204 protein-coding genes, 1 other RNA gene and 2 pseudogenes are annotated in these 207,514 nt (G+C 67.2%); 128 read left to right on the plus strand and 79 right to left on the minus strand.

The genetic code is table 11. The features are described 5' to 3' along the window. From AC30PD_RS14430 to AC30PD_RS14450, 5 genes are all read left to right on the plus strand, one after another. A partial coding sequence (locus AC30PD_RS14430) for an enoyl-CoA hydratase/isomerase family protein (RefSeq protein WP_489536349.1) occupies positions 1–857 on the plus strand: 857 nt, incomplete at its 5' end. A gap of 14 nt (positions 858–871) precedes the next feature. Further along, positions 872–2,068, plus strand: coding sequence for an acetyl-CoA C-acyltransferase (locus AC30PD_RS14435; RefSeq protein WP_489536350.1), 1,197 nt, complete (start codon positions 872–874; stop codon positions 2,066–2,068). Beyond that, positions 2,061–2,630: a DUF1569 domain-containing protein gene (locus AC30PD_RS14440; RefSeq protein WP_489536351.1), complete on the plus strand. Its 570-nt coding sequence runs from the start codon at positions 2,061–2,063 to the stop codon at positions 2,628–2,630. Before AC30PD_RS14435 ends, AC30PD_RS14440 begins: the two co-directional genes overlap by 8 nt. A 35-nt stretch (positions 2,631–2,665) precedes the next feature. Beyond that, positions 2,666–3,427 (plus strand): enoyl-CoA hydratase, encoded by a 762-nt coding sequence (locus AC30PD_RS14445; protein WP_489536352.1) that lies wholly within the window; start codon positions 2,666–2,668, stop codon positions 3,425–3,427. 162 nt (positions 3,428–3,589) lie between these two features. Beyond that, complete coding sequence (locus AC30PD_RS14450; protein ID WP_489536353.1) at positions 3,590–4,369, plus strand: SGNH/GDSL hydrolase family protein; 780 nt, start codon at positions 3,590–3,592, stop codon at positions 4,367–4,369. A gap of 11 nt (positions 4,370–4,380) precedes the next feature. On the opposite strand, the gene AC30PD_RS14455 is transcribed toward AC30PD_RS14450, so the two are convergent. Next, positions 4,381–4,734: an acyl-CoA thioesterase gene (locus AC30PD_RS14455; protein WP_489536540.1), complete on the minus strand. Its 354-nt coding sequence runs from the start codon at positions 4,732–4,734 to the stop codon at positions 4,381–4,383. Positions 4,735–4,863: 129 nt separating this feature from the next. On the opposite strand from AC30PD_RS14455, the gene AC30PD_RS14460 reads away from it, so the two are divergent. The 8 genes from AC30PD_RS14460 to AC30PD_RS14495 all read left to right on the plus strand — a co-directional run bounded on the left by AC30PD_RS14460 (position 4,864) and on the right by AC30PD_RS14495 (position 13,076). After that, positions 4,864–6,699: an ABCB family ABC transporter ATP-binding protein/permease gene (locus AC30PD_RS14460; RefSeq protein ID WP_489536354.1), complete on the plus strand. Its 1,836-nt coding sequence runs from the start codon at positions 4,864–4,866 to the stop codon at positions 6,697–6,699. Positions 6,700–6,828: 129 nt separating this feature from the next. Then, positions 6,829–7,308 (plus strand): hypothetical protein, encoded by a 480-nt coding sequence (locus AC30PD_RS14465; RefSeq protein ID WP_489536355.1) that lies wholly within the window; start codon positions 6,829–6,831, stop codon positions 7,306–7,308. A gap of 32 nt (positions 7,309–7,340) precedes the next feature. Then, positions 7,341–8,258, plus strand: a complete 918-nt coding sequence (locus tag AC30PD_RS14470) for a LysR substrate-binding domain-containing protein (protein WP_489536356.1) — start codon at positions 7,341–7,343, stop codon at positions 8,256–8,258. Positions 8,259–8,396: 138 nt separating this feature from the next. Next, positions 8,397–9,809, plus strand: coding sequence for an aspartate ammonia-lyase (locus AC30PD_RS14475; protein ID WP_489536357.1), 1,413 nt, complete (start codon positions 8,397–8,399; stop codon positions 9,807–9,809). A gap of 135 nt (positions 9,810–9,944) precedes the next feature. Next, positions 9,945–10,847, plus strand: a complete 903-nt coding sequence (locus AC30PD_RS14480) for a transporter substrate-binding domain-containing protein (protein WP_489536541.1) — start codon at positions 9,945–9,947, stop codon at positions 10,845–10,847. A gap of 100 nt (positions 10,848–10,947) precedes the next feature. Then, positions 10,948–11,658, plus strand: coding sequence for an amino acid ABC transporter permease (locus AC30PD_RS14485; RefSeq protein WP_489536358.1), 711 nt, complete (start codon positions 10,948–10,950; stop codon positions 11,656–11,658). Then, positions 11,655–12,326, plus strand: a complete 672-nt coding sequence (locus AC30PD_RS14490) for an amino acid ABC transporter permease (protein WP_489536359.1) — start codon at positions 11,655–11,657, stop codon at positions 12,324–12,326. The genes AC30PD_RS14485 and AC30PD_RS14490 overlap by 4 nt, the downstream gene beginning before the upstream one ends. Positions 12,327–12,341: 15 nt before the next feature. Next, entirely contained in the window at positions 12,342–13,076 is a 735-nt protein-coding gene (locus AC30PD_RS14495) for an amino acid ABC transporter ATP-binding protein (protein WP_489536360.1), read from the plus strand. Between the two features lie 31 nt (positions 13,077–13,107). Here AC30PD_RS14495 and AC30PD_RS14500 read toward each other — a convergent pair whose 3' ends face one another. Further along, on the minus strand, positions 13,108–13,833 hold the full coding sequence (locus AC30PD_RS14500) for a TonB family protein (RefSeq protein WP_489536361.1): 726 nt from the start codon (positions 13,831–13,833) through the stop codon (positions 13,108–13,110). Between the two features lie 192 nt (positions 13,834–14,025). Between AC30PD_RS14500 and pyrC the strand changes: the two genes are divergently transcribed. Genes pyrC through AC30PD_RS14515 form a run of 3 tightly spaced genes read left to right on the plus strand, consistent with a single transcriptional unit; the run spans position 14,026 to position 16,594 of the window. After that, a complete protein-coding gene (gene pyrC, locus AC30PD_RS14505; protein WP_489536362.1) occupies positions 14,026–15,078 on the plus strand; it encodes a dihydroorotase in 1,053 nt (350 codons plus the stop codon). Then, a complete protein-coding gene (locus AC30PD_RS14510; RefSeq protein ID WP_489536363.1) occupies positions 15,075–15,842 on the plus strand; it encodes an NYN domain-containing protein in 768 nt (255 codons plus the stop codon). The genes pyrC and AC30PD_RS14510 overlap by 4 nt, the downstream gene beginning before the upstream one ends. Then, positions 15,839–16,594: a DUF3025 domain-containing protein gene (locus AC30PD_RS14515; RefSeq protein ID WP_489536364.1), complete on the plus strand. Its 756-nt coding sequence runs from the start codon at positions 15,839–15,841 to the stop codon at positions 16,592–16,594. The genes AC30PD_RS14510 and AC30PD_RS14515 overlap by 4 nt, the downstream gene beginning before the upstream one ends. 92 nt (positions 16,595–16,686) lie before the next feature. Here AC30PD_RS14515 and AC30PD_RS14520 read toward each other — a convergent pair whose 3' ends face one another. After that, positions 16,687–17,085, minus strand: a complete 399-nt coding sequence (locus AC30PD_RS14520) for a hypothetical protein (RefSeq protein ID WP_489536365.1) — start codon at positions 17,083–17,085, stop codon at positions 16,687–16,689. A gap of 254 nt (positions 17,086–17,339) precedes the next feature. Between AC30PD_RS14520 and rnpB the strand changes: the two genes are divergently transcribed. Further along, an RNA gene (rnpB, locus tag AC30PD_RS14525) (RNase P RNA component class A) lies at positions 17,340–17,736 on the plus strand. Between the two features lie 5 nt (positions 17,737–17,741). On the opposite strand, the gene AC30PD_RS14530 is transcribed toward rnpB, so the two are convergent. Next, entirely contained in the window at positions 17,742–18,323 is a 582-nt protein-coding gene (locus tag AC30PD_RS14530) for a GNAT family N-acetyltransferase (RefSeq protein WP_489536366.1), read from the minus strand. 48 nt (positions 18,324–18,371) lie between these two features. On the opposite strand from AC30PD_RS14530, the gene AC30PD_RS14535 reads away from it, so the two are divergent. The 3 genes from AC30PD_RS14535 to AC30PD_RS14545 all read left to right on the plus strand — a co-directional run bounded on the left by AC30PD_RS14535 (position 18,372) and on the right by AC30PD_RS14545 (position 21,393). Further along, entirely contained in the window at positions 18,372–19,577 is a 1,206-nt protein-coding gene (locus tag AC30PD_RS14535) for a multidrug effflux MFS transporter (protein WP_489536367.1), read from the plus strand. Positions 19,578–19,645: 68 nt separating this feature from the next. After that, the gene (locus AC30PD_RS14540; protein ID WP_489536368.1) at positions 19,646–20,758 is read left to right on the plus strand and encodes a carbonic anhydrase; all 1,113 of its coding nucleotides are present in this window, start codon (positions 19,646–19,648) and stop codon (positions 20,756–20,758) included. A 62-nt stretch (positions 20,759–20,820) separates the two neighbouring features. After that, the gene (locus AC30PD_RS14545; RefSeq protein ID WP_489536369.1) at positions 20,821–21,393 is read left to right on the plus strand and encodes an NnrU family protein; all 573 of its coding nucleotides are present in this window, start codon (positions 20,821–20,823) and stop codon (positions 21,391–21,393) included. A gap of 13 nt (positions 21,394–21,406) precedes the next feature. On the opposite strand, the gene AC30PD_RS14550 is transcribed toward AC30PD_RS14545, so the two are convergent. The 11 genes from AC30PD_RS14550 to AC30PD_RS14600 form a co-directional block, all read right to left on the minus strand. Next, positions 21,407–22,837 (minus strand): serine/threonine-protein kinase, encoded by a 1,431-nt coding sequence (locus AC30PD_RS14550; RefSeq protein ID WP_489536370.1) that lies wholly within the window; start codon positions 22,835–22,837, stop codon positions 21,407–21,409. A 12-nt stretch (positions 22,838–22,849) separates the two neighbouring features. Then, on the minus strand, positions 22,850–23,722 hold the full coding sequence (locus AC30PD_RS14555; RefSeq protein WP_489536371.1) for a Tll0287-like domain-containing protein: 873 nt from the start codon (positions 23,720–23,722) through the stop codon (positions 22,850–22,852). Between the two features lie 27 nt (positions 23,723–23,749). Then, a complete protein-coding gene (locus AC30PD_RS14560) occupies positions 23,750–24,631 on the minus strand; it encodes a FecR family protein (protein WP_489536372.1) in 882 nt (293 codons plus the stop codon). A gap of 157 nt (positions 24,632–24,788) precedes the next feature. After that, positions 24,789–26,180 carry an FAD-containing oxidoreductase gene (locus AC30PD_RS14565; protein WP_489536373.1) on the minus strand — a complete coding sequence of 464 codons (1,392 nt, stop codon included), beginning with the start codon at positions 26,178–26,180 and terminating at the stop codon, positions 24,789–24,791. Next, positions 26,177–27,373 carry a CaiB/BaiF CoA transferase family protein gene (locus tag AC30PD_RS14570; RefSeq protein ID WP_489536374.1) on the minus strand — a complete coding sequence of 399 codons (1,197 nt, stop codon included), beginning with the start codon at positions 27,371–27,373 and terminating at the stop codon, positions 26,177–26,179. The genes AC30PD_RS14565 and AC30PD_RS14570 overlap by 4 nt, the downstream gene beginning before the upstream one ends. After that, entirely contained in the window at positions 27,366–28,301 is a 936-nt protein-coding gene (locus tag AC30PD_RS14575; RefSeq protein ID WP_489536375.1) for a hydroxymethylglutaryl-CoA lyase, read from the minus strand. Before AC30PD_RS14575 ends, AC30PD_RS14570 begins: the two co-directional genes overlap by 8 nt. 44 nt (positions 28,302–28,345) lie before the next feature. Beyond that, positions 28,346–29,629 (minus strand): hydroxymethylglutaryl-CoA reductase, degradative, encoded by a 1,284-nt coding sequence (locus tag AC30PD_RS14580; RefSeq protein WP_489536376.1) that lies wholly within the window; start codon positions 29,627–29,629, stop codon positions 28,346–28,348. A gap of 21 nt (positions 29,630–29,650) precedes the next feature. Continuing rightward, on the minus strand, positions 29,651–30,361 hold the full coding sequence (locus AC30PD_RS14585) for an ABC transporter ATP-binding protein (RefSeq protein WP_489536377.1): 711 nt from the start codon (positions 30,359–30,361) through the stop codon (positions 29,651–29,653). Beyond that, positions 30,355–32,181 (minus strand): branched-chain amino acid ABC transporter ATP-binding protein/permease, encoded by a 1,827-nt coding sequence (locus AC30PD_RS14590; RefSeq protein WP_489536378.1) that lies wholly within the window; start codon positions 32,179–32,181, stop codon positions 30,355–30,357. The genes AC30PD_RS14585 and AC30PD_RS14590 overlap by 7 nt, the downstream gene beginning before the upstream one ends. Positions 32,182–32,186: 5 nt before the next feature. Further along, positions 32,187–33,104, minus strand: coding sequence for a branched-chain amino acid ABC transporter permease (locus AC30PD_RS14595; RefSeq protein ID WP_489536379.1), 918 nt, complete (start codon positions 33,102–33,104; stop codon positions 32,187–32,189). A 106-nt stretch (positions 33,105–33,210) separates the two neighbouring features. Next, positions 33,211–34,431, minus strand: a complete 1,221-nt coding sequence (locus AC30PD_RS14600) for an ABC transporter substrate-binding protein (protein ID WP_489536380.1) — start codon at positions 34,429–34,431, stop codon at positions 33,211–33,213. A 163-nt stretch (positions 34,432–34,594) separates the two neighbouring features. Between AC30PD_RS14600 and AC30PD_RS14605 the strand changes: the two genes are divergently transcribed. From AC30PD_RS14605 to AC30PD_RS14695, 19 genes are all read left to right on the plus strand, one after another. Continuing rightward, a complete protein-coding gene (locus tag AC30PD_RS14605; protein ID WP_489536381.1) occupies positions 34,595–36,025 on the plus strand; it encodes an aminotransferase-like domain-containing protein in 1,431 nt (476 codons plus the stop codon). 312 nt (positions 36,026–36,337) lie between these two features. Then, positions 36,338–36,766 carry a division/cell wall cluster transcriptional repressor MraZ gene (gene mraZ / locus AC30PD_RS14610; protein WP_489536382.1) on the plus strand — a complete coding sequence of 143 codons (429 nt, stop codon included), beginning with the start codon at positions 36,338–36,340 and terminating at the stop codon, positions 36,764–36,766. A 14-nt stretch (positions 36,767–36,780) separates the two neighbouring features. After that, positions 36,781–37,734, plus strand: a complete 954-nt coding sequence (gene rsmH / locus AC30PD_RS14615) for a 16S rRNA (cytosine(1402)-N(4))-methyltransferase RsmH (protein WP_489536383.1) — start codon at positions 36,781–36,783, stop codon at positions 37,732–37,734. After that, a complete protein-coding gene (gene ftsL, locus AC30PD_RS14620; RefSeq protein ID WP_489536384.1) occupies positions 37,731–38,042 on the plus strand; it encodes a cell division protein FtsL in 312 nt (103 codons plus the stop codon). The genes rsmH and ftsL overlap by 4 nt, the downstream gene beginning before the upstream one ends. 11 nt (positions 38,043–38,053) lie before the next feature. After that, the gene (locus AC30PD_RS14625; RefSeq protein WP_489536542.1) at positions 38,054–39,859 is read left to right on the plus strand and encodes a peptidoglycan D,D-transpeptidase FtsI family protein; all 1,806 of its coding nucleotides are present in this window, start codon (positions 38,054–38,056) and stop codon (positions 39,857–39,859) included. Continuing rightward, positions 39,859–41,370: a UDP-N-acetylmuramoyl-L-alanyl-D-glutamate--2,6-diaminopimelate ligase gene (locus AC30PD_RS14630; protein ID WP_489536385.1), complete on the plus strand. Its 1,512-nt coding sequence runs from the start codon at positions 39,859–39,861 to the stop codon at positions 41,368–41,370. The genes AC30PD_RS14625 and AC30PD_RS14630 overlap by 1 nt, the downstream gene beginning before the upstream one ends. Beyond that, a complete protein-coding gene (locus AC30PD_RS14635; RefSeq protein ID WP_489536386.1) occupies positions 41,367–42,764 on the plus strand; it encodes a UDP-N-acetylmuramoyl-tripeptide--D-alanyl-D-alanine ligase in 1,398 nt (465 codons plus the stop codon). The genes AC30PD_RS14630 and AC30PD_RS14635 overlap by 4 nt, the downstream gene beginning before the upstream one ends. Beyond that, a complete protein-coding gene (gene mraY / locus AC30PD_RS14640) occupies positions 42,754–43,932 on the plus strand; it encodes a phospho-N-acetylmuramoyl-pentapeptide-transferase (protein ID WP_489536387.1) in 1,179 nt (392 codons plus the stop codon). Before AC30PD_RS14635 ends, mraY begins: the two co-directional genes overlap by 11 nt. Then, on the plus strand, positions 43,932–45,653 hold the full coding sequence (gene murD / locus AC30PD_RS14645; RefSeq protein WP_489536388.1) for a UDP-N-acetylmuramoyl-L-alanine--D-glutamate ligase: 1,722 nt from the start codon (positions 43,932–43,934) through the stop codon (positions 45,651–45,653). Before mraY ends, murD begins: the two co-directional genes overlap by 1 nt. After that, entirely contained in the window at positions 45,650–46,969 is a 1,320-nt protein-coding gene (ftsW, locus tag AC30PD_RS14650; RefSeq protein ID WP_489536389.1) for a putative lipid II flippase FtsW, read from the plus strand. The genes murD and ftsW overlap by 4 nt, the downstream gene beginning before the upstream one ends. Then, entirely contained in the window at positions 46,966–48,045 is a 1,080-nt protein-coding gene (murG, locus tag AC30PD_RS14655) for an undecaprenyldiphospho-muramoylpentapeptide beta-N-acetylglucosaminyltransferase (protein WP_489536390.1), read from the plus strand. Before ftsW ends, murG begins: the two co-directional genes overlap by 4 nt. Then, positions 48,042–49,466 (plus strand): UDP-N-acetylmuramate--L-alanine ligase, encoded by a 1,425-nt coding sequence (gene murC, locus AC30PD_RS14660; protein WP_489536391.1) that lies wholly within the window; start codon positions 48,042–48,044, stop codon positions 49,464–49,466. Before murG ends, murC begins: the two co-directional genes overlap by 4 nt. After that, positions 49,463–50,434 (plus strand): D-alanine--D-alanine ligase, encoded by a 972-nt coding sequence (locus AC30PD_RS14665; RefSeq protein ID WP_489536392.1) that lies wholly within the window; start codon positions 49,463–49,465, stop codon positions 50,432–50,434. The genes murC and AC30PD_RS14665 overlap by 4 nt, the downstream gene beginning before the upstream one ends. Positions 50,435–50,438: 4 nt before the next feature. Beyond that, entirely contained in the window at positions 50,439–51,239 is an 801-nt protein-coding gene (locus AC30PD_RS14670; RefSeq protein ID WP_489536393.1) for a cell division protein FtsQ/DivIB, read from the plus strand. A gap of 10 nt (positions 51,240–51,249) precedes the next feature. Next, the gene (gene ftsA / locus AC30PD_RS14675) at positions 51,250–52,479 is read left to right on the plus strand and encodes a cell division protein FtsA (RefSeq protein ID WP_489536394.1); all 1,230 of its coding nucleotides are present in this window, start codon (positions 51,250–51,252) and stop codon (positions 52,477–52,479) included. A gap of 208 nt (positions 52,480–52,687) precedes the next feature. Then, positions 52,688–53,905: a cell division protein FtsZ gene (gene ftsZ / locus AC30PD_RS14680; protein WP_489536395.1), complete on the plus strand. Its 1,218-nt coding sequence runs from the start codon at positions 52,688–52,690 to the stop codon at positions 53,903–53,905. 104 nt (positions 53,906–54,009) lie between these two features. Then, positions 54,010–54,945, plus strand: coding sequence for a UDP-3-O-acyl-N-acetylglucosamine deacetylase (gene lpxC / locus AC30PD_RS14685; RefSeq protein ID WP_489536396.1), 936 nt, complete (start codon positions 54,010–54,012; stop codon positions 54,943–54,945). Positions 54,946–54,962: 17 nt separating this feature from the next. Then, positions 54,963–55,148 carry a hypothetical protein gene (locus tag AC30PD_RS14690; protein WP_489536397.1) on the plus strand — a complete coding sequence of 62 codons (186 nt, stop codon included), beginning with the start codon at positions 54,963–54,965 and terminating at the stop codon, positions 55,146–55,148. A 10-nt stretch (positions 55,149–55,158) separates the two neighbouring features. After that, positions 55,159–55,365, plus strand: coding sequence for a hypothetical protein (locus tag AC30PD_RS14695; protein ID WP_489536398.1), 207 nt, complete (start codon positions 55,159–55,161; stop codon positions 55,363–55,365). Here AC30PD_RS14695 and AC30PD_RS14700 read toward each other — a convergent pair. Continuing rightward, positions 55,352–55,957 (minus strand): YqiA/YcfP family alpha/beta fold hydrolase, encoded by a 606-nt coding sequence (locus tag AC30PD_RS14700; RefSeq protein WP_489536399.1) that lies wholly within the window; start codon positions 55,955–55,957, stop codon positions 55,352–55,354. The two genes, AC30PD_RS14695 and AC30PD_RS14700, sit on opposite strands and share 14 nt — an antisense overlap. After that, positions 55,957–57,327, minus strand: coding sequence for a UDP-N-acetylmuramate:L-alanyl-gamma-D-glutamyl-meso-diaminopimelate ligase (gene mpl, locus AC30PD_RS14705; RefSeq protein WP_489536400.1), 1,371 nt, complete (start codon positions 57,325–57,327; stop codon positions 55,957–55,959). The genes AC30PD_RS14700 and mpl overlap by 1 nt, the downstream gene beginning before the upstream one ends. A 52-nt stretch (positions 57,328–57,379) precedes the next feature. Between mpl and AC30PD_RS14710 the strand changes: the two genes are divergently transcribed. Further along, positions 57,380–57,799, plus strand: coding sequence for a hypothetical protein (locus AC30PD_RS14710; RefSeq protein ID WP_489536401.1), 420 nt, complete (start codon positions 57,380–57,382; stop codon positions 57,797–57,799). Between the two features lie 13 nt (positions 57,800–57,812). After that, positions 57,813–58,283: a DUF6152 family protein gene (locus AC30PD_RS14715; RefSeq protein ID WP_489536402.1), complete on the plus strand. Its 471-nt coding sequence runs from the start codon at positions 57,813–57,815 to the stop codon at positions 58,281–58,283. 16 nt (positions 58,284–58,299) lie between these two features. On the opposite strand, the gene hemL is transcribed toward AC30PD_RS14715, so the two are convergent. Beyond that, the gene (gene hemL, locus AC30PD_RS14720) at positions 58,300–59,598 is read right to left on the minus strand and encodes a glutamate-1-semialdehyde 2,1-aminomutase (protein WP_489536403.1); all 1,299 of its coding nucleotides are present in this window, start codon (positions 59,596–59,598) and stop codon (positions 58,300–58,302) included. After that, complete coding sequence (thiD, locus tag AC30PD_RS14725; protein ID WP_489536404.1) at positions 59,588–60,535, minus strand: bifunctional hydroxymethylpyrimidine kinase/phosphomethylpyrimidine kinase; 948 nt, start codon at positions 60,533–60,535, stop codon at positions 59,588–59,590. Before thiD ends, hemL begins: the two co-directional genes overlap by 11 nt. 192 nt (positions 60,536–60,727) lie before the next feature. Here thiD and AC30PD_RS14730 point away from each other — a divergent pair, with 192 nt between their 5' ends. The 6 genes from AC30PD_RS14730 (at position 60,728) to AC30PD_RS14755 (ending at position 70,976) form a co-directional block, all read left to right on the plus strand. After that, positions 60,728–60,880 (plus strand): rubredoxin, encoded by a 153-nt coding sequence (locus AC30PD_RS14730; RefSeq protein WP_489536543.1) that lies wholly within the window; start codon positions 60,728–60,730, stop codon positions 60,878–60,880. A 62-nt stretch (positions 60,881–60,942) separates the two neighbouring features. Next, positions 60,943–61,341, plus strand: a complete 399-nt coding sequence (locus AC30PD_RS14735) for a response regulator (RefSeq protein ID WP_489536405.1) — start codon at positions 60,943–60,945, stop codon at positions 61,339–61,341. Between the two features lie 88 nt (positions 61,342–61,429). Continuing rightward, positions 61,430–61,795, plus strand: a complete 366-nt coding sequence (locus tag AC30PD_RS14740) for a response regulator (protein ID WP_489536406.1) — start codon at positions 61,430–61,432, stop codon at positions 61,793–61,795. Between the two features lie 33 nt (positions 61,796–61,828). Continuing rightward, on the plus strand, positions 61,829–62,350 hold the full coding sequence (locus AC30PD_RS14745) for a chemotaxis protein CheW (RefSeq protein WP_489536407.1): 522 nt from the start codon (positions 61,829–61,831) through the stop codon (positions 62,348–62,350). Positions 62,351–62,396: 46 nt separating this feature from the next. Further along, positions 62,397–64,742, plus strand: coding sequence for a methyl-accepting chemotaxis protein (locus AC30PD_RS14750; RefSeq protein ID WP_489536408.1), 2,346 nt, complete (start codon positions 62,397–62,399; stop codon positions 64,740–64,742). A 27-nt stretch (positions 64,743–64,769) separates the two neighbouring features. Continuing rightward, complete coding sequence (locus AC30PD_RS14755) at positions 64,770–70,976, plus strand: hybrid sensor histidine kinase/response regulator (RefSeq protein ID WP_489536409.1); 6,207 nt, start codon at positions 64,770–64,772, stop codon at positions 70,974–70,976. A gap of 39 nt (positions 70,977–71,015) precedes the next feature. Here AC30PD_RS14755 and AC30PD_RS14760 read toward each other — a convergent pair whose 3' ends face one another. Continuing rightward, the gene (locus AC30PD_RS14760) at positions 71,016–72,497 is read right to left on the minus strand and encodes a cryptochrome/photolyase family protein (RefSeq protein WP_489536410.1); all 1,482 of its coding nucleotides are present in this window, start codon (positions 72,495–72,497) and stop codon (positions 71,016–71,018) included. A gap of 35 nt (positions 72,498–72,532) precedes the next feature. Between AC30PD_RS14760 and AC30PD_RS14765 the strand changes: the two genes are divergently transcribed. Genes AC30PD_RS14765 through AC30PD_RS14790 form a run of 6 tightly spaced genes read left to right on the plus strand, consistent with a single transcriptional unit; the run spans position 72,533 to position 77,053 of the window. Continuing rightward, the gene (locus AC30PD_RS14765; protein ID WP_489536411.1) at positions 72,533–73,120 is read left to right on the plus strand and encodes a YqgE/AlgH family protein; all 588 of its coding nucleotides are present in this window, start codon (positions 72,533–72,535) and stop codon (positions 73,118–73,120) included. Then, positions 73,117–73,545 (plus strand): Holliday junction resolvase RuvX, encoded by a 429-nt coding sequence (gene ruvX / locus AC30PD_RS14770; RefSeq protein WP_489536412.1) that lies wholly within the window; start codon positions 73,117–73,119, stop codon positions 73,543–73,545. The genes AC30PD_RS14765 and ruvX overlap by 4 nt, the downstream gene beginning before the upstream one ends. Then, positions 73,542–74,045 (plus strand): bifunctional pyr operon transcriptional regulator/uracil phosphoribosyltransferase PyrR, encoded by a 504-nt coding sequence (pyrR, locus tag AC30PD_RS14775; protein WP_489536413.1) that lies wholly within the window; start codon positions 73,542–73,544, stop codon positions 74,043–74,045. Before ruvX ends, pyrR begins: the two co-directional genes overlap by 4 nt. Before the next feature lie 2 nt (positions 74,046–74,047). Beyond that, positions 74,048–75,010: an aspartate carbamoyltransferase catalytic subunit gene (locus tag AC30PD_RS14780; protein ID WP_489536544.1), complete on the plus strand. Its 963-nt coding sequence runs from the start codon at positions 74,048–74,050 to the stop codon at positions 75,008–75,010. A 7-nt stretch (positions 75,011–75,017) separates the two neighbouring features. Continuing rightward, positions 75,018–76,319, plus strand: coding sequence for a dihydroorotase (locus tag AC30PD_RS14785; RefSeq protein ID WP_489536414.1), 1,302 nt, complete (start codon positions 75,018–75,020; stop codon positions 76,317–76,319). Beyond that, a complete protein-coding gene (locus AC30PD_RS14790) occupies positions 76,316–77,053 on the plus strand; it encodes a lysophospholipid acyltransferase family protein (protein ID WP_489536415.1) in 738 nt (245 codons plus the stop codon). Before AC30PD_RS14785 ends, AC30PD_RS14790 begins: the two co-directional genes overlap by 4 nt. A gap of 7 nt (positions 77,054–77,060) precedes the next feature. Here the strand turns inward: AC30PD_RS14790 and gpmA are convergent, their stop codons facing one another. Next, a complete protein-coding gene (gene gpmA / locus AC30PD_RS14795; RefSeq protein ID WP_489536416.1) occupies positions 77,061–77,807 on the minus strand; it encodes a 2,3-diphosphoglycerate-dependent phosphoglycerate mutase in 747 nt (248 codons plus the stop codon). Positions 77,808–77,911: 104 nt separating this feature from the next. Between gpmA and AC30PD_RS14800 the strand changes: the two genes are divergently transcribed. From AC30PD_RS14800 to AC30PD_RS14820, 5 genes are all read left to right on the plus strand, one after another. Next, entirely contained in the window at positions 77,912–78,325 is a 414-nt protein-coding gene (locus AC30PD_RS14800) for a rhodanese-like domain-containing protein (protein WP_489536417.1), read from the plus strand. A 14-nt stretch (positions 78,326–78,339) separates the two neighbouring features. Continuing rightward, positions 78,340–78,600: a glutaredoxin 3 gene (grxC, locus tag AC30PD_RS14805; protein WP_489536418.1), complete on the plus strand. Its 261-nt coding sequence runs from the start codon at positions 78,340–78,342 to the stop codon at positions 78,598–78,600. 93 nt (positions 78,601–78,693) lie between these two features. Continuing rightward, on the plus strand, positions 78,694–79,167 hold the full coding sequence (secB, locus tag AC30PD_RS14810) for a protein-export chaperone SecB (protein WP_489536419.1): 474 nt from the start codon (positions 78,694–78,696) through the stop codon (positions 79,165–79,167). A 43-nt stretch (positions 79,168–79,210) separates the two neighbouring features. Then, a complete protein-coding gene (locus tag AC30PD_RS14815; protein ID WP_489536420.1) occupies positions 79,211–80,197 on the plus strand; it encodes an NAD(P)H-dependent glycerol-3-phosphate dehydrogenase in 987 nt (328 codons plus the stop codon). 14 nt (positions 80,198–80,211) lie between these two features. After that, the gene (locus tag AC30PD_RS14820) at positions 80,212–81,183 is read left to right on the plus strand and encodes a Bug family tripartite tricarboxylate transporter substrate binding protein (RefSeq protein ID WP_489536421.1); all 972 of its coding nucleotides are present in this window, start codon (positions 80,212–80,214) and stop codon (positions 81,181–81,183) included. Between the two features lie 97 nt (positions 81,184–81,280). Here the strand turns inward: AC30PD_RS14820 and trmL are convergent, their stop codons facing one another. Beyond that, positions 81,281–81,751 carry a tRNA (uridine(34)/cytosine(34)/5-carboxymethylaminomethyluridine(34)-2'-O)-methyltransferase TrmL gene (gene trmL / locus AC30PD_RS14825; protein WP_489536422.1) on the minus strand — a complete coding sequence of 157 codons (471 nt, stop codon included), beginning with the start codon at positions 81,749–81,751 and terminating at the stop codon, positions 81,281–81,283. A gap of 25 nt (positions 81,752–81,776) precedes the next feature. Then, on the minus strand, positions 81,777–82,493 hold the full coding sequence (locus tag AC30PD_RS14830) for a ComF family protein (RefSeq protein ID WP_489536423.1): 717 nt from the start codon (positions 82,491–82,493) through the stop codon (positions 81,777–81,779). A gap of 23 nt (positions 82,494–82,516) precedes the next feature. Here AC30PD_RS14830 and AC30PD_RS14835 point away from each other — a divergent pair, with 23 nt between their 5' ends. The 8 genes from AC30PD_RS14835 to AC30PD_RS14870 all read left to right on the plus strand — a co-directional run bounded on the left by AC30PD_RS14835 (position 82,517) and on the right by AC30PD_RS14870 (position 88,987). Further along, complete coding sequence (locus tag AC30PD_RS14835) at positions 82,517–83,446, plus strand: class I SAM-dependent methyltransferase (protein ID WP_489536424.1); 930 nt, start codon at positions 82,517–82,519, stop codon at positions 83,444–83,446. 123 nt (positions 83,447–83,569) lie between these two features. Further along, positions 83,570–84,124 carry a DUF2244 domain-containing protein gene (locus AC30PD_RS14840; RefSeq protein ID WP_489536425.1) on the plus strand — a complete coding sequence of 185 codons (555 nt, stop codon included), beginning with the start codon at positions 83,570–83,572 and terminating at the stop codon, positions 84,122–84,124. A gap of 19 nt (positions 84,125–84,143) precedes the next feature. Continuing rightward, complete coding sequence (gene coxB / locus AC30PD_RS14845) at positions 84,144–85,319, plus strand: cytochrome c oxidase subunit II (protein ID WP_489536426.1); 1,176 nt, start codon at positions 84,144–84,146, stop codon at positions 85,317–85,319. 65 nt (positions 85,320–85,384) lie between these two features. Further along, positions 85,385–87,025: a cytochrome c oxidase subunit I gene (gene ctaD, locus AC30PD_RS14850; protein WP_489536427.1), complete on the plus strand. Its 1,641-nt coding sequence runs from the start codon at positions 85,385–85,387 to the stop codon at positions 87,023–87,025. 22 nt (positions 87,026–87,047) lie between these two features. After that, entirely contained in the window at positions 87,048–87,158 is a 111-nt protein-coding gene (locus AC30PD_RS14855; protein ID WP_489536545.1) for a cytochrome oxidase small assembly protein, read from the plus strand. A 21-nt stretch (positions 87,159–87,179) separates the two neighbouring features. Continuing rightward, the gene (locus AC30PD_RS14860) at positions 87,180–87,818 is read left to right on the plus strand and encodes a cytochrome c oxidase assembly protein (RefSeq protein ID WP_489536428.1); all 639 of its coding nucleotides are present in this window, start codon (positions 87,180–87,182) and stop codon (positions 87,816–87,818) included. Further along, positions 87,815–88,057, plus strand: coding sequence for a DUF2970 domain-containing protein (locus AC30PD_RS14865; RefSeq protein ID WP_489536429.1), 243 nt, complete (start codon positions 87,815–87,817; stop codon positions 88,055–88,057). Before AC30PD_RS14860 ends, AC30PD_RS14865 begins: the two co-directional genes overlap by 4 nt. Before the next feature lie 45 nt (positions 88,058–88,102). Beyond that, a complete protein-coding gene (locus tag AC30PD_RS14870; protein WP_489536430.1) occupies positions 88,103–88,987 on the plus strand; it encodes a cytochrome c oxidase subunit 3 in 885 nt (294 codons plus the stop codon). A gap of 57 nt (positions 88,988–89,044) precedes the next feature. Here the strand turns inward: AC30PD_RS14870 and AC30PD_RS14875 are convergent, their stop codons facing one another. Further along, positions 89,045–89,266, minus strand: coding sequence for a DUF2909 domain-containing protein (locus AC30PD_RS14875; protein WP_489536431.1), 222 nt, complete (start codon positions 89,264–89,266; stop codon positions 89,045–89,047). 96 nt (positions 89,267–89,362) lie between these two features. On the opposite strand from AC30PD_RS14875, the gene AC30PD_RS14880 reads away from it, so the two are divergent. From AC30PD_RS14880 to AC30PD_RS14900, 5 genes are read left to right on the plus strand one after another with little or no spacing between them, the layout of a single operon-like run. After that, positions 89,363–90,043 (plus strand): SURF1 family protein, encoded by a 681-nt coding sequence (locus tag AC30PD_RS14880; protein WP_489536432.1) that lies wholly within the window; start codon positions 89,363–89,365, stop codon positions 90,041–90,043. Continuing rightward, the gene (locus AC30PD_RS14885) at positions 90,036–90,710 is read left to right on the plus strand and encodes an SCO family protein (protein ID WP_489536433.1); all 675 of its coding nucleotides are present in this window, start codon (positions 90,036–90,038) and stop codon (positions 90,708–90,710) included. Before AC30PD_RS14880 ends, AC30PD_RS14885 begins: the two co-directional genes overlap by 8 nt. Continuing rightward, complete coding sequence (locus AC30PD_RS14890) at positions 90,711–91,880, plus strand: COX15/CtaA family protein (protein WP_489536434.1); 1,170 nt, start codon at positions 90,711–90,713, stop codon at positions 91,878–91,880. It abuts the gene before it with no gap. 22 nt (positions 91,881–91,902) lie between these two features. Then, entirely contained in the window at positions 91,903–92,817 is a 915-nt protein-coding gene (cyoE, locus tag AC30PD_RS14895; RefSeq protein WP_489536435.1) for a heme o synthase, read from the plus strand. Next, a complete protein-coding gene (locus AC30PD_RS14900) occupies positions 92,817–93,419 on the plus strand; it encodes an SCO family protein (RefSeq protein ID WP_489536436.1) in 603 nt (200 codons plus the stop codon). Before cyoE ends, AC30PD_RS14900 begins: the two co-directional genes overlap by 1 nt. 59 nt (positions 93,420–93,478) lie before the next feature. Here the strand turns inward: AC30PD_RS14900 and rpoH are convergent, their stop codons facing one another. The 3 genes from rpoH to ychF all read right to left on the minus strand — a co-directional run bounded on the left by rpoH (position 93,479) and on the right by ychF (position 98,862). Further along, positions 93,479–94,402, minus strand: a complete 924-nt coding sequence (rpoH, locus tag AC30PD_RS14905; protein WP_489536546.1) for an RNA polymerase sigma factor RpoH — start codon at positions 94,400–94,402, stop codon at positions 93,479–93,481. A 150-nt stretch (positions 94,403–94,552) separates the two neighbouring features. Next, the gene (locus AC30PD_RS14910) at positions 94,553–97,732 is read right to left on the minus strand and encodes a CHASE domain-containing protein (protein WP_489536437.1); all 3,180 of its coding nucleotides are present in this window, start codon (positions 97,730–97,732) and stop codon (positions 94,553–94,555) included. Positions 97,733–97,770: 38 nt separating this feature from the next. Continuing rightward, complete coding sequence (gene ychF, locus AC30PD_RS14915) at positions 97,771–98,862, minus strand: redox-regulated ATPase YchF (RefSeq protein ID WP_489536438.1); 1,092 nt, start codon at positions 98,860–98,862, stop codon at positions 97,771–97,773. 85 nt (positions 98,863–98,947) lie between these two features. On the opposite strand from ychF, the gene AC30PD_RS14920 reads away from it, so the two are divergent. Beyond that, positions 98,948–99,826: a pirin family protein gene (locus AC30PD_RS14920; protein WP_489536439.1), complete on the plus strand. Its 879-nt coding sequence runs from the start codon at positions 98,948–98,950 to the stop codon at positions 99,824–99,826. A 10-nt stretch (positions 99,827–99,836) separates the two neighbouring features. Next, positions 99,837–100,283 carry a DUF4826 family protein gene (locus AC30PD_RS14925; protein ID WP_489536440.1) on the plus strand — a complete coding sequence of 149 codons (447 nt, stop codon included), beginning with the start codon at positions 99,837–99,839 and terminating at the stop codon, positions 100,281–100,283. Between the two features lie 31 nt (positions 100,284–100,314). Here the strand turns inward: AC30PD_RS14925 and AC30PD_RS14930 are convergent, their stop codons facing one another. Further along, a complete protein-coding gene (locus AC30PD_RS14930) occupies positions 100,315–101,181 on the minus strand; it encodes an MOSC domain-containing protein (RefSeq protein WP_489536547.1) in 867 nt (288 codons plus the stop codon). A gap of 109 nt (positions 101,182–101,290) precedes the next feature. Here AC30PD_RS14930 and AC30PD_RS14935 point away from each other — a divergent pair, with 109 nt between their 5' ends. Then, positions 101,291–102,400 carry an FAD-dependent monooxygenase gene (locus AC30PD_RS14935; RefSeq protein WP_489536441.1) on the plus strand — a complete coding sequence of 370 codons (1,110 nt, stop codon included), beginning with the start codon at positions 101,291–101,293 and terminating at the stop codon, positions 102,398–102,400. Between the two features lie 9 nt (positions 102,401–102,409). Continuing rightward, positions 102,410–103,138: a DsbC family protein gene (locus AC30PD_RS14940; protein WP_489536442.1), complete on the plus strand. Its 729-nt coding sequence runs from the start codon at positions 102,410–102,412 to the stop codon at positions 103,136–103,138. A 4-nt stretch (positions 103,139–103,142) separates the two neighbouring features. Here AC30PD_RS14940 and AC30PD_RS14945 read toward each other — a convergent pair whose 3' ends face one another. Genes AC30PD_RS14945 through AC30PD_RS14965 form a run of 5 tightly spaced genes read right to left on the minus strand, consistent with a single transcriptional unit; the run spans position 103,143 to position 107,859 of the window. Then, complete coding sequence (locus tag AC30PD_RS14945) at positions 103,143–104,714, minus strand: cryptochrome/photolyase family protein (protein WP_489536443.1); 1,572 nt, start codon at positions 104,712–104,714, stop codon at positions 103,143–103,145. Further along, the gene (locus tag AC30PD_RS14950; protein WP_489536444.1) at positions 104,711–104,878 is read right to left on the minus strand and encodes a DUF2256 domain-containing protein; all 168 of its coding nucleotides are present in this window, start codon (positions 104,876–104,878) and stop codon (positions 104,711–104,713) included. The genes AC30PD_RS14945 and AC30PD_RS14950 overlap by 4 nt, the downstream gene beginning before the upstream one ends. Next, the gene (locus AC30PD_RS14955; RefSeq protein WP_489536548.1) at positions 104,875–105,870 is read right to left on the minus strand and encodes a cytochrome d ubiquinol oxidase subunit II; all 996 of its coding nucleotides are present in this window, start codon (positions 105,868–105,870) and stop codon (positions 104,875–104,877) included. Before AC30PD_RS14955 ends, AC30PD_RS14950 begins: the two co-directional genes overlap by 4 nt. 5 nt (positions 105,871–105,875) lie before the next feature. Continuing rightward, on the minus strand, positions 105,876–107,288 hold the full coding sequence (locus AC30PD_RS14960; protein ID WP_489536445.1) for a cytochrome ubiquinol oxidase subunit I: 1,413 nt from the start codon (positions 107,286–107,288) through the stop codon (positions 105,876–105,878). A gap of 16 nt (positions 107,289–107,304) precedes the next feature. After that, entirely contained in the window at positions 107,305–107,859 is a 555-nt protein-coding gene (locus tag AC30PD_RS14965) for a GbsR/MarR family transcriptional regulator (RefSeq protein ID WP_489536446.1), read from the minus strand. A gap of 118 nt (positions 107,860–107,977) precedes the next feature. On the opposite strand from AC30PD_RS14965, the gene AC30PD_RS14970 reads away from it, so the two are divergent. From AC30PD_RS14970 to AC30PD_RS14985, 4 genes are all read left to right on the plus strand, one after another. After that, positions 107,978–108,409, plus strand: coding sequence for a DUF3429 domain-containing protein (locus AC30PD_RS14970; RefSeq protein ID WP_489536549.1), 432 nt, complete (start codon positions 107,978–107,980; stop codon positions 108,407–108,409). Between the two features lie 22 nt (positions 108,410–108,431). After that, positions 108,432–110,177 carry a M61 family metallopeptidase gene (locus AC30PD_RS14975; RefSeq protein WP_489536447.1) on the plus strand — a complete coding sequence of 582 codons (1,746 nt, stop codon included), beginning with the start codon at positions 108,432–108,434 and terminating at the stop codon, positions 110,175–110,177. Continuing rightward, complete coding sequence (locus tag AC30PD_RS14980; RefSeq protein ID WP_489536448.1) at positions 110,162–111,313, plus strand: DUF3108 domain-containing protein; 1,152 nt, start codon at positions 110,162–110,164, stop codon at positions 111,311–111,313. The genes AC30PD_RS14975 and AC30PD_RS14980 overlap by 16 nt, the downstream gene beginning before the upstream one ends. Before the next feature lie 87 nt (positions 111,314–111,400). Then, positions 111,401–112,189, plus strand: coding sequence for an enoyl-CoA hydratase (locus tag AC30PD_RS14985; protein ID WP_489536449.1), 789 nt, complete (start codon positions 111,401–111,403; stop codon positions 112,187–112,189). Between the two features lie 31 nt (positions 112,190–112,220). Here the strand turns inward: AC30PD_RS14985 and AC30PD_RS14990 are convergent, their stop codons facing one another. Then, a complete protein-coding gene (locus AC30PD_RS14990; RefSeq protein WP_489536450.1) occupies positions 112,221–112,787 on the minus strand; it encodes a pyridoxamine 5'-phosphate oxidase in 567 nt (188 codons plus the stop codon). A gap of 2 nt (positions 112,788–112,789) precedes the next feature. Further along, positions 112,790–114,268, minus strand: coding sequence for a lysine--tRNA ligase (gene lysS / locus AC30PD_RS14995; RefSeq protein ID WP_489536451.1), 1,479 nt, complete (start codon positions 114,266–114,268; stop codon positions 112,790–112,792). 117 nt (positions 114,269–114,385) lie between these two features. Between lysS and AC30PD_RS15000 the strand changes: the two genes are divergently transcribed. The 11 genes and pseudogenes from AC30PD_RS15000 (at position 114,386) to AC30PD_RS15050 (ending at position 124,770) form a co-directional block, all read left to right on the plus strand. Continuing rightward, entirely contained in the window at positions 114,386–115,444 is a 1,059-nt protein-coding gene (locus tag AC30PD_RS15000; protein WP_489536452.1) for a Gfo/Idh/MocA family protein, read from the plus strand. A 2-nt stretch (positions 115,445–115,446) separates the two neighbouring features. Further along, on the plus strand, positions 115,447–116,028 hold the full coding sequence (locus tag AC30PD_RS15005; RefSeq protein WP_489536453.1) for an acyltransferase: 582 nt from the start codon (positions 115,447–115,449) through the stop codon (positions 116,026–116,028). Further along, positions 116,025–117,131 carry a DegT/DnrJ/EryC1/StrS family aminotransferase gene (locus tag AC30PD_RS15010; protein WP_489536454.1) on the plus strand — a complete coding sequence of 369 codons (1,107 nt, stop codon included), beginning with the start codon at positions 116,025–116,027 and terminating at the stop codon, positions 117,129–117,131. Before AC30PD_RS15005 ends, AC30PD_RS15010 begins: the two co-directional genes overlap by 4 nt. Next, positions 117,131–117,931 (plus strand): class I SAM-dependent methyltransferase, encoded by an 801-nt coding sequence (locus AC30PD_RS15015; protein ID WP_489536455.1) that lies wholly within the window; start codon positions 117,131–117,133, stop codon positions 117,929–117,931. Before AC30PD_RS15010 ends, AC30PD_RS15015 begins: the two co-directional genes overlap by 1 nt. Next, complete coding sequence (locus AC30PD_RS15020; protein WP_489536456.1) at positions 117,928–119,127, plus strand: polysaccharide biosynthesis protein; 1,200 nt, start codon at positions 117,928–117,930, stop codon at positions 119,125–119,127. Before AC30PD_RS15015 ends, AC30PD_RS15020 begins: the two co-directional genes overlap by 4 nt. Beyond that, entirely contained in the window at positions 119,124–120,212 is a 1,089-nt protein-coding gene (locus AC30PD_RS15025; RefSeq protein WP_489536457.1) for a glycosyltransferase, read from the plus strand. The genes AC30PD_RS15020 and AC30PD_RS15025 overlap by 4 nt, the downstream gene beginning before the upstream one ends. Next, a complete protein-coding gene (locus tag AC30PD_RS15030; RefSeq protein ID WP_489536458.1) occupies positions 120,209–121,450 on the plus strand; it encodes a glycosyltransferase family 4 protein in 1,242 nt (413 codons plus the stop codon). Before AC30PD_RS15025 ends, AC30PD_RS15030 begins: the two co-directional genes overlap by 4 nt. Continuing rightward, a complete protein-coding gene (locus tag AC30PD_RS15035; RefSeq protein ID WP_489536459.1) occupies positions 121,447–122,151 on the plus strand; it encodes a class I SAM-dependent methyltransferase in 705 nt (234 codons plus the stop codon). Before AC30PD_RS15030 ends, AC30PD_RS15035 begins: the two co-directional genes overlap by 4 nt. Beyond that, positions 122,144–123,331, plus strand: coding sequence for a DegT/DnrJ/EryC1/StrS family aminotransferase (locus AC30PD_RS15040; protein ID WP_489536460.1), 1,188 nt, complete (start codon positions 122,144–122,146; stop codon positions 123,329–123,331). Before AC30PD_RS15035 ends, AC30PD_RS15040 begins: the two co-directional genes overlap by 8 nt. Then, positions 123,328–123,912, plus strand: a pseudogene (locus AC30PD_RS15045) (sugar transferase); the annotation flags it as partial. The gene AC30PD_RS15040 and the pseudogene AC30PD_RS15045, both read left to right, overlap by 4 nt. Before the next feature lie 114 nt (positions 123,913–124,026). Continuing rightward, a complete protein-coding gene (locus AC30PD_RS15050; protein ID WP_489536550.1) occupies positions 124,027–124,770 on the plus strand; it encodes a nucleoside-diphosphate sugar epimerase/dehydratase in 744 nt (247 codons plus the stop codon). 21 nt (positions 124,771–124,791) lie between these two features. On the opposite strand, the gene AC30PD_RS15055 is transcribed toward AC30PD_RS15050, so the two are convergent. The 3 genes from AC30PD_RS15055 to AC30PD_RS15065 are packed head-to-tail and all read right to left on the minus strand — an operon-like array spanning position 124,792 to position 128,336. Then, positions 124,792–126,708 (minus strand): polysaccharide biosynthesis protein, encoded by a 1,917-nt coding sequence (locus AC30PD_RS15055; protein WP_489536461.1) that lies wholly within the window; start codon positions 126,706–126,708, stop codon positions 124,792–124,794. An 11-nt stretch (positions 126,709–126,719) separates the two neighbouring features. Next, on the minus strand, positions 126,720–127,283 hold the full coding sequence (locus tag AC30PD_RS15060; protein ID WP_489536462.1) for a PglD-related sugar-binding protein: 564 nt from the start codon (positions 127,281–127,283) through the stop codon (positions 126,720–126,722). A 3-nt stretch (positions 127,284–127,286) separates the two neighbouring features. After that, positions 127,287–128,336, minus strand: a complete 1,050-nt coding sequence (locus tag AC30PD_RS15065) for an MraY family glycosyltransferase (RefSeq protein ID WP_489536463.1) — start codon at positions 128,334–128,336, stop codon at positions 127,287–127,289. An 84-nt stretch (positions 128,337–128,420) separates the two neighbouring features. Between AC30PD_RS15065 and AC30PD_RS15070 the strand changes: the two genes are divergently transcribed. From AC30PD_RS15070 to AC30PD_RS15080, 3 genes are read left to right on the plus strand one after another with little or no spacing between them, the layout of a single operon-like run. Then, positions 128,421–128,849 (plus strand): GtrA family protein, encoded by a 429-nt coding sequence (locus AC30PD_RS15070; protein ID WP_489536464.1) that lies wholly within the window; start codon positions 128,421–128,423, stop codon positions 128,847–128,849. Between the two features lie 2 nt (positions 128,850–128,851). Then, complete coding sequence (gene rffA, locus AC30PD_RS15075) at positions 128,852–130,006, plus strand: dTDP-4-amino-4,6-dideoxygalactose transaminase (protein ID WP_489536465.1); 1,155 nt, start codon at positions 128,852–128,854, stop codon at positions 130,004–130,006. Then, positions 130,006–131,790: a hypothetical protein gene (locus AC30PD_RS15080; protein WP_489536466.1), complete on the plus strand. Its 1,785-nt coding sequence runs from the start codon at positions 130,006–130,008 to the stop codon at positions 131,788–131,790. The genes rffA and AC30PD_RS15080 overlap by 1 nt, the downstream gene beginning before the upstream one ends. 12 nt (positions 131,791–131,802) lie before the next feature. On the opposite strand, the gene AC30PD_RS15085 is transcribed toward AC30PD_RS15080, so the two are convergent. The 24 genes from AC30PD_RS15085 to AC30PD_RS15200 all read right to left on the minus strand — a co-directional run bounded on the left by AC30PD_RS15085 (position 131,803) and on the right by AC30PD_RS15200 (position 157,647). After that, positions 131,803–132,519, minus strand: coding sequence for a WbqC family protein (locus tag AC30PD_RS15085; RefSeq protein WP_489536467.1), 717 nt, complete (start codon positions 132,517–132,519; stop codon positions 131,803–131,805). A 13-nt stretch (positions 132,520–132,532) separates the two neighbouring features. Next, positions 132,533–133,507 (minus strand): glycosyltransferase family 2 protein, encoded by a 975-nt coding sequence (locus AC30PD_RS15090; protein ID WP_489536468.1) that lies wholly within the window; start codon positions 133,505–133,507, stop codon positions 132,533–132,535. A 28-nt stretch (positions 133,508–133,535) separates the two neighbouring features. Continuing rightward, positions 133,536–134,228 carry a formyltransferase family protein gene (locus tag AC30PD_RS15095; protein WP_489536469.1) on the minus strand — a complete coding sequence of 231 codons (693 nt, stop codon included), beginning with the start codon at positions 134,226–134,228 and terminating at the stop codon, positions 133,536–133,538. A 435-nt stretch (positions 134,229–134,663) separates the two neighbouring features. Further along, positions 134,664–135,908 carry a glycosyltransferase family 4 protein gene (locus AC30PD_RS15100; protein WP_489536470.1) on the minus strand — a complete coding sequence of 415 codons (1,245 nt, stop codon included), beginning with the start codon at positions 135,906–135,908 and terminating at the stop codon, positions 134,664–134,666. A gap of 10 nt (positions 135,909–135,918) precedes the next feature. Beyond that, positions 135,919–137,052, minus strand: a complete 1,134-nt coding sequence (wecB, locus tag AC30PD_RS15105; protein ID WP_489536471.1) for a non-hydrolyzing UDP-N-acetylglucosamine 2-epimerase — start codon at positions 137,050–137,052, stop codon at positions 135,919–135,921. Then, positions 137,049–138,161, minus strand: a complete 1,113-nt coding sequence (wbjC, locus tag AC30PD_RS15110) for a UDP-2-acetamido-2,6-beta-L-arabino-hexul-4-ose reductase (RefSeq protein WP_489536472.1) — start codon at positions 138,159–138,161, stop codon at positions 137,049–137,051. The genes wecB and wbjC overlap by 4 nt, the downstream gene beginning before the upstream one ends. A 4-nt stretch (positions 138,162–138,165) precedes the next feature. Then, a complete protein-coding gene (locus AC30PD_RS15115; RefSeq protein ID WP_489536473.1) occupies positions 138,166–139,203 on the minus strand; it encodes a polysaccharide biosynthesis protein in 1,038 nt (345 codons plus the stop codon). Positions 139,204–139,238: 35 nt separating this feature from the next. After that, positions 139,239–140,030, minus strand: coding sequence for an AglZ/HisF2 family acetamidino modification protein (locus AC30PD_RS15120; RefSeq protein WP_489536474.1), 792 nt, complete (start codon positions 140,028–140,030; stop codon positions 139,239–139,241). A gap of 1 nt (position 140,031) precedes the next feature. After that, positions 140,032–140,646, minus strand: a complete 615-nt coding sequence (hisH, locus tag AC30PD_RS15125; protein WP_489536475.1) for an imidazole glycerol phosphate synthase subunit HisH — start codon at positions 140,644–140,646, stop codon at positions 140,032–140,034. Then, on the minus strand, positions 140,643–141,782 hold the full coding sequence (locus AC30PD_RS15130) for an N-acetyl sugar amidotransferase (RefSeq protein WP_489536476.1): 1,140 nt from the start codon (positions 141,780–141,782) through the stop codon (positions 140,643–140,645). The genes hisH and AC30PD_RS15130 overlap by 4 nt, the downstream gene beginning before the upstream one ends. A gap of 26 nt (positions 141,783–141,808) precedes the next feature. Then, positions 141,809–142,702 carry a glycosyltransferase family 2 protein gene (locus AC30PD_RS15135; RefSeq protein WP_489536477.1) on the minus strand — a complete coding sequence of 298 codons (894 nt, stop codon included), beginning with the start codon at positions 142,700–142,702 and terminating at the stop codon, positions 141,809–141,811. 43 nt (positions 142,703–142,745) lie between these two features. After that, a complete protein-coding gene (locus AC30PD_RS15140; RefSeq protein WP_489536478.1) occupies positions 142,746–143,552 on the minus strand; it encodes a class I SAM-dependent methyltransferase in 807 nt (268 codons plus the stop codon). 39 nt (positions 143,553–143,591) lie between these two features. After that, positions 143,592–144,731, minus strand: a complete 1,140-nt coding sequence (locus tag AC30PD_RS15145) for a DegT/DnrJ/EryC1/StrS family aminotransferase (RefSeq protein WP_489536479.1) — start codon at positions 144,729–144,731, stop codon at positions 143,592–143,594. Beyond that, a complete protein-coding gene (locus AC30PD_RS15150) occupies positions 144,710–145,225 on the minus strand; it encodes an acyltransferase (RefSeq protein WP_489536480.1) in 516 nt (171 codons plus the stop codon). Before AC30PD_RS15150 ends, AC30PD_RS15145 begins: the two co-directional genes overlap by 22 nt. A 5-nt stretch (positions 145,226–145,230) precedes the next feature. After that, positions 145,231–146,289: a Gfo/Idh/MocA family protein gene (locus AC30PD_RS15155; RefSeq protein ID WP_489536481.1), complete on the minus strand. Its 1,059-nt coding sequence runs from the start codon at positions 146,287–146,289 to the stop codon at positions 145,231–145,233. Then, complete coding sequence (locus tag AC30PD_RS15160) at positions 146,286–147,608, minus strand: UDP-glucose dehydrogenase family protein (RefSeq protein ID WP_489536482.1); 1,323 nt, start codon at positions 147,606–147,608, stop codon at positions 146,286–146,288. The genes AC30PD_RS15155 and AC30PD_RS15160 overlap by 4 nt, the downstream gene beginning before the upstream one ends. Continuing rightward, complete coding sequence (locus AC30PD_RS15165; protein ID WP_489536483.1) at positions 147,605–148,864, minus strand: hypothetical protein; 1,260 nt, start codon at positions 148,862–148,864, stop codon at positions 147,605–147,607. Before AC30PD_RS15165 ends, AC30PD_RS15160 begins: the two co-directional genes overlap by 4 nt. 24 nt (positions 148,865–148,888) lie before the next feature. Next, a complete protein-coding gene (locus AC30PD_RS15170) occupies positions 148,889–150,334 on the minus strand; it encodes a lipopolysaccharide biosynthesis protein (RefSeq protein ID WP_489536484.1) in 1,446 nt (481 codons plus the stop codon). Between the two features lie 13 nt (positions 150,335–150,347). Beyond that, complete coding sequence (locus tag AC30PD_RS15175; RefSeq protein ID WP_489536485.1) at positions 150,348–150,749, minus strand: hypothetical protein; 402 nt, start codon at positions 150,747–150,749, stop codon at positions 150,348–150,350. Between the two features lie 70 nt (positions 150,750–150,819). Then, complete coding sequence (locus AC30PD_RS15180) at positions 150,820–151,197, minus strand: MarR family EPS-associated transcriptional regulator (RefSeq protein ID WP_489536486.1); 378 nt, start codon at positions 151,195–151,197, stop codon at positions 150,820–150,822. 128 nt (positions 151,198–151,325) lie between these two features. Continuing rightward, on the minus strand, positions 151,326–152,558 hold the full coding sequence (locus AC30PD_RS15185) for a Wzz/FepE/Etk N-terminal domain-containing protein (protein WP_489536487.1): 1,233 nt from the start codon (positions 152,556–152,558) through the stop codon (positions 151,326–151,328). A 13-nt stretch (positions 152,559–152,571) separates the two neighbouring features. After that, positions 152,572–155,052: a polysaccharide biosynthesis/export family protein gene (locus AC30PD_RS15190; RefSeq protein ID WP_489536488.1), complete on the minus strand. Its 2,481-nt coding sequence runs from the start codon at positions 155,050–155,052 to the stop codon at positions 152,572–152,574. A gap of 245 nt (positions 155,053–155,297) precedes the next feature. Then, on the minus strand, positions 155,298–156,341 hold the full coding sequence (locus AC30PD_RS15195) for an NAD-dependent epimerase/dehydratase family protein (RefSeq protein WP_489536489.1): 1,044 nt from the start codon (positions 156,339–156,341) through the stop codon (positions 155,298–155,300). A gap of 10 nt (positions 156,342–156,351) precedes the next feature. Further along, complete coding sequence (locus AC30PD_RS15200; protein ID WP_489536490.1) at positions 156,352–157,647, minus strand: nucleotide sugar dehydrogenase; 1,296 nt, start codon at positions 157,645–157,647, stop codon at positions 156,352–156,354. A 144-nt stretch (positions 157,648–157,791) separates the two neighbouring features. Between AC30PD_RS15200 and AC30PD_RS15205 the strand changes: the two genes are divergently transcribed. After that, positions 157,792–159,309, plus strand: a complete 1,518-nt coding sequence (locus AC30PD_RS15205) for a DEAD/DEAH box helicase (protein ID WP_489536491.1) — start codon at positions 157,792–157,794, stop codon at positions 159,307–159,309. Between the two features lie 10 nt (positions 159,310–159,319). On the opposite strand, the gene AC30PD_RS15210 is transcribed toward AC30PD_RS15205, so the two are convergent. Next, complete coding sequence (locus AC30PD_RS15210; RefSeq protein ID WP_489536492.1) at positions 159,320–160,084, minus strand: SAM-dependent methyltransferase; 765 nt, start codon at positions 160,082–160,084, stop codon at positions 159,320–159,322. Next, complete coding sequence (locus AC30PD_RS15215; protein ID WP_489536493.1) at positions 160,081–160,683, minus strand: Maf family nucleotide pyrophosphatase; 603 nt, start codon at positions 160,681–160,683, stop codon at positions 160,081–160,083. Before AC30PD_RS15215 ends, AC30PD_RS15210 begins: the two co-directional genes overlap by 4 nt. A 56-nt stretch (positions 160,684–160,739) precedes the next feature. Between AC30PD_RS15215 and AC30PD_RS15220 the strand changes: the two genes are divergently transcribed. The 13 genes from AC30PD_RS15220 to AC30PD_RS15280 all read left to right on the plus strand — a co-directional run bounded on the left by AC30PD_RS15220 (position 160,740) and on the right by AC30PD_RS15280 (position 171,597). Then, a complete protein-coding gene (locus AC30PD_RS15220) occupies positions 160,740–161,294 on the plus strand; it encodes a YceD family protein (protein ID WP_489536494.1) in 555 nt (184 codons plus the stop codon). 196 nt (positions 161,295–161,490) lie between these two features. Next, on the plus strand, positions 161,491–161,673 hold the full coding sequence (gene rpmF, locus AC30PD_RS15225; RefSeq protein WP_489536495.1) for a 50S ribosomal protein L32: 183 nt from the start codon (positions 161,491–161,493) through the stop codon (positions 161,671–161,673). A gap of 49 nt (positions 161,674–161,722) precedes the next feature. Further along, the gene (gene plsX / locus AC30PD_RS15230) at positions 161,723–162,820 is read left to right on the plus strand and encodes a phosphate acyltransferase PlsX (RefSeq protein ID WP_489536496.1); all 1,098 of its coding nucleotides are present in this window, start codon (positions 161,723–161,725) and stop codon (positions 162,818–162,820) included. Positions 162,821–162,829: 9 nt separating this feature from the next. Further along, positions 162,830–163,819, plus strand: coding sequence for a beta-ketoacyl-ACP synthase III (locus AC30PD_RS15235; protein ID WP_489536497.1), 990 nt, complete (start codon positions 162,830–162,832; stop codon positions 163,817–163,819). A 47-nt stretch (positions 163,820–163,866) separates the two neighbouring features. After that, complete coding sequence (fabD, locus tag AC30PD_RS15240; RefSeq protein WP_489536498.1) at positions 163,867–164,805, plus strand: ACP S-malonyltransferase; 939 nt, start codon at positions 163,867–163,869, stop codon at positions 164,803–164,805. Next, complete coding sequence (gene fabG / locus AC30PD_RS15245) at positions 164,802–165,551, plus strand: 3-oxoacyl-ACP reductase FabG (RefSeq protein WP_489536499.1); 750 nt, start codon at positions 164,802–164,804, stop codon at positions 165,549–165,551. Before fabD ends, fabG begins: the two co-directional genes overlap by 4 nt. 102 nt (positions 165,552–165,653) lie before the next feature. Continuing rightward, positions 165,654–165,896, plus strand: a complete 243-nt coding sequence (gene acpP / locus AC30PD_RS15250; protein WP_489536500.1) for an acyl carrier protein — start codon at positions 165,654–165,656, stop codon at positions 165,894–165,896. A gap of 40 nt (positions 165,897–165,936) precedes the next feature. Next, a complete protein-coding gene (fabF, locus tag AC30PD_RS15255; RefSeq protein ID WP_489536501.1) occupies positions 165,937–167,181 on the plus strand; it encodes a beta-ketoacyl-ACP synthase II in 1,245 nt (414 codons plus the stop codon). Between the two features lie 21 nt (positions 167,182–167,202). Further along, entirely contained in the window at positions 167,203–167,679 is a 477-nt protein-coding gene (locus AC30PD_RS15260; RefSeq protein WP_489536502.1) for a hypothetical protein, read from the plus strand. Positions 167,680–167,692: 13 nt separating this feature from the next. Beyond that, positions 167,693–168,301 carry an RNA polymerase sigma factor RpoE gene (gene rpoE, locus AC30PD_RS15265; protein ID WP_489536551.1) on the plus strand — a complete coding sequence of 203 codons (609 nt, stop codon included), beginning with the start codon at positions 167,693–167,695 and terminating at the stop codon, positions 168,299–168,301. Positions 168,302–168,358: 57 nt separating this feature from the next. Then, positions 168,359–169,012: a sigma-E factor negative regulatory protein gene (locus AC30PD_RS15270; protein ID WP_489536503.1), complete on the plus strand. Its 654-nt coding sequence runs from the start codon at positions 168,359–168,361 to the stop codon at positions 169,010–169,012. 22 nt (positions 169,013–169,034) lie between these two features. Further along, positions 169,035–170,057, plus strand: coding sequence for a MucB/RseB C-terminal domain-containing protein (locus AC30PD_RS15275; RefSeq protein WP_489536504.1), 1,023 nt, complete (start codon positions 169,035–169,037; stop codon positions 170,055–170,057). 55 nt (positions 170,058–170,112) lie between these two features. Continuing rightward, on the plus strand, positions 170,113–171,597 hold the full coding sequence (locus AC30PD_RS15280; RefSeq protein ID WP_489536505.1) for a DegQ family serine endoprotease: 1,485 nt from the start codon (positions 170,113–170,115) through the stop codon (positions 171,595–171,597). Between the two features lie 138 nt (positions 171,598–171,735). Here AC30PD_RS15280 and AC30PD_RS15285 read toward each other — a convergent pair whose 3' ends face one another. Further along, on the minus strand, positions 171,736–172,041 hold the full coding sequence (locus tag AC30PD_RS15285; protein ID WP_489536506.1) for a hypothetical protein: 306 nt from the start codon (positions 172,039–172,041) through the stop codon (positions 171,736–171,738). A gap of 104 nt (positions 172,042–172,145) precedes the next feature. Between AC30PD_RS15285 and lepA the strand changes: the two genes are divergently transcribed. The 9 genes from lepA to nagZ are packed head-to-tail and all read left to right on the plus strand — an operon-like array spanning position 172,146 to position 180,106. After that, positions 172,146–173,954: a translation elongation factor 4 gene (gene lepA / locus AC30PD_RS15290; protein WP_489536507.1), complete on the plus strand. Its 1,809-nt coding sequence runs from the start codon at positions 172,146–172,148 to the stop codon at positions 173,952–173,954. Next, entirely contained in the window at positions 173,954–174,931 is a 978-nt protein-coding gene (gene lepB / locus AC30PD_RS15295; protein WP_489536508.1) for a signal peptidase I, read from the plus strand. The genes lepA and lepB overlap by 1 nt, the downstream gene beginning before the upstream one ends. 33 nt (positions 174,932–174,964) lie before the next feature. Beyond that, a complete protein-coding gene (locus AC30PD_RS15300) occupies positions 174,965–175,333 on the plus strand; it encodes a DUF4845 domain-containing protein (protein ID WP_489536509.1) in 369 nt (122 codons plus the stop codon). Positions 175,334–175,380: 47 nt separating this feature from the next. After that, positions 175,381–176,085: a ribonuclease III gene (gene rnc, locus AC30PD_RS15305; RefSeq protein WP_489536510.1), complete on the plus strand. Its 705-nt coding sequence runs from the start codon at positions 175,381–175,383 to the stop codon at positions 176,083–176,085. 6 nt (positions 176,086–176,091) lie between these two features. Beyond that, positions 176,092–177,012, plus strand: a complete 921-nt coding sequence (era, locus tag AC30PD_RS15310; RefSeq protein WP_489536511.1) for a GTPase Era — start codon at positions 176,092–176,094, stop codon at positions 177,010–177,012. An 8-nt stretch (positions 177,013–177,020) separates the two neighbouring features. Beyond that, positions 177,021–177,791, plus strand: a complete 771-nt coding sequence (gene recO / locus AC30PD_RS15315) for a DNA repair protein RecO (RefSeq protein ID WP_489536512.1) — start codon at positions 177,021–177,023, stop codon at positions 177,789–177,791. Between the two features lie 46 nt (positions 177,792–177,837). Then, positions 177,838–178,647, plus strand: a complete 810-nt coding sequence (locus tag AC30PD_RS15320; protein ID WP_489536513.1) for a pyridoxine 5'-phosphate synthase — start codon at positions 177,838–177,840, stop codon at positions 178,645–178,647. Continuing rightward, entirely contained in the window at positions 178,644–179,042 is a 399-nt protein-coding gene (gene acpS, locus AC30PD_RS15325) for a holo-ACP synthase (RefSeq protein WP_489536514.1), read from the plus strand. The genes AC30PD_RS15320 and acpS overlap by 4 nt, the downstream gene beginning before the upstream one ends. A gap of 5 nt (positions 179,043–179,047) precedes the next feature. Beyond that, entirely contained in the window at positions 179,048–180,106 is a 1,059-nt protein-coding gene (gene nagZ, locus AC30PD_RS15330) for a beta-N-acetylhexosaminidase (RefSeq protein ID WP_489536552.1), read from the plus strand. A gap of 96 nt (positions 180,107–180,202) precedes the next feature. Here the strand turns inward: nagZ and AC30PD_RS15335 are convergent, their stop codons facing one another. Beyond that, entirely contained in the window at positions 180,203–183,256 is a 3,054-nt protein-coding gene (locus AC30PD_RS15335) for an Rne/Rng family ribonuclease (RefSeq protein WP_489536515.1), read from the minus strand. 683 nt (positions 183,257–183,939) lie between these two features. Between AC30PD_RS15335 and AC30PD_RS15340 the strand changes: the two genes are divergently transcribed. The 5 genes from AC30PD_RS15340 to AC30PD_RS15360 all read left to right on the plus strand — a co-directional run bounded on the left by AC30PD_RS15340 (position 183,940) and on the right by AC30PD_RS15360 (position 187,911). Further along, positions 183,940–184,902 (plus strand): RluA family pseudouridine synthase, encoded by a 963-nt coding sequence (locus tag AC30PD_RS15340; protein WP_489536516.1) that lies wholly within the window; start codon positions 183,940–183,942, stop codon positions 184,900–184,902. After that, complete coding sequence (locus AC30PD_RS15345; RefSeq protein WP_489536517.1) at positions 184,899–185,561, plus strand: HAD family hydrolase; 663 nt, start codon at positions 184,899–184,901, stop codon at positions 185,559–185,561. Before AC30PD_RS15340 ends, AC30PD_RS15345 begins: the two co-directional genes overlap by 4 nt. After that, positions 185,554–185,940: a Rieske (2Fe-2S) protein gene (locus AC30PD_RS15350; protein ID WP_489536518.1), complete on the plus strand. Its 387-nt coding sequence runs from the start codon at positions 185,554–185,556 to the stop codon at positions 185,938–185,940. Before AC30PD_RS15345 ends, AC30PD_RS15350 begins: the two co-directional genes overlap by 8 nt. A gap of 4 nt (positions 185,941–185,944) precedes the next feature. Further along, the gene (gene sppA / locus AC30PD_RS15355; RefSeq protein WP_489536519.1) at positions 185,945–186,934 is read left to right on the plus strand and encodes a signal peptide peptidase SppA; all 990 of its coding nucleotides are present in this window, start codon (positions 185,945–185,947) and stop codon (positions 186,932–186,934) included. A gap of 77 nt (positions 186,935–187,011) precedes the next feature. After that, positions 187,012–187,911 (plus strand): recombination-associated protein RdgC, encoded by a 900-nt coding sequence (locus AC30PD_RS15360; RefSeq protein WP_489536520.1) that lies wholly within the window; start codon positions 187,012–187,014, stop codon positions 187,909–187,911. 9 nt (positions 187,912–187,920) lie between these two features. Here the strand turns inward: AC30PD_RS15360 and ureG are convergent, their stop codons facing one another. The 6 genes from ureG to ureE all read right to left on the minus strand — a co-directional run bounded on the left by ureG (position 187,921) and on the right by ureE (position 192,849). Further along, positions 187,921–188,565, minus strand: a complete 645-nt coding sequence (ureG, locus tag AC30PD_RS15365) for an urease accessory protein UreG (RefSeq protein ID WP_489536521.1) — start codon at positions 188,563–188,565, stop codon at positions 187,921–187,923. Between the two features lie 43 nt (positions 188,566–188,608). Then, positions 188,609–189,463: a dioxygenase family protein gene (locus tag AC30PD_RS15370; RefSeq protein WP_489536522.1), complete on the minus strand. Its 855-nt coding sequence runs from the start codon at positions 189,461–189,463 to the stop codon at positions 188,609–188,611. 102 nt (positions 189,464–189,565) lie between these two features. Then, positions 189,566–190,780 carry an ATP-binding protein gene (locus AC30PD_RS15375; RefSeq protein WP_489536523.1) on the minus strand — a complete coding sequence of 405 codons (1,215 nt, stop codon included), beginning with the start codon at positions 190,778–190,780 and terminating at the stop codon, positions 189,566–189,568. Then, positions 190,761–191,489, minus strand: a complete 729-nt coding sequence (locus AC30PD_RS15380) for a response regulator (protein WP_489536524.1) — start codon at positions 191,487–191,489, stop codon at positions 190,761–190,763. The genes AC30PD_RS15375 and AC30PD_RS15380 overlap by 20 nt, the downstream gene beginning before the upstream one ends. Positions 191,490–191,537: 48 nt before the next feature. Then, positions 191,538–192,296, minus strand: a complete 759-nt coding sequence (locus AC30PD_RS15385) for an urease accessory protein UreF (RefSeq protein ID WP_489536525.1) — start codon at positions 192,294–192,296, stop codon at positions 191,538–191,540. Continuing rightward, a complete protein-coding gene (gene ureE / locus AC30PD_RS15390; RefSeq protein ID WP_489536526.1) occupies positions 192,262–192,849 on the minus strand; it encodes an urease accessory protein UreE in 588 nt (195 codons plus the stop codon). The genes AC30PD_RS15385 and ureE overlap by 35 nt, the downstream gene beginning before the upstream one ends. Before the next feature lie 129 nt (positions 192,850–192,978). Between ureE and AC30PD_RS15395 the strand changes: the two genes are divergently transcribed. Next, positions 192,979–193,992, plus strand: a complete 1,014-nt coding sequence (locus AC30PD_RS15395) for a Fe(3+) ABC transporter substrate-binding protein (RefSeq protein ID WP_489536527.1) — start codon at positions 192,979–192,981, stop codon at positions 193,990–193,992. 42 nt (positions 193,993–194,034) lie between these two features. On the opposite strand, the gene AC30PD_RS15400 is transcribed toward AC30PD_RS15395, so the two are convergent. Then, positions 194,035–195,699, minus strand: coding sequence for an ABC transporter permease (locus tag AC30PD_RS15400; protein ID WP_489536528.1), 1,665 nt, complete (start codon positions 195,697–195,699; stop codon positions 194,035–194,037). A 76-nt stretch (positions 195,700–195,775) separates the two neighbouring features. On the opposite strand from AC30PD_RS15400, the gene AC30PD_RS15405 reads away from it, so the two are divergent. Continuing rightward, positions 195,776–196,867: an ABC transporter ATP-binding protein gene (locus AC30PD_RS15405; protein ID WP_489536529.1), complete on the plus strand. Its 1,092-nt coding sequence runs from the start codon at positions 195,776–195,778 to the stop codon at positions 196,865–196,867. An 18-nt stretch (positions 196,868–196,885) separates the two neighbouring features. Here AC30PD_RS15405 and AC30PD_RS15410 read toward each other — a convergent pair whose 3' ends face one another. Beyond that, on the minus strand, positions 196,886–197,881 hold the full coding sequence (locus AC30PD_RS15410; RefSeq protein WP_489536530.1) for an MBL fold metallo-hydrolase: 996 nt from the start codon (positions 197,879–197,881) through the stop codon (positions 196,886–196,888). Between the two features lie 294 nt (positions 197,882–198,175). On the opposite strand from AC30PD_RS15410, the gene AC30PD_RS15415 reads away from it, so the two are divergent. Further along, complete coding sequence (locus tag AC30PD_RS15415; protein ID WP_489536531.1) at positions 198,176–199,204, plus strand: porin; 1,029 nt, start codon at positions 198,176–198,178, stop codon at positions 199,202–199,204. Between the two features lie 250 nt (positions 199,205–199,454). Next, positions 199,455–201,017, plus strand: a complete 1,563-nt coding sequence (locus tag AC30PD_RS15420; RefSeq protein ID WP_489536532.1) for a tetratricopeptide repeat protein — start codon at positions 199,455–199,457, stop codon at positions 201,015–201,017. A 69-nt stretch (positions 201,018–201,086) separates the two neighbouring features. Here the strand turns inward: AC30PD_RS15420 and AC30PD_RS15425 are convergent, their stop codons facing one another. After that, a complete protein-coding gene (locus tag AC30PD_RS15425; protein WP_489536533.1) occupies positions 201,087–201,614 on the minus strand; it encodes a hypothetical protein in 528 nt (175 codons plus the stop codon). 172 nt (positions 201,615–201,786) lie between these two features. Here AC30PD_RS15425 and AC30PD_RS15430 point away from each other — a divergent pair, with 172 nt between their 5' ends. Next, positions 201,787–202,461 carry a heavy metal response regulator transcription factor gene (locus AC30PD_RS15430; RefSeq protein ID WP_489536534.1) on the plus strand — a complete coding sequence of 225 codons (675 nt, stop codon included), beginning with the start codon at positions 201,787–201,789 and terminating at the stop codon, positions 202,459–202,461. 19 nt (positions 202,462–202,480) lie between these two features. Then, a complete protein-coding gene (locus tag AC30PD_RS15435) occupies positions 202,481–203,995 on the plus strand; it encodes a heavy metal sensor histidine kinase (RefSeq protein ID WP_489536535.1) in 1,515 nt (504 codons plus the stop codon). A gap of 21 nt (positions 203,996–204,016) precedes the next feature. Here AC30PD_RS15435 and AC30PD_RS15440 read toward each other — a convergent pair whose 3' ends face one another. From AC30PD_RS15440 to AC30PD_RS15455, 4 genes are read right to left on the minus strand one after another with little or no spacing between them, the layout of a single operon-like run. Beyond that, positions 204,017–204,556 (minus strand): MOSC domain-containing protein, encoded by a 540-nt coding sequence (locus tag AC30PD_RS15440; protein ID WP_489536536.1) that lies wholly within the window; start codon positions 204,554–204,556, stop codon positions 204,017–204,019. 28 nt (positions 204,557–204,584) lie between these two features. Further along, entirely contained in the window at positions 204,585–206,300 is a 1,716-nt protein-coding gene (ureC, locus tag AC30PD_RS15445; RefSeq protein ID WP_489536537.1) for an urease subunit alpha, read from the minus strand. Next, positions 206,300–206,605 carry an urease subunit beta gene (locus tag AC30PD_RS15450; protein ID WP_489536538.1) on the minus strand — a complete coding sequence of 102 codons (306 nt, stop codon included), beginning with the start codon at positions 206,603–206,605 and terminating at the stop codon, positions 206,300–206,302. The genes ureC and AC30PD_RS15450 overlap by 1 nt, the downstream gene beginning before the upstream one ends. A 15-nt stretch (positions 206,606–206,620) precedes the next feature. Beyond that, positions 206,621–206,923, minus strand: coding sequence for an urease subunit gamma (locus tag AC30PD_RS15455; RefSeq protein ID WP_489536539.1), 303 nt, complete (start codon positions 206,921–206,923; stop codon positions 206,621–206,623). A gap of 95 nt (positions 206,924–207,018) precedes the next feature. On the opposite strand from AC30PD_RS15455, the pseudogene AC30PD_RS15460 reads away from it, so the two are divergent. After that, positions 207,019–207,514, plus strand: a pseudogene (locus tag AC30PD_RS15460) (hybrid sensor histidine kinase/response regulator); the annotation flags it as partial.

Consider the following 207,514-nt stretch of genomic DNA (forward strand, 5'->3'; position numbering starts at 1 on the left):
CGAAAGCCGTCGAACTCGCCGAGCGCGAGTACAAGGGCCTCGTGATCTGGTCGCCAGACGACGTGTTCTCGGCCGGTGCCAACCTCGAGCAGATGATGCCGGTCTTCATGAAGGCCGGCGGCAAGGGCATCGTGCCCGAAGTGAAGAAGCTGCAGGATACGATGCTGCGCCTTCGTTACGCCACGGTGCCGGTGGTCTCGGCGATCCGCGGCATCGCGCTCGGCGGCGGCTGCGAGATCGCGTTGCACACCGCGAAGCGTGTGGCGGCGATGGAAAGCTACATCGGCCTCGTGGAAGTGGGCGTCGGCCTGATCCCGGGCGGTGGTGGCCTGACGTATATCGCGCGCCGTGCGGCCGAGATGGCGAGTGCCGGCAACGCCAATGCCGACATCTTCAAGTTCCTGTCCGACGGTTTCACCAACGCCGCGATGGCCAAGGTGGGCACCAGCGCGATCGAATCGCGCAAGCTCGGCTACCTGCTCTGGAGCGACGTGATCGTGCCGAACAAGGACGAGCTCCTGTTTGTCGCCACGCAGCAGGCGAAAGCCATGTTCGAGAGCGGCTACCGCGCCCCGGCGCGCACGCTGTTCCCGGTGGCGGGCCGCAACGCCATCGCCACCATCAAGGCGCAACTCGCCAACATGCGCGACGGCGGCTTCATCAGCGCGCACGACTTCCACATCTCGGCGCTGATCGCCGACGTGGTGTGCGGCGGCGATGTCGACGCCGGCTCGCTGGTCAGCGAGGAATACCTGATGGCGCTGGAGCGCAAACACTTCTGCGGCCTGCTCGACCACGAGAAGACGCAGGAACGGATCATGGGCATGCTGCAAACCGGCAAGCCGGTGCGGAACTGATTGGAGTCACGAGCATGAGCAAGCAAGTACAAGAGGCGTACATCGTTGCCGCCACCCGCACCCCGATCGGCCGCTCGGGCCGCGGCTACTTCCGCAACACCCGGCCCGACGACCTGCTCGTCGCTGCGATCAAGAGCGCGATGCTGCAGGTGCCGACGCTCGACCCGAAGGCGATCGAAGACGCCATCGTCGGCTGCTCTTTCCCCGAGGGCGAGCAAGGCATGAACATGGCGCGTGTGGCAGTGGCGCTGGCGTTCAGTAACCCGATCGGTGGCGTGACCGTGAACCGGTTCTGCGCGTCGGGCATCACCGCGATCCAGATGGCGGCCGACCGCATCCGCGTGGGCGAGGCCGACGTGCTGATCGCCGGCGGCGCCGAGTCGATGAGCCTGGTGCCGATGGGTGGCAACAAGCCGTCGTTCAACCCCGCCATCTTCGAGAAGAACGAGAACATCGGCATCGCCTACGGCATGGGCATCACCGCCGAGAAGGTCGCGGCGCAGTGGAAGGTCAGCCGCGAAGCGCAAGACGCGTTCGCGCTCGAATCGCACCTGCGCGCCATGAAGGCGCAGGCCGCCGGCGAGTTCACCGACGAGATGACGCCGATCGAGGTCGTGTCGCGCTTCCCGAACCTCGAATCGGGCGACCAGGGCGTGAAGACCCGCACCGTGACCCTCGACGAAGGCCCGCGGCCCGACACCTCGCTCGAGGGCCTGGCCAAGCTGAAGCCGGTGTTCGCCGCCAAGGGCTCGGTGACCGCCGGCAACAGCTCGCAGACCAGCGACGGCGCAGGCGCATTGATCCTCGCCAGCGAGAAGGCCGTGAAGCAGTTCGGCCTGACGCCGCTGGCCAAGTTCACCAGCTTTGCCGCGCGCGGCGTGCCGCCCGAGATCATGGGCATCGGCCCGATCGAGGCGATCCCGGCGGCACTGCGCTACGCGAACCTGAAGCTCGACGACATCGGCTGGATCGAGCTCAACGAAGCTTTCGCGGCGCAGTCGCTCGCCGTCATCAACAGCGTCGGCCTCGACCCGGCCAAGGTCAACCCGATGGGTGGTGCGATCGCGCTCGGCCACCCGCTGGGCGCGACCGGCGCGATCCGCGCCGCGACGGTGGTGCACGCGCTGCGCCGCCACAACCTGAAGTACGGCATGGTGACGATGTGCGTGGGCACGGGCCAGGGCGCGGCCGGCATCTTCGAGCGTGTCTGATTCGTCGTCTTCCGCGATGAGCGCCGAGCGCCGCAGCATGCTGCGGCGCATCGGCCTGGTCGTGGGCGTGGGCGCGCTGGCGGCACCGGTGCTCGTGAGCGCGGTGAAACCGGCACCGCTGAACTCGGAACGTTTCGCTTCGATCGACGTGGCGCTGAAGACGCTGGAGCAGTTGAAGAACCAGGCGCTGCGCATGAGCGGTGCATGGGACATGGCGCACGTGCTGCACCATGCAGCGCAGAGCGTCGAGTATTCGATCAGCGGCTTCCCCGAGCCGAAGCCGGCCTGGTTTCGAGCCACGCTCGGGTCGTATGCCTTCTCGCTCTTCAACGCGCGCGGCCAAATGACGCACAACCTGGCCGAGCCGATCCCGGGTGCGCCCGACATTGCGCAGGGCCAGCCGCTGGCACCGGCCATCGACCACCTTGTCGGTGCCTTGCAAGCCTTCGAGCGCCACACCGGCGCGCTGATGCCGCACTTCGCCTACGGTTCGCTCGGCAAGGCCGACTACACCCGGGCGCACCTGATGCACCTGGCGAACCATTGGGCCGAAGTGGCTTGACCAGATCACTTTCATTTCAAGCAGGAGACCACAGCATGAGCATCAAGACCGCCACCCTGAACGGCGTGGCCACGATCGAGATCGCGCGGCCCGAGAAGAAGAACGCGATCACCGGCGCCATGTACCAGCAGATGGCCGACGCGCTGAATGCCGCGAAGGCCGACGGTGCCGTGCGCGCCGTGTTGATCACCGGCCAGCCCGGCATCTTCACCTCGGGCAACGACATCGAAGACTTCATGCAGCGCCCGCCCGGCAACACCGAGTCGCCGGCCTTCGTGTTCATGCGCGCGCTGATGGGCTGCGACAAGCCCGTGATCGCGGCCGTGACCGGCGCTGCCATCGGCATCGGCACCACCTTGCTGCTGCACTGCGACTTCGTCTACGTCTCTGACGAAGCGCGGCTGGCGATGCCTTTCGTGAGCCTGGGCCTGGTGCCTGAGTTCGCCTCGAGCCTGATCGTGCCGCAACTGATGGGCAACGTGCGCGCGGCCGAGAAGCTGTTGCTCGGCGACCCGTTCAGCGGCGCCGACGCGGTCGAGTGCGGCATCGCCAACGCGGTGCTGCCGGCGGGCGAAGTGGTGAACCACGCGCGCCGCATTGCCGAACGTTTCAACGCGCTGCCGCCGGGCGCCGTGCGTGACAGCAAGACGCTGATGCGCCGTGCACGGTCGCAGGCTGCGCTCGAAACGATCGCGGTCGAAGGCGAACTGTTCGGCAAGCGCTTGCGCAGCCCTGAAGCGCAGGAAGCCTTCAGCGCGTTTTTTCAGAAGCGCAAGCCCGATTTCTCGAAGTTCTGAACGTGACCGGGCGGTTCGCCGCCCGGTCGCGCCGAACAATCCGGGAATAGATCGCGACCGATCTCGCAATCCCGAGATTCTTTGCGGCGCGGGCTGCCCGATCCCCGCCGGCGATGCGAAGATCACGGCCGGCAATGCTTCGCCGACTCAACACGCCCTGCCTTGAACTCCTGGCTTCTCGCTGCCGCCAAGATCGCACTCGCGCCGTTGCTGGTCTGGCAGGGCCGGCAAGTGCGGCGCACCGCGCTGCGCCTGCCCGAGGCCGAAGGCCCGCGCGAAGGCGTCGCCGGTACCGGCAAGGTCTGTCTGCGGGTCTTGATCGTCGGTGACTCTTCGGCCGCTGGCGTCGGCGCCCGCAACCAGACCCAGGCATTGGCCGGGCGGCTGAGCGAAGCGCTGTCGCAGCGCCTCGGCGGCTCGGTGGCCTGGCAACTCATCGCGCGCACGGGCGACGCCACGCAGGTCACGCTCACGGCGGTGCGCAAGCTGTCGCTGCACCCGGCCGACGTGATGGTCACGGCGCTCGGGCTGAACGACGTGGTGGCCCAGGTGCCGCTCAAGCTCTGGCTGACCCGGCTCGACAAACTCGACCGCGCGGCCGAAAAGCGCGCCGGCGTGAAGCACGTGGTGCACAGCGGCATCGCGCCGATCCATTCCTTTCCGCTCTTGCCCAACCCGCTGCGCTGGGTGCTGGGCGCCGACGCCCAGCGCTACAACCGCGGGCTCAGCGACTGGGTGCAGCGCTGGCCGAACCGCTGGTGGCTGCCGCTGCCGTTCGAGAATTCGCAAGCCTCCGACAGCAGCGTCTTGATGGCCGAAGACGGCTTTCACCCCGGGCCCGCGGTCTACGCGCTGTGGGCCGAACAACTGGCCGCGATGATCGCGACCGAGATCGTGCCGATGCTGCCCGCCACCGAACCGACGCGGCGCCAGCGCGCCTGAGTCAGCCTTTCTCAGCCTTTCGGAATCAGCCGCGGCTTGCCTTCGCGGTCGATCGCCACGTAGGTCAGGTTCGCTTCGGTCACTTTCACCACGTGCAGATTCGCCGGGTCACGCTCGGCGTAGACCTCGACGTTGACGGTGACCGAGGTCTTGCCGATGCGCTCGACCTTGGCGTAGAAACTCAGCAGGTCGCCGATCGAGACCGGTTGTTTGAAGATGAACTGGTTCACCGCCACGGTGACGATGCGGCCCTTGGCGATGCGCGAAGGCAAGACGCCGCCGGCGATGTCGACCTGCGCCATGATCCAGCCACCGAAGATGTCGCCGTTGCCATTGGTGTCGGCCGGCATCGGCATCACGCGCATCACGAGCTGGCGGTCGCCCGGCAGCTGAAGCGGCGAGAGCGTGTCGCTGTCGGTGCCGGGCGCACTTGAAACTTCGGGCATATGCTTCACCTGCTTTTGTCGACCGCCCGATTCTTTCACTCTTTCCCGATGCGCCCAGCCACCCTTGCCGCCCCGCCTTCGCCCGATGCCCCGGCAAGCGCCCCCCGTTCCGACTGGTCGACGCTCAAGAAGCTCCTGCCCTATGTGTGGCAGTGGCGCTGGCGCGTGCTGGTGGCCTTGTCGTTCCTGGTCGCGGCCAAGCTCGCCAACGTGGGCGTGCCGCTGGTGCTCAAGCAGCTCGTCGATGCGCTCGACCTGAAACCCGGTGACCCGCGCACCGCGCTGGTGGTGCCGGTGGCGCTGCTCTTCGGCTACGGCGCGCTGCGGCTGTCGATCACGCTCTTCACCGAACTGCGCGAGTACCTGTTCTACCCGGTGGCCGCACGCATCGCGCGGCGGGTGTCGCTCGAAGCCTTCGAGCACCTGCTCGCCTTGAGCCTGCGCTTTCACCTCGAGCGCCAGACCGGCGGCGTGTCGCGCGACCTGGAACGCGGCTCGCGCTCGATCCAGTCGCTCTTGAACTACACGATCTACAACATCCTGCCCACGCTGGTCGAGATCACGCTCGTCATCAGCCTCTTGTCGGCCAAGTTCGACGGCTGGTTCGCCGCCATCACCTTCGGCACGCTGGTGCTCTACATCGTGTTCACCGTCACCGTGACCGAGTGGCGCACGCACTTCCGGCGCGCCATGAACGAGCAGGACTCGAAGGCCAACACACGCGCAGTCGACGCGCTGATCAACTACGAGACGGTCAAGTACTTCTCGAACGAGAAGTTCGAACAGGGCCGCTACGACGAGAACCTGCAGCGGCTGGAAAAGGTGTCGATCAAGTCGCAGACCTCGCTCTCGGCGCTCAACCTCGGCCAGAGCCTGATCATCGCCACCGCCGTCACGCTGCTGGTGTGGCGCGCCACCGTGGGTGTGGTGGCCGGCACGATGACGCTCGGTGACCTGGTGCTCGTCAACGCGCTGATGATCCAGCTCTACGTGCCGCTCAATTTTCTCGGCGTGATCTACCGCGAGATCAAGCAGTCGATGATCGACATGGAAAAGATGTTCGCGCTGCTCGGCCAGAACCGCGAGATCGCCGACGCACCGGGTGCGAAGCCGCTGGCCCACGCCGGTGGTGTGGTGCGCTTCGAGCACGTGCGCTTCGGCTACGACGCCGACCGCACGATCCTGCACGACATCAGCTTCGAGATCCCGGCCGGCAAGACGGTGGCGGTGGTCGGCCCGTCGGGTTCGGGCAAGAGCACGCTGGCGCGGCTGATGTTCCGCTTCTACGACGTGAACGCCGGGCGCATCAGCATCGACGGGCAGGACATCCGCGAGGTCACGCAGCAGAGCCTGCGTCAGGCCATCGGCATCGTGCCGCAAGACACGGTGCTGTTCAACGACACGGTCGAATACAACATCGGCTACGGCCGGCCGGGGGCGGGGCGGGCCGCGGTCGAAGGGGCGGCGAAGGCCGCGCACATCCACGGCTTCATCACGTCCACGCCGAAAGGCTACGACACGATGGTGGGCGAGCGTGGGCTCAAGCTCTCGGGCGGTGAAAAGCAGCGTGTCGCGATCGCCCGCACCTTGCTGAAGAACCCGCCGGTATTGATCTTCGACGAAGCCACCTCGGCGCTCGACTCGGCCAACGAGCGTGCGATCCAGGAAGAGCTGCGCAGCGCAGCGCGCAACAAGACGGCGCTGGTGATCGCACACCGCTTGTCCACGGTCGTCGACGCGCACCAGATCCTGGTGATGGAGCAGGGCCGCATCCTCGAGCGCGGCTCGCATGCGGAATTGCTGGAGCAGGGCGGGCGCTACGCCGACATGTGGCGTCTGCAGCAGAGCTCGGCCGACGACAGCGAAGCGCTGGCAGAAGCCTGAACCGCCCGATGTGACACGGCGCGTGAATTGCGGCCGTGAACTCGACAACATCGGCCGAGGGCGGCGGCACTCTTGCCGGCGCCCCTTGCCTAGAGTCTCGTCATCGATGGACTCAGCAAGGCGAACCCCATGAAAGTCACTGCAAGACTCGGCCGCTGGGCCGCGCTGGCTTCGCTGGCCGCCGCCAGCCTCGGCGCCCACGCCATGCCCGACGCGGCAATCCTGGTGTGGGTCGAGAACCAGAGTTTCGGCTTCGATGCCTGTGCCGGCGTGCACCCTTCGGCCGAGGCTGCCGCGGCCACGCTCGCGACGCTTCGCGCCCGCGCGGCGACCGACATCGAGAGCGCGTTGCGAGCCCGCGGTGTCGAGCTGGACGCCGACCGTTTCATGCTGCTCACGCCGGTCAACGGCGCGCTTGCCTGCCGTGGCGTCGAAGGCCAGGTCACGTTCCGCGTGTCGGCCGTCGACCGCCGCGCGCGCAGCGCCCTCACGATCGACATGGCGGTGCGCACCGAAGCCGACGCGGCCGATCGCACGGTGCGCGTGCGCACTGCCAACGAGCTCGCACGCCACTTCGGCAGCACGCCGATCCGCTCGGCCAGGCTGTAAGCGCCCGCCCGCGGGTCGCTACACTGCCCCGCGTGGAAACCAAATGGCTTGAAGACTTCGTGAGCCTGGCCGAGACGCGCAGCTTCTCGCGCTCGGCCCAATTGCGGCACGTGACGCAGCCGGCGTTCTCGCGCCGCATCCAGTCGCTCGAAGCCTGGGCCGGCATCGACCTCGTCGACCGCTCGTCGTACCCGACCCGCCTCACGCCCGCCGGCGAAACCCTGCACTCGCAGGCGCTCGAGATCCTCGGCTCGCTGCAGACCACGCGCAACATGATGCGCGGTCACAAGGCGGCCGGGCACGACATGATCGAGTTCGCCGTGCCGCACTCGCTCGCGTTCACGTTCTTCCCGCACTGGGTGATGGACCTGCGCAAGCGTTTCGGCGCGATGAAGAGCCGCCTGATCGCGCTCAACGTGCACGACGCCGTGATGCACCTGACCGAAGGCAGCTGCGACCTGCTGATGGCCTACCACCACCCATCGCAGCCGTTGCAGCTCAACCCCGACCGCTACGAGATGCTGAGCCTCGGCCACGAGACGCTGATCGCGTTCGCCAAGGCCGACGCCGACGGTCAGCCGCTGTTTCGCCTGCCCGGCCCGGCCGGCCGCGGCGTGCCCTTCCTGAGCTATGCCGAAGGGGCGTACCTGGGCCGGCTGGTCGAGCAGATCACCCGGCTGTCGAGCGAGCCGCTCAACCTCGAGCCGATCTACGAGACCGACATGGCCGAAGGCCTGAAGGCGATGGCGATCGAAGGCCATGGCCTGGCCTTCCTGCCGGCCAGTTCGGTGAAGAAGGAGCTCAAGAGCAGGCGCCTGGTGCGGGCCGGCCCGGCCGGGGCGCACGAGCTGACGATGGACATCCGCCTGTACCGCGAAAGGCCCGAGATGGCGCGCCACAGCAAGCCCGGCGCGCAGGCGCTGTGGGACTTTCTGCTGGACTCGGCCTGAACCTCGGGTGAACCCTGAGGCGCTATGCGCCGAATGCATAGGTGCCCGGAGATTCAGCATTGGCGCCGATCCGGGGCCGCCCCTACAGTTCGCGGCGCGGCCGGACACCCCGGCTCATTCAACCCGCGAGACCCCTTGATGACCGCCTTCGAAACCCGCCGGGAACACGACTTCCTCGGTGACATGGACATCCCCGCCGCCGCCTATTGGGGCGTGCACAGCGCGCGTGCTGTCGCCAACTTCCCGATCTCGGGCCAGACCGTCGCGCAGATGCCCGAGCTGGTGCGGGCTCTGGCCTTCGTGAAAAAGGCGGCCGCCCGGGCCAACGTGCAACTCGGTGCACTCGACGCCGCGCGGGCCGAGGCCATCGTGCGCGCCTGTGACGACGTGATCGCCGGGGCCCTGCACGAGCAGTTCGTGGTCGACGTGATCCAGGGCGGGGCTGGCACCTCGACCAACATGAATGCCAACGAGGTGATCGCCAACCGCGCGCTCGAACACCTGGGCCACCCCAGGGGCCACTACGCCGCACTGCACCCGAACGACCACGTGAACGCGTCGCAGAGCACGAACGACGTGTACCCCACCGCGCTGCGCGTGGCCGCGTGGTTCGGCATCGAGGCGCTGCTGGTGGCGATGGCAGAACTTCGGGGCGCGTTCGAGGCCAAGGCGCTCGAGTTCAAGAACGTGCTGAAGATCGGCCGCACCCAGTTGCAGGACGCGGTGCCGATGACACTCGGCCAGGAGTTCCTCGCCTTCGCGATCATGATCGGCGAGGACGAGTTGCGCCTGCGCGAAGCGCGCGCGCTGATCACCGAAGTGAACCTCGGTGCCACCGCGATCGGCACCGGCATCAACGCGCCGGCCGGTTACGCCGAGATGGTCGTGCCGATGCTGGCCGAAGTGAGCGGTGTGCCGGTGGTGCGGGCGGCCAACCTTGTGGAAGCCACGCAGGACACCGGCTCCTTCGTGCAACTGTCGGGCGTGCTCAAGCGTGTGGCCTGCAAGCTCAGCAAGGTCTGCAACGACCTGCGCCTGCTCTCGAGCGGCCCGCAGGCCGGCTTCGGCGACATCAAGCTGCCGGCGCGCCAGGCCGGTTCGTCGATCATGCCGGGCAAGGTGAACCCGGTGATCCCCGAAGTGATGAACCAGGTGGCCTTCGAGGTGATCGGCAACGACGTGACGATCACGATGGCCTCGGAAGCCGGCCAGCTGCAGCTCAATGCCTTCGAGCCCATCATGGGTTATGCGCTGCACAAGAGCCTGCGCCACCTCACCAACGCCTGCAAGACGCTGCAGGTGAACTGCGTCGAAGGCATCGAAGCCAACCATGGCCTGCTGGCCAGGCGTGTGGCCGAGTCGGTGACGCTGGTGACGGCGCTGAACCCGATCATCGGCTACGAAAAGGCCGCACTGATCGCCAAGACGGCGCTGGCCACCGGTGGCACCATTGCCGAAGTGGCCGAAGCTTTGGGCATCATGAGCCGCGCCGAGATGAACGCGCTGCTCGTGCCCGAGAAGTTGACCCAGCCGGTTAGGCTGGTGGCATGAAGGTTGCGAAGCCTTCTGATTGGGACTGCGGCAAACCCTAGTGTCGCGGGCAAATACGCGTTTTCACGTCGGCCCGCATACCGAAGAATCCGTTGTTTCGTTTTTAACCCCGTAGGAGCTCGTATGAAGAAGTCGATGTTCGTCCGCGCCGTGGCTGTGGCCTCCGCGATGGTCGCCGTGGGTGCCGTGCAGGCGCAGGCTACCGACACCCTGAAGAAGATCAAGGACACCGGCGCCGCCACGATGGGCGTGCGTGAATCGTCGGGTGCCCTGTCGTACACGCTCGGCGACGGCAAGTACACGGGCTTTCACTACGAGGTTTGCCAGAAGGTGCTGGCCGACGTGCAGAAGCAGCTCGGCCTGGCCAAGCTCGACATCAAGTACCAGCCCGTGACTTCGCAGAACCGCATTCCGCTGGTGCAGAACGGCACCGTCGACATCGAGTGCGGCTCGACCACCAACAACGCCACCCGCCAGAAAGACGTGGCCTTCGCCCCCACGCTCTACGTCGAAGAAGTGCGCATCGCCGTGAAAGCCAACTCGGGCATCACGAGCATCGCCAACCTCACCGGCAAGACCGTGGCCACCACCACCGGCACCACGTCTGTGCAGTTGCTGCGCAAGCACGAGCGTGCCAACAACGTCGACATCAAGGAACTGATGGGCAAGGACCACTCCGACAGCTTCCTGCTGCTCGAATCGGGCCGTGCCGACGCCTTCGTGATGGACGGCCAGATCCTGGCCGGCCTCATCTCCAAGGCGAAGAACCCGGCCGACTACAAGATCGTCGGCGAGGTGATCAGCGTCGAGCCGATCGGCATCATGTACCGCAAGGACGACCCGGCCTTCAAGAAGGCCGTCGACGACAGCATCAAGGCCATGGCCAAGAGCGGTGATGTCGCCAAGCTGTACGACAAGTGGTTCATGCAGCCGATCCCGCCGACCAACACCAAGGTCGGCCTGCCGGCTTCGGAGCTGACCAAGGCAGCCTGGGCCAACCCGAGCGACAAGCCGCTCGAAGACTACGCCAAGAAGTAAGAATGGCAGGAGAACCCGGGTGCCTTTGGCACCCGGGTTCGCACTGACCATCACCTGACGCTGCTGGGCGGCAGCAAGAACAACTCGACGAGGGGGAGCTGTGGGAAGCAAATGGGACTGGCAGGTATTCCTGCAAGACACCGGCGGAGGCCGCACTTACCTCGAGTGGCTGATGTCGGCCTGGGGCTGGACGCTTTCTGTCGCAGTGATGTCGCTGGTCGTCGCACTCGCGGTCGGTTCGCTGATGGGCATTCTGCGCACCACACCGAACAAGTGGCTCGTGGCCATCGGTGAAATCTGGACGGAACTCTTCCGCAACGTGCCGCTGCTGGTCCAGATCTTCCTCTGGTACCACGTGATCCCGTCGATCTTCCTGAGCCTGCGCTCTGTACCGAGCATCGTGCTCGTGGTCTTCGCGCTCGGCTTCTTCACTTCGGCTCGCGTGGCCGAGCAGGTCAAGGCAGGCATTCAGGCCTTGCCCAAGGGCCAGCGTTACGCTGGCCTGGCGATGGGCCTCACGCTGCCGCAGACCTACCGCTACGTGTTGCTGCCGATGGCGTTTCGCATCGTCATCCCGCCGCTCACCAGCGAATCGATGAACATCGTCAAGAACTCGTCGGTGGCGTTCGCGGTCAGCATCGCCGAGCTCACGATGTTCGCGATGCAGGCCCAGGAAGAAACCTCGCGCGGCATCGAGGTCTACCTCGCGGTGACGGCCCTGTATTTCATTTCGGCCTTCGCCATCAACCGGATCGCGCTGTTCATCGAACAGCGGGTCCAGGTGCCCGGCATGATCGGGGGTGGCAAATGATCGCCGCACTCGACTTCACGTTCCTGAACTGGAACGTCGTCTCCAACTTCATCCTCAAGGGCCTGATCTTCTCGGTGCAGCTCACGCTCATCGCGATGATCGGCGGCATCGCGCTCGGCACGGTCCTGGCGCTGATGCGCTTGTCGGGCAAGAAGTGGCTGGTGGCCGTGGCGGCGTTCTACGTGAACACGCTGCGCTCGATCCCGCTGGTGATGGTGATCCTGTGGTTCTTCCTGCTGATCCCGCTGCTGATCGGCCGGCCGATGGGGGCCGAGGTGTCGGCGATCATCACCTTCACCGTGTTCGAGGCGGCTTACTACTCCGAGATCATGCGGGCTGGCATCCAGAGCGTGTCGAAGGGCCAGGTCAATGCCGGCTACGCGGTCGGCATGACCTACGCGCAGTGCATGAAGCTGATCGTGCTGCCGCAGGCCTTCCGCAACATGCTGCCGGTGCTGCTCACGCAGACGATCATCCTGTTCCAGGACACGTCGCTGGTCTACGCGATCGGTGCCTACGACCTGCTCAAGGGCTTCGAGGTGGCGGGCAAGAACTTCAACCGCCCGGTCGAAACCTACCTCACGGCCGCCGTCGTCTACTTCATCATCTGCTTCAGCCTGTCGATGCTCGTGCGTCGCCTGCAGAAGAAGATCGCCATCATTCGCTGATCAGGGGAACACGCTGTGATCGACATCAAGAACGTTTCCAAGTGGTACGGCAGCTTCCAGGTGCTGACCGACAACACCACCACCATCAAGAAGGGTGAAGTGGTCGTGGTGTGCGGCCCGTCGGGCTCGGGCAAGTCCACGCTCATCAAGACCGTCAACGCGCTCGAGCCCTTCCAGAAGGGCGACATCGTGGTCGACGGCATCTCGATCGCCGACCCCAAGACCAACCTGCCGAAGCTGCGCGCGCGCGTGGGCATGGTGTTCCAGCATTTCGAGCTGTTCCCGCACCTCACGGTGACCGAGAACCTCACGCTGGCGCAGATCAAGGTGCTCGGCCGCAACGACGCCGACGCGAAGACGCGCGGCCTGAAGATGCTCGACCGCGTGGGCCTGATGGCGCACAAGGACAAGTTCCCCGGCCAGCTCTCGGGCGGCCAGCAGCAGCGGGTGGCGATCGCGCGCGCGCTCAGCATGGACCCGATCGTCATGCTGTTCGATGAACCCACCTCGGCGCTCGACCCCGAGATGGTCGGCGAGGTGCTCGACGTGATGATTCAGCTCGCCAACGAAGGCATGACCATGATGTGCGTGACGCACGAAATGGGCTTCGCGAAGAAGGTGAGCCACCGCGTGATCTTCATGGACGCCGGCAAGATCGTCGAAGACTGCACCAGCAAGGAATTCTTCGGCAACCCCGACGCGCGTTCGCCACGGGCGAAAGAATTCCTCTCGAAGATCCTGGCGCACTGACCGCGCGTGCCGGCGGGAGCCGGCGCGTTGTTTACTCGGTCGCGAACGCGAAGCTGACCATGTGTTCGCGCGGCTCCGGGATCGGCGCGTAGCGCCACGCCTGCAGCGCCCGCAGCACGGCGCGGTTCAGGCGCGAATCGGTGGTCGAGGCGATCGACAGGTTCGACACCTCGCCGCTGGCCATCACCGTGAAGGCCACCACCACCTTGGCGGTGTTGAGCCGGCTGTCGAGAAGGTCTGGCGAAAGCACTGGCTCGATGCGCTTGAGCAGCGTCAGCGGCGCAGGCTCCGCGGCAACGGCCGCTGGCACGGCGACGGCGGCCAGCGCCGCTTCCGGCGCTGCGGCGATCGTGGCGGCAGGCTGCGGCGCAGGTGCTGGTGCGGGTGCTGCAGACGCCGCAGCGGTCTCCACCGGGGCCGAAGGCGCCGCGAGCGGCTGAGCGACGATCGGCGCCGGGCTGGCGCTGTTGTTGGCAAGCGCCGCGGGCGGCTTGTCTGTGTCGGCAGGGGAGGCCCTGAGAAGCAACGGCTTCTTCACCGCCGTCTTGGCCGCGGGCTCTTCCTTCGGCGGCGCCGGTTTGGTCTTCACCGTGTTGCTCTCGATGATGACCTTGTACGGCGAGCGCGCCTGGCGCTTGACCCATTCCGGGATCTTGCTTTCGTCGACTTCGGGCTGTGCGGGCGCGGCTTGCGCGAGGGCGGCGCAACTCCACAGCGCGCCAAGACCGCATAGACACCAACGAAAAACAGGAAGCATGTTTCGCTCCGCGACTGCCAGGGCCCGTGTGGCCGCACGCGGCACTGGGGTGCATGTCGCGGCGACCCGCCGGCAGGGGCCGACGAAGGGAAGGCGCGAGTCTAGACCGACTGTGCCGCGCGAGGTGCGAGGCCAGCGTGATGCTGTTAACGGCGGTGCCGGCCGGCCGTTTGGCGCGCGACAATGCGGCCCATGAACCCGATCGAAACCCTCACTTTCACACGCCCCGACGACTGGCACCTTCACCTGCGCGACGGCGCGGCGCTCGCTGCGGTCGTGCCGCACACGGCGCGCCAGTTCGCGCGCGCCATCGTCATGCCGAACCTGAAGCCGCCGGTCACGACGGCCGCGCAGGCTGTGGCCTACCGCGAGCGCATCGTCGCGGCGCTGCCCGCGGGCATGAGCTTCGAGCCACTGATGACGCTGTATCTCACCGACGTGCTCGCACCCGAAGAGATCGCCCGAGCCAAGGCGGCCGGCGTGGTCGCACTCAAGCTCTACCCGGCGGGCGCCACGACCAACAGCGACGCCGGCGTGACCGACCTGCGCAAGACCTACCCCACGCTCGAGGCGATGCAGCGCGCCGGCCTGCCGCTGCTGGTGCACGGCGAGGTCACCGACCCCGCGATCGACCTGTTCGACCGCGAAAAGGCCTTCATCGACACCCAGCTGATCCCGCTGCGCCGCGACTTCCCGGAACTGAAGATCGTGTTCGAACACATCACCACGCGCGAGGCGGCGCACTACGTGAGCGAGGCGAGCGGTTTCACCGGCGCCACCATCACCGCGCACCACTTGCTCTACAACCGCAACGCGATCTTCCTCGGCCCGGGCGGCGGTGCGGCGCTGAGGCCGCACCTCTACTGCCTGCCGGTGCTCAAGCGCGAAGAACACCGCCGCGCGCTGGTCGAGGCCGCCACCTCGGGCAGCCCCAAGTTCTTTCTCGGCACCGACAGCGCACCGCACCCGGCTCAGCTGAAGGAACACGCGAGCGGCTGCGCCGGCTGCTACACGGCACTGAATGCGATCGAGCTGTATGCCGAGGCATTCGAAGCCGCCGGCGCGCTCGACCGGCTGGAGGCCTTCGCCAGCTTCCACGGCCCCGACTTCTACGGCCTGCCGCGCAACACCGGCCAAGTCACGCTGCGGCGCGAGCCCTGGCTCGTGCCCGAGACGCTGCCTTTCGGCGACGCCCAACTCAAGCCGCTGCGCGGTGGTGAAACGATGACCTGGAGGCTGGCATGAACAACGCACCGACCGTGATGCTCTTCATCGACGCCGACAACGTCTCGGCCAGCGTGATCGAGCAGGCCATCGCGCGGGTGCTGGCCGACCACGGTGCCATTCATGTGCGGCGCGCGCACTGCACCGCCGAAGCCGCCGTGAACCACCAGCAGCTCTTCAAGCGCTTGTCGATCCGCCCGATCGTCAACCTGTCGACCGGCAAGAACTCGACCGACATCGCCCTGGCCGTCGACGCGATCGACCTGGTCGCGGCCGAGCGCCCGCAGGTCGTCGTGATCGTGTCGTCGGACTCCGATTTCGCGCCGCTCGTGATCCGGCTGCGTGAAAAAGGCTGCCGTGTGTTCGGTATCGGCCAGATGGGCAAGACCGGCGACGAGTCGCGCGGCGTGTACGACGGCTTTGTCGACATCGAGCACGTGAAGGCCCGGCCGCCGGCGCGTGGCGCTGCGGCCAAGGTGGCTGCACCGCGGGCACGCGCCCAGCCGGCGCGCACCCGCGCTCCGGCGCCCGTGGCCGAGCCGCCGGCGGTACCCCGGGTCGTGGTGCCGGCCGAGGTGCTGAGCATCCTGCAGGCTGTTCCCGCGCTGCAGGGCGGCGCGCCGATGCAGCTGAACGAGGCCGGCGAAGGCCTGCGCCGGCATGGGCTGCTGAAGAGCAAGAGCGCGTCACCCAGCCGCTTTCTCAAGCGCCATGCCGAGCACTTCGAACTGGTGCCGGCCGACAAGCCGCGCACGGTGCGTTACCTGGGCCCGAGCCGCCCGTGACCGGCCGTGGCGCCACCGAGCGCTTCGAGATCGACTGGTCGCAGCCCTGGCTCGAGCCTTGGCGCGAACGTGGCGAACCGATCGCGGCGCAGGCTGCGCGAGGCGGCTTGTTGGAGGCGCTGAATGCCGCGAGCGACGCCAGCGTGTGCGTGGCAGCCGGCCGCGTGCGTTTTGTCGATCCGGCCTGCCAGCCCGCCGGCGAGGCTTACGAAACCTTCGTTGCCCGCACCGCCTGCGTGCCGACGCGCAACAACCTGCACGACTTCTTCAACGCCCTGGTGTGGCTGTGCCTGCCGGCCTGGAAGCGCCGGCTCAACGAACTGCAGGCCGGGCAGATCGCTTCTGCGGGCGTGGGTGGCAGCCGTGGTGCGGTCCGTGATGCCCTCACGCTGTTCGACGAAAACGCCGCACTGCTGCAGGCGCCGCAAGACCTGGTCGATGCCTTGCGCGCCCGCGACTGGCCGGCCTTGTTCGTGAGCCGGCGTGCGTTGTGGGCGCAGGCCCGCATCACGCTGTTCGGCCACGCGCTGCTGGAAAAGCTGACGCAGCCGCGCAAGGCGATCACGGCCCATGTGTGGCTGCTGCCCGAGGGCGCTGACCTGGCCTCAGCGCAGGCCCTGCGGCAGCTCAGCGCCGAGCGGCTGGCCGACAAGCCGTTCCTGCCTTTGCCGGTGCTGGGCGTGCCGACCTGGTGGCCGGCAAACGAAGATCCTGCGTACTACGACGACCTGCAGGTGTTTCGCCGGGCCTGATTCCGAGCCTGCGGCACCAATGAAAACAGCGGCCCGGGGGCCGCTGTCCTGATTCGAAGTGCCGGCCGCGCGGGGCGGCCGAGCCGTCGAAATTACTTCTTCGGGGCGGTGGCGCCTTCGCCAGCCGGGGTCAGCTCGCCCTTCTTGGCGGCGGCCTTGGTGTCGGCCTTGACGTCGGCACGTGCAGCGGTCGACTTGCCTTCGGCGGCAGCCTTCGGAGTGCCTTCGCCAGCCGGGGTCAGCTTGCCTTCCTTGGCGGCAGCGTTGGTGTCGGCCTTGCGCTCGGCGCGGGTCTTGGTCGACTTGCCTTCGGCGGCAGCCTTCGGAGCGCCTTCGCCGGCCGGGGTCAGCTTGCCTTCCTTGGCGGCAGCCTTGGTTTCGGCCTTGACATCGGCGCGCGCAGCGGGAGCCGAAGCCTGGGCGAACGAAGCCTGGGCGAACATGGCAGCGGCCACAGCGGCCACGATGGTGAGAGCGTTTTTCGTCTTCATGGGGTATCTCCTGTACAGAACGTGGGGGAAGGTCATTTCACTGAGCCAACGCACTCTGAGCGACATGCCTTCGATGAGTCGACATGCTGGCGATCTGCCAGAGCCGACCGCATGAGCGCGGCCCGTATTAGAACGCGGGATTGCCCGATCGGTTGACGAAAGTGTTTGTTTCAAAGGCCGGCAGGGCCTCGGCGCGCCCGATCTGTTGCGCCGGCGCTGCACCGCTCCCGCCCAGCGCCCATAATTCCGACCGTGAAGCAAGCCAGACCGCCGCTGGTGCAAGGCTCGAAAGGGCGCACTGGAGGAAGGTCCGGACTGCGCAGGGCGGCGTAGCAGTCAACGGCTGTCCACCGTGAGGTGAGGATCAGAGCAACAGAGACGAGTCCCTTGAGGCCGCGGCGCAGGCGCAAGCCGAAGCCACGAGCACCAAGGGGGTGAAACGGGCAATCTCTACGCGCAGCAATACCAAATAGGCACACGTTGGGTGATGCGGGCAACCGCGTCGCTCACGGCCCCGGCCCGGGGAGATGTGTGCGGGTAGGTAGCACCGAGCCGTGCAGCGATGCACGGCCCAGAGGAATGGCGGTCACGGTTGGCGCTTCGCAAGAGGCGCCGGCCGCACAGAATCCGGCCTATCGGCTCGCTTCACACTTTTTTCAGGCGCCGGCGAGCGGCTTGCGCACCGTGAGGCCCCCTTCGCCGTCGTCCTTGACGACCTCGAAACCGGCGGCCGAGTACATCGCCAGCGGCCCGTGGTGGTGCTGGGCGGCGTTGCTGGCGTCGCTGCGCGGGTAGGCCTCGGCCCAGTCGAAACCACGTTCGCGCAGGTCGTCGCAGGCGGTGTTCAGCAGCGCCCGGGCCAGGCCCTGCCCGCGGAAGGCGGGGGCGATCACGAAGCAGGCGATCGCGCCGATGCGTTCTTGCAGCGGCTCGGGCTCGTCGAACAGGCCGGCGACGAGGCGGCGCGGGCCGGCGTTGCACCAGCCAACGGCCTGACCACCGGCGTAGGCCAGCCAGCCCTGCATCGTTCCGCCTGCGATGCGCTCACAGGTGGCGGCACGGTTCTGCGCCGCGCTGCGGTCTTTCCAGACGACGGTGGCGTGGTCGGCGTGCGGGAAGTGGCAATAACAAGAGAGCCACTTCGGGTTGTCGGCAAACGCGCGCTGCTCGAAGAAGTCGAGGAAGTCTGCAAGGCGCTCCGGCGCCAGCGGGCGAATGTCGATCTGGGCGAGGTTCATGGCTTCCCCTGGTTCTGGCACCCCGACAGCATAGACTCGACGGCTCTGATGAACCCCGACGCACACACACTCTGGCGCGCTCCGCGCTGGGCCCTTGCCGTCTTGCTCGCCTGCCTGGGCATGCTCGGCCCCTTCTCGATCGACACCTACCTGCCGGCCTTCACCGGCATCGCTGCGGCGATCGGCGCCACGCCGGTGGAGATGCAGCAGACGCTGTCGGCCTACCTGTTCGGCTTTGCGATCATGAATCTCTTTCATGGCGCGCTCTCCGACAGCTTCGGCCGCCGCCCGGTCGTGCTGTGGGGGCTGGCGGTGTTCACGCTGGCTTCGGTGGGTTGCGCGATGTCGCAGCACATCGGCGCGCTGGTGTTCTTTCGCGCGGTGCAGGGCATGTCGGCCGGCGCCGGCATCGTGATCTCGCGCGCGGTGATCCGCGACATGTTCCCGCCCGCCGACGCACAACGGGTGATGTCGCAGGTGACGATCTATTTCGGCGTGGCGCCGGCGGTCGCACCGATGGTCGGTGGTTTCCTGTTCGTGCATGCCGACTGGCACGCGATCTTCTGGTTTCTGGTCGCCGTGGGCGTGGTGTTGTGGGTGGCCAACTACAAGCTGCTGCCCGAGACGCTGCACTTGTCGCAGCGCCAGCCGTTCAACGTGCGCAACCTGATGCGCGGGTACCGCGAGATGGGCTCGAGCGCGCGTTTCATGATGCTTGCGCTGGCCAGCGGCATCCCGTTCAACGGCATGTTCCTGTACGTGCTGTCGGCGCCGGTCTTCCTGGGTGAACACCTGCACCTGGCGCCGGGGCAGTTCTTCTGGTTCTTCCTGATCACGATCGCCGGCATCATGGGCGGTGCGTGGATGTCGGGGCGGCTGGCCGGGCGCATCAAGCCGCAGCACCAGATCCGTCATGGTTTCCTGATCATGTTGCTGGTCTCGCTGCTGAACCTGGGGCTGAATCTCGTGTTCACGCCGCAGGCCTGGTGGGCGTTGCTGCCGCTCGGCATCTACGCCTTCGGCTGGGCGCTCATGGTGCCGGTGGTCACCCTCATGGTGCTCGACCTCGTGCCCGAACGGCGTGGCATGGCCTCGTCGTTCCAGGCCTGCGTGGGCAGCCTGGCCAACGGCCTGGTGGCGGGCGTGATCGCGCCGCTGGTGATGCATTCCACCGTCTGGCTGGCGGTCGCCTCACTGGTGATGATGAGCGTGGGTGTGTTCGCGTGGATCTGGGTCAAGCCGCGTGTGACCTGAGCTTCAAGTTCGCCGTGTTCGGGCCGATATGAAGGCGATGCGCGCGTCCCGCGTGCCGGAGCCCTGCCATGTCCGTCCCCAGAATTTCCATGCACCAGTTGCTGGCACGCGCCGTGGCCGGCTTGAGCGCTGCTGCCCTGTGCTCGAGCGCGCTCGCTGGCGAACACGCGGCGCCTCCCGTCGCGCCCAAAAGCGCGGCCACCGAGCCCAAGGCCGAAGCGGCAGACCCGAAGCCTGCCAAGGAAGAGGCCCGCAGCAGCACCAGGAAGCCCGGTCCGCAGGACCCGATGGACATGCTGCGCGAAAAACTCGCGGCCCGGCTGGGTGCCACCAAACCGCCGGAAGCCGCCAGCCCGAACGTGGTGCGTGTGGTCTCGAAGGCGAGCGTGGCGCAGGAGCCGGCAGCCCTTGCCGGCACGGTCCACCTCGGTGCTTCGTCCATGCCCCGGCGTGCTGCCGCCGAGCCGCGCAAACCGGCCCTTCACGCCAGCGCGGAAGCAGGCCACGCCGCGCACTGGAGCTACGAAGGCGCCGGCGGCCCCGAAGGCTGGGGCCGCATGAAGCCCGAATTCGCGAAATGCTCGACCGGCACGCGCCAAAGCCCGATCGACATCCGCGACGGCATCAAGGTCAGCCTCGATGCCGTGGCGTTCGACTACAAGCCGACCGCGTTCCGCGTGATCGACAACGGCCACACCGTGCAGGTCAACGTGGCCCCGGGCAACTCGATCGAAGTGATGGGGCGGCGCTACGACCTGCTGCAGTTCCACTTCCACCGCCCGTCGGAAGAGCGCATCGACGGCAAGCAGTTCGACATGGTCGCGCACCTCGTGCACAAGGACCTGGAAGGGCGGCTCGCGGTCGTTGCGGTGCTGCTCGAACGTGGCAGCGCACTGCCGATCGTGCAGAGCGTATGGAACAACCTGCCGCTCGAAAAGGGTGACGAGGTGTCCGCGAAGCTGCCGCTCGACCTGGGCGCCTTGCTGCCGGCCGAACGCAGCTACTTCACCTACATGGGTTCGCTCACCACCCCGCCCTGCAGCGAAGGTGTGCTGTGGATGGTGATGAAGAACCCGGTTCAGGTCTCGGCCGAACAGATCGGCATCTTCAGCCGTCTGTACCCGATGAACGCGCGGCCGGTGCAGTCGGCGAGCGGGCGCGTGATCAAGGAATCGAACTGAGCGCCATCGGGCCGGCCTGAGCCCGGCGATACACTGCGCTGCCTCAACGAGGGAGCGTGTGCATGAGTCTGTTGATCATCGGTCTGGTGCTGTTCCTCGGCATCCATTCGGTTTCGGTGTTCGCGCCGGCCTGGCGTGACCGGCAGGTCTCGCAGCGTGGCGAGGGCGCCTGGAAGGGCCTGTACACGGTCGTCTCGCTGATCGGTTTTGCGCTGCTGGTCTACGGCTACGGCCTGGCCCGGCAGGCGCCGGTCGTGCTCTACACGCCACCAACCGCGATGCGCCATGTGGCGCTGCTGTTGATGCTGCCGGTCTTCCCGCTGCTGTTCGCGGCCTACCTGCCGGGGCGCATCAAGACGGCTGCGAAACACCCGATGCTGGTGGCCACCAAGCTCTGGGCGCTGTCTCACCTGCTGGCCAACGGCAACCTGGCCGACGTGCTGTTGTTCGGCGGCTTTCTGGCCTGGGCCGTGGCCGACCGCATCTCGATGAAGCGCCGAGTGGCGCGCGCCGTGCCGGGCGCACCGGCCAGCGCAGCGAACGACCTGATCGTGGTGTTCGGCGGTCTGGCGCTCTACGCCGTGTTCCTGTTCTGGGGCCACCGCTGGCTGATCGGCGTGGCGCCGCTCGGCTGAGCGAACAAGGCCATCAGTGCCGCTGCTGCAGTTCCTGCAGCAGCTTGTTCCGGTCCACGCCTTCGGCCTGATCGGCCAGCAGCTGAAAGAACTTTTCAGGGCTGCCGGCGACGGCCGAGGCCTTCTTGACCACGATCTTGGCGATCGGCCCGATGTGCTTCGTCATCACCTTGACCGAGTGCTCGAGGGTCGCTTCCGAGATCGCCGTGGCCGTTGCCGTTCCGGGGCCGGTCGATTTCGGGGCGCTGGTGTGCGAGCGCGCCAGGCCGCCCAACGAAGAAGAGATCGTGGCCACCTTCTGCAGAAAGGCACTGCGGTCTGCCGGCTCGGCGATGTGCTCGGCCAGCGCGTTGCCGAGGCCGCGCATGTCGACCGACGCTTTCGCCGCGTTGCGCACCAGCACCCGCGCCATCGGCCCGAGAAACGCGGCGAGCGCACGCTCGACCTGCGACAGCGCGGCGCTGTCCCAGCCGGTGATGGGCGTCGTGATCGCGCCGCTCGGCGTGTTGGTGGCCTTGTCGTGAGAGCGTGCGCCCGGCGCGTCGCTCATGGCCGAGACCACCGCGGCGCTCGGTGCCGGGCGCATCACGACCGTGGTCTCGTTCAGGTTCACCGGCAGGCCGGCGGCCACGCGTGAGAGCACTTCACGGAATTCGGCCGCGCTCGTGAAGCGGTTCTGCGGATCCTTCGCGATCGCCTTGGCCACCACCCGATCGAAGCGTGCCGTGCGCCCGCTGCCTTCGACCTGGCTCGGCGGCGTGGGGTGCTCGTTCAATATCTTGTACATCACCGCCTCGTAGGTACCGGTGAAGGGCGCTTCGCCCGAGAGCAGCCGGTACAGCAACACGCCGGCCGCGAAGATGTCGACACGGTGGTCGATGCTGTCGCCCACGTACTGCTCGGGCGCCATGTAGCCCGGCGTGCCGATGATCGAGTCGACCTGCGTCAGGGCCCGGTTCTCGATGCGCGCGATGCCGAAGTCGGCCACCTTGAGCTGGCCGGTGGCGGTGATGATCAGGTTGGCGGGCTTGATGTCACGATGCCAAACCTGGTGCTGGTGCGCGCAGTCGAGCGCGTCGAGCAGCTGGTCCATGAGCCGCAGCAACTCGGGCTCGGGCAGCAGCCGCGTTTTCGTCAGCACCTGCGCGAGGTTGCGGCCTTCCACGTATTCCATCGCGATGAAGGCAGTGGTGTCGTCCTCGCCGTATTCGTAGATCGCCACGATGCCCGGGTGCAGCAGCCGGCCCACCGCCTGCGCCTCGTTGCGGAAGCGGGCGGCGATCGACGCGGCCTGCTGGTCGTCGTCGATCAGCTTCTTGTGGATCGTCTTGAGTGCCACGCGGCGCTGGATGCCGGCGTCGAAGCCGGTGTAGACGACGCCCATGGCGCCGTCGCCGATCACGCCGGTGATCGCGTACTTGCCAAGCTTCTCCGGGTGAGCCATCGCGAGACGATGTCAGCTGTCGAGCAGCTTCATCGCATGCACGAGGCTCTTGCGCATGCGGGCGAACGACTCGGCGAGCACGCCGATCTCGTCGCGCGACTTGGCCGCGAACTCGGGCGCTTCCATGTCGCCCATGCTGACGCGGTCAGAGAGCGCCGAGAGCCGGCTCACCGGCTGGATCACGAGCTTCCACAGCATCAGGTTGAGCGTGCCGCCGATCAGCACGAACACGGCCGCCAACAGGCCCAGCACGACCTTGAGGGCATGGTCGGCGCGTTCGAGCGGCACCGCGAGCGGCACCGAGACCACCTGCGCGCCGAGCGCTTCGTTCATGGTCCAGCCGAAGCCGTTGTTCGGGCCGTACTTCTCGACCAGCGTCTTCGGCGCGGCGTCGGGCGTGGTGTGGCAGCGCAGGCAGGCCGGGTTGACGATCTTGATCGGGCGGGCAATGAACAGCGAGCGGCCCGACGGCGTGTCGCGCTCGCCGATGAACTCGGTCCGGTCGGGCGAGTTGCGGAACTGCGTGATCACGTCGGCTTCCCATTCGACCGCGCGGTCACGCGGGTTGGTCGGGTTCAGCATCGCCGGCTTGTACGAATAATCGGGGTACTTGCCCTGCAGCTTCTTCAGGATCTCGGTCGAGACGAACGAGGGCACCGACTCGGGCAGGAAGCTGTACTTCATCTGCGTCTCGAGCAGCGGCGCGATGTGCTCGGCCGTGAACGAGCTGACCACGACCGCTTTTTCCATCAGCAGCCGGGCGCGGTCGAGCACGCCTTCGCGGGCGTCACGCTGCAGCAGGTCGCGCGCGATCGTCGCGGCCACGCCGAAACCGATCGCGAAGACGACCAGGAACACGAGGTTGAACTTGAGCAGCAGCTTCATGAGGCGTGTCCGGCAGTGGTGTTCGGTTCAGCGGTAGGCGGGCGAGCCGGCCGACGCGGCCGAGGCTGCCGGCTTCGGCAGGTACTTTTCTGGGAACAACGTGCGGTCCCACTCCGGGTGGTCGCGCAGCCCGGCGACCAGCCCCTTGCGGAATTCGGGCTCCGCCGCGAGCGCTTTCCAGCGCGCCACGAACAGCGGGCGCAGGTCGGGTTCGGCGTCGACCCAGGCTTGCACGTCGGCATAGGTGACCGGCGCCACACGTTTGGCCGGCACCTCGCGCGTGGCGAACAGCGCGGCGCGGGCCGGCAGCGTGTCGAGAAAGGCGCGCGGCACGCGCTGGATGAAGTCGGCACTGGGGCGTTGAGCGAGCACCGACTTGGCTTCGCCGGCGCGCTGGAGGAAGTCGCCCATTTTCAGTTTCACCGACGCGCCTGCCTTGCCTTTGCTGCGCTCGACCAGCGTGAGTTCGCCCGACTCGGCGAACACGGCCGACGCCGTGCCCTCGACGTTGAGCACCGCGTCGCGCGCAATGCCGGTCAGGTCGAAGGACTCGGTAGCGAAGCCCGCACCGGCCAGCGTCTTGGGCACGGTGATCTTGGCCCAGCCCCGCAGCACGTAGAGCTTCGCGGCCCGTTTGCCACCACGCTCGCCGGGGAACCGGGGCGTCAACAGCACACGGGTGTTCGGGCCGATGTCGAGGATCAGGCCATCGCTGAACTCGATTCGCGCCAGCTTGGCCTGCGGCGCCGTTTCGACGATGTCGTCGGCCGTGATGCGCACACCTTCGGCCAGCGCGAAGCGGGTGCTGTCGCGCGTGGCGAAGAGTTCGCCTTCGACGATGGTGACGACACCGATGACCGGCTCGGCCCGCGAGCCGAGCGGCAGGGCACACAAGAGCAACAAGAACACGCGGAGCCACATCTTGTTCAGGCCTTCAGCTCGTGCCTCAAACGTCGAGGCCGCGCGGATTATCGGGCATTGCCCCGACAAGCAGGCCGGCTGTGCGGTGTTTCGATGCCTCTGTTGTGACGTGCGGCACACGCCGCAAAGCCGTGCGCTGACCTGCTCAGCCCTTGCCGGCCAGCGGCTTCAGCGAACCCAGCAGCGTCGGGATCAGCTCGCTCACCGTCGGGTGGATGTGCATGGCACGCTGGAGCACCGTGTACGGCAGGTCGGCGGCCATCACGTCGAGCAGCAGGTGCACGACTTCGTCGCCCTCGATGCCGAGCAGCGCCGCGCCGAGAATGCGCTCGCTCTGCGCATCGACCAGCACCTTCATGAAGCCCTGCGTCTCGCCACGTTCGCGGGCGCGGCCGACGCGGCTCATCGGCATCACGCCGATCAGGGCCGGGCGGCCAGTGGCACGCACTTCGGTTTCGGTCAAACCCACCCGGCCGAGCGGTGGGTCGATGAACAGCGCGTAGGTCGGAATGCGGTCGCCGGTGCGGCGCGGATCGTTGTCGAACAGGTTGGCGGCGACGATCTCGTAGTCGTTGTACGAGGTGTGCGTGAACGCACCGCGGCCGTTCACGTCGCCGAGCGCCCACACACCTTCGACGCTTGTGCGAAGCTGTTCGTCGGTGATGATGAAACCGCGTTTGTCCACCGCGATGCCGGCGCTCTGAAGGCCCAGGGCTTCGGTGTTCGGCTTGCGGCCGACGGCGGCGAGCAGGTGGCTGCCTTGCAGCTCGCGCACGGAGCCGTTCGAAGTCAGCGCGACGCGAATCAAGCCGTCATCGGCCTGGTTCAATTTCGCGTCGCGCGCCGACAGCAGAAATTGCACCCCGTCGCGCTCAAGAATCGCCTGCACTTCCTTCGACACGTCCGCGTCTTCGCGCGCGATCAGGCGGTCGCCGTACTCGATCACCGTGACCTCCGAGCCGAAGCGGCGGTACATCTGCGCAAACTCGAGCCCGATGTAACTCCCGCCGACGATCAGCAGATGCTCGGGCAGCGTGTCGAGCTGCATCATCGTGGTGTTGTTCAGCACCAGCACATCGTGGATGCCGGGCCAGTCGGGCAGCGTCGCGCGGCCGCCGACGTTGATGAAGATCTTCGGCGCTTCGAGCACCTGGCCCGCCACTTCGAGGGTGTGCGGGCCGGTGAAGCGCGCCGCGCCCCACACGACACTCAGGTTCGGCGTGCCGCTCAACCAGCCGGTCAGCCCGTCGACCGACTGCGCGACCACCGCGTCCTTGCGCGCCTTCACCGCCTTCATGTCGACGCTGACCGGACCATTGATGCTCACGCCGAACTCTGCCGCACGCCGTGCCACGTGCGCGGCGCGGGCGCTCGCGACCAGCGTCTTGGTGGGGATGCAGCCATCGTTGACGCAGGTACCGCCCAGATGCTCGCGCTCGATCAGCGCGGTTTTCAAGCCCGACGCGGCGAGCCTCACCGCAAGCGAAGGGCCGGCCTGGCCGGCGCCGATGACGATGGCGTCGAACGCGGTGCTCATGTGGTTTGCGTTTCACCGATCACGCCGGCCTGGCGCAGAGCCGTGATCTCTGGTGACGAATAGCCCAGGCCGGCGAGCAATTCGTCGGTGTGTTCGCCCAGGCGCGGCGGGTCGGTGCGCACACCGAGGCGCTGGCCGTCGAGCGCGATCGGCAGCAGCGGCACCGTGGTGGCGCGGCCGTCGGGCAGCGTCAGGGGCGCGAGGCCGCCGGTCGCCAGCAGGTGCGGGTCGGCGACCAGTTCTTCGGGCCGCGTGATCGGTGCGAAGGGCAGGCCGTGGGACTCGAACACCGCGGCCAGTTCGCTCGCAGTGCGCAGCGCGAGACGCTCGCGCAGCAGCGGCATCAGCCAGTCGCGCGCCAGCACACGCTGGTTGTTCGAGCGCAGGCGCTCGTCGGCTTTCAGGTCGGCGAAGGCGAAGGCTTCGCAGAACACCGCCCACTGCGTGTCGGAGACGACGGCGAGAAAGATCTGCTCGCCGCCCGCGACCGTGAACACGTCGTAGATGCCCCAGGCCGAGATGCGGCTGGGCATCGGCGCGGCGGGCTGGCCTGTCACGGCGAACTGCATCATGTGCTGGGCGACGAGGAACACGTTGTTCTCGAACAGCGCCGATTGCACCTCTTGCCCACGCCCGGTGGTGGCCCGCTGCGCGAGCGCGGCCAGCACCGCGATGGCGCCGAACATGCCGCCCATGATGTCGTTCACGCTCGAGCCGGCGCGCAGCGGCCGGCCTTCCGGGCCGGTCATGTAGGCCAGGCCGCCCATCATCTGCACCACCTCGTCGAGGGCGGTGCGGTGGTCGTAGGGGCCGGGCAGAAAGCCCTTGTGCGACACGTAGACGAGCCTCGGGTTCAGCGCCGACAGATCGGGGTAGCCGAAGCCCAGCTTCGCCATCGTGCCGCCCTTGAAGTTCTCGCTGAACACGTCGGCCCCGGCGACGAGCTTCAGAACGATCTCTCGCCCACGCGGGTCTTTCACATCGACCGCGAGGCCCTTCTTGTTGCGGTTGAACATCGGGAAGAAGCCGGCGCCCGAGCCGAGCAGCTTGCGCGTGTTGTCGCCGGCGATCGGCTCGACCTTGATGACCTCGGCGCCCAGGTCGCCAAGGATCATGCCGCAGGTCGGGCCCATCACCATGTGGGTGAACTCGACGACGCGCACGCCAGCGAGTGGCAACGCTTGCTCAGACATCGGCAGCTCCCTGCACGAAGCCCTTGGGCAGGCCGGCTTCGGGCGTCATGCCGTAGATCGGCTCGCCTGGCAGCCCGGCCCTGAGGGGTTCGCGTGCAGCGAGCAGCAACTCGATGTTCACGCCGGTCGCGACACCCATCGCCTCGAACATGAAGACCAGGTCTTCGGTGACCACGTTGCCCGAAGCGCCCGGCGCGTAAGGGCAACCGCCCAGACCGCCCAGCGATGAGTCGAAGCTGCGCACGCCGACCTCGAACGCCGCCAGGCAGTTGGCCAGGCCCAGGCCGCGGGTGTTGTGCATGTGGGCGGCGCCGGCGCGATCGCCGATCTCGGCGCGAAGGCGACGGAACAAGCGCTGCACCTGCGCCGGGTTGGCGTGGCCGGTCGTGTCGGACAAACCGCATTCGTCGACACCGGCGGCGACGAGTTCGCCCGCGATGCGGATCACGTCGTCTTCGGGCACGGGGCCTTGCAAGGTGCAGCCGAACGCCGTCGACATGCCGACTTCGAGCTGCACCTGCGGCGCGCGCTCGCGGCGCAGCGCGTCGATGCTGCGCACTTCGTCGATCATCTGCTCGCGCGTCTTGCGCACGTTGGCCAGCGAGTGCGCGGCGCTGGCCGAGACCGGCACCGTCAGCTTGTGCACGCCGGCGGCGAGTGCTGCTTCGGCGCCGCGCAGGTTGGGCACCAGCGCCATCACGGTCAGCCCCGGCAGGGTGAGCGCGTGGGCCACCACTTCGGCCGCGTCGGCCATCTGCGGCAGGTGCCTGGCCGGCACGAAGGAGCAGACCTCGATCTCGCGCAGGCCGCTCGCGTACAGCGCGTCGATCCAGCGCCGCTTGGCGGCGGTGGGCATCGTCGCCTTCACGCTCTGCAGCCCGTCGCGCGGGCCGACTTCGCTGATGGAGACGCGGGTAGTGGAGTTCATCGGCGGGAGCTTAACCCCGCAGCCACGCAGCGCTCCGACGTGGATCAGCCCTTGCGCTCGCCCCGCAGCTTCTGCAACTCGGCCTCGGCCAGGTCGATGCGCACCTTGCCACCGGCCACCAGCCGCTTGGCGACCTCGTCGACTTCGGGCCCGAGCGCGCCCGCCATCATCGCGATGTTGTGGGCGTGCAAGGCCATGTGGCCTTTCTGGATGCCGGTGGTGGCGAGCGCGCGCAAGGCCGAAAAATTCTGCGCCAGCCCCACCGCCGTGATCGTGCGCGCCAGCCGCTCGGCCGAGTCGGCGCCGAGCATCTTCAGCGAGAGCCGCGCCATCGGGTGCGCCTTGGTCGCGCCGCCGACGAGGCCGACCGCCATCGGCAGCTCGAGCGAGCCGGCCAGGTCGCCGGCAGCGGTGACTTCCCAGCGCGTGAGGCTGGCGTAGCGGCCGTCGCGCGCCGCATACGCGTGCGCGCCGGCTTCGACCGCGCGGGTGTCGTTGCCGGTGGCCAGCACCACGGCGCTGATGCCGTTCATGATGCCCTTGTTGTGGGTGGCGGCACGGTAGGGGTCGGCCTCGGCGAAGTGGCCAGCGAGCACGATGCCGTCGCGCACCGCCTCGCCACCGATGTCGGCCGTGCGCCAGACGCAGCGCGCACGTGCCACGCGGCGGTCGGCCAGGTTCGAGAGGATGCGCAGGTAGGTGCGCCCGCCGGTCCACGCGGCGATCGACGGCGCGAGCTTTTCGGCCATCGTGTTGACCGCGTTCGCGCCCATCGCGTCGCGCGTGTCGACGATGATGTGGGTGATGACCATCGGGCCCGAACGGGTGTCGAGCACACGGATCTCGAGCTCGCGAAAACCGCCGCCGAGCTTCACGAGCACCGGGTCGCACTCGTTGCAGAGGGCACGGATCTCTTCCAGGTGTTCGAGGATGCTCAGCCGCGCGTTGGCCGGGTCGCTCACGCCCACCAGTTGCACCTGCGCGATCATCAGCGTGCCCGACATCGAGGTCACGAAACCGCCGTTGTCGTAGCACTGGCGCGCGGCGTTGCACACGGCCGCCACGACCGACGATTCTTCGGTGGCCATGGGCACGAGCACGTCGCGCCCGTCGACCTTCATGTTGGTGGCCACGCCGACCGGAATGGCCATGGTGCCGACCATGTTCTCGATCAGGTGGTCGGCGACGTCGGGCGTCAGGCTGCCGGTGTTCGCCAGCAGCGCGCGGTCGGCGGCGTCGAGGCCGACGATGCCGGCGACTTGTGCGATGCGCTCGGCGACGCTCTGTTTGTGAAAGCCGGCGATGCGGCTCGAGTACGGGGTGGTCATGATGGTTCGGTGGATGGGTTGTCAGTGCTTGCCGAGGTAGGCCTCGCGCACCGCGGGGTCGTTGAGCATTTCGCGGGCCGAGCCGCTCGAAGTGATCTGGCCGGTCTTCAGCACGTAGGCACGGTCGGCCACCTTGAGCGCCTGGTTCGCCATCTGCTCGACCAGCAGGATCGTCACGCCGCGGGCCTTGAGCGCGCGGATCACGCCGAAGATCTCTTTCACGATCAGCGGCGCCAGGCCGAGCGAGGGTTCGTCGAGCAGCAGCAGCTTCGGCCGGGCCATCAGCGCGCGGCTGATCGCGAGCATCTGCTGCTCGCCGCCGCTCAGCGTGCCGGCGAGCTGGTGCTGGCGCTCCTTCAGGCGCGGGAAGGTGGCGAACTGCGCGTCGATGTCGGCGCCGATCGCGGCGTCGCCATCGGTTCGCAGGTAGGCGCCGAGCACCAGGTTGTCGCGCACGCTCTGGTCGGCGAAGACCTGCCGGCCCTCGGGCGACTGCGCGATGCCGAGGCCGACACGGCGATGTGCAGGCACCGCGGCAAGGCTCGCACCTTCGAAGCTGATCGACCCGGCCGCCGCCGGCTCCAGGCCCGAGATCGCGCGCATCAGCGTGCTCTTGCCAGCGCCGTTGCCGCCGATCAGCGTGACCACTTCGCCGGCCTGCACTTCCAGGCTCACGCCTTTCAGTGCTTCGATGGCGCCGTAGTTCACGCGCAGGTCGGTGATCTTCAGCATGCTGGTGCTCCGGCGAGCGCGGGCATCGACGTACCTTCGTCTTCGTCGTGGTCGACACCGAGGTAGGCCTTGATCACGAGCGGGTTGCGCTGCACGTCGGCGGGTGAACCCTCGGCGATCTTCACGCCGTGGTCGAGCACGACGACGTGGTCGGACACGGCCATCACCAGGTCCATGTGGTGTTCGATCAGCAGCACGGTGATGCCGCTGGTGGCGATGCGCCGGATCAGGGCCGTCAGCGCTTCGGTTTCCTGCGGGTTCAGGCCGGCGGCGGGTTCGTCGAGCAGCAACAGGCGCGGCTGGGTGGCGAGTGCCCGGGTCAGTTCCAGCCGCCGTTGCAGGCCGTAGGGCAGGCTGCCGGCCAGGTCGTGGGCACGCTCGGTGAGGCCCACGAAACGGAGCAGGCGCACCGCCTGTTCACGCGCCTCGCGCTCTTCGGCGCGCGCGCTGCGCCAGCCGGCCAGGCTGGCCCAGAAACCCACCGCCAGGTGCGGGTGCAGGCCCACGAGCACGTTGTCGAGCACGCTCATGTGCGGGAACAGCTTCAGGTTCTGGAAGGTGCGGCCCATGCCCCGCTGGCACACCTCGCTGGCGCCGCAGCGGGTGATGTCGGCGCCGGCGAACTCGATGCGTCCGCGGTCGGGCGCGACGATGCCCGAAAGGATGTTGAGCAGCGTCGTCTTGCCCGCACCGTTCGGGCCGATCAGCGCGTGCACGTGGCCGGCACGCAGCTCCAGGTTCACGTCGTTGGTGGGCACCACGCCGCCATAGGCCTTGTGCACGCCGGTCGCGCGCAGCATCACGTCGTTGACGTCGCGCGCGGCGGGGTAACGCGGTTGCCAATCGCCCTCGGCCGCGGGCAGGGCTTCAGGCCGATGCAGGCCGGGCCACAAGCGCGTGCCGAGGGCTCGCAAGGCACCGGCCAGGCCTTGCGGCATCGCGTACAGCGCGAACAGCAGCAGCGCGCCGTAGCTGAAGTGCTGCAGGCCGGGCCAGCGCGCGAGGAAGGCGTCCATCAGCGTCAGCACCACCGCGCCGACGGCCGGCCCCATCACCGAAGGCCCGCCGAACAGCACGATCAGCAGCAGGAAGATCGACAGGTTGAAGCTGATGAAGTCGGAGTTGATGTACTGGTTCTGCTGTGCCACCAGCGCGCCGGCCACGCCGCAGGTGACGGCGCTGATCACGAAGGCCAGCACCTTCATGCGGTAGACGTTCACGCCCACGCTTTCGGCCGCCACCTCGGCAGCCTGCACAGCCTGCAAGGCGCGGCCGAACTTGCCACGCAGCAAGGTGCGCAGCAGCAGGTGCGTGACCAGCCCGATCGCCAGCACCAGCCAGGCCCATTCGCGGATACCGAGCATCTTGCCGCCCACCGTGGGCGGCAGCACGCCGTAGATGCCGGCCTGCCCGCCGAAGACCTGCCACTCGGTGACGACCTTCTCGACCACAATGCCGAAGCCGATCGTCACCATCGCGAGCGACGGGCCTTTCACGCGCAGCGAGGGCAGGGCGATCACCACGCCGAACACCGCCGACACCACGGCCGCGGCGATCAACGCCAGCCACGGGTTCCAGCCCGCCTGTGCGGTGAGCAGCGCGGCGGTGTACGCACCCACGGCGAACAGGCCGGCGTGGCCGAGCGACTTCTGGCCGCTCCAGCCGACCAGCACGTTCAGCCCGGCGGCGGCGAGGTAGTACACACCGGCGCTGAAGATGATCTTCAGATAGAACTCGTTCGAGAGCAGCCACGGCCCGGCCGCGGCCGCGAGCAGGGCCAGCGCGAACCAGAAGCGGTGTTGGCGCAAGAGCGTGCCCATGCCGCTCACACTTTCTCGAACGGCTTCTGGCCGAACAGGCCTTCGGGCTTGACCACCAGCACCGCGATGATCAGCACGAAGATCGTGATCTCGCGCAGCTCGGCGCGCCACAGGCCCACCAGCGCTTCGATCACCCCGAGCAAGAAGCCGCCGGCGATGCAGCCGCGCGGGTTGGTGAGCCCGCCGACGATGGCGGACGAAAACGCCTTCAGCGCGATCGTCAGCCCCATGAAGACCGAGGCCGTGGTGATCGGCGCGATCAGCAGCCCGGCCATGCCCGCCAGGCCCGACGACGTGACGAAGGCCAGAACCACGATCGCCCCCACGTTGATGCCCATCAGCGCCGCGGCCTGCGGGTTGGCGGCGACCGCGCGCACGGCCTTGCCGATGCGCGTGCGGCGCAACACGTGGTCGAGCGCCAGCATCACGACGGCGGTGGTCGCGAGCACCAGGATTTCCTGGGGCCGGATGCCGGCGCCGAAGACGCGCAGCACGCCTTCACCGAGCGGCGATGGCATGGCGACCGAACCCGCCCCCCAGATGGCCAGCGCCGTGTTCTGCAGGATGATGCCGAAGCCGATCGTGCTCATCACCCAGGCCATGCCGCTCATGCCGAAGAACGGCCTCACCGCGATGAAGTACATCAGCGCGCCCAGCACGCCGAGCACTGCCACCGACACGACGAGCGCACCCGAATACCGCCACAGCGACACGTCGGCCGCCGAGAGCACGCCGACCGGGCCCTTGCCTGCGAGCAGCAGCAACGTGGCCACGCCGACGAACGCGCCCCCGACGAGGAACTCGCCCTGGCCGAAGTTCAGCGTGCGCGTGGTGGTGTGCGTGATGCTGAAGCCGAGCGCCACGAGGGCGTAGATGCCCCCGAGCGCCAGGCCGCTCATCAGCGCTTGCAGCAGGTTTGTCATATGTCGGCGTGCATTCCCAAGCGAACACCGCGGAGCCGGCTTTGCCGGGCCGCCGGTGTTGCCCCCTTGAGGGGGAGCGGCGTCAGCCGCTCCGGGGGTGGGCCCATCAGCGTTTGAAGTCGGCGGCAGTGAAGCTCTTGGTCACCGCATCGCTGAACGCCGTCACCTTGCCGTCTCTCCACTTGCCGAGCTGAAAGTCGTCGACGCCCAGCGCTTCGTGCTTGGCCTTGTTGAACGGCTTGTTGTAGAGCTTCACGATGCCTTGTGTGTCGGGCAGGTTACCGTCGAGCGCGGCAGCCACTTTCTCGCCGTCGACTGATCCGGCCAGCTTGATGGCCGAGGCCAGCAGCATCACCGAGTCGTAGGCCTGCGCCGCGCTCACGAAGGTCACCATCTGCGGGTAACGGGCGCGCACGCGTGCGGCCAGTGCGCTGGCGCGGGTGTTGGCGTCTTCGGCGGTGGAGGTGGCGAACACCAGGTGCTCGGCCAGCTTGGGGCCGGCGGTGTTCAGCAACACCGAACTCATGTTGCCCCAAGTGCCGATGGCGGTCGGCATGTAGGCGATCTTCTCCATGCTGCGCAGCGTGTGCGCGTTGCCGTCGGCCAGGCCGTAGATCAGGACCGTGTCGGCGCCGGCGTCGCGGATCTTCGCGAGCTGTGCGGTCATGTCGGTGTCTTTCGGGCCGAACTTCTCGACCGCCACCGGCGCCAGGCCGTGCAGCGCCAGCACCTCGGTCGCGTCTTTCACGCCCTGGGTGCCGAAGCCGGTCGAGTCGGCGATGAACGCGATCTTCTTGCCTTTGCTCGACTTCACCGCATAGGCCAGCAGCAGCGCCACCTGCTCGCGGTCGACCATCGAGACACGGAAGATGTAGTTCTGTGATTCGTTCGCGTAGCGCCGCGTGATGTCGGTGGCGGTGGCGACCGGCACGATCACCGGGATCTTCTTCTGCTGCGGAATGTGCAGCCAGGCGAGTGCATTGCCCGAGTTGGTGGGCCCGATCACGGCCACGACCTTCTCGTTGTCGATCAGCTCGGTCATGTTCTGGATCGACTTGGGCGGCGCGCCGGTGTCGTCGCGCACCACGGCCACGAGCTTCTTGCCGAGCACGCCGCCGGCCTTGTTGATGTCTTCGATCGCCAGCTCGAAGCCGTGGCGTGCCGCCAGGCCGAGCTCGGCCGCGGCAGTGCCCGACTGGTCGGCGTTGAAGCCGACCTTGATGTCCTGCGCCTGCGCGGCGGCAGGGCCGAACACGCCGGCCGAGGCCAGGGCGATGGCGAGCGCGCGGCGGCGCAGCGAAAGTGGAACGGCCGGGGTGTCGAACATGAATGTCTCCTGTGGGGTGGCGGTGTTCTTGTGGCCGGAACTCTAAGCGCCGCTGTACCAGTTGATAAAGGTACGGTTTCGAGGGACAGTGATCCACATGGCGCCGGCGGCAGAGAAAGCTGTCATATTCAGTTCACCCCCCGCCCGACTTCCTCACCGACCCATGGCCAAGCCCGCGCCGATCGCGTCTTCCCTTGCCGATTCGATGGCGCGCCAGATCGCCGAAGGTGCTTTCAAGCCCGGCGACAAGCTGCCCTCGCTGCGGGCGCTGGCCACGCTGCACGGCTACGCGAAGAACACCGTGGTGGCCGCATTCGAGCTGCTCGTGGCGCGGGGCCTGGTCGAGCCGCGGCGTGGCTCGGGTTACTTCGTCGTGGCCACGGGCCAGGGCGCGCCGGGCGGGGCACAACGCGCCGCCACCGACGACACCGCCGGCTCGCTGGGCCGGGCAATGGACATCGTCTGGATGATCCGCGAGCAGTTCAAGCCCGCGCCCGATGCGCTGCCTGTGGGCGACGGGTTTCCGCCGGTCGAATGGCTGGCCGACGTGCGGCTCGACAAGTACCACCACAAGGTCGTGCGCACCGGCCTGGGTTCGAGCTTTCGCTACGGCACCCGCTTCGGCTACGCGCCGCTGCGTGAGCACCTGGTGGGCAAGCTGGCCGACTTCGGCATCGCCGCCGAGTCGCGCCAGATATTGCTGACGCACGGCGCCAACGACGCGCTCGATCTGGTGGTGCGCTACTTCGTGCCGCCCGGCGGCGTGGTGCTCGTCGACGACCCCGGCTACTACATGCTGTACGCCAAGCTCAAGCTCGCCGGCGCCACGATTCTCGGTGTGCCGCGCGAGCCCGACGGCCCCGACCTCGCCGCGCTCGAACAACTGCTGGTCACGCACAAGCCGCGCCTGTTCTTCACGCAGTCGGTGGCGCAGAACCCGACGGGATCAGACATCTCGCCGGCCAAGGCCTTTCGCATCCTGCAGCTCGCGCAGGCGCACAACCTGCTGATCGTCGAGAACGATTCGCTCGCCGACTTCAAGCCGACCGCGGCGGCACGGCTCTCGTCGCTCGACCAGCTCGAACGCACCATCTACATCGGCAGCTTTTCCAAGTCTTTCTCGGCCGGCCTGCGCGTCGGCTTCGTCGCCTGCAACGCCGACTTGGCGAGCGACCTGGCCGACCTGAAGGCGCTGGTGCACGTGAACAGCTCGGAATACTGCGAACGCATGCTCGACGTGATGCTCGGCGAAGGCCGCTACCAGCGCCACCTGGCGCGGCTGCGTTCGCGCATCGGCGCGGCCACGCTGCGCGCGCAGGCGCTGCTCGACGAGCTCGGCGCCACGGTGTTCGTGCGCACGCCGCACTCGCTGTACCTGTGGGCCGCCTTGCCGGGCGTGCCCGACTCGCTGGTGCTGGCGCGCGAGCTGCTGCCGCGCGGCGTGGTGCTGGCGCCGGGGCGCATCTTCTGCGTCGACTCGGCCAGCGCGTCGCCCTGGTCGCGGTTCAACGTGGGGGCGCTGGCCGATCCGAAGGTGCAGTCGGTGTTGTTGAAGAACCTGCGCGGCGGTTCGCGGAGCTTGGCGGCACGTTGACCGGTGCCGGCGCCTGTGGACCACGGTGCGCAGGTCGGGCGTTTGGCGCGCCCCGCGTGACTTTTTCGAGCTTCCCGCTCACGCTGCCCGGTGGAACGAAGCGAAGCTTGGCCGCCCTCCAATCTCACCCAACACTTTCATTGCCCCCCGCAAGTCCTTATTTTTGAACATGTTTTGGAGCGATGCTGGGTTTAAAATCAGCGCTAAGTCCTTGATTCCATTGATTTTTGTTTACATCTTGAATTGACCGGGCCGCCCCCGTCCGCTACAGTGGCGCAAAGTGCACTTTAGTGGATGTTTGTGGCGAACAACGTGTTTCAAGGGCCCGCGGCCCTGACGCTGGACAGCAAGGGACGCATCGCCATGCCTGCGCGTCACCGCGAGCGCCTGGCGACGATGGACGTCAAGCAGCTCACGATCACGAAACACCCCGAAGGCAGTTTGATGATATTCCCGCGCCCGGCGTGGGAGACGTTTTCCGAGCGCATCGCGGCGCTGCCGATGGGCGGTGGTGCGTGGCGCCGCGTGTTCCTCGGCAACGCGATGGAAGTCGAGATCGACGCTTCTTCGCGCCTGCTCGTGCCACCCGAGCTGCGCACTTCGGCCGGCCTGGTGCGCGACGTGATGCTGCTCGGCATGGGCAGCCACTTCGAGCTCTGGGACGCGCAGCGCTATGCCGAGTACGAAGCCAAGGTCATGCAGTCTGAAATGCCCGAATCGCTGAAGAGTTTCAGTTTCTGATCGGCCCCGTTTCCATGGACCCTCGCAGCGACTGGCAACACACCACCGTCTTGCTGGCCGAAGCGATCGACGCTCTCGTGACCACGCCGGCCGGCATCTACGTCGACGGCACGTTCGGCCGCGGCGGCCACTCGCGCGCCTTGCTCGAACGGCTGTCGCCGCAAGGGCGCCTGATCGCGATCGACCGTGACCCGCAGGCCGTGGAGGCCGCGAGCGCCGGCGCCACGCGCATTGCCGACCCGCGCTTTTCCATCCACCACACGAGCTTCGCGCACCTGGTGCCGCTGCTGGCTTCGCTCGGCGTGAGCCGGGTCGACGGCCTGCTGCTCGACCTGGGCGTTTCTTCTCCGCAGATCGACAACCCCGAGCGTGGCTTCAGCTTCCGTTTCGACGGCCCGCTGGACATGCGCATGGACACCACCCGCGGCGAGAGCGCGGCAGAGTTTCTGGCCCGCGCCGATGTGCGCCAATTGACGGAGGTGATTCGTGACTATGGGGAAGAACGGTTTGCTCTACAGGTTGCAAAGGCGCTTGTTGCTCGGCGCGAAAGCGGGAACCCTGTTCGAACCACAGGGGAGCTTTCCAACGTCGTGGCTGGTGCGGTCAAAACCCGCGAAGCGGGCCAGAACCCTGCAACGCGCACATTTCAAGCTCTTCGGATTTTCGTCAACGCCGAGCTTGAGGAGCTCGAACAAGGCCTGAGCGCTTCGATCGACGTGCTGGCCCCGGGCGGGCGGCTCGTGGTGATCAGCTTCCACTCGCTCGAAGACCGCATCGTGAAGACCTTCGTCGCGAGCGAAAGCAAGCAGGTGTTCGACCGTCGCGCGCCGTTCGCCGAACCCAAGGCCATGCGCCTGCAGTCGATCGCACGCGTGAAGCCGGGTGACGACGAAGTACGCGGCAACCCGCGCTCGCGTTCGGCGGTGATGCGCGTGGCCGAGCGCACGGACGTCGGGGTGGCGGCATGACACGCCTGAACGTCTTGCTGCTCGTGGCGCTGATCTTCAGCAGCCTGTACCTCGTGCGTGTCTCGCACGACTCGCGCCGCCTGTTCGCCGAGCTCGACCGCGCGCGCAACGAAGAGCGGCTGCTCGACAGCGAGTACGAGCGCCTGCGCTCCGAAAAGCAGTCGCAGGCCACGCCGCTGCGGGTGGAGAAGACGGCGCGCGACAAGCTGGCGATGCGCAACGCCACGCCGGCGGTGACGCAGTACGTGAGCTATGCGCACGCCGCTTCCGGCGTCTCAGGCACAGCCGCCAGCGGGAGTGCACGATGAGCTGGTTCGGCATGAAAACCCCCGGCAGCGCCAGGAAGACCGGAGCGCGCTCCGGCGCCACGCCCAGTGCGCGGAGCGTCAACTACTCGACCAGCCCCTTGCTCGCGTCGAAAACGCCACCGTGGCGTTCGAAGTTCCTGGTCGCGCTGGTGGGCCTGAGCTTCTGCATCCTGCTCGGCCGCGCGGTCTACGTGCAGATCATCGGCACCGAGTTCTTCCTCAAGCAGGGCGAGATCCGCTACGCGCGTTCGCTCACGCTGCCGGCGAGCCGCGGCCGCATCCTCGACCGCAACGGCCAGATCCTCGCCTCGAGCGTGCCGGCCTCTTCGCTCTGGGCGATCCCGAAAGACTTCAGCGCCGACAAGGCCGAGCGCCGCCAACTCGCCAAGCTGCTCGGCATGACGCCGCAGGAGCTCGAAGGCCGGCTCGACGACAACCCCAACTTCGTGTGGCTCAAGCGCCTGGCCGACGACCAGGTCGCCAAGGACGTGCTGGCGCTCAACCTGAAGGGCATCCACCAGCTGCGCGAGTACAAGCGCAAGTACCCCGAAGGCGAAGCGGCCACGCACGTGGTCGGCTTCACCAACGTGGAAGACAAGGGCCAGGAAGGCATCGAACTCGCGTTCGAAAAGGACCTGGCCGGCCGCGACGGCTCGCGCCGCGTCATCAAGGACCGGCTCGGCCGCGTGGTCGAAGACATCGGCGACAGCGTGGCGCCGGTCGACGGGCGCGACATCACGCTGTCGATCGACTCGAAAGTGCAGTTCTTCGCCTACCAGCGCATCCGCGACGCGGTGGCCGAGCACAAGGCCAAGGCCGGCAGCGTGGTGGTGCTCGACGCGCAGAGCGGCGAGCTGCTGGCGCTGGCCAACTTCCCGAGTTATTCGCCCGCCGACCGCCGCAACCTGACCGGCGCGCAGCTGCGCAACCGCGCCGTGACCGACACCTTCGAGCCTGGCTCGACGATGAAACCCTTCATCGCCGCGTGGGCGATGGAAACCGGCCGCGTCACGCCGAACACCGTGATCCCGACGGCGCCGGGCCGCATGACCATCACCGGCTCGACCATCACCGACGCTCACCCGCACGGCGACCTCACGGTGGCGCAGGTGATCCAGAAGTCGAGCAACGTCGGCGTCGTGAAGATGGCGATGCAGTTCCCGCCGCGCGAGATGTGGGAGCTGTACGCGCAGGTCGGCTTCGGGCAGAAACCGCAGATCGGCTTCCCTGGCGCCGTGACCGGGCGGCTGCGCCCCTACAAGACCTGGCGCCCGATCGAGCAGGCGACGATGAGCTACGGCTATGGCCTGTCGGCCTCGCTGCTGCAGATCGCGCACGCCTACACCGCGTTCGCGCACGACGGTGAGGTGATCCCGGTCACGCTCGGCCGCTTGCCTGGCACGCCCGACGCGCCGGTCGTCGGCCAGCGCGTGTTCTCGGCGAAGACCGCACAGGCTGTGCGCCAGATGCTGCAGATGGCTGCCGGCCCCGGTGGCACCGGCCCGAAAGCGCAGGCCATGGGCTACACGGTGGGCGGCAAGTCGGGCACGGCCTACAAGCAGGAAGGCAAGGGCTACGCCACCAAGAAGTACCGCTCGTGGTTCGTGGGCATGGCGCCGATCGTCAACCCGCGCATCATCGTCGCGGTGATGGTCGACGAGCCGAACGCCGGCAAGTGGTTCGGCGGCGACGTGGCGGCGCCGGTCTTCAGCCAGGTGGTGCAGCAGACGCTGCGCAACCTCGGCGTGCAGCCCGACATGGAAGTGAAGACCCAGATCATCACGCACGAAGTGCCGGCGGAAGAGGAGAGCTTCTGATGGCCCTGCGCCCGCTCGCTTCTGTAGACGCCGCGCTCGGCTGGTTCGCGCAGCGTGGCGTGCGCGCGCTCACGACCGACAGCCGGCGTGTGCAGCCGGGGCACGCGTTCATCGCGTGGCCGGGCTACGCGGTCGACGGCCGCCAGTTCGTCTCGAACGCGCTGGCTGCGGGCGCGAGCGCCTGCCTCGTCGAAGCCGAAGGCGCTGAAGTGTTCGCAATCGACGAGCGCGCCGAGGTGGCCGCGATGCACGGCCTGAAGGCCAGCACCGGCGCGCTCGCCAGCGGCTTCATGGGCTCGCCGAGCGAGCAGCTGCGCGTGATCGCCGTCACCGGCACCAACGGCAAGACGTCCACCGCGTGGTGGGTCGCGCAAGCGATGTCGGCACTCGGCCGACGCTGCGGCGTGGTGGGCACACTCGGTGTCGGCGAACCGCCGTCGCCGGGCAAGAACGCAGAGATCGAATTCACCGGCCTGACGACACCCGACCCGGTGACGCTGCAGATGAGCTTCAAACGTTTTGTCGACGCCGGCTTCGAGGCCTGCGCGATCGAGGCTTCGTCGATCGGCGTGGCCGAGCACCGCCTGGCCGGCACGCACATCGACGTGGCGCTGTTCACCAACTTCACGCTCGATCATCTCGACTACCACGGCTCGATGGACGCGTACTGGCGGGCCAAGGCGGCGGTGTTCGCGTGGCCCGGCCTGAAGGCCGCGGTGCTGAACATCGACGACGTGCAAGGCGCCACGCTGGTGCCCACGCTCGACGCCTCGGCGATCGACGTGTGGACGTACTCAACCGTGCAGGCGGCGCGCTTGCGCGCCACCGATGTGGAGTACGTCGACGGTGGCCTGGGCTTCGTGCTGCACGAAGGTGCCGCCCAGGTGGCGGTGGCCACGCGCCTGATCGGCGACTACAACGTCTCGAACCTGCTGGCCGTGATCGGCGGGCTGCGCGCTTCAGGTGTGACGCTGGCCGACGCCGCGCGGGCCTGCACCACGCTCACACCCGTGCCCGGCCGCATGCAGCGGGTCATCGCCGACACCTCGTCGGGCCCGGAGGTCGTGGTCGACTACGCCCACACACCCGACGCGCTCGAAAAGGCGCTGCTCGCGCTGCAACCTTTTGCCACGCAACGCGGTGGCCAGCTTTGGTGCGTGTTCGGTTGCGGTGGCAACCGCGACGCCGGCAAGCGCCCGCTGATGGGTGCGCTGGCGCAGCGCCTGGCCGGGCGCGTGGTGATCACCAGCGACAACCCGCGCAACGAAGCGCCGGCCTTCATCACGCTGCAGATCGTGGCGGGCCTGGCCGGCAACCAGGAACGCGTGACGGTGGTCGAAGAGCGCCGCGCCGCGATCCGCTACGCGCTGCGCGAGGCCGATGCGCAAGACGTGATCCTGATCGCCGGCAAGGGCCACGAGGACTATCAGGAGATTCGCGGCGTGAAGCTGCCGTTCTCCGATGTGGCCGAAGCGTCTGCCGGCCTCGCCTTGCGGGGAGCGCCAGCATGATGACGCTGGCGCAAGCCCACGCGCTGTTGCCTGCTGCCACGCTCGTCGGTGACGCTGCGATCGAAGTGCTGCGCGTGCACAGCGACACGCGCAGCCTGCGCGCCGGTGACCTGTTCGTGGCGCTGAAAGGCGAACGTTTCGACGCGCACGACTTTCTGCCTCAGGCCAAAGCCAGTGGCGCGGTGGCGGCGCTGGCCGAGCGCGGTTTGGCGCAAGCCGGCATGCCGGGCCTGCAGGTCGCCGATACCCAAGCCGCGCTCACCGCGCTCGCCAGCGCCTGGCGCCAGCGCATGCAACTGCCGCTGATCGCGGTGACCGGCAGCAACGGCAAGACCACGGTCACGCAGATGATCGCGACGATCCTGCGCACCTGGCTCGGCGACGCGGCGTTCGCGACCGCGGGCAACTTCAACAACCACATCGGTGTGCCGCTCACGCTGCTCGGCCTGCGCCAGGACGAGCAGACCTGGCATCGTGCCGGCGTGGTCGAACTCGGCATGAACCACCCGGGCGAGATCGCCGAACTCGCCGCCATTGCCGCGCCCACGGTCGCGCTCGTCAACAACGCGCAGCGCGAACACCAGGAATTCATGGCCAGCGTGGAAGCGGTGGCGCGCGAAAACGGCGCGGTCATCGAAGCGCTGGGCCCCACTGGCGTGGCTGTCTTCCCTGCCGACGAAACCCACGCCGCGCTCTGGCACGCGCTGGCCGGTACCCGCCCGACATTGACCTTCGCACTGCAAGGCGAGGCCGACGTGACCTGCCACGCCGAATGGAATGGCGACGCACCCGCACCGCACTGGGCCGTGATGCTGAAAACGCCGGCCGGTGCGCTCGCCTTGCAGTTGCACGTGGCCGGCTGGCACAACGTGAAGAACGCGCTCGCCGCGGCGGCGTGCGCGCTCGCCGCCGGCTGCCCGCTCGACGCTATCGGCCGCGGGCTCGAAGCCTTCGAGCCGGTGAAGGGCCGCTCGCAGGTCAAGTCGTTCATCAACCAAGGCCACAGCGTGACCCTGATCGACGACACCTACAACGCCAACCCCGACTCGGTGCGCGCCGCCATCGACGTGCTCGCGGTGATGCCCGGCCCGCGCTGGCTGGTGCTCGGCGACATGGGCGAAGTGGGCGACCAGGGGCCGGCCTTCCACACCGAAGTCGGCGCCTACGCGAAAGCGCGTGGCATCGAGGCCTTGTGGGTCGCGGGCAGCATGAGCGCGCACAGCGCAAAGGCTTTCGCAGGCGCGCGCCACTTCGACGCCGTGCCGTCGTTGATCGGGGCGCTGGCGCAGGCGCCCGAGTGCCGTTCGGTGGTGGTGAAAGGTTCGCGCTTCATGCGCATGGAGCAGGTCGTGTCGGCATTGATGAACACCGCGGGAGCGCCGCATGCTGCTTAGCCTGGCGAACTGGTTGCAGACGCTGTCGCCGGAGTTCGGCGTCTTCCGTGTCTTCCAGTACCTCACGTTTCGCGCCGTGATGGCCGCGATGACGGCCATGCTGATCGGCCTGGCCTTCGGGCCCTGGGTGATCAAGCGCCTGGCCGAACTGAAGATCGGCCAGCCGATCCGCGACTACGGCGTGGAGACGCACATGGTCAAGAGCGGCACGCCCACGATGGGCGGCGTGCTGATCCTGATCGGCATCGCGGTGTCGACGCTGCTGTGGTTCGACTGGAGCAACCGCTTCGTCTGGATCGTCCTGGTCGTGACGCTGGGTTTCGGGGCCATCGGCTGGGTCGACGACTGGCGCAAGGTGGTGCAGAAGAACCCCGAAGGCATGGCCTCGGGCGAGAAGTACTTCTGGCAGTCGGTGATCGGCCTCGTGGCGGCGCTCTACCTCGCGTTCAGCGTGTCGGAAACCTCGAACCTGCGGGTGCTCGAACTGTTCCTGCGCTGGGTGCAGAGCGGCTTCTCGAACGACCTGCCACCCAAGGCCGACCTGATCGTGCCCTTCTTCAAGACCATCAGCTACCCGCTCGGCGTGTTCGGCTTCATTGCGCTCACCTACTTCGTGATCGTGGGCGCCAGCAATGCGGTGAACCTGACCGACGGGCTCGATGGCCTGGCGATCATGCCGGTCGTGATGGTCGGCTCCGCGCTCGGTGTCTTCGCCTACGTGACCGGCAGCTCGGTCTACAGCAAGTACCTGCTGTTCCCCTACATCCCGGGCACCGGCGAGCTGCTGATCTTCTGCGCTGCCATGGCCGGGGCGGGCCTGGCCTTCCTGTGGTTCAACACGCACCCGGCGCAGGTCTTCATGGGCGACGTGGGCGCGCTCTCGCTCGGCGGTGCGCTCGGCACCATCGCCGTCATCACGCGCCAGGAGATCGTGCTCGGCATCATGGGTGGCGTGTTCGTGGCCGAAGCGCTCTCGGTGATGCTGCAGGTCACCTGGTTCAAGTTCACGAAGAAGCGCTTCGGCACCGGCCGACGCATCTTCAAGATGGCGCCACTGCACCACCACTTCGAGAAGTCGGGGTGGAAGGAAACCCAGGTCGTCGTGCGTTTCTGGATCGTCACCATGCTGCTGTGCTTGGTCGGTCTCGCGAGTCTGAAGCTGCGCTGATGGACTACTTGAAGGACACCACGGTTCTTGTGCTCGGCCTGGGCGAATCGGGCCTGGCCATGGCGCGCTGGTGCGCGCGCTTCGGTGCGAACCTGCGGGTCTGGGACTCGCGCGAGGTGGCGCCCAACGCGGCGGCCCTGGCCGAACACGTGCCTTCGGCGGTGTTGCTGCACGGGCCGCTCACCGACGAAGACTTCGCCGGCGTGAAGCTGGTGTTGAAGAGCCCCGGCCTGTCGCCCCTCGACGAGCGCATCAAGGCGCCGCTGACCCTCGCTGCCGACACCGGTGTGCTTGTGCAGGGCGAGCTCGACCTGTTCGCGCACGCCTTGGCCGACCTGAAAGCCGAACGGGGTTACGCCCCCAAGGTGATCGCGATCACCGGCACGAACGGCAAGACCACCACGACAGCAATGGCCGCGATGCTGATCGCGCGCGCCGGCAAGCGTGTGGCGGTGGCCGGCAACATCGGGCCGACCATGTTGCAGACGCTGGCCGACGCGCTCGAGCTCGAACCGCTCGTCATGGCGCCGCCCGCGGCCGAACTGGTGACGCCTTCGAGCGAGACCGACGATGCGGCCGTGCCGGCCGATGAAGAAGCAGCCGCGCCGGCTGCCGCGGTGATCGATGCCGACGACGACACGCCCGTGCCGATCGTGCTGGCGCCGCCTCCGCCGGCCGAGCCGGTGTTCGAGCACCTGCCGGAAGTCTGGGTGCTCGAACTCTCCAGTTTCCAGCTCGACGAGGCCAAGGGCTTCGAGCCCAGCGCGGCGACGGTGCTGAACATCACGCAAGACCACCTCGACTGGCACGGTTCGATGGCGAACTACAGCGCTGCCAAGGCGCGTGTCTTCGGCCAGAACGCGGTGATGGTGATCAACCGCGACGACGCGGCCGTCGAAAAGCTCGTGCCCGCGCCGGTGATGGTGAAGGGCGCACGCGGCCGGCCGGCACGTGCTGTCGAGCGTGATGTCGTGCGCTTCGGCCTGGGGCGCCCGCAGCGCCCGGGCGACTACGGGCTCGTCGACGAAAACGGCATGGCCTGGCTGGTGCGTGCACTCGAAGCCGACGAAACGATCAAGCGTGGCAAGGGCGGCGACCGGGACGCCGAGGAATTGCACATCCAGCGCCTGATGCCGGCCGATGCCCTGCGCGTGCGCGGCCGCCACAACGCCGCCAACGCACTGGCCGCGCTCGCGCTCGCCAGCGCGGTCGGTTGCCCGCTGGCGCCGATGCTGCACGGCCTGCGCGAATACGCCGGCGAGCCGCACCGCGTGCAGTACATCGCCACCTTCAACGGCGTCGACGCCTTCGACGACAGCAAGGGCACGAATGTGGGCGCCACGGTGGCTGCGCTGAACGGCCTGGGCGACGACAAGGCGCCGGCGAAGCTCGTCGTGATCCTCGGCGGCGACGGCAAAGGCCAGGACTTTTCGCCGCTGGCCGAGCCGGTGCGCCGCCATGCGCGGGCGGTGGCCACGATCGGCCGCGACGCGGCAGGGATCGAAGCGGCGCTTGCCACGACCGGTGTGCCGCTGCAGCGCTTCGAGACCCTGCAGGCTGCGACGCGCTGGTCGTTCGAGCGTGCTCACAGCGGCGACGCGGTGTTGCTGAGCCCGGCGTGCGCGAGTCTCGACATGTTCCGCAACTACGCGCACCGGGCCGAAGTGTTCGTGGCCGAAGTGCAGGCGATCGTGGCCGACAGCGGGGGGGTGCTGGCATGAGCTCTGCTCGGGCTGCGGCCGGCTTCGGGTTCGCCGCATGGCGCGAACGCCTCACCGCGTTCATGCCCAAGCGTGGTGACACCGACAAGACAACCGGCAGAGCCAAGGGCAAGCCCGACACCAAGAGCTCGATCCCCGTGCGCGACTGGATCGACATCGGCAAGGGTGGCCGGCCGACGCGCCTGGCCGGCTTCGACCAGGCGCTCGTGTGCGTCGTGATCGCGCTGCTCGCGCTCGGTGTGGTGATGGTCTACAGCGCGAGCGTGGCCCTGCCCGACAACCCGAAGTTCGCGCGCTACGCACCCACCTACTTCATGACGCGGCAGATCCTCTTCGTCGTGGTCTCCCTCGTGGCGGCGCTGGTGGCGGTGCAGGTGCCGGTCAGCGTGTGGGAGAAAGCCTCGCCCTGGGTCTTCGTCGCGTCGTTGTTGCTGCTGGTGCTGGTGCTCGTGCCGTTCATCGGCAAGGGCGTGAACGGCGCGCACCGCTGGATCCCCGTCGGGCCGTTCAGCTTCCAGCCTTCGGAATTCGCCAAGCTCGCGATCGCGATGTACGCCGCCAACTACATGGTGCGCAAGATGGACATCAAGGAAAAGTTCGTGCGCGCGGTAGCGCCGATGGCCATCGCACTCGGCGTGATCGGCATGCTGCTGCTGGCCGAGCCCGACATGGGCGCTTTCATGGTGATCGCAGTGATCGCGATGGGCATCCTGTTCCTGGGCGGCGTGAACGGCCGCATGTTCTTCCTGAGCATCGCGGTGCTGGTCGGCGCGTTCGTGTTGATGATCGTCAGCAGCCCGTGGCGTGCCGAGCGCATCCTCGCGTTCCTGAAACCCTGGGACCCTTTGTACGCTCAAGGAAAGGGTTATCAGCTCACGCACTCGCTGATCGCCTTCGGGCGCGGCGAAGTCTTCGGCCAGGGCCTGGGCGGCAGCGTCGAGAAGCTGCACTACCTGCCCGAGGCGCACACCGACTTCCTGCTCGCGGTGATCGGCGAAGAGCTCGGTTTCATCGGTGTGGCCTGCGTGATCGTCGCCTTCTTCTGGCTCGCCCGGCGCCTGTTCCACATCGGCCGCCAGGCGATCGCGCTCGACCGCGTGTTCGCCGGCCTGTTCGCACAGGGCATCGGCTTGTGGATGGGCGGGCAGGCCTTCATCAACATGGGCGTGAACCTCGGCGTGCTGCCGACCAAGGGGCTGACCCTGCCGCTGATGAGTTACGGCGGCTCGGCGATCGTGATGAACATGATCGCGCTGGCGATCGTGCTGCGGATCGATATCGAGAATCGCCAGATGATGCGAGGGGGCCGCGCATGAGCGCCAACCACCTCGTTGTGATGGCGGCCGGCACGGGCGGCCATGTGATCCCCGGCCTCGCCGTCGCACGCGAAATGCAGTCGCGCGGCTGGAGCGTGAGCTGGCTCGGCACGACCACCGGCATGGAAAACCGCCTCGTGCCGCCGACCGGCATCGACCTCGACACGATCGGCTTCAACGGCCTGCGCGGCAAGGGCTTGATGCAGACGCTGACTGGCGGCCTGCGCCTGCTCGGTTCGTTCTGGACTTGCCTGCAGATCCTGCGCAAGCGCCACGCCACCGCCGTGCTCGGCATGGGTGGCTACGTGTGTTTCCCCGGCGGGCTGATGGCGGCCCTGCTGCGCAAGCCGCTGGTGCTCGTCAACGCCGACGCGTCGCTGCTGATGAGCAACCGCGCGCTGCTTCCTTTCGCCGAGCGGGTGGCCTTCGGCTTCGACGGTGAAGCGGCACGCTGGACCAAAGACGCGATCGTCACGGGCAACCCGGTGCGCGCCGAGATCGAAAACCTGCCCGAACCTGCAGACCGGTTTGCCGGCCGCAGCGGGCCGTTGCGCCTGCTCGTGGTCGGCGGCAGCCTCGGCGCGCGGGTGCTGAACGAATGCGTGCCACAAGCGCTGGCGCTGCTCGGTGAAGCGCAGCGCCCGCGTGTCACGCACCAGACCGGCGAGGCCAACCACGCCGGCGTGCAGGCGGCCTATGCGCGGGCCAACGTGGCGGCCCAGGTGCTGCCCTTCATCGACGACATGGCCTCGCGTCTGGCCGAGTGCGACGTGATCGTCTGCCGCGCCGGCGCGGTGACGGTTAGCGAGCTGTGCGCGGCCGGCGTGCCGGCGGTGCTGGTACCGCTGGTCGTGAGCACCACCGCGCACCAGCGCGACAACGCGACCTGGCTGGCCGGCAAAGGCGCCGGCATCCACCTGCCGCAGACCGAGCTCACGCCGCGCAAGCTGGCCGACCTGTTGGCGGGGCTGAAGCGCGACGCGCTGCTGACCATGGCCACCAAGGCACGCACGCTCGCCAAGCCGAAGGCCGCAGCGCGCGTGGCCGATCAGATCGAAGGGTTGGCGCTCACATGAAACACGCCGTCAAGCACATTCATTTTGTGGGCGTCGGCGGCGCCGGCATGAGCGGCATCGCCGAGATCCTGCACAACCTCGGGTATGCCGTTTCGGGTTCCGACCAGAGCGACAGCAGCACGACACGCCGCCTCGCGTCGCTCGGTATTCGCGTCAACATCGGTCACGACGCCGGCAACATCGCGGGCGCCGAAGCGGTGGTCACGTCGACCGCCGTGCGCGCCGACAACCCCGAGGTGATCGCCGCCCGCGCCAAACGTGTGCCCTTGGTGCCGCGCGCGGTGATGCTGGCCGAACTGATGCGCCTGAAGTCGGGCATCGCGATCGCCGGCACGCACGGCAAGACGACGACGACATCGCTGGTCACCAGCGTGCTGGCCGAAGCCGGCGTCGACCCGACCTTCGTGATCGGCGGGCGGCTCAACGCGGCCGGTGCCAACTCGCGGCTCGGTTCGGGCGACTACATCGTGGTCGAGGCAGACGAGTCGGACGCGTCGTTCCTGAACCTGCTGCCGGTGATGGCCGTCGTCACGAACATCGACGCCGACCACATGGACACCTACGGCCACGATTTCGCCAAGTTGAAGTCGGCCTTCGTCGAATTCATCCACCGCATGCCGTTCTACGGCGCGGCCATCCTGTGCAGCGACGACCCGGGCGTGCGCTCGATCATGCCGATGATCTCGCGCCCGGTCGTCACCTATGGCTTCGGCGAAGACGCGATGGTGCGCGCGGTGAACGTGGTGGCCGACGCCGGCACCATGCAGTTCACGGTGCAGCGCCGCAACGGCGTGCAGATGCCCGACCTGCGCGTGAGCCTGAACCTGCCGGGCGACCACAACGTGCTGAACGCGCTGGCGGCCATTGCGGTGGCGACCGAACTCGAACTGCCCGACGCGCCGGTGGTCAAGGGGCTGGCCGAGTTCAACGGCGTGGGCCGGCGTTTCCAGCGCTACGGCGAGCAGCCGGTCAGCGAAGCGAACGGCGGCGGCAGCTTCACCTTGATCGACGACTACGGCCACCACCCGGTCGAGATGGCGGCCACCCTGGCCGCCGCGCGCGGCGCGTTCCCGGGGCGCCGCCTCGTGCTCGCGTTCCAGCCGCACCGCTTCACGCGCACCCGCGACTGTTTCGAAGACTTCGTGAAGGTCATCGGCACCGCCGACCTGGTGCTGCTCGCCGAGGTCTATGCCGCCGGCGAAACACCGATCGTCGCGGCCGACGGGCGAGCACTGGCACGCGCGCTGCGAGTGGCCGGCAAGGTCGACCCGGTGTTCGTCGACGAGATTGCCGACATGCCCAAGACCATCGTCGAACAGGCACGCGGCGGCGACGTGGTGATCGCTATGGGCGCGGGCTCGATCGGCAACGTGCCGGGGCTGGTGAGCGAGATGTTGAGCGCGAAAGGGGCAGCGGCATGAGCATCGACGTGAAAGCCCTCGGCAAGGTGGCGGTGCTGATGGGTGGCACTTCGGCCGAGCGCCAGATCTCCTTGATGTCGGGGACGGGTGTGCTGGCCGCGTTGCAGTCGCAAGGCGTCGACGCGCATGCCTTCGACCCGGCCGAGCGCGAGCTGGTCGAGTTGAAGCGCGAAGGCTTCGCACGCTGTTTCATCGCGCTGCACGGCCGCCACGGCGAAGACGGCAGCGTGCAGGGTGCGCTCGAACTGCTGGGCATGCCGTACACCGGCTCGGGCGTGATGGCGTCTGCCATCGCGATGGACAAGGTGATGACCAAGCGCGTCTGGCTCGCCGAAGGCCTGCCGACGCCGCGCTACGTGTGGCTGGCGCCCGAACAACGCTCGCGCGAGCGCATCCGCACCGTGCCCGACGAACTCGGCCTGCCGCTGATCGTGAAGCCGCCGCGCGAGGGTTCGTCGATCGGCATCAGCAAGGTGGCGGGTTATTCGCAGATGCAGGGCGCAGTCGAACTGGCTGCGAAGTACGACGCCGACGTGCTGTGCGAAGAGTTCATCGAAGGCGACGAAGTGACCTGCCCGGTGCTCGGACAGGGCAGCTCGGCGCGCGCGCTGCCGGTCATCAGGATCATGGCGCCCGAAGGTGCTTACGACTACCAGAACAAGTACTTCACCGACGACGTGAAGTACCAGTGCCCAAGTGGCCTGCCGGCGGCCGAAGAAGAAGAGATCCAGCGCATCGTCGTGCAGGCCTACCGCACCCTCGGCTGCCGCGGCTGGGGCCGGGCCGACCTGATGATCCGGCGCAGCGACCGCAAGGCTTTTCTGCTCGAGATGAACACCTCGCCGGGCATGACGACGCATTCGCTGGTGCCGATGTCGGCCAAGGCCGCGGGCCTGAGCTACGAGGCCTTGTGCGTGCAGATCGTTGCCGGTGCGGCGCTCGACGCGACACAGGCGGGCGCTGCCTGAGACCATGGCGAAGACCGCACGCACCCCCGAGCTCCCGGCCGACATCCGGCTGATGAATCTGACCGCCGGCTTGCTGGCGGCCATCGGCGTGAGCGCGATCGTGGTGGTGCTGCTGATGTGGGCGATGCGCCAGCCGCTGTTCGCAGTGCAGGGCATCCGCGTCGAAGGTGATCTGGCGCACAACAGCGCGCTGACGATCCGCGCCAACGCGGCGCCGCGGCTGGTGGGCAACTTCTTCACGCTCGACCTGGCGGTCGGGCGGCGCGCTTTCGAAGCGGTGCCCTGGGTGCGCCAGGCCGTCGTGCAGCGCGTGTGGCCGAACCGGCTGCGGGTATTGCTCGAAGAGCACCGTGCGGCTGCGCTCTGGGAAGGCAGCGGCGACGCCGCCGACAAGCTCGTCAACAGCTTCGGCGAGGTGTTCGAGGCCAACCTCGGTGATGTCGAAGACGAAGCGCTGCCGACACTGCGCGGGCCTGAAGCGGCTGCGGCGCAGATGCTCACGATGCTGCGCCGCCTCGAGCCGGTGTTCGCGCCGATGGAAACGCGCATCGACGCACTCGAGCTCTCGGGCCGCGGTTCGTGGCGCGCCGAGCTCGACTCGGGCGCCGAAGTCGAACTCGGCCGCGGCAGCGACGACGAGGTGGTGGCGCGCACCGAGCGTTTTGTGGGCACGCTGACGCAGGTCACGTCGCGCTACCAGCGGCCGCTGCAGTACGCCGACCTGCGGCACAACGAAGGCTATGCCGTTCGGCTCAAGGGCATCTCGACCGCGGTCGATCCGAGCGGCAAACCGGCCAGGAAATAGGAAAACAAACATGCCCAAGGAATACAAGGACCTCGTCGTCGGCCTCGACATCGGCACCGCCAAGGTGATGGTCGTGGTGGCCGAAGTGCTGCCCGGTGGCGAGTTGCGCATCGCCGGCCTGGGCAGCGCGCCGGCGCACGGCCTGAAGCGCGGTGTGGTCGTGAACATCGACGCCACGGTGCAGTCGATCCAGCAGGCGCTCAAAGAGGCCGAGATGATGGCCGACTGCAAGATCACGCGCGTCTACACCGGCATCACCGGCAGCCACATCCGCGGCCAGAACTCGACCGGCATGGTGATCGTGCGCGACAAGGAAGTGACGCCAGTCGACGTGGCGCGTGTGGTCGAGACCGCCAAGGCGATCAACATCCCGAACGACCAGCGCCTGCTGCTGGTCGAGCCGCAGGAATTCGTGATCGACGGGCATGAAGTGAAAGAGCCGATCGGCATGAGTGGCGGCCGACTCGAAGTGAAAGTGCACATCGTCACCGGCGCGCAGAGCGCGGCCGAGAACATCGTGAAGTGCGTGCGGCGTTGCGGGCTCGAGGTCGACCAGCTGGTGCTGAACCCGAGCGCGTCGAGCCATTCGGTGCTGACCGACGACGAGAAGGACCTGGGCGTGGCGCTGGTCGACATCGGCGCCGGCACCACCGACGTGGCGATCTTCACCGACGGAGCGATCCGCCACACGGCCGTGATCCCGATCGCCGGCGACCTGATCACGAGCGACATCGCGATGGCGCTGCGCACGCCGACGAAAGACGCCGAAGAGATCAAGATCGAGTACGGCGTAGCCAAACAACTGCTCGCCGACCCGAGCGAGCAGCTCGAAGTGCCCGGCCTGGGCGACCGCGCGCCGCGCATGCTGAGCCGCCAGGCGCTGGCCGGCGTGATCGAGCCGCGCATCGAAGAGATCTACTCGCTCGTGCACCAGGTGATCCGCGAGAGCGGCTACGAAGAGCTGCTTTCCAGCGGCGTCGTCATCACCGGCGGGGCGGCGGTGATGCCGGGCATGGTCGAGCTCGGCGAAGACATCTTCCTCAAACCCGTGCGCAAGGGCATACCGACGTATCACGGTGCGCTGCACGACATGGTGGGCAACCCGCGCTCGGCCACGGTGATGGGCCTGCTCGAAGAAGCCCGCATCGCACGCTCGCGCGGGCAGCGCGCGGCGCAGCAGGCGGGTTCGGTGAAAACACTTTTCGGGCGCGCCAGGGACTGGTTCCTGGGCAACTTCTGACACGGGGGCGAGCATGAAAAACAACCTGCACTCACGCCAGCTCGACCACCCCGGTCACGGGCTGGACCCACCGTCCCGGCGACACCAGCGACCTCGGACCCCGGCACCGCCGGGCGACCGTGGCGAACAGAGCAAGTGAAACAAGCAAGGCGGGCTCGCGGCCCGTCGACACAACGGCAACTGCATTGAAGGTTTTTTGGAGAATCACATGGCCATCGAAATGATCGAAGAGTTCAGCATGGGTACGCAGATCAAGGTGATCGGCGTGGGCGGTGGCGGCGGCAACGCGGTCGAACACATGATCGCGCAGGGCGTGCAAGGCGTGGAGTTCGTCTGCGCCAACACCGACGCGCAGGCCCTCAACCGCTCGGCGGCGCACAACCTGATCCAGCTCGGCACCACCGGCCTGGGCGCGGGCGCCAAACCCGAAGCCGGCAAGGCCGCGGCCGAAGAGGCGGTCGACCGCATCCGCCAGGCGATCGACGGCTCGCACATGCTGTTCATCACCGCCGGCATGGGCGGTGGCACCGGCACCGGCGCCGCGCCGGTGATCGCCCGCGTGGCCAAGGAAATGGGCATCCTGACCGTGGGCGTGGTCACCAAGCCGTTCGAGTTCGAAGGCAACCGCCGCATGAAGTCGGCCGACGCCGGCCTGGCCGAGCTGGAGGCCAATGTCGATTCACTGATCGTGATCCTGAACGACAAGCTGCTCGACGTGCTGGGTGACGACATCACGCAGGACCAGGCCTTCGCGCACGCGAATGACGTGCTGAAGAACGCGGTCGGTGGCATCAGCGACATCATCCACATGCCGGGCCTGGTGAACGTCGACTTCGAAGACGTGAAGACGGTGATGAGCGAGCCGGGCAAGGCGATGATGGGCACCGCGATCGCGAGCGGCCCCGACCGCGCCACCAAGGCCGCCGACGCGGCCGTGGCCTGCCCGCTGCTCGAAGGCATCGACCTGTCGGGCGCGCGTGGCGTGCTGGTGTTGATCGCGGCCAACCGCAACACCTTCAAGCTGGCCGAAAGCCGCAACGCGATGAACACGATCCGCCGCTACGCTGCCGACGACGCGCACGTGATCTACGGCACCGCGTACGACGAAAGCCTGGGCGACCAGTTGCGCGTGACCGTGATCGCCACCGGCCTGAGCCCGCAGCGCCGCCAGCAGCAGGCGCCGATGACCGTGGTGCACAGCATGCCGGCCAAGATGACCGGCACCAACGACCTGCCGATCCTGCACAACGCGCTGACGCAGCCGGCGCAGACCAGCAGCACCAGCGCACCGCACGACTACAGCTCGCTGACCACGCCGAGCGTGTGGCGCAACGGCCGCACTGCGGCGGCCAAGGTCGATGCGCTGGCGAGCAACGGCATGGACGAGATCGAGATCCCGGCCTTCCTGCGCAAACAAGCCGACTGATGCTGGCCACACGCCCTTTCCTGGCGCGCCGGCGCAGGGAAAGGGTGGAGGCTGAAAGTCCCGCGCTGGTCGAGGCGGGGCAGAAGCCTCCTAAAATCCCCGGCATGTTGCAACAACGCACGCTCAAGTCGATGACCCGGGCCGTCGGCGTGGGCTTGCACGGCGGGCAGCGGGTCGAGCTCGTGTTGCGGCCCGCGCCGGTCGACACCGGCATCGTGTTCCGGCGCGTCGATCTGCCGGTGCCGGTGAACATTCCGGTTAATGTCGACGCGGTCTGCGACACCCGCATGGCCACCACCATCTCGCCCGGTGGCGACACCGGCGCCCCCAAGGTCAACACGATCGAACACCTGCTGTCGGCGTGCGCGGGCTTGGGGCTCGACAACCTGGTGGTCGACATCACGGCCGAAGAAGTGCCGATCCTCGACGGCTCGGCGGCCTCGTTCGTGTTCCTGCTGCAGAGCGCCGGCATCGAATTGCAGGACGCGCCCAAGCGCTTTCTGCGCATCCTGAAGCCCGTGGAAGTGCGCCACGGCGAAGGCGCTTCGGCGATCTGGGCGCGGCTCGACCCGCTCAACGGCTACACGCTGACCTTCGAGATCGCGTTCGACCACCCGGCCGTCAACCAGACCGGCCAGCGTGTCGTGTTCGACATGGGCTCGGGCCAGTACAAGCAGCAGATCGCGCGCGCCCGCACCTTCGGCTTCACGAAGGACGTGGAGACGATGCGCTCGCGCGGCCGCAGCCTGGGCGGCAGCATGGACAATGCGATCGTGGTCGACGATTACAAGGTGCTCAACAACGAAGGCTTGCGCTACGACGACGAGTTCGTGAAGCACAAGATCCTCGACGCCATCGGCGACATGCATGTCGCCGGCCACCCGCTGCTCGCCGCGTACAGCGGCTTCAAGTCGGGCCACGCGCTCAACAACAAGCTGCTGCGAGCCGTGTTCGCCGACCGCAGCAGCTACGAGTTCGTCACCTTCGACGACGCCGCCCGGGCGCCCGCCGGCTTTGCCGAGCTGGCCCCCGCGTGGTGACGGGCCTGCCTTGAACGATGCTGATCTTTCGCTGGATCTTTCTTCTGCTGCTCGGTGCCGGCGTGGTGTGCCTGGCGATGTACCTGGGCACGGGTCAACAGCGATTTCGTGCGATCGGCATCCTGATCGTGAAGTGGACGGTGGTGGCCGCCCTGGCCTTCTTCGCCGTGCTCATCCTCGAGCGGCTGGTGGTGATTCTGTGAAGGTGAACCCATGACGGTTTTTCGCTGGATCATCGGCGTCATCGCCGCCATCCTGGCCACGGGCTCGGTGGTGTGTTTCGTGCTCTTCATCACCCTGGACATCGACGTCTGGATCCAGCGTGCGCGCAGCTTCCGGCGCGGCACCTACCTGGCCTGCCTGACGTGGTTCAACGTCGAGGTCTGGGGCCGGGTGGTCTGGACCATCATCCACTGGTGACGGGCAAGCCGAGGAAGTCGAGCACCTCGGGAAGGTCCTCTTTCTCGAAGTCGCTCAGCGCGTGGTCGCTGCCTTCGAGCAGCCTGATCCTGCAGCCTTTGTAGCGCGCGCTCATCTCGCGCCAGTCGAGCACCTCGTCGCCCTTGGCAATCACTGCGAAGTAGCGCTCCGGCCGTGTCAACGAGGCAGGCGCGATCGCACGCAACTCGTCGATGAACTCCGGCCGGAAGAAGAAGCGCTCGTCGCTGTGCCACGCCGTCGTTTCGCCGATGTACTTGGCCAGGTCGCGTGCCGGGTCGATGGCCGGGTTCAACACCACCGCGCGGCAACCGAGCCGCTCGGCCAAGGCGGTGGCATAGAAGCCGCCGAGCGAACTGCCGATCACGGCGGTGCGTTGTGCCGACCACTGTGCAATGCCGTCGAACAACATCTGCATCGCATCTTGAGGCGAGGGCGGCAACTGCGGGCACCACCAGGCCAGATCGGGCCGATGCCGTTGCACCCACGCCGCCATCACGCGTGCCTTGCTCGACTGGGGCGACGAGCGAAAGCCGTGCAGGTACAGCAGGTGCGTGACGCTCTCGTCGGCCATCAACGTGACGCCGCGCCCAGCGCCTCGAGCAGCTTGGCGTGCACGCCGCCGAAGCCGCCGTTGCTCATGCAGAGAATGTGGTCGCCGGGCCGCGCCGCGGCGACGACACGCTGCACCAGCTCGGCGATCGTCTCGCAGACCACCGCCTGTGGGCCCATCGGGGCCAGCGCCTGCACCGCGTCCCAGCCGAGCCCGCCGCTGTGGCAGAAGGCGAGGTCGGCCTCTTCGAGCGACCAGGGCAATTGCGCTTTCATCGCGCCGAGCTTCATCGTGTTCGAACGCGGCTCGAACACGGCGAGGATGCGCTCCAGGCCGACCTTGCGGCGCAGCCCGTTGACGGTGGTGCGCATGGCCGTCGGGTGGTGCGCGAAGTCGTCGTAGACACGGATGCCGCGCACTTCGCCGATCAGTTCGAGGCGGCGACGCACGTTCTCGAAACTGGCGAGGGCACGCGCCGCGACCTCGGGCGCCACGCCCACGTGTTCGGCGGCGGCGATCGCTGCGACCGCATTGAGTTGGTTGTGTTCGCCCAGCAGCGGCCACTCGACGCGTGCGATCTTCAGGCTGCCGCGCAGCACGTCGAAGGCATGAGGCTCACCGCGCGCGCGCAGCGCCCCGGGCTCTTCCTTGCGCGCGCCGAAGCGCTGCACCTCGCTCCAGCAGCCCATCGTCAGCACCCGCTGCAGGCTCTCTTCGCGTGCGTTGACGACGAGTCGCCCATGTGCCGGCACGGTGCGCACCAGGTGGTGAAACTGGCGCTCGATCGCGGCCAGGTTCTCGAAGATGTCGGCGTGGTCGTACTCGAGGTTGTTCAGGATCGCGGTGCGCGGCCGGTAATGCACGAACTTGCTGCGCTTGTCGAAGAAGGCCGTGTCGTACTCGTCGGCCTCGATCACGAACGGCGCGCCGGGCTGCGTGTTGCCCAGGCGTGCCGACACGCCGAAATTGAGCGGCACACCGCCGACCAGAAAGCCCGGGTTCAGGCCGGCCTGGTCGAGCATCCAGGCCAGCATCGAGGTGGTGCTGGTCTTGCCGTGCGTGCCGGCCACGGCCAGCACGTGCCGGCCCTGCAGCACGTTCTCGGCCAGCCATTGCGGGCCGCTGGTGTAAGGCGCGCCGGCATCGAGCACCGCTTCCATCAATGCGTTGCCACGGCTGACGACGTTGCCAACGACGTAGAGGTCTGGCGCGAGCGACATCTGCTCGGGGCCGAAGCCTTCGATCAGCTCGATGCCGAGCGCGCGCAGCTGGTCGCTCATCGGCGGGTAGACGTTGGCGTCGCAGCCGGTGACCTTGTGGCCGCTTTCGCGCGCCAGCGCGGCCAGGCCGCCCATGAAGGTGCCGCAGATGCCGAGGATGTGAATGTGCATCGGGCCATTCTAGGAGCGGCGCGGTTCGCCCCCTGCGTGGAAAATGCCTTGCATGTCGTCGTGGATCACCACCAACCCCATCGTCTACCCGGCGCTCGAAGTGGTGCACATCACCGGCATCGCCCTGCTGGTGGGCAACCTGGTGCTGGTCGAGTTGCGGGTGTGGGGGCTGGGACGCGCGCTGCCCTTGCCGGCGCTGGCCAGGCTCGGCCTGACGGTGTCCCTGATCGGCTTCGGCCTGGCCGCTGCCAGCGGCCTGCTGATGTTCGCGAGCCAGGCGGCCGAGCTCATGGCCAACCGCGCATTCGTGCTCAAGATGGCTTTGCTGACGCTGGCGGGTGCGAATGCCGGGCTGTTCCACGCCCGCGACGGCCTCACCCGGCTCGACGCCATCGCCCGGCTGCAGACCGCACTGTCGTTGGGGCTTTGGCTCGGCGTCATCATCTGCGGTCGCTGGATCGCCTACCGCTGAAGGAGCTCGCCGCATGCAACGTCGTCACATGATCCTGATGGGTGCGAGCGTGTTCGCCGCTCCGCGCGCCTTTGCCCACCACGGCTGGAGCAGCTTCGATCAGGAGCGTCCGATCTACCTCGAAGGAAAGGCCGTGAAAGTGTCATGGGGGAACCCGCACGCCGAGGTCGACCTGCAGATTGCTGCCGATCTGAAGTTGCCCACCGATCTGGCCAAGCGTGCGCTGCCGGCGCAGTCGGCCAGCGTCGACGGGCCGCGCCTGCTGGCCGCGGCGAAGCTGCCGACACGCCGCGACCCGGTCTGGGAGATCGAGTTCGCGCCGCTCACGCGCATGGAAGCCTGGAAGGTGCCCGAGATCAAGGTGGGCGACACGATCGCCGTGCTCGGCTTCACGCTCGTCGGCGAAAAGGGCGACGCCGTGCTGCGGGCCGAATACCTGTTCGCCGGCGGCAAGACCTACGGCATGCGCTCGGCGCCGGCCTGAGCCGTCTGAGCGAAGCTCAGCCGCGCAGGCTGTCTGCGGCGGCCTGGCAGGTGGCGGCGATGTCGGCCGCGCTGTGCGCCGCGCTCACGAAACCGGCCTCGTACAAGGCCGGCGCGAAGTACACGCCGCGGTCGAGCATGGCGTGGAAGAAGCGGTTGAAACGCTCTTTGTCGGTCGCGAGCACGGCGTTGTAGTTCTGCGGCAGTTCGTCCGCGAAGAAGAAGCCGAACATGCCCCCTTCGCAGTCGCCGACCATCGGCACACCAGCGCTGCGGGCCGCGGCCACGAGGCCGTCGACGAGTGAGCGGGTGCTTGCACTCAGCGCCTCGAAGAAGCCGGGTCGGCGAATCTCTCGCAGCGTCGCCAGGCCGCAGGCCGTGGCGACCGGGTTGCCCGACAAGGTGCCGGCCTGGTACACCGGGCCAAGCGGGGCCAACTGCTGCATCACCGCGCGCCTCGCCCCGAAAGCCGCCAGCGGCATGCCACCGCCGATGACCTTGCCGAACACGCTGATGTCGGGCTCGAAGCCGGGGATCAGCTTCGCGTAAAGGCTCTGTGCGCTGCCGAGCGCCACGCGGAACCCGGTCATCACCTCGTCGAACACGAACAGCGCGCCGTGCTGCGTGCACAGCTCGCGGATGCGTTTCATGAACGGCACCGAAGCGCGCACGAAGTTCATGTTGCCGGCGATCGGCTCGATCATCACGCAGGCGATCTCAGGGCCGTGCAGCTTGAAGGCTTCTTCGATCTGTTCGAGGTTGTTGTACTCGAGCACGAGCGTGTGCTGCACCACTTCGGGCGGCACGCCGGCGCTGGTGGGGTGGCCGAACGTGGCCAGGCCCGAGCCGGCCTTCACCAGCAGGGCATCAGCGTGGCCGTGGTAACAGCCCTCGAACTTGACGATCTTGCTGCGGCCGGTGGCGCCGCGCGCCAGGCGCAGCGCACTCATCGCCGCTTCGGTGCCCGAGCTGACGAGGCGCACCTGGTCCATGCTCGGCACCAGGCTCAGGATCTCTTCGGCGAGCTCGACTTCGCGCTCGGTCGGCGCGCCGAAAGAAAAGCCCTCGACAGCGGCTTTCTGCACTGCGTCGAGCACGGCCGGGTGGCCGTGGCCGAGGATCATCGGGCCCCAGGAGCCGATGTAGTCGATGTAGCGCCGGCCTTCGGCGTCGACGATGTACGCGCCGTGGCCACTCTTGATGAAGCGTGGCGTGCCGCCGACAGCCCGAAATGCCCGCACCGGCGAGTTGACGCCACCGGGGATGACCTTCTGGGCCCGCTCGAAGAGCTGTGCGTTCGTGGATTCAGTGGACATGGCGTGGGCTCTTCGGGGCAAGGCCGTCGTCGGCGGGTTCTTCGGCGCTGCCGGGCTCGGCTTCTTCGCCTGGCGGCAGGGCCCAGAAGAAGCGGTCGGGCAGCACGTTGCCCATACCCGGGCGAAAGCCCGCGTCGAGCGCTTGATCGAGAAAGGTCAGCGCTTCGCCGACCGCGGCCTGCAACTCGGCGCCGGCCGCCAGCAAGGCTGCGAGCGAGGCCGACAGCGTGTCGCCGGCGCCGACGAAGCTCACCTCGAAGCGCTCGAACTTCTCGCCGGTGATGGCGCCTTCGGGCGAAGCGAGCACGTTGTCCATGAACTGGTCGGCGGTCTTCGAGCTCTGGATCAGCACGCTCGTGACCAGCACGAAGCGCGTGCCGTGCTCGCCCGCGGCCACCGCGAGCTCGCGCGGCGAAGCCGGTCGATCGCCTTCCCAGTCGGGCAACAGGAAGTCGGTGAGCGTCTGGTGGCTGCCGACCAGCACTTCGGTCTGGGGCAGCACCAACTCGCGGAAGGCGTCGAGGTAGGCCTGCTGATCGTCTTCTTCGACCCACGACAGGTTGGGCATGTAGGCCACGAGCGGCACGTCGGGGTAGTCGGACAGGATCTCGGCGACCGCGCTCACGCCTTCGGCCGAACCGAGGAAGCCGACCTTCCAGGCCGCGATGGTCACGTCTTCGAGAATGCTGCGGGCCTGCTCGGCGATCACGTCGGGGTCGAGTGCGTGGTGGTCGAAGACCTCGGCGGTGTCACGCATCACGATGCTGGTGACCACGGGCAGCGCGTGCGCCCCCATGGCGGCGACGGTGGCCACGTCACCGGCCGTGCCGCCGGCGCCGGTCGGGTCGCTGGCATTGAAGCTCATCACGCACGCCGGGGCGACCTGGTCTTCGACGGCGTCGGATTCGAGCTCGGGAACGGGGGTTTCAGCGGTCATGGGAAGCAGTCCGAAGCAGCGGTTTTCAGAGCCGGGCGAGCCGTTTGCACAACTTGGCCAAACCTCTAGGCAAATGTGAAGAATGTTGCGTATGTACCTACAAAGACTTGATTTTCTGACGAAGTGCACCGCTAGAATCTGGTCGCATTGTAGTGAAGCAAAGAGCCTTACGTGAGCGACCCCAAAACCTGGATGTGCCTCATCTGCGGATGGATCTACGACGAGGCAGCCGGTGACCCTGAGCATGGCATCGCGCCGGGAACGGCCTGGGCCGATGTGGCGATGAACTGGACCTGCCCCGAGTGTGGCGCCCGCAAGGAAGACTTCGAGATGGTTCAGATCTGAACCGCGAGGCCGACATCACAAACGCGGGCTGAACCGCGCCCCGTCGTTGAGGAGAATGTTCGTTGAGCAATCAGGCCCCCGCCGGCGCCGCAGGCATCAAGGTGCTGGTCATCGATGACAGCAACACGATCCGGCGCAGCGCCGAGATCTTCCTCAAGCAGGGCGGCTACCAGGTGCTGCTGGCCGAAGACGGCTTCGACGCGCTGTCGAAGGTCAACGATCACGATCCCGATCTGATCTTCTGCGACATCCTGATGCCGCGCCTCGACGGTTACCAGACCTGCGCCATCATCAAGCGCAACCAGAAATTCTCCGAAGTGCCGGTGATCATGCTGTCGAGCAAGGACGGCCTGTTCGACAAGGCGCGCGGCCGCATGGTGGGCTCGCAGGACTACCTGACCAAGCCCTTCACGAAAGACCAGTTGCTGCAAGCCGTCGAACTGCACCGGCGTGTTGTTTGATACGGCCGGCGCCACTGCGTGATGTTCGGCCGTGCGCGAAGTGCTTGCATTTCGCCGAGACTCCAACGTTGATGTTGAGGACCAGATCATGACGATCCGCAAGATTCTTTTGGTCGACGATTCGAAGACCGAACTGCATTTCATGTCCGACCTGCTCGGCAAACGTGGCTACGCCATCCGCACCGCCGAGAACGGCGAGGAAGCGATGAAGCGGCTCGGCGAAGAAACCCCCGACCTGATCCTGATGGACGTGGTGATGCCGGGCCAGAACGGCTTTCAGCTGACCCGCGCCATCACGCGCGACCCGCGCTTTGCCAACGTGCCGGTGATCATGTGCACGAGCAAGAACCAGGAAACCGACAAGGTCTGGGGCATGCGCCAGGGCGCCCGCGACTACATCGTCAAGCCGGTCGACGCCGACGAACTCGTCGCCAAGATCCACGCTTTCGACTGACCAGTGCCGGCGCACCCCACGGACCGAACCTGAATGGCGAACAAGCAAGCACTGCGCGAACTCCAGAGCCGGCTGGCCGAGCGTCTGCAGGCAGCGCGCACCCAGGCGCGCGGCAAGTCGTGGCTGGCCGTCGAGTGCAGCGGGCGCGGCCTGCTGTTCCCGCTGCGCGAGGCCGGCGAGATCTTCGCGCTCGCGCCGATCGTGCCGGTGCCGCACAGTCACCGCTGGTTTCTGGGCGTGTCGAACCTGCGGGGGCACCTGCACGGCGTGGTCGACCTGGCCGATTTTCTCGGCGTCAAGTCGCAGGAAATGGGCCGCGAACAGTCCCGGCTGGTCGGTTTCAACCAGTCGCTGGACATCAACTGCACCTTGATGGTCGACCGGCTGTCGGGCTTGCGCAGCGAAGCCGAGCTCACGCTCGAGCCCGAGGTGGAGGGTGCTCCCCGGCCCGCGTTCGTGGGCGTGCGCCTGCGAGACGAGGCCGGGCGCGTCTGGCAGGAGTTGAACCTGGCCGAACTGGCCACCGATGAAGCATTTCTGAAGGTCGTGGGCTGATACCCGCGCCCGCGCAGACACACAAACGAGAGTGCACGAGGTCGATATGAGCTTGCTGAACAAGATCAAGGGTTGGGGCCAAAAGGGCGGGGCCAACCCCGACCACGACCTGGTGGACGAAGTCCCGTTCGGCGACGCCTACGCGCCCGCTGGCGGTGCCTCGACCCAAGGGCATGGGGTCGACCCGAACTCGGTGTCGAGCCTGGAGGCGCCGACCCTGCAGCAGCCGATGGATCTCGACACCTCGATCATTTCCGAAGCCGCGCCTTCGGGCATGGCCGAGTTCTCCGAAACGCGGCTGCCCGACGCCGCTGCCCCCGCCCTGGCCGCGGCCGGCACCGGGCTGCCGATCATCGGCTCGCGGCCGGTGGCCGAGCAGCAGCGCATCCTGTTCTTCATGATCGTGATCGGCTTCATCGGCCTGATCGCGATGACGCTGCTGTCGGTCCGATCTGCCAACCAGGGTTCGGCGCAGGTGGGCGCCAGCGGCCAGGCGCTGATGCAGTCGCAACGCCTCGCCAAGTCGACCTCGCAGGCCCTGATCGGCAATGTGCCGGCCTTCGCCGAGGTGCGCGAGAGTGTCGACGTGCTGGCGCGCAACGTGCGCAGCCTGAAGACCGGCGAAGGTGCCGTGGCGGCCGCGCCGTCGGCGGTGCAGGGCCTGCTCGACCCGGTGTTGCCGCTGGTCGACAAGGCCGAGAAGAACGCGACCACCATTCTGGGCCAGCAGAAGATCCTGACCCAGGTGAACGAGGCGCTGCGCTCGATCAACCGCCAGTCGTCGGACCTGCTCGAGATCGCCGAAACCATTTCGTCGCTGAAGCTGCAGCAGGGTGCGTCGCCCGCGGAGCTGTCGGCCGCCGGCCAGCTCGTGATGCTGACGCAGCGCATCGGCAAGTCGGCCAACGAATTCCTGACGATGGAAGGCGTGAGCCCCGAGGCCGTGTTCCTGCTCGGCAAGGACTTGAACACCTTCCGCGAGATCGGCCAGGGCCTGTCCGACGGCAACGCCGAACTGCGCCTGGCGCCCACGCGCGACCCGGCCACCAAGGAGCGCCTGGTCGCGCTCATGAAACAGTACGAAGAGACCCGCACGCAAGCCGGCGCGATTCTCGGCAATCTGCAAGGCCTGGTGGCAGCGCGTGAAGCGCAGTCCACCGTGGTGGCCGACAGTGAACCGCTGCGCAAGGGCCTCGAGGCAGTGCAGGAAAAGCTCGCTGCGGAAACCGGCTTCAGCGGTCTGAACTTCGGGCTGCTGCTGCTGGCCGCGATCGTGATGTTGCTCGGCGGCGTCGGCTTCCTGCGCCTGTATGTGCGCGACCAGAGCGAACGCCGTTCGGCGGCGGAAGAGCAGCGCCTCGCGGCCGAACGCGAACAGCAGGAAGCCAAGCGGGTGAACGACGCGAACCAGGCGGCCATTTTGCGGTTGATGAACGAACTGCAGGCGGTGGCTGAAGGTGACCTGACACAACAAGCCACGGTGACCGAAGACATCACCGGCGCGATCGCCGACTCGGTGAACTACACGGTGGAAGAACTGCGCACGCTGGTGTCGCAGGTGCAAGGCACGGTGGGCCGCGTGACCGAAACGACCGAGAAGGTCGAGGCCAACTCCACCGAACTGCTGGCCACGTCGAGCGAGCAGCTGCGCGAGATTCGCGACACCGGCGAGTCGGTGCTGCAGATGGCCGGCCGCATCAACAACGTGTCGGGCCAGGCGCAAGAAACCGCAGCGGTGGCGCGCCAGTCACTCGAAGCGGCCGAGTCGGGCCTGCGCGCGGTGCAGAACACGATCGGCGGCATGAACTCGATCCGCGACCAGATCCAGGAAACCTCCAAGCGCATCAAGCGTCTGGGCGAATCGTCTCAGGAGATCGGCGAAATCACCGAGCTGATTTCCGACATTACCGAGCAGACCAACGTGCTGGCGCTGAACGCCGCCATCCAGGCCGCGTCGGCCGGTGAAGCCGGCCGAGGCTTCTCGGTCGTGGCGGAAGAAGTGCAACGCCTCGCTGAACGCTCTGGCGACGCGACGCGCCAGATCGCGGCGCTGGTCAAGACCATTCAGACCGACACGCAAGACGCGGTGGGCGCCATGGAGCGCAGCACCCAGGGCGTGGTCGAAGGAACCCGACTGACCGACGCGGCCGGCACGGCGCTCGGCGAAATCGACCGGGTTTCGCGCCAGCTCTCCGAACTGATCGCGCAGATCTCGAACCAGGCGCTCAGCGAAGCGCAGTCGGCCAACGTGGTGGCGGCGAACATCCAGCACATCTTCGCGGTGACCGAGCAGACCGGTGAAGGCACACGCTCCACCGCGCAGATGGTGCGCGAGCTCTCACGCACGGCCGAAGAACTGAAGCAGTCGGTGGCGCGGTTCAAGATCGATTGATTCGGCCCCACAACGATGAGCGTGACGATGAGCCCGAACTCCACCGAAACCGGTGACGACCTCAGCGCCCTGGCGTGGGTGCATGAAGAGCTGCGCCGTTCGCTCGACGCCGCGCACAAGGCGCTGCGCCGCTTCGTCAAGGAAACCGAAACCCTCGCCAGCTCCGACATCGAGGCGGTCGACCCGGCCGTGCTGCGCGGTGCCCGAACGCAGATCCACCAGGGCGTGGGTGCGCTCGAACTCGTCGGCTTGCCGGCCGCCGCGATGGTGCTGCGGGCCAGCGAGGCGGCGGTGCAGCGTTATGTGAGCAAGCCGCACAAGCTCACCACGCTGGTGATCGACGACATCGAGCGCGCCTCGTTCGCCTTGCTCGATTACCTGAGCCGCATGCTGGCGAGCAAGCCGGTGTCCACGCTGTCGCTGTTCCCGCAATACCGCGCCGTCCAGGAAGCGGCCGGTGCCGACCGCGTTCACCCGGCCGACCTGTGGTCGGTCGACTGGCAGTGGCGCGACCTGCCATCAGACCCGCAGGCCGCCCCGCGCCAGCCCGACGCCGCCACCCACGCCGCGCTCGAAGCCCTGTTGCTGGCGATGATGCGCGCTTCCAACCCGCTGGCGGTGGCCGAGCGCATGAGCGACGTCTGCGCCGGCCTCGGCGCCGGCGCCACGCAGCCGCAGATCGCCAATCTCTGGAAGCTCGCTTCCGCGGTGTTCGAAGCGCAGGCGAAGAGCCTGCTCGGCTTCGACGTGTTCAGCAAACGGGTGGCCTCGCGCCTGCTGGCGCAGTACCGCATTCTCGAGCGTGGCGATTCCGAACTCTCCGAGCGCCTCGCCCAGGACCTGCTTTTCTTCTGCGCCCAGAGCGCCGAGCCCGGCCCCGGCGACCACGCACCGCGCCTCGCCGCCGTGCGGCGTGCCTACGGCCTGGCGCAATACGCGCCGGTCGACTACACCGTCAGCCCGCTCGGCAAGTTCGACCCGGCGCTGGTGGCCCAGGCACGCAAACGTGTCACGGCCGCCAAGGAAGCGTGGTCGGCGATCGCCGGCGGCGAAATGCACCGCCTGGCAGGCTTGTCTGAGCAGTTCGCGCTGGTTGGCGATTCGCTCAAGCGCCTGTTCCCGCTCGGCGAAACCTTCGCGGCCGAACTGCAGCAGTCGGTGGCCCAGACCCAGCAGACCGGCGCAGCGCCTTCGGCGCCGCTGGCCATGGAAGTGGCGACCAGCCTGCTCTACGTCGAGGCCGCCCTTGAAGACGCGGAGTTCGACAGCCCCGAGCAGGCGCCACGCGTCCAGCGCCTGGCCGAGCGCCTGGCGGCCGTGCGGCAGGGCCGCGCGCCCGACCCGCTCGAGCCGTGGATGGAAGAGCTGTACCGGCGTGTCTCCGACCGGCAGACCATGGGCAGCGTGGTGCAGGAACTGCGCGCATCGCTCTCCGAGGCCGAGAAGCTGATCGACCAGTACTTCCGCAACCCGGCCGAGCGCGACGTGCTGATCCCGGTGCCGAACCAGCTTTCGGCGATGCGTGGCGTTCTCTCGGTGCTGGGCATGGACCACGCCTCGCACGCCTTGCTGCGCATGCGCGACGAGGTCGATGGCCTGGTGCAGACCGAGGTCGACCCGACGCGGGTTCACCAGGCTGGCGTGTTCGACCGCCTGGCCGGCAACCTGGGTGCGCTCGGCTTCCTGATCGACATGCTCAGCGTGCAGCCGCAAATGGCCAAGTCGCTGTTCCGCTTCGATGCCGACGCCGGCACGCTGAGCCCCGTGATGGGACGCGGCGAAGTGCACGCGCCGGGCGTCACCGCCACGCCGGCGGTCGACCCGCGGCTGATCGAACAGGCCCAGCAACTCGCACTGGCGTCTGTCAGCGACGAGGTGCCGGTCGAAGACGTGTCGCGCGATCTGCAGCGCCTGTCGCAGGAAGCACAGGCTGCCGACCAGCCCGCACTCGCCGCCACCGTGCAGCGCGCGCAGGAAGCGCTCGAAGCCGCACAACACCCCGAAGAACTTGCCAATGTGCGCGGCGATCTGTCGGACGCGCTGGCCGACTTCGTCTCGACCGCGTCCGACCCCGTGGGTCTGGAGCCCGAGCGTTCGTCGACAGGCCGCATCACCACGCCGATGACGCTGAGCTTCGAAGACGCCGCTGCCGATCTCGCCGAAGACGACGAGATGCGCTCGATCTTCCTCGAAGAAGCACAAGAGGTGCTCGAGACCGCGCGTGCGGCGCATGCCGATCTCGTCCGCGCACCGGCCGACATTGCGGCGCTCACGACGCTGCGGCGCGCTTTCCACACGCTCAAGGGCAGTTCGCGCATGGTCGGGCTGAAGGAATTCGGCGACGCGGCCTGGGCCGGCGAGCAGCTCTACAACAGCCACCTGGCCGATCAGGGCGCCGCTGAGCCGGCACTGCTCGACTTCACCGCCTGGTCGCTCGCGCACCTGAGCGACTGGGTCGAGGCCGTTTCGGCGAAGAACGACGCCGGCCACACGGCGGCTGCCGTGAAAGCGGCGGCGCAGCGGGTCAGCGACGGCCAGGCCCCGGCCGGCAGCAGCGACAGTTCCGACATCGCGCTGCCGCTCTTGCCGCCCGACCTGCCGAGCGCGGGCGATCTCGACCTCAGCGGCCTGTTGCCGGTGCCTGTCGACATGACGCCGGCGCTGGCGCAGCCGGCCGAACCAGTGCCTGAAGTCTCGTTCGAGTTCGACCTCGACAGCGCCCACGGCGCGCTCGACACGAGTGCGCTCGACGCGCCCGACCCGTTCGCGAGTGCCGCCACCGAGCCGATGCCGCTGCGCGTGGCCGAAGAAGCACCGCTGCCCGAGGTGTCCGTCGACCTGATCGACTTCGACCTGGACTTCGGCACAGCCGCCGAACCCGCGCCCGTGGCCGCCGCTGCGCCCGAGTCGGTGCACGCCGCGCTCGACGACTTGCCCGAACCGCCGCCGCAGCCGGAACCCGAAGACGAACTGATCAAGCAGGTCGGCCATCTGCGCATCGGCATTCCGCTCTTCAACATCTACCTCAACGAAGCCGACGAGCTGTCGCGCCGCCTGACGACCGAAATCGCCGAGTGGGCGATGGAGTTGCACCGCCCGATCGGCGATGCGCCGATCGCGCTCGCGCACTCGCTCGCCGGCAGCTCGGCCACGGTCGGTTTCAGCGACCTGTCGCAGCTCGCTCGCGCGCTCGAGCACGCCCAGACCCGTTCGCTCGCGATCGGCCACGGCACGCCGGAAGAAGCGCGTCTGTTCGTCGACGCGGCCGAAGAAATCCGGCGCCTGCTGCACCAGTTCGCGGCCGGCTTCCTGAAAGAGCCTTCGCCGGACCTGCTGGCCCGCCTGGCCGAACACGAGCTGAGCTCGGCGCGCCGCCTCGAAGCCGCGACTGCGGCGTCGGAGCTGGAACAGGCCGAGCCGGAAGAAACGCCGTCGCGCGAAGCGGCGGTTCCCCTGATCGCGCTCGATACGCCGCCGGAGCCCGCTGCGGCCGAGCCGGTGGCCGACGCCGCTGCCCCGGCAGTCGCCGAACTCGTGATGGACACCGCGCACGCGGCCCTGTCGGCGCCCGCCCCGTTCACGGTGTCGGCGTATGGCGATTCGCAGTTCGGCGCGCTCGGCCTCACCGAGCTGAAGCCCTTCGGCGATCTGCCTGTCGAGGCCTCGCGTGGCATGGGCGCGACCCATGCGCTGGTGGACGGTGACGACACGATCGACGCGGTCGATGCGATCGACGCCGAACTGTTCCCGATCTTCGAAGAAGAAGCCGAAGAGCTGCTGCCGCAGCTCGCCGCGAAGCTGCGCGACTGGGTGCGTCGCCCCGGCGAAGCCGCCCACCCGGCGGCGTGCATGCGCACCCTGCACACCCTGAAGGGCGGTGCCCGCCTGGCCGGCGCGATGCGCCTGGGCGAAATGGCGCACCGCCTCGAAACCCGCATCGAGCACGTGCTGGCGCAGCAACCGGTCAGCGCGCCCGATGTCGAGACCTTGCAGATCTACGGCGACGCGCTGTCGCAGACCTTCGAGGCCCTGCGTCAGGGCGACACGCCGGCCACGCCGCAGCCGGTGGCCAGCGCGCCGCGCAGTGTCGAAGCCGAGCCGGCACGGCCCGAGGTGGTGGCGCCTGCCGCACCGCTCGAGGTTCTGCTGACCGAAGCGCCGCGCGAAGTGGCCGAAGACGCCGCCGAGGTGCTCAGCCAGGACGACGTGGTCACCCAGCCCGCGGTGCTCGAAGAAACGCCGGCCCCGGCGCGTGCCGAGCCGGTGCTCAGTGCGCCGAGAGTCGCCGCGGCCGCGGCCAGCCCGGTCGCGCCGATCGACTTCAGCCGTTTCTCTCGCACCGAAGCCCTGGTGCGCAAGGCCCCCGAGCGCGCCCAGGGCACGCAGTCGGCCGTGCGGGTGCGCGCGCCGCTGCTCGACCGCCTGGTGAATCTGGCCGGTGAAGTGAGCATCACGCGCTCACGCATCGATTCCGGCGTGTCGCAGATCAAGGGCTCGCTCGGCGACCTCACGGAGAACCTGGAACGGTTGCGCGCGCAGCTGCGTGACATCGAGTTCCACGGCGAAATGCAGATGACCTCGCGGCTCGAAGCAGCGAAGGCCGCGTCGCAGAGTTTCGACCCGCTCGAATTCGACCGGTTCACGCGCTTCCAGGAACTCACGCGCATGATGGCCGAGTCGGTCAACGACGTGCACACCGTGCAGCGCAGCCTGCAACGCTCGGTCGAGAACACCGAAGACGAACTGGTGGCGCAGGCGCGCATGACGCGTGACCTGCAAGACGACCTGCTGCGCACCCGCATGGTCGAGTTCGAAGGCCTGTCGGACCGCCTCTACCGCGTGGTGCGCCAGGCCGCCAAAGAAACCGGCAAGGCCGTGCGGCTCGACATCGTCGGCGGCTCGATCGAAGTCGACCGCGGCGTGCTCGACCGCATGACCGGCTCGTTCGAACACCTGCTGCGCAATTGTGTGAGCCACGGCATCGAGATGCCCGACGTGCGCAGCGCGTCCGGCAAGGACCCGACCGGTTCGATCATCGTCGCGCTCACGCAAGAGGGCAACGAAGTGGGCGTCGAGTTCCGCGACGACGGCGCCGGCCTGAACCTCGAGCGCATCCGCGCCAAGGGTGTGGCGCTCGGGTTGATCGATGCGAACGCGCACCCGACCGACGCCGAACTCGCCAACCTGATCTTCACGCCGGGCTTCTCGACCGCGGAGGCGGTGACCGAACTCGCCGGCCGCGGCGTCGGCATGGACGTGGTGCGCTCCGAAGTGAACGCGATGGGTGGCCGCGTCGAAACCGCCACGGCGGCCGGCAAGGGCACCTCGTTCCGCATGGTGTTGCCGCTGACCACGGCGGTGACGCAGGTGGTGATGCTGCGCTGCGGCGAGACCAACGTGGCCGTGCCTTCCACGCTCGTCGAGGTGGTGCGCCGAGGCACGCCACAGGAGATCGATCAGTCGTACGCCAGCGGTGTGTACGCCATGCCCGAGCGCACCGTGCAGTTCTTCTGGCTCGGCGCGTTGTTGCAGCTCAGCCCGCGTTCGCTCGGCCAGGCCGATCGCACGCGCACAGTCGTCGTGATTCGCAGCGCGCAGCAGCGCATCGCCTTGCACGTCGACGAAGTGCTGGGCAACCAGGAAGTGGTGGTCAAGAATCTCGGGCCACAACTCTCGCGCATGCCAGGTCTGGCCGGCATCACGCTGCTGGCCTCGGGTGCGGTGGCGTTGATCTACAACCCGGTGGCGCTGGCCACCCTGTACGGCGAGTCGGCGCGCGCTGCCACCAGCGCGGCGCTGCGTGCGCCGGTGCCGATGCCCGCGCTCCCCGTGATCACCCGGCCCGACGAGAAGCTGGAACCGCTCGTGATGGTGGTCGACGACTCGTTGACGGTGCGGCGTGTCACCCAGCGCCTGCTGCTGCGCGAAGGTTATCGCGTGGTGCTCGCCAAGGACGGTCTCGACGCGCTCGAGCGCCTGGCCGAAGAACTGCCCCAGATCGTGCTCTCGGACATCGAGATGCCACGCATGGACGGCTTCGACCTGGTGCGCAACATGCGTGGCGATGCGCGCCTGCGCGAACTGCCGGTGATCATGATCACCTCGCGCATCGCGCAGAAGCACCGCGACTACGCGGCCGAACTCGGCGTCGACCACTACCTCGGCAAGCCGTACTCGGAAGAGGACCTGCTGGCGCTGGTGGCCCGCTACACCTCGTCGCGCGTCGCCGCCTGAGCGTTCGAGCCGACGCAGCCGTGAGGGCTGCGTCGCGCTTTACACCCCGCCCTTCACCACGCCGAAACGCCGCAGCGTGCGCGCCCGGGCTTCATCGTGCTGCACGACGGGCAGCGGGTAGTTCTTGCCGAGCACCACTCCCGCAGCCTGCAACTCGAGCGGCCGGGCGGCCCAGGGGGCGTGGATCAGCTTGTCGGGCAATGCCGCCAACTGCGGCAGGTAACGGCGGATGAACTTGCCCGAGGCATCGAACTTCTCGCTCTGGCTCACCGGGTTGAAGATGCGGAAGTAGGGCTGCGCATCACAACCGGTCGACGCCGCCCATTGCCAGCCCCCGTTGTTGGCCGCCAGGTCGAAGTCGTTCAGGTGTTCGGCGAAGTAGGCTTCGCCGCGGCGCCAGTCGATGCCCAGGTCTTTCACCAGAAAACTCGCGACGACCATGCGCAGGCGGTTGTGCATGTAGCCGGTCTGGTTGATCTGCGCCATGGCCGCGTCGACCAGCGGGTAGCCGGTGCGGCCTTCGCACCAGGCGGCGAACAAGGCATCGGCCTCCAAGCCTTGTTCCCATTCGATGCGGTCGTAGTCGGGCTTGAAACTCGCGCCGACCACGCGCGGGTGGTGGTGCAGGATCTGGTGGTAGAAGTCGCGCCAGATCAGCTCGGACACCCAGACCTCGGCGCCGCGCGAGCCGCTGCTCTCGATCAGCGCGCACGCCGCACGGGCGAGCTGGCGGACCGAGACGGTGCCGAAGCGCAGGTGCACCGACAGGTAACTCGGCCCCTTCACGGCGGGGAAGTTGCGCGTCTCTTCGTAGGCGTCGATGCGTTGCAGGAAGTCGGTGAACAGCGCTTGCGCGCCGCTGCTGCCGGTCTGGATCTTCAGCGCCGCCAGGTTGCTCGGCTCGAAGCCCAGCTGGCCCAGCGACGGAACACCCGCTGCCAGCGGCTCGGGCGCCGCCGCGAGGCTGTCGGCATACGGCTCGACCGGGTAGGCCTTCAGAAAGAACGGCTCGACCTTCTTCAGCCAGGCGTTCTTGTAGGGCGTGAACACGCTGTAAGGCTTGCCGCCCCCGGTGAGCAGCTCGCTGCGTTCGAACACCACGTGGTCCTTGCTGGTGTGAAAGGCGATGCCGGCGGCGGCCAGCGCGTCGCGCACCCGAGCGTCGCGCGCCAGCGCGTCAGGCTCGTCGTCGTGGTTGGCGTAGACCGCCTGCGCGCGCAGCTGGGTGGCAAGTTCGGGCAACGCTTTGCTGGCCTGGCCGTGGCACACGATCAGGCGAACGCCGGGGCGGCCGTGCGCTTCGCCCAGCTGGCCCAGCGTGCGGCTCAGCTCGTCGACACTCTCGCGGATGAACTCGACCCGCCGGTCGCGCCGCGGCAAGGGGTCGAGGATCTCGCGGTCGAAGACGAACGCACACCACACCTCGCGGGCGGCGCGCAGGGCGTGGTACAGCGCAGCGTGGTCGTCGGCGCGCAAGTCGCGCCGAAACCAGACAAGAGCGCGCTCCAATGGTCTTTGCATGGGGCGGGAGTTTGCCGGAGGAATAAAATGCGCGCATGTCAGTGCCGCCGGTCAACTTCACCAACCACTTTCTCATCGCGATGCCGGGCATGGGCGACGGCGCCTTTGCCGGTTCGGTGGTCTACCTGTGCGAGCACACCGAAAAGGGCGCCGTCGGGCTGGTGATCAACAAGCCGATCGACATCAAGCTGAAGAACCTGTTCGAGAAGGTCGAACTCACGCTCGACCGCGAAGACCTGGCCGAAGCGCCGGTCTATTTCGGTGGCCCGGTGCAGACCGAGCGCGGCTTCGTGCTGCATGAGCGGCTCGACGGCGGCGAAGGCGAGGGCGGGCACTACAACTCGTCGCTGCAGATCCCGGGCGGCCTGGAAATGACCACCAGCAAAGACGTGCTGGAAGCGCTCTCCAACGGTGCCGGCCCGAAGAAGATCCTCGTGACGCTGGGTTACAGCGGCTGGGGCGCGGGCCAGCTCGAAGACGAGATGAGCCGCAACGGCTGGATCAACGTGAGCGCCGAGCCCGGCATCATCTTCGACACGCCCATCGAGCAGCGCTACGACCGGGCCTTGCAGCTGCTGGGCATCAGCTCGGGCATGCTGAGCCAGGAGGCGGGGCACGCATGAGCTCGGTGTTGCCGACGTCTTCTGCAATGTCCGCCCCGCATTCCTTTCTTGCCTTCGACTACGGCACCAAGCGCGTCGGCGTCGCTTCGGGCAACACGCTCACCCACGCGGCCACCCCGATGCGAACCATCGCGGCGGAAGGCGACGCCCGCTTCACAGCGATCGCTGCGCTCATCAACGAGTGGCAACCCGATGCGCTGGTCGTCGGCGTGCCGTTCCACCCCGATGGCGCGGCGCACGACAATACCGCCCGCGCACGGCGTTTTGCCCGCCAGTTGCACGGCCGTTTCCACCTCGCCGTGCACGAGGTGGACGAGCGCTACAGCACGACCGAAGCCCAAGCGCAGGGCGCGACTGACGCCGACGCCACCTCGGCCGCGATCATCCTGGAGCAATTCTTGAGAACGCTGGAGACCCCTGAATGAGCAGCCTGCACCTCGACGCCGAAGCGCTCTACGCCGACCTGGCGCGCGGCGTGCGCGGCCTGCTGCAGCCGGGCTCGGTTCTGGTCGGCATCTGGTCGGGCGGCGCCTGGCTGGCCGAGCGCCTGCAGCGTGACCTGGGCCTGGCCGGCGAACATGGCGTGATCTCGAGCGCGCTGCACCGCGACGACTTCGGCTCGCGCGGCATGACGGCCGGCGCCGACCACACACGGCTGCCCTTCGACGTGAACGGCCTTCCGATCGTGCTGGTCGACGACGTGCTCTACACCGGCCGCACGATCCGCGCGGTCATCAACGAGCTCTACGACTTCGGGCGACCTTCGAGCGTGACGCTGGCGGTGCTGGTCGACCGCGGCGGGCGCGAGTTGCCGATCAGCGCGGCGGTGTCGGCCGCACGCATCACGCTGCCAGCGGCGCAGCGGCTGTCGCTGGCCCGCGACGATGCGGGCCGTTTCAGTTTCGACATCAAGGGGGATGCGTGAGCATGCTGTCCCGACGCAACCCCCAACTCAACGCCCACGGCGAGCTGATCCACCTGCTCTCGATCGAAGGGCTGCCGCAGCCGGTGCTGAACCAGATCCTCGACACCGCCGGTACCTTCCTCAGCGTCAACGACCGCGAAGTGAAGAAGGTGCCCTTGCTGCGTGGCAAGAGCGTTTTCAACCTGTTCTTCGAGAACAGCACCCGCACCCGCACCACCTTCGAGATCGCGGCCAAACGCCTCTCGGCCGACGTGATCAACCTCGACATCGCACGCTCGAGCGCGGCCAAGGGCGAGAGCCTGCTCGACACCATCGCCAACCTGTCGGCGATGCACGCCGACATGTTCGTGGTGCGCCACAGCGAGAGCGGCGCGCCCTACCTCATCGCACAACACTGCGCGCCGCACGTGCACGTGATCAATGCCGGCGACGGGCGCCACGCGCACCCCACGCAGGGCCTGCTCGACATGTACACGATCCGGCACTTCAAGCAGGACTTCACGAAGCTCACCGTCGCGATCGTCGGCGACATCGTGCATTCGCGCGTGGCGCGCTCCGACATCCACGCGTTGACGACCCTCGGTGTGCCCGAGATCCGCGCGGTCGGCCCGAAGACACTGGTGCCGGGCGATCTTTCGGCGATGGGCGTGCGGGTGTGCCACGACATGAAAGAAGGCATCAAGGATGCCGACGTGATCATCATGCTGCGGCTGCAGAACGAACGCATGAGCGGCGCGATGCTGCCGAGCGCCGGCGAGTTCTTCAAGAACTACGGCCTCACGCCCGAGAAGCTCGCGCATGCCAAACCCGACGCGATCGTGATGCACCCGGGCCCGATCAACCGCGGTGTCGAGATCGACTCGATGGTGGCCGACGGCACGCAGAGCGTGATCCTGCCGCAGGTCACCTTCGGCATCGCGGTGCGCATGGCCGTGATGTCGATCATTGCCGGCAACAACGCCTGACGGTCCCATGAAAATTCTCATCCAGAACGGCCGACTCATCGACCCGGCGACGGGCCGCGACGAAACGGGCGACGTGGCCATCGCGGCCGGCCGCATCGTCACGCTCGGCAAGGTCAGCGCCGACTTCGATGCTGACCGGGTCATCGACGCGCACGGTTTGATCGTGGCGCCAGGCCTTGTCGACCTGGCGGCACGCCTGGGCGAACCGGGCCACGAACACGAAGCGATGCTCGAATCTGAAATGGCCGCGGCCGTGGCCGGTGGCGTGACGAGCCTCGTGTGCCCGCCCGACACCGACCCGGTGCTCGACGAGCCCGGCCTCGTACAGATGCTGAAGTTCCGCGCCCGAAACCTGAACCAGGCGCGGGTCTTCCCGCTCGGCGCGCTCACACGCGATCTGAAAGGTGAAGTGCTGACCGAAATGGCCGAGCTGACCGAAGCCGGCTGCGTCGGCTTCTCGCAGGCCGAGGTCGCACTGAAAGACACGCTCGTGCTGCACCGCGCGCTGCAGTACGCCGCCACCTTCGGCTACACGAGCTGGCTGCGCCCGGCCGACGCCTGGCTCGGCAACGGCGTGGCGGCCAAGGGGCCGCTCGCCACGCGCATGGGCCTGGCGGGCGTGCCGGTGATCGCCGAGACCATCGCGCTGGCCACGCTGTTCGAACTGGTGCGCGACACCGGCGCGCGCGTTCACCTGTGCCGGCTGAGCAGCGCCGCCGGCATCGAGCTCGTGCGCCGCGCCAAGGCCGAAGGTTTGCCCGTTACCTGCGACGTGAGCGTCAACCACCTGCACCTGACCGACATCGACATCGGCTACTTCAACGCAGCGATGCGCCTGACCCCGCCCTTGCGCCAGCAGCGCGACCGCGACGCGATCCGCGCTGGCCTGGCCGACGGCACGATCGACGCACTCGCGAGCGACCACACGCCGGTGGCGGCCGACGCCAAGAACCTGCCTTTCGCCGAAGCCGAACCCGGTGCAACCGGGCTGGAACTGCTGCTCAGCCTGGCGCTGAAGTGGGGCGCCGAGACGAACCAGCCCCTGGCCCGCACGCTGGCCACGATCACGAGCGCGCCGGTAGCGGTGCTGGGTGATGCGCTGGGTTCGCTGTCGGCCAGCGCGGGCCGGCTCGTCGAAGGCGGTGTGGCCGACCTGTGCCTGTTCGATGCCGAAGCGCGCTGGCTTGTCGCGCCAGGCGCCCTCAAGAGCCAGGGCAAGCACACGCCCTTCAGTGGCTACGAGCTGCCCGGGCGGGTGCGCTGCACCGTGGTCGCCGGTGGCGTGGCCTACGAAGCACAGCCCGAATGACCTCTCGGCTGCGTGCGGCCGGCCGGCTGCTGCGTTGCGTGCTGCACGGCATGCACGGCGTGCTGATCGTGTTGCTGCGCTTCGGCTCATTGCCGGCCGCGGAGCGCCAGAAGCGCGTGCAGTGGTGGGCGAGCAAGACACTGCGCCTCATGGGCATCACGCTGCGCGTCGAGGGGGCGCCAGTGGCCGGCGCGGTGCTGCTCGTTGCCAACCACATCTCATGGCTCGACATCATGGCGATGCACGCGGTCTGCCCGCAGGCGCGATTCGTCTCGAAGGCCGACGTGAAATCGTGGCCGCTGATGCGCCACCTCGTCGATGCCGGCGGAACGCTCTACCTCGAACGTGAACGCAAGCGCGATGCCTTGCGTGTGGTGCACGCGATGGCCGATGCGCTGAAATCGGGTGACACGGTGGCGATCTTTCCCGAAGGCACCACCTCCGACGGCCAGGCGCTGCTGCCGTTCCACGCCAACTTGCTGCAGGCCGCGATCGCCACCGAAACGCCGGTGCAGCCGGTCGCGATCCGCTTCAGCGACGCCAAGCATGCGATCAGCCGCGCCGTCGAGTTCGTGGGCGCGACGACGCTGGCGCAGAGCTTGTGGATGGTGGCCAGCGGCGAGCAACTGGTCGTGCGTGTGGCCTTGTTGCCACCACGGGATGCGGCGCAGGCCGACCGGCGCGCTCTCGCCGAACAGCTGCGCGGCGACATCGCGGCGGCGCTCGCCGCCTGAGCCTGCCTCAGCCTTTCTTGCCCTGCGCCGCCACGGCCGCGGCTGCCTTGGCCGCCGCTTCGGCATCACCGAGGTAGTAGCTGCGGATCGGCTTCAGCGCGTCGTCGAGCTCGTAGACGAGCGGAATGCCGTTCGGGATGTTGAGGTTGACGATGTCGGCGTCCGACACGCCGTCGAGGTACTTCACCAAGGCGCGGATGCTGTTGCCGTGCGCGGCGATCAACACACGCTGGCCCGAGCGGATCGCCGGCGCGAGCGTGTCGTTCCACAGCGGCAACACGCGTGCGACGGTGTCTTTCAGGCATTCGGTGAGCGGAACGTCGCCGGGTTTCAGCTTCGCGTAGCGCACGTCGCCGCGTTCGCTGCGCGGGTCGGCCGCGTCGAGCACGGGCGGCGGCGTGTCGTAGCTGCGGCGCCAGACCAGCACCTGCTCGTCGCCGAACTTCTTCGCCGTCTCGGCCTTGTTCAGGCCCTGCAGCGCGCCGTAGTGGCGTTCGTTCAGGCGCCAGTCGCCCACCACCGGCAACCAGGTGCGGTCCATCTGGTCGAGCGCGTGCCAGAGCGTCCAGATCGCGCGCTTGAGCACCGAGGTGTAGGCGATGTCGAAGTCGTAACCCTCGGCCTTCAGCAGGCGGCCCGACTGCTGCGCCTGCTGCACGCCGAGCGGCGTGAGCTCCACGTCGGTCCAGCCCGTGAAGCGGTTTTCGAGGTTCCAGGTGGACTCGCCGTGGCGAATCAATACGAGCTTGTGCATGGCCGGTTCCGGGTCGGGTGGATGGGGCTTTGGCCCACGCAAGCCATGCGCCAAGCGTCGGAATTCTATAATCGCCGACCTGACACCAACCCTTCGGCGCGCCTGTGAAGTTCTTCATCGACAACTGGTTCCTCTTTCTCGCCGCCGCCACCTCGGGTGCCTTGCTCATCTGGCCGATGATCAACAAGGGTGCCGGTGGCGCCGGCAAGGTGTCGGCGAGTGCCGCGGTGCAACTCATCAACCGCGAAAAGGCCGTGTTGATCGACGTGAGCGAGCCGGCCGAATACGCCGCCGGCCACGCGGTCGGCGCCAAGAGCGTGCCGCTGGCGAGCCTCGAAGCCTCGAACGAACTGCCCAAGAACAAGGCGCTTCCGCTCGTGGTGCTGTGCCCGACCGGCACCCGCGCCAGCCGCGCTGTCGCCACGCTGAAGAAGCTCGGCTTCGAGAACTCGCAGGCCCTGGCCGGTGGACTGGCCGCGTGGCGCGAAGCCAACCTGCCGGTCGAAAAGACCGCCTGAGCGGAGCGCTCGCCATGCAAGCGGTGAAGATGTACCTGACGCAGAGCTGCCCCTACTGCGTGCACGCCAAGGCGCTGCTCAAACAGCGCGGTGTCGAGCAGATCGACGAAGTGCGGGTCGACCTCGAGCCGGCCGAGCGCAGCACGATGATGCAGCTCACCGGGCGCCGCACGGTGCCGCAGATCTTCATCGGCAGCACGCACGTGGGCGGCTGCGACGACCTCGTCGAGCTCGACCGCCGCGGCGAACTGCTGCCCCTGCTCGCAGGCGCCTGACTGGCCCCGGGGTACCGAACCCGCTCGGCCATAATGCCGGGCTCCGCTCAGCGCGCACCCCGCGCGGGCACTCTCATCCAACCCGAGATTCCCATGGCCGACGATACCCAGAGCCCCGTGTTCCAGATTCAGCGCATCTACCTGAAGGACCTGTCGCTGGAGCAACCCAACTCGCCGCAGATCCTGCTCGAACAGGGCCAGCCGCAGGTCGACATCAACCTCGGCCTGGGTGCCGAGCCGATCGCCGAAGGCGTGTATGAAGTGACCGTCACGGCCACGGTCACGACCAAGGTCAACGACAAGGTGCTGTTCCTGGTCGAAGCGAAGCAGGGCGGCATCTTCGAGATCCGCAACATCCCCGAAGACCAGCTGCAGCCGATCGTCGGCATCGCCTGCCCGGGCATCATCTACCCGTACCTGCGTGCCATCGTCTCCGATGTGTGCACGCGCGCCGGTTTCCCGCCGGTGCTGCTCGCCGAAGTCAACTTCCAGGCGATGTACGAAGCGCAGCAAGCCCAGAACGCGGCGCCGAGCAACGGCTCGGGCATCATCACCAGCGCGAACTGAACGCGCTTCGCGCCCGCCCTGGCCGTCGTCGTTCTGCACTCGCATGAACCTCACCGTCCTGGGCGCGGGCGCATGGGGCACGGCGCTGGCGGTGAGCACCGCCGGCCGCCACCCCACACGCCTGTGGGCACGCGACGCGGCCCAGGCGGCGCAGATGCGCGCGATGCGCCGCAACATGCGCTACCTGCCCGAGGTGGTGCTGCCGCCCGCGCTGCAGATCACCTACGACTTCGACGCCGCCCTCGCGCATGCCGCGGATGGCCTCGTGATCGTGGCCACGCCGATGGCGGGGCTCGACGGCATGCTGCGCCGACTGGTCGCGCACCGCGGTGGCGTGCTGTGGCTGTGCAAGGGCTTTGCGCCGGGCACCGGCGCGCTGGGCCATGAGATCGCGCGCACGCTGAACATCGCGTCGAGCGTGGGCGTGTTGTCCGGGCCCAGCTTCGCGATCGAGGTGGCGCGTGGCCAGCCCACCGCGCTCGTCGCCGCGAGCAGCGACGACACGCTCTGCGAACAGGCCGTCGAGGTGCTGCACAGCGAGAGCCTGCGGGTCTACACCTCGAACGACCCGGTCGGTGTGGAAGTCGGCGGCGCGGTGAAGAACGTGCTCGCCATTGCGACCGGCATCGCCGACGGCATGGCGCTCGGGCTGAACGCGCGTGCTGCGCTGATCACGCGCGGCCTGGCGGAGATGACGCGCCTGGGCGTGGCGCTGGGTGCACGGGTCGAGACCTTCATGGGGCTCTCGGGCCTGGGCGATCTGGTCTTGACCGCCACCGGCGACCTGTCGCGCAACCGCACGGTCGGCCGTCTGCTCGCCGAAGGGCTGAGCCTGCCGGCGATCCTCACCGACCTGGGCCACGTCGCCGAAGGCGTGGGCACCGCGCCGATGGTGCTGCGCCGTGCGCAGGCGCTGGGCGTGGAGATGCCGGTCACGCAGGCCGTGGTGCAGGTGCTCGAAGGCAGCGCCACACCGGCCCAGGCACTTGAACAACTGATGGGCCGCGGCGCGCGGCCCGAGAACCTCTGACGGAGACGAACCGAATGCAACGCCGACTGTTCCTGCACACCACCGCCGCGGCGGCCACCACGCTTGCGCTGCCCGCCTTCGGGCAGGCCTGGCCGAGCCGCCCGATCAAGCTGGTGGTGCCGTTCCCGCCCGGCAGCTCGCCCGACATCATCGGCCGGCTGCTCGCCGAGCCGCTCGGCCATGCGCTGGGCCAGACCGTCATCGTCGACAACAAACCCGGTGCCGGTGGCAACGTGGGCACCGGCGCGGTGGCCAAGGCCGACCCCGACGGATACACCTTCCTGTTCACGATCCAGGGCCCGCTCGTGACGGCGCCGCTGCTGAGCGCGAACCTGAACTACGACCCGGTGAAAGACCTGGCGCCGGTCACGCTCGTGGCCACCTCGCCGAACGTGCTGGTCGTCGACCCCAAGCTCGGCGCGAACACGCTCGCCGACTTCGTGCGCATCGCCAAAGAGAAGAGTGGCCAGCTCAACTACGGCAGCGTGGGCAACGGCAGCGCGGCGCACTTGGCGATGGAGCTCTTCAAGGCCCGCGCCGGGCTCGACATCGTGCACGTGCCCTACCAGGGCTTTCCGCAGGTGGTCAACGCCATCCTCGCCGGCCAGGTGCAGGCCGGCATCATGGTGCCCGGCATCGCGATGGGGCAGGTGCGTGCCGGCAAGCTCAAGGCGCTGGGCGTGACGACGCTCGGGCGCTCGGGTTCGCTGCCCGAACTGCCGAGCTTCGTCGAACAGGGTTACGCCGGCTTCGAGGCGATCTCGTGGCAGGCGGTGTTGGCGCCGGCCGGCACGCCAAAACCGATCATCGATCGAGTCTCGAGCGAGTTGATCCGCATCATCAAGAGCGACGACGTGCGCGGCAAGATCCTCGGCCAGTATTTCAGCGCCGCCGGCACGGCCCCCGAAGCGCTGGCCGGCCTGATGAAAAGCGAGCGCGAGCGCTGGGCCAAGGTGATCAAGGCGGCCGGCGTAAAGCCGGAGTGAGCCTGCTCGCGGAGATGGCTCGGCCGGCGCCGGGCCGCTCCCAAGCGGCCGAGCACCCGCCTGGCGGGTGGTGGCGTACCCGCCACCGGGTGCGCCATCACCCGCCGTCGGCGTAGCCGTTCTGGCGCCAGGCTTCGAACACCGCCACAGCCACGCTGTTGCTGAGGTTCAGGCTGCGCTGGCCGGCACGCATCGGCAGGCGCACACGCTGTGCGTTGTCGATGGAGTCACGCAAGGCTTCGGGCAGGCCGGCGGTTTCGGAACCGAACACGAGCCAATCGCCCGGGGCCCACCGCACCTCGGCGAACGGCCGGCTGCCACGCGTCGTGAACGCGAACAGGCGTTGCGGGTCGGGCCGTTCGGTCTCGATGAAGGCGGCCCACGAGGCATGCCGGCGCACCGGTGCGTACTCGTGGTAGTCGAGCCCGGCCCGTTTGAGCTGCCGGTCGTCCATCGAAAAGCCGAGGGGCTCGACCAGGTGCAGCGTGCACCCGGTGTTGGCGGCCAGCCGGATCACGTTGCCGGTGTTCGGCGGGATCTCGGGCTGAACCAGGACGACGTTGAACATGCGTGGATTGTCGTCGTGCGGCGGATCAGCACACGTCGTTGCGCGGCGTGCGTGCCACCACCCACACGTGCACCTTCGACGCGCCGGCCTGCAGCAGCACACGCGCTGCTTCGGCCACTGTGGCACCCGTGGTCATCACGTCGTCGACCAGCGTGACGCTCGCGCCGGCCAGCTCGGCGCGGCGCCGCGGTTCGACCGCGAAAGCCCCGCGCATGTTCCCGGCACGTTGTTCGGGCGCGAGCGCAAGCTGGTGCGGCGTGTCCTTCACCCGAAGCAACAGGGCCGCGTCGGCGCGGCAGCCCACCGCACGTGCCAGCCGCCGCACCAGTTCCCAGGCCTGGTTGTAGCCACGTTCGCGCAGGCGCTCGGCGCTCAGCGGGACCGGCAGCAACAACGTGGGTGCGGTTTCGCCGCTGCGCTCGAACGTGCTCAGCAGGCGCTGCGTCAGTGCCGGGGCCAGGTCGAGCGCGGCGTGAAACTTGAACTGCGTGATCAAGCCATCCCAGGGGTGGGCGTAGTCGACGGCAGCGAGCGTGCGCTCGAACGGCGGCGGGTCGGTGAGGCAGGCGCCGCACAAGGCCGTGCCCGCAGGCACGTCGATCGCGCAACGCGCGCAGCGTGGCAGCACCGGCGCGAACCGCGTCACACAAAGGGCGCAGACCCGCTGCTGGCCCCAGTCGTGGCACACGGCGCACTGGCTCGGTGTGGCGGCCACGGCATCGATCAGGCGGCTGAACAGCATCGCCTCAATATACTGGCCGCCACATGCCCAAGCCCGATCCCGACACTGCCCGCCGCCTCGATGCCGTGGCGGTCGACGCCGCACTGCGGCGTTTGGCTCGACACGCCGAGGCACCCTGGCTGCACGCCGAAGTGGCGCGGCGCATGGCCGAGAAGCTGCAGGTCGTGCTGGCGAAACCTGAACGGGTGCTCGACTGGTGGGGCTTTCTCGGTACGGGTGGCCCCTTGCTGGAGCAGGCCTACCCGAAGGCGCAGCGCTGCATCGTCGAGCCCGACGCCGTCTGGGCCGAACGCAGCCGCGTGGCGGCGCAGCGGCCGTGGTGGTCGCCGAACCGCTGGAGCGGCGCTGGCGTCGAAGTGGTCGAGCAGGCACGAGAGATCGCCCCCGGCGCCCAGCTGGTCTGGGCCAACATGATGCTGCACGCGGTGGTCGACCCGCCCGCCTTATTCGACCGCTGGCAGAAGCTGTTGCGGGTCGACGGCTTCGTGATGTTCTCTTGCCTCGGCCCCGGAACGCTGCGCGAGTTGCGTGCCCTGTACGCGCGGCTCGGCTGGCCGGCACCCACACCGGGCTTCGTCGACATGCACGACCTGGGCGACATGCTGGTGCAGGCGGGCTTTGCCGACCCGGTGATGGACCAGGAAACCCTGACGCTTCGGTGGGACAGCCCTTCGGCGCTGCTGCAGGAACTGCGCTCGCTCGGCGGCAACACTGCGCCCGACCGAATACCCGGACTGCGCACGCCACGCTGGCGGCGCGCGCTCGAGGAGGAGCTGCTGTCGATGAAGGGCCCCGATGGCAAGATCGGCTTGAGCTTCGAAGTGGCCTACGGGCACGCGTTCAAGGCGGCGCCGCGCCTGCGCGCGGACCAGCCGACGACCTTGTCGCTCGACGACATGCGCGCCATGGTGAAGGCCGGGCGCACAGGCTCGCGCAAAGGCCTTGGCCCGTGAGCTAAAATTCGCGGGTTGAGTCGGGTACGGCTGACGCAAAAGACGCCGGGGAGGCATGGTTCGCCGCCCTGCGCACGTTCAAGATTGGTTCATCGGGCAGATTTACAAGGCAGTCGGCGCGGGATGTCAGCAACCCTCATTCACCCATCGATCGGTCGGTCGCCTGCGGCCAGCCCGCTGCGCTTCGGGCGCGAGTCGGCTGCGGACGAGGGCTCCGTGCAATGGGTGCTCAAGCGCAATTGTTCGGTCACGCCGCGGCAGATGTTGTGGTTCTTCGGTTCGCTGTGCCTGCTGTCTCTGGCGATCGGCAGCCTGTTCTGGCACCACGGTGCCACGCTGGTGTTGCCGTTCGCGTGGGTCGAGGTGCTGGCGATGGGTGCGGCGCTGTTCGTCTACAGCCGCCATGCCACCGACAGCGAACACATCCGCCTGCAGCCCGGGCGCCTGACCGTGGAGTTCGCCTCCGGCCGGCGTGTCGAGCGGGTCGAGTTCGTGCCGGCGTGGGTGCGGGTCGAGCCCGAGTCGGGTGACCGCTCGCTGGTTGAGCTGTCGGGCCAGGGTTTGCGCATTTGTGTCGGCCGCTTCGTGCGCCCCGAACTGCGCCGCCAGCTGGCAGAAGAATTGCGATGGGCTCTGCGGCGCTGGCAGTCGCGCGACCCGCTCCGAGAAAAAAACTGAAGTGGCAACCATGAAGACGATGAACGCAATCATTTGCAAGGCCGGGCGGCGAGTCGCCGAGTTGAGCCTCACCCTCGGCGCGCTGCTTGCGAGCCATGCGGCCGTGGCGGTGGGCAACCTGCCGGGCGGCCCGGCCGTCAACCAGCTCGACCTGCACCCGCCGATCACCGACATCGCGGCAGAACAACGCTGGTTGCACTACTTCATGCTGGTGATCTGCACGGTCATCTTCATCGGCGTGTTCGGGGTGATGTTCTATTCGATCTTCAAGCACCGCAAGTCCAAGGGTGCGAAGTCGGCGAACTTCCACGAGAGCACCACGGTCGAGATCGTCTGGACCATCGTGCCTTTCATCATCGTGATCGGCATGGCGCTGCCCGCCACCAAGGTCGTGGTGGCCATGAAGGACACAAGCGCGGCCGACCTGACGATCAAGGCCACCGGCATCCAGTGGAAGTGGGGCTACGACTACCTGAAAGGCGAAGGCGAAGGCATCGGCTTCGTCTCGACGCTCGACGCCACGCAGCGTGAAATGTCCGATGCCGGCAAGCCGGCCGGCGACGACTACCTGCTGAAGGTCGACAAGCCGCTGGTCGTGCCGGTCGACAAGAAGATCCGCATCATCACGACCGCGAGCGACGTGATCCACGCCTTCATGGTGCCGTCGTTCGGCATCAAGCAAGACGCGATCCCCGGCTTCGTGCGTGACACCTGGTTCCGCGCCAAGGAAACCGGTGACTTCTATGGCCAGTGCGCCGAGCTGTGCGGCAAGGAACACGCCTACATGCCGATCCACGTGAAGGTGCTGTCGCAGGCCGACTACACCAAGTGGGTCGATGGCCAGAAGAAGGCCATGGCTGCACTCGCCGACGACCCGGCCAAGGTCTGGACGCTGCCCGACCTGCTGGCGCGCGGTGAAAAGGTCTACGCCGCGAACTGCGCCGCCTGCCACCAGGCTTCTGGCAAGGGCGGCGGCCCCATCAAGGCGCTCGACGGCGCCGCCGTGGTGCTCGACGCCGACCACGCCAAGCAGATCCAGGTCTTGCTGAACGGCCAGAACAACGGCGCCATGCCGTCCTGGAAGCAGCTCAGCGACACTGAACTCGCCGCCGTGGCCACCTACACGAAGAACAGCTGGTCGAACAAGACCGGGCAGATCGTGCAGCCCTCGGAAGTGGTGGCCGCGCGCAAGTGAGCGCCTTCGCCACCTGCACACAGAACGTTCGCCAAGAAATTCGGAATTGAAGAACAGGAATTGCCATGAGCGCAGTCATTGACCACCACGGCGGCCACGGCCACGATCACGCCCACGGGCACGACGATCACCACCACGGCGCGCCGACCGGCTGGCGCCGCTGGTTGTTCGCCACCAACCATAAAGACATCGGCACGATGTACCTGCTGTTCTCGTTCACCATGTTGATGGTGGGCGGGGTGCTGGCGTTGCTGATCCGCCTCGAACTGTTCCAGCCCGGCCTGCAGTTCTTCAACCCGCAGCTGTTCAACCAGCTGACCACGATGCACGGGCTGATCATGGTGTTCGGCGCGATCATGCCGGCCTTCGTCGGCTTCGCGAACTGGATGATCCCGCTGCAGATCGGTGCGCCCGACATGGCCTTCGCGCGCATGAACAACTTCAGCTTCTGGCTGCTGATCCCGGCCGGTGCGATGCTCGTCGCATCGTTCTTCATGCCGGGCGGCGCGCCCGCTGCCGGCTGGACGCTCTACGCCCCGCTCACGCTGCAGATGGGCCCGTCGATGGACGCCGGCATCTTCGCGATGCACATCCTCGGCGCGAGCTCGATCATGGGCTCGATCAACATCGTCGTCACCATCCTGAACATGCGCGCGCCCGGCATGACGCTGATGAAGATGCCGCTGTTCTGCTGGACCTGGCTGATCACCGCCTACCTGCTGATCGCCGTGATGCCGGTGCTCGCCGGCGCGATCACGATGACGCTGACCGACCGCCACTTCGGCACGCACTTCTTCAACCCCGCCGGCGGCGGCGACCCGGTGATGTACCAGCACATCTTCTGGTTCTTCGGCCACCCCGAGGTCTACATCATGATCTTGCCGGCCTTCGGCATCGTCAGCGCCATCATCCCGGCGTTTGCGCGCAAGCGCCTGTTCGGCTACACCTCGATGGTGTATGCCACCGCGTCGATCGCGATCCTGTCGTTCATCGTCTGGGCGCATCACATGTTCACGACCGGCATGCCGGTCACCGGCCAGCTGTTCTTCATGTACGCGACCATGCTGATCGCGGTGCCCACCGGCGTGAAGATCTTCAACTGGATCGCCACCATGTGGCGCGGCTCGATGACCTTCGAGACGCCGATGCTGTTTGCAGTCGGCTTCATCTTCGTGTTCACGATGGGCGGCTTCACCGGCCTGATCCTGGCGATGGCGCCGGTCGACATCCAGCTGCAGGACACCTACTACGTCGTCGCCCACTTCCACTACGTGCTGGTGGCCGGCTCGCTCTATGCGCTGTTCGCCGGCGTGTACTACTGGGGCCCGAAGTGGACCGGCGTGATGTACTCCGAGACCCGCGGCAAGATCCACTTCTGGGGCTCGCTGATCGCGTTCAACATCACCTTCTTCCCGATGCACTTTCTCGGGCTGGCCGGTATGCCGCGCCGTTATGCCGACTACCCGATGCAGTTCGCCGACTTCAACATGATCGCGTCGCTGGGTGCGTTCTGGTTCGGCGCGATGCAGGTCTACTTCTTCCTGTTCATCGTCGTGCCGATGATGCGCGGCAAGGGCGCGCCGGCACCGCAGCAGCCTTGGGAAGGCGCCGAGGGCCTCGAGTGGGAAGTGCCGTCGCCGGCGCCCTTCCACACCTTCGAGCAGCCGCCCAAGCTGAACGCGGCCGCCACCAAGATCCTCGCCTGAGCGAGTGAACACGGAACCCGTGATGACGCCCGAGCAGCGTAAGAAGAATCTGCGCTTCGGCCTGACGCTGGCGTCGATCGCGGTCGCGATCTTCGTCGGCTTCATGATCAAGAGCGCCGTGCTCGGCATGTGACCGCGAGCCCGCTGCCGAGCCATGTCCGACACACCGATCTCACGCAGCAGCGCCGCCGCCTTGCGGGGCGACAACAGCCGCATGGTGCGCAAGCTGCTGGTCGTGACCGCGCTGATGTTCTGCTTCGGCTACGCGCTGGTGCCGATCTACCGCGCGATCTGCACGGCGCTGGGCATCAACGTGCTCTCGTTGTCTGAGCTGGCCACCACCGCCGGCATGAGCTCGTACGACAAGAACACCCAGGTCGACCTCGCCCGCACCATCACGATCGAGTTCGACGCCAATGCACGCGGCCCGTGGGAATTCAAACCCGCGCAGCGTTCGGTCGAAGTGCACCCCGGCCAGCTCACGACCGTGATGTACGAATTCAGGAACGTCCAGAACCGCACGATGGCGGCGCAGGCGATCCCGAGCTACGCGCCGATGCAGGCGATGCCGTACTTCAACAAGCTCGAGTGTTTCTGCTTCAACGAGTACACGCTCAAGCCGGGCGAGTCCAAGCAGTGGCCGGTGGTGTTCGTGATCGACCCGAAGCTGTCGAAAGACGTGAAGACGATCACCTTGTCGTACACCTTCTTCGAGGTCGGCGGCAAGGTCCCGGCGGCGCCCGAAGCCGCGGCGAAAGCGGCGGTCGCCGATGCTGAAAAGGCCCGCTCATGACCCAGCCGACCGGGGGTGACCTGAAACAGGCGGTGCAACGCAAGGGCTCGTTCCTGCAGACGATGCGCGCGGTCGGCTGGTCGTTCTTCGGCGTGCGCAAGTCGAGCGACTACGAAAAAGACGTGAACCAGCTCAACCCGGTGCATGTGGTCATCGCCGGCGTGATCGGCGCGGTGATCTTCATCTCGCTGCTGCTGCTGCTGGTGAACTGGGTGCTCGCCACCGGCGTGGCGAAATAGACAAGCGCAAACAACATTCAAAGAATCAGGACTTCAGGAGAAAACATGTCGGCAGCCGCACCTCAGGGGCACGCACCCTACTACTACGTTCCCGAGCCTTCACGCCACCCGGTGATGGCGTCGATCGGCCTGTTCTTCGTGATCCTCGGCGCTGGCCAGTGGATCAACGGGCACGGCTGGGGCGCCTATTCGCTGGTCTTCGGCCTGGCGATGTGGGCCTTCGTGCTGCAACAGTGGTTCCGCCAGGCCATCGGCGAAAGCGAAGGCGGCCTCTACGGCGACCGCATCGACATCTCGTTCCGCTGGAGCATGAGCTGGTTCATCTTCTCGGAGGTGATGTTCTTCGGCGCGTTCTTCGGCGCGCTCTACTGGACCCGCCTGCACGCGTTGCCGAACCTGGGCAGCCTCGAAAACGCCGTGCTCTGGCCCGACTTCAAGGCCGTGTGGCCGACCGGCGCCGTGGGCGCCACCGGCTCGCCGGCCGGCATCGTCGACCCGTTCACGACCATGGGCCCGTGGCCGATCCCGACCATCAACACGCTGTTGCTGCTGACCTCGGGCGTCACGCTGACGATCGCCCACCACGCGCTGGTGGCCGGCCACCGTGCCCGCACCATCGCCTTCATGTGGTTGACGGTGCTGCTGGGCGTGACCTTCCTCGGTTTCCAGGTCTACGAATACATCCACGCCTACAGCGAGCTGAACCTGAAGCTCTCGTCGGGCGCCTACGGTTCCACCTTCTTCATGCTGACCGGCTTCCACGGTTTTCACGTTTTCGTGGGCATGCTGATGCTGCTGTTCATCACGATCCGCCTGATGAAGGGGCACTTCACCCCGGAGCGTCATTTCGGTTTCGAGGGCGCGGCCTGGTACTGGCACTTCGTCGACGTGGTCTGGCTCGGCCTGTACATCGTGGTGTACTGGCTCTGACCTGTTTCGCGCTCGGATCACAAACGCCGCTGAACGCGGCGTTTGTTTTTGGGTCGATCACTTGCCCAGCGGAATGCCCGTGGGTTGGATCCACCCTGCCCACCAGCTGAACAGCACACATGCGAACAACAGCACCGACAAGGCCACACGCAGTGCCAGCGCGCGCATCATGCTGCCGCTCTTGGCCTTGCCGTTGCGGCCACCGCGCAGCATGAAAACACCGGCCATGGCGAGTGCACCGAGGATGCCGACAAAAGCGATGATGATCAGGGTCTTCATGTCACCCGATTATCCGCCGCGGGGTGCTGCGTGTCGGTGAGCGCCGTGCCATCACCGCGTCGTCGGGCTTGGGTGTTGCTCGCTACGGTGCTCGGCGTGGCGCTCACCGCCAGCCTGGGCACCTGGCAGCTGAGTCGTGCCGCACAGAAGATGGCGATTCAGTCGGCGCTCGAGTCGCGCGGCTTGCTGCCCGCGCTGTCGGCCGCCGACCTTGCGCGCGATGCCGATGCCGCGGCGCTCCAGCACTACCGGCCTGCACGCCTGCGCGGTCAGTGGGTCGCCCAGCGAACCGTGTTCCTCGAGAACCGGCAAATGAATGCCCGGGTCGGCTTCTACGTCGTGACCCCGCTGCAACTCGAAGGCCGGCCCGAGGCGGTGCTGGTGCAGCGCGGCTGGGTCGTGCGCGACCTGAACGACCGCAGCCTGCTGCCGGCGATCCCCACGCCGGCGGGCGTTGTCGAAGTGCAGGGGCTCATCGCCCCGCCGCCGGCGCGGCTGTACGAGTTCAGCGCGGTGGCGAGCGGTGCGATCCGGCAAAATCTCGACCTCGCGGGCTTCGCCGCCGAAACAGGTCTGCGGCTGGCACCGCTGTCTGTGCAGCAGCAAGACTCGGCGGGCACCGTGGGCGACGGCCTGCTGCGGCAATGGCCGCGCCCGTCGGCCGATGTCCAGAAGCACTACGGTTATGCGTTCCAGTGGTTCGCGATGAGCGCCTTGATGGCAGGTTTGTATGTCTGGTTCCAACTCCTTCGACCGCGGCGCAAGCGTGATGACTGACAAGAACGATCCGTTGAGCTTCACGGTGCATTCGATGCCGGCGCCTGCACTCGACAGTGCCGCGCAGCGCACATCGAGCGGTCGCTGGAAGATGCTGCTGGTGCTGCTGGTCTGCGCGGCGCCGGTGATCGCGTCGTACTTCACCTACTTCGTGATCCGTCCCGAAGGGCGCACCAACTACAGCGAGCTGATTCAGCCACTGCGGCCGATCCCCGAGAAGCTGCCACTGCTGGACCTGCAAGGCCGAGCCGTGGCGGCGTCGACGCTCAAGGGCCAATGGCTGCTCGTCGTGATCTCCGGGGGCGCCTGCGACGCGGTCTGCGAACGCCAGCTGTGGATCCAGCGCCAGCTGCGCGAAACGCTCGGCCGCGAGAAAGACCGCCTCGACAAGGTCTGGCTGATCACCGATGCGGCGGCACCGCGCGCGGCCACGCTGCAGGCCATCGGCACCGGCGTGCCCGCGACCGTGCTCCGCATCGCGCCCGAAGCGCTGGCGCAGTGGCTCACGCCGGCTCCAGGCAGCACGCTCGAACAGCACATGGTCGTGGTCGATCCCCTCGGCAACTGGATGATGCGCGTGCCTGCCGACCCGGAGCCGGGCAAGCTCAAGCGCGACATCGAAAAGCTGCTGCGGGCCTCGGCGGGTTGGGACAAGGCGGGGCGCTGAGTGAACCCGCCCGCCGCCTACGACCTGAGCCCCATCGGCGCTGTCGCGCTCGTGGGCGGGCTGCTCGCGCTCGGGCCGCTGCTCTGGGTGTGGCTGCGTCCGGCGTCGGCCGGGCAGGGCGCGCGAACCGGCGCTGCCCGGTTGCAGGCGCTGACCATCGTCACCCTGTTCCTGACCTTCGATCTGGTGCTGTTCGGCGCCTTCACGCGGCTCACCGATTCCGGCCTCGGCTGCCCCGACTGGCCTGGCTGCTACGGCAGCGCGAGCCCGCTCGGCGCCCAGGCGCACATTCAGAGCGCCCAGAGCGCGCTGCCTAGCGGGCCGGTCACCCACGGCAAGGCCTGGGTCGAGATGATCCACCGTTACCTGGCCACCGGCGTCGGTGCGCTGATCGTGGTGATGACCGTGATGAGCTGGCGCGAGGCGCGCCAACGCAGCGCTGCGGTCTCGCCGTGGTGGCCGACCGCCACCCTCGTCTGGGTCTGCGCGCAAGGCGCGTTCGGCGCGCTCACGGTCACGATGAAGCTCTACCCGGCGATCGTCACGCTGCACCTGCTGGGCGGGCTCGGCTTGCTGGCCTTGCTGGCCGTGCAGACACGCTTGCACGAACCCGCACGAGTGCGACTCTCGCCGGGGCTGCATGGCGGCGTCTGGCTCGTCGCAGCGCTCAGCGTCGTGCAGATCGCGCTCGGCGGCTGGGTCAGCACCAACTACGCCGTGCTGGCCTGCAGCGACTTTCCGACCTGCCAGGGCGTGTGGTGGCCGCCGATGGACTTCGAGCATGGCTTCGCGTTGCAACGCGAGCTCGGTGCAGGCAAGGACGGCGGTTATCTGCCGTTCGCAGCGCTCACTGCCATCCACTTCGTTCACCGCCTCGGTGCTTTCGTGGTGCTGGGCGCGCTGGCGCTGCTGTCCTGGCGCTTGTTCGCGACCCGGGTCGCCGGCTTGCGGCGCTGGGCGCTGGCGATCGCCGCCGTCGCGCTCTGGCAGCTCGCCAGCGGCCTGAGCAACGTGGTTCTGGGCTGGCCGATCGTCGCCGCGATGGCCCACACGGCCGGCGCGGCGGCGCTGGTCACGCTGCTCGCCGCCCTGCTGACGCAAGCGCGCCGGGCCGGCGAAGCCGCTGCCATGGCGACAACCACCGACCGGCCGTGGCGCCCGGCTACGTAAAATGCCGGATTCACTGCGCACCATGTCAGACACCCTCACCCAAGCCGTGCCCGCCAGCGTTTCGCTGCCGTCGCGCGCGCGCCAGTTCTATGCGCTGACCAAACCTCGCGTGGTGCAGTTGATCGTCTTCTGCGCGGTGATCGGCATGCTGATGGCCACGCCCGGCCTGCCCGACTGGCGCGTGGCACTCGCCGCCACGGCCGGCATCTGGCTCGTGGCGGCCGCAGCTGCCGCGTTCAACTGCCTGGTCGAGCAGCGCATCGACGCGCGCATGGCCCGGACCGCGTGGCGCCCCACGGCGCGCGGCCAACTCACCAACACGCAGACGCTGACCTTCTCGGCTCTGTTGTGTGCAGCCGGCAGCGTGCTGCTATGGTTTGCCGTGAACCCGCTGACGATGTGGCTGACCTTCGCCACCTTCGTGGGCTACGCGGTGATCTACACCGTGGTCCTGAAACCGATGACACCTCAGAACATCGTCATCGGCGGGGCGTCGGGCGCGATGCCGCCGGTGCTCGGCTGGGCCGCGATTCGGGGTGAGGTCGGGCCCGAGGCGCTGATCATGTGCCTGATCATCTTCCTGTGGACGCCGCCGCACTTCTGGGCGCTGGCGCTGTACCGCGCCGAGGACTACCGCAAGTCCGGCCTGCCGATGCTGCCCATCACCCACGGCTCGGAGTTCACGCGCCTGCACGTGCTGCTCTACACGCTGGTGCTGTTCGCCGGAACGCTGCTTCCCTTCATCTCGGGCATGAGCGGCTACCTCTACCTGGTGGCGGCCGTGCTGCTCAGTGGCGGATTCGTCGTCTACGCCTGGAAGCTGTGGCGCGCCTATTCCGAAGCGCTCGCGCGCAAGACCTTCCGCTATTCCATCGTCTACCTGTCGCTGCTGTTCGCGGCGTTGCTGGTCGACCACTACGTGGGCCCATTGCTGTGATGAACACATTTCGCCTGTTGACGACGCTGGCGCTGGCGACAGCGCTGCTCGGTTGCGACCAGCTCGGCTCACCCTCGGCCGCGCAGCAGTTCAAGGGTGTCGACATCACCGGCGCCGAATACGCACGCACGCTGTCTCTGCCCGACCAGAACGGCAAGCCGCGCACGCTCGACGACTTCAAGGGCAAGGTCACGGTCGTGTTCTTCGGCTACACGCAGTGCCCCGATGTCTGCCCCACCACGATGGCCGAGCTGGCCCAGGTGAAGAAGGCGCTCGGCAAGGACGGCGATCGTGTGCAGGGCGTGTTCATCACGGTCGACCCCGAGCGCGACACGCCCGAAGCGCTGAAGGCCTACATGGCCAGCTTCGACCCGAGCTTCGTGGCGCTGCGCGGCACAGCCGACGAAACCAAGGCCACGGCCAAGGAGTTCAAGGTGTTCTACGCCAAGGTACCGGGCAAGGTGGAAGGCAGCTACACGATGGACCACACCGCCGGCTCTTACGTGCTCGACCCGAAAGGCAAGGTGCGCCTGTTTGTGCGTTACGGTTCGCCGGTCGAGGCGCTCACGGCCGATCTGAAAGCGCTGCTCGCGGCCGGCTGAGCCGTGCGGGCGAAAAAAAGCGGCCTCGCGAGGCCGCTTTTTCGTTGGTGCCTGCCGCGTCAGGCGGCCGGAGCCAGCGCCTTGCGCATCTTCTTCATCGCCGCCACTTCGATCTGGCGGATGCGTTCTGCGCTCACGCCGTACTCGTCGGCCAGCTCGTGCAGCGTCATGCCGCCGCTGCTGTCGTCGTTGACCTTGAGCCAGCGCTCTTCGACGATGCGCCGGCTGCGTGCGTCGAGCGCCTCGAGCGCGAGCGCGATGCCGTCGCCGGCGAGCCAGTCGCGGCCCTTGGCTTCGATCACGCGCGTCGGCTCGTTCGTGTCGTCGGCCAGGTAGGCGATGGGCGCGTAGCTCTCTTCGCTGTCGTCGGTCAGCGGTTCGAGTGCGACGTCACCACCCGAGAGCCGGGTTTCCATTTCGAGCACTTCTTCGCGCTTGACGTTGAGCGTGCTCGCGAGGGTGTCGACCTCTTTGCTCGTCAGCGTGGTGCGGTGCGTGTCGACGTCTTCGGCGTCGTCCTTCAGGCTTTGCTTCATCGAGCGCAGGTTGAAGAACAGCTTGCGCTGTGCCTTGGTCGTGGCGACCTTGACCATGCGCCAGTTCTTCAGGATGTACTCGTGGATCTCGGCCTTGATCCAGTGCATGGCGTAGCTCACAAGGCGCACGCCTTGGTCTGGGTCGAAGCGCTTCACGGCTTTCATCAGGCCGATGTTGCCTTCCTGGATGAGGTCGCCGTGCGGCAGGCCGTAGCCGAGGTACTTGCGCGAGATCGAGACCACCAGGCGCAGGTGCGACAGCACCAGCTTTCCGGCGGCGTCGAGGTCGCCGTTCGAGCGCAGGCGGTTGGCGAAGGCGATCTCTTCTTCTTGCGTGAGCAAGGGCACGCGGTTCGCCGCCGAGATGTAGGCGTCCAGGTTGCCGAGCGAAGGCACCAGGGCCCACGGGTCGCGGACGGTCAATGCAGAAGCAGTGGAGGTGTTCATGGAACGGTCAGACAAGCTGATCTCCTTTCGGTTCCGCAAATATTAGCACTCGCCCAGGCGGAGTGCTGATTGATCTTGGCGATTACCCTGATTGCTGTGCGCCAGACCTCACAGATGCGCGCGGGCCCACACTTTTCAAGTATGCGAGCGCTAACCAAAGTGGGTGTCGATGCGCTCCAGCAGGTCGTCGACCACGGCCAGGAGCTCGTTCACGCTGACCGGCTTGGTCAGGTAGTGGGCGCAGCCTGCCTGGAACGCGGCGTCGATCTGCTGGGCCAGGGCGTCGGCCGAGACCACGATCACCGGAATGGCGGCCGTGCGCGCGTCGGCCTTCAACTCGCGCAGCAACTCCATGCCGCTGATGTCGGGCAGGTGCATGTCGAGCAGGATCAGGTCGGGCCGGTGCGCGCGAATGGCGGCCAGGCCGCCACGGCCGTCGACCGACACCTCGAGCTGCACCTGCGCACGCTGCGCGAGGATGCCGCGCATCACTTCGACGTTGGTCTCGTTGTCTTCCACGTAATGGACGATGCGTCGGTGGTATTCGGCCGCCGGCAGCGGCGTGTTGTCGAATTCCGAGCGCACCGTGTCGGGGTCGGCCGAGCTCGGCAGCGTCAACATGAACGACGAGCCCTTGCCGGCGATGCTGCGGGCCTTCAGCGAGCCGCCCATCAGCTCGGCCAGGCGCTGGCTGATGACCAGGCCGATGCCCGTGCCTTGCTGCGCCGAACGTTCACGGCCGAGCCGGTTGAAGGGTTGGAACAGTTCGGCGAGCTGCTCGGGCGTCATGCCCAGGCCGGTGTCGGTGACCGCGATTTCCACCGTGTCGGCCGAGCTGGCGCGGCTGGCGATGTGGATGCGGCCGGCGTCGGCGTTGTACTTCACCGCGTTGCTCAACAGGTTGGTGAGGATCTGCTTCACCCGGGTCGAGTCGCCCAGCACGGTGGCCGTGCCTTCGCCCAGCTCCTGGATGATCAGGATCCGGCGTTGTCTGGCTTCGCCATCGACCATCGCGATGCTCGCCGACAGCAGCTCTGACAGGTTCAGCGTTTCGGTGTGCAGGCGCAGGTTGCCCGATTCGATGCGCGACAGGTCGAGCACGTCGTTGATCATCTCCAGCAGGTGCCAGCCGGCCTGCTGGATCTGGCTCACCCATGGCTGCTGGCTGGCGCTGAGCGGCTGGCGCTGGTCGAGTTCGAGCAACTGCGCGAACCCGAGCATCGCGTTCAAAGGCGTTCGCAGCTCATGGCTCATGCGCGACAGGAACTCGCTCTTCGCGCGGTTCGAGGCCTCGGCCGCCTCGCGCGCGCGCTCGGCGTCTTCGAGCTTCAGGTGCTCGGTGATGTCTTCGGCCACGCCCACGATGTGCAGCGGCTGGCCCTGGGCGTCACGCAGCAGCGAGACCGTGGCCTGCACCCACACCGTGCTGCCGCCCTTGGCGATGTAGCGCTTGTGGCGGCGGTACATCGGTATCTCGCCCCGCACCAGCTGCGCTGTCAGCCCGGCGTCTTGCGCCACGTCTTCGGCCGCCGTGTAGTCGGGCGGCCGCAGCGCCAGCAACTCGTGTTCCGCGTAGCCGGTGAGTTCGCAGAATCGCGGGTTGGCCTGGATGATCTGGCCGTGCAGGTCGGTGTAAACCACGCCGATCGGCACATTGTTGAGGATGTTGCGAAAGCGCTGCTCGCTCTCGCGCAACGCCGCTTCGGCCCCTTCGCGCTCGCGTATTTCGGCCTGCAGCGCCGCCGTGCGCTCGCGCACCGCGGTCTCGACCCGCAACGCGCGCCCGGTCAGCGTCAGCAGAAAGCCCGTGAGCATCGCGGTCGACAGCAGCCCGACCACGGCGAACAGCCACACGTCGCCGTTGTGCGCATCGGGCAGGGCGCCGGCGTCGGCATAGACACGCAGTTCCCAATTGCGGCCGGCGTAGGCGAGCGGCCGCACGTCGAGCAAGGGTGGCGTGATCGAATCGCAACCTGCGGGCCCGGCGAGGCGCCGCCGCGGCTCGCCGGTGGTGTTGTCGACAATGCACAGGTTCAGATAAGCCGGTACCACGGGCACCAGCCCCTTGAGCTGATCGTCCATCCGCAAGGTCACGAAGGCGACGCCTCGCAAGGCGCCGGCACGCTGGGCGGCGGAAGGCACGCGCGGCTCGTAGAGCGCCTGGTAGATCACGACGCCAGACTGGTTCTCGCCCGCCGGCTGCTGCGTCAGCCTGAAGCCGGCGGTGGCGGCCGGTTGCCCGGAAGCCCGTGCTTTTTCGACCGCGGCCCGCGCCGCCGGAATCGACATCACGTTGACGCCCAGCGCGGCCGTGTTGCCGGCAGGCGGCTCGATGTAGTGGATCACGACCAGCTCGTCGCCGCCGGGGCGCTTTTCGCCGGCGTCGCTGCGGTCGAACACGGTGAAGTTCTTCGCACCTTCGGCGCGCACCCGCGCCTCGAAAGCGGGCACCTCTTCGCGCCGCAGCCGGTCGCTCCAGCCCATCGCCTGCAAGAGGCCGGGCGCCAGCCACTGGCGCGTGGCCAGCCGCATCTCTTCCGATGACACGTCTTCGGAAGCGACGAACACGCTGTGCAGCGCTTCGAGCGCTTGCAGCGGTTCGTGCAGTTGCGCGCGCATCGCGGCGAAAGCGCCGGTGGCGTCACGGTCGAACGACGAGCGCACACGTTCGTTGTTCCAGTGCGCCACCTGCACGATGCCCAGCGCGAGCAGGCCCGAGACGAGCGCGAGCGACAGGCCCACGCTGAGGCGCCGCGGCGCCCAGGCCGAGCGCGGCCGGCCGAACAGCGTGAGCAGGATCGGCGTGGCGATCAGCACCCCCAGCACGTCGCCGACCCACCAGGTGGCGGCGCTGAAGGGCACGGCCGCCGACGGCACCGTGCCGCTCAGCCAGAGCGCGAGGTTCGCGACCGTCGGGCTCACCAGGCACGACAGCGTGGCAGCGCCCAGGAAGCCCAGCACCTCGCGCGGTTCCGCCAATTCGAGCGGCTGGTGCACGAAGCGCTTGATGAGCATGTCGCCGGCCCACGCCTGCAGCGACGCACCGAGAGCCATGACCGCCGCCATCAGCAGGGCCGCGGCGGTCAGGCCTTGCACGTCGCCGCGAACCGACAGGTTGACGTACAGCGCGCCGAGCGCCACACCGGGCAGGGCACGCCGCCCCAGGATCAGCAGCGCGGCGAGAGCCACGCCCGCAGCCGGGTACAGCGGCGACGCAAACCCGGGCGGCACGGCCAGCAACAGCCCCGCCTTGCCCGCCAGTGCGTAGGCGAGCGCAGCCAGCCCGGACGCCAGCGTCCAGTGCAGTGCGTGGAGCTTTCGGGTGGCCAAGCGTGCAGACGGGGGTGTGTCGGGCCGGGCCGCCGGCGTCACACGTTGAACAGGAAGTTCAAGACGTCGCCGTCCTTGACCACGTAGTCCTTGCCTTCGGCGCGCATCTTGCCGTTGTCCTTCGCGCCCTGTTCGCCCTTGAAGCCGATGAAGTCGTCGAAGGCGATGGTCTGCGCGCGGATGAAGCCGCGCTCGAAGTCGGTGTGGATGACACCGGCCGCCTGCGGGGCGGTGTCGCCGATGTGGATGGTCCAGGCGCGCACTTCCTTCACACCGGCGGTGAAATAGGTCTGCAGGCCGAGCAGCTTGAAGGCGGCGCGGATCAGGCGGTTCAGGCCCGGCTCGGTCTGGCCCATTTCAGACAGGAACATCAAGCGGTCGTCGTCGCTCATCTCCGAGAGCTCGGCCTCGGTCTTGGCGCAGATCGCCACCACCGGCGCGCCCTGGCTGTCGGCGTAGGCGCGCAGCTTGTCGAGGTAGGGGTTGTTCTCGAAGCCGCTCTCGTCGACGTTGCCGACGAACATCGCCGGCTTGGCGGTGATCAGGCACAGCGGCTTGACCAGCACCATGTCTTCCTTGCTGAACGCGATCGTGCGCACCGGCTTGCCCTGGTTCAACGCGGCCATGCACTTGTCGAGCACGGCAACGATCTTCTGCGCCTCTTTGTCGCCCGAGCGTGCGACCTTGTTGTAGCGGTGCAGGCCTTTTTCGACCGTGCCCATGTCGGCCAGGCACAGTTCGGTCTGGATCACCTCGATGTCGGAAATCGGGTCGACCTTGCCGGCCACGTGGATCACGTTCTCGTCGTCGAAGCAGCGCACCACGTTGACGATGGCGTCGGTCTCGCGAATGTGGGCCAGGAACTGGTTGCCCAGGCCTTCACCCTTCGACGCACCGGCCACCAGCCCCGCGATGTCGACGAACTCGACGATCGCCGGCACGATGCGCTCGGGCTTGACGATGCTGGCCAGTGCATCGAGCCGCGGGTCGGGCAACTCGACGACGCCCACGTTGGGCTCGATGGTGCAGAACGGGTAGTTCTCGGCCGCGATGCCGGCTTTGGTCAGCGCATTGAACAGGGTGGACTTGCCGACGTTGGGCAGGCCCACGATGCCGCATTTCAGGCTCATGGAAGACTTTGGAGTTTTCGGGGGTGAAGGGCGGATTTTAGGCGCGCGTCCTAAACTGGCGTGAACCCACGCTGCGGAGCCACCCATGAGCGAACTCGAAGTCCTGAAACCCCACCAGAAAGACCTGGGCGGCGGCTTCGTCGTGCGCCGCTCGTTGCCGGCCGCGCAGCGCCAGGCGGTCGGCCCGTTCGTGTTCTTCGACCACTTCGGCCCGATCACCGCGCAGCCCGGCGACAACCACGACGTGCGGCCGCACCCGCACATCGGCCTCGCGACCGTGACCTACCTGTTCGAGGGCGCGATGATGCACCGCGACTCCACCGGGGTGGTGCAGCGCATCGAGCCCGGCGCGGTCAACCTGATGACGGCCGGGCGAGGCATCGTGCATTCCGAACGCACGCCGAAAGACCTGCTCGGGCAGGAGCGCCGAAGCCACGGCCTGCAACTGTGGCTGGCGGTGCCGGCCGAGCGCGAAGAAGACGCACCCGCCTTTCAGCACGTGCCCGGCGCCGAAATCCCGGCGCGCGAGATCGACGGCGTGCTGGTGCGGGTCTTGATCGGCAGCGCGTTCGATCTCACGTCGCCGGTGCAAACGCTCTCGCCCACCCTCTACCTCGACCTGAACTTCGCGGTGGCTTCGGGCGCGTCGCTCACGATCCCGGCCGCTGCCGAAGAACGCGCGCTCTACAGCACCGACCGCGACTTCGAGCTCGACGGCGAACTCGTGCCGGCGTTCACGATGGTCGTGCTCGCGCCCGGCGCCGAGCCGGTTCTGAGCGCACCGCGCGGCGGCCGCATCGTGCTCGTCGGCGGCGCGCCGCTCGGGCATCGCTTCATGGTCTGGAACTTCGTCTCCAGCCGCAAGGAGCGCATCGTGCAGGCGCAGGACGACTGGGAAGCGCAGCGTTTCGAGCGTGTGCCCGGTGAGACAGAATTCATCCCCCTGCCGCCGCGCCGACCCTGAGCCACCCTGCATGAGTGCCACCGAACCGACCGACGAAGACACCTGGTGCGCCGCGCGTGCCGCCGAGGTCGTGGCCTGCCTGCAACGCCACGGCATCGAACCCGGCCGCATCGGCGAGTGGCCGGCCTGGCACGTGATGCCCTACGCCAGCATCTGGGCCGTGGAAAGCCGGCATCGGCCCGAGTGGGTCGGCTGGTGGGTGGTCTGCGGTGACCTGCCGAGCGACGTGCTCGCCGCACACGACCTGGCCACGCCGCGCGAGGCGCTGCGGGCCTTCGGCAAGCGCTGGGTGATGCACGGCGAGTCGCTCGACCGGGGCGACGTGCCGGCGGCCTGGGCGCACGAGCCGCACGCCGGCCTGCCCAAGCTGGCAGCGCTGCTGAAGCGGCGCGGCGCGGCCCTGCAGGCCTGGGCCGAAGACCCTGCGGCCTGGCCGACAGAAGAAGACGCCGACTGACGGTTCAGGCGCGGGCTGCCGCGCGCCTCGGTCAGTCGAAGCGGTAGCTGGCGCTGCCTGTCATGCCCACACGCAGGTTGCGGTCGAAGCCTTCGACGATCACGGCGTTCATGCCGAAGGTGAGCGCGCCGTCGAGTCGAGAGTCGGCCCGGTACGACTGAAGCGCGTCGCCGACCGCGTGCCCGGGCACACCGGTGAGCGGGTCGACATCGGGGATCGGGCAGCGTGCGCAGGGTTTCACGAGCTTCAGGCGCACCGCGCCTTCATCGGTGCCGATGGTGATCTCGTCGAGTGCGTCTTCGCCGTGCGCGTCGAGCCCGTCGAGCACGAGGTTGGGGCGAAAGCGTGCCATCGTCACGGCCTCTTGGCCCTGCGCCTGCAAGCGGCGGTTCAGCTCGGGCATCGACGCGGCCGAGGTCACGAGCAGCGGGTATCCGTCGGCAAAACCGTTCTGTGCCTCGATCGCGCCGGTCCAGCGCCGTTCGGACAGGCGCCGCTGCTCCGGGTCGAAGCGCACCAGGCGCAGCTTCGCACCGAGAAAGTCACTGAACCACTGCGCGCACAGGTCGCCCATGTCGTAGGCGGCCACGTCGTCGTTCCAGACCCTGGCGCGCACCGGCTTTTCGACGGTGTCGAGCGCGATGTGCAGGGCCAGCATGCCGGGCGCGCGCAGGATCATCTCGTAGGAGCGCAGCACCGGCTGGATCAGCGCCATGCGCGGCAGGTGGCGTTGTGTGACGAACTCGCCGCGCTCGTCGACGACCATCCAGGCGCGGTCGAACTCGAGCCCGGTCTCGATCAGCAGGCTCTCGCGCAGGGCAATGCCGGCGCACGACTTCACCGGGTAGACGTGCAACGACTGCACGCTCACCTGAAGTTCGTTGGCTGAGGTGGCGATGGTGTGGCTCACTGGCTGTTCATGGCGGCGGTTGCCGGAGTCGGCGGAGAGGAATTGTGCCCGCAGCCCGGTGAGTGCAAGGAACATGCCCTCCTTACAATCGAGGGGGATGACAACATTCGACGTGCAGGTTCTCGGGGCGGGCATCGTGGGGCAGAGCCTCGCGCTGGCGCTGGCGCGTGCCGGCCTCACGGTCGCGCTGCGCCCCGAGCCGGTGCGCCCGGGCAGCGCCGAAGACGTGCGGGCCTACGCGCTCAGCGCGGCTTCGGTCGAACTGCTGCGCGGCATCAAGGTCTGGGACAGCCTGCCGGCCCACGCTGCGACCGCCGTGCTCGACATGCACGTGAAGGGCGACGCGCCGAACGCGGCGCTCGATTTTTCGGCCTGGCAGCAGCGGGTCGATGCACTCGCCTGGATCACCGATGCCGCCGTGCTCGAACGGGCACTGGCGCAGGCACTGCGCTTCGCGCCGCACATCAGCGTGGTCGACGCCGAAGTCGCCGCACCGCTCACGGCGCTGTGCGAGGGCAAGGCCTCGGCCACCCGCGCCGCACTCGGCGTGAAGTTCGAACGCCACGACTATGGCCACACGGCCATCGCCGCGCGGCTCACCGCGTCGCGACCGCACCGCGGCATGGCACGCCAGTGGTTCGGCGCGCCCGACGTGCTGGCGCTGCTGCCTTTCGACGCGCCCGAGCCCGAACGCTCGTTCGCGCTCGTCTGGTCGTTGCCGGAGGCCCGGGCGAAGGAACTGCTGGCCCTCGACGCCGCCGCGTTCGAGGCGCAACTCATACTGGCCACCGCGGGCGAAGCCGGCGAACTGCGGCTCGCCTCGAACCGTGCAGCCTGGCCGTTGATGCAAGCGCGGGCCGAGGCCTGGGCCGGGCCGGGCTGGGTGCTGCTGGGCGATGCTGCCCACGTGGTGCACCCGCTGGCAGGCCAAGGCTTGAACCTGGGCCTGGCCGACGTGGCCGCCTTGTGCCGCGTGCTCGCCGAGCGCGAGCCCTGGCGCGCCCTCGGAGACGAAAAGCTGCTGCGGCGCTATGCTCGCGAACGGCTCGCGCCCACCTGGGCGATGGGCCAGGTCACCGACGGCCTGCTGCGCCTTTTTTCACAGCCGCAGCCGATGGCCAAGGAACTTCGCAACCGTGGCCTGACTCTGGTCAACCAAGTGGTCCCCCTCAAGCGCTGGCTCACCCGACGAGCCCTCGACTCCTGAAAGCCCCCGATGAACAAGCTCCTTCGTTTGGCCCTGGCCACCGGCATCGCCGCCCTGTTCGCGCAAGCTGCCGTGGCACAGGAAGCGCTGATCCGCAAGAACATCGCCGAGCGGCTGCCTGACTTTCCCAAGATCGACGAAGTGAGCAAGACGCCGATCCCCGGCGTCTACGAACTGCGCGTCGGCACCGAAGTCGTCTACAGCGACGAGCGCGGCGAGCACATCCTCCAGGGCGCGCTGATCGACACGAAAACCGGCGTGAACCTCACCGAAGCGCGCATCGACAAGCTGACGGCGATCGATTTCGCCAACCTGCCGCTCAAAGACGCCATCGTCTACAAGCAGGGCACGGGCGCGCGCAAACTGGTGGTGTTCGCCGACCCGAACTGCGGTTACTGCAAGAAGTTCGAGCGCGAGCTGCTGCAGGTGAAGGACGTGACCGTCTACACCTTCCTGTACTCGATCCTCGGCGGTGACTCGCCTGAGAAGTCGCGCAACATCTGGTGCGCCAAGGACAGCACCGCCGTCTGGCGCGAATGGATGGTCAACGGTGCCGTGCCGCCGCGCGCCATGGCGCAATGCGACGCCGGTGCCTTGCAGCGCAACTTGGCGATGGGCAAGAAGTACCGTGTGAACGGCACGCCGGCGCTGGTGTTCGAAGACGGCAAGCGGGTGCCCGGCGCGTTGCCGCCGGCGCAGATCGAAGCGCAGCTCGTCGCGAGCCGCGCCAAGTCCTGAGGCCTCAGAGGGTTTCGACGGCGGCCAGCACCGCCTGCGCATCGGCGCGCAGCCGCCCACGTTCGGCCGGCGACAGTCGTGACAAGTTCTTCGCCATCAGCGCGGTGCGCGGGTTGGCGGCGAGTTCGGCTTCGTGCCGGTCGAGAAAGTTCCAGTACAGCAGCGTGAACGGGCAGGCCGGCTTGGCGCTCTTGCCCGCGTCTTTCGGCGTCGGCGCGTACGGGCATCGCGAGCAGTGGTTGCTCATGCGCTGGATGTAGGCGCCCGATGCGACATAAGGCTTGCTCGTGAAGCGGCCGCCATCGGCGTACAGCGCCATGCCCGCCACGTTGGGCAACTCGGCCCACTCCACGGCGTCGACATAGACCGCGAGGTACCAGGCCGCCACCTGCTTCGGGTCGACTTCGGCGAGCAGCGCGAACAGGCCCGTGACCATGAGCCGCTGGATGTGGTGCGCATAACCGTGCTGCAGCGTCTGCTGCACGGTGTCGCGCACACATTCCATCCGCGTCTCGCCGCTCCAGTACCAGCTCGGCAGCGGGCGGGTGTGCTGCAGGTGGTTGGCCTCGGCCATGCCCGGCATGTCGAGCCAGTACACACCGCGGATGAACTCGCGCCAGCCCAGCACCTGGCGGATGAAACCTTCGGCGCTGGCGAGCGGAACGCTGCCGCTGCGGTAGGCCGCCTCGGCCGCTGCAATCACTTCGCGCGGGTCGAGCAGGTGCAGGTTGAGGCTGGTCGAGAGCAGCGAGTGCCAGCCGAAAGGCGTGGCCGTCCACATCGCGTCCTGGTGTTCGCCGAAATTCGCCAGGCGTGCTTCGACGAAGGTCTGCAAAGCGAGCAAGGCTTGCTCGCGGGTGACGGGCCACATGAACGATGCGAGCGTTCCCGGGTGCTCGGAGAAGCGCGCCTCCACCTCGGCGATCACCTGCTGCGTGAGTGCATCGGGCGCGAAGCTTTCGGCCGGCGGGATCAGGCCCGGGCCGGCCTTGGGCCAGGGCTTGCGGTTCTCGGTGTCGAAGTTCCACTGGCCGCCCTCGGGCTGGCCGTCGGCATCGAGCAGCACACGGTGCTGGCGCCGCATCTCGCGGTAGAAAAACTCCATGCGCAGCTGGCGGCCGTACTTCGACGACCAGCGTGCGAAGTCGGCGCGCGAGCACATGAAATGGGTGTCGTCCAGCGCGCGCAACTCGGCCTGGCATTCGCCCGCCACCGCAGCGATGGCCTGCTGCAGGCGCCATTCGCCGGCCTCGGTCAAGCGCAAGGTCGACGGACGCAAGACCTGCAGTTGCTCGCGCAGACGGCCCGGCAGGTCGGCGCAGGCGCTGTCACCCAGCGCGACGTAGTGAACGGTGAAACCGCGCTCGCGCAGTTGGTCGCGAAAGTGCCGCATGGCCGAAATGAACAGCACGATTCGCGCCTTGTGGCTCCACACGTGCGTGGCCTCGCCGGGCGCTTCGATCATCAGCACGGCATCGTGCTCATGATCGAACCCTGCCAATGCGGGGCTGGCGAGACTCAGCTGGTCTCCGAGCACCAGCACCAGCGTGCGCGTTGTGGCCCGGCTCGCGTTCATGGCGCCGCGCCGCCCTTGCGGCGTGCGTCGCCCCGGCACCGGTCGGAACAGTACTTCACCTCGGCCCAGTTCTTAGCCCAGGCACGGCGCCAGGCCATCGGCCGTTGGCACTGCGCACAGGGCTTGCTCGGCAGCGCGGCCTTGTTGCCCTTGAACCCGGTCATGCGTACTTGAGCTCTCCGGTCTTGCCGCGGAAAACGCGGTACGAGAACACGGTGTAGCCGGCGATCGCCGGCACCGAGATGCAGACGCCGAAGAGGATGACCTTGAGCGCCGCCGGGCTGCTGGCGGCCTGCCAGATGGTCAGCTTGTCGATCACGACGAAGGGGTAGATGCTGTAGGCCAGCCCCAGGAAGCCGAGCACGAACACACCGATCAGCATGACGAACGGCAACCAGCACAGCGGCCCGCGAACGATTTGCGTCTTCAGCAGCACCCGCACGGTGACCAGCGCGATGCCGGTGACGAGCGGGATCGCCATCAGCGCGATGATCTCGGGCAGCGCGAACCAGCGCTGGCGCACGGTTTCGCTGATCCACGGTGTGGCCATCGAGATCAGCACCATGCCGGCGACCATCGGGCCCCAGGCGGTGCGGGCCCAGCCGACCGCGCGTTCCTGCAGTTCACCTTCGGTCTTCATCACGAGCCACGCCGCGCCGAGCAGCGCATAGGCCATCGGCAGGGCCACGGCGATCGCGGCGGCAAACAGCGGGTAGTTCCAGCCCTCGCCGAAGCCGCTGATGTAGCGCCCGAGCATCCAGCCCTGCGAGACCGAGGCGAGCAGCGAGCCGGCGAAGAACAGGCGGTCCCAGGTCTGTTTGTGCGTGTCCTTGGCCTTGACGCGAAAGTCGAAGGCCACGCCGCGCAAGGTAAGGCCGACCAGCATCAGCGTGACCGGCAGGTAGAGCTCGCCCAGCACCACGCCGTGCGCTTTCGGGAAAGCCACCAGCAGGATGCCGATGCCGAGCACGAGCCAGGTTTCGTTGGCGTCCCAGAACGGGCCGATCGACGCGACCATCACGTCTTTCTCGGCATCGGTGGCACGGTGCATCAGCATGCCCACGCCCAGGTCGTAGCCATCGCTGACCACGTAGACGAGCATCGAGATGCCCATCAGCGCCATGAAGATCACCGGCAGCATCGTGTCGAAGGTCATGACGCTCATGCCGCACTCCCGCTCGGCAACACCGGCGACGTGCTCGCACCCGCTGGCGTGACCGCCTGTTCGGCGGCATCGAGCTGCAACACTTCTTCGGGCTTTTCGGCCATGTACTTCAGCACCGTGACGTAAGCGACGATCAGCGCGAGGTAGAGCGTGATGTAGAGCGCCAGTGTCAGGCCGATCATGGCCGAGGGCACGCTCGACACCACGTCGGCCGTGCGGATCAGCCCGTAGACGATGAAGGGCTGGCGGCCGATCTCGGTCACGTACCAGCCAGCGACGGTGGCCACCCAGCCCGAGAACGTCATGCCGGCGAAGAGCCACAACAGCGCACGAGGCAAGGCCGCGGGTTGCCACTTGGCGCGCCGGTACAACCACCAGCCGAGCCAGCTCGTCGCCAGCATCAGCAGGCCCACACCGACCATGATGCGGAAGGCGAAGAACATCGGCAACGGCGGCGGGTGTTTGTCGCCGAAGGAATTGAGCCCCTTGATCTCGCCGTCGAGCTCGTGCGTGAGGATCAGGCTCGCCATCTTCGGGATCTTGATCTCGAAGTGGTTGCTGCGCGTTTCCTTGTCGGGAATGGCGAACAGCAGCAGCGGTGCGCCGCGCTCGGTTTCCCACACGCCTTCCACCGCGGCGATCTTGGCAGGCTGATGCTCGAGCGTGTTCAGACCGTGCGCGTCGCCGACCATGATCTGCACCGGAATGGCGATCGCCGCGAGCGTGAGGCCGACCCGCAGCACCCGTGGCGCCGAGCGCTGCGCCACACCGCGAAGCACCTGCCACGCGCTCAGGCCGATGAGCAGGAAGGCGCAGGTCAGTGCCGAGGCCAGCAGCATGTGCGTGAGGCGGTAGGGGAACGAGGGATTGAAGATCACGTCGAACCAGCTCTTCACGTGGTACACGCCGTCGATCACTTCGTAGCCCGCCGGCGTCTGCATCCACGAGTTCAGCGCCAGGATCCAGAACGCGCTGAGCGTGGTGCCGAAGGCGACGAAGAAGGTCGCCATCAGGTGTACGCGTTCGCTCACCTTGCCGTGGCCGAACAGCATCACGCCGAGGAAACCGGCTTCGAGGAAGAACGCCGTCAGTACCTCGTAGCCGAGCAGCGGCCCGGCGATGTTGCCCACCTTTTCCATGAAGCCCGGCCAGTTGGTGCCGAACTGAAAGCTCATCGTGATGCCGCTGACCACGCCGAGCGCGAAGCTCAGCGCGAACACCTTGGTCCAGAAGCGGTAGGCGTCGAGCCAGCCTTGTGCCGCGGCCTTGTCGGGCCCGTTGCGGGTTTTCAACCAGCGCAGGCGGAAGAACAACAGCACCCAGCCCATGCCGATGCTGATGGTCGGGAACAGGATGTGAAAGGTGATGTTGGCCGCGAACTGCATGCGGGCGAGGATCAGGGCGTCCATGGCGTTCCTTTCCCTTTCAACGTTTCGTGCCGGCCACCGCGCGGCCGGTGAATTCAAGCACCTTTTGCACTTTGGCGCCCATCTTCATCAGGCGCGACAGGGTCTGCTGGTCCATGCGCTGCACGTCGTCGAACCAGGTGGTGGTGAGCTCGATCAGGTCGTGCATGCCGCGCATGCGCTCCAGCGCCACGCGGTCTTCTTCGGTCGCCGGTTCTTCGAGCAGCGCGTTGCGCAGCATCGACAGCGTGGGCTCGATCTCGCGCCGGCGGCGCTCTTCGGCCAGGGTGCGAAAGATCTCCCACGCGTCGCTCGGGGCGTCGAAGTATTCGCGCCGGTCGCCGCTCAGGTGGCGCAGGTTCACGAGACGCCAGGCCTGCAGCTCTTTCAGGCCCATGCTCACGTTGGAGCGCGAGAACTCGAGCTTCTCGGCGATGTCGTCGGCGTTCAGCGCCACGGGCGAGACGAAGATCAGCGCGTAGATCTGGCCGACGGTGCGGTTGATGCCCCATCGGCTGCCCATCTCGCCGAAGTGGGCCACGAAGCTGCGGACGAGGGGTGAGAGAGAGGTCATGCCGAGAGTCTATCGAATTTTCAGTAATGTCTGAAAACTCGGGAATATCGAGCCCGTGGGGCCTTCTGCCAGCGGTGACAATCCGCGCATCGTTTTTCAGGAGCCCTGCTTGTCCGACGTGTCACCCGCTTCGAGCGATGCGCTCGTTTTTCGCCTCGGCTACCTCGCGCTGCTGCCCTTCGTGGCCGGCGCGGCCCTGGTCTGGATCGTGCGGCCCGACGCCCACCCTTACGTCACCTCGGCGCTGTCGGGTTACGCGGCGGTCGTGCTCGCTTTCATCGGCGGCATTCACTGGGGTTTCGGCTTCCGCGAAGAGCACGCGCCGCCGCGCCTGTTCGTCTGGGGCGTGGTGCCGGCACTCGTGGCCTGGGTCGCGGTGGTGATGCAACCCTACGCCGGCCTGGTGGTGCACGGGGTGATGCTCGCCGTGTGTTACCTCGTCGACCGCAAGGTCTACCCCGAACACGGCGCCGCGCGCTGGCTCACGCTGCGCTTCAGGCTCAGCGTGGTCGCGAGCTTGGCTTGTTTTGTCGGCGCCGCCGGCAGCTGATGCGTTCAACTTCGACCCGCCCATGATCACCTACCGAATCGACGTCGCTGACGCCCACGCCCACCTGTTCCGTGTCACGCTCACCGTGCCCCGGCCCGCCGCCGAGCAGCGCCTGAGCCTGCCGGTGTGGATCCCGGGCAGTTACCTGGTGCGCGAGTTCGCGCGCCACCTCTCGGGCATGAGCGCGAAGCAGGGCGCGCGCGCGCTGCCGCTGCAGCAGCTCGACAAGGCGACCTGGCTGGCGCGCTGCAGCGGGCGTGGTGCGCTCGTGGTGAGCTACCTCGTCTACGCTTTCGACACCTCGGTGCGCGCGGCCTTTCTCGACGCGAACCGCGGCTTCTTCAACGGCACCGGCCTGTGCCTGCGCGTCGAAGGGGCGGAATCGCTGCCGCAGCGCGTCGAACTGCGCAGCCTGCCGGCCGGCTGGCAGGTCGCCACGGCGATGCGCGCGCTGACGGTCGACGCCGCGGGGCGCGGCACTTACGAGGCGGCCGACTACGACGAACTCGTCGACCACCCGGTCGAGATGGGCCGCTTCTGGCGTGGCCACTTCAAGGCAGGCGGCGTGGCGCACGAGTTCGTGGTGGCCGGCGCCTTGCCCGACTTCGACGGCGAGCGTCTGCTGAAAGACTCGCAGCGCATCTGCGAAGCGCAGATCCGCTTCTGGCACGGCAAAAAAAGGCCGCCGTTCGACCGCTACGTCTTCCTGCTCAACCTGGTCGAAGACGGCCACGGCGGCCTGGAGCACCGCGCCAGCACCGCGCTGATCGGCTCGCGCCGCGATGTGCCGCCCGCGGGCAAGACCGAGATGACCGACGGTTATGCGAACCTGCTCGGCCTGATCAGCCACGAGTACTTTCACACCTGGAACGTGAAACGCCTGCGCCCGGCCGAGTTCGCGCGCTATGACTACACCCAGGAGAACTACACCGAACTGCTGTGGTTCTTCGAAGGCTTCACGTCCTACTACGACGACCTGTTCCTGGTGCGTTGCGGCCTGATCGACAGCACGCGTTACCTCAAGCTCGTCAGCCGCACCGTGAGCGGCGTGCTCGCACTGCCGGGCCGCCAGGTGCAGAGCGTGGCGCAGGCCAGCTTCGACGCCTGGGTCAAGTACTACCGCAGCGACGAGAACACGCCGAACGCGACCATCAGCTACTACACCAAGGGTTCGCTGGTGGCATTGGCGCTCGACCTCACGCTGCGCCGTGAAGGCAAGGCTTCGCTCGACGCGGTGATGCGCGAGCTGTGGGCCGTGAGCACTGGTGGGCCGATCGGCGAAGCGCAGATCCGCGCTGCGCTGCTGAAGCTCGGTGGGCGCTCTTACGATGCCGAGCTCGACGCCTGGGTGCATGGCACCGACGACCTGCCCTTGCAGGACGCGCTGGCGGCCTTCGGTGTCGACTGGGTGCCCGACGCCGCCACGCTCGCGCAGCGACTGGGCCTGCGCGTGAGCGAGAGCGCGCTCACCGGCGTGAAGGTCAGCCATGTGCTGCGCGGTGGCGCGGCCGAGCGCGCCGGCCTGTCGGTCGGCGACGAGGTGCTGGCGCTGCAAGGCTGGCGCCTGCGCCGGCTCGACGACGCGGCGCGGCTGATGGTGGCCGGCAAGCCAGCCACGCTGCTCGTGGCACGTGACCAGCGAGTGTTCACCCTGTCGCTCACCTTGCCGCCGGCCGAGTCGCCGGCCGCCTCGGGCGTGACGCTGAAGGTGGCTGCCAAGCCGGCGGCAGGGGCCGCCGCGCTGCAAAAGGCATGGCTGTCGGCCTGAAAGCCTTGTTCGGCCCGGCCCCGAGCCCGGCGCGGCGCGCCGGCCTGGCCGGTGTGGTGGTGCTCGTGCTCGCGGTGCACGGCTGGCTCGCCAAAGACATGGCCGATCGCATCGCCGACATGAGCAAAGACACCGCCTCGGTCGAGCGAATCGAGGTGGCCTATGTGCGCGACATGGCGCTGAGCGCACCGGTGCTGGCCGCCCCCGCAGCGCCGCCGCCCGCTGCCGAAGCGCCACCCCGTGTGGCGCGCAGCAAGCCGCCGAAGCCGGCCAAGGCAGCCTCGGCGCCCGACGAGCATGCCGTCGTGCCGCCCGAACCGGTCGTCGCAGCGGCCCCGGTCGTTCCCGAGCCCGCCCCCCCGCTGCCGCTGCCCGAGCCTGCGCTGCCCGAGCCCGCGCCGCCCGAGCCGGTGCTGGCCGCGGCCAGTGCGCCGGCCGACGCCGCGAGTGCGCCGCTGGCCTTCGCGTGGCCGCTGTCCACGCGTGTGAGCTACCTGCTCACGGGCAGCTACCGCGGCGACGTGAACGGCAGCGCGCAGGTCGAGTGGATCCGCTCGGGCTCGCGCTACCAGGTGCACCTCGACCTCGTGGTCGGCCCGAGCGCCGCGCCGCTGATCACACGCCGCATGAGCAGCGACGGCGAGATCACCGCCGACGGCCTGAGCCCGCGCCGCTACGAGCAGGACACCAAGGTCGTGCTGCGCGAGCGCCGCCGCCAGAGCGTGAGCTTCGAGCCGGGCAGCGTGGTGCTCGCCAACGGCGACCGGCGCGACAGCGTGCCCGGCCTGCAAGATACCGCGAGCCAGTTCGTGCAGCTGATGTACGTGTTCAGCACGCGGCCCGAGCTGCTGCGCATTGGCAACACCGTCGACATACCGCTCGCGCTGCCGCACAAGGTCGACGTGTGGACCTACGACGTGGTCGCTGAAGAAGTGCTCGACGCGCCCTTCGGCCCGCTGCCCACCATCCACCTGAAGCCGCGCCGCGCGCTGGTGCCGAAGGTCGGCGAACTCAGCGCCGAGATCTGGTTCGCGCCGCAGCTGCGCTATTTTCCGGTGCGCATCCTGATCCGGCAGGACGTCGACAACTACGTCGACCTGATGATCTCGAAGCCGCCCCAGATGGCCGGCTCCTGAGCGGCGCGGCCGCATCGGGCCGCCACGACTGCGCTTATGCTTGCGCCGCACGAACGACACCCGTCGTCGGCACCACAGGAGAGCCTCTTGACGCAGACCTGCATTCTGACCGCCGTGCATGGCGAGGGCGACCGCAAGACGGCCGTGATCACGCTGAACCGGCCGAAGCAACTCAACGCCCTGAACGACACGCTGATGGACGAGCTCGGCGCGGCGCTCAAGGGCTACGACGCCGACCCCGGCATCGGCTGCATCGTGATCACCGGCAGCGAAAAGGCCTTCGCGGCCGGCGCCGACATCAGCGCGATGGCGCTGTTCAGCTTCAGCGACACCTACGGCGGCGACTTCATCACGCGCAACTGGGAAACCATCCGCAGCATCCGCAAGCCGGTGATCGGCGCGGTGGCCGGTTTCGCGCTCGGTGGCGGTTGCGAGCTGGCGATGATGTGCGACTTCATCATCGCCGCCGACACCGCGAAGTTCGGCCAGCCCGAGATCAAGCTCGGCATCATTCCCGGTGCCGGCGGCACGCAGCGCCTGCCGCGCGCGGTCGGCAAGGCCAAGGCGATGGACATGGTGCTCACCAGCCGCATGATCGACGCGGCCGAGGCCGAGCGGGCCGGGCTCGTGTCGCGCGTGGTGCCTTTCGCCGAGCTGATGACGACCACGCTCGCCGCGGCGCAGGCCATCAACGAGCTCAGCGGCCCGAGCGTGATGATGGCCAAGGAAAGCGTGAACCGCGCGTTCGAAGGCACGCTGGCCGACGGCATCATGTTCGAACGCCGCATGTTCCATTCGCTGTTCGCGACAGCCGATCAGAAAGAAGGCATGGACGCCTTCCTGAACAAGCGCAAGCCGCAGTTCACGCAGCGCTGATTCGGGCCGGCCAGCGCCGCGGGCTCGATTCCTAAGGTTGCACCCAGCGCGCGCCCGTGGCGTCGAATACCGCGCGGCGGTGGCCGCTGCGGTGCAGTTCGAGCCAGTCGATCGACTCCACCTGCGCGTTGATCACGGCAAAGTATTCGCGCTGCAGCGGCTCGGGTGCTGGTGCTTCCGGCACGTCTGCCACGTCGAGCGGCGCGCCGGGTGGCAGGCGAGCCAGGTAGTCCTGTGCCGCGGGCGTGAGCTTGATCTGCGCCCAGCGTGACGTGGCCGTGAGCCCCGACATCTCGAGCGAGAGCAGCACCCGGCAGCGCAGTTGCCAGCCCAGTGCCGGCGACCACATCACCATCGTGCCGTGTGGGTGGCGCAGCAACTGGGCGACCTTGCCGGCGCGGTCGTCGGTGAAGCTCAGCAGTTGTTTGTGGCGGGCCTCGACCTCGCGCAGGATCACGGTGCGCGCATCCGCCGATTCGCCGTTGACCGTGGCCAGCACCGGGGTGCGCCAGGCGTGCTGCTTGTCTCCGGCCGCCAGTTCGAGCTGCCGCCACACCTCGGCCTCGATCGCGCCCAGGCTGCCCAGCCGCTCGGCCACGTTCAGCCTTCCTTGCGCAGCGACGGGAACAGGATCACGTCGCGGATGCTCGGGCTGTCGGTGATCAGCATCATCAGCCGGTCGATGCCGATGCCGCACCCGCCGGTGGGCGGCATGCCGTATTCGAGCGCGCGGATGAAGTCGGCGTCGTAGAACATCGCCTCTTCGTCGCCAGCTTCCTTGTTCGCCACCTGTGACTGGAAGCGTGCGGCCTGGTCTTCGGCGTCGTTCAGCTCCGAGAAGCCGTTGGCGTACTCGCGCCCGGTGATGAAGAGCTCGAAACGTTCGGTGATGCTCGGGTCGGTGTCGGAAGCGCGCGCCAGCGGCGACACCTCGACCGGGTAGTCGATGATGAAGGTCGGCTCCCACAACTTTTCTTCGACCACCGCTTCGAACAGGCCGAACTGCAGCTCGGCCAGTTTCCAGTGCGCCGGCGCTTCTTCGCCGTGTGACTTGAGCGCGGCGCGCAGCACGGCCGGGTCGGCCGCTTCGGCAGCGCTCAGCCCCGCGTGCGCAACGAGCGAATCACGCACCGTGAGGCGCGCGAACGGCCGGTCCAGGTCGACCGGTTTGCCGCCGTACGTGAGCGTGGCCGAGCCGGTGGCCTGGCGCGCGGCGTGGCGCAAGACCTGCTCGGTGAAGTCCATCAGGTCGTGGTGGTTCCAGTAGGCCGCGTAGAACTCCATCATCGTGAATTCGGGGTTGTGCCGAACCGAGATGCCTTCGTTGCGGAAGCTGCGGTTGATCTCGAACACCCGCTCGAAGCCGCCCACGATCAGGCGCTTCAGGTAGAGCTCGGGCGCGATGCGCAGGAACATCTGCTGGTCGAGCGCGTTGTGGTGCGTGACGAAAGGCTTGGCGTTCGCGCCACCGGGAATAGGGTGCAGCATCGGCGTTTCCACTTCCATGAAGTGGTGCTCCACCATGAACTGGCGGATCGAGCTCAGCGCCTTGCTGCGCGCCGCAAAGCGGGCCCGTGCGTCGCCGTCGGTGATGAGGTCGACATAACGCTGGCGGTATTTCTGCTCCTGGTCGGCCATGCCGTGGAACTTGTCGGGCAACGGGCGCAGGCTCTTGGTCAGCAGCCGCAGCGTAGTCACACGCACCGAGAGTTCGCCGGTCTTGGTCTTGAAGAGTGTGCCTTCGGCGCCGAGGATGTCGCCCAGGTCCCAGTGCTTGAACGCCGCATACAGCTCTTCGCCGAGCGCGTCGCGCGTGACAAACAGCTGGATCTGGCCCGAGCCGTCTTGCAGCGTCGCGAAGCTCGCCTTGCCCATCACGCGCTTGAGCATCAGCCGGCCGGCCACCACCACCTGCACGCCCAGCGGCTCCAGCTCTTCGTTGGTCTTGGCGTCGTGCTGACGCAGCAGTTCGGCCGCGTGGTGCTTCGGCTTGAAGTCGTTCGGGAAGGCCACGCCTTGTTGGCGAATGAGCGCGAGTTTTTCGCGGCGCTCGGTGATCAGCTGGTTTTCGTCCGTCATGAGGGGCTCTCGGGTGAGGCCGCGATTTTAGGCGTGCCGAACCGGCCCGCCGGGCCCGGCGCCCGCAGGCCCATAAAATCGCCTGTTGCCCACCCGGGCCGAAGCTGCACAAACCTCATGTCCACACCCACCATCCGCCCCGCGCAGAAGATCCGTTTTGCCGTGGTGGGCTGCGGGCGTATCGCCCAGAACCACTTCGCGGCCTTGAAGCAGCACGGCGCCCGCGCCGAGCTCGTGGCGGTGTGCGACAACCGCCCGCAGGCGCTGACCGAGGCGGTGGTGAAGACCGGCGCCCAGGGTTACGCCTCGCTCGACGCCCTGCTGGCCGGCAGCGACGCCGACGTGGTGGTGCTGGCCACGCCCAGCGGCCTGCACTCGCGCCAGGCCATCAAGGTGGCGCAGGCCGGCCGCCACGTGCTGAGCGAAAAGCCGATGGCGACCAAGTGGGACGAAGGCGTGGCGATGGTGCGCGCCTGCCGCGAAGCCGGTGTGAAGCTCTTCGTCGTCAAGCAGAACCGACTAAACGCCACGCTGCAGCTCGTCAAGCGCGCGGTCGAGCAGGGCCGTTTCGGGCGCCTGGCGATGGTCAACGTCAACGTCTTCTGGACCCGCCCGCAGGCCTACTACGACGACGCCCCGTGGCGCGGCCGCTGGGACATGGACGGAGGCGCCTTCATGAACCAGGCCAGCCACTACGTCGACATGGTCGACTGGCTGGTCGGCCCGGTCGACAACGTGCACGCCTACACCGCCACGCTGGCGCGCGACATCGAGGCCGAAGACACCGGCGTGATGAGCCTGCGCCTGCGCAGTGGTGCACTGGCCTCGGTCAACGTGACGATGCTCACGCACAACAAGAACTTCGAGGGCAGCATCACGCTGCTCGGTGAACGCGGCACGGTGCGGGTCGGCGGCGTGGCGGTCAACAAGATCGAACACTGGGAGTTCGAGACGCCGCACGAAGACGACTCCAAGGTGGCGAGCGCGAGTTACGGCGTGGAGAGCGTCTACGGCCCGGGTCACCCGCTGTACTACGACAACGTGATCAACACGCTGCAGGGCGTGGCCAACGCGGCGGTCGACGGCTACGAAGGGCTGCGTTCGCTCGAAGTGCTGATCGCGGCGTATCGCTCGGCGCGTGATGGTGTGCGGGTCGGCTTGCCACTGGTGTTTTGACGATGATCCACCCTTCGGCCATCGTCGACGAAGGCGCGCAGCTCGGTGCCGGCACCCACGTCTGGCATTTCGCCCACGTCTGCGCCGGCGCGCGAATCGGCGACGGCTGCTCGCTGGGGCAGGGCGTGTTCGTGGCCAACGACGTGCACATCGGCCACAACGTGAAGGTGCAGAACAACGTCTCGGTGTACGACGCGGTCACGCTCGAAGACGACGTGTTCTGCGGCCCGAGCATGGTCTTCACCAACGTGCACAACCCACGCTCGGCCGTGCCGCGCAAGCACGAGTACCGGCGCACGCTGGTGAAGCGCGGTGCCACGCTGGGGGCGAACTGCACGATCGTGTGCGGCAGCACGATCGGCGCGTATGCCTTCGTCGGTGCCGGCGCCGTCGTGAGCCGCGACGTGGCCGACTTCGCGCTCGTGGTCGGCGTGCCGGCCCGGTGCATCGGCTGGGTCAGCCGGCACGGCGAGCGCTTGACGTTCGCCGACGAACTCAACAGCGAAGCGGTGTGTCCGGCCACAGGCGAGCGTTATGTCCTGCGCGACGGCGTCTGTTCGGTGGCGGGAGAGGCCAAGGCATGACGGAGAAGCTCGACTTCATCGATCTGAAAAGCCAGTACGCGGCGCTCAAGGCACCCATCGCCGAACGCATGCAGCGGGTGCTCGACCACGGCCAGTACATCATGGGCCCCGAGGTCAAGGAACTCGAAGAGCGGCTCGCCACCTACACGGGCGCGGCCCACTGCATCACGGTGGCCAGTGGCACCGAGGCGCTGCTGATCTCGCTGATGGCGCTCGGCCTGAAACCCGGTGACGAAGTCATCACCACGCCCTTCACCTTCGCGGCCACGGCCGAGATGATCGTGCTGATCGGTGGCGTGCCGGTGTTCGCCGACATCGAGCCCGACACCTGCAACATCGACGCGTCGAAGATCGAAGCCAAGATCACTGCCCGCACCCGCGCGATCATGCCGGTGAGCCTGTACGGGCAGGTCGCCGACATGGACGCGATCAACGCCATCGCCGCGCGCCACGGCCTGGCCGTGATCGAAGACGCGGCGCAGAGTTTCGGCGCCACCTACCGGGGCCAGAAGAGCTGCAACCTGAGCACGCTCGGCTGCACCAGCTTCTTTCCGAGCAAGCCGCTCGGCTGTTATGGCGACGGCGGTGCGGTCTTCACCAACGACGCGGCGCTGGCCCAGGCCTGCCGCGAGATCCGCGTGCACGGCCAGAGCGCGCGCTACACCCACACCCGCGTCGGCGTGGGCGGGCGCATGGACACCTTGCAGTGCGCCATCGTGCTCGCGAAGCTCGAGCGCTTCGAGTGGGAGGTCGCACGCCGCCTGGTGCTCGGCGAGCGCTACCGGCAACGGCTCTCCGGCGTGCGCGGCCTGCGCCTGCTGGCGGTGCGCGACGACCGCGACTGCGTGTGGGCGCAGTACACGGTCTTCGTCGAGAACCGCAGCGCGGTGCAGGCGGCGTTGGCTGCGCAGGGCATACCCACCGCTGTGCACTACCCGAAGCCGGTGCATCACCAGCCGGCCTACGCGGCGCTGTGCTGCCCCGATTGCTGCCCGCAAAGCGTGCTCGCCGGCCAGCAGGTGATGAGCCTGCCGATGAGCGCCGACCTCAGCGAAGCGCAGCAAGACCGTGTGGTCGGCGCCGTGCTGGCTGCGCTGCAGTGATGCCGGCGGACGAGCGCAGCCCCGCGCCGGCCGGTGTCGACTATTCGGCGCTGTACGACGAACACCCCGAGTACGTGGCGCGCCGCGCCAGCGGCTCGTTCGAGCAGGCGCAGATCGACCTCGAGGTTCGCCTGTTCAAGTTGCCGCAACTGATGCGCTTGTTGCCGGCCGGCCGCCGGCTGAACAGCGTGCTCGAGATCGGCTGCGCGACCGGCGAGCTGATCGACGCCGTGCCGGTGCAAGCCGGCGGCCGCAAGCTCGGCATGGACATCTCGGCCGCCAACGTGGCGGCCGCACGCGCGCGTTTCCCTTTCGTCGAATTCCGCTGCGGTGACTTTCGCGACGCGCGCGGCCAGTACTTCGACGCCGTGATCATGAGCGACGTGCTCGAACATGTGCCCGACGACGTGGCCTTCCTGCACGACGCCGCCTCGCTCGGCGAGACCGTGCTCGTCAACCTGCCACTCGAAGACAACTGGCTCAATCGCAACCGCGCCTATGGGCCCGACGATGTTTCGGGCCACCTGCGGCGTTATTCGCTGGCCGACGGCCTGGCCCTGTTCGAGCGCGCCGGGCTCGAGGTGACGGCGTTCGCACAGGTCTGGGTTCACGAAACGGCGACTGAGCCGGCACGGCGTGCGCTGCGGCGCGAACGGCTCGGCGCCGAGTACGCCGGCGGCTGGCCACAGCGCGCCATCAAGCATGCGGTGTTCGCCACCGCCTCGGCCGTGCCGGCGATCGGCCGGCGCCTGTTCGCGTCGAACCTGTTCGCTGCCGCGCGCCAGCGCGCCGCCCCTTGAGCCTGCGCCACCAGCTCGGCCTGTCGCTGCTCGTGCAGGGCGCCGGTTCGGCCTCACTGCTGCTGGCCACGCTGTGGCTCGGCGCGAAGCTCGGGCCGGAGCAGCAGGGTGCTTTCAGCCACGTCAAGGCAGAGATCGAATTCATCGCGGCGTTCGCGATGTTCGGCCTGCCGCAGGCCTTGTTCTACTTCGTGAAGTCTTCGCGGCTCGGCCGTGACGCGGCCTTGCGCTGGGCTGCGGGCAGCGCCATGGTGGCGCTGGTGATCGGCGCCGTATGCGCCGCGGCGCAGCATCCGAACAGCGGTGGGCTCTCGTTGGTGGCCTTGTCACTCGCGGTCGCCTCGGCGGTGTTCCTGGGTCAACTCCGATCCTTGCTGCTGGTGGGGCAGCGCTCGGTGTGGTTCAACCTGGCGACGGCCTGGCCGCAGATCGTGCTGCTGCTCGGCGTCGTGGTGCTTGTCGCGCTCAGCGCGGCGTCGGAGCAGCGCTGGCCGTGGTTGTTCGCCCTGGCCTTCGGCAGCGCCGCCGTGCTCGCGCTGTGGCGCTTGCAGGCGGTGCCGGCGGTGCCGGCCGGTGCGCCCGACGCCGGCTGGCGCGAGCTCGGCCACTACGGCCTGGCCGCCTGGCTCACGGCGGCGCTGTCGACCGCGGCGATCCTGCTGGTGCAACGTTGGGTGGGACACGCTCAAGGCGCGGCCGTGCTGGGTGTGTTCACGATGGCGATGACGCTGGTGCAGTTGCCGCTCACGCCCGTCAACTACGCGGCGCCGCTGCTGTTCAGGCGCTGGATGGAGCGGCCCGGTGCGCGTGCCTCGCAACGCTGGGCCGCGGGCCTGTTCGCCGCCTTGCTCGCGGTGGCCGCGCTGGTGTGGGTCGCCGCGCCGCTGTGGCCGCGCCTCGGGCTCGGGCAGGGTTATGCCGGCCTGGCGCAGGCGCTCGCGGTGCTGCTGGTGGGCGGCGCGGCCGAAGCGGCGTCGCGTGTGCTCGGCGTGAACGCCAACGCGGTCGGAACGCCCTGGGTCGCGGCGCGCGCCGAAGCCGCCCGCTGGGTCGTGCTCGGAGCTGGCTGGCTCATGGCCTCGCCCGCCGGCCTGCTGCCGATGTGTGCGCTGTGGTCGGCCGCGGCGCTGGCGGCAGCGGCCGTGTTCGCGTTCGAATCGCGTGGCGGTGCTCCGCGCCTGGAAGCCGCCGCATGAGGATCGCGCTGCTCGGCCCGGCCAACTCGATCCACCTGCAGCGCTGGGCTGCAGCGCTGGCAGCGCGTGGGCATGCCGTCAGCGTGGTCTCGCAGCACCGTGTCGAGCCCAGCTTGTTGCCGTCGGGGGCCGATGTGTTCTGGCTGCCGCACGAAGGCCAGCTCGGCTACTTCAGCAACGCGCTCGCGTTGCGCCGGCATCTGGCGGCATGGCGGCCCGATCTGCTCAACGTGCACTACGCGAGCGGTTACGGCACGACCGGCGCGCTCTGCGGCTTTGCGCCGACGCTGCTCTCGGTGTGGGGCAGCGATGTCTACGACTTCCCCTGCGAAAGCGCGCTCAAGGGCTGGCTGCTGCGCAAGGTGTTGCGGCGTGCCACCGCCATCGCTTCTACCAGCCACGCGATGGCCGAGCAGGTGCGTCGGCTCACGCCCGAGCGGCGCGCCATCGCCGTCACGCCCTTCGGTGTCGACCTGTCGCGGTTCGTGGCCAGGGCTTCGCGCGGCGGGCCGCTGACGCTGGGCATCGTCAAGTCGCTGGCGCCGAAGTACGGCGTCGACCTGCTGCTGCGTGCATTCGCCGGTCTGTGCGCCGACGCCGAGGTGCAGGCCGCCGAACCGGCGTGCCGCCTGCTGGTCGTCGGCGACGGGCCGCAGCGCGGCGAACTGGTGCGACTCGCGGCGCAGCTTGGCGTCAGCGAGCGCACCGAGTTCGCCGGCGCCGTGGCGCACACCGAGGTGCCGCACTGGCTGCACCGGCTCGACATCTACGCCGCGCCGAGCCGTCTCGACAGCGAAAGCTTCGGCGTTGCCGTGATCGAGGCCGGTGCCTGCGGCTTGCCGGTGGTGGTGAGCGATGCCGGCGGGTTGCCCGAAGTGGTGCTGAACGGCGAGACCGGCCTCGTCGTGCCGCGCGACGACGTGCCGGCCTTGCAGGCCGCGCTCAAGCGCCTGGTGCTCGACGCCGGCTTGCGCACGCGCCTCGGCGCGGCGGGGCGCGCGCACGTGGAGCGTGAGTACGAGTGGGGCCATTGCGTCGACCTCATGGAGCGCGCCTACGCCGATACGATCGCGGCCAAGCCATGAACATCCTGCTCGTCAACCACTACGCAGGCTCGCCGCAGCACGGCATGGAGTACCGCCCGTATTACCTGGCACGCGAATGGGTGCGGGCCGGGCACACGGTGCAGATTGTCGCGGCGGCGTATTCGCATGTGCGGAGCACACAGCCCGAATTGAGCCCGCCCACGCAGCCGCGCGACGAACGCATCGCGGGCATCAACTACCGCTGGTTGCCGGCGCCGGGCTACCAAGGCAATGGCCTCGGCCGCGTGCGCAACATCTGGGCTTTCCTTGCGCGGCTGTGGCGCGAAGCACCGGCGCTGGTGAACGAGTTCCGGCCCGACGTGGTGATCGCCTCGAGCACCTACCCAATGGACATCTGGGTCGCGCGGCGTCTGGCGCGCCTGGCGCGTGCGAAGCTGGTCTACGAAGTGCACGACCTGTGGCCGGCTTCGCCGATCGAGCTCTCGGGCCTGTCACCGAAGCACCCGTTCATCATGTTGTGCCAGAAGGCCGAGAACGACGCCTACCGCGACGCCGACGTCGTGGTCTCGATGCTGCCCAAGGTGGCTGCGCACATGCAGGCCCACGGCCTCGACCTGCGCAAGCTGCACATCGTGCCGAACGGCATCTCGCTCGAAGAATGGCAGGGCGACGCGGTGCCGCTGGCGCCCGAGCTGGCAGCGCACCTGCTGGCGCTGAAGCAGGCCGGGCGCACGATCGTCGGCTACGCCGGTTCGCACGGGCTGCCCAACGCGCTCGACGTGCTGCTCGATGCAGCGGCCCTGATGCGCGACGAGCCGGTCGCCTTCGTGCTGGTCGGCAGCGGCCACGAAAAAGCGCGCCTCGAGGCTCGGGTGCGCGCCGAGGGACTGGCCCACGTGACCTGCTTCGCGCCGATCCCGAAAGCGCAGATCCCGGCTTTTCTGCGCGAGATCGACATCGCCTACATCGGCTGGCAGCGGGTGCCGATCTACCGCTTCGGCATCGCGCCCAACAAGCTGATGGACTACATGATGGCCGGCTGCGCCGTGCTGCATTCGGTCGAAGCCGGCAACGACCCCGTCGCCGAAGCGGGCTGCGGGCTGACCGTGGTGCCCGAGTCGGCGCCGGCGGTGGCCGAGGGCGTGCGCCAACTCGCGGCCTGCGGCTTGAACGAGCGCCGTGCGATGGGCGAGCGCGGCCGTGCTTTCGTGCTCGCGCACCACACCTACCCGGTGCTGGCCCAGCGTTTCATCGACGCGGTCGAGGCGGTGCGATGAGTGCCGAACGCGAAGCCGACGCCGTCGCCGAGCGCTACGCCCGCCGCACCGCGAGCGACCGCTACAGCATGCTGCGCCCCGACGTGTGGCACACCGTGCAGGAACGCCAGCGCGCGATGCTGCGGCTGTTCGCGCGGCTCGGGTTCAACGACCTGTCGGCGCTGCGCCTGCTCGAAGTGGGTTGCGGCAGCGGCGGCAACCTGCAGGAACTGCTGCGGCTCGGCTTCGTGCCAACGAACCTCAACGGTTCCGAGCTGCTGCCCGAGCGCATCGCACAAGCCCGCGCCGGGCTGCCGGCGAGCGTTGCGCTGTTCGAAGGCGATGCCACGCAACTCGATCTGGCGCCAGCCTCGTTCGACATCGTGTTCGTTTCCACCGTGTTTTCGTCGCTGCTCGACGACGCCTTCCAGCAGCGTCTGGCCGAGTCGATGTGGCGCTGGGTTCGGCCCGGTGGCGGCGTGCTCTGGTACGACTTCACTGTGAACAACCCGCGCAATGCCGACGTTCGTGGCGTGCCGCTGGGCCGCGTGGCGGCGCTGTTTCCGCAGGGCGGCTTGCGGTACCAGCGGGTCACGCTGGCCCCGCCGATCGCGCGCGCCGTGACCCGGCTGCACCCGGCGCTCTACACTCTGTTCAACACCCTTCCGCTGCTGCGCACCCATGCGCTGGCGTGGATCGCCAAGCCCCGAGACCATGTCTGAGAAGCTCCCTTTCCTGCCCTTCGCCCTGCCCGACATCGGTGAAGAAGAGATCGCCGAGGTGGTCGACACGCTGCGTTCCGGCTGGGTCACCACCGGCCCCAAGACCAAACGCTTCGAACAGGACTTCGCGGCCTTCCTCGGCGACCCGGCGCTGCACTGCATGGCCGTGAACTCGGCCACGGCCGGCCTGCACCTCGCACTCGAAGCATTGGGCATCGGCCCGGGCGACGAAGTCATCACGACCACCCACACCTTCACCGCTACCGCTGAAGTCGTGCGGTACCTTGGCGCCGACGTGGTGCTGGTCGACATCGACCCGGCCACGCTTTGCATCGACATCGCGGGCGTCGAAGCCGCGATCACGCCGCGCACGAAAGCGGTGATCCCGGTGCACTACGCCGGCCTGGCGGTCGACATGCCGGCGCTGCTCGCCATCACGAAAAAGCATGGCCTGAAGGTCGTGGAAGACGCGGCGCATGCGCTGCCCACCACGAGCGCCGGCCAGCTCGTTGGCACGCTCGCGTCCGACGTGTGCGTGTTCAGCTTCTACGCCAACAAGACCATCACCACCGGCGAAGGTGGCATGGTCGTGACGCGGGAAGCCGCCCTGGCCAAACGCATCCAGGTGATGCGCCTGCACGGCATCAGCCGCGACGCGTTCGACCGCTTCACCGCCAAGGTGCCGAGCTGGGCTTACGAGATCGTGGCGCCTGGCTTCAAGTACAACCTGACCGACATCGCGGCGGCACTCGGGCTCCAGCAATTGAAGCGGGCACGGGCGTTCCAGGCGCGGCGTGAGACTCTTGCGAACGCTTACCGTGAAGCGCTGAGCAGCCTGCCGTTGCTGCTGCCGCCAGAGCCCGCCGAAGGTGACATGCACTCGTGGCATCTCTATGTGGTCCGCCTGCTGGACGACGCGGTGGGTGCGCGAGACGCCTTCATCGAAAGCCTGTTCGCTGCCGGGATAGGCTGCAGCGTGCACTACATTCCGCTTCACCTGCAGCCCTATTGGCGTGATCGCTATGGGCTTCGCCCGGAACAGTTTCCGCACAGCCAGCATGCATTCGAGCGCCTCGTCAGCCTGCCGATGTACACACGCATGACGGTAGACGACGTTCAGCGCGTGGCGAGCGTTGCGCGGCACTCGTTGCGACGCCGGAGCGGCGCCGGCGCCGCATGACCAAGCGACTTGTCGATGTGCTGGCCGCCGGCCTTGGTTTATTGCTGCTTGCCCCGCTCTTCCTGCTGCTTGCCATCGCTATCAAGATCGATTCGCCGGGGCCGGTGTTCTACCGCCAGGAGCGTGTGGGCCGGCACGGAAGGCTGTTTCGCATTTTCAAGTTCCGCACCATGGCGACGTCTCAAAGCGCCAGCGCGGCACAAATCACCGTGGCAGGTGACAGCCGCATCACCCGCGTAGGGAGCTGGTTGCGCCGCAGCAAGCTCGACGAACTTGCACAACTTCTGGACGTGTTGCGCGGCACGATGAGTCTGGTCGGTCCGCGCCCCGAAGTGCCACGCTATGTCGAGCACTACCCTCCGCAATGGCGTGAGCGACTGCTCAGCGTGCGGCCCGGCATCACCGACTTTGCGTCCGTGCGGTATCGCGATGAGGGCGAATTGCTGGCGCGCGCGGCCGATCCCGAGCGCGAGTACATCGACGTGATCCTGCCGACCAAGTTGCGCTATGCCTTGCGCTACGTGGACCAGCCCACGATGGCGAATGATCTGCGGGTGCTCGGCCTGACGCTGACCACCGTGTTCATCCCGACCCTGCCCTCACCGAGGAGGTGGCTTCCCATGAACGACAGCAAACTATGGATTTGGCTCGACGACTCGATGTCGGCTCTGCGCCCGCGAAACCGCAGCATCGCGATGGCGGTGGATGCGCTCACCGTGCTCGCCTGCTGGCACATCACCTACTTGTTCCGCCTCGGCTTCGAGCGCTGGCAGCCGGGCCGGCCGTGGTACGACGACTACGTGTCGTTCGGTGTGGTGCTCACCTACCTGGGGCTGCTGGCGATCACCGGCGTGCCTCGCGGGTTGTGGCGCTTTTTCGGTTTTGACGATTTCAAGCGCATCGCCGCAGCGTGCCTGATCGCCGGCTTGCTGAGTGCGGTCGTCGTGCTCGCGGCGCAGCTGAGCGGCGTTGCGCGCGCAGTGTTGTTGCTGCACCCCCTGTTCTGCGTGCTCGCGCTGAGCTTGTCGCGCATGGCCTACCGCATGGTGTGGGAGAACGCGCGCGCACGAGTCAGTGACGAGGAAGGCGAGCCGCGCCGTGCCGTCGTGCTGGGTGCCGGCGAGGCGGCACGGCGGTTGGTCGGTGCCATCCACCGCCGCGACGGCTGGACGGTGCTCGCACTGCTCGACGATGACCCCGCCAAGCAAGGCTTGCGAGTCGGCGGCGTGTCGGTGCAGGGTGTTCTCGGCGACCTGGTACTCCCGCACATTCTTGCCGGTGTTACCCACGTGATTGTTGCGATGCCAGGCGCCGCGAAAGGCGACCGCGACCGCGCGCTCGGGCTGGCCCGGCACACTGGCCTTCCGGTGATGAATGTGCCGAGCAAGATGGAAATGCAAAGCGGCGCCGATCCGTCGGGCATGGCGGCTGCGTCGTGACGACGAAGCCGCCGCAAGCGATCAGCGCATGGCCAGCGCGGCCGAGGCTTCGGCGTTGACCTCGTCGGCGGAACGAAACTCCGGCACGAGGTTGCGGATCTGGCGCAGCATGGCCTCGGTGTCGCCGCTGTGACAGGCCTGCTGCAGCGACTGAAGCATCTTGTCGAGCAGCACTGGCTCGATGTGGCGCTCGCGCGCACACATAATGCGTGGGTGACCGCTCGGAACAACGTCATCGCCGATCAGCAGCTCTTCAAAGAGCTTTTCGCCCGGGCGCAGGCCCACCGCCTTGATCTCGATCTCGCCGTTCGGCTCGTCGGCGGTCTTTTCGGTCAGGCCCGACAACCGGATCATCGAGCGTGCCAGATCGGCAATGCGCACCGGCTCGCCCATATCGAGCACGAACACATCACCGCCGCGCGCCATGGCACCGGCCTGGATCACGAGCTGAGCCGCTTCGGGGATCAGCATGAAGTACCGAACGATGTCGGGGTGGGTGATCGTGATCGGCCCGCCCGACTGAATCTGGCGCCGGAACAAGGGCACCACCGAGCCTGAAGAGCCGAGCACATTGCCGAAGCGAACCATCGAAAAGATGGTTTGCCCGTTCGAGCGAATCGCTGAGGCCTGGAACAGCAGCTCGGCGATGCGCTTGGAGGCGCCCATCACGTTGGTCGGGCGTACCGCCTTGTCGGTCGACACCAGGACGCAGGTCTCGACCGATGCCTCGAGCGCCGCGCGAGCAACGTTGAGCGTACCGAACACGTTGTTCCGCAGGCCTTGCTGCATGTTGGCTTCGACCATCGGCACATGCTTGTAGGCGGCAGCGTGATAGATGGTCTGCACGTTGTGGCGTTGCAGCAGCTCACGCACCAGGTCGACGTCGAGTACCGAACCGAGGTGGGCCACGATGCGCGCGCCATGCGCGGCCTGTTGCAGCTCATGGTCGATCGTGTAGAGCGAATATTCAGAGTGGTCGAGCAGCACGAGCAGCCCCGGCCGTTGCGACAGGATCTGACGGCAGAGCTCGCTTCCGATCGAGCCGCCGGCGCCGGTCACGAGCACGGCCTTACCCGAGATGTTGCGTGCAAACAGGGCCGGCTCCGGCGGCACGGCATCGCGCCCGAGCAGGTCGGCCACATCGACCTCGCGGATGTCCGACACGTCGGCGTGACCATCCACAAGATCAGCCAGGCCAGGCAGGATGCGCACTGGCAGGCCCGCGCTTTCCACCCGTTGGATCAGGTGCCGTTTTTGCGCCGTGTTGGCCGACGGAATCGCGACCACGATCTGCGTGGCATCGTGACGGAAGATCGCTTCAGTCAACGCTTTGGGCGAGTACACCTTGAGTCCGGCGACGGTCTTGTTTTGCAGGACCTTGCGGTCGTCGAGAAAACACACTGCCTTGTGCTCCAGGCTGAACTGCATTGCCTGGGCAAGTTGCGCTCCGGCATTCCCTGCGCCGTAGATGATGGTGCGCAAACGCGGCCGGCCGCCGTTCTTCAACCCGCGTCGCAACAGTGCGCGTGCGATGAAACGCGACGACACGACGTAGGCGAAGGCGACGAACCAATAGATGAGCAGCGCCGAGCGCGGCAGCATGCTCACGTCGAACAGCTGTGCAAGCGCGTAGACGAGCAATACCGCCACGGCGAGCGCAGCGCTCGCGGCCACCAGCACGCGCAGGTCGATGTAGCGCACCACGGTGCGGTACAGGCCCGCAGCGCCGAGCACCGGCAGGGTGAGCAGAGCCAGCGCGATCTGGACGCCGGGAACCGTGTCGAACCCGATGATCAGCGAGCCTGTCCGAAAGGTCGTCGCTCCAAACATGCAAAGCGGCAGGAACAAAGCGTCGCCGCCGATCATGACCCACACCTTCATGCGCGGCGACAGCTGTGCCAGCTGGCGGGCGATGGACATGGGTGAGAACAGGAACATGTCTGATTCTTTCAGATGTGAGAGGGCTTCGGCATCTCGCCGGCGCGCTGACGCTGGCCCGGCTGCAGCGCCTCGCCTGCGGCCAACTTGGCGCCGGGTTCGAGCACCGAGCCTCCGCCCATGCAAGCCCCTGCGCCCAAGTGCCCGTAGGCTCCAACGTGAGCATGATGATCGACCACCGCACCGGCGTTGACGACAACGCCGTCGTCGATGCGCGCTTCGGTGCCGATGACGGCACCGGCCATCACCGTCACGCCCGCTCCGATGGCGGCGCTCGAAGACACGGTTGCGCGGGGGTGGACGAGGCTCACGGGGTTGAAGCCGGCAGCGACTGCGCTTTCGCAGGCCCGGCGGCGTGCGCTGTTGTCACCGATGGCCGGTATCACGGCATCTGCCAGCGGGCGCAGCGCAGCGAGGTCGGCTAGGCGGCCGACGACCGGAACGCCACTGACGGGGGCGAGGTCCGGCCAGCGGTCGTCCACAAATCCAGCCAGCGTGTGCTCACCGGCGAGCAGCGCCAGTTCGGCCACGGCGCGGCCGTAGCCCCCGGCGCCGATCACGAGCAAGCGCGCCACGTGTCAGACCTCCTGGGCCGCCCGGTCGCCGGCCTTGTAACGGAAGGCGACCCGGACCAGCGGCGCATACGCCACGATGCTGCCGAGCAGGCCGTCGATGCGCCCGGTGGCGACCAGCAGCGCGATTGGCAGAAGCCAAAGAGCATTGATCGCCCCCACGGCGAGGGTGACCTTCTCGTGCGATGCCAGCTTGCGCGATGCGTACTGGAACGCGTGGCTGCGGTGGGCGACCGAGAAGTGCTCACCGCGGCGCACCCTGCGGATCAGAGTGGTTGTTGCGTCTGCCATGAAACAGCCGAACAGAATGAACCAGCACCAGAATACCTGCGGCGCCTGTTGCGCAGTCCAAATGGAGAACAACGCCAGCACGAGGCCTACGAAACCGCTGCCGGCGTCGCCCATGAAGATCTTCGCGGGCGGGTAGTTCCAGAGCAAAAATCCCACGATGCAGCTGGCGAACACGACCGGCACTGGCCAATGGGGCGTGCCGGTGGCGAGCCACCAGCACAGGGCGCCGCCAAGCGAGGTGGTGATGGCTTCGACACTGGCGATGCCGTCGATGCCGTCCATGAAGTTGCACAGGTTCACCATCCAGACGATGTAGACGGCCGCCAGAGCAAGGCCGAACCAGCCCAGGTCAACTGGCACGCCGAACATCGGCACCGGCGGAATGCCGCGCATCACCCACAGCATCCAGACCGCAGCGGCGGCGTGGGCCAGGAACCGCCAGCGCGCCTGCAACGGTCGCTGGTCGTCGATGAAGCCCACCAGGGCCACCAGCCCGCCGCCGCCGAGCAACGCGACCAGCAGCCCGGTCGGCATGGCGCGCAAGTGGTACAACCCAGCCGCCAGCGCGATGAACGTGACCACGATCGACACCCCGCCGCCTCGCGGCGTGGGCACCGTGTGCATGCTCCGGTCGTTCGGCTTGTCGAGGAGCTTCGCCGAGAGCGCGTAGCGCCGCATCAACCCGGTGAGCCACCAAGCCAATACGACGCCGAGGAGCGTGGCCACCAGGATCATCGGCCCGGGGAAATTGATGTCGAACTGCATGCGGGAGAGGCTAGGGCGAACAGCTCGCCGCTTTTCGCGAACTCCGGGATTCTAAGGTGGTGGGTGCGGGCGATAATTCCGCGCTTGAGTTCCCACGCCACTCCCTCCGCCGAGCCTCTGCGTTCCTCGCAGAGGACGCTCGGGCAATTGCTGCGCTTTGTGCTGGTCGGCCTGGGGCTTAACGCGCTGTTGTATGCGTGCTACCTCGGCCTGGTCGATCGCGGTCTGGCCCCGATGCTGGCGATGACCGCCATGTACGTGACCGGCACTGTGCTGGGCTTCGTGCTGCACCGTTCGTGGTCTTTCGGTAGCCGCAGTGCCGTGCATCGGGAGTGGGGTGCATATGTCGCCGTCTACTTCGCCGGTTACGTGCTCAACCTGGCGGCACTCGCCTTCTGTGTCGGACTCCTCGGCTGGCCACACGCATGGGTTCAGGGCGTGACGGTCTTCGGGGTGGCCGGTGCGACCTTTGCTCTCAACAAGTTTTGGGTGTTCCGCGCCCCGCGACATTGACCATGGCCACCGAGACCCGCGTCGACATTCCGTTCAACAAGCCGTACATGACAGGCCGCGAGCTGAGCTACATCGCCGAGGCGCACGCGGCCGGCCATCTTGCAGGCGACGGCATGTTCTCCCGCCGCTGTGCGGCTTGGCTCGAGCAACGCACCGGCGCGCACAAGGCGCTGCTAACGCATTCGTGCACTGCAGCGCTTGAGATGACAGCGATGCTGGCCGACATCGGCCCCGGCGACGAGGTCATCATGCCCTCGTACACCTTTGTCTCGACCGCCAACGCATTCGTGCTGCGTGGCGGCGTGCCGGTGTTCGTCGACGTGCGGCGCGACACGCTCAACATCGACGAAGCGCTCGTCGAGGCTGCGATCACGCCACGCACCCGCGCCATCGTGGTGGTGCACTACGCTGGCGTCGGTTGCGAGATGGACACGATCATGGCGATTGCCGAGCGTCACGGCCTTCTCGTGATCGAAGACGCCGCACAAGGCCTTATGTCACAGTACAAAGGGCGGCCGCTGGGCAGCATCGGCCACCTTGCCGCGTTGTCGTTCCACGAAACCAAGAACATCATTTCGGGTGAAGGCGGGGCGTTGCTTGTCAACGATGCACGTTTTGCCGACCGCGCCGAGGTGCTCCGCGAGAAAGGCACGAACCGCAGCATGTTCTTCCGCGGCCAAGTCGACAAATACACTTGGGCCGACATCGGTTCCTCTTTCTTGCCGGGCGAGATCGTGGCCGCCTTCTTGTGGGCGCAGATGGAAGAAGCGCAGGCCATCACTGATCGGCGGCTGGCTCTCTGGGCGCGGTACCACGAGGCGCTCGAGCCGCTTGAGCTCGCCGGGCGCGCTGTGCGACCGAGTCTTCCGCCCACCTGCGTGTTCAATGCGCACATGTATTACCTGCTGCTGCCCGGGCTTGCTGAGCGCACTGATTTCATCGCGCGGCTGCGAGCGCTGGGCGTCTACAGCGTTTTTCACTACGTGCCCTTGCACAGTTCTCCGGCGGGCCTTCAGTTCGGGCGTGCGCACGGCGCGCTCGGCGTGACCGATGAGGCCGGTGATCGCCTCGTGCGGTTGCCGATGTGGGTCGGGCTGGAGGCGCACCAGACCCGGGTCATCGACTCGGTGGTGCACGTGGCCAGCAGGCCGGCCTGATGCGGCGCGCGTTGGTTGGCGCTCCGGTGCTGGCGTTGCTGTGTGCCCAGATCGGCCTGTTCGTCTGGACAGCGGGGTATGGGCTCGACTTCACCGACGAGTCGTACTACCTGCTGAACTACCAGCACTGGCGCACGCTCACGGCGACGTCAACCTTCTTCGGTGCTTACTTCGAGTGGCCGTTTCGCGCCTTGGGCGGCGACGTGGGCTCAATCCGCGTTTTCGGCCTGGTGCTCCTTGTCGCTGCCGGCGGGTTTTTCACTTGGCGGGTATGCAGGTTCGGGCGCGATGCCGCCGAACCCATTCCCTGGAGGTATGTCATCGCGGGCATGGCAGGTTCGCTCTACTACTACAGCTACGTCACCACGCTGCGGGCTCCTTCGTACAACCTTCTTGTGTTGTTCTGTATCCTCGTCGCGAGTGGCCTCCTACTGGTGCTGACGGAAGGCGGCAGCTCACGCGAGCGCCTGGCATGGGTCTCGTTCGGGTACGGCTTGCTGGTCGGGGCATGTGCACTCACCAAGGCGACCAGCGCGGTGGCCATGGTCGTCTGTCATCTTGCATTTCTGTTGATTTTCGGACCAATGAAGCGCCTTCCAGAGTGGGTGGCCTTCGCCGCTGCAGGAGTCGGTGTCAATCTGCTCGCATTGCATCTGGCTCAGCCCCGTTGGTTCGACGTATTGCGTGAAGGCGTGCTTCTCACCACCACCCTTGATGCACGCTATACGACGATCCCGTTCGGCACCCTCTGGGAGGCCGCGCTGCGCGGTGCGACGCGCTTGTTGCCTTCGTTGTTCATTGGTGCGCTGGCATTCGCGATCGTGGTCCGGCGCTGGGGGCGGGTGCATCAATGGGTGCTGTCGCTCTTGGTCGTGGTGCTTGTCGCCGGGATCTTCTGGACGATTCAGTTTCAGGTCTACGGCAAGTCGTGGTGGGCCCTGATCGCGTTCGGTACGGCATTGTTGTGGATGGCCGAGAGGCTGTGTCGCGTGGAGCCTCTCCCGCGTTGGGGCGACGTGCGTGGGGTGGCTGGCCTGTCGCTGTTGTTGTTCGTTCTACCGATCTGCTATTCCGTCGGAACCAATGGTTCGCTCCCGGCGCACACCCAGATGGCGGCGGTGTTCGCAATCGTTGCGCTGATGCTGCCCCTGCGTCGCCTGCACACACTCGGCCTGATTCACGAAAGTGCATTGTCGGGCGCGCTGGCGTTGTCGTGCATGCCAATGCTGGTGTCGCAGTGGCACTCGCTCGACGACCCAGCATTCACCTATCGGTTGCGCAGCGGGCTGCTGGGTCAGCAGCACCCGTTGGCGCTCGGTACGCAAGGGCGCGTGTTGAAGCTCGACGCGACGACCCGCGAAGGCGTGGTGCTGCTCACGCAGCGCATGGCGGCCGCGGGCTACCGCAGCGGCGATGCGATCTTCGATGCGACTGGTGATGGCCCAGGCCTGGTCTATGCCCTCGGCGGGCGCCCGCTCGGTGTGGCGTGGCTGATCGGTGGCTACCCCGGCAGCGCGCGCATGGCCTCGCGCGTTTTCGATGCTCTTGCACCCGACGAATTGCGACGTGCGTGGGTGCTGACAGCCGAAGGCAATCCGCGCGCTTTGCACGGCTTTCAGGAACTCCTGCTTCAGCGTACCAGTGGGCCGGGGTACGAGCTTGTCGGGAGCGTCGATCTGCTGCCCCAGTACCGGTGGGACGGCCTGCCGCCTACGCCGGTCTCCGTGTCCCTTTGGAGACCGTCTGCGCCGGTGTCTCGTCCCGCGGAGCCGTCGAAAAACTAGCAGCGATCCGCGTCAGCCGGTGGGGCCGGCGACAACATCGTCCCGCCAGCCCCAGATGTACAACGGTGCCTCAGGCCCGACGTTGAACAACAAGTCGAGGATCGACACATCGGAAGCGAAGGGCGGAAATCGCTGCGGGTGCTCCGGGTAGCCGCCATAGCCTTTCCAGCGCAGTTCGACGCCACGTTCGGCGAAGCGCTCGGGCACGATGTAATCCTTGGCGGCCGGTCCGGACACGTAGCTTGAGGCGCCGGTCTGGTCCACCAGATCGAGAAGCCTGTCCAGCTTCTGGCCGCTGGCGCGGTAGTCACGCGAATCGGCGAATTCGGTCGTGATGCCAAGAAACTCGTGCGAGACGTAGCGGATCAGCGATTGGTTCAATACCGAGAGCTGGTGCCACTCCGTGCCGAGGTAAACATGCTCGAAATATTCGCGGTAGCGATCGAAGTGCGGACACTTGCTGTAGTTCATCAGCAGAGTGCGCCAATGCCGGGCTTGCCATGCAGTGTCGCGCAACTCGACGTCGCAGATCAGCCGATCGGTCTGAGGCCCGACCGGAATCGAAAGCCACTGGGTGCCGTGCGGAGTCTTGACGCGGTTGCGGTTGCGCCAGTCCCTGTTGGTGTATTGCACATCGTCGTAGAAGACGAACATATCCACGTCGTGGATGATGTCGAAATACCCTCGCCACGGGATGTAGTTCGACTGCAGGATGGCAACGCTGCGCATGGGTTCCATGCCTTCAGCGGTGGATGTCGCGAATGATGTACGTGGGCCGGTCCTGGACCTGGTTGAAGACCTTGCCCAGATAGATGCCCACGAGACCCAGCCCGGTGGTGAGAATCCCGAGCGTCATTGCCATCATTGCCATCATCGACGTGAAACCGAGCAGCGCATCGTCGAAGAGTAATTTGCGCGCGACCAGGTAGCCGGCGTAGCCGAAGCTGGTGAATGTGATCAGAACTCCGCTGTTGAACAGCCACACCAGCGGCTTCGACGAAAACGAACTGACCGCATTCACCATCAGTTGTACCCGCCGCATCAGGGTGTAAGTGCTCTTGCCTTCCCGCTGCTGCTTTCCGATCGACATGCCCACCTGGCTGAACCCGGCCCAGCTCATCATGCCTCCCATGAAGAGGTTGTAGTCACCCATGCTCAGAAGCGCGTCGACGAATCGCCGCGTCATCACGCGTTCGGTCACGAGGTTCTCGGGAACCCGGGTGTCGCTCATGCGGTTGAAACCTTTCCAGAACAGGCTGCCGCTGAATCGTTCGAACCAATGGCCCTTGCGCGCCTCCTGGTAGCCGAAGACCACATCGGCGCCGCTCTGCCGCAGCTTGGGCAGAAAGGCCGCCAGCACGGCGGGCCGCACCTCGAGGTCGCAATCGATGAGGAACACCAACTCGCCCCGCGACTCGCGCAAGCCGGCCTGGATCGCCTGGTGGTGCCCGAAGTTGCGCGAAAGATCGATGACCACGAGTTGCGGAATGTCGCTGCGGCGGGCGAGCACGTAGGCCAGCGATTCGTCTGGCGAGCCGTCGTTGACGAGAACAATCTCGACGTTCTCGAAGCCGGTTGCCTTCAACGCCTCCTGGCACTCGGCCAAAAAGGTCTCGAGGAAGGGCCGGGACCGATACATCGTCGACACGATGCTGATCGCGGGTCGGCTGGTACCCGTGGAGCCGGGAGTTTTCGCATTCGCGTCGTTGACGTTCATCGTTGGTGGCTTCAGATGGCTCGTGGCGTCATCGACTCAGGAAATCCCAGCCGTGATCCGGCTCGAGAGACGGATGAATCACGACGGCAGGATGGAAGTGCACGAGTTGACCGGCCTGTGTTGTCGATGCCCGTGCGTTCTCGCTCCATGACAGGAAGTCCGGCGAGAACGAGGCGATGGCGTTCAGCAGGCCGATGCAGCCGCTGCGAAAGAGCACGTTCATCACTGCATCGAGCTTCGGAGCGTGCGGCATCGCGGTCACCGCCTGAATGATCGGTCGGCCCAGGTCGACGCGTTCGTCGACCTGGTGGACGGTGATTCCGACGAACTTCGCCCCGTATTCCATGGCTCGGCGCACAGGGCCCTCGCCAATCTCCGCAGCGAAGGCCGGGAGCAGCGAATAGTGCAGATTGACGAGTCTGCCGGCGAAGGCGTTCACGAATGCCGGGGTCAAAATCTTGTGGACTGTGGTCACGATCACTTCCGGGTCGAGGGCCAACAGGCGGTTCAGAACTGTCGGCTGGCCCGCCGGGGAGAAGTCCATCACCTCGGTGAACAAGCCCTGCGTGCGCGCGAACGCGTTCGCTGCACATTCACGATCGGACAAAACCGCACAAATTTGCGCATCGCCGATCCAGCCCTTGCGGATGGCACTGGCCACGAACTGCAGATTGCCACCGCCGCCGGAACACAAGAAGGCGATTCTCAAGGGCTGTTTCATCTCAGACGGGCTCCAGGGCGGAGCCGCTGGTTGCGCCGGTCGTGATGGTATGCCTTCTGCGCGCTGCCAATGAAGGCCAAGGGTGTTGGCGCGCCGGGCTGCTGCAGTCGACGCAAGCCATTGTCGAAGCACAGGCGCGCAACGCCGAAACACCGCCAGGATCGACGTTCCCCAAGGAAAGCTGATGTGATTCGCCAGGGCAGCCTCGACGGCCAGCACACCCTGCCGCAAGGCGTTGACGGGCCGCGCCGGAATTCTGTGCGTGCCAACGTGGCCTCAAGCTCCTGCGGTGTCGCGGCAGCAGGCGGCTCAGCCGCAGTGCAAGACACAAGAAAGAACATGACGTAGTGGTTGCCTTGGAACCAGGATGCCTCTGTCGCTGATGAAGCGCCCCATCTCGCCCGAGCGTCGAACTTGGGCTTGAGGTCGCTTCGTTCATCGGGGCTGCGATCGTTGCCCGGTCACCAACTCCTGCGCCCAGCCTTCGAGCTTCGACATCGAGCCCACACGCCCGAACTCTCGCTCGCCATACAGTCGGCCACGTTCGCCCATTGCTGAGCGCTCATCGGGGGACAGGCACATCAGCGTTTGCACGCAGCGTGCGAGTTCGGTTCCAGCGCCCGCAGCACATACCGCTCCGGCGCCCGACTGCTCGATCACCGCAGCGCCTTCGCCATCGAGCATCGCGAGGATCGGCAGGCCCGTGGCAAGGTAACTCTGCACCTTGCCCGGGATCGTCATCGCGAAGGCCGGATCCTTTTTCAGCGAAACCAGCAGAGCGCTGGCACCACGAAAGAACGACGGCATGCGTTCGATCGGGTGGCGGCCGAGCAGCACCACGTTGCGCTCCAGGCTCCGGCGCGCGATCTCGCTGCGCACCCACTCGGCGGCGCGTCCGTCGCCGACGATCAGCCAGCGCAACCCGGCTTCGTTGCGCAGCGCGCTGGCCGCGTCGAGGATCGCGGGGAAGTCTTGCGCGTCGCCGATGTTGCCGGCGAAAAGCACGTTGAAGGTGTCGGCATACGGGGCTACTTCAGGCGCCGGCTCGATTGCCGCCAGCGGTCCTTCGAAGATTGCTTCGGCCCAGCCGGGGAAGTAGCGGATGCGCGAAGAGTCGCCCGAGTACTTCTCGACGTTTGCGCAGAAGGCACGCGACTGCACCAGCACACGGTCGCAGCGCCGGTAGATGAAGCCCACCAGCTTGCCGACCCAACCCAGCACGCGTGGCGAGCGCACCACGCCCACGGCTTCCAGCGTGTCGGGCCAGAGGTCGAGCACCCACATCAACAACGGCGCGCGCTTCAGTCGCCGCTGCAGCAGGCCGGGCAAAGCCAGCGTGACCGGCGAGACCTGGAACACGAAGATCGCATCGAAGCGGCGGCCGCGCAGGCGCCACGCGCCGAGCGTCAGGCCTGCCGCGGCAAAGCTCAAATAGTTCAGCACCAGCCGAACGCTGCTTTTCCCACGCGGCAGCAGCGGCACACGCACGATCTCGGCACCGTTGTAGTTCGAGAAGCGGCCGGGCTCGCTGGCGAACGCGGGGAGAACCTCGCCTTCCGGGTAGTTCGGCAAGCCGGTCAGCACCGTGACCTCGTGGCCGCGACGCACCAGTTCGGTCACGAGGTCGTTGATGCGAAACGTTTCCGGCCAGAAATACTGGCTGACGACAAGCAGGCGCACGCCGGTTCGCCTACAGGCTCTTGCGCCAGACCACGCGGTTCACATAGTCGGTGTAGCTGTGCAGGATGCGCAGCACCTTGGCCGAGACGTTGGACATGCTGTAGTCGGCCACCAGCCGCAGGTCACGGGTGGTGCCGCGCGCCTGGCCCTCGAGGATCGCGAGCGCCTGGCGCACGCGAACCGTCTCGAGCCCGACCATCATCACGGCGGCTTCTTCCATACCCTCGGGCCGCTCGTGCGCCTCGCGCAGATTGAGCGCCGGGAAGTTGAGGATCGACGACTCCTCGTTGATCGTGCCGCTGTCGGAGAGCACCGCGCGTGCGTTCATCTGCAGCTTCACGTAGTCGAGGAAGCCGAGCGGCTTGAGCAGCCGCACGTTGGCGTGGAAGCGAACGCCCATGGCGTCGATGCGCTTCTGCGTGCGCGGGTGAGTCGAGACGATCAGCGGCAGCGCATGCTCCTCGGCCACCGCGTTGAGCACGTCGACCAGCTTCGCGAAGGTGTGGGGCGCGTCGATGTTCTCCTCGCGGTGCGCGCTGACCACGAAGTACTGCTGCGGCGCCAGCGCCATGCGGGCGAGCACGTCGGAGGCCTCGATCTTCGGCCGGTAGTGCGTCAGCACCTCGAACATCGGGCTGCCGGTCTTGATGACCAGGTCGGGCGGCAGACCCTCGCGCAACAGGTATTCGCGCGCGATGTCGCTGTAGGTCAGGTTCACGTCGGCGGTGTGATCGACGATGCGGCGGTTGGTCTCCTCGGGCACGCGCAGGTCGAAGCAGCGGTTGCCGGCCTCCATGTGGAAGATCGGGATCTTGCGGCGCTTGGCCGGAATCACCGCAAGGCAGCTGTTGGTGTCGCCAAGCACCAGCATCGCGTCGGGTTGCTCGGTCGCGAGCACGCGATCGACCGCGATGATGATGTTGCCGATCGTCTCGGCCGCGTTGCCGCCGGCACTGCCCAGGAAATGCGCGGGCTTGGCCACACCCAGGTCGTCGAAGAACACCTGGTTCAGCTCGTAGTCGTAGTTCTGCCCGGTGTGCACGAGCACGTGCTCGCAGTGCTCGTCGAGCTGCGCCATCACGCGCGACAGCCGGATGATCTCGGGCCGCGTGCCGACGACGGTCAGGACCTTCAGCTTCTTCATGGCTTCACCTTCATCGCGATCGTGTCGGGCTTGTCCCGGTCGAAGATCTCGTTGGCCCAGAGCATCACGATCAACTCGTCGTCACCGATGTTCGTGATGTTGTGGGTCCAGCCCGGCACGGTTTCGACCACGCGCGGCTCGCCACCGCGGGTCACGGTCTCGTGCAGCTCGCCGGTCTCGATGTGGCGGAATCCGAAATGGGCCGTCCCGCGGATCACCAGGAACTTCTCGGTCTTGCTGTGGTGGTAGTGCTCGCCCCGCGTGATGCCGGGATGGGCGGTGAAATACGAGAACTGCCCGCAGTCGGGCGTCTTCAGCATCTCGACGAATTCGCCGCGCGGATCGGCGTGGCGCGTCAGGCCGTAGTCGAACGAGGTGGGCGGCAGGAATGAGACGTAGGTCGCGTACAGCGCGCGCACGAGGTCGGTCCCCACGCGCGGGCTCACCAGCGTCTCGCGGCTCTGCGCAAAGCCCTGGATCATCTGCGCGAGTTCGCCCACCGTGGTGCGGTAGACCGGGCCGGCCTCGGCCCACGGCGTGTTCGGGGCAGGTGCGCCGAGAAGCTCAACCAGCGCTCTGACCACATCGTCTACATACACCAGTTGCAGCGCTGCGGCCGGGTCGTTGACATTGATCGGCAAACCGCGAGTCACGTTGTGGCAAAAGGTCGCCACCGCCGAGTTGTAGTTGGGGCGGCTCCACTTGCCGAAAACGTTGGTCAGGCGGAACAGGTGCAGCGCCGCGCCACTGCGCTGCGAATACGCGAGCAGCGCGTCTTCGGCGGCCTTCTTGCTGCGGCCATAGGGGTTGTCGAGCGCAGCCTGGGTCGACGAGGCATACGCCACCGGCACCGCGCGCCCGCTCGCGAGCAGCGTGTCACAGACCCGCTGCGTGAAGTCGGTATTGCCGGCCACGAAGTCCGCCGGGTCGGTGGGGCGATTGACACCTGCAAGGTGGTAGACGAAGTCGGCATTCGACAGCGCCTCGTTCACCAGCGCTGCCTCTGTGCTTCGCGTGACGCCGAGCACGTCGGCATGACCCGCCTCGCGCAGGTGGTGGCGCAGGTTCTTGCCGATGAAACCGTCAGCGCCGGTGATGACGATGCGCATGGGGTCAGTCCTCCAGCGTAGCGGCGTGCTCGCCGCGGGCAATGCGTTGCATGAAGTCGAGCTTGAGCAGCAGACGCTTCATGCCCTCCACATCGAGCCGCTCTGTGTTGTGCGAGTGGTACTCGTCGGCCAACGCAATGCCCGGCTCGCCCAGTTCAACAAACTTGGCGTAGTTCAGGTCACGGCCATCGGGCGGGACGCGGTAGTACTCGCCCAGGTCGACGGCGCCGGCCATCTCTTCGCGGCTGAGCAGTGCCTCGTAGAGTTTCTCGCCGTGGCGAGTACCGATGTGCCGCACCTCGTGGTCGGGGCGCTTCAACAACTCGAGCAGCGCTTGTGTCAGCACCTGGACCGTAGCGGCTGGCGCCTTCTGCACAAAGATGTCGCCGTTCTGGCCATGCTGGAAGGCGTAGAGCACCAGTTCGACCGCATCATCGAGCGTCATCATGAAGCGTGTCATGGCCGGGTCGGTGATGGTGATGGGCTTGCCGGCGAGCACCTGCTCGACGAACAGCGGGATCACCGAGCCGCGAGAGGCCATCACGTTGCCGTAGCGTGTGCCGCAGATGACGGTGCCCGTGCCTTCGAGGTTGCGCGAGACGGCGACCATCACCTTCTCCATCATCGCCTTCGAGATCCCCATCGCGTTGATCGGGTAGACCGCCTTGTCGGTGCTCAGGCAGATGACCCGCTGCACACCCGCGGCGATCGCGGCTTCGAGCACGTTCTCGGTGCCGAGCACGTTGGTACGTACCGCTTCCATCGGGTGGAACTCGCACGACGGCACCTGCTTCAATGCGGCTGCATGGAAGCAGTAGTCGACCCCGCGCATCGCCGAGGCGATGCTGCGCTGGTCGCGCACGTCGCCGATGTAGAACTTCAGCTTCGGGTGGTTGAAGCGCTTGCGCATGTCGTCCTGCTTCTTTTCGTCGCGGCTGAACACTCGCACTTCGCGCAGGTCGGAGGTAAGGAAGCGGCGCAGCACGGCGTTGCCAAACGAGCCAGTGCCACCGGTGATGAGGAGAACCTTGTCGGAAAACATTCGTCTAGTTCCGGGTGAGCGGCGCGCGCGAGCCCTCAGCGCGCTGCCGCAGCGCCGAGCGACGCGCGGATCAGCTCGTCTTTCTGCGCCGGGTTGGGGTAGTTGATCAGCACCGCGCGATAGGTGCCCTTGAAGACGAACAGGCTGCCCGCCGAGGCGCCGATCACGCCGCACGCCTGGATGAGGCTGCCGATGTCGGCGAGCGAGCCGGCGCCGCCGAGGATGGTCATCGGCACGCGCAGCGCCTGACGCACGCGCTGCGCCAGCGCGAGGTCATAGCCCTTCATCTGGCCGTCGTTCTCGATCGAGTTGATGACGATCTCGCCCGCGCCGCGGGCCTGCGCGTCCAGCGCCACCTCGAGCACCGCTTTCTTGGTGTTCTTGCGGCCGTTGTGGGTCCAGACGTCGTATTCCTTGCCGAGCAGTCGCTTCTTCACGTCGAGCACGACGACAACGCTCTGGCTGCCGATCTCGTCCGCGATGCGTGTGATCAGCGTCGGGTCCTCGAGCACCGCGGCGCTGAGCGCAACCTTCTCGACACCCAGGCCGATGATCTTCTTGGCCTGCTGCACGGTGCGCACGCCGCCGCCGTAGCACAGGGGCATGCGGCACTCGGCCGCGAGCCGTGCGATCAGCTTGAAGTCGGGTTCGGCCTTGTTGACGGTGGCATCGATGTCGAGCACGACCAGTTCGTCGGCTTCCTTCTCGTTAAAGATCTTGACCGCGTTGATCGGATCACCGACGTACTTCGGGTCCTTGAAGCCGACCGTCTTCACGAGGCCGCCTTCGTGCACCAGCAGGCAAGGGGTGATTCTGGGTCTCAGCATGTCAGAGTTCCGCGAAGTTCTGGAGCAGACGGGCGCCCCAGTGGTGGCTCTTTTCGGGGTGGAACTGAACCCCGTAGATGTTGTCCGAGCGCACGCAGCAGGCAAAGTCGATGCCATAACCCGCCGTTGCGGCCACGCTCTCGGTGCTTGCACATTCGAAAAAGAACGAGTGCAGGAAGTAGAAGCGCGCGTCGTCGTTCATGTGCGCGAACAGCGGCATCCCGGCGGCCGGCCGCGCGTCGTTCCAGCCCATGTGCGGCAGCGCCAGCCCGGCAGCCTGGGGCAGCGATGCGAAGGCACGCACGCGGCCGTCGATCCAGCCCAGGCCGGGCAGCTTGCCCTCGTCGCTGCCCTTGGCCAGGATCTGCATGCCGACGCAGATGCCGAGCACCGGCACCTTGTCTTTCAGAACGAGTTGGTCGAGCGTGGCGCGCATGCCCGACGCGTCGAGCAAATCCATGGCATGGTCGAACGCACCGACGCCGGGCAGGATGATCTTGTCGGTACCTGCGAGCTCTTGCGCGCTGCGCGCGACCCGAGCCTCGATGTTCAGGCGCTTGAACATGTTCGCGAACGCGAGGATGTTCCCGAGCCCGTAGTCGACGATCGCGATCATCGGATGATCGCCCGCTGCACGCCGACCGCCCGCAGCACCCGCGTTCCGAGGTCGATCATGCCCATGGCGTTGCTGTAGTCCTTGTAGGTCTTGTTCGGGCCGGCCATGATCTGCTTGAGTTCGGCCACGCTCAGATCGAGTTTGGTGGCGATGTACTCGAAGTCCTCGGCGAGATTTTCTTCGTTGTAGGCGGGCTTGGCGATACGGGCCAGCGCCTCGTCGCGTGCGAGCTGCCCGGTGAGGATCAGGCTCGAGAAGTGGGCGCGGCGCTTGTCGTAGCCGAACTTGGTCGGCAGCCAGTAGCCCTCGTAGAAGCGCGTGAAGCGCGACTCGTAGTGCTTGTGCGCGTACTTCTGCCAGCCGAACTTGTCGACGAGCTCCTGCATCGCTTCTTCCTTGTGGAACGGCACTTCGTTCAGCGGCTTGACGACGCGGATGCCCTTCACGAAGCGGTAGTACAGCTTGTACGTGAAGATGTCGGTCAGGGGGAAGCTCTTCAGCGGTCGCGTGCCGAAGCGGCGGTGAATGTCCTTGAGCTGGCGCAGGTCGGAGGCGTGGTAGTGCCACTCAAGCGGCTCGCGCACGCACTCGGTCGAGTAGTTGGCGCCGGTGAGGATATACTTGAACTTGTTCTTCGCGGCGAAGTTGTACAGCCCGGCGAAGAAGGCGTGGTCCTGCGGCGTGTCGAGGTGTGGCACCTGGGCCTTGAAGAACGCGAGCTGCAGGTCCTTCATCTCCTCCCAGTTCACGACCTCGGTGTGCAGGTCGACCCCCAGCCCGTCGACGAGCTTCTCGATGTTGTTGACCGCCTGCTGCGAGTTCCAGCCCGCATCGACGTGGAACAGCAGTGGCCGCAGGCCGAACTTCGCCTTGGCGAGGTAGGTCACGTAGGAGCTGTCGACGCCGCCGCTGATGCCGATCAGGCAGTCGTGGTCACGGCCTTTGCCATCGCGCTTGATCTGCTCGACCTGCGCCGCGATGCGCTTGGCGCCGCGCTCGTCGGGGTGCCAGTTCGGCAGGATGTTGGTGTGGTAGTTGTTGCAGTAGTCGCACCACCCGCGCGAGTCGAACGTGATGTTCGAGTCGGACGTGTCCATGATGCAGTTGCTGCAGATGCGGTACGGAGTCTTGCCCATCGGTCTTTCTCGTTTCAGAAACAGGTTCACCAGCCCGACAGCAGGCCGTAAAGGCGCTGGCGTACACCATAGAAGAACGCGTTGGTGATCGACAGCGCGCGCAGCCGGTCGATCAAGGTGATGGGGCTGCGGAGCACGCCCAAAACATCGCCGCTCGATCTCGACGCCTCGCAGCGAAGCTTGGCGGCAAGCAGGCGTCGTTTGTCGTGACCCAGCTGCGAGCCGTACTTCTCGTCGAACAGCGCGAGCGCCCGCATCCGCGACGTGATCTTGCGGTTGTAGACATCGAAGGCAACCGTGTGGTTGATGCTGTTGCCGGCGTGGTAGCGCCAGTGGCAGCAGACCGTGTCGCCGTGAACGACGTTCCAGCCGGGGAAGTGCAGGATTGCCAGCTCCATCCAGGTGTCCTCGTTCGGCAGGCTTTCGGGGACGGGGAAGATCTTTGCTACCGCGGCCCGGTTCATCAACGGAGACTGCCCGCTCAGCGCGCCGCGTCCTTTTGCGCGCGGCACAAGGTGGCCGTCGTAGCGCTTGTCCTCCGACATGGTGAGGATCTTGCAAAGCCCGACGGTCGCGACACCGTCGGCGAAGGTGCGCACGGCAGCCCAGCGCTCGGCGAGGCTGCCCGGCGGCATGATGTCGTCGCCGGCGAACAGGCACACATATCTTCCTGCGGCATGCTCGACGCCGAGGTTGAATGCGGAGCACTTGCCTGCCTTGGGGTTGCGCAGCACGCGCAGACCGGGGTGACTCGCTGCGAGGGCACTGAGGATCTGCGGTGTGCGGTCGGTCGAGCCATCGTCCACGACGATCACCTCATGGCTGAGTCCTTGCTGTTGCAGCACGCTCAGGACGGCGCTCTCCAGATACACCTCTTCGTTCTTGACGGCGAGCACCACTGATACGTCGATCACTTGCATGGATTCAGTCACGATTGAATTGAGAACGCGCGAGGCCGAGCGCTCATGTGCTGGCATTGCGCAGCACGAACAGGTTCCACCCGAACAAGCCGCGCGTCAGCGGCTTGGTGGCCTGATCGACCTTGTCGAGGCCGCGCATCGCCCACCCGGGCGCTACTGCGTTGACGACGCGGTCGGGATCGAAATCCAGCTGTACCTTTCGAGCCACCTTGCGCAGCGCGTTGGCAGGGAGCTTCATGGACCAGAACCAGGTGTTCACGGCACAGCCGATGGTCATGTCGTGCTCGACGATCTGGAGACCGTTGTCGGCGAAGAAGTCGCGCCACTCCGTCGGTGATTTGAATTGCAGATGAGCTTCGCCATTCGCCTGCCTCTTGCCGACGCGCAAGGCCAACTTGGTGGCGAATTCGGGCAACGTACGACGGTTGGGCACGGTGCAGAAGATCAGGCCACCCGGGGCCAGGATCGACCGGAACCGCGCGATGGCCTGGGCGGCCGGGTCCTCCAGGTGCTCGATCACGTCGAATGCGGTGATCAGCTCGAAGCGACCCGCGATCGGAATGCTGTCGGCAAACGTCGGACGGTGATGCACGCTGCCCCAATCGTAGTCGGCGGCGTAGCGTTCGAGCAGGGCGATGTCGAGATCCACCGCGGTCACGTTGAAACCGCGCTGCGCCATCTCGAAGGTTTCTCGCAGCGACCCGGCGCCGTAGTCCAGCACCCGCGCGCCCGCCGAGACGCCGGCAAGGTGGCGCTCGTAGATCGTCCACCGATAGGCCACGTTGCGGGTGTTGCAGCCCACCAGTTTCGGCACATCGCGCGTGCGGTCGAAGATGCGTGACTCAGTCATGGGCAACACACCTGCTGCTGGTCAGCGAGAGCTGCGAGTTCATGCGCGTCGCTTGGCGAACGACCCGACCGCGTCGACCACGGCTTGAATCTGCGCCGCCGTCATCTCCGGAAAGATCGGGAGCGAGAGGACACGCGACTGAGCCCGGTACGCGACCGGAAAGTCGGCCGGCTGATGGCCGAAGCGGCTATACGCAGGTAGGAACGGAAGCGCCACGGGGTAGTTGACGACCGTCTGGATGCCCTTGCCGGCGAGGTGCCGTGCGAGGGCGTCACGCTCGTCGCACTCGATCACGTAGAGGTGGTAAACGTGATCACGCCCGGCGACACTGGCCGGCCGCTGAATACCGGGCGCGGTTGCGAGCAGGCGATCGTATTCGGCCGCCACTTCGCGCCGGCGCGCTGTCCATGCCGCCAGGTGCGGCAGTTTGGCCGACAGCACAGCGGCCTGCAAGCCGTCGAGGCGGCTGTTGATGCCTTCGATCTTGTGATCACCCTTCACCAGGCCACCGTGGCGTGCGAACATGGCCATGCGCTCGGCCAGCGCCGCGTCGGGCGTTGTCAGGGCTCCGGCGTCGCCCATTGCGCCGAGGTTTTTGCCCGGATAGAACGAGTACGAGGCGGCATTGCCGAAGCTGCCCACCATGCGCCCCTTGTAGCGGGCCAGGTGTGCCTGGGCACAGTCTTCAATCACCCACAGCTTGTGCTTGGCCGCGAGCGCCATGATCGGGTCCATGTCGGCCGGCTGGCCGTACAAGTGCACCGGGATGATGCCCACCGTGCGCGGGGTGATCAAGACCTCGATCTGTTTCGGGTCGATCGTGAATGTGTCCGGGTCGGTGTCGCAGAACACGACCTTTCCGCCGGCCTGGGTGATCGTCTCGGTCGTCGAGATCCAGGAATGTGCTGGCGCGATGACCTCATCTCCGGGCCGGATTCCGAGCGCGTGCATGGCGATGTACAGCGAGTCGGTGCCGTTGGCGCACGAGACGCAATGCGTCGCGCCGGTGGCCGCCGCGAATTGTTCCTCGAAGCGCGTGACATGCGGGCCTCGGATAAAGGCTGAACTGCGAATCACATCGGCGATCGCGGCATCGACCGACGCCTTGATCGAGAGGTACTGCGCGTGAAGGTCTGCGAATGGGACTTGAATGTCGTTCATGGGTTGGGCGCCGGGCACGGCGCCTGGTGTTCAGTGAGGATGGACGGAGTCAAGCGGCGGATGCGGCGTGCAGGGTTACCGGCGTACACGCCGGGCTCGGTGATGTCGCGGGTGACCACTGCGCCCGCACCGATCACCGCGTCGGCGCACACGCGCACCGGCAGCAACGTGGCGTTGGAGCCGATGGAGACCCGTTCAGCGATGCGGGTTGTCTTCCACAGCTCGCGGCGCCCGCGCGCCGGCCCGCCAGTGGCAAACGTATCGTTGACGAACATCACGCCGTGGCCGATGAAGCAGTCGCTGCCGATTTCGACCAGTTCGCAGATGAACGCGTGCGACTGCACCTTCGTGCGCGCGCCGATGCGCACGCCTTTCTGGATCTCGACGAAGGGGCCGATGAAGCAGTCGTCGCCGAGCTCGCATTCATAAACGTTCGACGGTGCAACGATGCGCACGCGCTCGCCACAGCGGAGGTCGCGGACTTGCGCTTCGAGGAGTGTGGGCTCTGCCATGCCGATCAGGAGCGCCCGAGGCGACTGTGCTCGACCCGGAGCGGCAGAGATACCTCGCGCCCGTTGGCCATCGACTCGTAGAGGGCCGCCACGAGCTCAAGACTCGCTCGGCCTCCGCGGCCGTCGACGAGGGCCGGCAGGCTCTTGTCGAGGCACGTGACGACGTGTTCGTAATACGCCTGATGGCCGAAGCCGTAGACGTTGGGCGGATTGACCGAGAACTTCTCCATCACCTCGGCATCCTCAGCGCGCGGTGTCGTGAACTGCCAGTGGCGGACCTTGTTCACTGCAAAGCCGCCGATCTCGACTGCGCCGCCAGCGCCGAGCACCGACAGCGAGCCTTCGAGGTCTTTCGGGCGAACGGCGTTGGTGGCTTCCACGACGCCCAGCGCGCCGTTGCGAAAGCGGAAAGTAGCCACGGCGGTGTCTTCGGCCTCGATGTCCACCAGCGCGCGCACGCCGCGTGCGTGCACAGACTCGACCGGCCCCATGAACCAGCCGAGCATGTCGACGTGGTGGCTGGCCTGGTTAGCGATCACCCCACCGTCTTGTGCCCAAGTTCCGCGCCATGCGTCCTGGTCGTAGTAACTCTGGTCGCGGCACCAGCGCACGCGCACTGTGCCCAGCACGAGTTGGCCGAAGCGACCCGCGTCGAGCGCCTCGCGCGCCTTCACCACCGGCACGTTGAAGCGGTTCTGCTTGACGACGAACATGCGCACGCCAGCGCGGTCGGCGGCATCGATCATCGCATCGGCGTCTGCAAGCGTCAGTGCCATCGGCTTCTCGACCACGATGTGGCGGCCGGCACGCGCGACCTTGATCGCGTGGCCAGCGTGCATGCCGCTGGGCGTGAGAATCGAGACCACGTCGATCCCGGGGCTGGCCAGCATGTCTTCCAGCGAGTTGAACCCCCGAACGCCGAAGCGCGCGGCGAACGCCGCGGCCCGCGCACCGTCGCTGTCGCAAACGGCCACCAGCTTCGCGCCAGCGATCTGGCCGGTGCCGAGCAACTCGGCATGTCGTTTCGCTATGCGGCCGCAGCCGAGGATGGCAAAGTGGATCATGACCTTCCAATTCCAGAGTATTCGAAACCCGCGGCGCGGGCCATATGTGGGTCCAGGATGTTGCGTCCGTCGAAGACGATCGCCTGCCGCATCGAGGCACGCAGGCGCTGCAGGTCCGGGCTGCGGAATTCCTTCCACTCGGTGACGATCGCCAACCCGTCGGCGCCGTCGGCGGCTTCCATCGCGCTACCGGCAAAACTCAGCTGGGCATGCGTGCCGATCAGGTGCGCGGCGTTGACGTTGGCGGCGGGATCATAGGCGCAAACCGCGGCGCCGCGCCGCAGCAGGTCGTCTATCAGCGTCACACTGGGCGCCTGCCGCATATCGTCCGTGTTGGGTTTGAACGCAAGGCCCCACACGGCCAGGCGCTTGCCGGTCAGGTCGGCTCCCAGGCGCTGCACGATCTTGTCGGCGAGAACGCGCTTTTGCATCTCGTTCGCCTGCTCGACGGCCGGCAAAACGTGCAACGCCATGCCCGCTTGCTCGGCGATACGGATCAAGGCCTGCACGTCCTTCGGGAAGCACGAGCCGCCGTAGCCGCAGCCGGCGTACAAGAAGTGCGTTCCGATGCGCGGGTCGGCACCGATGCCACGACGCACGTTGTCGATGTCGGCACCCAGGCGATCGGCGAGCAGTGCGAGTTCGTTCATGAAACTGATGCGGGTGGCGAGCATTGCGTTGGCGGCGTACTTGGTCAACTCGGCTGATCTGATGTCCATCGCCATCAACTTGCCGTGGTTACGCTCGAAGGGTGCATACAGCTGGCGCATGATGTCGGTCGCTCGCACATCGTCGGAGCCGATCACGATGCGGTCCGGGCGCATGAAATCGGCGATGGCGGCACCTTCCTTGAGAAACTCAGGGTTCGACACCACCGCGAACTCCATGTCGACGCCACGCGCTTCGAGCGCCGCGCGCACTGCGTCGCGAACGCGGTCGGCCGTGCCCACTGGCACGGTGCTCTTGTCGACGATGACGCAGTACTCGCCGACGTGTTGTCCGATAGCCTGTGCGGCCGCGAGCACATAGTGCAGGTCGGCCGAGCCGTCTTCGTCCGGCGGTGTGCCCACGGCGATGAACTGGACCAGCCCGAAGCGCGCGCCCGCGGCGACATCCGTTGTGAAGGCGAGGCGGCCTGCCTGCACGTTGGTACGCACGAGTTCCTGCAGTCCGGGCTCGTAGATCGGAATGCCGCCGGAGCGCAGCAGATCGATCTTCTTGGCATCGACATCGACGCACAGTACATCGTTTCCGACGTCGGCCAGGCAGGCTCCCGTGACGAGGCCGACGTAGCCGGTACCCACAACCGTGATTTTCATGTTGATTCGCTTGCTTGTGTTGATCGAGTTTCCGCTGGCGCGGGTCTGCGGGTGGGATCCCTGAGTCGAACCATCAAGGCCATCGCGAACATGAGCACGTAGCCGTTGCTCAGCAGCGTTCCGATCAGGCCACTGGTGAATACTGCAAGAACGTAGATCATCCAGAGCGACTTGAACGCTTCATCTCGCGACCGGCGGAACCAGCGCAACGATTGCCCGACGAACAGCGAGAACACCGCCACGCCGATCCAGTCGAAATTGACGAAGGCCTCGGTGACATACAGGGCGTTCGAATTGGCGATGTCGTTCCAGCCCCATTCATGTTCAGACACCAGGCGCTCCATCGGTACGCGTTCCAGCCCAAGGGCTCCGGCAAAGAAAGTACTGGTTGCACCCCAGAGTGGTTGTCCGTTGAACTGCTCCTGATGGACGAGCAGTGTGTCGGAGGCTGAGAACATCGGCACCGCCGTGGCCCGCCACAGCAGGTGCTCGAGTGCGTTACTGGGCAGGAACGAAGCGCCAAAGAAATCGCCACCGGTGACCACGCCGCCACCCGGTTCGAGCGCGGTGTCTTCCGGGGAACCGAACGCCAGCAAGGTCACGACATACAGCAGCAATCCGCTGCCGAGCACGATACCCAGTATTCGCTTGGTGTTCGCGTTCCGATTGCGTGCCGCGAGATAGAGCAACGGCAGCACGACATTGAAAAACAGCGCCTTCTGCAAGAAGCTCAGCGAATAGGCCAAGAACAGGAGCAGCAGCACGAACCTCAGGCGGGACTTGCGGATGAACAGCAGCGCGAGGCTGTACGGAAGCAGCACCGCCACGAACAGCGTGCTGATGTAAATCAGTACCGATTCCAGACCGACTCGGGCTTTCAGGAATGCGCCGCGCTCCAGACTCAGGTCGGCGGCATTCGCGCCCCGTATGGCGGAAAAGATCGGGATCGTTGGCGCCGTGGTGAAGGTAATCACGAGGAAGATCAGGAATGTGCTCCAGACGACCACGTGAAACGATTGAGCGCTTACTGCAATTCGCGGTGCCGCCTTACCGAACCGCCCGTCGAGCAGCGGGACGAGGTAGCCGACGGCGATCAATGCAGCCGCGAAGATCGACAACTGCGCCAATTGCACGAAATAGGGATTCGGAAGGAGCAGGGCATCGACGAGCAAGGGCAGCGCGACATACACGATACACAGCCCGCCGATCAGCAAGCCGACAGCCCAACGCGTGTCTGTGATGCGGTTGAAGAACATGAGGCTTATTGCAATAGCAGCGAGTCAGTGTGTCGGCCAGTGCAGTTTGCTGCTGGCGACTGAGACGATCCAACCTGCAGCCGCCCAGGCTATGACGATGGGCAATCCACGCAAGGTTTCACGAGTCAGTGTTGCGGCCTTGGCCGAGACCACGCGCAGCACCACGGCGAGATAGAGCAGATAGAAGACAAAGCCGCTCAGCGCATAGGCTTCGGAGACGAGATCGGCGGCCACGATCGATACTGCATACACGGCGCCGACGCGCAGGGCGAGCGCGAAGAACTGAAGAACGAAGGCGGCCCGTTGATGCCCGGTGACGTGCAGCGCCGTCGATACTGGCACGGAAAGGAACTGCATGACGAACCACGGTGTCATCCATGCCACCAGAATACCCGCGCGCCGCCACTCTGCGCCGAAGACGATGGTGAACAGGGCCGGCGCAACAAACCCGGCAAAAATGAGCGGGCCGACGCCGCTCTTGATCAAGGCGCCGAAGACGCTGGTGGTGAACGTGTCGAGACGGCCGGCGCGGTGCTCCTCAGGGGCTCTGGACATGTAGACCTGCAACACCGCCGTACCCACAAGGCCCATCGGAACCTGCATCGCCGTCATGGCCAGGGCCAGGTAGCCGGCTTCGGGCCCGCTTGCGACGGCTGCGATGACAAGGATGGGCAACTGGATCGAAGCACTGTTGGCAAGGGCCTCGAGCGTGGAGAACTTCGGAAAGCGATCGTACGAGGCGAACGCTTTGCGCATGCGTAACACGTTGACTGCGTGCAGCGCACCGCGGTCGTGCCTGAGCAATCGGTAGCCGAGTGCCGCGCAGCCTGCTCCCGTGTTGAGCATCTGGCCCGCGATCAGCCCGAGCGGAGCCCAGTGCAGCCAGCCCATGGCCACCTGCGTGCTGGCGGCCGCCGCGGACTGGGTCACGCGGCTGCGGGCGATCGACGTGAACTCCTTCTTGCGCACGAACCACATTTGCAGCGCGTTGTAGCTGCCTGCGAGGAGAACCCCGAACGGAAGCAGCCACAGCCACGGCGCGAGCCCCGGCTGATTGAACACCTCCAGAATAGCCTTCGGGGCGGCCAGGACGACGATAGCGAGGATGGTCGCGACGATCACGACGCAGCCGAACGCAAGCGCGAGCAGATTGATCGCTTCACCATCGTCCTCCGGGATCGGAACGGCGAGATCGAAACGCAGCGCTGCGGCCACCGACAAAATCGACAGCAGGCTGGCAAACACCGCCATGATGGTGAAGTCGGCCGGCGTGTACAGGCGCGTGATGATCGGGAGTGCGGCCGCTGTGATGCCATGCGCCAATGCAGTGCCGCCGACGAGCACCGCCACCGAGCGGATGACCTTGCTGTCGGCGAGACCCTTGAACCAGTGGCGGAACGTCACCGCATCCTCCGGCTCGTTACAGCGGATCCGGCCGTTCCCGACTGCGAAAGCTTTGAAGAAGTCCACATTTGCCGCCGCTTCAGACACCGAGCCGGGCGCTCTCGCCCCCGGCCGTCGAGGACCATACCCGCCGCAGCGCGGCCGCGACGCGATCCTGTTGATATTCGGCGAGGTCCGCGCTCGTGGGAAGGCTCATCACCTGCCCGCCCGCTTGGGCACTGTTGGGGCAGCAGTCGGCGCCGCACCACGCGGGGTAGGCCGGCTGGAGATTCAGGTCACAGAGTGCGCACTGCACGCGGCTTCGGTCTGAGACAGGCAACGTGTACTGAGCCCACACGCAATCGCGGCCCGGGCGAACCGTCGGCTCGTAACGATCAGCGCGCTTCGCTATCGAGTCGAAGTGGTTGTTGGCGATGCTGCCACAGCCGACCAATGCGAAGCGCACCTTGCGTTCGGTGATAGGCAGGCGGCGTGAGTTCATGGTCTGGTTGCTTCCGTCGGGTTGTTTGAAGGGGTTCAGGGCGACGGCAAGTGCAGAGGGTCGAATCGCGTCACCGAATCTCTTCGGGGGGGAGTTCGTCTTTGAGCGCTGCGATCAGGTGCCGCATCTGCTCGAACTCGGCTTCTTTGCGCGAGAGGAAGGCTCGTGTCAAGCGGATCTTCTCGCCCAGCCCGGTGGGAGTGAGGACATAGGCATAGGCCAGCTTGTTGTCGCTGCGCCGAAAGTTGCCGACCTTGACCATGCCTTTGTCGAGCAGGGCATGCAACACATAGTGAGTCTTGCCCAAGCTGAGCCCGAGTGCAGACGACAGTTCGCGCTGCGAGATGTCGGAGCGCTGCTGCAGCAGGCGCAACACCGCCAGCCGGGCCCCTTCAGTATCGCCGTGAGATGGCCGCTCGGATGACAAAAAACCAGCTTGTTCAATCATTGAACGCGCGATTGTAGTGCAGCTCCCCGACGATCAAGCGCCCGGTTTGGATGAGTTGCCGAAGTGCGGCGCCAGTGAGGTGCGAGTCGTGCGGGCGAGCAGCCGGCGGTCGCGAGAACGGCAGCGGGTCAGCTGCGAACGCGCCACGCCCGCGCGAGCTGCTCCCGAAGCTGCGCATCCTGGGGGTTCACTTCGCGTGACCAGGCCCTGTAGCTCCGCCCAAGGACAAAGAAGCTCGACGCCAGAAACGCGAGCAACGTACTGGCCAAGGCGATCTGCGCAATCGACGGCTTGGACTTGTGGTCGGGCGGCTCGGCAATATCGACGCGTTGCAACGCCGGCCCTTCTTTGGCTTCGTCGAGCTTCGCGGCCTCGAACTGACGGATCATTGTTTCGAGCAGGGTCTCCTGGAGTTTGACCTCGCGTCTCGCGCGCACGTAAGCAATGCCGGCCTCAGGCAGCTTGCCAACCGGCATGTCCACTGCGCTGCCGGGGCTACCGCCTTGCGTCGACTCCATGCGGGCCAGCTCGCCGCGCAAGGCGCGCAACTCCGAACTAAGGCGTATGACCTCGGGGTTCTGCTCGGTCGCCGCAGTGCGCAGCACCTTGAGCTGTACCTCACGTTCGGCGACCAGTGAGCGCAGCTGTGCCGCGCCACCGATGAGGGCCTCAGCCTGCTTGTCTAGCACGATCACACCCGACTTCTCTTGGACCTGACGAAGGTCCTGTTCCGCCTTGATCAGGTGCTCTTTCGTGTCGTTGAGCTGTTTCTCGAAAAAGACCCGCCGCAACTGCGCCTCTGAGACCGCGAGACGGCCCAGTACCTTCGTGATTTCGCCGGCGTGGGCGTTGGCCAGGTCGGCTGCGAACTTCGGCTCATGGTCCTCGACCTCGACCGTGATCAGGCCGCTCTTGCGATCCGACGACACGCGGATGGTCTTGGCCATCGCCTTGCGCAACTCTTCGTAGTTGGACGCGTCGTAGCGCGCTTTGAGCTCGAAGCGTTCAGCCAAAACACGTTGAACGCTGTCGCTCTTCAGCAGAGCCACGTACAACTCATCCGGCGACTTCGACGAACCTCCGACCAGGCCGCCGAGCGAGCCGAGCGCCGCCAACGCGGCGACGGACCCGCTTTGCTGCTGGGAACCCGGCGCCAGCAGAGTGGCCCGCGCCGTGAAGGTCTTCGGGATCAGAAAGCCAACCGCGACCGACGCAACGGCTGCCAGCAAGGTGACTTTCGCGATCAGCCGTTTACCCTCGCCGATCCAGACCATGGTCTGAGTGAGCCTGATGCTCCGCCCTTCGTCTTCCAACGCATCGGCCTCCGACGTCGGAAGCTGCTGCGAATAGTCGCTCTTCATGGAACCCCCGACATCAAAGCGAGTGGATCGCGGCGATGCCAATGCCGAATCCGGTAAAGATCTGCGCAAAGTCTTTCAGGTTGCGAACGAACGCGCGGCCCCAGGTTTCGAAGTCGAGCTGGTTCGGCACGATGAGTGCGTCGCCAGGCTGCATGACTTGTGACTCGAGGCTGCTGCGGCCGAAGAACCCGCGCTTGTCGCCGGCGTGGCTCACGGTGCCATCGGCACGCAGGATGAACATGTTGTCGGGTTCGGCGGCCTCGTCGGCACCGGCCAGGCGCAGGTACTCGCCGGCGGTGCGGCCTGCTTTCCACAGGAACGCGTTGCTGTTGACGACCGCGCCCGCCACGGTCACGAAGCCGGGCCGCGAGGGCACCACGATCCGGTCGCCACCTTCGAGAGGCACGTCTGGCAGCGCCGCCAGCGTGCTCGTTTCGGCTTCGAGTTCGAGCGCGATCCGGCCGTTGGGCTGGACGTTGCGCAAGCGCGAGAGCTGGGCCTGCGTTGCGGCATTGCTCACCGCCGTGGTCGAAGCGGCGCCGATGGCATCGTCGCGCCGGTTTGCGGCGTCACGCGCCGCCTGCACCGCCGAGAGCGATTCGAGACGCGCGATCGCGGCCACGAGGTTCTCGCGCTGGCGTTGGCGCGTTTCTTCGCGGCTGAACTCCAGGCCGTACAGATAGGCCTGTGCAGTGAAACCGCCCGCTCTTGCGATCACGCTCTTGAGTGTGTCTCCGGGCTCCAGCTGGTACACGCCGGGCGAGCCGACTTCGCCTTCGAGCGAGACCAGTCGGGTCTGGCGCGACACGGGCACGCGGATGTCCTTCTGGCTGTAGACCGTGACCACGTCGCCGCTCCTCAGCTCGATGTTGTTGGCGTCGTCGCCCTGCAGAACCGCCTTGCCCAGATTGAACGGAATCACCTGGGTGCTGAGGTCCTGACCGTTGAGCCGCTCGATCACGGCGTAGTCCCAGTTAAGGGCATTGAACAGCGCCGTCGGTGCTTTCTTGGAGGCTTCGACCACGACACGATCTTCCTTGCGGCGGGTGCGCTCGGCCGCCGTCCGCGGTGCCGACCTGAGTGTCGGGTCGTTGCTGCCTGCGCCTGCGGGCGTGCCGTTGGCGGCCGCCACGGGGGCGGCCGCCGCCGCGTCTGCGCGGAGGTCTTCGTCGTCTTCCAGCACCTGCACCAGCAGGTTCTTGCGCCGGTAGAAGTCGGGTGAGATCAGTGCGTCGCGGTCGGGGATCAGGTCACGAATGCGCATGCCGGGCGTGAACGGATAGCGCAGCGGCTGTGCAACATGGCCGCGCAGCGTGACCGCGTTGGCGAACTGCGGCGAGATCGCTAGCAAGGTCAATACGTCACCATCGCGCAGCGGCTTTTGCAGCCCGTTGCCGTCGAGCTTGAAGGTCTCGACAAAACGTGCGGCCTTGGGTTGCTCCGCGTCGACGCGCTCGAGCTGAGCCTGGTTCGGGTTGGCCAGCAAAGGTGTGCCACCGGCGTAGCGCAGCACTTCGCGCACCGGCTCCTGTGGCGCCTTGAGTTCGTAGATCGCCGGGGTGTCAAGGGCGCCGTTGAGCGCCACGCGCGCGCCTGCGGCCTGAAACACGACCACGTCGCCGGCCGCGAGCTGAATGTCTTTCGACTTGTCGCCCTGTACCAAGAACTCGTAGATGTCGAGCTCCGAAACCACGCGGCCATCGCGGCGCAGCAGCACCTTGCGCATCGACCCGTTGGCGGCCGGCCCACCCGCCGACACGATGGCCGACAACATGGTCGACTGGCTGGCGAGGGTGTACACACCCGGCCGGCGGGCCGGGCCGACGACGAACACCTTCACGCCGCGCAACTGCCCGAGCGACACACTCAGATTGAAGTTGGTGTAGAGCCGGCCGATCTGTGCGCGCAAGTGCTTTTCGAGCTCCGAGGCCTTGACCCCCGCCACGTTGAAGCTGCCGATCTTGGGCAGGCTGAGCAGGCCGTTGCGGTCGACCTTGGTTCGGTAGTCGACGTCGATCGAGCCCCACGCGCGCAGCATGATCTCGTCGCCCGGGCCGACCGTGTAGTCGGCCGATACCGGGACGTTGTCGACTGGTGAAAACGAGTCGGCGTTGTCGGTGAAGAAGCCGTTGCCGAACAACGGCAACAAACGCCCCGTGGCGGCTTCGACGAACTTCTGAAATTCGCCGGGCTTCGGCGGCGGCAGGTCGGCACGACGCGGCGCCGGGTCGAGCGCGTTGGCACCCGGTCCGGTCTGTCGGCCAAGCTGATCCGTGGTGTTCGGGTTCTGCATCGAGCGTATGCCAGGGGTGTCGGCCTGGACGCCAGGTTGCGCCTGCGTGCCAGCCTTCGGAACCACCCCGCTCGGGTAGCTGGGGGTGTTGAACGAGTTGCTGCCATTCGGGTTGTCTTCGGCAGCCATCGAGGTGGCCAGGCCGAGCGAGAGGCACAGCGACATCACGAGACGCGGGGGACGAAAGCGGATGAGTGTCATGAAGGGTCGTAAACCTTGAGTTGTGCGCCGTATGGCTTGCGCAGCGTCATATTCTTCCCCACGAGTCTTCGAAGCGCACGATGTCGTCTTCACCCGGGAATGAACCCGACTGCGCCAGCAACTACCTGGGGAGCCGTGAGCGTTTGAGCGGTCTCAGGAGGGTAGGCAGTGGGACGATCGTTGCTCATCGGGGCAAGTGGTGATTATCCACGCCCGTCATGTCGAACCGGCAAAGGCCCCTGGTTTCAGGGCGAAGCGGCGATCCCCGAGCTGGCCACGTACCACGCCATGCACAACGCGAGCCCTTCGCGGACCGGGTAGGCCGGCGCGTAGCCCAGCCGCGACCTCGCTTTGCCGATGTCTGCCAGCGAGTGCAGAACGTCTCCGGCGCGGAAGTCGCGCCGAATCGGCGCGGCGTCTTGCAGATGAGCGCAGTGCTGCGCGAGGTTCGAGCGCAGCAGCTCGTAGAGCTGATTCAGCGAAGTGCGGTCGCCCACCGCCACGTTGTAGATCTGGTTCACCGCCTCGGCGCTGTTCGTGGTGGCAGCCAGCAGGTTCGCCTGAACCACGTTGTCGATGAAGCAGAAGTCGCGGCTGGTTTCGCCGTCGCCGTTGATGAAGACAGGCTCGTTGCGCAGCATCGAGGCGATCCATTTCGGGATGACGGCCGCGTACGCGCCTTCCGGGTCCTGGCGCGGGCCGAACACGTTGAAGTAGCGCAGGCCGATCGACTCGAAGCCGTAGCAGCGCGCGAACACGTCGGCGTAGAGCTCGTTCACGTACTTGGTGACGGCGTAGGGCGAGAGCGGTTTGCCGATCGTGTCTTCGACCTTCGGCAGCGCCGGGTGGTCGCCGTAGGTCGAGCTCGATGCGGCAAAGACGAAGCGCTTCACGCCGGCGTCGCGCGCCGCGGTGAGCATGTTCAGAAAACCGGTGATGTTGGCGCTGTTGGTGAGCACCGGGTCGGCCAGCGAGCGTGGCACGCTGCCGAGCGCGGCCTCGTGCAGCACGTAGTCCACGCCGGCGCAGGCCGCTTGGCAATCGGCCAGCTCGCGGATGTCGCCGTTGACGAAGCGAAAGCGCGCCCACTGCTCGGGCGATACCAGCGTGCGTACTTCGTCCAGGTTGTGCTGGTGGCCAGTGGCGAAGTTGTCGAGGCCCACCACCTGCTGGTCGAGCTTGAGCAGGGCTTCGAGGAGGTTCGAACCGATGAAACCGGCCACGCCGGTCACGAGCCAGGTGTGGCGCTCTGCTCGCAAGCGCGCCTGAAGGTCGGAGAAGGCTGTCACGAGTGTGGCATCAGAGGCGCCAGGGGCGCAGTCCGGCGGCCGCGATCGCAGCAGCGTCGAAGCTCGCTTTCACGTCGACAAACACCGCGCCGGGCACGCCCATCGCGGCCACGGTGGCGACCGGCAGCTCCTTGTACTCGCGGTGCGCCACGGCGGCCACGATGGCCTGCGCCTTGGGCATGTCTTCGAGTTTCTTCAGGGAGACGCCGTACTCGTGCTCGGCTTCGGCAGAAGCGGCCAGCGGGTCGTGCACGTGCACGGTGGCGCCATAGCTCTGCAATTCGCGGATCACGTCGATCACCTTGCTGTTGCGCAGGTCGGGGCAGTTTTCCTTGAAGGTGAGGCCGAGCACGATGATGTGCGCACCCTTCACCGGCAGGTTGTTCGCGATCATTTCCTTGATGGTCTGCTCGGCGATGTACTTGCCCATGCTGTCGTTGATGCGCCGGCCTGCCAGGATCACTTGCGGGTGGTGGCCGAGCATCTCGGCCTTGTGCGTCAGGTAGTAGGGGTCGACGCCGATGCAGTGGCCACCCACCAGGCCCGGGCGGAACGGCAGGAAGTTCCACTTGCTGCCTGCGGCCTCGAGCACTTCGGTCGTGTCGATGCCGATCTTGTGGAAGATGATGGCCAGCTCGTTCATCAGCGCGATGTTCAGGTCACGCTGGGTGTTTTCGATCACCTTGGCAGCTTCGGCCACCATGATGCTGCTGGCCGGGTACACGCCAGCGGTGATGATCGAGCCGTACATCTTCTCGACGAGTGCGAGCGTCTCGGCGGTGTCGCCGGCCACGACCTTCTTGATCTTGGTGACCGTGCGTTCCTTGTCGCCCGGGTTGATGCGCTCGGGGCTGTAGCCGACGAAGAAGTCTTTCTTCCACTTCAGACCCGACAGGCGCTCGATGATCGGGATGCAGACCTCTTCGGTGGCGCCGGGGTAGACCGTGGATTCGTACACCACCGTTGCGCCGCGCTTGATGTGTTTGCCCACCGATTCAGAGCTTTTGACCAGCGGCGTGAAGTCGGGCCGGTGCGCGTCGTCGACCGGCGTGGGCACCGCCACCACGATGAAGTCGGCCTGCGACAGCACCGTGGGGTCGGTTCCACAGCTCAGCTGTTTGGCCGCGCGCAATTCGTCGCCGCTGACTTCACCGGTCGGGTCGAAAAAGCGCTGATAAGCGGCGACCTTTTCGGCCGACATGTCCAGGCCGAGCGTGCGGTACTTCTTGCCGAATTCGACGGCGAGCGGCAAGCCCACGTAGCCGAGGCCGATGACGGCAACGGTGGGCGAGGTGGAAGCGGTCATGGGTGTTCTCGTTCGAATCGATGGAGTTGGAGCGGCGCTTCTTTGCGCGCAAGACGTGCCTGCCGGCACGCTCAAAACCAACAATTCTAGTGGTGCCACCCCAGCCGACAACGCTGATCCGTGGGGGGAGGCGATAATCGAAGGATGACCGAAATCACGATACAAACCGCTGCGGGTGCCGCAGCAGACCCTTCGATAGACCCGACCAGTCTCGCCGAGACGCCACCCGCCGCACTCGAATTCGCCAGCGTCGGCCTGGCGCCCAGCCTGCAGCGCGCTGTGGCGGTGCAGGGTTACACGATGATGACGCCGATCCAGGCCAAGGCGATCCCGATCGTGCTGGCCGGGCGTGACGTGATGGGCGCCGCGCAAACCGGCACGGGCAAGACCGCCGCGTTTTCGCTGCCGCTGCTGCACCGCATGCTGCGCCACGAAAACGCCAGCATGTCGCCCGCGCGTCACCCGGTGCGAGCCCTGGTGATCGCCCCCACGCGCGAGCTGGCCGACCAGGTCGCCGCCAACATCAAAGGTTATGCCGCGCAGACCAAGTTGCGCGTGGCCGTGGTGTACGGCGGCATCGACATGAAGCCGCAGACGCTCGAGCTAAAAGGCGGCGTCGAGGTGCTGGTGGCCACGCCGGGCCGCCTGCTCGACCACATCGAGGCCAAGAACTGCGTGTTGAACCAGGTCGAGTACGTGGTGCTCGACGAGGCCGACCGCATGCTCGACATCGGCTTCCTGCCCGACCTGCAGCGCATCCTGAGCTACCTGCCCAAGGCCCGCCAGACACTGCTGTTCTCGGCCACGTTTTCGCCCGAGATCAAGCGCCTGGCCGAGAGCTACCTGCAGGACCCGATCCTCGTCGAAGTGGCGCGGCCGAATGCCACGGCCAGCACCGTGGAGCAACGCTTCTTCAGCGTGTCCACCGACGACAAGCGCCGTGCCGTGCTGAAGGTGTTGAAAGAGCGCTCGATCACGCAGGCGCTGGTGTTCGTCAACTCCAAGCTCGGCTGCGCGCGCCTGGCGCGCTCGTTCGAGCGCGACGGGCTGCGCACGAATGCGCTGCACGGTGACAAGTCGCAAGACGAGCGGCTCAAGGCGCTCGACGCCTTCAAGGGCGGCACCGTCGACGTGCTGGTGGCAACAGACGTTGCCGCCCGCGGCCTCGACATCGCCGACCTGCCGGCGGTGTTCAACTTCGACGTGCCCTTCAACGCCGAAGACTACGTGCACCGCATCGGCCGCACCGGCCGCGCAGGGGCCTCGGGCCTGGCGGTGACCTTGGTGTCGTCTTCCGACGCTCGCCTGGTGGCCGACATTGAAAAATTGATCAAGAAGAAGATCGAACTCGAACCGATGGAGTTCGACGACGAGGCGCCGCGTCGCGAGCACCGCGACCGGGCTCGTCATGATGGTGAAGGTGCCGACGACCGGCCCACCCGTGTGGCGCCTGCGGCGCGCAGCGCCCCGAGCTACGCGCCTCCGCGTGCCCCGAGCGACCCGTTCTTCGACAAGCCCTACGAGCCCGATGCGGCGGGGGCCGAACCGGCCTGGGAAAACAAGGCGCCCGCGGCACCGCGAGGTCTGTCGCCCAACATCAAGCCGAAGAAGCGCGTGGCCGCGTTGTTCGGCGCCAAGCTGCCGGGCGAAGCGGTGTCCTGAAGCGCCGCCCTCAGCTGGCGAGCAGGCTGAAGACGGCAGGCACGTCGGCCGGAAGCTTCGCAGGGCGCGCCTTCCATCGTTCCACCGTGTCGGTGCGCGTGAAGGCCGACGACAGCGTCAGGCCGCAACTCACCGACACGCGTGTTCCGCCCTGCAGGTGTGCCAGCAGCGCGGCCATGAGCGCTTCGTTGCGATAGGGCGTCTCGATCATCAATTGGGTCTGCCCGGCTCGCCGAGAGAGCGCTTCGAGTTCGCGGATGCGTGTGCCTCGTTCGGTGGCGTCCACGGGCAGGTAACCCACGAACGCAAAGCTCTGGCCATTGAGGCCGCTGGCGCCGAGCGCCAGCAGCAGCGAACTCGGGCCGGGCAGGGCGACCACATTCAGGCCGGCAATGTGCGCGGCCTGCACAAGGGTGGCGCCGGGGTCCGCGACAGCCGGCAACCCGGCTTCGGAAATCAAGCCGATGTCATGACCGTGCAGCGCCGGCGCCAGCAGCGCGTCGAGGTTCGGAACTGCAGCGACGCGCGCACCTTTTTGCGGGCGTGGCAGCTCCAGGATCGACAGCGCCTGCAGCGGCTGCGCGAGCGGCACGACGGCGTCGACACGCTTGAGGAAGGCGCGCGTCGTCTTGGCGTTCTCGGCGACCCAGTGTTGCAGCGCGGCGGCACGCCGGATCACTCCGAGAGGCAACACGTCCTGCAGGTCGGGCAAGGCGCCGGGGGCACCGAAGTCGAGTGTGTTCGGCATCAGCACCAGTTCGCCGCGCCGGCTCATGGGAGCGGCGCCGCGAGCGGGTCGATGCCGGCGGCGCGCAGCAACGCGCAGGTGCGGATCAATGGCAGCCCGACCAGCGCGGTGGGGTCGTCGGATTCGATCGCTTCGAGCAAGGCGATGCCCAGCGTTTCAGACTTGGCGCTGCCGGCGCAGTCATAGGGTTGCTCGGCGCGGAGGTAGCGCTCGATCTCGTCGTCAGAGAGTTCGCGAAACCGCACCCTGACCGGCACCAACGCTGATTCGGCGAAGGCCGTGTGCAGGCAGACCACCGCCACCGCGGTCTGGAACACCACGCTGCGCCCGCTCATGCTGCGCAGCTGTGCCACAGCGCGGTCGTGGTTTCCGGGTTTGCCGATCGATTGCCCGTCGAGGTCGGCCACCTGATCCGAGCCGATCACAACCGCAGCCGGGTTCTGGTGTGCGACCGCCTGGGCTTTGGCCAGCGCCAGGCGAAGCGCAAGCGTTGCAGGGGCCTCGCCGGGAACCGGCGTTTCGTCGACCTGGGGTGCCAGCACGTCGAACGGCAGGCGCAGCCGGCCCAGCAGCTCGCGTCGGTAGACAGAGGTGGAACCGAGGATCAGACGTGGCTGTTTGCTCATCGGTTCATTCTCCCATCGTGGGCGCTGCTGCCGGCCGAGCGTCTTACACTCAGGCGATGGCTACCCGCGATTTCGACCCTTTGCGCCTCGAGGTACAGGCCTTCGCCAAGGAAGGCGGCCGGCTCGACGGCCGGTGGCCGCTGCTGCAACTTGTGCGCCTGGCCGATTCCGCGCTGGACGCAGACGCCGCCGATCGCTATGCATCAGAGGTAGCCTGGAGCGCGCAGGGCGAGCAGCGGCCAGCGCCAGGCGGCGAGCCGCAGACCTGGCTCCATGTCAGGGCGGCCACCGCCGTGTCGCTCGAGTGCCAGCGCTGCCTGAAGCCGATGACCGTGTCGGTCCAGGTCGAACGCAGCTTCCTGTTTGTGCATGGTGAAGACGCCGCTGCGGAGCTCGACGCCGACAGCGAAGACGACGTGCTGGCGTTGACCCGCTCGCTCGACCTGCGCGAGCTTGTCGAAGACGAACTCCTGCTCGCGCTGCCGATCGTCCCGCGGCACGACATTTGCCCTGAGCCGTTACCGGTTCGCGCCAACGATCCGCTGGCCGAAGAGAAGCCCAATCCTTTTGCGGCCTTGGCCGCCCTTAAACGGGGCGGGCGGCCGAACTGACCCTGCCGGGCCGGCCGTGCTAGAATCTTGGGCTTGTCTGCGGGCACCCCTGCGCACGCACCGCTTTTGCGGTGGCCGGCTCCCGCACTTGCAATACCTGTCAGTCAGTTTTTGCGCTGCATTCAGCGAAACCACCCGGCGACAAGCACTGTCGCAGCGCTGGCCCCGGCTTGAATGCGGGCCCAAGGAGAGCTCCATGGCCGTTCAACAGAACAAGAAGTCCCCTTCCAAGCGTGGCATGCATCGTGCCCACTACGCGCTGAACGCGCCCGGCACGGCGATCGAGCCCACCACGGGCGAGTCGCACCTGCGCCACCACATCAGCCCGAACGGTTTCTACCGTGGGCGCAAGGTGCTGAAGACCAAGGCGGACGCCTGAGAGTTCGTTGTGCCGGCCGTTCGAGGCCGGCGCTGATCTTCGCCCTGCGATGAATTCGGCTCATGCGCCCCTTGCCGGCGTCGTTCGGCTTGCGGTCGATTGCATGGGCGGCGACCACGGCCCGTCGGTCACCTTGCCCGCCTGCCGCGCGTTCCTGACGGCACACCCTGCTGCTGAACTGATTCTGGTCGGCCGCGCCGAGGCGCTCGCAGAAGCGGCTTCGTGGCCACGATGCCGCGTGGTTACCGCCGCCGAAGTCGTCGAGATGGACGACCCGATCGAGGTGGCGTTGCGCAAGAAGAAGGATTCTTCGCTGCGCGTGGCCGTCACCCAGGTCAAGGCCGACGCGAACGGCGTGGCGCAGGCCCAGGCCTGTGTTTCTGCCGGCAACACCGGCGCGCTGATGGCCGTGTCGCGCTATGTGCTCAAGACACTTGAAGGCATCGACCGCCCGGCCATCGCCACCGTGATGCCCAACGAGCGCGACGGTTTCACGACCGTGCTCGATCTGGGTGCGAACGTCGACTGCAGCGCCGAACACCTGCTGCAGTTCGCCGTGATGGGCAGCGCGCTGGTCGCGGCCATTGCCGGCAAGGAAGACCCGAGTGTCGGCCTGCTCAACATCGGCGAAGAAGCGATCAAGGGCAGCGAAACCATCAAGCAGGCGGCCGAATTGTTGCGGGCCGCTGCTGCGAGCGGGCACCTCAACTTCCACGGCAACGTGGAAGGCAACGACATTTTCAAAGGCACGACCGACATCGTGGTCTGCGACGGCTTCGTCGGGAACGTTGCGCTGAAGACCTCGGAAGGCCTCGCCTCGATGCTGTCGAAGTTCGTCAAGCAAGAGTTCACGCGCAGCATCTTCACCAAACTTGCCGCGTTGATGGCGCTTCCTGTGCTCAAAGCGCTGCAAGCCCGCGTAGACCACCGCCGCTACAACGGCGCGGCGCTGCTCGGCCTGCGTGGGCTGGTGTTCAAGAGCCACGGTTCTGCCGACGCTTTCGCGTTCGAACAGGCGCTGAATCGGGCTTATGATGCCGCTCGAAACGGCCTTCTGGATCGGGTGCACGACCGGATTCTCGACACGCTGGCCGCGATGCCCGCCGCGCCGAAACAGGCCGATCCGATCGCAGCAGACGTTGCCTGACAACACCGCATGACACCGACCGCGCCACGCTATTCAAGGATCACGGGCACCGGCAGTTACCTGCCGCCGAACCGGCTGACGAATGACGCATTGGCTGCGCAACTCGCGTTGACTGGTGTCGAGACTTCCGACCAGTGGATCGTCGAACGCACCGGCATCAAGGCGCGCCATTTCGCCGCACCCGATGTGGTCAGCAGCGACCTGGCCCTCGAAGCGGCGAGGCGGGCGCTCGAAGCCGCCGATGTCGACGCGGCGAACATCGACCTGATCATCGTGGCGACCAGCACGCCCGACATGGTGTTCCCATCGACCGCCTGCCTGCTGCAGCAAAAGCTCGGCGTGCACGGTTGCGCGGCGTTCGACGTGCAGGCCGTGTGCTCGGGGTTCGTGTATGCGCTCACGGTGGCCGATTCGATGATCCGCACCGGTGCGGCTCGCAACGCGCTGGTGGTGGGTGCCGAAGTGTTTTCGCGCATCCTCGACTTCAAGGACCGCACGACCTGCGTGTTGTTCGGCGACGGTGCTGGCGCCGTGGTTCTCGAAGCCAGCGACACGCCTGGCATCCTGGCGAGCGAACTGCACGCCGATGGGCGGCATGTCGACATTCTCTGTGTGCCGGGCACGGTCTCGGGTGGCCAGGTGCTCGGCGACCCGCTGCTGAAGATGGACGGCCAGGCGGTGTTCAAGCTGGCGGTCGGTGTGCTCGAAGACGTGGCCCGCTCCGTGCTCGAAAAGGCCGGCCGCACGACCGACGACGTCGACTGGCTGATCCCGCACCAGGCCAACATCCGCATCATGCACGGCACGGCCAAGCGCATGAAGGTGCCGATGGACAAGCTCATCGTCACCGTGCACGAACACGGCAACACGTCGGCGGCTTCGGTGCCCCTGGCGCTCGACGAATCGGTGCGCAACGGCAAGATCAAGCGCGGCGACACCGTGTTGCTCGAAGGTGTGGGCGGTGGTTTCACCTGGGGTGCGGTGCTGCTCGATCTCTGAGCGCGCTGGCCGCTCCTTTCCAAGAAAAACAGCCGAGACACAGAGCGATGACGCCATTCGCATTCGTATTTCCGGGCCAGGGCTCGCAGGCCGTGGGCATGCTCGACGCGTGGGGCGACCATGCGGCGGTGCGCCAGACACTGGCCGAAGCCTCCGACGCGCTGGGTGAAGACATCGGCCGGCTGATCAACGCCGGCCCGAAGGACCAACTCGACCTCACCACCAACACCCAGCCGGTGATGTTGACCGCAGGCATCGCCTGCTACCGTGCCTGGATGGCCGAGACCGGCCTCACGCCAAGCGTGGTGGCCGGGCACTCGCTGGGTGAATACAGCGCGCTCGTCGCGGCCGGTTCGTTGACCCTGGCCACCGCCTTGCCGCTGGTGCGCTTTCGTGCACAGGCGATGCAGGACGCCGTGCCGGTCGGCGCGGGCGCGATGGCCGCGATACTCGGGCTCGATGCCCAGGCGGTGCGCGATGGCTGTGCCGAAGCGGCGGCCAGCACCGGCGAAGTGGTGGACGCCGCGAACTTCAACGACCCGAAGCAGACCGTGATCGCCGGCTCGAAGGCCGGCGTCGACAAGGCCTGCGAAGTGCTCAAGGCCAAGGGCGCGAAGCGTGCCTTGCTGCTCGCCGTGTCGGCACCGTTCCATTCGAGCCTGATGAAACCGGCGGCTGACCGGCTGCGCGAACGGCTCGCCGCAACGAGCCTCGTGGCACCGGTGATTCCGGTGGTCAACAACATCGACGTGAAGGTCGAGAGTGATCCCGCGGTGATCCGTGATGCCTTGTACCGCCAGGCCTTCGGCCCGGTGCGCTGGGTCGAGGTCGTGCAGGCGATTCGCGCGCGCGGTATCGGCCACATCATCGAATGCGGCCCCGGCAAGGTGCTGGCCGGCATTGTCAAGCGGGTCGACGCCGAAGCGGTGTCGGGCGCTGTGTTCGACGCGGCGTCGCTGGCCGATGTGAAGGGGTTGCTGGCATGAGCGAAGTACAGATGGCCGGGCAGGTGGCGCTCGTCACCGGCGCTTCACGCGGGATCGGTCGTGCAATCGCGATGGCCTTGGCCGGGCACGGCATGAAGGTCGTCGGCACCGCGACGACCGAAGCCGGTGCGGCAAGCATCGGCGAAGCGCTCGCGCCGTTCGCCGGCAGCCGCGGGCTGTGCCTGAACGTGAACGACGTGGGCGGCGTCGATTCAGCCATCGACACGATCGTCAAGGAACTCGGCGGCCTGCACGTGGTCGTGAACAACGCCGGCATCACGCGTGACACGCTGTCGATGCGCATGAAAGACGACGACTGGGACGCGGTGCTCGACACGAATCTGAAAGCGGTGTTCCGTGTCAGCCGCGCCGCGATCCGGCCGATGATGAAGCAGCGCTATGGCCGCATCGTCAACATCACCTCGGTGGTGGGCGCCAGCGGCAACGCCGGCCAGGCCAACTACGCCGCAGCCAAGGCCGGCGTGGCGGGCATGACACGCTCGCTCGCGCGCGAACTCGGCAGCCGCGGCATCACCGTCAACTGCGTGGCACCGGGCTTCATCGAGACCGACATGACGAAGGCGCTGACCGAAGCACAGACCACCGCGCTGATGGCGCAGATCCCGCTCGGGCGGCTCGGCCATGGGGCCGACATCGCGCACGCGGTGGCGTTTCTGGCCTCGCCCAACGCCGGCTACATCACCGGCACCGAGCTGCACGTCAACGGCGGCATGTACATGAATTGAGGGCGGTGGCGCAGCCATTGCCACGCCGGGGTGTCCCGACCGGCGTGCGGCCTTCAGGCCGTAGAATCCCGGGCTGTTTCCGTAAACACTCCCGGAGGAGTCATGAGCGATATCGAAGCACGTGTCAAAAAAATCATTGCCGAACAACTCGGTGTTCCCGAAGCTGATGTCGTGAACGACAAGGCCTTCGTCGCCGACCTCGGCGCCGACTCGCTCGACACTGTCGAACTGGTGATGGCCCTCGAAGACGAGTTCGGCATCGAGATCCCCGACGAAGAAGCCGAGAAGATCACGACCGTGCAACTGGCGATCGACTACGCCGTAAAGCACCAGAAGGCCGCCTGAGGCCTTTCTGGTCAGCAGCGCATCCAGCGGAAGACAAGCCATGACCCGACGCCGCGTTGTCGTGACCGGTCTCGGCCTCATCAGCCCCGTGGGCAACACGGTGGCCGAAGGCTGGGCCAACGTGCTGGCGGGCCGCTCCGGCATCGCCAACATCACCAAGTTCGACGCGTCGAACTTCGCTTGCAAGTTTGCCGGTGAAGTGAAGGGATTCAAGGTCGAGGACTACTTCCCGGCCAAAGATGCGCGTCACATGGACACCTTCATCCATTACGGCCTGGCGGCGTCTATCCAGGCCGTGCGTGATGCCGGCCTGTCGACCAACGACGCGCTGAATGAAGAGCAGGCCGAGCGCATCGGCGTGATGGTGGGTTCGGGCATTGGCGGCCTGCCGCTGATCGAAGCCACGCACGCCGAACTGACGGCTCGCGGGCCCCGCCGCATCACGCCGTTCTTCGTGCCGGCGTCGATCATCAACATGATCTCGGGCCACGTCTCCATCACCTTCGGGTTCCAGGGCCCGAACATGGCGATCGTCACGGCCTGCACCACCGGTCTGCATTGCATCGGCGAAGCCGGGCGCCTGATCGAATACGGCGACGCCGACGTGATGATCGCCGGTGGCTCCGAAGCGACGGTGTCGCCGCTGGGCGTGGGTGGATTCGCCGCCGCCCGTGCGCTGTCGACCCGCAACGACGACCCGCTGACCGCGTCGCGCCCGTGGGACAAGGACCGCGACGGCTTCGTGCTCGGCGAAGGTGCCGGGGTGCTGGTGCTCGAAGAGTACGAACACGCCAAGCGCCGCGGCGCCAAGATCTACGCCGAACTCACCGGCTTCGGCATGGGTGCCGACGCGTACCACATGACCGCGCCCAACGTCGACGGCCCCAAGCGTTCGATGAAGGCGGCACTGCGCAACGCCGGCCTGAACGCCGACCAGGTGCAGTACCTGAACGCGCACGGCACTTCCACGCCGCTCGGTGACCTGAACGAGACCAACGCGATCAAGCTCGCGTTCGGTGCCCATGCCCACAAGCTGGTCGTGAACTCGACCAAGTCGATGACCGGCCACCTGCTCGGTGGCGCCGGTGGCATCGAGTCGGTTTTCACGGCCTTGGCCGTGCACCACCAAGTGTCGCCGCCGACGATCAACATCTTCAACCAGGACCCCGAGTGCGACCTGGACTACTGCGCCAACAGCGCCCGCGAGATGAAGATCGACTACGCCGTGAAGAACAACTTCGGCTTCGGCGGCACCAACGGCACCTTGGTTTTCAAGCGAGTTTGACGCCTTCGCGTCCACGCGCCGATGCGCGCATCCCCGGCGTTCCAGGTCGTGCTCGACCGCTGCGGCGTGTGGCGAGCCGCCGTGCTCGTGACGGTGCTCGCGGGTGGCCTCCTCGTCCTCGCGTGGCTGGTGTCGGAGCACACGACTTTGTCTGCGGCGGCTCGCTGGAGCTTCGGTGCTGCGGCTCTCGCGCTGCTGGCGCTCGGCGCGAGCGCCGCGCGGGTTTCGCCGGTCAGCCTGCGCTGGGACGGTCAACGGTGGCACCTCGGCCCAGCCGGATCGGCCGGTCGCGAACCTGCCAGCGGCACGCTGCACGTGGCGATCGATCTCGGCCCCTGGATGATGCTTCGCTTCGATCCTGCCGAAACAGGCTGGCGCACCCGTTCGCGCTGGCTTCCGGCGCAAAGGCGTGGTCTGGAGTCGCACTGGCATGCGCTGCGATGCGCCGTGTATTCACCGCGCCAGACGGCTGGTGCCGACGCCGCGGCCGATTTCTGATGGCCGCGCCATGATGAACGGCCCCGATGCCGACGCCCCACTGATCGCCCGTGTCAAGAACGGTGACGTGAAGGCCTTCGAAATGCTGGTCGCCAAATACCAACGGCGGATCGAGCGCCTGATCGGGCGCATGGTGCGCGACGTCGACCTCGTGCCCGACATCGCCCAGGAGACCTTCATCCGCGCCTACCGGGCGATCCCGCAGTTTCGTGGCGAGAGCGCCTTCTACACCTGGCTGTACCGAATCGCCGTCAACACCGCCAAGAAGTTCCTGATGGAGCTCAAGCGCGACCCGCTGGTGACCGAGTCGGCCCGCGCCGCGCGGGAAGAGGAAGACGACTCCTCGCGTGTCGAGAACGAGCTCAGCGACGGCGAAACCCCCGACGCCGTGCTGGCGAGCAAGCAAATTGCAGCCGCTGTGAACTTTGCCATCGAAGCGCTGTCCGACGATCTTCGCCAGGCGATCACACTGCGCGAGATCGAAGGGTTGACCTACGAAGAGATCGCCGAACTGATGAATTGCCCGATCGGCACCGTGCGTTCGCGGATCTTCCGCGCCCGCGAGGCCATCGCCACGCGCTTGCGCCCGCTGCTCGACACGCGCGACGGTGAGCGATGGTGACGTTCATGGTGTGGGAATGGGTGTGCTTGGCTGAACGATGGATTGATGGAGATGGACATGTTGCCTACTGATTCTGAAGACCGGGCGGCCCGGTTGGAGCAGTTGTCCGCGCTCGTTGACGGTGAAGTCGGCGAGGCGGCGGCAGCGCAGGCCTGCGCGGCGTGGCGGGGCGACGCCGATGCGCGAGCGTCGTGGCACGCCTACCACCTGATCGGCGACGTGTTGCGCTCTGAAGATCTGGCCGCCGACCCGGCCCGCGACGCCGGCTTCATGGCTGCGTTGCGCCTGCGTCTCGAAGCCGAACCGGTGGTGCTCGCACCGCGGCCGCTCGAAACCGCCGCGGCGTTGCCTGGCGCCGCGCCGCATGTCGCCGCCAGCGCCAGCGGTGCTCGCCGCTCCTGGAAAGCTGCTTCGGTCGTCGCCGCCGGTTTTGTCGCGGTCGCCGGCGTGGTGGTGTTGACCCGCGGGCCCGCGGTGCAGGCTCCCGATGCCACCTTGGCGCAAGGCGCGGCCGCGACGGGGAATGCCCGCGCCTCCGCGCCGGCCATCTCGTCGGCTGACCCCCAGGTGCTGGTCGCCAACGGCAAGCTGATCCGCGACGTCCGGCTCGACCGCTACCTTGCGGCCCACAAGCAGTTCGCCGGCACGTCGGCGCTGGGCGTGCCTTCGGGCTTCTTGCGCAGTGCCACCGCCGATGCGGCAGACCGCTGAGCAGACTCTGAAACGCGCCCTCATGCTGTTTCGCTCACTCTCTGCACTGGCCCTGGCCGGTGCCGCCTGCGTGTCTGCGCCCGTGGCCAGGGCCCAGACCGCTGGTGCCGACGCACCTGCGCCCGCGTCCGAGGTTCGGGCATGGCTGCTGCGCATTCACGAGGCGGCCAGCCGGCAGAACTTCCAGGGCACCTTTGTCGTGACCAGTGGCGGTGCCGTGTCGAGCGCCCGAATCGCCCACTACTGCGAAGGCAAGAACCAGTTCGAGCGAAGCGAATCGCTCGACGGCCAGGCGCGCCACGTGTACCGCCACAACGACGTGGTCCAGACGGTGTGGCCCGCGAGCCGCGTGGCGATGGTCGAGCAGCGTTCGTTGCCCGCCGCGTTCCCGGCGCTGCTGCAGGCTGGTGACGACCGGATCGTCGATTTCTACGATGTGCATCCGCAGGGTGCCGACCGCGTCGCCGGGCACGAAGCCAAGGTGCTGCTCGTCAAGCCGAAAGACAGCTTCCGCTACGGCTATCGCCTGTGGGCCGACCATGCAAGCGGCCTGCTGTTGCGCGCCGATGTGCTCGGCGAGCGTGGTGACGTGCTCGAGACCTCGGCATTTTCCGACGTGGCCATCGGCGTCAAGTTCCAGCCCGAAAGCGTGCTGCAGCCGATGAAGAAGCTCGACGGCTATCGCCTGCTGCGGCCGGTGCTGACGCCCACGCGGCTCGAAGCCGAAGGCTGGGCCGTGCGCCAGCCCGCCCCGGGCTTTCGCGAGGTGAGTTGCGTGAAACGACCGATGACGGGTGCCAACGGCCTTGAAAAGGACGGCGCCGAGCAGCAGGTTGTGCAGGCGATCTATTCCGACGGCCTGACCTACGTGTCCTTGTTCATCGAACCCTTCAACCCGCAGCGGCACACGCGGCCGATGCTGGCTTCGGTCGGTGCGACCCAGACGCTGATGCAGCAGCAAGGTGATTGGTGGGTCACCGTGGTGGGTGACGTGCCGCCCGTGACGCTGCGCACGTTCGCCAAGGGGCTGGAACGTCGAAAGTAGTTTTGCGCGTGGCGGTGCGGCGCTGGGTTCTTCAATGCCTTGGGAGGGCATGGTGATGCGAGTGCAATCTTTTCCATCGACACCGGTCGGCCGACTGGCGTCTCTGGGCCACGCTCGTGCGTGGCTGAGCGGCCTGGCCCTGAGTGCGGCGCTGGGCGCCACCGCGCTGGCGGCGGTGCCGGTGCGCGCACAAGGGTTGCCTGATTTTGCCGAACTGGTCGAGAAGGTGGGGCCGGCGGTGGTCGGTATCCGCACGACCGAGCGGGCGCGTGCCGGCCGCTCTGGCGCGGGGCCCGAGATCGACGAAGACATGCTCGAATTCTTCCGGCGCTTCGGCATTCCCATGCCGAACCGGCCGACGCCGCGTTCTCCACAGCCCGGCACCGAGGGTGAGCCGACCCAGCGTGGCCTCGGCTCGGGCTTCGTGCTGTACGCCGACGGCTATGTGATGACCAACGCGCACGTGGTCGAAGGCGCAGAAGAAGTCTTCGTCACGCTCAACGACAAGCGCGAGTTCAAGGCCAAGGTCATCGGCGCCGACAAACGGTCCGACGTGGCGCTGGTCAAGATCGAAGCGACGGGTCTGCCGACCGTGCGCATCGGCGACGTGAACCGCCTGCGGGTGGGTGAGTGGGTGATCGCGATCGGCTCGCCCTTCGGCCTGGAGAACTCGGTCACTGCCGGCATCGTCAGCGCGAAGTCGCGCGACACCGGCGAGTTGCTGCCGCTGATCCAGACCGACGTGGCCATCAATCCCGGCAATTCCGGCGGGCCGCTGATCAACATGCGCGGCGAGGTGGTGGGCATCAACTCGCAGATCTACAGCCGCTCGGGCGGCTACATGGGCATCTCGTTCGCGATCCCGATCGACGAAGCGGCACGTGTGTCAGAGCAACTGCGTGCGAGCGGCCGCGTGAGCCGCGGGCGCATCGGCGTGACGATCGGTGAAGTGACGAAGGACATCGCCGAGTCGATCGGCCTGGGCAAGCCCACCGGTGCGCTGGTGCGCAGCGTCGAAGCAGGCGGGCCGGCCGAGAAGGCGGGCGTGGAAGCCGGCGACATCATCACCCGCGTCGACGGCCGTGTGGTCGAGAAATCGGCCGACCTTCCGCGCATCGTCTCGGGCGTGAAGCCGGGCAGCAAGGCCACGCTGCAGGTGTTTCGGCGCGGCGCCAACCGTGACCTCAGCGTGACCGTGGTCGAGTTCGAAGCCGATCGCAACACCGCCCGCAGCACCGAGCGCGAACCCAAGCCTCAGCCATCGGTCGGCTCGCTCGGCCTGGCCGTTGCCGATCTCACCGACGCTCAGAAGCGCGAGCTCAAGGTCAAGGGCGGTGTTCGGGTCGAAAGCGTGGAGGGCGCGGCCGCGCGCGCCGGTGTGCGCGAAGGCGACGTTCTTCTGTCGATGGACAACACCGAGGTCACCGGTGCGAAGCAGTTCGAAGCGCTGGTGGCCAAGCTCGACAAGTCGAAAGCGGTGACCGTGCTCGTGCGGCGCGGCGACGTGGTCAACTTCCTGATCATCCGGCCATCGAAGTGAGTGGCGCCGAATCGCGCTGGGCGCCGAGTTGACTTGCATGGCGGGTCTTTCCACCAAGTGAGAGTCTGGGCCAGATTTTGAGGCGAGCACGGCGGCGCAAAAGTTTGTCCAGAATGTGGCGCAAAAGTTTGCGAACGCTCACATTTCAATGAATGGAAGATTGTTGGTTGAAGCCACTACAATCGGGGCTTCAAGCAGCTTGTTTCGACTCGTTTTCGAGATGAATCCGGCAGCCGCAAAGTATCCCCAAGCCATCCACAAGCATTTGTGGATAAGCTGTTGATAGATTTTGCTGTTGGAAGGCTGCAACGACGAGAAATCGAGCATTGGCGCGGTTTGCAGCGGGGCGCTTTTGACTACAATGAAAGTCCCAACAAGCAGTTGCCATACGTTTTGTTGGAAGGCGCGTCGTTCATCGACGTGCCTTTTTTTTGCGTACGGCACGGCCCTTCGGGCCTTCACATCGCTTCGCGATATGAGCCTCCCGCGCAACGGCTGCGCCGTTGTAGCTCCGTGCTGAGGCGCACACATAGAACATCGCAGCAAGCATGGAACACATCAGAAATTTTTCGATCATTGCGCACATCGACCACGGCAAGAGCACGCTCGCCGACCGGTTGATCCAGCGCTGCGGTGGCTTGAGCGACCGCGAAATGGAAGCGCAGGTGCTCGACTCGATGGACATCGAGCGCGAGCGTGGCATCACGATCAAGGCGCAGACTGCCGCGCTCGAATACAAGGCGCGTGACGGCAAGGTTTACAACCTGAACCTGATCGACACGCCGGGGCACGTCGACTTCTCTTATGAAGTGAGCCGTTCGCTGTCGGCCTGCGAGGGCGCCCTGCTGGTGGTCGACGCCAGCCAGGGAGTCGAAGCCCAGACTGTGGCCAATTGCTACACGGCGCTCGACCTCGGCGTCGAGGTGGTCCCGGTCCTGAACAAGATGGACTTGCCGAACGCCGACCCGGAGAACGCCAAGTCCGAGATCGAAGACGTGATCGGCATCGACGCCGACGACGCCATTCCGTGCAGCGCCAAGACCGGCATGGGCATCGACGAGATTCTCGAGGCCGTGATCCACCGCATGCCGCCGCCCCGTGGAGTGCTCGAAGCGCCACTGCGCGCCATGATCGTCGACTCCTGGTTCGACAACTACGTGGGCGTGGTGATGCTGGTCCGGGTCGTCGACGGCACGCTCAACAAGGGCGAGCGCTTCCGCATGATGGCGAGCGACGCGGTCTACAACGCCGACAGCCTGGGTGTGTTCACGCCCAAGTCGATGCCCCGCGAGCGCCTCAGTGCCGGCGAAGTCGGTTTCATCATCGCCGGCATCAAGGAACTGCAGGCCGCGAAGGTCGGAGACACCATCACGCTCGAGAAGAAGCTGCCGAACAACCTCGGCCCGGCCGCCGCCGCGCTGCCAGGCTTCAAGGAAATCCAGCCGCAGGTTTTCGCCGGCCTGTACCCCACCGAAGCCAGCGAATACGACCAGCTGCGTGACGCGCTCGAGAAGCTGAAGCTCAACGACTCTTCGCTGCGTTATGAACCCGAAGTGAGCCAGGCGTTGGGCTTCGGTTTTCGCTGCGGCTTCCTTGGCCTGCTGCACATGGAGATCGTGCAGGAGCGCCTGGAACGCGAGTTCGACCAGGACCTGATCACGACCGCGCCCAGCGTGGTCTACCAGGTCGAGCTCGGCAACGGCGAAGTCATCCAGGTCGACAACCCGTCGAAGATGCCCGACCTCGGCCGCATCAGCGAGATCCGCGAACCGATCGTGCTCGTGCACCTGTACATGCCGCAGGACTACGTCGGCCCCGTGATGACGCTGGCCAACCTGAAGCGCGGCAACCAGCTCAACATGGCCTACCACGGCCGCCAGGTGATGCTCACCTACGAGATGCCGTTGGCCGAGATCGTGCTCGACTTCTTCGACAAGCTCAAGAGCGTGTCGCGCGGTTACGCGTCGATGGACTACGAATTCAAGGAATACCGCGCGGCCGATGTCGTGAAGGTCGACATCCTGCTCAACGGCGACAAGGTCGACGCACTGTCGATCATCGTGCACCGCAGCCAGAGCCAGTACCGCAGCCGCGCGGTCGTGGCGAAGATGCGCGAGCTGATTTCGCGCCAGCAATACGACGTGGCGGTGCAGGCAGCCATCGGGGCCAACATCATCGCGCGTGAGACAATCAAGGCGCTTCGCAAGAACGTGATCGCCAAGTGTTATGGCGGCGACATTTCGCGCAAGCGCAAGCTGCTCGAGAAACAAAAGGCCGGCAAGAAACGCATGAAGCAGATCGGTTCCGTCGAAGTGCCGCAAGAAGCTTTTCTGGCCATCCTCCAAGTGGAAGACTGATGGGTTCCTTGACCGGTTTGCTCTATGGCTGCCTCGCGATCTTTCTCGGAGGCTGGTATTTCGGCAAGTGGACAGGCAACTTCTCGCTGCTGCTCTTCGTGCTGACGGTCGTGACGCTGGGCTACTGGCTCGCTGAACGTTTCCACTTCGCGCCGCGCCGGCTCGCCGCCGCCAACACACTCGAACAGCAAGACGCCGCGCGGCGCGAGCAGCTTGCCAGCCAGGGCATCGTCAAGGTCGACGGCGATGTTTCCCAGGCCCGCGACAGCCTGCTGATGCAACCGTGGTGGCTCGACTGGACGGCCGGGCTGTTCCCGGTGATCCTGGTCGTGTTCCTGCTGCGTTCGTTTCTGTTCGAGCCCTTCAAGATCCCGAGCGGCTCGATGATCCCGACCTTGCTCGTCGGCGACCTGATTCTCGTGAACAAGTACCACTACGGCGTGCGCCTGCCGGTGATCAACAAGAAGATCATTGCCAACAACGACCCGCAGCGTGGAGACGTGATGGTGTTTCGCTATCCGAAGGACACGAGCATCGACTACATCAAGCGGGTGGTGGGCATCCCGGGGGACGAGGTGGCGTTCCGCAACCAGCAACTGTTCATCAACGGCGTGGCGGCGCCGATGGAGCAAACCCCGCCGCCCGGCTTCTACGACGAAGATTCTTTGCGCTACTTTCCAGAGTTCAAGGAAAAGCTGGGTGCGGTCGAACACCGCATTCTGGTGAATCCGCAAAGCCAGCCCTTCTACGGGGCCGAAGACAAGATCGAGTTCCCGTTCCGCGAGAACTGCCGCTACAGTGCCGAAGGTGTCACCTGCAAGGTGCCCGCGGGCCACTATTTCATGATGGGCGACAACCGCGACAACTCGCAGGACTCGCGTTTCTGGGGTTTCGTGCCCGACGAGAACATCGTGGGCCGGGCATTCTTCGTCTGGATGAATTTTGGCAATCTGAAGCGGATCGGCGCCTTCCATTGAGGCGCGCCCGTGCACAGAAAGGAGCATGAGAGCATGACCGTCGAGCTTCACCGAAAACGCGCCCAACGTGGTGTCACGCTGTTCGGGCTGATGTTCTGGGCCATCGTCGTCGGCTTCGGCGCGCTCATCGGCATGAAGGTGCTGCCGACCGTGAACGAGTACTTCACGATCCAGAAGGCCGTGAGCAAACTGGCCGCCTCGGGCGCTGCCACGGTGCCTGAACTGCGCGCCGCGTTCGAGAAGCAGAAGGACATCGAGTACTCGATCCAGTCCATCGGCGGCAAGGACCTCGAGATCACCAAGGAAAACGACAAGGTCGTGATCAAGTTCGCCTACGACAAGGACATCGAACTGATCAAGCCGGTCTACCTGCTCATCAAATACGAAGGGCGCTCGAAGTAAGGCCGGCCACCCGGCCCTGCTACGCCGCTTCCACGCCCAGCTTCACCATGGAAAACCGTCTCGACGCCTTGCAGCGGCGCATCGGCTACCGCTTTTCCGACTCGCGCCTGCTGACCCGCGCGCTCACGCACCGCAGCTTCGGTGCCGACCACAACGAACGCCTCGAATTCCTTGGCGACGCCGTGCTGAGCCTGGCGATCTCGGGCCTGCTGTTCGAGCGCTTCGCCGGTTCCGACGAAGGTGATCTCACCCGCGTTCGCGCCCACCTCGTGCGCGAAGACAGCCTGCACCGCGTGGCCGTGCAGCTCGGCCTGCCCGAGGTGCTGAACCTCGGCGAAGGCGAAGCCCGCGGCGGTGGTGCGCAACGTGCGTCGATCCTCGCCGACGCCCTCGAAGCAGTGCTGGGCGCGACCTTCCTCGACGGTGGTTTCGATGCGGCACGCGCGCTGGTCAAAGGCCTGTTCGGCGAAGTCATCCAGACCACCGACGTGGCCAGCTGGAGCAAGGACGCCAAGACCGAACTGCAGGAATGGCTGCAGGCGCGCCGCCTGCCGGTGCCCACCTACCGCATCAGCGCCACCCGCGGCCAAGCCCACGCCCAGACCTTCGAGGTCGAATGCGTGGTGCCGGCGCTGAGCCTCACCGAGTCGGGCGAAGGCCGGTCGCGGCGCGTCGCCGAACAAGAAGCCGCGCGCCGCATGCTCGACGCGCTGAAGGCGAGCGACCGCCCCGGCAGCCCGCTGCAATCCTAGGTTTCGATGACCGACACCCCACTCGAAGACACCGGCATCGAAGGCCCGCCGCAGCGCTGCGGCCTGGTCGCGATCGTGGGCCGCCCGAACGTCGGCAAGTCGACATTGCTCAATGCGCTGGTCGGCCAGAAGGTCAGCATCACGTCCGACAAGGCGCAGACCACGCGCCACCGCATCACCGGCATCCGCACCGTCGACGAAGCGCAGTTCGTGTTCGTCGACACGCCGGGTTTCCAGACTCTGCACAACGCCCCCTTGAACCGCACGCTCAACCGCACCGTGCAGGGCGTGCTGTCGGATGTGGACGTGGTGCTCTTCGTCGTTGAAGCCGGGCGTTTCGGCCTCGACGACGCGAAGGTGCTGGCGCTCATGACCGAGGGCAAGCCGGTGTTCCTGATCGCCAACAAGCTCGACGCCGTGCACCGCCGCGCCGAACTCGCGCCGTGGCTCAAGGGCATGCAGGAGCGCCACAACTTCGCCGAGTTCGTGCCGCTCTCGGCCCGCAAGGACGCCGACGTCCAGCGCCTGATCGGCATCGTCAAACCCTACCTGCCCGAGCAGCCCTGGTTCTACGAAGAAGACGCGCTCACCGACCGCAGCGACCGTTTTCTCGCCAGCGAGATCATCCGCGAGAAGCTCTTCCGCCTGACCGGCGACGAGTTGCCCTACACCTCGACCGTGGTCATCGACAAGTTCGAGGAAGAGGGCAACCTGCGCCGCATCTCGGCCAGCATCGTGGTCGAGCGCGACGCGCACAAGGGCATGATCATCGGCAGCGGTGGCGAGCGCCTCAAGCGCATCGGCTCCGAAGCGCGGCAAGAGCTCGAAAAGCTGATGGACGCCAAGGTCTTCATCGAACTCTGGGTCAAGGTGCGCTCCGGCTGGGCCGACGACGAAGCGCACCTGCGCTCCTACGGCTACGAGTGACGCCGTCCATGGCGACGCGAACTTCGCGCAGCACCGCGCCCCTCGCCGCCTACGTCCTGCACCGCTACGACTGGAGCGAGTCGAGCCTGATCCTCGACCTGTTCACGCGCGAGCAAGGGCGTGTGGCGGTGGCGGCCAAGGGCGCGAAGCGGCCTTACTCCCAACTGCGCGCGGTGCTGTTGCCGTTCCAGCGCATCCACGTGAACCTGGGCCGCGCGGCACGCGACGAAGCCTCGAGTGAGGTGCAGACCTTGCGTGGTGCCGAGTGGGCCGGTGGTGCGGCCATGCTCACCGGCGCGGCGCTGTTCAGCGGCTTCTACCTGAACGAACTGCTGATGAAGCTGCTCGCGCGCCACGACCCGCACACCACGCTCTTCGACGCCTACGCCGCCACGCTGCCAGCGCTGGCCGACAGCGACGACCTGGCGGTCGAAGCCGCCTTGCGCGCGTTCGAGCTCACCCTGCTGCAACAGGTGGGCGTGTTGCCCGACCTCAGTGTCGACACTCAGACGCAGCAGCCGGTGGTCGGCAGCGCCCGCTACGCGCTCCTGCCCGAGGCCGGCGTGAGCGCCGCGCGTTCCGACGAAGACGCCGTGACGGGCTCAGCGCTCGTCGGCCTGCAGGCCGCCCTCGAACACGGCAGCCTGCCCGCCTTGCAGCAGGCCTGCCGGCCCTGCCTGGCGGCACTGAAGACAAGCCTGCGCGGCCTGATCCAGCACCAGCTCGGCTCGGCCACGCTGCGCACCCGCCGCGTGATGATGGAGCTGCAGGGCCTGTGAGCGCGCAGCTCATTCGTCGTCGTTCGATGGCGGAGAATCCGCACCCATGAACCCACTGCTCACAACGGGCCTGGACGCCCACCGCGGCACCACCGCGCTGTCGGTCAACGTCAACAAGGTGGCCTTGTTGCGCAACACGCGCGCGCTCGGCATCCCGAGCGTGCTGCGCGCCGCCACGCTGGCGCTCGAGGCCGGCGCGCACGGCATCACCGTGCACCCGCGGCCCGACGAGCGCCACATTCGCCGGCACGACGTGTACGAGCTGGCCGAGCTGATGCGGCAGTGGCCTCAGGCCGAATACAACATCGAAGGCAACCCGTTCCACAACCTGATGGAGCTGGTGCGCGACCTCGTCGCCCAAGGCCTGCCGCTGCACCAGGTCACCTTCGTGCCCGACAGCGTCGAGCAGAGCACCTCCGACCACGGCTGGCAATTCCCGCACGACACGCAGCGCCTCGCGCCGCTCATCGAAGAAGCCCGTGCGCTCGGCGTGCGCGTGAGCCTCTTCATGGACCCGCTGCCGCAAGCGATGCGAGCAGTGCGCGAGCTGCGCGCCGAGCGGGTCGAGCTCTACACCGAAAGTTATGCGCGGGCGCACGGCACCGAAGCAAGCGCTGCCGTGCTCGCGGCCTTCACCGCCACGGCGCAGGCCGCGCTGCAGGAGGGCTTGGCCTTGAACGCCGGGCACGACCTGAACCGCGCCAACCTCGCCGACTTTCTGCGGGCCGTGCCCGGTGTGCAAGAGGTGTCGATCGGCCACGCGCTGATCGCCGACGCGCTCGAGCTCGGCTACACCGAGACGGTGCGCGACTACCTGCGCTGCATCCACCGCGCCGCGCTGCCGGCTGCAACATGATCTACGGCGTGGGCACCGACATCTGCGACGTGCGCCGCATCGCGGCGAGTCTGGCGCGGCGCGGCGACCGGTTCGCCGAGCGGGTGCTCGGCCCGCACGAGATCGAAGTCTTCCGGGCCCGGCGCGCCAAGGTCGAATCGCGTGGCATCAGCTACCTGGCCACGCGCTTCTCGGCCAAGGAGGCTTTCTCGAAGGCCATCGGCATGGGCATGCGCATGCCGATGACCTGGCGTGCCTGCGAGGTCGTGAAGGCCGCGAGCGGCCAACCGCAGCTTCGCCTGCATGGCGAGCTGGCTGCGTGGTTCGCGGCGAACCGCCTGCGCGCGCACGTGAGCATCACCGACGAAACCGACTACGCGGCGAGTTTTGTCGTCGTCGAACAGAACGAGGAATGAAGATGATGGACGCCCATGCTCCCGTGGTGCTCGATGTGGCCGGCACCACGCTCAGCGCCGACGACAAGCGCCGCCTGGCGCACCCGCTGACCGGCGGGTTGATCCTGTTCGCGCGCAACTGGAAAGACCGGCGGCAGCTCACCGAACTCACCTGCGAGATCAAGGCCGTCCGCCCCGACGTGCTCATCTGCGTCGACCACGAAGGCGGCCGTGTGCAGCGCTTTCGCACCGATGGTTTCACCCACCTGCCGCCGATGCGCGTGCTCGGCGAGCTGTGGATGAAAGACGCGTTGACGGCGACCGACGCCGCCACCGCCACCGGCCACGTGCTCGGCGCCGAGCTGCGGGCCTGTGGTGTCGACCTGAGCTTCACACCGGTGCTCGACCTCGACCATGGCGGTAGCAGTGTGATCGGCGACCGCGCCTTCCACCGCGACGCGCGGGTGGCCACGCTGCTCGCCAAGAGCCTGATGCACGGCCTGCTGCTTTCGGGCATGCACAACTGCGGCAAGCACTTTCCCGGCCACGGTTTCGTCAAGGCCGACAGCCATGTCGACGTGCCCGTCGACAAGCGCAGCCTGAAAGCGATCCTCGCCGACGACGCCAAACCCTACGAGTGGCTGAGCACCAGCCTGGCGAGCGTGATGCCTGCGCACGTGGTCTACCCGAAGGTCGACGCGCTGCCGGCCGGCTTTTCGCCGCGCTGGCTGAAGGAGATCCTGCGTCTGCAGCTCGGCTTCACCGGCGCGATCTTCAGCGACGACCTGAGCATGGAAGGCGCGCGCCACATCAATGGCGGCCAGGTGAGTTATGCCGAGGCGGCGGCCGTGGCCTTGAGCGCCGGCTGCGATCTGGTGCTGTTGTGCAACCAGTCGATCGACGGTGGCGCGGCGGTCGATGCGCTGCTCGACGAACTGGGTGAGGCCCACGCGCAGGGCCTGTGGCAGGCCGACCCCGACAGCGAAGCGCGCCGGCTGGCGCTGCTGCCGAAGACCGCGCCGCTCACCTGGGACGAACTGATGCACTCGCCGGTCTACCAGCGCGCACTGGAACGCTTGCCCTGAGGGCGCTGCGCGAGCCGCGCAGCCGCACACATCGCACAAAAAAACGCCGCCGGGCGCGAGCCTCGGCGGCGTTTCTTGTTGTGGCGCCGAGCGCGATCAGCCTTGCGGCTGCTGGCCTTGCGAGGTCTCGAACGGCAGCTTGATCTGCGACAGGTCCTTGCGCGTTTCGACCAGCACCAGCGGGCCGGTGTCGACGTTCTGCACCGGCTTGCGCTCGCGTGGCACGTGCACCGGTGCCGGCTCGGCCGCCATGGCCGATTGCACCGCGCGGATCTTGTCGGCGTCTGAATTCACCCATTGCAGGCCGGCGGACTCGGCCATCGCCTGCAGCGAGTTCAGCGGCAGCACGAAGGGCTCGGCGGTCGGGGCCTGCACGGCGGGCGCCGCGGCCACGGCGGGCGCTGCGACCACGACCGGGGCCACGGCCGCCCGAACGGGCACCGCCAACGGCGCTTCGGCGACAGGCTCGGCCACTTCGGCTTCGGCTTCGGCCATTGGCTCGGCCCTTTGTTCCGCCATCGGCTCGGCGATCACGGCCTGCACGGCCGGCGCCACGTCTTGCGGCGCCTCGTACGTGGCGGCGACCGGCTCGGTGCTGGCCGTCGTCACGCCTTCAGCGGCGGCACCGGTTTCGGTGCTGCCTTCTTCGCTGCGCTCGCGGCGGTTGCGGTCACGCCCGCGGCCACGCCGGCGGCCTTCGCCGCCTTCACCCGATTCAGCGCGCGGGGCGGCGTCGGCTTCCGCCGTGTCGGCACCGTTGCCAACGGCTTCCGCCGGAGCGGCCAGGGCCTCACCATTCAACGCCGTGCTCTGCTCGACCACAGTGCCTTCGGCAGCAGCTTCGTTGCGGTCACGCCCACCGCGGCCACCGCGGCGGTTGCGGCGGCGGCCACCTTCGCGCTCGCCTTGTGCTTCACCGGTTTCAGGTGCGTCGGCGCCGGGCAGGGTGTCGACAAAAGCCTGCGGCGACACGGCCTCGTCTGCTGCACCAGCGGCGGGTGCCGGGTTGGGCTTGCGCGGCTCACGCTCGGGCCGCGGGCCACGCCGACCACCGTCGCGCCCCTCGCCCCGGCCTTCACCGCGATTTTCATCGCGCTGGCCCTGGCGGCCACCGCGCTCTTCGCCGCGGTTCGCGTCGAGGCCTTCGGTGCGCACCGCTGCTTCTTCACCCGCCGGGCGCTCGGCACGTTCGGGGCGCCTGCCGCGGCCCTCACCACGGCCATCCCCACGACCGTCGCCGCGGCCCTCGTTGCGACCTTCGCCACGGCCCTCGCCGCGCTTGCCGTCACGGCCACCGCGCCCACCGCGGCCGCCGCGGTCACCGCGTTCGCCACGGCCATCGCGCGTTTCGGTGGCCTTGGCCACGACCGGCGCGGCGGTCTTCGGAGCTGCAACGACCGGCGCTGCAGAGTCACCACCGAAGAGGCTCTTGATCCAGCTGAAGAAACCACCGCCGGCCACTGCCGGAGCCGGCGCAGCCACCACCGGCTCGGGAGCGGGCGCGGGCGCCACCGCGACAGGCGCGGGCTTGGGCACGGCCACCGGCGCCGGCGTCTCGGGCAGGATGCCCTTGATGACAGGCTCCTGCTTGGCCTTGGTCTTCTCGCGCCGCGTGATGCCGACTTCTTCTTCCGGCTCGTCGATCATCGTGTAGCTGGCCTGCAGATTTTCGAGGCGCGGGTCGTCGTGGCGCAGGCGCTCCAGGCGGTAGTTCGGCGTCTCGAGCGTCTTGTTCGGCACCAGCAGCACGGTCACGCGCTGCTTGAGTTCGATCTTCGTGATCTCGGTGCGTTTCTCGTTCAACAGGAACGAGGTCACCTCCACCGGCACCTGCACGTGCACGGCGGCGGTGTTGTCCTTCATCGACTCTTCCTGAACCATGCGCAGGATCTGCAGCGCGCTGGATTCGGTGTCGCGGATGTGGCCGGTGCCGTTGCAGCGCGGGCAGGTGATGTGGCTGCCTTCGCTCAGCGCCGGGCGCAGGCGCTGGCGGCTGAGTTCGAGCAGGCCGAACTTGCTGATCGAGCTGAATTGCACGCGCGCGCGGTCTTGGCGCAGCGCGTCGCGCAGGCGCGTTTCCACTTCGCGGCGGTTCTTCGACTCTTCCATGTCGATGAAGTCGACGACGATCAGGCCGCCGAGGTCGCGCAGGCGCATCTGGCGCGCGATCTCGTCGGCGGCTTCGAGGTTGGTGCGCGTCGCGGTTTCTTCGATGTCGGAGCCGCGCGTCGAGCGCGCCGAGTTCACGTCGACCGAGACCAGCGCCTCGGTGTGGTCGATCACGATCGCGCCGCCCGAGGGCAGGTTCACGGTGCGCGAGAACGCGGTCTCGATCTGGTGCTCGATCTGGAAGCGGCTGAACAGCGGCGCGTCGTCGCGGTAGCGCTTGACCTTGTGCGCCGTCTCCGGCATCACGTGGGCCATGAACTGCTGGGCCTGTTCGTAGATGTCGTCGGTATCGATCAGGATCTCGCCGACGTCGGCGGTGAAATAGTCGCGGATCGCGCGGATCACCAGGCTCGATTCCTGGTAGATCAGGAACGCGCCCTTGCCGGCCTTGGAAGCGCCGTCGATGGCGGTCCAGAGCTTGAGCATGTAGTTCAGGTCCCACTGCAGCTCGGGTGCCGAGCGGCCGATGCCGGCGGTGCGGGCGATCAGGCTCATGCCCTTGGGGTACTCGAGCTGGTCGAGGTTTTCCTTCAGCTCCTCGCGATCTTCGCCCTCGATGCGACGGCTCACGCCGCCACCGCGCGGGTTGTTCGGCATCAGCACCAGGTAACGGCCGGCCAGGCTCACGAAGGTGGTGAGCGCCGCGCCCTTGTTGCCGCGCTCTTCCTTTTCGACCTGCACCAGCAGCTCGGTGCCGTTCGAGATCACGTCCTGGATGCGTGCGTCGCGAACGCTCGCACCTTCGCGGAAGTAGTTCTTCGAGATTTCCTTGAACGGCAGGAAACCGTGGCGGTCTTCACCGTAGTCGACGAAACAGGCTTCGAGCGAGGGCTCGACGCGCGTGACGACGGCCTTGTAGATGTTGCCCTTGCGTTGTTCGCGGCCTTCGATCTCGGTCTCGAAGTCCATCAGTTTCTGGCCATCGACGATGGCCAGGCGGCGCTCTTCGGGCTGCGTCGCGTTGATCAGCATGCGTTTCATGTGTGCACTCCTTCGCGCGGCTTCATGAGGCCGCGCACATCCCACTGCCGCCTCCGGCCGATGGCCGGTGGGCGACGATTCGATGCACGAGGAAACGAACGCGGTGCCGAAGGGTGTCGCCCTGGACTGCAACAGCGACGAGCGGCCGGAAGACCGGCTGCCCGCCCTGTCAACGCAGCGTTGGCGCGTGCGTGTCAGCGAGGCTGGCGCGTGCTGGGCACCGGCGAGCCACGCCGGGCGCGCCCAGCTCGACGCAGGCTCTTGGCCTGGGAGCTGAGCGCACAGGGCGCCGTGGTTCGGGGGTGGGGATCAACATCCGCTGGAGTCCGCTGGACGCAGGCAGGAGCTTCGAGGTCGACGCCGTGATCGGCACGAATCGGTCTCCTGCCCGGGAAAACCTTTTGATTGGGCTCGTGTTCTGTTTGCTCTGCCGCCTCGGGCTGTCGGCCGCGCCGTCACTTGGGGACGGTGCCCGCCGCACGCACCAGGGCGTTGCATCACCTTTTGCCGGGCAGCTAACCCGGCGGCCACCTGCTGCGTTGTCGATCCCGAGACTAAACTCTGAAGAATCAAACACTTATCGCAGTAACGTGGTGCAACGCATTATAGGGGCCAAACCAGCGGCTCCATCCGGCAACCAAACCGGGGTTCACCCGGCTGTTGCCAGCGTTGCAGCCCCGGCCGTGCACCGTGTCGTGGTCGACGAGGCCTCCGAAGGGCAGCGGCTCGACAACTTCCTCGTCAAGCTTCTCAAGGGCGTGCCCAAGACCCACGTGTACCGGGTGATCCGGTCCGGCGAGGTGCGGGTCAACAAGGGCCGGGCCGCGGCCGACACGCGCTTGGCGCTGGGCGACGAGGTGCGCATCCCGCCGGTGCGAACCTCCCCCAGTGCAGCCGAGCGCCGCGAAGCGCCTTCGGCACCCGCGCGTGAATTCCCGGTCGTCTACGAAGACGACTTCCTGATCGCCATCGACAAACCCGCCGGCGTGGCGGTGCACGGCGGCAGCGGCGTCAGCTCGGGCGTGATCGAGCAGCTGCGGCAGGCGCGGCCCACGGCGAAGTTCCTCGAACTCGTGCACCGGCTCGACAAGGAAACCTCGGGCCTGCTGTTGATCGCGAAGAAGCGCTCGGCGCTGGTCGCGCTGCAGGACCAGCTTCGCCAGCGCGAAACCGGCAAGACCTATGCGGCGCTCGTGATCGGCGCCTGGCCGGCGCGCCGCAAGGTCATCGACGTGGCCTTGCACAAGACGCTCGGCGCCGGCGGCGAGCGGCGGGTGCACGCGGTCGACGAAGACCACGAAGACGGCCGGCGTTCGATCACGCTGGTGAGGATCGCGCAGAGCTTCGCCGGATTCACGCTGCTCGACGTGACCATCAAGACCGGCCGCACCCACCAGATCCGCGTGCACCTCACGCACGAAGGGCATGCGATCGTCGGCGACCAGAAGTACGGCGACTTCACGCTCAACAAGGCCATGGCGCGCGGTGCTGCCGTGCCGGGTTGCCGTTTCGACCGCATGTTCCTGCACGCGAAATACCTGCGCTTCACGCACCCCGGCAGCAACGAGGTGATCGAGCTCGCCGCGCCGTTGCCGGCAGAATGCGAAGCCTTGATCCACGCGCTGGCGCAGACCGCCCACCCATGACCGCACTCCGCAATTTCGACCTGATCGTCTTCGATTGGGACGGCACGCTGTTCGATTCCACCGCGTTGATCTCGCGTTGCATCCAGTCGGCCTGCGCCGACCTCGGCACCACGGTGCCCACCGACGTGCAGGCCAGCTACGTGATCGGCATGGGCCTGAAAGAAGCCTTGCAGCATGCCGCCCCCGAATTGCCCGAAGCACGCTACCGCGAACTGGCCGACCGCTACCGCCACCACTATTTCGCGCGCCAGCACGAGCTGGTGTTCTTCGACGGCACACCCGAGATGCTGCAAGCGCTGAAGGCGCGCAACCATTTGCTCGGCGTGGCGACCGGCAAGTCGCGCCGCGGCCTCGACGACGCCCTGAACACGTCGGTGCTCAAGGGCCTGTTCGACGCGACCCGCACCGCCGACGAAACCGCGTCCAAGCCCGACCCGCTGATGCTGAACGAGCTGATGAACCAGCTCGGCGTGGAGCCTTCGCGCACGCTGATGATCGGCGACACCACGCACGACCTGCAGCTCGCCGCCAACGCCGGCACCGCGAGCATCGGCGTGAGCTACGGCGCGCACCACCACGAAGCGTTCAGTGGTTTCGAGACGCGCATGGTCGCGCATTCCACCGCCGAGCTGAGCGACTGGTTGCAGCGCCATGGATGAACCACGCAGCCTGCCTGCGGTGGCGCTGTGCGCGTCGGCCGAACTCATCGAGCGCGGCGACGCGCATGTCTTCGACGTGTTGCACTTTCGCGAGCCGGCGCGTGCTTTCGTGCTGCGCTTCGACGGCCAACTCGTGGCCTACCTGAACCGCTGCCTGCACGTGCCCACCGAGATGGACTGGCAGCACGGCCGCTTTCTCGACGACGACAAGGCCTACATCCTGTGCGCCACGCACGGCGCCGCCTACGAGCCGCTCACCGGCCGCTGCGCCGGCGGCCCCTGCGGGCGTGGCAAGCTGACGGCGATGGACGTGGAAGAACGCGACGGGCAGGTGTATTGGTATCCTTCCCGCGACACGCGCCCCGCGTTCGTTGATTGATCCCATGAGCCAAAGCGACGACCACTTTTCCTTCCCGTCGGCCTCGACACCCGCACCGGCGCCCGCCCGCTCGGCGTGGGACGGCGTGGCCGAGCAGTTCGCACGCGACTACCTGCGCGACCGCCGCAGCGAGCGCCGCTGGCGCCTCTTCTTCCGCTGGATGTGGTTGCTGCTGATGGTGGCGCTGGTCTGGGCGATCTTCTCGTCGCGCCATGCGAGCACCGCGCCCACCGGGCCGCACACCGCGCTGATCGAAGTGCACGGCGAGATCGCCGACGGCGCCGAAGCGAGCGCCGAGAACCTGATGCCCGGCTTGAAGAGTGCGTTCGAAGACGCCAGTGCACAGGCCGTGGTGCTGCGCATCAACTCGCCCGGCGGCAGCCCGGTGCAGGCCGGCATCCTGTACGACGAGATCCGCCGCCTGAAAGCGCTGCACAAGAAGAAGGTCTACGCCGTCGTTTCCGAAACCTGCGCTTCGGGCGCCTACTACATCGCCGTGGCCGCCGACGAGATCTATGCCGACAAGGCGTCGGTCGTCGGCTCGATCGGCGTGCTGATGGACAGCTTCGGCGCCACCGGCCTGATGGAAAAGCTCGGCATCGAACGCCGGCTCATCACCGCCGGTGAGAACAAGGGCATCGGCGATCCGTTCTCGCCCCTGCCGCCGAAACAGCGCGCCTACATCCAGGCGACGATCGACCAGATTCACCAGCAGTTCATCGGCGTGGTGCGCGAGGGGCGCGGCCAGCGCCTCAAAGAAACCCCCGAGATGTTCAGCGGCCTGTTCTGGAACGGCGAGCAGGCGCTGAAGATGGGCCTGATCGACCACCTCGGCAGCCTCGATTACGTGGCGCGCGAGGTCGTCAAGGCCGAAGAGGTGATCGACTACACGCCGAAAGAAAACGTGGCCGAGCGCCTGGCCAAACGTTTCGGTGCGTCGATCGGCGCGGGTGCCGCCAAGGCACTGCAGAGCGCCGCCACCACGATCCGCTGACGCGCCGAGCGCGTGTCTTCCCCGGCGCCGCGTGGCGCCCGTCCGGCCTGCGGGCCCTTTCCCGAAAGAGTTTTCCCTTGTTCAAGAACCTGATCGTGTACCGCATCGGGGCCGGCTGGTCGGTCAGTGCGGCACAGATGCTCGAGCGCCTGGAGCAGGCGCGCTTCGTCGAGTGCGGTGCCACGCAGCCGGTCTCGGCCGGCTGGAGCGAACCGCGCGGTGTGGCCCACGCGCCGCTGGCCGAGGTGGTGGCCGGGCAGGTGCTGCTGAGGTTCACCACCGAGACCAAAGTGCTGCCCGGTGCCGTGGTGAAGCGCCGCGTCGACGAGATGGCCGCGCACATCGAGCAGACCAGCGGCCGCAAGCCGAGCAAGAAGCAGAAGAAGGAATTGAAGGACGAGGCCTTGCTCGAACTGCTGCCGCAGGCCTTCACGAAACGATCCGCCATCAACGTCTGGCTCGACGCGCAGCACATGCTGCTGCTGGTCGATGCCGGCAGCCCGGCGCGCGCCGACGAGGTGGTCACCTTGCTCGTCAAGTCCTTCGACGGGCTGGCGATCACGCCGGTGCAGACGGTCGAGTCGCCGGCGGTCGCGATGACCCGCTGGCTCGCCACCGGCGAGCCGCCGCAGGCCTTCTCGGTCGACCGCGAGTGCGAGCTGAAATCGGCCGACGAGATGAAGTCGGTCGTGCGCTACGCGCGCCACCCGCTCGACACCGACGAAGTGCGCCGCCATGTCGCAGAGGGCAAGCTGCCGACGCGGCTCGCGCTCACCTGGCAGGGCCGCGTGTCGTTCATGCTCACCGATGCGATGCAGATCAAGAAGATCACGTTCCTCGACGGCGTGTTCGAAGGCAGCAAACCGGGCAAGGACGAAGCCTTCGACGCCGACGCAGCCATCGCCACCGGCGAGCTGCGCCACCTGATCCCCGACCTGATGGACGCGCTCGGCGGCGAGCAGCCAGCTGTCGCCTGAACCGGCCGCCTACGAGACCAGCAAGCCCTTGGTCTCGATGAACTTCACCACCTCGGCCAGACCTTGGTTCGTCTTGAGGTTGCTCATCACGAACGGCCGCGCGCCGCGCATGCGCTTGGTGTCGGCGGCCATCACGTCGAGGTTCGCACCCACGTAGGGCGCCAAGTCGGTCTTGTTGATCACGAACAGGTCGCTCTTCGTGATGCCCGGGCCGCCCTTGCGCGGGATCTTCTCGCCGGCAGCGACGTCGATCACGTAGATCGTCAGGTCCGAGAGTTCCGGGCTGAAGGTGGCGGCCAGGTTGTCGCCGCCCGACTCGATGAAGACGATGTCGGCGTTCGGGAACTTGCCCAGCATGCGGTCCACTGCCTCGAGGTTGATCGACGCGTCTTCGCGGATCGCCGTGTGCGGGCAGCCGCCGGTCTCCACGCCCATGATTCGCTCGGGCTCGAGCGCGCCGGCCACGGTGAGCAGGCGCTGGTCTTCCTTGGTGTAGATGTCGTTGGTGACGACGACCAGGTCGTACTGCTCGCGCATCGCCTTGCACAGCATCTCGACCAGCGTGGTCTTGCCCGAACCCACCGGGCCGCCGACGCCGACGCGCAGCGGGGGGAGTTTGCGGGTGCGGTTCGGTATCGAATGAAGGCTGCTCATGGCGCCGATTATGGCGGCGCCATGAGCAGGGCACAGCGCTTCGTCAGGCCGCGATGCCCACCGTGAGGCTCGCCGCATAGCCGGCCGCGACACTGCCGCTCACGGTCGCCATCTCGAGCGTGGTGCCGTCGCTGAACACGTTGTCGGTGGCGAAACTGATCTGCGCCAGGTTGCTCACGCTCTGGCTGTAGCCGGTGGTGGCGTACACGGTCTGGCAGTCGGCGATCGGAAAGGCGATCTGCGAAGTCTTGATCTTGCTCGTCGATGCGGTGGCGGTCGCCAGGCTGCGGTAGACCTCGAGGTGCATGTGCGGCATGCGGCCGGAGTAACACGCCGGGAAGATCGTTGTGAAGGTGACCTGTCCGTTGGCGTCGGTCGCTTGCACGCCGCGCAGGTAGTTCTGGTCGGTCACGCCGCTCGAATACATCGAGTACTTGCCGTCGCGGTCGCAATGCCACAGGTAGATCGCGTAGCCCGCCAGGCTGGCACAGCTGGCGTTGGTGTTCACCAGCGTGAGCGTCACCGTCAACGGCACGCCGGCCGCGGTGCCGGTGGCGCCGCCGACGCTGGTGCGGATGTCGCTGCGCACGATGCCGCTCAGCGCCAGCGCGTTGGCGATGCTGCCGTTCGCGGTGTTCGAGCCGTCACCGGGGTAGGGGCCGGCGGTCTCCTCGGGGATCACGGCACAGCTCGTGCCGGTGGTGGTCGGCGTCGTGGTGGTGCCACCGATGGTCGCGGTGGTGACCGAGTCGGAGTCGCTGCCGCCGCAGCCCAGCAGCGGGGCCGCGCCGGCACCGGCGAGCCAGAGCAGCGCACGGCGGCGTTGCAGCAGTTTCGCGCCGAGTTGCTGAAGGTCGTGGGCCAGGCCCCGATCGTGATCGTGTGTGTCGTTGTGCATGGAATCCGGAGCGCGTAGAGAACAGCTACGAGTTTCACGGCCGTGTGTGTCGCGGCTTTCGCTCGAATGTGTCGGGCCCGACACATTCGCAACCGCCTCCGCTCAAGCCAGCGCCAGCACCACCGTGGCCCGCAGCCCGCCCTCGGGCCGGTTGGCCAGCACGAGTTGCCCGCCTTCGGCCTGCACGAGCTCGCGCGCGATGTAGAGGCCGAGGCCGGAGCCCGCCACGCCGCCCGTGCTGCGCGACGGGTCGGCGCGGTAGAACGGCTGGAATACCGCTTCGAGCTGCGCTTCGGCAATGCCGGGGCCGTCGTCTTCGATCAGCAGGTGCACTTGTTCCGCGTGCACCCGCACCGCCACACGTGCAGAACCGCCATGCCGCAGCGCATTGCCCAGCAGGTTGCCGATGACGCGCCGCAGTGCAGTCGGCCGCACCAGCGCCACCGGCGGGACCGAGCCCGCTTCGAGTGGTTGCACCTCGACCGGCTCACCCTGCTCGTGCAGGTCGTCGGCCAGCGACTGCAGCAGCGCGTGCGCGTCGATGCGCTGGCGCGCTTCGGCGGCGTGGCGGTCGCGCATCATGCCGAGCACGTTGCCGATCAGCGCGTCCATCTCCTGCACGTCTTCGATGCAGCGGGCCGCCTGTGGCTGGCCTGCGAACTGTTCGAGTCGCAGGCGCAGCCGGGTGAGCGGCGTGCGCAGATCGTGCGAGATCGCCGCCATCAGCAGGCCTTGCGCGTCGAACTGCGCACGCAGGCTCTGCGCCATCGTGTTGAAGACCTGCGCGGTCTGGCGGACTTCGAGCGTGCCGTGTCGTTCGTCGAGCGGCGCGGGCGGCTTGTGTTGCGCCAAGTCGTTGCCCAGCGTGCCCGAGGCTTCGGCCAGCCGGCGCATCGGTGCCGACAACCAGCGCGCACCGAGCCATGCCGCGATGCCGATGACGACGAAGCGCACGAAGTAGTCGAGCCACAGCACTTCGGTGGGCAGGCCGCCGCGCGGGCCCGGGCCGTCGCCGGGTGGAGGCGGAGGTCTGCCGGGTCGGTCGTCGCCGAACGCGTCGTCGGGCGGCGGGCCGCCCGGGCCGGGCTCGCGCATCCGGTCGTCGGCGATCAAGCCGCCAGGAGGCAACGACGACAACACCGGCAAGCCGCCCGGCTCGCCGGTCGGCCTGTCCGGCAGCGCGGCGAAGCGGTGCACCACGAACAGCGCGCACAGGTGGCTCAGCACCAACGCCACCCACATCAGAACGAAGAGGCGCTTGAAGAGCGTGTCGGCCCACCAGCGCTTCTTCGGCGCGTCAACTCTTGGGGTCGGCATCGAAGACATAACCTTCACCCCGCACGGTGCGGATGGTCGCGGCTGCGTCGCCCAGCTTCTGGCGCAGGCGCGAGACCGCCAGGTCGACAGCGCGGTCGGTCACGTCCACGCCCGGGCTGTGCGACAGGTCGAGCAGGCGCTCGCGGCTGAGTACGCGGCGCGGGTGGTCGGCAAAGGCCGAGAGCAGCCTGAATTCGGCGCTCGACAAGGCCACCACGACGTTCTGCGGCGAGGTGAGCTGGCGCCCGAGGCGGTCGAACACCCAGCCTTCGAAACGTTGAACCGCCGCCTTGTCGCCCGGCACGGCCGACCGCGCCGTGCCGCTGCGCCGCAACACCGCGTTGATGCGTGCGACCAGTTCGCGCGGCTCGAAGGGTTTGGGCAGGTAGTCGTCGGCACCGACTTCGAGCCCGACGATGCGGCTCGCCGGGTCGCCCTGCGCGGTGAGCATGATGATCGGCAACGAAGACTTCTCGCGCACCCAGCGGCACAGGTCGAGGCCGTGGGCGTCGGGCAGCATCAGGTCGAGCAGCAGCACGTCGAACGGGTCGGCCGTGCCGGGCAGGCCGCTCGGCAGGGTGCGGCGCAGGCCGGCGCCGTCGGCCACCGCGGTCGCGCGCATGCCGTAGCGTTGCAGGTAGTCGGCGACGAGCGTGCGCAATTCGGCGTCGTCGTCGACGATCAGGGCATGAACCATGGGGCGCATCATGTCGCTGCTTCTTTGCGGCTTTGTTGCCGCATTGTGTTCACTCCGAGGTCAAGAGCGGAACAGGCGCGAGTACTGCGTTTCGTGCTGCGCCGAAAGAATCGCCAGCATCGGAGTGAAGGCCTGGCGCTCGCTGTCCATCAATTTCAAGGCGTGGTCGACGGCGCCGGGAATCTGCGCCGTCAGCGCCGCCAGCACCCGCTGCCCGGCGTTCTGCCCGAGCGGCACGGCCTTCAACGCGGCCTGCACCATGTTCTCGGCCCAGCCGAAGGCAAAACTCATCAACGCATCGCGCAGCGGCGCAACGGTCTGCACTGCGGCCAGCGCGAAGGCGACCGGCCAGGTCGGCGCCGGGGTCAGCGCCGCGAGCTGTGCGATGCGTTCGTCGGCGAGGCCGCGGTTCTTCAGCCACTCGACCATCGAACGGCCCATCTGTTCGGTCTGCTGCCGCACTTCGCTGGTTTCGCGCGTGGTCGTGACCCAGGCGTTGAGTTCGGCGATGGCGGCGGCATCCCCACGCTGCCAGGCCTTGAAGGCGCGGCTCACGACCGCGATGTCGCTGCGCGCCAGGCTCAGTTGCAGCTGGTCGAGCAGCCAGGCCGATGCCGTGACGTCGTTCGTGACCAAACCGGCTTCGACGGCCGCTTCCAGCCCTTCGGAATAGCTGAAGCCGCCCACCGGCAAGGCCGGCGAGGCCAGCCACATCAGCTGCAGCAGTGCGCTCGCGGTGGCTGGAGAAGACGGCGTGCGTGCGAGTGCGCTGCGGCGCCGTGTCTCAATGCGAGTGGCCTTTGCCGTGCGCGTGGTCATGCGAATGGTCGTGGTGATCGTGGTGGTCGTGTTTGGCTTCGTGCGCGTGGTCATGCGCGTGGCCATGGTCGTGCCCCGCGTGGGCGTGTGCCGAACCGCCGGCCGCATAGGCACCGCTTTCGGGTTCGAAGGCGGCTTGGGCCTCGGTCACGATCAGGTGCATCTGGCGCAGCATGTCGGCCAGCACGTGGTCGGGTTCGAGTTGCAGGCGATCGGGTTTCAATTCGAGCTGCACGTGCCGGTTGCCCAGGTGGTAGGCGGCGCGCAGCAGGTCGAACGGGGAGCCGTGTTCGCTGCAGTGTTTCACCACCAGCACCGGCTGCAAGGCGGCGCGCACGAGGATCAGCGAGCCGTCTTCGGCCACCAGCACATCGCCACCGCGCACCACCGTGCCTCGCGGCAGGAACACGCCAAGCACGCGGCCCGCGGAGTCGGTGGCGTCGAAGCGGCTTTTCTGGCGCACGTCCCAGTCGAGTTCGACGCCCGCGGCACGTTTGACGAGGGCGGGCGCGAGGCCGCGCGCGCCGGGAATGAGCTTGTTGACGGTCAGCATGACGCCAGTGTCGCAGCAATTTCTGCGCCTTCGGTGCTCGGCGACCCCGTCTTCAGTAATGCGAATCATTGCTGATACGATCTGCCGCGTTCGCGCGCCGCCGCGCCGCCTTTTCGGAGACAAGCCCCCATGAAGAAGATCGCACTCACCCTGACCGCGGCCGCTGCGCTGCTCGGCGCCGCCGCGGCCCAGGCGCAGGTCGTGAATCTCTACACCGCCCGCCACTACCAGACCGATGAAGCGCTGTACGCGAACTTCACGAAGGAAACCGGCATCAAGGTGAACCGCATCGAAGGCAAGGAAGACGAACTGCTGGAGCGCATCAAGAACGAAGGCGCCAGCAGCCCGGCCGATGTGTTCATCACCGTCGATGCGTCGCGCCTCGAGCTGGCCGACAAGGCCGGCGTGTTTCAGCCCGCGCAGTCGAAGGCGCTCGAAGCGCGGGTGCCCGCGAACCTGCGCACGCCGACCTGGTTGGCGTTCTCGACCCGCGCGCGTGTGATCGTCTACAACACCAAGGCCGTGAACTCCGAGTGGGTGCAGAGCTACGAAGATCTGGCCAACCCGCGCCTGAAGAACCAGATCTGCGTGCGCTCGGGTTCGCACCCCTACAACCTGTCGCTCGGCGCGGCGCTGCTCACGCACGACGGCGAAGCGAAGACCGAAGCCTGGGCCAAGGGCCTGGTCGCCAACTTCGCGCGTGCGCCCAAGGGCGGCGACACCGACCAGCTGCGTGCCGTGGCCGCCGGCGAGTGCGGCGTGGCGATCGCCAACAGCTACTACGTGGCGCGCATGATGCGTTCGACCAAGCCCGAAGACGTGAAGGACATGGCGGCGCTCACCGTCGTCTGGCCGAACCAGAAGAGCTGGGGCACGCACGTCAACGTGTCGGGCGCCGGCGTGGTCAAGACCGCCCCGAACAAGGCCAACGCGGTGAAGTTCCTCGAGTACCTGGCGAGCGATGCGGCGCAGGTCTACTTCGCCGACGGCAACAACGAGTGGCCGGTGGTGAAAAGCGCCGCGGTGAAGAACCCGGCGCTCGAAAAGCTCGGGCCCTTCAAGGCCGACGAACTGCCGGTGGAAAAGTGGGCGCCGAACACCGCGGCCGCGCAGAAGATCTTCGATCGCGCTGGCTGGCGTTGAACCAAAGACCGGCTCAAGGCCGGCGCATCTGAAGAGACCGGCTCAGGGCCGGTCTCGTGCAATCTGCCGGCACAGCACGATCATCGGCAGCAAGCCCACCGCCACGATCGCGAGCGACGCGGTCGAGGCTTCGGCCAGGCGCTCGTCTGAAGCGAGCTGGTAAGCCTGCGTGGCCAGCGTGTCGAAGTTGAACGGGCGCATCACCAGCGTGGCCGGCAACTCCTTCATCACGTCGATGAACACGAGCAACCCGGCGGTGAGCAAACCGCGCCGCAGCAGCGGCACGTGCACGCGCCGCAACGTGCGCGCCGGCGACAGGCCCAGGCTGCGCGCAGCGTCGTCCATGTGCGGCGTGACACGGTGCAATGCGGCGTCCACGCTCTGCAGCGCCGACGCCAGAAAACGCACCAGGCACGCGAACACGAGCGCGGCGATGCTGCCGGTGAGCACCAGCCCGCCTTGCCAGCCGAAGTGCGTGTGCAGCCACTGCACGAGCGCGTTGTCGAAGCGCGCCACCGGGATCAACACGCCCACGGCGATCACCGAGCCCGGCAGCGCGTAGCCCATGCCGGCCGTCCAGTGCGCCAGCCGCGAGGCCGGGCCGCGGTCGAGCCGGCGCGCATAGGCCACGAGCACGGCCAGGCCGACCGCGAGCACGGCGGTCAGCGACGACACCACGACGCTGTTGCGCGCCAAGGCGATGAAGCGTGCGCCGAAGTGCGCGTCGCCGTCGGTGATGGCCATGTTCAGCAGCGCGGCGCACGGCAGCACGAAGCCCACGAGCAGTGGCAAGCAGCAGGCGGACACGGCGAGGCCCGCGCGCCAGCCGCTCAGGCGCGGGCCACGCGGTGGCTGACGCCGCAGGCCGGCACCGTGGAATCGGGCCCGGCCACGCGAGGCCTGCTCCAGCGCCAGCACCAGCAGCACGAAACCGAGCAGGCCCATTGACAACTGGGCCGCCGCGGCGCGGTCACCGAGCGAGAACCAGGCGCGGTAGATGCCGGTGGTGAAGGTCTGCACGCCGAAGTAAGAGACCGTGCCGTAGTCGGCCAGCGTTTCCATCAGCGCGAGTGCCACGCCGGCGGCGATGGCCGGCCGTGCCATCGGCAATGAAACACGCAGGAAGCTGCGCCACGGCGTGAGGCCGAGCGAGCGGCCGGCTTCCATCACGCCGCCGCCCCGTTCCAGGAACGCGGTGCGCGCCAGCATGTAGACGTAGGGGTAGAGCACGCTGACGAACATCAACACCGCGCCGCCGGTGCTGCGCACGTCGGGGAAGCGGTAGTCGGCGCGGCCCCAGCCCGTGGCCTCGCGCAGCAGGCTTTGCACCGGGCCCGCGAACTGCAGCAGGTCGGTCCAGGTGTAGGCCATCACGTAGGCCGGCATCGCCAGCGGCAACACCAGCGCCCACTCGAAGCTGCGGCGGCCGGCGAAGTCCAGGTGCGTGACGAGCCACGCCGCGCCCACGCCGAGCAGCGCCACGCCCAGGCCCACACCCAGGCACAACTGCAGGCTGGTGACGATGTATTCCGGCAGCAGCGTGGCCGCGAGGTGGGCCCAGGTCTCGCCGGTGCCGGCGCTGAACAGGTTGCTGCCGACCGAGAAGATGGGCACTGCCACGAGCGCAGCGATCAGCAGCGTGAGGCCCGTCAGCCAGCGGCTCGGGCGCGACGTGCTCGGTGGGGGCGAGGGCAGGGAAGGTGTCATGTCGGCGCGGCGCGCAGTCAGTGTAAGGTGCGCGCCTGATCACACGCCGCCCCGGCGCCGCCCCCGAGAACCCACCGTGACCCCCGTGCCGACGCCGTTCCCCGACGCCCCTGTTCTCGAGCTGAACCACCTCGGCCACCGCTACGGCGAGCGCGCCACCTTCGGCGCCCTGAACCTGACGATCGCCCGCGGCACGGTGTGCTGCCTGCTCGGCCCGTCGGGCTGCGGCAAGACGACGGTGCTGCGTTGCATCGGCGGCTTCGAGCGTGTCAGCGAAGGCGAGGTGCGCATCGATGGCGCGGTGATGGGCAGTGCCTCGATGCACCTGCCGCCAGAACAGCGCCGCATCGGCATGGTGTTCCAGGACTACGCGCTGTTCCCGCACCTGAACGTGCTGCGCAACGTGGGCTTCGGTGTGCCCGACCGGCGCCTGGCGCGCGAGCGTGCAATGCAGTTGCTCGAGACGGTGGGCCTGGCCGCGGCGGCCGAGCGTTACCCGCATGAACTTTCGGGCGGCCAGCAGCAGCGCGTGGCGCTGGCGCGGGCGCTCGCGCCGCAGCCGCGCCTGCTCTTGCTCGACGAGCCGTTTTCCAACCTCGATGTCGACCTGCGCGAGCAACTCGCCACCGAAGTGCGCAGCATCCTGAAGGCCAGCGGCACGACCGCGGTCTTCGTCACGCACGACCAGAACGAAGCCTTCGCCATGGCCGACGAAGTCGCGGTGATGAACGCAGGGCGCATCCAGCAGGTGGCCGGCGCCTACGAGCTCTACCACCGCCCGAACAGCCGCTTCGTGGCCGACTTCATCGGCCAGGGTGTGTTCGTCGAAGCCACCGTGGTCGGCCCGCAGCGCCTGCAGTTCGAGATCGGCGAGGTGGCCACGCAAGAGCCGATCCGTTTTGCCGACAGCCACCGCGCTTGTGCGGTCGGCGAGCGCATCCAGGTGCTGATGCGACCCGACGACGTGTTGCACGATGACGCCAGCCCATTGCGCGCCAGCGTGCAGCACAAGGCCTTTCGGGGCGCCGAGATCCTGTACACGCTTCAGCTCGGCAGCGGCGCGCGGGTGCTGGCGCTGGTGCCTTCGCACCACAACCACGCGCTCGGGGAGCAGATCGGCATCCGGCTCGACATGGACCACGTGATCGCGTTCACGCGCCCGGCCTGAGGCGCGGCCCGAGGGCGTTCAGGGCACCACACGAAGCCCGTCGCTGGCGAAGCTCGTCGGCCCCTTGTAGCGCTGCGCGATCGAGGCCTCGACGGCAGCGCTCGCGTTCTCGACGGTGGGCGACAGGTGAGCGAGCACGAGCCGGCGGGCGTGGCTGCCTTCCGCGATCTCGCCGATCGTTTTTGGCGGCGTGTGCAGCGTGTAGAGCACCGGCGGGGAGCCGGGCGGGTCGAGCACGACGCTGTTGAACACCAGCAGGTCGGTGTCGCGGGCGATGCGCCGCAGCCCCGGCAGGCCGTCGGCGTCGATGTCGCCGCTGAAGGTGATGCTCTTGCCGGCGTGGTCGATGCGGTAGATCACCGCCGGCGCATCGCGGTGGTGGCCGGCGATCGCGCTGATGAGCACGCCGCCTTCGTCGTAGATCGTCTTCGGCTGTGGTTCCGTGGCCGGCACGGCGCCGATGTCGGTCGCCCTGATCGTCATCGGCGCCGAGAAGTCGCGCAGGTAGCCGAACGCACCCTGCCGACCGAACAGCAGATCGACGAGCTTGCTGGTCGACGGAAAACTCGCATCGCCGCCGCTGCCGGCATGCCCCTCGGGGCCGAACACGTTGAAGCTGATCGGCCCTGCGCCGGCCACGGCGCGCGCCTTGAACAAACCCGGCAGCTCGCCCGCATGGTCGACGTGCAGGTGCGTCAGCAAGACCACGTCGACCTTCGCGAGCGACAGCCTGGCTTCACCCAGGCGCGTGAACGAACCCGGGCCGGCGTCGACCAGGATGCGCGGTACGCCGTCGACCAGCACCAGGTGGGCCGAGCCGGCGCGGCCGGTCGCACCCGGGCCGCCGGAGCCGAGCACCACCAGCTCGAGCGCGGGCGCCGCAGCAGGTGATGGCGCCTGGGCCTGCACGCCGAGAGCAACACAAAAACCGACGCAGGCCAGCAGCCGGCGGTGCAGTGAACGAACGGGCGGTGCAGCGTGCATCGGAGAGTCTTTCAAGTGGGCTTTGCACATCGGAGCAGTCTTGCCCTGGGTCGTGTTCACGACGCGGACCTTACGCGCCTCGTTGGCCGCGTGTTTCCTTCGGGTCGTTCGCCAACAGACCGACACGCCACCAGGGACATGCGCTCCCTTGTGGCAAACAACAAACACGCTGTTCCCGTTTCGGGGGGGTCTCGTTGGCACAGGTCGCCCGCTCTGCACACCGCACGTGCCTGCTCGCCCCGCGCTTCCTAAGCTGACGTCTGTCCTCGCTCTCGGGGCATGGGACAGGGACCTGTCCAAACCAACACATCGAAGGAAGCACACATGAAGAAGATCGCAACCCTGGCGGTGCTCGCCGCCATCTCCAGCCTCGCCTCGGCGCAGTCGTCGGTCACCTTGTTCGGCGTGCTCGACGTCAACGCCAAGTACGTGAAGAACGGCGACGACAAGATGAAGTCGCTGGGTGCCAACGGTGCCAACACCAGCCGCCTCGGCTTCCGTGGCGTCGAAGACCTGGGCAGCGGCCTGAAGGCCGGCTTCTGGCTCGAAACCGGCCTGAACCCCGACACCGGCACGCAGTCCGACGGCAGCCGCCTGTGGAACCGACGCGCCACCGTGAGCCTGATGGGCGGCTTCGGTGAAGTGCGCCTGGGCCGCGACTTCACGCCCACCTACACCGGCTATTCCGACTACGACGTGTTCGGCGACAACGGCGTCGGCGCTTCGGGCAAGTTCGACACCTCGCTCGGCACCGCGCGCGACACCGGCACCCGCGCCGACAACCAGATCAGCTACTTCACCCCGAGCAACCTGGGCGGCTTCTACGGCCGCGTGTCGGTCGCTGCGGGCGAAGGCACGGCCGGCAAGAAGTACGTCGGCGGCCGCGGTGGTTTTGCCGCCGGCCCGTTCGACGTGTCGGTCGCCTATGGCGAAACCACGGTGGCACCGCTCGCCGGTGAAGACAAGTTCAAGACCGCCGACATCGGTGGCTCCTACGACTTCGGCGTGATCAAGGCCTCGGGCTTCTACACCCAGTCGAAGTTCGGTGACCTGAAGCAGGCGGTCTACAACGTCGGTGTCAATGTGCCGCTGGGCCAGGGTTCGCTGCGCGCGTCGTACATGCACCTCAACGCGTCGGGCAACACCGCCGGCGGCGTGAACGTCAACGGCAACGACGCCAACCAGATCGCGCTGGGCTACATCTACAACCTGTCGAAGCGCACCGCCCTGTACACCACGGTCTCGCGCGTCGACAACAAGGGCAACACGACCTACGCCGTGGCGTCGACCCCGGTGCTGTTGGCCGGCGAAAAGTCGACCGGCGTCGAAGTGGGCCTGCGCCACAGCTTCTGATCGACGACTCGCACAACGCCCGGCGCGCAGCACGCGCCGGGTGGTCGGCACCAGGGGCCGCACTCGAAAGGGTGCGGCCCTTTCTCTTGGGCGCCTCGGCCCACATTACCGAACCGTCATCCGGCTGCCATCTTCGAGTCAGGCGCGCGTTTCTATCGTCATGGCATCGAAACCGTGACCCCGCACGATGCCGATGGCTCCATTCAGGCCTCGCCCGTGTCGTGCACACCACAGCAGACTGGAGCAACGCATGCGCCGACAAGACATTCAACTTCTCGCACTCGCCCGCCAGGGCGACGCCGCCGCCCGCTGCGAAGTAGGCCGCCGCTACCTGCTGGGCAGCGACGGCTTTCAGCAGCACACCGCCACCGGCATCGACTACCTCACGCACCCCAACCTGAAGGGCACGCCGCAGGCGGCGCGCATCATCGCCGAGAGCCTGGCACTCGAAGAGATCGTGCAGCTGCAGCAGGAAAGCGCGTTGACGCAGGCCGCCGCGGCAGGCAGTGCCGTTGCGCAGGCCAAGCTCGGCGCCTGGCTGTGCCTGCGGGAGGGTCGCACCGAAGAAGGCCAGCGCTGGCTCGACGCTGCAGCCACCGCAGGCTTCGAGCCGGCCATCGCCGCCATGCAGGTTCTGCGTGACGCCAACGCTGAAAATACGCTGCCTGTTCTGTTGCCTGCACTGCTGCGTGCGCTGGCTGCGGCAGGTCGGCTGGATGGCCCGGCCGTGGCGCTGCTCGCCGCTCGCCAGGCGCTGGCGGGTGGCGAACTGCGGGCACTCGGCAACAGCCTGCGCACGGCGCTGGCGCTGACCCCGGCGTTGACCGGCGAGCTCGCAGAGCTCATCGCCGCCGCAGTGCGCCTGGCCGAAGAGCGCGGCGAGCCTTTGCCGGGCATCGACCCCTCGGCCATCGAAGCGGCACTCGACCTGCGCGTGAACCGGGGCGACCGCGAGGCCGCCTACGCATTGGGCCGCGCGCTGTGCGGCCTGCCGTGCGGCGCACTCGCGCCCGCCGACCTGGCCGCCGGCCTCAACATGCGCAAGGGCGTGGCCTTGTTGCTGCGCGCAGCCGATGCCGGTGTCGACGAAGCCTGGCTGCACCTCTACCGCATGCACGGCGACCACAACCTGTCGGTCGCCAACCCGCAGATGGCGCGCTTCTGCCTCGAGAAGGCCGCGCTCGGCGGGCAGACCGAAGCGCAGCGAAAACTCGGCGCGCTGATGCTGCGTGCCGCCGATTCGCTCGACGACTCCGAGCAGGCGATCGAGTGGCTGCACAAGGCCGCCGACGCGAACGACGCGCACGCGCGGCGCCTGCTGAAGTCGCTGGTCTTGCCGCTCGACGGCAGCGACGCCGAAGCTGCTTCCGCGATCGAGCTCGTGGGCCGTGACGATCCGTGGCTCGCGGTGCGCCTGCAGCTGGCTCGCCAGTTCGGCCTGACCAAGCTCGAAGCGCTGTGCGTCGACCCGGCCGAGGGACTGCGGCCCTGGGGTCTCGTGGTCGGCAAGAACCCGTTCATCACGCAGATCCGGCTGTCGGCGGCGCGGGCCATTCCGGCGATGTCGGGCGCGGCGATGGAAGCGGCGCGCCGCGCGGCCTCGTTCTTCGGCCAGGCCAGCCGCGATGCGCTGGCGTTCGAAGGTGACCTGCGCCGCCGCTCGCTGCGCCAGCGCCGCGCTTTCGAGCGCCACGGTCTGGACGAATCGATGTTCTTCGCCAATGCCACCTCGATGACGCTGGAGGCATTGCGCCTCGGCTCGAAGTGGGCGTTCAGGGCGAAAGAGCCGCTGCAGCTGGCGCTGGCGGCTTGAGGCAAAAAGAGGCGGGCCTGTCGCCAGGCCCGCTTGCGCCTCGTGCGCAGGTCTTGCGCAGTGCCGTGGTTACTGCGCCGACGTGGAAGCGCTGTTCGCCTGTACGGCGCGTGCCGTGTCGAGCGCAGCGGGACGGGGCTGATGGGCACGAGCCATCCACGCCGCAGCGGCGCGCGAACGTTGTTGCACCTCGGGGATCAGGCCTTCGCCGGCAGGCACCAGGTCGCCTGCGGCGCGCGCTGCGATCACGTCGGCCTTGACCGAAGCGCGCGCGAGCACCGGAGCGGTCGCCAGGCCGAACGCCGTGGCCGGCTCGGCCGCTTCGCCGGCGGCAAGCAGGCGGCCCGAAGCGCGCGCGGCGAGCACGCCGGCCGCCACGTCGGCACGGGTGAGTGTCGAGCGGTTGACGAGGGCCGGGCCGCGGGTGTCGACACCTTCACCGGCGGGAACGAGCGTGCCGTCGGCACGGGCCGCAAGGGTCTGGGCGTTCACTTCTGCGCGGGTGAGTGCCGGTGCGTCGGCCGCGAAGGCGCCGGATGCGGCAAGGGCGATCGCGCCGAGCGCGGCCCATTGTGTGATCTGGAGATGACGGGTCATGATTTTTCCTTGAGTGTGGGTGTGTTCGACGATACGAAGCCGGCCCGCACACAGCGATGACCGCCACATTGCAAAGTTGTCATGTGTGCGCGTGCTGCGCCGCGGGTCTCGATCGGCGAAAATGCACGACCATGAGCGCGACGTTCACCTGCCCCACCGAGCCCGATCGCGCATGCGCATCCTGATCGTCGAAGACGAACCCAAGACCGCGGCCTACGTGTCCAAGGGCCTGACCGAACACGCCTACGTGGTCGACGTAGCGAGCAACGGCATCGAAGGCCTGCACCTGGCCACCTCGGGCCACTACGATCTGATCCTGCTCGACGTCATGCTGCCTGGCGCCGACGGCTGGACGGTGCTGCAAGGCCTGCGTCGCGAGCGCCAGACGCCGGTGCTGTTCCTGAGCGCGCGCGACGAAGTGGCCGACCGCGTGAAGGGCCTGGAACTCGGCGCCGACGACTACCTCGTCAAGCCCTTCGCGTTCTCTGAACTGCTGGCGCGCATCCGCACGCTGCTGCGCCGCGGCAGCACGCAGACCGAGCAACGCGTGCGCCTGGCCGATCTCGACGTCGACCTGGTGCGCCGGCGTGTCAGCCGCGGCGGCGAGCGCATCGATCTCACGGCCAAGGAGTACGCGCTCCTCGACTACTTCGTGCGCCACATCGGCGAAGTGGTGTCGCGAACGCTGATCGCCGAGCACGTGTGGGACATGAACTTCGACAGCGACACCAACGTCGTCGACGTGGCGGTGCGCCGCCTGCGCGCCAAGATCGACGACCCGTTTTCGGCCAAGCTGATCCACACCATCCGCGGCGTCGGCTACGTGTTCGATTCGCGCGCCGAATGAGGCGGGGCTGCGGGCGCCGATGAAGCTGCAATGCCTCCAGGCGCTCAAGCGTTCGCTGACGGCGCAGATCGGCCTGGCGATCGCACTCACGTCGATCCTGCTCGTGGCCGGCAGCGGCCTGATGATCACGCGGCTGGCCGCGCGCGAACTGCGCGAGGTGGGTGAGCTCGTGATGTTCGGCAACCTGGCCCTGGTGCGTGAAGACCTCGCCGATGCCGGCTTCGACATGGCGCGAGCGCCCGAACGGCTGGTCAAGCGCATTGACCTGCAGCGTGGCGACCTGCACATGGCCTTGCTGACCGAGCAGCGCCAGGTCATCGCAGCGTCGGAGCGCTTCGAGATTCCGCTCGCGGCCCTGCCGGCCAAGGCCTTGTCGGTCGACGAACTGCCGGCCGGCATCGAGCAGGCCGACGTGCGTGCGCTCGGCCAGGCGCTCGGGCCGCTCACCTCGGTCTGGAAAGCCCCCGACGGGCGCAGCTTCCGGGTGCTGCTCGCGCGCATCCCGGTGCCGATGGCGTCGCTGGCCGGGCAGGACGCACGCAACGTGCTGGTGGTGTTCGCCTACGAGCTGACGCAGACGCGCGAGTTCGTGAAGCACGAGTTGAAGATCTTCATCACGACGCTGCTGATCGGCACGCTGATCGCCGGTTTGCTCGGCTTTGTGATGGCGCGGCGCATCCTGGCCGGGCCGAAGAAGCTCGCCGCCGCCGCCAACCGCATCAGTGCACGGCCGATGACCGAGCGGCTCTCGATCGCGCACACGCCGACCGAGCTGGTCGAATCGACCGAAGCCTTCAACCGCATGCTCGACCGCGTGGAGGGCGCGTTCAGGCGCCTCACCGAGTTCTCGTCCGACCTGGCGCACGACCTGCGCACGCCCATCAACAACCTGCTCGGCGAGGCCCAGGTGGCGCTCGCCAAACCGCGCAGCGCGGCCGAGTACCGCGCGGTGCTGGAGTCGGCGGTCGAAGACTACGAACGCATTTCGCGGCTGATCGAGAACATGCTGTTCCTGGCCCGTGCCGACGACCCGCAAGCCGCGACGAAGCGGCTTTGGGTCGACCTGCACCCGGTGCTCGAACGGGGCCGCGGTTACTTCGAGATGCTGGCCGAAGAGCGCGGCGTGACGCTGGCGCTCGACATGCAAGGCGCCGAGCCGGTGTGGCAGCAGGTCTGGGCCGACGAGACGATGCTGATCCGCGCCGTTGGCAACCTGGTGTCGAACGCGCTGCGCTACGCGCCGCGTGGCAGCAGCGTGGTCGTGTCGACGCGCCTGCACGACGGTGGCGGTTGCACGCTCGAGGTGTCGAACGAAGGCGAGCCCATCGCCGAAGAACACCAGCAGCGCATCTTCGAGCGCAGCTTCCGTGTCGACGCGTCACGCGCCGGCTCGGCCACCGGTTCGGGGCTGGGCCTGGCGATCGTCAAGTCGATCATGGACCTTCACGGCGGAACGGCCACCGTCATCAGCGGGCCGGGGCGGCCGACGGCGTTCAGGCTGTGGTTTCCGGGGCCGGTGGCGAACGCGGGTTGAAGTTTCGCAAGGCAGCGCAGTTCAGCCGGCGCTGGCAGGCGTGTCGGCTTCGACGCGCACCGCATCGCCCACGGCGAGGCGGCCACCGCACAGCACCCGTGCCGTGAGGCCACCATGGCCGCGCATCACGTTGTAGCCGCCCGGCCCGAGTGCGCCTTCCATCTTCGAGCACGGGTCGCAAGGCCCGGTCATCACCAGCACGACCTCGGCGCCGATGCAGACCCGCAGCGGCTGGTCGGCAAACGGTGAGCGCAGCGCCAGCAGGTTGATGCCCGAGACGACCAGGTTGCGCCGCAACGTGGCCGCATCGAAGGCCGTCTGGCCCGCCCATGCGCCGATCAGGGGCAGGTGTTCGGCCTGGATCAACGTGACCTGCCGCTTGCCGCCGCCGGGCCGACCGGCGGCGCGCACGGCACTGCGGTCGCCGAGCAGGCCGCGGTCGGCCTCGGCGATGACCGAGTCGACTCGCAGCGCCGCCACGTCTCGTTTCGGGCGCAGGAAGATGGCCTCGATGCGGCCACTGTTCGGGAACTGGCGGGTCAGCGCGCGCAGGTCGTTCATCGAACCCCGGGCGTGGTGCGCGCCAGGCTCAAAACAGGAAGTACTTCTGCGCCATCGGCAATTCGGTGGCCGGCTCGCAGGTCAGCAGCACGCCGTCGGCACGCACTTCGTAGGTCTGCGCATCGACCTCGATGTTCGGCGTGCCGCTGTTGTGAACCATGTCGGCCTTGCTGATCGTGCGAGTGTTCTTCACGGCCTCGGTGCGCCGTTTCAGGCCGAGTTGCTGCGGCACGCCGGCCGCAAGCGACGCCTTCGACATGAAGGTGATGCAGGTGTCGTTCATCGCGCTGCCGAAGCTGCCGAACATCGGCCGGTAGTGCACCGGCTGCGGCGTGGGAATGCTCGCGTTCGGGTCGCCCATCGCGGCGGCGGCGATCATGCCGCCCTTGATGATGAGGCTCGGCTTCACACCGAAGAAGGCCGGCTTCCAGACCACCAGGTCGGCGAGCTTGCCGACCTCGACCGAACCCACGATGTGCGACACGCCCTGCGTGATCGCCGGGTTGATCGTGTACTTGGCGATGTAGCGCTTGACGCGGAAGTTGTCGTGGCGGGCGTTGTCTTCGGGCAGCGTGCCACGCTGCGCTTTCATCTTGTGCGCCGTCTGCCAGGTGCGGATGATGACTTCGCCGACGCGCCCCATCGCCTGGCTGTCGGAGCTCATCATCGAGAACACGCCGATGTCGTGCAGGATGTCTTCGGCAGCGATCGTCTCGCGGCGGATGCGGCTCTCGGCAAAGGCCAGGTCTTCGGCGATGCTGGCGTCGAGGTGGTGGCACACCATCAGCATGTCGAGGTGCTCGTCGATGGTGTTCACCGTGTAGGGCATCGTCGGGTTGGTGCTCGACGGCAGCACGTTCGACAAGCCCGCGCACTTGATGATGTCGGGCGCGTGCCCGCCGCCGGCACCTTCGGTGTGGAAGGTCGCGATGGCACGGCCCTTGAACGCGGCGATGGTGTCTTCCACGAAGCCCGATTCGTTCAGCGTGTCGGTGTGGATCGTGACCTGCACGTCGTGCGCGTCGGCCACCGTGAGGCAGTTGTCGATCGCCGCCGGCGTGGTGCCCCAGTCTTCGTGCAGCTTCAGGCCATAGGCGCCGGCTTCGATCTGCTCTTCGAGCGGGCGCGGCAAGCTGGCGTTGCCCTTGCCCTGAAAGCCCAGGTTCATCGGGAAGCTCTCGGCCGCTTTGAGCATCGAGTGGATGTGCCAGGGCCCCGGCGTGCAGGTGGTGGCGAAGGTGCCGGTGGCCGGGCCGGTGCCGCCGCCCATCATCGTGGTCACGCCGCTCATCAGCGCCTCTTCGATCTGCTGCGGGCAGATGAAGTGAATGTGCGTGTCGATTCCGCCGGCAGTGATGATGTTGCCCTCGCCGGCGATGATCTCGGTGCCCGGGCCGATCACGATGTCGATGCCCGGCTGCACATCGGGGTTGCCGGCCTTGCCGATCGCGCTGATCAGGCCGCCCTTGATGCCGATGTCGGCTTTCACGATGCCCCAGTGGTCGATGATCAGCGCGTTGGTGATCACGGTGTCGGCCACGTCTGCGGCGAGCCGTTGGCTTTGACCCATGCCGTCGCGGATGGTCTTGCCACCGCCGAACTTCACCTCTTCACCGTAGCCGCCGGCGTGCAGAGTGTGGTCGAGTTCAACCTCGACGATCAGGCCGGTGTCGGCCAGGCGAACCCGGTCGCCGGTGGTCGGGCCGAACATTTCCGCATAGGCGCGGCGGTTGATCTTCGCCATCAAAGCGCTCCCTGGACGAGGCCGCGAAAGCCGTAGATCCGGCGGTCACCGGCAAAGTCGACGAGCTCGACGGTGCGTTGCTGCCCCGGCTCGAAACGCACCGCCGTGCCCGAGGCGATGTTCAGGCGCATGCCGCGGGCCGCAGCGCGGTCGAAGCGCAACGCGCCGTTCGTCTCTGCGAAGTGGTAGTGCGAGCCGACCTGGATCGGCCGGTCGCCGCTGTTTTCGATCACCAGCGTCTGGGTGCGACGGCCGGGGTTGATCTCGATGTCGGGGCCGTCGGTCAAAAGTTCGCCAGGGATCATGTTGAACGCTCCAGATCAGGCAATGGGTTGGTGCACGGTCACCAACTTGGTGCCATCGGGGAAGGTCGCTTCCATCTGGATCTCGGGGATCAGCTCGGCCACGCCGTCCATCACGTCGGCGCGTGTGAGCCAGGTCTTGCCTTCGCTCATCAGCGCGGCCACGCTCTTGCCGTCACGCGCGCCTTCCATGATGGCGGCGCTGATCAGTGCCACCGCTTCGGGGTAATTGAGCCTGAGTCCGCGCGCCTTGCGGCGCTCGGCCAGAAGCGCCGCCGTGAAGATCAGCAGCTTGTCTTTTTCGCGCGGGGTCAGTTCCATGGTGCTGGAGGTAGCAGAAGGCGTACCCGATGCTAGCGCGTCGTTCCGACTCCAGAAACCGGCCCCTTGGCATGCGCCTTGCACCAACTCGGTTCATGAGCGCGCTCGCCCCCGTCACTTCAGCCGCCGCCGATGCGGCGCCGCGCGTGGGGCAGGGCGTTCGGCCGGCGCCAGGCACCACGGCAGTGCAGCAAGTGATCAAGGTCCGGCGGGACTACAACAGCTGGGTGGCGCGCGAGACGATGGAAGACTACGCGCTGCGGTTCACGCCGCGCTCGTTCCGCAAGTGGTCGGCCTTGCGCGTCGCCAACACGGCGTTTGGTGCCTCGTCGTTCCTGGTGCTCGAAGCGGTCGGCGGCACACTGCTGGTCGACTACGGCTTCATCAACGCGTTCTGGGCGATCCTGGCCACCGGCCTGATCATCTTCCTGGCCGGCTGGCCCATCAGCGTGTACGCGGCACGCCACGGCGTCGACATGGACCTGCTCACGCGCGGTGCCGGTTTCGGCTACATCGGCTCGACCATCACCTCGCTGATCTACGCCAGCTTCACCTTCATCTTCTTCGCGCTCGAAGCGGCCATCATGGCCT

Origin of the sequence: Rhizobacter sp. (genome assembly GCF_032229685.1) — a bacterium.
GTDB lineage: Bacteria > Pseudomonadota > Gammaproteobacteria > Burkholderiales > Burkholderiaceae_C > LMDS01.

Excerpts from the sequence above, each read along its gene's own strand:
- AC30PD_RS14435 (WP_489536350.1), top strand. The coding sequence starts at position 872 with ATGAGCAAGCAAGTACAAGAGGCGTACATCGTTGCCGCCACCCGCACC.
- AC30PD_RS14445 (WP_489536352.1), top strand. The coding sequence starts at position 2,666 with ATGAGCATCAAGACCGCCACCCTGAACGGCGTGGCCACGATCGAGATC.
- AC30PD_RS14455 (WP_489536540.1), bottom strand. The coding sequence starts at position 4,734 with ATGCGCGTGATGCCGATGCCGGCCGACACCAATGGCAACGGCGACATC.
- AC30PD_RS14460 (WP_489536354.1), top strand. The coding sequence starts at position 4,864 with ATGCGCCCAGCCACCCTTGCCGCCCCGCCTTCGCCCGATGCCCCGGCA.
- AC30PD_RS14465 (WP_489536355.1), top strand. The coding sequence starts at position 6,829 with ATGAAAGTCACTGCAAGACTCGGCCGCTGGGCCGCGCTGGCTTCGCTG.
- AC30PD_RS14475 (WP_489536357.1), top strand. The coding sequence starts at position 8,397 with ATGACCGCCTTCGAAACCCGCCGGGAACACGACTTCCTCGGTGACATG.
- AC30PD_RS14480 (WP_489536541.1), top strand. The coding sequence starts at position 9,945 with ATGTTCGTCCGCGCCGTGGCTGTGGCCTCCGCGATGGTCGCCGTGGGT.
- AC30PD_RS14490 (WP_489536359.1), top strand. The coding sequence starts at position 11,655 with ATGATCGCCGCACTCGACTTCACGTTCCTGAACTGGAACGTCGTCTCC.
- AC30PD_RS14500 (WP_489536361.1), bottom strand. The coding sequence starts at position 13,833 with ATGCTTCCTGTTTTTCGTTGGTGTCTATGCGGTCTTGGCGCGCTGTGG.
- pyrC (WP_489536362.1), top strand. The coding sequence starts at position 14,026 with ATGAACCCGATCGAAACCCTCACTTTCACACGCCCCGACGACTGGCAC.
- AC30PD_RS14510 (WP_489536363.1), top strand. The coding sequence starts at position 15,075 with ATGAACAACGCACCGACCGTGATGCTCTTCATCGACGCCGACAACGTC.
- AC30PD_RS14520 (WP_489536365.1), bottom strand. The coding sequence starts at position 17,085 with ATGAAGACGAAAAACGCTCTCACCATCGTGGCCGCTGTGGCCGCTGCC.
- AC30PD_RS14530 (WP_489536366.1), bottom strand. The coding sequence starts at position 18,323 with ATGAACCTCGCCCAGATCGACATTCGCCCGCTGGCGCCGGAGCGCCTT.
- AC30PD_RS14535 (WP_489536367.1), top strand. The coding sequence starts at position 18,372 with ATGAACCCCGACGCACACACACTCTGGCGCGCTCCGCGCTGGGCCCTT.
- AC30PD_RS14540 (WP_489536368.1), top strand. The coding sequence starts at position 19,646 with ATGTCCGTCCCCAGAATTTCCATGCACCAGTTGCTGGCACGCGCCGTG.
- AC30PD_RS14545 (WP_489536369.1), top strand. The coding sequence starts at position 20,821 with ATGAGTCTGTTGATCATCGGTCTGGTGCTGTTCCTCGGCATCCATTCG.
- AC30PD_RS14550 (WP_489536370.1), bottom strand. The coding sequence starts at position 22,837 with ATGGCTCACCCGGAGAAGCTTGGCAAGTACGCGATCACCGGCGTGATC.
- AC30PD_RS14555 (WP_489536371.1), bottom strand. The coding sequence starts at position 23,722 with ATGAAGCTGCTGCTCAAGTTCAACCTCGTGTTCCTGGTCGTCTTCGCG.
- AC30PD_RS14565 (WP_489536373.1), bottom strand. The coding sequence starts at position 26,180 with ATGAGCACCGCGTTCGACGCCATCGTCATCGGCGCCGGCCAGGCCGGC.
- AC30PD_RS14570 (WP_489536374.1), bottom strand. The coding sequence starts at position 27,373 with ATGTCTGAGCAAGCGTTGCCACTCGCTGGCGTGCGCGTCGTCGAGTTC.
- AC30PD_RS14575 (WP_489536375.1), bottom strand. The coding sequence starts at position 28,301 with ATGAACTCCACTACCCGCGTCTCCATCAGCGAAGTCGGCCCGCGCGAC.
- AC30PD_RS14580 (WP_489536376.1), bottom strand. The coding sequence starts at position 29,629 with ATGACCACCCCGTACTCGAGCCGCATCGCCGGCTTTCACAAACAGAGC.
- AC30PD_RS14585 (WP_489536377.1), bottom strand. The coding sequence starts at position 30,361 with ATGCTGAAGATCACCGACCTGCGCGTGAACTACGGCGCCATCGAAGCA.
- AC30PD_RS14590 (WP_489536378.1), bottom strand. The coding sequence starts at position 32,181 with ATGGGCACGCTCTTGCGCCAACACCGCTTCTGGTTCGCGCTGGCCCTG.
- AC30PD_RS14595 (WP_489536379.1), bottom strand. The coding sequence starts at position 33,104 with ATGACAAACCTGCTGCAAGCGCTGATGAGCGGCCTGGCGCTCGGGGGC.
- AC30PD_RS14600 (WP_489536380.1), bottom strand. The coding sequence starts at position 34,431 with ATGTTCGACACCCCGGCCGTTCCACTTTCGCTGCGCCGCCGCGCGCTC.
- AC30PD_RS14605 (WP_489536381.1), top strand. The coding sequence starts at position 34,595 with ATGGCCAAGCCCGCGCCGATCGCGTCTTCCCTTGCCGATTCGATGGCG.
- rsmH (WP_489536383.1), top strand. The coding sequence starts at position 36,781 with ATGGACCCTCGCAGCGACTGGCAACACACCACCGTCTTGCTGGCCGAA.
- ftsL (WP_489536384.1), top strand. The coding sequence starts at position 37,731 with ATGACACGCCTGAACGTCTTGCTGCTCGTGGCGCTGATCTTCAGCAGC.
- AC30PD_RS14625 (WP_489536542.1), top strand. The coding sequence starts at position 38,054 with ATGAAAACCCCCGGCAGCGCCAGGAAGACCGGAGCGCGCTCCGGCGCC.
- AC30PD_RS14630 (WP_489536385.1), top strand. The coding sequence starts at position 39,859 with ATGGCCCTGCGCCCGCTCGCTTCTGTAGACGCCGCGCTCGGCTGGTTC.
- AC30PD_RS14635 (WP_489536386.1), top strand. The coding sequence starts at position 41,367 with ATGATGACGCTGGCGCAAGCCCACGCGCTGTTGCCTGCTGCCACGCTC.
- mraY (WP_489536387.1), top strand. The coding sequence starts at position 42,754 with ATGCTGCTTAGCCTGGCGAACTGGTTGCAGACGCTGTCGCCGGAGTTC.
- murD (WP_489536388.1), top strand. The coding sequence starts at position 43,932 with ATGGACTACTTGAAGGACACCACGGTTCTTGTGCTCGGCCTGGGCGAA.
- ftsW (WP_489536389.1), top strand. The coding sequence starts at position 45,650 with ATGAGCTCTGCTCGGGCTGCGGCCGGCTTCGGGTTCGCCGCATGGCGC.
- murG (WP_489536390.1), top strand. The coding sequence starts at position 46,966 with ATGAGCGCCAACCACCTCGTTGTGATGGCGGCCGGCACGGGCGGCCAT.
- murC (WP_489536391.1), top strand. The coding sequence starts at position 48,042 with ATGAAACACGCCGTCAAGCACATTCATTTTGTGGGCGTCGGCGGCGCC.
- AC30PD_RS14665 (WP_489536392.1), top strand. The coding sequence starts at position 49,463 with ATGAGCATCGACGTGAAAGCCCTCGGCAAGGTGGCGGTGCTGATGGGT.
- AC30PD_RS14670 (WP_489536393.1), top strand. The coding sequence starts at position 50,439 with ATGGCGAAGACCGCACGCACCCCCGAGCTCCCGGCCGACATCCGGCTG.
- ftsA (WP_489536394.1), top strand. The coding sequence starts at position 51,250 with ATGCCCAAGGAATACAAGGACCTCGTCGTCGGCCTCGACATCGGCACC.
- ftsZ (WP_489536395.1), top strand. The coding sequence starts at position 52,688 with ATGGCCATCGAAATGATCGAAGAGTTCAGCATGGGTACGCAGATCAAG.
- lpxC (WP_489536396.1), top strand. The coding sequence starts at position 54,010 with ATGTTGCAACAACGCACGCTCAAGTCGATGACCCGGGCCGTCGGCGTG.
- AC30PD_RS14690 (WP_489536397.1), top strand. The coding sequence starts at position 54,963 with ATGCTGATCTTTCGCTGGATCTTTCTTCTGCTGCTCGGTGCCGGCGTG.
- AC30PD_RS14695 (WP_489536398.1), top strand. The coding sequence starts at position 55,159 with ATGACGGTTTTTCGCTGGATCATCGGCGTCATCGCCGCCATCCTGGCC.
- AC30PD_RS14700 (WP_489536399.1), bottom strand. The coding sequence starts at position 55,957 with ATGGCCGACGAGAGCGTCACGCACCTGCTGTACCTGCACGGCTTTCGC.
- mpl (WP_489536400.1), bottom strand. The coding sequence starts at position 57,327 with ATGCACATTCACATCCTCGGCATCTGCGGCACCTTCATGGGCGGCCTG.
- AC30PD_RS14710 (WP_489536401.1), top strand. The coding sequence starts at position 57,380 with ATGTCGTCGTGGATCACCACCAACCCCATCGTCTACCCGGCGCTCGAA.
- AC30PD_RS14715 (WP_489536402.1), top strand. The coding sequence starts at position 57,813 with ATGCAACGTCGTCACATGATCCTGATGGGTGCGAGCGTGTTCGCCGCT.
- hemL (WP_489536403.1), bottom strand. The coding sequence starts at position 59,598 with ATGTCCACTGAATCCACGAACGCACAGCTCTTCGAGCGGGCCCAGAAG.
- thiD (WP_489536404.1), bottom strand. The coding sequence starts at position 60,535 with ATGACCGCTGAAACCCCCGTTCCCGAGCTCGAATCCGACGCCGTCGAA.
- AC30PD_RS14730 (WP_489536543.1), top strand. The coding sequence starts at position 60,728 with ATGTGCCTCATCTGCGGATGGATCTACGACGAGGCAGCCGGTGACCCT.
- AC30PD_RS14740 (WP_489536406.1), top strand. The coding sequence starts at position 61,430 with ATGACGATCCGCAAGATTCTTTTGGTCGACGATTCGAAGACCGAACTG.
- AC30PD_RS14745 (WP_489536407.1), top strand. The coding sequence starts at position 61,829 with ATGGCGAACAAGCAAGCACTGCGCGAACTCCAGAGCCGGCTGGCCGAG.
- AC30PD_RS14750 (WP_489536408.1), top strand. The coding sequence starts at position 62,397 with ATGAGCTTGCTGAACAAGATCAAGGGTTGGGGCCAAAAGGGCGGGGCC.
- AC30PD_RS14755 (WP_489536409.1), top strand. The coding sequence starts at position 64,770 with ATGAGCCCGAACTCCACCGAAACCGGTGACGACCTCAGCGCCCTGGCG.
- AC30PD_RS14760 (WP_489536410.1), bottom strand. The coding sequence starts at position 72,497 with ATGCAAAGACCATTGGAGCGCGCTCTTGTCTGGTTTCGGCGCGACTTG.
- AC30PD_RS14765 (WP_489536411.1), top strand. The coding sequence starts at position 72,533 with ATGTCAGTGCCGCCGGTCAACTTCACCAACCACTTTCTCATCGCGATG.
- ruvX (WP_489536412.1), top strand. The coding sequence starts at position 73,117 with ATGAGCTCGGTGTTGCCGACGTCTTCTGCAATGTCCGCCCCGCATTCC.
- pyrR (WP_489536413.1), top strand. The coding sequence starts at position 73,542 with ATGAGCAGCCTGCACCTCGACGCCGAAGCGCTCTACGCCGACCTGGCG.
- AC30PD_RS14780 (WP_489536544.1), top strand. The coding sequence starts at position 74,048 with ATGCTGTCCCGACGCAACCCCCAACTCAACGCCCACGGCGAGCTGATC.
- AC30PD_RS14785 (WP_489536414.1), top strand. The coding sequence starts at position 75,018 with ATGAAAATTCTCATCCAGAACGGCCGACTCATCGACCCGGCGACGGGC.
- AC30PD_RS14790 (WP_489536415.1), top strand. The coding sequence starts at position 76,316 with ATGACCTCTCGGCTGCGTGCGGCCGGCCGGCTGCTGCGTTGCGTGCTG.
- gpmA (WP_489536416.1), bottom strand. The coding sequence starts at position 77,807 with ATGCACAAGCTCGTATTGATTCGCCACGGCGAGTCCACCTGGAACCTC.
- grxC (WP_489536418.1), top strand. The coding sequence starts at position 78,340 with ATGCAAGCGGTGAAGATGTACCTGACGCAGAGCTGCCCCTACTGCGTG.
- secB (WP_489536419.1), top strand. The coding sequence starts at position 78,694 with ATGGCCGACGATACCCAGAGCCCCGTGTTCCAGATTCAGCGCATCTAC.
- AC30PD_RS14815 (WP_489536420.1), top strand. The coding sequence starts at position 79,211 with ATGAACCTCACCGTCCTGGGCGCGGGCGCATGGGGCACGGCGCTGGCG.
- AC30PD_RS14820 (WP_489536421.1), top strand. The coding sequence starts at position 80,212 with ATGCAACGCCGACTGTTCCTGCACACCACCGCCGCGGCGGCCACCACG.
- trmL (WP_489536422.1), bottom strand. The coding sequence starts at position 81,751 with ATGTTCAACGTCGTCCTGGTTCAGCCCGAGATCCCGCCGAACACCGGC.
- AC30PD_RS14830 (WP_489536423.1), bottom strand. The coding sequence starts at position 82,493 with ATGCTGTTCAGCCGCCTGATCGATGCCGTGGCCGCCACACCGAGCCAG.
- AC30PD_RS14835 (WP_489536424.1), top strand. The coding sequence starts at position 82,517 with ATGCCCAAGCCCGATCCCGACACTGCCCGCCGCCTCGATGCCGTGGCG.
- AC30PD_RS14840 (WP_489536425.1), top strand. The coding sequence starts at position 83,570 with ATGTCAGCAACCCTCATTCACCCATCGATCGGTCGGTCGCCTGCGGCC.
- coxB (WP_489536426.1), top strand. The coding sequence starts at position 84,144 with ATGAACGCAATCATTTGCAAGGCCGGGCGGCGAGTCGCCGAGTTGAGC.
- ctaD (WP_489536427.1), top strand. The coding sequence starts at position 85,385 with ATGAGCGCAGTCATTGACCACCACGGCGGCCACGGCCACGATCACGCC.
- AC30PD_RS14855 (WP_489536545.1), top strand. The coding sequence starts at position 87,048 with ATGACGCCCGAGCAGCGTAAGAAGAATCTGCGCTTCGGCCTGACGCTG.
- AC30PD_RS14860 (WP_489536428.1), top strand. The coding sequence starts at position 87,180 with ATGTCCGACACACCGATCTCACGCAGCAGCGCCGCCGCCTTGCGGGGC.
- AC30PD_RS14865 (WP_489536429.1), top strand. The coding sequence starts at position 87,815 with ATGACCCAGCCGACCGGGGGTGACCTGAAACAGGCGGTGCAACGCAAG.
- AC30PD_RS14870 (WP_489536430.1), top strand. The coding sequence starts at position 88,103 with ATGTCGGCAGCCGCACCTCAGGGGCACGCACCCTACTACTACGTTCCC.
- AC30PD_RS14875 (WP_489536431.1), bottom strand. The coding sequence starts at position 89,266 with ATGAAGACCCTGATCATCATCGCTTTTGTCGGCATCCTCGGTGCACTC.
- AC30PD_RS14885 (WP_489536433.1), top strand. The coding sequence starts at position 90,036 with ATGACTGACAAGAACGATCCGTTGAGCTTCACGGTGCATTCGATGCCG.
- cyoE (WP_489536435.1), top strand. The coding sequence starts at position 91,903 with ATGTCAGACACCCTCACCCAAGCCGTGCCCGCCAGCGTTTCGCTGCCG.
- AC30PD_RS14900 (WP_489536436.1), top strand. The coding sequence starts at position 92,817 with ATGAACACATTTCGCCTGTTGACGACGCTGGCGCTGGCGACAGCGCTG.
- rpoH (WP_489536546.1), bottom strand. The coding sequence starts at position 94,402 with ATGAACACCTCCACTGCTTCTGCATTGACCGTCCGCGACCCGTGGGCC.
- ychF (WP_489536438.1), bottom strand. The coding sequence starts at position 98,862 with ATGAGCCTGAAATGCGGCATCGTGGGCCTGCCCAACGTCGGCAAGTCC.
- AC30PD_RS14920 (WP_489536439.1), top strand. The coding sequence starts at position 98,948 with ATGAGCGAACTCGAAGTCCTGAAACCCCACCAGAAAGACCTGGGCGGC.
- AC30PD_RS14925 (WP_489536440.1), top strand. The coding sequence starts at position 99,837 with ATGAGTGCCACCGAACCGACCGACGAAGACACCTGGTGCGCCGCGCGT.
- AC30PD_RS14935 (WP_489536441.1), top strand. The coding sequence starts at position 101,291 with ATGACAACATTCGACGTGCAGGTTCTCGGGGCGGGCATCGTGGGGCAG.
- AC30PD_RS14940 (WP_489536442.1), top strand. The coding sequence starts at position 102,410 with ATGAACAAGCTCCTTCGTTTGGCCCTGGCCACCGGCATCGCCGCCCTG.
- AC30PD_RS14945 (WP_489536443.1), bottom strand. The coding sequence starts at position 104,714 with ATGAACGCGAGCCGGGCCACAACGCGCACGCTGGTGCTGGTGCTCGGA.
- AC30PD_RS14950 (WP_489536444.1), bottom strand. The coding sequence starts at position 104,878 with ATGACCGGGTTCAAGGGCAACAAGGCCGCGCTGCCGAGCAAGCCCTGT.
- AC30PD_RS14955 (WP_489536548.1), bottom strand. The coding sequence starts at position 105,870 with ATGACCTTCGACACGATGCTGCCGGTGATCTTCATGGCGCTGATGGGC.
- AC30PD_RS14960 (WP_489536445.1), bottom strand. The coding sequence starts at position 107,288 with ATGGACGCCCTGATCCTCGCCCGCATGCAGTTCGCGGCCAACATCACC.
- AC30PD_RS14965 (WP_489536446.1), bottom strand. The coding sequence starts at position 107,859 with ATGACCTCTCTCTCACCCCTCGTCCGCAGCTTCGTGGCCCACTTCGGC.
- AC30PD_RS14975 (WP_489536447.1), top strand. The coding sequence starts at position 108,432 with ATGATCACCTACCGAATCGACGTCGCTGACGCCCACGCCCACCTGTTC.
- AC30PD_RS14980 (WP_489536448.1), top strand. The coding sequence starts at position 110,162 with ATGGCTGTCGGCCTGAAAGCCTTGTTCGGCCCGGCCCCGAGCCCGGCG.
- lysS (WP_489536451.1), bottom strand. The coding sequence starts at position 114,268 with ATGACGGACGAAAACCAGCTGATCACCGAGCGCCGCGAAAAACTCGCG.
- AC30PD_RS15000 (WP_489536452.1), top strand. The coding sequence starts at position 114,386 with ATGTCCACACCCACCATCCGCCCCGCGCAGAAGATCCGTTTTGCCGTG.
- AC30PD_RS15005 (WP_489536453.1), top strand. The coding sequence starts at position 115,447 with ATGATCCACCCTTCGGCCATCGTCGACGAAGGCGCGCAGCTCGGTGCC.
- AC30PD_RS15010 (WP_489536454.1), top strand. The coding sequence starts at position 116,025 with ATGACGGAGAAGCTCGACTTCATCGATCTGAAAAGCCAGTACGCGGCG.
- AC30PD_RS15015 (WP_489536455.1), top strand. The coding sequence starts at position 117,131 with ATGCCGGCGGACGAGCGCAGCCCCGCGCCGGCCGGTGTCGACTATTCG.
- AC30PD_RS15025 (WP_489536457.1), top strand. The coding sequence starts at position 119,124 with ATGAGGATCGCGCTGCTCGGCCCGGCCAACTCGATCCACCTGCAGCGC.
- AC30PD_RS15030 (WP_489536458.1), top strand. The coding sequence starts at position 120,209 with ATGAACATCCTGCTCGTCAACCACTACGCAGGCTCGCCGCAGCACGGC.
- AC30PD_RS15035 (WP_489536459.1), top strand. The coding sequence starts at position 121,447 with ATGAGTGCCGAACGCGAAGCCGACGCCGTCGCCGAGCGCTACGCCCGC.
- AC30PD_RS15040 (WP_489536460.1), top strand. The coding sequence starts at position 122,144 with ATGTCTGAGAAGCTCCCTTTCCTGCCCTTCGCCCTGCCCGACATCGGT.
- AC30PD_RS15050 (WP_489536550.1), top strand. The coding sequence starts at position 124,027 with ATGGCGGTGGATGCGCTCACCGTGCTCGCCTGCTGGCACATCACCTAC.
- AC30PD_RS15055 (WP_489536461.1), bottom strand. The coding sequence starts at position 126,708 with ATGTTCCTGTTCTCACCCATGTCCATCGCCCGCCAGCTGGCACAGCTG.
- AC30PD_RS15065 (WP_489536463.1), bottom strand. The coding sequence starts at position 128,336 with ATGCAGTTCGACATCAATTTCCCCGGGCCGATGATCCTGGTGGCCACG.
- rffA (WP_489536465.1), top strand. The coding sequence starts at position 128,852 with ATGGCCACCGAGACCCGCGTCGACATTCCGTTCAACAAGCCGTACATG.
- AC30PD_RS15080 (WP_489536466.1), top strand. The coding sequence starts at position 130,006 with ATGCGGCGCGCGTTGGTTGGCGCTCCGGTGCTGGCGTTGCTGTGTGCC.
- AC30PD_RS15085 (WP_489536467.1), bottom strand. The coding sequence starts at position 132,519 with ATGCGCAGCGTTGCCATCCTGCAGTCGAACTACATCCCGTGGCGAGGG.
- AC30PD_RS15090 (WP_489536468.1), bottom strand. The coding sequence starts at position 133,507 with ATGAACGTCAACGACGCGAATGCGAAAACTCCCGGCTCCACGGGTACC.
- AC30PD_RS15095 (WP_489536469.1), bottom strand. The coding sequence starts at position 134,228 with ATGAAACAGCCCTTGAGAATCGCCTTCTTGTGTTCCGGCGGCGGTGGC.
- wecB (WP_489536471.1), bottom strand. The coding sequence starts at position 137,052 with ATGAAGAAGCTGAAGGTCCTGACCGTCGTCGGCACGCGGCCCGAGATC.
- wbjC (WP_489536472.1), bottom strand. The coding sequence starts at position 138,161 with ATGCGCATCGTCATCACCGGCGCTGACGGTTTCATCGGCAAGAACCTG.
- AC30PD_RS15115 (WP_489536473.1), bottom strand. The coding sequence starts at position 139,203 with ATGTTTTCCGACAAGGTTCTCCTCATCACCGGTGGCACTGGCTCGTTT.
- AC30PD_RS15120 (WP_489536474.1), bottom strand. The coding sequence starts at position 140,030 with ATGCTGAGACCCAGAATCACCCCTTGCCTGCTGGTGCACGAAGGCGGC.
- hisH (WP_489536475.1), bottom strand. The coding sequence starts at position 140,646 with ATGATCGCGATCGTCGACTACGGGCTCGGGAACATCCTCGCGTTCGCG.
- AC30PD_RS15130 (WP_489536476.1), bottom strand. The coding sequence starts at position 141,782 with ATGGGCAAGACTCCGTACCGCATCTGCAGCAACTGCATCATGGACACG.
- AC30PD_RS15135 (WP_489536477.1), bottom strand. The coding sequence starts at position 142,702 with ATGCAAGTGATCGACGTATCAGTGGTGCTCGCCGTCAAGAACGAAGAG.
- AC30PD_RS15140 (WP_489536478.1), bottom strand. The coding sequence starts at position 143,552 with ATGACTGAGTCACGCATCTTCGACCGCACGCGCGATGTGCCGAAACTG.
- AC30PD_RS15150 (WP_489536480.1), bottom strand. The coding sequence starts at position 145,225 with ATGGCAGAGCCCACACTCCTCGAAGCGCAAGTCCGCGACCTCCGCTGT.
- AC30PD_RS15155 (WP_489536481.1), bottom strand. The coding sequence starts at position 146,289 with ATGATCCACTTTGCCATCCTCGGCTGCGGCCGCATAGCGAAACGACAT.
- AC30PD_RS15160 (WP_489536482.1), bottom strand. The coding sequence starts at position 147,608 with ATGAAAATCACGGTTGTGGGTACCGGCTACGTCGGCCTCGTCACGGGA.
- AC30PD_RS15165 (WP_489536483.1), bottom strand. The coding sequence starts at position 148,864 with ATGTTCTTCAACCGCATCACAGACACGCGTTGGGCTGTCGGCTTGCTG.
- AC30PD_RS15175 (WP_489536485.1), bottom strand. The coding sequence starts at position 150,749 with ATGAACTCACGCCGCCTGCCTATCACCGAACGCAAGGTGCGCTTCGCA.
- AC30PD_RS15180 (WP_489536486.1), bottom strand. The coding sequence starts at position 151,197 with ATGATTGAACAAGCTGGTTTTTTGTCATCCGAGCGGCCATCTCACGGC.
- AC30PD_RS15185 (WP_489536487.1), bottom strand. The coding sequence starts at position 152,558 with ATGAAGAGCGACTATTCGCAGCAGCTTCCGACGTCGGAGGCCGATGCG.
- AC30PD_RS15190 (WP_489536488.1), bottom strand. The coding sequence starts at position 155,052 with ATGACACTCATCCGCTTTCGTCCCCCGCGTCTCGTGATGTCGCTGTGC.
- AC30PD_RS15200 (WP_489536490.1), bottom strand. The coding sequence starts at position 157,647 with ATGACCGCTTCCACCTCGCCCACCGTTGCCGTCATCGGCCTCGGCTAC.
- AC30PD_RS15205 (WP_489536491.1), top strand. The coding sequence starts at position 157,792 with ATGACCGAAATCACGATACAAACCGCTGCGGGTGCCGCAGCAGACCCT.
- AC30PD_RS15210 (WP_489536492.1), bottom strand. The coding sequence starts at position 160,084 with ATGAGCCGGCGCGGCGAACTGGTGCTGATGCCGAACACACTCGACTTC.
- AC30PD_RS15215 (WP_489536493.1), bottom strand. The coding sequence starts at position 160,683 with ATGAGCAAACAGCCACGTCTGATCCTCGGTTCCACCTCTGTCTACCGA.
- AC30PD_RS15220 (WP_489536494.1), top strand. The coding sequence starts at position 160,740 with ATGGCTACCCGCGATTTCGACCCTTTGCGCCTCGAGGTACAGGCCTTC.
- rpmF (WP_489536495.1), top strand. The coding sequence starts at position 161,491 with ATGGCCGTTCAACAGAACAAGAAGTCCCCTTCCAAGCGTGGCATGCAT.
- plsX (WP_489536496.1), top strand. The coding sequence starts at position 161,723 with ATGAATTCGGCTCATGCGCCCCTTGCCGGCGTCGTTCGGCTTGCGGTC.
- AC30PD_RS15235 (WP_489536497.1), top strand. The coding sequence starts at position 162,830 with ATGACACCGACCGCGCCACGCTATTCAAGGATCACGGGCACCGGCAGT.
- fabD (WP_489536498.1), top strand. The coding sequence starts at position 163,867 with ATGACGCCATTCGCATTCGTATTTCCGGGCCAGGGCTCGCAGGCCGTG.
- fabG (WP_489536499.1), top strand. The coding sequence starts at position 164,802 with ATGAGCGAAGTACAGATGGCCGGGCAGGTGGCGCTCGTCACCGGCGCT.
- acpP (WP_489536500.1), top strand. The coding sequence starts at position 165,654 with ATGAGCGATATCGAAGCACGTGTCAAAAAAATCATTGCCGAACAACTC.
- fabF (WP_489536501.1), top strand. The coding sequence starts at position 165,937 with ATGACCCGACGCCGCGTTGTCGTGACCGGTCTCGGCCTCATCAGCCCC.
- AC30PD_RS15260 (WP_489536502.1), top strand. The coding sequence starts at position 167,203 with ATGCGCGCATCCCCGGCGTTCCAGGTCGTGCTCGACCGCTGCGGCGTG.
- rpoE (WP_489536551.1), top strand. The coding sequence starts at position 167,693 with ATGAACGGCCCCGATGCCGACGCCCCACTGATCGCCCGTGTCAAGAAC.
- AC30PD_RS15270 (WP_489536503.1), top strand. The coding sequence starts at position 168,359 with ATGTTGCCTACTGATTCTGAAGACCGGGCGGCCCGGTTGGAGCAGTTG.
- AC30PD_RS15275 (WP_489536504.1), top strand. The coding sequence starts at position 169,035 with ATGCTGTTTCGCTCACTCTCTGCACTGGCCCTGGCCGGTGCCGCCTGC.
- AC30PD_RS15280 (WP_489536505.1), top strand. The coding sequence starts at position 170,113 with ATGCGAGTGCAATCTTTTCCATCGACACCGGTCGGCCGACTGGCGTCT.
- lepA (WP_489536507.1), top strand. The coding sequence starts at position 172,146 with ATGGAACACATCAGAAATTTTTCGATCATTGCGCACATCGACCACGGC.
- lepB (WP_489536508.1), top strand. The coding sequence starts at position 173,954 with ATGGGTTCCTTGACCGGTTTGCTCTATGGCTGCCTCGCGATCTTTCTC.
- AC30PD_RS15300 (WP_489536509.1), top strand. The coding sequence starts at position 174,965 with ATGACCGTCGAGCTTCACCGAAAACGCGCCCAACGTGGTGTCACGCTG.
- rnc (WP_489536510.1), top strand. The coding sequence starts at position 175,381 with ATGGAAAACCGTCTCGACGCCTTGCAGCGGCGCATCGGCTACCGCTTT.
- era (WP_489536511.1), top strand. The coding sequence starts at position 176,092 with ATGACCGACACCCCACTCGAAGACACCGGCATCGAAGGCCCGCCGCAG.
- recO (WP_489536512.1), top strand. The coding sequence starts at position 177,021 with ATGGCGACGCGAACTTCGCGCAGCACCGCGCCCCTCGCCGCCTACGTC.
- AC30PD_RS15320 (WP_489536513.1), top strand. The coding sequence starts at position 177,838 with ATGAACCCACTGCTCACAACGGGCCTGGACGCCCACCGCGGCACCACC.
- acpS (WP_489536514.1), top strand. The coding sequence starts at position 178,644 with ATGATCTACGGCGTGGGCACCGACATCTGCGACGTGCGCCGCATCGCG.
- nagZ (WP_489536552.1), top strand. The coding sequence starts at position 179,048 with ATGGACGCCCATGCTCCCGTGGTGCTCGATGTGGCCGGCACCACGCTC.
- AC30PD_RS15335 (WP_489536515.1), bottom strand. The coding sequence starts at position 183,256 with ATGAAACGCATGCTGATCAACGCGACGCAGCCCGAAGAGCGCCGCCTG.
- AC30PD_RS15345 (WP_489536517.1), top strand. The coding sequence starts at position 184,899 with ATGACCGCACTCCGCAATTTCGACCTGATCGTCTTCGATTGGGACGGC.
- AC30PD_RS15350 (WP_489536518.1), top strand. The coding sequence starts at position 185,554 with ATGGATGAACCACGCAGCCTGCCTGCGGTGGCGCTGTGCGCGTCGGCC.
- sppA (WP_489536519.1), top strand. The coding sequence starts at position 185,945 with ATGAGCCAAAGCGACGACCACTTTTCCTTCCCGTCGGCCTCGACACCC.
- ureG (WP_489536521.1), bottom strand. The coding sequence starts at position 188,565 with ATGAGCAGCCTTCATTCGATACCGAACCGCACCCGCAAACTCCCCCCG.
- AC30PD_RS15370 (WP_489536522.1), bottom strand. The coding sequence starts at position 189,463 with ATGCACAACGACACACACGATCACGATCGGGGCCTGGCCCACGACCTT.
- AC30PD_RS15375 (WP_489536523.1), bottom strand. The coding sequence starts at position 190,780 with ATGCCGACCCCAAGAGTTGACGCGCCGAAGAAGCGCTGGTGGGCCGAC.
- AC30PD_RS15380 (WP_489536524.1), bottom strand. The coding sequence starts at position 191,489 with ATGATGCGCCCCATGGTTCATGCCCTGATCGTCGACGACGACGCCGAA.
- AC30PD_RS15385 (WP_489536525.1), bottom strand. The coding sequence starts at position 192,296 with ATGACCACGCGCACGGCAAAGGCCACTCGCATTGAGACACGGCGCCGC.
- ureE (WP_489536526.1), bottom strand. The coding sequence starts at position 192,849 with ATGCTGACCGTCAACAAGCTCATTCCCGGCGCGCGCGGCCTCGCGCCC.
- AC30PD_RS15395 (WP_489536527.1), top strand. The coding sequence starts at position 192,979 with ATGAAGAAGATCGCACTCACCCTGACCGCGGCCGCTGCGCTGCTCGGC.
- AC30PD_RS15400 (WP_489536528.1), bottom strand. The coding sequence starts at position 195,699 with ATGACACCTTCCCTGCCCTCGCCCCCACCGAGCACGTCGCGCCCGAGC.
- AC30PD_RS15410 (WP_489536530.1), bottom strand. The coding sequence starts at position 197,881 with ATGTGCAAAGCCCACTTGAAAGACTCTCCGATGCACGCTGCACCGCCC.
- AC30PD_RS15415 (WP_489536531.1), top strand. The coding sequence starts at position 198,176 with ATGAAGAAGATCGCAACCCTGGCGGTGCTCGCCGCCATCTCCAGCCTC.
- AC30PD_RS15420 (WP_489536532.1), top strand. The coding sequence starts at position 199,455 with ATGCGCCGACAAGACATTCAACTTCTCGCACTCGCCCGCCAGGGCGAC.
- AC30PD_RS15425 (WP_489536533.1), bottom strand. The coding sequence starts at position 201,614 with ATGACCCGTCATCTCCAGATCACACAATGGGCCGCGCTCGGCGCGATC.
- AC30PD_RS15430 (WP_489536534.1), top strand. The coding sequence starts at position 201,787 with ATGCGCATCCTGATCGTCGAAGACGAACCCAAGACCGCGGCCTACGTG.
- AC30PD_RS15435 (WP_489536535.1), top strand. The coding sequence starts at position 202,481 with ATGAAGCTGCAATGCCTCCAGGCGCTCAAGCGTTCGCTGACGGCGCAG.
- AC30PD_RS15440 (WP_489536536.1), bottom strand. The coding sequence starts at position 204,556 with ATGAACGACCTGCGCGCGCTGACCCGCCAGTTCCCGAACAGTGGCCGC.
- ureC (WP_489536537.1), bottom strand. The coding sequence starts at position 206,300 with ATGGCGAAGATCAACCGCCGCGCCTATGCGGAAATGTTCGGCCCGACC.
- AC30PD_RS15450 (WP_489536538.1), bottom strand. The coding sequence starts at position 206,605 with ATGATCCCTGGCGAACTTTTGACCGACGGCCCCGACATCGAGATCAAC.
- AC30PD_RS15455 (WP_489536539.1), bottom strand. The coding sequence starts at position 206,923 with ATGGAACTGACCCCGCGCGAAAAAGACAAGCTGCTGATCTTCACGGCG.